Origin of the sequence: Parablautia sp. Marseille-Q6255, assembly GCF_951230155.1 — a bacterium.
GTDB lineage: Bacteria > Bacillota > Clostridia > Lachnospirales > Lachnospiraceae > Choladousia.
The window spans coordinates 1-230686 of record NZ_CATNVD010000002.1 but is presented as its reverse complement, the minus strand read 5'-3'; the positions used below and the strand labels follow the sequence as shown (position 1 = coordinate 230686).

At 45.3% G+C, this 230686-nt stretch carries 235 protein-coding genes, 2 tRNA genes, 1 other RNA gene, 2 pseudogenes and 1 riboswitch (1 of these 241 cut by a window edge); of the genes and pseudogenes, 185 read left to right on the top strand and 55 right to left on the bottom strand.

The annotated features are described in order from the left end of the window. The 6 genes from QOX44_RS03295 to QOX44_RS03270 all read left to right on the top strand — a co-directional run. Positions 1 to 396 carry the 3' portion of a riboflavin kinase gene (locus tag QOX44_RS03295; protein ID WP_283681263.1) on the top strand. 297 nt of this gene lie to the left of the window's left edge, so the window shows 396 of its 693 coding nt (coding positions 298-693); its start codon lies off the left edge, out of view; it ends in the stop codon at positions 394 to 396. A gap of 81 nt (positions 397 to 477) precedes the next feature. Beyond that, positions 478 to 1887, top strand: coding sequence for a relaxase/mobilization nuclease domain-containing protein (locus QOX44_RS03290; RefSeq protein WP_283681309.1), 1410 nt, complete (start codon positions 478 to 480; stop codon positions 1885 to 1887). Positions 1888 to 2147: 260 nt separating this feature from the next. Further along, positions 2148 to 2531: a GntR family transcriptional regulator gene (locus QOX44_RS03285; RefSeq protein WP_002578893.1), complete on the top strand. Its 384-nt coding sequence runs from the start codon at positions 2148 to 2150 to the stop codon at positions 2529 to 2531. Further along, entirely contained in the window at positions 2524 to 3384 is an 861-nt protein-coding gene (locus tag QOX44_RS03280; RefSeq protein ID WP_283681261.1) for an ABC transporter ATP-binding protein, read from the top strand. The genes QOX44_RS03285 and QOX44_RS03280 overlap by 8 nt, the downstream gene beginning before the upstream one ends. Continuing rightward, positions 3377 to 4027: an ABC-2 transporter permease gene (locus QOX44_RS03275; RefSeq protein WP_283681260.1), complete on the top strand. Its 651-nt coding sequence runs from the start codon at positions 3377 to 3379 to the stop codon at positions 4025 to 4027. The genes QOX44_RS03280 and QOX44_RS03275 overlap by 8 nt, the downstream gene beginning before the upstream one ends. 9 nt (positions 4028 to 4036) lie before the next feature. Continuing rightward, entirely contained in the window at positions 4037 to 4159 is a 123-nt protein-coding gene (locus QOX44_RS03270) for a hypothetical protein (protein WP_262348839.1), read from the top strand. Between the two features lie 697 nt (positions 4160 to 4856). On the opposite strand, the gene QOX44_RS03265 is transcribed toward QOX44_RS03270, so the two are convergent. Next, positions 4857 to 5243: a helix-turn-helix domain-containing protein gene (locus QOX44_RS03265; RefSeq protein WP_283681308.1), complete on the bottom strand. Its 387-nt coding sequence runs from the start codon at positions 5241 to 5243 to the stop codon at positions 4857 to 4859. Positions 5244 to 5538: 295 nt separating this feature from the next. Between QOX44_RS03265 and QOX44_RS03260 the strand changes: the two genes are divergently transcribed. Further along, positions 5539 to 5772, top strand: a complete 234-nt coding sequence (locus QOX44_RS03260; protein WP_283681256.1) for a hypothetical protein — start codon at positions 5539 to 5541, stop codon at positions 5770 to 5772. Here the strand turns inward: QOX44_RS03260 and QOX44_RS03255 are convergent. Then, a complete protein-coding gene (locus tag QOX44_RS03255; protein WP_283681255.1) occupies positions 5756 to 6136 on the bottom strand; it encodes a DUF2513 domain-containing protein in 381 nt (126 codons plus the stop codon). The genes QOX44_RS03260 and QOX44_RS03255 overlap by 17 nt on opposite strands. Before the next feature lie 75 nt (positions 6137 to 6211). On the opposite strand from QOX44_RS03255, the gene QOX44_RS03250 reads away from it, so the two are divergent. Further along, on the top strand, positions 6212 to 6391 hold the full coding sequence (locus QOX44_RS03250; protein ID WP_283681253.1) for a DUF6906 family protein: 180 nt from the start codon (positions 6212 to 6214) through the stop codon (positions 6389 to 6391). 34 nt (positions 6392 to 6425) lie between these two features. Here QOX44_RS03250 and QOX44_RS03245 read toward each other — a convergent pair whose 3' ends face one another. After that, complete coding sequence (locus tag QOX44_RS03245) at positions 6426 to 6611, bottom strand: hypothetical protein (RefSeq protein WP_283681252.1); 186 nt, start codon at positions 6609 to 6611, stop codon at positions 6426 to 6428. A 96-nt stretch (positions 6612 to 6707) separates the two neighbouring features. Between QOX44_RS03245 and QOX44_RS03240 the strand changes: the two genes are divergently transcribed. The 47 genes from QOX44_RS03240 to QOX44_RS03010 all read left to right on the top strand — a co-directional run bounded on the left by QOX44_RS03240 (position 6708) and on the right by QOX44_RS03010 (position 38724). Next, positions 6708 to 6914 (top strand): helix-turn-helix domain-containing protein, encoded by a 207-nt coding sequence (locus QOX44_RS03240; RefSeq protein ID WP_283681250.1) that lies wholly within the window; start codon positions 6708 to 6710, stop codon positions 6912 to 6914. 4 nt (positions 6915 to 6918) lie between these two features. Further along, a complete protein-coding gene (locus tag QOX44_RS03235; RefSeq protein WP_283681249.1) occupies positions 6919 to 9048 on the top strand; it encodes a transposase in 2130 nt (709 codons plus the stop codon). Beyond that, a complete protein-coding gene (locus QOX44_RS03230; protein ID WP_283681247.1) occupies positions 9045 to 9170 on the top strand; it encodes a hypothetical protein in 126 nt (41 codons plus the stop codon). Before QOX44_RS03235 ends, QOX44_RS03230 begins: the two co-directional genes overlap by 4 nt. 46 nt (positions 9171 to 9216) lie before the next feature. Beyond that, the gene (locus tag QOX44_RS03225) at positions 9217 to 10209 is read left to right on the top strand and encodes an AAA family ATPase (protein ID WP_283681245.1); all 993 of its coding nucleotides are present in this window, start codon (positions 9217 to 9219) and stop codon (positions 10207 to 10209) included. Between the two features lie 24 nt (positions 10210 to 10233). Then, positions 10234 to 10455 (top strand): hypothetical protein, encoded by a 222-nt coding sequence (locus tag QOX44_RS03220; protein WP_283681244.1) that lies wholly within the window; start codon positions 10234 to 10236, stop codon positions 10453 to 10455. A gap of 1 nt (position 10456) precedes the next feature. Then, the gene (locus tag QOX44_RS03215) at positions 10457 to 10873 is read left to right on the top strand and encodes a regulatory protein GemA (RefSeq protein ID WP_283681243.1); all 417 of its coding nucleotides are present in this window, start codon (positions 10457 to 10459) and stop codon (positions 10871 to 10873) included. A 415-nt stretch (positions 10874 to 11288) separates the two neighbouring features. Then, positions 11289 to 11492 carry a chemotaxis protein gene (locus QOX44_RS03210; RefSeq protein WP_283681242.1) on the top strand — a complete coding sequence of 68 codons (204 nt, stop codon included), beginning with the start codon at positions 11289 to 11291 and terminating at the stop codon, positions 11490 to 11492. Between the two features lie 54 nt (positions 11493 to 11546). After that, entirely contained in the window at positions 11547 to 11774 is a 228-nt protein-coding gene (locus QOX44_RS03205; protein WP_283681241.1) for a hypothetical protein, read from the top strand. Next, positions 11771 to 12136 (top strand): hypothetical protein, encoded by a 366-nt coding sequence (locus QOX44_RS03200; protein ID WP_283681239.1) that lies wholly within the window; start codon positions 11771 to 11773, stop codon positions 12134 to 12136. Before QOX44_RS03205 ends, QOX44_RS03200 begins: the two co-directional genes overlap by 4 nt. A gap of 15 nt (positions 12137 to 12151) precedes the next feature. After that, complete coding sequence (locus QOX44_RS03195; RefSeq protein ID WP_283681238.1) at positions 12152 to 12421, top strand: AbrB/MazE/SpoVT family DNA-binding domain-containing protein; 270 nt, start codon at positions 12152 to 12154, stop codon at positions 12419 to 12421. Continuing rightward, positions 12414 to 13076 (top strand): hypothetical protein, encoded by a 663-nt coding sequence (locus QOX44_RS03190; RefSeq protein ID WP_283681237.1) that lies wholly within the window; start codon positions 12414 to 12416, stop codon positions 13074 to 13076. The genes QOX44_RS03195 and QOX44_RS03190 overlap by 8 nt, the downstream gene beginning before the upstream one ends. A gap of 2 nt (positions 13077 to 13078) precedes the next feature. Continuing rightward, positions 13079 to 13327 carry a hypothetical protein gene (locus QOX44_RS03185; RefSeq protein WP_283681236.1) on the top strand — a complete coding sequence of 83 codons (249 nt, stop codon included), beginning with the start codon at positions 13079 to 13081 and terminating at the stop codon, positions 13325 to 13327. Positions 13328 to 13332: 5 nt separating this feature from the next. Then, positions 13333 to 15060 (top strand): glucosaminidase domain-containing protein, encoded by a 1728-nt coding sequence (locus QOX44_RS03180; RefSeq protein WP_283681235.1) that lies wholly within the window; start codon positions 13333 to 13335, stop codon positions 15058 to 15060. Between the two features lie 5 nt (positions 15061 to 15065). Beyond that, positions 15066 to 15398: a Mor transcription activator family protein gene (locus QOX44_RS03175; protein ID WP_283681234.1), complete on the top strand. Its 333-nt coding sequence runs from the start codon at positions 15066 to 15068 to the stop codon at positions 15396 to 15398. Between the two features lie 105 nt (positions 15399 to 15503). Beyond that, positions 15504 to 15842, top strand: coding sequence for a hypothetical protein (locus QOX44_RS03170; protein ID WP_283681232.1), 339 nt, complete (start codon positions 15504 to 15506; stop codon positions 15840 to 15842). A gap of 1 nt (position 15843) precedes the next feature. Beyond that, positions 15844 to 16203 carry a hypothetical protein gene (locus QOX44_RS03165; protein ID WP_283681231.1) on the top strand — a complete coding sequence of 120 codons (360 nt, stop codon included), beginning with the start codon at positions 15844 to 15846 and terminating at the stop codon, positions 16201 to 16203. Positions 16204 to 16213: 10 nt separating this feature from the next. Beyond that, entirely contained in the window at positions 16214 to 16528 is a 315-nt protein-coding gene (locus QOX44_RS03160; protein ID WP_283681230.1) for a hypothetical protein, read from the top strand. Beyond that, positions 16528 to 17091: a phage protein Gp27 family protein gene (locus QOX44_RS03155; RefSeq protein WP_283681229.1), complete on the top strand. Its 564-nt coding sequence runs from the start codon at positions 16528 to 16530 to the stop codon at positions 17089 to 17091. The genes QOX44_RS03160 and QOX44_RS03155 overlap by 1 nt, the downstream gene beginning before the upstream one ends. Next, positions 17084 to 18844 (top strand): phage terminase large subunit, encoded by a 1761-nt coding sequence (terL, locus tag QOX44_RS03150; protein WP_283681228.1) that lies wholly within the window; start codon positions 17084 to 17086, stop codon positions 18842 to 18844. Before QOX44_RS03155 ends, terL begins: the two co-directional genes overlap by 8 nt. Beyond that, positions 18844 to 20436, top strand: coding sequence for a DUF935 domain-containing protein (locus tag QOX44_RS03145; RefSeq protein WP_283681227.1), 1593 nt, complete (start codon positions 18844 to 18846; stop codon positions 20434 to 20436). The genes terL and QOX44_RS03145 overlap by 1 nt, the downstream gene beginning before the upstream one ends. Continuing rightward, positions 20433 to 21164: a phage head morphogenesis protein gene (locus QOX44_RS03140; protein ID WP_283681225.1), complete on the top strand. Its 732-nt coding sequence runs from the start codon at positions 20433 to 20435 to the stop codon at positions 21162 to 21164. The genes QOX44_RS03145 and QOX44_RS03140 overlap by 4 nt, the downstream gene beginning before the upstream one ends. Positions 21165 to 21287: 123 nt before the next feature. After that, positions 21288 to 22325: a phage protease gene (locus QOX44_RS03135; protein ID WP_283681224.1), complete on the top strand. Its 1038-nt coding sequence runs from the start codon at positions 21288 to 21290 to the stop codon at positions 22323 to 22325. Then, positions 22325 to 22711, top strand: a complete 387-nt coding sequence (locus tag QOX44_RS03130; RefSeq protein WP_283681223.1) for a hypothetical protein — start codon at positions 22325 to 22327, stop codon at positions 22709 to 22711. The genes QOX44_RS03135 and QOX44_RS03130 overlap by 1 nt, the downstream gene beginning before the upstream one ends. 13 nt (positions 22712 to 22724) lie before the next feature. After that, complete coding sequence (locus QOX44_RS03125; RefSeq protein ID WP_283681222.1) at positions 22725 to 23621, top strand: Mu-like prophage major head subunit gpT family protein; 897 nt, start codon at positions 22725 to 22727, stop codon at positions 23619 to 23621. 17 nt (positions 23622 to 23638) lie between these two features. After that, complete coding sequence (locus tag QOX44_RS03120) at positions 23639 to 24112, top strand: gp436 family protein (protein WP_283681221.1); 474 nt, start codon at positions 23639 to 23641, stop codon at positions 24110 to 24112. Between the two features lie 4 nt (positions 24113 to 24116). Then, the gene (locus tag QOX44_RS03115) at positions 24117 to 24602 is read left to right on the top strand and encodes a phage virion morphogenesis protein (RefSeq protein ID WP_283681220.1); all 486 of its coding nucleotides are present in this window, start codon (positions 24117 to 24119) and stop codon (positions 24600 to 24602) included. Further along, positions 24599 to 25084, top strand: a complete 486-nt coding sequence (locus tag QOX44_RS03110) for an SON protein (RefSeq protein WP_283681219.1) — start codon at positions 24599 to 24601, stop codon at positions 25082 to 25084. Before QOX44_RS03115 ends, QOX44_RS03110 begins: the two co-directional genes overlap by 4 nt. Before the next feature lie 5 nt (positions 25085 to 25089). Continuing rightward, complete coding sequence (locus tag QOX44_RS03105; protein WP_283681218.1) at positions 25090 to 25302, top strand: hypothetical protein; 213 nt, start codon at positions 25090 to 25092, stop codon at positions 25300 to 25302. Then, entirely contained in the window at positions 25299 to 26696 is a 1398-nt protein-coding gene (locus tag QOX44_RS03100; RefSeq protein ID WP_283681217.1) for a DUF2586 family protein, read from the top strand. The genes QOX44_RS03105 and QOX44_RS03100 overlap by 4 nt, the downstream gene beginning before the upstream one ends. A 9-nt stretch (positions 26697 to 26705) precedes the next feature. Continuing rightward, the gene (locus QOX44_RS03095) at positions 26706 to 27149 is read left to right on the top strand and encodes a hypothetical protein (RefSeq protein ID WP_283681216.1); all 444 of its coding nucleotides are present in this window, start codon (positions 26706 to 26708) and stop codon (positions 27147 to 27149) included. Between the two features lie 13 nt (positions 27150 to 27162). Beyond that, positions 27163 to 27612 carry a DUF6848 family protein gene (locus QOX44_RS03090; protein WP_283681215.1) on the top strand — a complete coding sequence of 150 codons (450 nt, stop codon included), beginning with the start codon at positions 27163 to 27165 and terminating at the stop codon, positions 27610 to 27612. Between the two features lie 110 nt (positions 27613 to 27722). After that, the gene (locus QOX44_RS03085) at positions 27723 to 27854 is read left to right on the top strand and encodes a hypothetical protein (RefSeq protein ID WP_283681214.1); all 132 of its coding nucleotides are present in this window, start codon (positions 27723 to 27725) and stop codon (positions 27852 to 27854) included. Positions 27855 to 27857: 3 nt separating this feature from the next. Next, positions 27858 to 31052: a phage tail tape measure protein gene (locus QOX44_RS03080; RefSeq protein WP_283681213.1), complete on the top strand. Its 3195-nt coding sequence runs from the start codon at positions 27858 to 27860 to the stop codon at positions 31050 to 31052. Between the two features lie 9 nt (positions 31053 to 31061). After that, a complete protein-coding gene (locus QOX44_RS03075) occupies positions 31062 to 31610 on the top strand; it encodes a hypothetical protein (RefSeq protein ID WP_283681212.1) in 549 nt (182 codons plus the stop codon). Positions 31611 to 31616: 6 nt separating this feature from the next. Continuing rightward, the gene (locus QOX44_RS03070; RefSeq protein WP_283681211.1) at positions 31617 to 32363 is read left to right on the top strand and encodes a hypothetical protein; all 747 of its coding nucleotides are present in this window, start codon (positions 31617 to 31619) and stop codon (positions 32361 to 32363) included. Then, entirely contained in the window at positions 32356 to 32634 is a 279-nt protein-coding gene (locus QOX44_RS03065) for a hypothetical protein (protein ID WP_283681210.1), read from the top strand. Before QOX44_RS03070 ends, QOX44_RS03065 begins: the two co-directional genes overlap by 8 nt. Next, the gene (locus QOX44_RS03060) at positions 32631 to 33056 is read left to right on the top strand and encodes a DUF2634 domain-containing protein (RefSeq protein ID WP_283681209.1); all 426 of its coding nucleotides are present in this window, start codon (positions 32631 to 32633) and stop codon (positions 33054 to 33056) included. Before QOX44_RS03065 ends, QOX44_RS03060 begins: the two co-directional genes overlap by 4 nt. After that, entirely contained in the window at positions 33053 to 34186 is a 1134-nt protein-coding gene (locus QOX44_RS03055) for a baseplate J/gp47 family protein (protein WP_283681208.1), read from the top strand. The genes QOX44_RS03060 and QOX44_RS03055 overlap by 4 nt, the downstream gene beginning before the upstream one ends. A gap of 13 nt (positions 34187 to 34199) precedes the next feature. After that, positions 34200 to 34775, top strand: coding sequence for a hypothetical protein (locus QOX44_RS03050; protein ID WP_283681207.1), 576 nt, complete (start codon positions 34200 to 34202; stop codon positions 34773 to 34775). A 5-nt stretch (positions 34776 to 34780) separates the two neighbouring features. Further along, on the top strand, positions 34781 to 35452 hold the full coding sequence (locus tag QOX44_RS03045) for a hypothetical protein (RefSeq protein ID WP_283681206.1): 672 nt from the start codon (positions 34781 to 34783) through the stop codon (positions 35450 to 35452). 19 nt (positions 35453 to 35471) lie between these two features. After that, entirely contained in the window at positions 35472 to 36290 is an 819-nt protein-coding gene (locus tag QOX44_RS03040; protein WP_283681205.1) for a hypothetical protein, read from the top strand. A 16-nt stretch (positions 36291 to 36306) separates the two neighbouring features. Further along, the gene (locus QOX44_RS03035; RefSeq protein WP_283681204.1) at positions 36307 to 36558 is read left to right on the top strand and encodes a hypothetical protein; all 252 of its coding nucleotides are present in this window, start codon (positions 36307 to 36309) and stop codon (positions 36556 to 36558) included. Between the two features lie 201 nt (positions 36559 to 36759). Then, positions 36760 to 37149, top strand: a complete 390-nt coding sequence (locus tag QOX44_RS03030) for a hypothetical protein (RefSeq protein ID WP_283681203.1) — start codon at positions 36760 to 36762, stop codon at positions 37147 to 37149. Positions 37150 to 37165: 16 nt separating this feature from the next. Further along, complete coding sequence (locus QOX44_RS03025; protein ID WP_283681202.1) at positions 37166 to 37693, top strand: hypothetical protein; 528 nt, start codon at positions 37166 to 37168, stop codon at positions 37691 to 37693. A 328-nt stretch (positions 37694 to 38021) separates the two neighbouring features. After that, positions 38022 to 38426, top strand: a complete 405-nt coding sequence (locus QOX44_RS03020; protein ID WP_283681201.1) for a hypothetical protein — start codon at positions 38022 to 38024, stop codon at positions 38424 to 38426. Positions 38427 to 38440: 14 nt separating this feature from the next. Further along, positions 38441 to 38551: a CD1375 family protein gene (locus tag QOX44_RS03015; RefSeq protein WP_283681200.1), complete on the top strand. Its 111-nt coding sequence runs from the start codon at positions 38441 to 38443 to the stop codon at positions 38549 to 38551. 47 nt (positions 38552 to 38598) lie between these two features. After that, entirely contained in the window at positions 38599 to 38724 is a 126-nt protein-coding gene (locus tag QOX44_RS03010) for a CD1375 family protein (RefSeq protein ID WP_331488301.1), read from the top strand. 56 nt (positions 38725 to 38780) lie between these two features. Here the strand turns inward: QOX44_RS03010 and QOX44_RS03005 are convergent, their stop codons facing one another. Next, positions 38781 to 39779: a tyrosine-type recombinase/integrase gene (locus tag QOX44_RS03005; protein ID WP_283681198.1), complete on the bottom strand. Its 999-nt coding sequence runs from the start codon at positions 39777 to 39779 to the stop codon at positions 38781 to 38783. Between QOX44_RS03005 and QOX44_RS03000 the strand changes: the two genes are divergently transcribed. From QOX44_RS03000 to QOX44_RS02935, 14 genes are all read left to right on the top strand, one after another. Then, positions 39727 to 40209 (top strand): hypothetical protein, encoded by a 483-nt coding sequence (locus QOX44_RS03000; protein ID WP_283681197.1) that lies wholly within the window; start codon positions 39727 to 39729, stop codon positions 40207 to 40209. The genes QOX44_RS03005 and QOX44_RS03000 overlap by 53 nt on opposite strands. Positions 40210 to 40585: 376 nt before the next feature. Continuing rightward, on the top strand, positions 40586 to 41341 hold the full coding sequence (locus tag QOX44_RS02995; RefSeq protein ID WP_283681196.1) for a DNA adenine methylase: 756 nt from the start codon (positions 40586 to 40588) through the stop codon (positions 41339 to 41341). Positions 41342 to 41441: 100 nt separating this feature from the next. Then, positions 41442 to 41714: a helix-turn-helix domain-containing protein gene (locus tag QOX44_RS02990; protein WP_283681195.1), complete on the top strand. Its 273-nt coding sequence runs from the start codon at positions 41442 to 41444 to the stop codon at positions 41712 to 41714. Between the two features lie 274 nt (positions 41715 to 41988). After that, on the top strand, positions 41989 to 42681 hold the full coding sequence (locus QOX44_RS02985; RefSeq protein ID WP_005947319.1) for a response regulator transcription factor: 693 nt from the start codon (positions 41989 to 41991) through the stop codon (positions 42679 to 42681). After that, complete coding sequence (locus QOX44_RS02980; protein WP_283681194.1) at positions 42678 to 43709, top strand: sensor histidine kinase; 1032 nt, start codon at positions 42678 to 42680, stop codon at positions 43707 to 43709. The genes QOX44_RS02985 and QOX44_RS02980 overlap by 4 nt, the downstream gene beginning before the upstream one ends. A gap of 165 nt (positions 43710 to 43874) precedes the next feature. Next, a complete protein-coding gene (locus QOX44_RS02975) occupies positions 43875 to 46250 on the top strand; it encodes an ABC transporter permease (RefSeq protein ID WP_283681193.1) in 2376 nt (791 codons plus the stop codon). Between the two features lie 130 nt (positions 46251 to 46380). Beyond that, positions 46381 to 46641, top strand: a complete 261-nt coding sequence (locus QOX44_RS02970; protein ID WP_005947326.1) for a hypothetical protein — start codon at positions 46381 to 46383, stop codon at positions 46639 to 46641. Between the two features lie 5 nt (positions 46642 to 46646). Continuing rightward, positions 46647 to 47312 carry an ABC transporter ATP-binding protein gene (locus QOX44_RS02965; RefSeq protein WP_283681192.1) on the top strand — a complete coding sequence of 222 codons (666 nt, stop codon included), beginning with the start codon at positions 46647 to 46649 and terminating at the stop codon, positions 47310 to 47312. A 14-nt stretch (positions 47313 to 47326) separates the two neighbouring features. Beyond that, positions 47327 to 49744 carry an ABC transporter permease gene (locus tag QOX44_RS02960; protein ID WP_227755302.1) on the top strand — a complete coding sequence of 806 codons (2418 nt, stop codon included), beginning with the start codon at positions 47327 to 47329 and terminating at the stop codon, positions 49742 to 49744. A 187-nt stretch (positions 49745 to 49931) separates the two neighbouring features. Beyond that, positions 49932 to 50702, top strand: a complete 771-nt coding sequence (locus tag QOX44_RS02955; RefSeq protein ID WP_283681191.1) for a response regulator — start codon at positions 49932 to 49934, stop codon at positions 50700 to 50702. A 124-nt stretch (positions 50703 to 50826) separates the two neighbouring features. Further along, positions 50827 to 51219 (top strand): winged helix-turn-helix domain-containing protein, encoded by a 393-nt coding sequence (locus tag QOX44_RS02950; RefSeq protein ID WP_283681190.1) that lies wholly within the window; start codon positions 50827 to 50829, stop codon positions 51217 to 51219. Positions 51220 to 51729: 510 nt separating this feature from the next. Continuing rightward, entirely contained in the window at positions 51730 to 52149 is a 420-nt protein-coding gene (locus QOX44_RS02945; protein WP_117658903.1) for an RNA polymerase sigma factor, read from the top strand. A 716-nt stretch (positions 52150 to 52865) separates the two neighbouring features. After that, positions 52866 to 53072 (top strand): helix-turn-helix domain-containing protein, encoded by a 207-nt coding sequence (locus QOX44_RS02940; protein ID WP_283681188.1) that lies wholly within the window; start codon positions 52866 to 52868, stop codon positions 53070 to 53072. 20 nt (positions 53073 to 53092) lie between these two features. Beyond that, positions 53093 to 54481 carry a site-specific integrase gene (locus QOX44_RS02935; protein WP_283681187.1) on the top strand — a complete coding sequence of 463 codons (1389 nt, stop codon included), beginning with the start codon at positions 53093 to 53095 and terminating at the stop codon, positions 54479 to 54481. Positions 54482 to 54751: 270 nt separating this feature from the next. Here the strand turns inward: QOX44_RS02935 and QOX44_RS02930 are convergent, their stop codons facing one another. The 9 genes from QOX44_RS02930 to QOX44_RS02890 all read right to left on the bottom strand — a co-directional run bounded on the left by QOX44_RS02930 (position 54752) and on the right by QOX44_RS02890 (position 62622). Next, on the bottom strand, positions 54752 to 56224 hold the full coding sequence (locus tag QOX44_RS02930; protein WP_009263863.1) for an IS1182 family transposase: 1473 nt from the start codon (positions 56222 to 56224) through the stop codon (positions 54752 to 54754). A 116-nt stretch (positions 56225 to 56340) separates the two neighbouring features. Next, positions 56341 to 56417: transfer RNA gene (locus QOX44_RS02925), tRNA-Arg, on the bottom strand. Positions 56418 to 56684: 267 nt separating this feature from the next. Continuing rightward, positions 56685 to 57557 (bottom strand): DUF3881 family protein, encoded by an 873-nt coding sequence (locus QOX44_RS02920; RefSeq protein WP_283681185.1) that lies wholly within the window; start codon positions 57555 to 57557, stop codon positions 56685 to 56687. 14 nt (positions 57558 to 57571) lie between these two features. Next, entirely contained in the window at positions 57572 to 58858 is a 1287-nt protein-coding gene (gene serS, locus QOX44_RS02915) for a serine--tRNA ligase (RefSeq protein ID WP_283681184.1), read from the bottom strand. 63 nt (positions 58859 to 58921) lie between these two features. Next, positions 58922 to 59440, bottom strand: a complete 519-nt coding sequence (locus QOX44_RS02910) for a DUF4446 family protein (RefSeq protein WP_283681183.1) — start codon at positions 59438 to 59440, stop codon at positions 58922 to 58924. A gap of 47 nt (positions 59441 to 59487) precedes the next feature. Continuing rightward, positions 59488 to 60408, bottom strand: a complete 921-nt coding sequence (locus QOX44_RS02905; protein WP_283681182.1) for a ParB/RepB/Spo0J family partition protein — start codon at positions 60406 to 60408, stop codon at positions 59488 to 59490. After that, on the bottom strand, positions 60399 to 61172 hold the full coding sequence (locus tag QOX44_RS02900; protein ID WP_283681181.1) for a ParA family protein: 774 nt from the start codon (positions 61170 to 61172) through the stop codon (positions 60399 to 60401). The genes QOX44_RS02905 and QOX44_RS02900 overlap by 10 nt, the downstream gene beginning before the upstream one ends. A gap of 210 nt (positions 61173 to 61382) precedes the next feature. After that, on the bottom strand, positions 61383 to 62033 hold the full coding sequence (locus QOX44_RS02895) for a hypothetical protein (RefSeq protein ID WP_283681180.1): 651 nt from the start codon (positions 62031 to 62033) through the stop codon (positions 61383 to 61385). A 154-nt stretch (positions 62034 to 62187) separates the two neighbouring features. Further along, the gene (locus QOX44_RS02890) at positions 62188 to 62622 is read right to left on the bottom strand and encodes an NUDIX hydrolase (RefSeq protein WP_283681179.1); all 435 of its coding nucleotides are present in this window, start codon (positions 62620 to 62622) and stop codon (positions 62188 to 62190) included. Positions 62623 to 62991: 369 nt separating this feature from the next. On the opposite strand from QOX44_RS02890, the gene QOX44_RS02885 reads away from it, so the two are divergent. After that, entirely contained in the window at positions 62992 to 63933 is a 942-nt protein-coding gene (locus QOX44_RS02885; protein ID WP_283681178.1) for an alpha/beta fold hydrolase, read from the top strand. A gap of 99 nt (positions 63934 to 64032) precedes the next feature. On the opposite strand, the gene rsmG is transcribed toward QOX44_RS02885, so the two are convergent. The 8 genes and pseudogenes from rsmG to rpmH form a co-directional block, all read right to left on the bottom strand. Further along, on the bottom strand, positions 64033 to 64752 hold the full coding sequence (gene rsmG / locus QOX44_RS02880) for a 16S rRNA (guanine(527)-N(7))-methyltransferase RsmG (RefSeq protein ID WP_283681177.1): 720 nt from the start codon (positions 64750 to 64752) through the stop codon (positions 64033 to 64035). 84 nt (positions 64753 to 64836) lie between these two features. Further along, positions 64837 to 66761 (bottom strand): annotated as a pseudogene (mnmG, locus tag QOX44_RS02875) (tRNA uridine-5-carboxymethylaminomethyl(34) synthesis enzyme MnmG). Continuing rightward, the gene (mnmE, locus tag QOX44_RS02870) at positions 66727 to 68109 is read right to left on the bottom strand and encodes a tRNA uridine-5-carboxymethylaminomethyl(34) synthesis GTPase MnmE (protein ID WP_283681176.1); all 1383 of its coding nucleotides are present in this window, start codon (positions 68107 to 68109) and stop codon (positions 66727 to 66729) included. The pseudogene mnmG and the gene mnmE overlap by 35 nt, the downstream one beginning before the upstream one ends. Before the next feature lie 202 nt (positions 68110 to 68311). Next, positions 68312 to 69274: an RNA-binding cell elongation regulator Jag/EloR gene (jag, locus tag QOX44_RS02865; protein ID WP_283681175.1), complete on the bottom strand. Its 963-nt coding sequence runs from the start codon at positions 69272 to 69274 to the stop codon at positions 68312 to 68314. Between the two features lie 16 nt (positions 69275 to 69290). Next, positions 69291 to 70550: a YidC/Oxa1 family membrane protein insertase gene (locus tag QOX44_RS02860; protein ID WP_283681174.1), complete on the bottom strand. Its 1260-nt coding sequence runs from the start codon at positions 70548 to 70550 to the stop codon at positions 69291 to 69293. A 15-nt stretch (positions 70551 to 70565) separates the two neighbouring features. Then, positions 70566 to 70775: a membrane protein insertion efficiency factor YidD gene (yidD, locus tag QOX44_RS02855; protein WP_283681173.1), complete on the bottom strand. Its 210-nt coding sequence runs from the start codon at positions 70773 to 70775 to the stop codon at positions 70566 to 70568. Continuing rightward, positions 70747 to 71139, bottom strand: a complete 393-nt coding sequence (gene rnpA / locus QOX44_RS02850; protein ID WP_283681172.1) for a ribonuclease P protein component — start codon at positions 71137 to 71139, stop codon at positions 70747 to 70749. The genes yidD and rnpA overlap by 29 nt, the downstream gene beginning before the upstream one ends. A gap of 50 nt (positions 71140 to 71189) precedes the next feature. Further along, positions 71190 to 71324, bottom strand: a complete 135-nt coding sequence (gene rpmH / locus QOX44_RS02845; RefSeq protein ID WP_120393652.1) for a 50S ribosomal protein L34 — start codon at positions 71322 to 71324, stop codon at positions 71190 to 71192. Between the two features lie 480 nt (positions 71325 to 71804). Here rpmH and dnaA point away from each other — a divergent pair, with 480 nt between their 5' ends. From dnaA to atpC, 25 genes are all read left to right on the top strand, one after another. Then, entirely contained in the window at positions 71805 to 73166 is a 1362-nt protein-coding gene (gene dnaA / locus QOX44_RS02840) for a chromosomal replication initiator protein DnaA (protein ID WP_283681170.1), read from the top strand. 305 nt (positions 73167 to 73471) lie between these two features. Beyond that, positions 73472 to 74578, top strand: a complete 1107-nt coding sequence (gene dnaN, locus QOX44_RS02835) for a DNA polymerase III subunit beta (protein ID WP_283681169.1) — start codon at positions 73472 to 73474, stop codon at positions 74576 to 74578. Positions 74579 to 74620: 42 nt separating this feature from the next. Further along, a complete protein-coding gene (locus QOX44_RS02830; protein WP_283681168.1) occupies positions 74621 to 74836 on the top strand; it encodes an RNA-binding S4 domain-containing protein in 216 nt (71 codons plus the stop codon). 21 nt (positions 74837 to 74857) lie between these two features. Further along, positions 74858 to 75940, top strand: a complete 1083-nt coding sequence (gene recF / locus QOX44_RS02825; RefSeq protein ID WP_283681167.1) for a DNA replication/repair protein RecF — start codon at positions 74858 to 74860, stop codon at positions 75938 to 75940. Between the two features lie 15 nt (positions 75941 to 75955). Beyond that, entirely contained in the window at positions 75956 to 77872 is a 1917-nt protein-coding gene (gene gyrB, locus QOX44_RS02820) for a DNA topoisomerase (ATP-hydrolyzing) subunit B (protein WP_283681166.1), read from the top strand. Between the two features lie 22 nt (positions 77873 to 77894). Beyond that, positions 77895 to 80402 (top strand): DNA gyrase subunit A, encoded by a 2508-nt coding sequence (gene gyrA, locus QOX44_RS02815; RefSeq protein ID WP_283681165.1) that lies wholly within the window; start codon positions 77895 to 77897, stop codon positions 80400 to 80402. 4 nt (positions 80403 to 80406) lie between these two features. Then, complete coding sequence (locus QOX44_RS02810; protein WP_283681164.1) at positions 80407 to 81741, top strand: Mur ligase family protein; 1335 nt, start codon at positions 80407 to 80409, stop codon at positions 81739 to 81741. A gap of 41 nt (positions 81742 to 81782) precedes the next feature. After that, positions 81783 to 82508 carry a type 1 glutamine amidotransferase gene (locus QOX44_RS02805; RefSeq protein WP_283681163.1) on the top strand — a complete coding sequence of 242 codons (726 nt, stop codon included), beginning with the start codon at positions 81783 to 81785 and terminating at the stop codon, positions 82506 to 82508. A gap of 65 nt (positions 82509 to 82573) precedes the next feature. Then, positions 82574 to 82673: riboswitch (SAM riboswitch) on the top strand. 71 nt (positions 82674 to 82744) lie between these two features. Next, complete coding sequence (gene metK / locus QOX44_RS02800; RefSeq protein ID WP_283681162.1) at positions 82745 to 83935, top strand: methionine adenosyltransferase; 1191 nt, start codon at positions 82745 to 82747, stop codon at positions 83933 to 83935. 169 nt (positions 83936 to 84104) lie between these two features. Beyond that, entirely contained in the window at positions 84105 to 85595 is a 1491-nt protein-coding gene (locus QOX44_RS02795) for a sensor histidine kinase (RefSeq protein ID WP_283681160.1), read from the top strand. Beyond that, entirely contained in the window at positions 85588 to 86277 is a 690-nt protein-coding gene (locus QOX44_RS02790) for a response regulator transcription factor (protein ID WP_283681159.1), read from the top strand. The genes QOX44_RS02795 and QOX44_RS02790 overlap by 8 nt, the downstream gene beginning before the upstream one ends. A 268-nt stretch (positions 86278 to 86545) precedes the next feature. Beyond that, complete coding sequence (locus QOX44_RS02785; RefSeq protein WP_283681157.1) at positions 86546 to 87823, top strand: MFS transporter; 1278 nt, start codon at positions 86546 to 86548, stop codon at positions 87821 to 87823. An 18-nt stretch (positions 87824 to 87841) separates the two neighbouring features. Continuing rightward, positions 87842 to 88723, top strand: coding sequence for an RluA family pseudouridine synthase (locus QOX44_RS02780; protein ID WP_283681156.1), 882 nt, complete (start codon positions 87842 to 87844; stop codon positions 88721 to 88723). An 81-nt stretch (positions 88724 to 88804) separates the two neighbouring features. Then, complete coding sequence (locus QOX44_RS02775; protein WP_283681155.1) at positions 88805 to 89824, top strand: AI-2E family transporter; 1020 nt, start codon at positions 88805 to 88807, stop codon at positions 89822 to 89824. A 156-nt stretch (positions 89825 to 89980) separates the two neighbouring features. Then, complete coding sequence (locus QOX44_RS02770) at positions 89981 to 90421, top strand: RbsD/FucU family protein (RefSeq protein WP_283681154.1); 441 nt, start codon at positions 89981 to 89983, stop codon at positions 90419 to 90421. Positions 90422 to 90553: 132 nt separating this feature from the next. Further along, on the top strand, positions 90554 to 90811 hold the full coding sequence (locus tag QOX44_RS02765) for an AtpZ/AtpI family protein (protein WP_283681153.1): 258 nt from the start codon (positions 90554 to 90556) through the stop codon (positions 90809 to 90811). Beyond that, positions 90786 to 91202, top strand: a complete 417-nt coding sequence (locus tag QOX44_RS02760) for a hypothetical protein (RefSeq protein ID WP_283681151.1) — start codon at positions 90786 to 90788, stop codon at positions 91200 to 91202. Before QOX44_RS02765 ends, QOX44_RS02760 begins: the two co-directional genes overlap by 26 nt. Before the next feature lie 95 nt (positions 91203 to 91297). Beyond that, positions 91298 to 91975: a F0F1 ATP synthase subunit A gene (atpB, locus tag QOX44_RS02755; RefSeq protein WP_283681307.1), complete on the top strand. Its 678-nt coding sequence runs from the start codon at positions 91298 to 91300 to the stop codon at positions 91973 to 91975. 121 nt (positions 91976 to 92096) lie between these two features. Next, entirely contained in the window at positions 92097 to 92363 is a 267-nt protein-coding gene (gene atpE, locus QOX44_RS02750) for an ATP synthase F0 subunit C (RefSeq protein WP_283681150.1), read from the top strand. 88 nt (positions 92364 to 92451) lie between these two features. Next, on the top strand, positions 92452 to 92967 hold the full coding sequence (gene atpF / locus QOX44_RS02745) for a F0F1 ATP synthase subunit B (protein WP_283681149.1): 516 nt from the start codon (positions 92452 to 92454) through the stop codon (positions 92965 to 92967). After that, positions 92955 to 93530 carry an ATP synthase F1 subunit delta gene (gene atpH, locus QOX44_RS02740; protein WP_283681148.1) on the top strand — a complete coding sequence of 192 codons (576 nt, stop codon included), beginning with the start codon at positions 92955 to 92957 and terminating at the stop codon, positions 93528 to 93530. Before atpF ends, atpH begins: the two co-directional genes overlap by 13 nt. Then, positions 93527 to 95032: a F0F1 ATP synthase subunit alpha gene (gene atpA, locus QOX44_RS02735; RefSeq protein WP_283681147.1), complete on the top strand. Its 1506-nt coding sequence runs from the start codon at positions 93527 to 93529 to the stop codon at positions 95030 to 95032. Before atpH ends, atpA begins: the two co-directional genes overlap by 4 nt. Before the next feature lie 126 nt (positions 95033 to 95158). Next, a complete protein-coding gene (gene atpG, locus QOX44_RS02730) occupies positions 95159 to 96022 on the top strand; it encodes an ATP synthase F1 subunit gamma (protein ID WP_283681145.1) in 864 nt (287 codons plus the stop codon). Between the two features lie 23 nt (positions 96023 to 96045). Further along, positions 96046 to 97431, top strand: coding sequence for a F0F1 ATP synthase subunit beta (atpD, locus tag QOX44_RS02725; RefSeq protein WP_283681144.1), 1386 nt, complete (start codon positions 96046 to 96048; stop codon positions 97429 to 97431). 12 nt (positions 97432 to 97443) lie between these two features. Beyond that, positions 97444 to 97854 carry an ATP synthase F1 subunit epsilon gene (gene atpC / locus QOX44_RS02720; protein ID WP_283681143.1) on the top strand — a complete coding sequence of 137 codons (411 nt, stop codon included), beginning with the start codon at positions 97444 to 97446 and terminating at the stop codon, positions 97852 to 97854. Between the two features lie 95 nt (positions 97855 to 97949). Here atpC and QOX44_RS02715 read toward each other — a convergent pair whose 3' ends face one another. Next, positions 97950 to 98951, bottom strand: coding sequence for a LacI family DNA-binding transcriptional regulator (locus QOX44_RS02715; RefSeq protein WP_283681142.1), 1002 nt, complete (start codon positions 98949 to 98951; stop codon positions 97950 to 97952). Positions 98952 to 99118: 167 nt separating this feature from the next. Between QOX44_RS02715 and QOX44_RS02710 the strand changes: the two genes are divergently transcribed. The 3 genes from QOX44_RS02710 to QOX44_RS02700 all read left to right on the top strand — a co-directional run bounded on the left by QOX44_RS02710 (position 99119) and on the right by QOX44_RS02700 (position 102441). Continuing rightward, the gene (locus QOX44_RS02710; protein WP_283681141.1) at positions 99119 to 100411 is read left to right on the top strand and encodes an SLC13 family permease; all 1293 of its coding nucleotides are present in this window, start codon (positions 99119 to 99121) and stop codon (positions 100409 to 100411) included. A 17-nt stretch (positions 100412 to 100428) separates the two neighbouring features. Next, positions 100429 to 101274 carry an alpha/beta fold hydrolase gene (locus QOX44_RS02705; RefSeq protein ID WP_283681140.1) on the top strand — a complete coding sequence of 282 codons (846 nt, stop codon included), beginning with the start codon at positions 100429 to 100431 and terminating at the stop codon, positions 101272 to 101274. A 255-nt stretch (positions 101275 to 101529) separates the two neighbouring features. Next, positions 101530 to 102441, top strand: coding sequence for an Rpn family recombination-promoting nuclease/putative transposase (locus QOX44_RS02700; RefSeq protein WP_283681138.1), 912 nt, complete (start codon positions 101530 to 101532; stop codon positions 102439 to 102441). Positions 102442 to 102538: 97 nt separating this feature from the next. Here the strand turns inward: QOX44_RS02700 and QOX44_RS02695 are convergent, their stop codons facing one another. From QOX44_RS02695 to QOX44_RS02650, 10 genes are all read right to left on the bottom strand, one after another. Continuing rightward, positions 102539 to 102979 carry an RpiB/LacA/LacB family sugar-phosphate isomerase gene (locus QOX44_RS02695; RefSeq protein WP_283681137.1) on the bottom strand — a complete coding sequence of 147 codons (441 nt, stop codon included), beginning with the start codon at positions 102977 to 102979 and terminating at the stop codon, positions 102539 to 102541. 16 nt (positions 102980 to 102995) lie between these two features. Continuing rightward, on the bottom strand, positions 102996 to 103646 hold the full coding sequence (gene dhaL, locus QOX44_RS02690) for a dihydroxyacetone kinase subunit DhaL (RefSeq protein ID WP_283681136.1): 651 nt from the start codon (positions 103644 to 103646) through the stop codon (positions 102996 to 102998). A gap of 20 nt (positions 103647 to 103666) precedes the next feature. Next, complete coding sequence (locus tag QOX44_RS02685; RefSeq protein WP_283681135.1) at positions 103667 to 104662, bottom strand: dihydroxyacetone kinase subunit DhaK; 996 nt, start codon at positions 104660 to 104662, stop codon at positions 103667 to 103669. Next, positions 104643 to 105467, bottom strand: coding sequence for a triose-phosphate isomerase family protein (locus QOX44_RS02680; protein WP_283681134.1), 825 nt, complete (start codon positions 105465 to 105467; stop codon positions 104643 to 104645). Before QOX44_RS02680 ends, QOX44_RS02685 begins: the two co-directional genes overlap by 20 nt. Further along, entirely contained in the window at positions 105457 to 106488 is a 1032-nt protein-coding gene (locus tag QOX44_RS02675) for an ABC transporter permease (protein ID WP_283681133.1), read from the bottom strand. The genes QOX44_RS02680 and QOX44_RS02675 overlap by 11 nt, the downstream gene beginning before the upstream one ends. A 17-nt stretch (positions 106489 to 106505) precedes the next feature. Beyond that, complete coding sequence (locus QOX44_RS02670; protein WP_283681132.1) at positions 106506 to 107513, bottom strand: ABC transporter permease; 1008 nt, start codon at positions 107511 to 107513, stop codon at positions 106506 to 106508. Position 107514: 1 nt separating this feature from the next. Further along, positions 107515 to 109047: a sugar ABC transporter ATP-binding protein gene (locus QOX44_RS02665; RefSeq protein ID WP_283681131.1), complete on the bottom strand. Its 1533-nt coding sequence runs from the start codon at positions 109045 to 109047 to the stop codon at positions 107515 to 107517. Between the two features lie 84 nt (positions 109048 to 109131). After that, positions 109132 to 110133 (bottom strand): autoinducer 2 ABC transporter substrate-binding protein, encoded by a 1002-nt coding sequence (locus tag QOX44_RS02660; protein ID WP_283681130.1) that lies wholly within the window; start codon positions 110131 to 110133, stop codon positions 109132 to 109134. 61 nt (positions 110134 to 110194) lie between these two features. Next, positions 110195 to 110758, bottom strand: coding sequence for an SIS domain-containing protein (locus tag QOX44_RS02655; protein ID WP_283681129.1), 564 nt, complete (start codon positions 110756 to 110758; stop codon positions 110195 to 110197). 31 nt (positions 110759 to 110789) lie between these two features. Next, entirely contained in the window at positions 110790 to 111806 is a 1017-nt protein-coding gene (locus QOX44_RS02650; protein WP_283681128.1) for a substrate-binding domain-containing protein, read from the bottom strand. Between the two features lie 230 nt (positions 111807 to 112036). On the opposite strand from QOX44_RS02650, the gene QOX44_RS02645 reads away from it, so the two are divergent. From QOX44_RS02645 to QOX44_RS02635, 3 genes are read left to right on the top strand one after another with little or no spacing between them, the layout of a single operon-like run. After that, positions 112037 to 113815, top strand: coding sequence for a sensor histidine kinase (locus QOX44_RS02645; RefSeq protein WP_283681126.1), 1779 nt, complete (start codon positions 112037 to 112039; stop codon positions 113813 to 113815). Next, on the top strand, positions 113793 to 114584 hold the full coding sequence (locus tag QOX44_RS02640) for a response regulator (protein ID WP_283681125.1): 792 nt from the start codon (positions 113793 to 113795) through the stop codon (positions 114582 to 114584). The genes QOX44_RS02645 and QOX44_RS02640 overlap by 23 nt, the downstream gene beginning before the upstream one ends. Further along, positions 114584 to 115321: a helix-turn-helix transcriptional regulator gene (locus QOX44_RS02635; protein WP_283681124.1), complete on the top strand. Its 738-nt coding sequence runs from the start codon at positions 114584 to 114586 to the stop codon at positions 115319 to 115321. The genes QOX44_RS02640 and QOX44_RS02635 overlap by 1 nt, the downstream gene beginning before the upstream one ends. 246 nt (positions 115322 to 115567) lie before the next feature. Here the strand turns inward: QOX44_RS02635 and QOX44_RS02630 are convergent, their stop codons facing one another. From QOX44_RS02630 to QOX44_RS02615, 4 genes are all read right to left on the bottom strand, one after another. After that, positions 115568 to 116254 carry a DUF6709 family protein gene (locus QOX44_RS02630; protein ID WP_283681123.1) on the bottom strand — a complete coding sequence of 229 codons (687 nt, stop codon included), beginning with the start codon at positions 116252 to 116254 and terminating at the stop codon, positions 115568 to 115570. Positions 116255 to 116306: 52 nt separating this feature from the next. Next, entirely contained in the window at positions 116307 to 117020 is a 714-nt protein-coding gene (locus tag QOX44_RS02625; protein WP_283681122.1) for a YesL family protein, read from the bottom strand. Between the two features lie 168 nt (positions 117021 to 117188). Further along, the gene (locus QOX44_RS02620; RefSeq protein ID WP_283681121.1) at positions 117189 to 117950 is read right to left on the bottom strand and encodes an HAD family hydrolase; all 762 of its coding nucleotides are present in this window, start codon (positions 117948 to 117950) and stop codon (positions 117189 to 117191) included. 61 nt (positions 117951 to 118011) lie between these two features. After that, positions 118012 to 119169 (bottom strand): PfkB family carbohydrate kinase, encoded by a 1158-nt coding sequence (locus tag QOX44_RS02615; RefSeq protein ID WP_283681120.1) that lies wholly within the window; start codon positions 119167 to 119169, stop codon positions 118012 to 118014. A 567-nt stretch (positions 119170 to 119736) separates the two neighbouring features. Here QOX44_RS02615 and QOX44_RS02610 point away from each other — a divergent pair. From QOX44_RS02610 to QOX44_RS02470, 29 genes are all read left to right on the top strand, one after another. Beyond that, a complete protein-coding gene (locus tag QOX44_RS02610; protein WP_283681119.1) occupies positions 119737 to 120690 on the top strand; it encodes a carbohydrate kinase family protein in 954 nt (317 codons plus the stop codon). A gap of 70 nt (positions 120691 to 120760) precedes the next feature. After that, positions 120761 to 121918, top strand: a complete 1158-nt coding sequence (locus QOX44_RS02605; protein WP_283681118.1) for a BMP family lipoprotein — start codon at positions 120761 to 120763, stop codon at positions 121916 to 121918. An 80-nt stretch (positions 121919 to 121998) separates the two neighbouring features. After that, on the top strand, positions 121999 to 123549 hold the full coding sequence (locus QOX44_RS02600) for an ABC transporter ATP-binding protein (RefSeq protein WP_283681117.1): 1551 nt from the start codon (positions 121999 to 122001) through the stop codon (positions 123547 to 123549). Further along, positions 123546 to 124661, top strand: a complete 1116-nt coding sequence (locus tag QOX44_RS02595) for an ABC transporter permease (RefSeq protein ID WP_283681116.1) — start codon at positions 123546 to 123548, stop codon at positions 124659 to 124661. Before QOX44_RS02600 ends, QOX44_RS02595 begins: the two co-directional genes overlap by 4 nt. Beyond that, the gene (locus tag QOX44_RS02590) at positions 124661 to 125629 is read left to right on the top strand and encodes an ABC transporter permease (RefSeq protein ID WP_283681115.1); all 969 of its coding nucleotides are present in this window, start codon (positions 124661 to 124663) and stop codon (positions 125627 to 125629) included. Before QOX44_RS02595 ends, QOX44_RS02590 begins: the two co-directional genes overlap by 1 nt. Before the next feature lie 3 nt (positions 125630 to 125632). After that, positions 125633 to 126613: a carbohydrate kinase family protein gene (locus QOX44_RS02585; protein WP_283681114.1), complete on the top strand. Its 981-nt coding sequence runs from the start codon at positions 125633 to 125635 to the stop codon at positions 126611 to 126613. A gap of 4 nt (positions 126614 to 126617) precedes the next feature. After that, positions 126618 to 127586 (top strand): carbohydrate kinase family protein, encoded by a 969-nt coding sequence (locus tag QOX44_RS02580; protein WP_283681113.1) that lies wholly within the window; start codon positions 126618 to 126620, stop codon positions 127584 to 127586. Positions 127587 to 127601: 15 nt separating this feature from the next. Beyond that, positions 127602 to 128423, top strand: coding sequence for a BtpA/SgcQ family protein (locus QOX44_RS02575; protein ID WP_283681112.1), 822 nt, complete (start codon positions 127602 to 127604; stop codon positions 128421 to 128423). 3 nt (positions 128424 to 128426) lie between these two features. After that, the gene (locus QOX44_RS02570) at positions 128427 to 128846 is read left to right on the top strand and encodes a hypothetical protein (protein WP_283681111.1); all 420 of its coding nucleotides are present in this window, start codon (positions 128427 to 128429) and stop codon (positions 128844 to 128846) included. Next, the gene (locus QOX44_RS02565) at positions 128843 to 129856 is read left to right on the top strand and encodes a hypothetical protein (RefSeq protein ID WP_283681110.1); all 1014 of its coding nucleotides are present in this window, start codon (positions 128843 to 128845) and stop codon (positions 129854 to 129856) included. The genes QOX44_RS02570 and QOX44_RS02565 overlap by 4 nt, the downstream gene beginning before the upstream one ends. A gap of 22 nt (positions 129857 to 129878) precedes the next feature. Continuing rightward, positions 129879 to 131069: an SIS domain-containing protein gene (locus QOX44_RS02560; RefSeq protein WP_283681109.1), complete on the top strand. Its 1191-nt coding sequence runs from the start codon at positions 129879 to 129881 to the stop codon at positions 131067 to 131069. Between the two features lie 13 nt (positions 131070 to 131082). After that, positions 131083 to 131889: a secondary thiamine-phosphate synthase enzyme YjbQ gene (locus tag QOX44_RS02555; RefSeq protein WP_283681108.1), complete on the top strand. Its 807-nt coding sequence runs from the start codon at positions 131083 to 131085 to the stop codon at positions 131887 to 131889. A gap of 18 nt (positions 131890 to 131907) precedes the next feature. Further along, on the top strand, positions 131908 to 133059 hold the full coding sequence (locus QOX44_RS02550; protein WP_283681106.1) for an SIS domain-containing protein: 1152 nt from the start codon (positions 131908 to 131910) through the stop codon (positions 133057 to 133059). Positions 133060 to 133072: 13 nt separating this feature from the next. Next, on the top strand, positions 133073 to 133474 hold the full coding sequence (locus tag QOX44_RS02545; RefSeq protein ID WP_283681105.1) for a secondary thiamine-phosphate synthase enzyme YjbQ: 402 nt from the start codon (positions 133073 to 133075) through the stop codon (positions 133472 to 133474). 321 nt (positions 133475 to 133795) lie between these two features. Next, positions 133796 to 133936 (top strand): hypothetical protein, encoded by a 141-nt coding sequence (locus QOX44_RS02540; protein ID WP_283680641.1) that lies wholly within the window; start codon positions 133796 to 133798, stop codon positions 133934 to 133936. Positions 133937 to 133982: 46 nt separating this feature from the next. Then, complete coding sequence (gene ltrA, locus QOX44_RS02535) at positions 133983 to 135374, top strand: group II intron reverse transcriptase/maturase (protein ID WP_283681000.1); 1392 nt, start codon at positions 133983 to 133985, stop codon at positions 135372 to 135374. Positions 135375 to 135479: 105 nt separating this feature from the next. Then, positions 135480 to 136739 (top strand): MFS transporter, encoded by a 1260-nt coding sequence (locus QOX44_RS02530; RefSeq protein WP_283681104.1) that lies wholly within the window; start codon positions 135480 to 135482, stop codon positions 136737 to 136739. Positions 136740 to 136753: 14 nt separating this feature from the next. Beyond that, entirely contained in the window at positions 136754 to 137959 is a 1206-nt protein-coding gene (locus tag QOX44_RS02525; RefSeq protein ID WP_283681103.1) for an SIS domain-containing protein, read from the top strand. A gap of 13 nt (positions 137960 to 137972) precedes the next feature. Further along, on the top strand, positions 137973 to 139166 hold the full coding sequence (locus QOX44_RS02520; RefSeq protein ID WP_283681102.1) for an SIS domain-containing protein: 1194 nt from the start codon (positions 137973 to 137975) through the stop codon (positions 139164 to 139166). A 1-nt stretch (position 139167) separates the two neighbouring features. Beyond that, positions 139168 to 140445: an MFS transporter gene (locus QOX44_RS02515; protein WP_283681100.1), complete on the top strand. Its 1278-nt coding sequence runs from the start codon at positions 139168 to 139170 to the stop codon at positions 140443 to 140445. After that, positions 140442 to 141611 carry an SIS domain-containing protein gene (locus QOX44_RS02510; protein ID WP_283681099.1) on the top strand — a complete coding sequence of 390 codons (1170 nt, stop codon included), beginning with the start codon at positions 140442 to 140444 and terminating at the stop codon, positions 141609 to 141611. Before QOX44_RS02515 ends, QOX44_RS02510 begins: the two co-directional genes overlap by 4 nt. A gap of 63 nt (positions 141612 to 141674) precedes the next feature. Next, positions 141675 to 142622: a nucleoside hydrolase gene (locus QOX44_RS02505; RefSeq protein WP_283681098.1), complete on the top strand. Its 948-nt coding sequence runs from the start codon at positions 141675 to 141677 to the stop codon at positions 142620 to 142622. Between the two features lie 388 nt (positions 142623 to 143010). Further along, on the top strand, positions 143011 to 143151 hold the full coding sequence (locus QOX44_RS02500; protein ID WP_283680641.1) for a hypothetical protein: 141 nt from the start codon (positions 143011 to 143013) through the stop codon (positions 143149 to 143151). Positions 143152 to 143197: 46 nt separating this feature from the next. Continuing rightward, a complete protein-coding gene (ltrA, locus tag QOX44_RS02495) occupies positions 143198 to 144589 on the top strand; it encodes a group II intron reverse transcriptase/maturase (protein WP_283681000.1) in 1392 nt (463 codons plus the stop codon). A 269-nt stretch (positions 144590 to 144858) separates the two neighbouring features. Further along, positions 144859 to 148020, top strand: a complete 3162-nt coding sequence (gene ileS, locus QOX44_RS02490) for an isoleucine--tRNA ligase (RefSeq protein WP_283681306.1) — start codon at positions 144859 to 144861, stop codon at positions 148018 to 148020. A gap of 72 nt (positions 148021 to 148092) precedes the next feature. Then, entirely contained in the window at positions 148093 to 150573 is a 2481-nt protein-coding gene (locus QOX44_RS02485) for a glycogen/starch/alpha-glucan phosphorylase (RefSeq protein ID WP_283681097.1), read from the top strand. 290 nt (positions 150574 to 150863) lie between these two features. After that, a complete protein-coding gene (locus QOX44_RS02480) occupies positions 150864 to 151787 on the top strand; it encodes a M23 family metallopeptidase (RefSeq protein ID WP_283681096.1) in 924 nt (307 codons plus the stop codon). 188 nt (positions 151788 to 151975) lie between these two features. Further along, a complete protein-coding gene (locus QOX44_RS02475; RefSeq protein WP_283681095.1) occupies positions 151976 to 152215 on the top strand; it encodes a GIY-YIG nuclease family protein in 240 nt (79 codons plus the stop codon). A gap of 133 nt (positions 152216 to 152348) precedes the next feature. Beyond that, positions 152349 to 153767 (top strand): alpha/beta hydrolase family protein, encoded by a 1419-nt coding sequence (locus QOX44_RS02470; RefSeq protein ID WP_283681093.1) that lies wholly within the window; start codon positions 152349 to 152351, stop codon positions 153765 to 153767. 52 nt (positions 153768 to 153819) lie between these two features. Here QOX44_RS02470 and QOX44_RS02465 read toward each other — a convergent pair whose 3' ends face one another. The 3 genes from QOX44_RS02465 to QOX44_RS02455 all read right to left on the bottom strand — a co-directional run bounded on the left by QOX44_RS02465 (position 153820) and on the right by QOX44_RS02455 (position 156087). Continuing rightward, positions 153820 to 154509, bottom strand: coding sequence for a Rep family protein (locus QOX44_RS02465; protein WP_283681092.1), 690 nt, complete (start codon positions 154507 to 154509; stop codon positions 153820 to 153822). A 513-nt stretch (positions 154510 to 155022) separates the two neighbouring features. Next, positions 155023 to 155565, bottom strand: a complete 543-nt coding sequence (locus tag QOX44_RS02460) for an NADH peroxidase (RefSeq protein ID WP_283681091.1) — start codon at positions 155563 to 155565, stop codon at positions 155023 to 155025. Positions 155566 to 155682: 117 nt separating this feature from the next. Further along, positions 155683 to 156087, bottom strand: a complete 405-nt coding sequence (locus QOX44_RS02455) for a Fur family transcriptional regulator (RefSeq protein ID WP_283681090.1) — start codon at positions 156085 to 156087, stop codon at positions 155683 to 155685. A 214-nt stretch (positions 156088 to 156301) separates the two neighbouring features. Here QOX44_RS02455 and trxB point away from each other — a divergent pair, with 214 nt between their 5' ends. From trxB to QOX44_RS02405, 10 genes are all read left to right on the top strand, one after another. Beyond that, positions 156302 to 157222: a thioredoxin-disulfide reductase gene (gene trxB, locus QOX44_RS02450; RefSeq protein WP_283681089.1), complete on the top strand. Its 921-nt coding sequence runs from the start codon at positions 156302 to 156304 to the stop codon at positions 157220 to 157222. 171 nt (positions 157223 to 157393) lie between these two features. Beyond that, complete coding sequence (locus QOX44_RS18185; RefSeq protein WP_283681088.1) at positions 157394 to 159154, top strand: C40 family peptidase; 1761 nt, start codon at positions 157394 to 157396, stop codon at positions 159152 to 159154. Positions 159155 to 159301: 147 nt separating this feature from the next. Then, a complete protein-coding gene (locus QOX44_RS02440; protein WP_283681087.1) occupies positions 159302 to 160534 on the top strand; it encodes a 5-bromo-4-chloroindolyl phosphate hydrolysis family protein in 1233 nt (410 codons plus the stop codon). Between the two features lie 29 nt (positions 160535 to 160563). Next, complete coding sequence (locus QOX44_RS02435; RefSeq protein WP_283681086.1) at positions 160564 to 161712, top strand: toxic anion resistance protein; 1149 nt, start codon at positions 160564 to 160566, stop codon at positions 161710 to 161712. Between the two features lie 148 nt (positions 161713 to 161860). Further along, positions 161861 to 162043 carry a ubiquinone biosynthesis protein UbiE gene (locus QOX44_RS02430; RefSeq protein WP_283681085.1) on the top strand — a complete coding sequence of 61 codons (183 nt, stop codon included), beginning with the start codon at positions 161861 to 161863 and terminating at the stop codon, positions 162041 to 162043. Continuing rightward, positions 162040 to 162525, top strand: coding sequence for a metallopeptidase family protein (locus tag QOX44_RS02425; protein WP_283681084.1), 486 nt, complete (start codon positions 162040 to 162042; stop codon positions 162523 to 162525). Before QOX44_RS02430 ends, QOX44_RS02425 begins: the two co-directional genes overlap by 4 nt. Further along, positions 162522 to 163805: an aminotransferase class I/II-fold pyridoxal phosphate-dependent enzyme gene (locus QOX44_RS02420; RefSeq protein ID WP_283681083.1), complete on the top strand. Its 1284-nt coding sequence runs from the start codon at positions 162522 to 162524 to the stop codon at positions 163803 to 163805. The genes QOX44_RS02425 and QOX44_RS02420 overlap by 4 nt, the downstream gene beginning before the upstream one ends. A gap of 253 nt (positions 163806 to 164058) precedes the next feature. Further along, the gene (locus tag QOX44_RS02415; protein WP_283681082.1) at positions 164059 to 165435 is read left to right on the top strand and encodes a hypothetical protein; all 1377 of its coding nucleotides are present in this window, start codon (positions 164059 to 164061) and stop codon (positions 165433 to 165435) included. Between the two features lie 294 nt (positions 165436 to 165729). Next, positions 165730 to 166878 (top strand): CobW family GTP-binding protein, encoded by a 1149-nt coding sequence (locus tag QOX44_RS02410; RefSeq protein WP_283681080.1) that lies wholly within the window; start codon positions 165730 to 165732, stop codon positions 166876 to 166878. A gap of 24 nt (positions 166879 to 166902) precedes the next feature. Beyond that, positions 166903 to 167847, top strand: coding sequence for a TIGR03943 family putative permease subunit (locus QOX44_RS02405; protein WP_283681079.1), 945 nt, complete (start codon positions 166903 to 166905; stop codon positions 167845 to 167847). Between the two features lie 121 nt (positions 167848 to 167968). Here QOX44_RS02405 and QOX44_RS02400 read toward each other — a convergent pair. The 3 genes from QOX44_RS02400 to ffs form a co-directional block, all read right to left on the bottom strand. Then, positions 167969 to 168056: transfer RNA gene (locus QOX44_RS02400), tRNA-Ser, on the bottom strand. A 30-nt stretch (positions 168057 to 168086) separates the two neighbouring features. Beyond that, positions 168087 to 168662, bottom strand: coding sequence for a tRNA adenosine(34) deaminase TadA (gene tadA, locus QOX44_RS02395; protein ID WP_283681305.1), 576 nt, complete (start codon positions 168660 to 168662; stop codon positions 168087 to 168089). Between the two features lie 77 nt (positions 168663 to 168739). Next, positions 168740 to 169001: signal recognition particle sRNA large type (gene ffs, locus QOX44_RS02390), an RNA gene on the bottom strand. 136 nt (positions 169002 to 169137) lie between these two features. Here ffs and QOX44_RS02385 point away from each other — a divergent pair. The 8 genes from QOX44_RS02385 to QOX44_RS02350 all read left to right on the top strand — a co-directional run bounded on the left by QOX44_RS02385 (position 169138) and on the right by QOX44_RS02350 (position 178738). After that, positions 169138 to 169551 (top strand): hypothetical protein, encoded by a 414-nt coding sequence (locus tag QOX44_RS02385; protein WP_283681078.1) that lies wholly within the window; start codon positions 169138 to 169140, stop codon positions 169549 to 169551. A 150-nt stretch (positions 169552 to 169701) separates the two neighbouring features. Then, positions 169702 to 169857, top strand: coding sequence for a hypothetical protein (locus QOX44_RS02380; protein ID WP_283681077.1), 156 nt, complete (start codon positions 169702 to 169704; stop codon positions 169855 to 169857). A gap of 12 nt (positions 169858 to 169869) precedes the next feature. Next, positions 169870 to 171513, top strand: coding sequence for a Na/Pi cotransporter family protein (locus tag QOX44_RS02375; RefSeq protein WP_283681076.1), 1644 nt, complete (start codon positions 169870 to 169872; stop codon positions 171511 to 171513). Positions 171514 to 171668: 155 nt separating this feature from the next. After that, on the top strand, positions 171669 to 172118 hold the full coding sequence (locus tag QOX44_RS02370) for a MarR family winged helix-turn-helix transcriptional regulator (protein ID WP_283681304.1): 450 nt from the start codon (positions 171669 to 171671) through the stop codon (positions 172116 to 172118). A 9-nt stretch (positions 172119 to 172127) separates the two neighbouring features. Further along, positions 172128 to 174323 carry an ABC transporter ATP-binding protein gene (locus QOX44_RS02365; protein WP_283681075.1) on the top strand — a complete coding sequence of 732 codons (2196 nt, stop codon included), beginning with the start codon at positions 172128 to 172130 and terminating at the stop codon, positions 174321 to 174323. Then, the gene (locus QOX44_RS02360; RefSeq protein ID WP_283681074.1) at positions 174320 to 176170 is read left to right on the top strand and encodes an ABC transporter ATP-binding protein; all 1851 of its coding nucleotides are present in this window, start codon (positions 174320 to 174322) and stop codon (positions 176168 to 176170) included. Before QOX44_RS02365 ends, QOX44_RS02360 begins: the two co-directional genes overlap by 4 nt. Position 176171: 1 nt before the next feature. Continuing rightward, positions 176172 to 176777: a cytidylate kinase-like family protein gene (locus tag QOX44_RS02355; RefSeq protein WP_283681072.1), complete on the top strand. Its 606-nt coding sequence runs from the start codon at positions 176172 to 176174 to the stop codon at positions 176775 to 176777. A 101-nt stretch (positions 176778 to 176878) separates the two neighbouring features. Further along, positions 176879 to 178738 (top strand): hypothetical protein, encoded by a 1860-nt coding sequence (locus tag QOX44_RS02350; RefSeq protein ID WP_283681071.1) that lies wholly within the window; start codon positions 176879 to 176881, stop codon positions 178736 to 178738. A 90-nt stretch (positions 178739 to 178828) separates the two neighbouring features. On the opposite strand, the gene QOX44_RS02345 is transcribed toward QOX44_RS02350, so the two are convergent. Beyond that, positions 178829 to 181495 carry a transglycosylase domain-containing protein gene (locus tag QOX44_RS02345; RefSeq protein WP_283681070.1) on the bottom strand — a complete coding sequence of 889 codons (2667 nt, stop codon included), beginning with the start codon at positions 181493 to 181495 and terminating at the stop codon, positions 178829 to 178831. Positions 181496 to 181677: 182 nt separating this feature from the next. Here QOX44_RS02345 and QOX44_RS02340 point away from each other — a divergent pair, with 182 nt between their 5' ends. The 5 genes from QOX44_RS02340 to ltrA (QOX44_RS02320) all read left to right on the top strand — a co-directional run bounded on the left by QOX44_RS02340 (position 181678) and on the right by ltrA (QOX44_RS02320) (position 185629). Next, positions 181678 to 182322 carry a YigZ family protein gene (locus tag QOX44_RS02340; protein WP_283681069.1) on the top strand — a complete coding sequence of 215 codons (645 nt, stop codon included), beginning with the start codon at positions 181678 to 181680 and terminating at the stop codon, positions 182320 to 182322. Positions 182323 to 182426: 104 nt separating this feature from the next. Next, positions 182427 to 183269 (top strand): glutamate racemase, encoded by an 843-nt coding sequence (gene murI / locus QOX44_RS02335; protein WP_283681068.1) that lies wholly within the window; start codon positions 182427 to 182429, stop codon positions 183267 to 183269. Position 183270: 1 nt separating this feature from the next. Then, the gene (locus tag QOX44_RS02330) at positions 183271 to 183723 is read left to right on the top strand and encodes a DUF1934 domain-containing protein (RefSeq protein ID WP_283681067.1); all 453 of its coding nucleotides are present in this window, start codon (positions 183271 to 183273) and stop codon (positions 183721 to 183723) included. A gap of 327 nt (positions 183724 to 184050) precedes the next feature. Further along, positions 184051 to 184191: a hypothetical protein gene (locus QOX44_RS02325; protein WP_283680641.1), complete on the top strand. Its 141-nt coding sequence runs from the start codon at positions 184051 to 184053 to the stop codon at positions 184189 to 184191. Between the two features lie 46 nt (positions 184192 to 184237). Continuing rightward, positions 184238 to 185629 carry a group II intron reverse transcriptase/maturase gene (gene ltrA / locus QOX44_RS02320; RefSeq protein WP_283681000.1) on the top strand — a complete coding sequence of 464 codons (1392 nt, stop codon included), beginning with the start codon at positions 184238 to 184240 and terminating at the stop codon, positions 185627 to 185629. A gap of 77 nt (positions 185630 to 185706) precedes the next feature. On the opposite strand, the gene QOX44_RS02315 is transcribed toward ltrA (QOX44_RS02320), so the two are convergent. Next, complete coding sequence (locus QOX44_RS02315) at positions 185707 to 186168, bottom strand: hypothetical protein (RefSeq protein WP_283681065.1); 462 nt, start codon at positions 186166 to 186168, stop codon at positions 185707 to 185709. Positions 186169 to 186333: 165 nt separating this feature from the next. On the opposite strand from QOX44_RS02315, the gene tig reads away from it, so the two are divergent. Together tig and QOX44_RS02305 are read left to right on the top strand one after the other, a co-directional pair. After that, positions 186334 to 187680 (top strand): trigger factor, encoded by a 1347-nt coding sequence (gene tig / locus QOX44_RS02310; protein ID WP_283681064.1) that lies wholly within the window; start codon positions 186334 to 186336, stop codon positions 187678 to 187680. Between the two features lie 20 nt (positions 187681 to 187700). After that, positions 187701 to 188597, top strand: coding sequence for a patatin-like phospholipase family protein (locus QOX44_RS02305; protein ID WP_283681063.1), 897 nt, complete (start codon positions 187701 to 187703; stop codon positions 188595 to 188597). Positions 188598 to 188744: 147 nt separating this feature from the next. Here the strand turns inward: QOX44_RS02305 and pepT are convergent, their stop codons facing one another. Then, positions 188745 to 189962 (bottom strand): peptidase T, encoded by a 1218-nt coding sequence (gene pepT, locus QOX44_RS02300; protein WP_283681062.1) that lies wholly within the window; start codon positions 189960 to 189962, stop codon positions 188745 to 188747. 188 nt (positions 189963 to 190150) lie between these two features. Between pepT and QOX44_RS02295 the strand changes: the two genes are divergently transcribed. The 7 genes from QOX44_RS02295 (at position 190151) to QOX44_RS02265 (ending at position 195691) form a co-directional block, all read left to right on the top strand. Next, positions 190151 to 190768 (top strand): flavodoxin family protein, encoded by a 618-nt coding sequence (locus QOX44_RS02295; RefSeq protein WP_283681061.1) that lies wholly within the window; start codon positions 190151 to 190153, stop codon positions 190766 to 190768. A gap of 170 nt (positions 190769 to 190938) precedes the next feature. Further along, the gene (locus QOX44_RS02290; protein WP_331488296.1) at positions 190939 to 191595 is read left to right on the top strand and encodes an RNA polymerase sigma factor; all 657 of its coding nucleotides are present in this window, start codon (positions 190939 to 190941) and stop codon (positions 191593 to 191595) included. Between the two features lie 77 nt (positions 191596 to 191672). After that, positions 191673 to 192440: a hypothetical protein gene (locus tag QOX44_RS02285; protein WP_283681060.1), complete on the top strand. Its 768-nt coding sequence runs from the start codon at positions 191673 to 191675 to the stop codon at positions 192438 to 192440. After that, positions 192431 to 193336, top strand: a complete 906-nt coding sequence (locus tag QOX44_RS02280; RefSeq protein WP_283681059.1) for an ABC transporter ATP-binding protein — start codon at positions 192431 to 192433, stop codon at positions 193334 to 193336. The genes QOX44_RS02285 and QOX44_RS02280 overlap by 10 nt, the downstream gene beginning before the upstream one ends. After that, positions 193323 to 194531: an ABC transporter permease gene (locus QOX44_RS02275; RefSeq protein WP_283681058.1), complete on the top strand. Its 1209-nt coding sequence runs from the start codon at positions 193323 to 193325 to the stop codon at positions 194529 to 194531. The genes QOX44_RS02280 and QOX44_RS02275 overlap by 14 nt, the downstream gene beginning before the upstream one ends. Positions 194532 to 194679: 148 nt before the next feature. Then, positions 194680 to 195396 (top strand): AzlC family ABC transporter permease, encoded by a 717-nt coding sequence (locus tag QOX44_RS02270; RefSeq protein WP_283681302.1) that lies wholly within the window; start codon positions 194680 to 194682, stop codon positions 195394 to 195396. After that, positions 195386 to 195691 carry an AzlD domain-containing protein gene (locus tag QOX44_RS02265; protein ID WP_283681057.1) on the top strand — a complete coding sequence of 102 codons (306 nt, stop codon included), beginning with the start codon at positions 195386 to 195388 and terminating at the stop codon, positions 195689 to 195691. Before QOX44_RS02270 ends, QOX44_RS02265 begins: the two co-directional genes overlap by 11 nt. Before the next feature lie 23 nt (positions 195692 to 195714). Here the strand turns inward: QOX44_RS02265 and QOX44_RS02260 are convergent, their stop codons facing one another. The 4 genes from QOX44_RS02260 to QOX44_RS02245 all read right to left on the bottom strand — a co-directional run bounded on the left by QOX44_RS02260 (position 195715) and on the right by QOX44_RS02245 (position 199232). Then, on the bottom strand, positions 195715 to 196608 hold the full coding sequence (locus QOX44_RS02260; RefSeq protein ID WP_283681056.1) for a sensor histidine kinase: 894 nt from the start codon (positions 196606 to 196608) through the stop codon (positions 195715 to 195717). 46 nt (positions 196609 to 196654) lie between these two features. After that, a complete protein-coding gene (locus QOX44_RS02255; protein ID WP_283681055.1) occupies positions 196655 to 197518 on the bottom strand; it encodes an ABC transporter permease in 864 nt (287 codons plus the stop codon). Further along, complete coding sequence (locus QOX44_RS02250; RefSeq protein ID WP_283681054.1) at positions 197511 to 198458, bottom strand: ATP-binding cassette domain-containing protein; 948 nt, start codon at positions 198456 to 198458, stop codon at positions 197511 to 197513. The genes QOX44_RS02255 and QOX44_RS02250 overlap by 8 nt, the downstream gene beginning before the upstream one ends. A gap of 105 nt (positions 198459 to 198563) precedes the next feature. Beyond that, a complete protein-coding gene (locus tag QOX44_RS02245; RefSeq protein ID WP_283681053.1) occupies positions 198564 to 199232 on the bottom strand; it encodes a response regulator transcription factor in 669 nt (222 codons plus the stop codon). Between the two features lie 329 nt (positions 199233 to 199561). On the opposite strand from QOX44_RS02245, the gene QOX44_RS02240 reads away from it, so the two are divergent. The 4 genes from QOX44_RS02240 (at position 199562) to QOX44_RS02225 (ending at position 206143) form a co-directional block, all read left to right on the top strand. Next, positions 199562 to 200896 (top strand): serine hydrolase, encoded by a 1335-nt coding sequence (locus QOX44_RS02240; RefSeq protein ID WP_283681052.1) that lies wholly within the window; start codon positions 199562 to 199564, stop codon positions 200894 to 200896. 11 nt (positions 200897 to 200907) lie between these two features. After that, positions 200908 to 202110 (top strand): exonuclease SbcCD subunit D, encoded by a 1203-nt coding sequence (locus QOX44_RS02235; protein WP_283681050.1) that lies wholly within the window; start codon positions 200908 to 200910, stop codon positions 202108 to 202110. Between the two features lie 29 nt (positions 202111 to 202139). Next, entirely contained in the window at positions 202140 to 204935 is a 2796-nt protein-coding gene (locus tag QOX44_RS02230) for an SMC family ATPase (protein WP_283681049.1), read from the top strand. 92 nt (positions 204936 to 205027) lie between these two features. After that, positions 205028 to 206143 (top strand): hypothetical protein, encoded by a 1116-nt coding sequence (locus QOX44_RS02225; RefSeq protein WP_283681048.1) that lies wholly within the window; start codon positions 205028 to 205030, stop codon positions 206141 to 206143. A gap of 41 nt (positions 206144 to 206184) precedes the next feature. Here QOX44_RS02225 and QOX44_RS02220 read toward each other — a convergent pair whose 3' ends face one another. After that, positions 206185 to 206895: an anaerobic ribonucleoside-triphosphate reductase activating protein gene (locus QOX44_RS02220; RefSeq protein WP_283681046.1), complete on the bottom strand. Its 711-nt coding sequence runs from the start codon at positions 206893 to 206895 to the stop codon at positions 206185 to 206187. Positions 206896 to 207049: 154 nt separating this feature from the next. Between QOX44_RS02220 and QOX44_RS02215 the strand changes: the two genes are divergently transcribed. Further along, complete coding sequence (locus tag QOX44_RS02215; protein ID WP_283681045.1) at positions 207050 to 208447, top strand: uracil-xanthine permease family protein; 1398 nt, start codon at positions 207050 to 207052, stop codon at positions 208445 to 208447. 17 nt (positions 208448 to 208464) lie between these two features. Here the strand turns inward: QOX44_RS02215 and QOX44_RS02210 are convergent, their stop codons facing one another. From QOX44_RS02210 to QOX44_RS02190, 5 genes are read right to left on the bottom strand one after another with little or no spacing between them, the layout of a single operon-like run. Then, positions 208465 to 209667, bottom strand: a complete 1203-nt coding sequence (locus tag QOX44_RS02210) for an NTP transferase domain-containing protein (RefSeq protein ID WP_283681044.1) — start codon at positions 209665 to 209667, stop codon at positions 208465 to 208467. After that, positions 209570 to 209935 carry a winged helix-turn-helix domain-containing protein gene (locus QOX44_RS02205; RefSeq protein ID WP_283681043.1) on the bottom strand — a complete coding sequence of 122 codons (366 nt, stop codon included), beginning with the start codon at positions 209933 to 209935 and terminating at the stop codon, positions 209570 to 209572. The genes QOX44_RS02210 and QOX44_RS02205 overlap by 98 nt, the downstream gene beginning before the upstream one ends. A 34-nt stretch (positions 209936 to 209969) precedes the next feature. Continuing rightward, positions 209970 to 210773, bottom strand: coding sequence for an ABC transporter ATP-binding protein (locus QOX44_RS02200; RefSeq protein WP_283681042.1), 804 nt, complete (start codon positions 210771 to 210773; stop codon positions 209970 to 209972). After that, positions 210764 to 211768: a FecCD family ABC transporter permease gene (locus QOX44_RS02195; RefSeq protein ID WP_283681041.1), complete on the bottom strand. Its 1005-nt coding sequence runs from the start codon at positions 211766 to 211768 to the stop codon at positions 210764 to 210766. The genes QOX44_RS02200 and QOX44_RS02195 overlap by 10 nt, the downstream gene beginning before the upstream one ends. Positions 211769 to 211798: 30 nt before the next feature. Beyond that, entirely contained in the window at positions 211799 to 212812 is a 1014-nt protein-coding gene (locus tag QOX44_RS02190; protein WP_283681039.1) for an ABC transporter substrate-binding protein, read from the bottom strand. A gap of 201 nt (positions 212813 to 213013) precedes the next feature. Here QOX44_RS02190 and QOX44_RS02185 point away from each other — a divergent pair, with 201 nt between their 5' ends. The 18 genes and pseudogenes from QOX44_RS02185 (at position 213014) to QOX44_RS02105 (ending at position 228796) form a co-directional block, all read left to right on the top strand. Further along, the gene (locus QOX44_RS02185; RefSeq protein WP_283681038.1) at positions 213014 to 213838 is read left to right on the top strand and encodes an FAD binding domain-containing protein; all 825 of its coding nucleotides are present in this window, start codon (positions 213014 to 213016) and stop codon (positions 213836 to 213838) included. A 69-nt stretch (positions 213839 to 213907) separates the two neighbouring features. Beyond that, a complete protein-coding gene (locus QOX44_RS02180; protein ID WP_283681037.1) occupies positions 213908 to 214375 on the top strand; it encodes a (2Fe-2S)-binding protein in 468 nt (155 codons plus the stop codon). Then, complete coding sequence (locus QOX44_RS02175) at positions 214372 to 216657, top strand: xanthine dehydrogenase family protein molybdopterin-binding subunit (protein WP_283681036.1); 2286 nt, start codon at positions 214372 to 214374, stop codon at positions 216655 to 216657. The genes QOX44_RS02180 and QOX44_RS02175 overlap by 4 nt, the downstream gene beginning before the upstream one ends. Before the next feature lie 19 nt (positions 216658 to 216676). Beyond that, positions 216677 to 217132: a thioredoxin-dependent thiol peroxidase gene (gene bcp / locus QOX44_RS02170; protein ID WP_283681035.1), complete on the top strand. Its 456-nt coding sequence runs from the start codon at positions 216677 to 216679 to the stop codon at positions 217130 to 217132. Continuing rightward, positions 217129 to 217875, top strand: a complete 747-nt coding sequence (gene yaaA, locus QOX44_RS02165; protein WP_283681034.1) for a peroxide stress protein YaaA — start codon at positions 217129 to 217131, stop codon at positions 217873 to 217875. The genes bcp and yaaA overlap by 4 nt, the downstream gene beginning before the upstream one ends. Before the next feature lie 313 nt (positions 217876 to 218188). Beyond that, positions 218189 to 220345 (top strand): CRISPR-associated helicase Cas3', encoded by a 2157-nt coding sequence (cas3, locus tag QOX44_RS02160; RefSeq protein ID WP_283681033.1) that lies wholly within the window; start codon positions 218189 to 218191, stop codon positions 220343 to 220345. A 342-nt stretch (positions 220346 to 220687) separates the two neighbouring features. Then, positions 220688 to 220843 (top strand): annotated as a pseudogene (locus QOX44_RS18180) (DUF3990 domain-containing protein); the annotation flags it as partial. After that, positions 220825 to 221061 carry a hypothetical protein gene (locus QOX44_RS02150; protein WP_283681032.1) on the top strand — a complete coding sequence of 79 codons (237 nt, stop codon included), beginning with the start codon at positions 220825 to 220827 and terminating at the stop codon, positions 221059 to 221061. The pseudogene QOX44_RS18180 and the gene QOX44_RS02150, both read left to right, overlap by 19 nt. A gap of 18 nt (positions 221062 to 221079) precedes the next feature. After that, positions 221080 to 221742, top strand: a complete 663-nt coding sequence (cas5c, locus tag QOX44_RS02145) for a type I-C CRISPR-associated protein Cas5c (RefSeq protein WP_283681031.1) — start codon at positions 221080 to 221082, stop codon at positions 221740 to 221742. Continuing rightward, positions 221739 to 223493 carry a type I-C CRISPR-associated protein Cas8c/Csd1 gene (gene cas8c / locus QOX44_RS02140; RefSeq protein ID WP_283681301.1) on the top strand — a complete coding sequence of 585 codons (1755 nt, stop codon included), beginning with the start codon at positions 221739 to 221741 and terminating at the stop codon, positions 223491 to 223493. Before cas5c ends, cas8c begins: the two co-directional genes overlap by 4 nt. Next, complete coding sequence (cas7c, locus tag QOX44_RS02135; protein ID WP_283681030.1) at positions 223494 to 224405, top strand: type I-C CRISPR-associated protein Cas7/Csd2; 912 nt, start codon at positions 223494 to 223496, stop codon at positions 224403 to 224405. Then, positions 224405 to 225070 (top strand): CRISPR-associated protein Cas4, encoded by a 666-nt coding sequence (gene cas4 / locus QOX44_RS02130; protein WP_283681029.1) that lies wholly within the window; start codon positions 224405 to 224407, stop codon positions 225068 to 225070. The genes cas7c and cas4 overlap by 1 nt, the downstream gene beginning before the upstream one ends. Continuing rightward, entirely contained in the window at positions 225067 to 225354 is a 288-nt protein-coding gene (locus QOX44_RS18300) for a CRISPR-associated endonuclease Cas1 (RefSeq protein ID WP_442955372.1), read from the top strand. The genes cas4 and QOX44_RS18300 overlap by 4 nt, the downstream gene beginning before the upstream one ends. Beyond that, a complete protein-coding gene (cas1c, locus tag QOX44_RS02125; RefSeq protein ID WP_442955371.1) occupies positions 225236 to 226099 on the top strand; it encodes a type I-C CRISPR-associated endonuclease Cas1c in 864 nt (287 codons plus the stop codon). The genes QOX44_RS18300 and cas1c overlap by 119 nt, the downstream gene beginning before the upstream one ends. A 70-nt stretch (positions 226100 to 226169) precedes the next feature. Next, on the top strand, positions 226170 to 226403 hold the full coding sequence (gene cas2, locus QOX44_RS02120) for a CRISPR-associated endonuclease Cas2 (protein ID WP_283681028.1): 234 nt from the start codon (positions 226170 to 226172) through the stop codon (positions 226401 to 226403). A gap of 522 nt (positions 226404 to 226925) precedes the next feature. Continuing rightward, a complete protein-coding gene (locus QOX44_RS02115; protein ID WP_283681027.1) occupies positions 226926 to 227564 on the top strand; it encodes a CatB-related O-acetyltransferase in 639 nt (212 codons plus the stop codon). Between the two features lie 162 nt (positions 227565 to 227726). Then, positions 227727 to 227990 (top strand): CD3324 family protein, encoded by a 264-nt coding sequence (locus tag QOX44_RS02110; RefSeq protein ID WP_283681025.1) that lies wholly within the window; start codon positions 227727 to 227729, stop codon positions 227988 to 227990. A 113-nt stretch (positions 227991 to 228103) separates the two neighbouring features. Next, a complete protein-coding gene (locus QOX44_RS02105) occupies positions 228104 to 228796 on the top strand; it encodes an alpha/beta hydrolase (protein WP_283681024.1) in 693 nt (230 codons plus the stop codon). The last annotated feature ends 1890 nt before the right edge of the window (positions 228797 to 230686 follow it).

Below are 230686 nucleotides of genomic sequence, written 5' to 3'. Positions count from 1 at the left end.
AAGAAATTGAGGGAAGTAAGAAAATTTAATGAATTATCCCAGCTGCTTGAACAGATTGCAAATGACCGGACAATAGCACAAGAATTTTGGGGATTAAAGCAAACAAATCACACTTTACATATTGATGTTAACCGACATTGTGCAATATTAGATCAACAGGAAATTTATTTATCAATAAACGAATTTGAAGTCCTTTATTTGTTACTGCAATCTCCTCAAACCACATTCACAAAAGAACAGATTTATGAACAGATTTGGCATGAACCCACAAATAACCATTTGCACGCAGTAGAAAACACGATTTTTCAAATACGAAAAAGGTTAAAACCATATTGCAAGGGACATGAATATATAAAAACAGTAATTGGCTATGGTTATAAATTTAATTTGCATTAACAAGTCCAGCCGAGTTAACTAAAGTGCTACCACAATTTCTTTATATAGGGATGCAAATTCTAAGTTAAGGGGGTGACGAAAATAGCGACCACAAGACTGATGCCTCTGCATGTAGGAAAAGGTCGGAATATCTCTACTGCGATCGCAGATATTATTGATTATGTAGAAAATCCGCAGAAAACCGATTTTGGAAAATTCATTTATGGCTATGAGTGTGATACCCGGCTTGCTGATGCAGAGTTCCTTCTGTCCAAACGACAGTATGCAAATCTGACTGGCAGAAATCAGGGTGTGGATGATGTGATCGCCTACCATCTCCGTCAGGCATTTAAGCCCGGCGAAGTTACGCCGGAAGAAGTCAATCAGATCGGCAGGGAGCTGGCGCTGAAGCTCACAAAAGGAAACCATGCCTTTGTCGTCTGCACCCATGTAGATAAGCACCATGTCCATAATCACATCATTATCAACTCTACTACACTGGACTGTCAGAAAAAATTTCGCAACTTCTGGGGCTCTACCTGGGCAATCCGGCGAATGAATGACAAGCTGTGTTTGGAGCATGGACTTTCGATTGTAGAAAATCCGAAACCCAGCCGGGAGCATTATGGCACATGGCTGGGAAATAAAAAACAGCCTTCCTTTCAGGAGCAGATACGCACTGCTATTGATGCTGCATTAGAGGAAAAGCCAAAAGATTTTGAGGAACTTCTAAAGAAGCTGGAGGCTGTTGGGCTTGAAGTCAACCGTGAAAGAAAACATCTTCGGTTCCGAGTTCCGGGACAGGAAAACTATACCCGATGTGACACGCTCAAAGGCGATTATACAGAACAGGCCATCAAAGAACGGATTGCCGGTACACGGGCAGTAAAATCCCGCCATGCTTCTTCAAAAAAACCGGTTTCCAAAGTTGGATTGCTGGTTGATATTGAAGCTGCAATCCGTTCCGGCAAAGGTCCCGGTTATGAGCGTTGGGCAAAAGTGTTCAACTTAAAACAGCTTTCCCAGGCAGTGCTCTACTTAAAAGAACATGGCGATATGGGTTATGAGGATCTTCTGGAAAAAGCCAACGCCGCTACCACTAATTTCAATACCTTATCCGTTCAGATTAAAGATCTGGAGTCAAGAATGAACGCCAATGCCGAGCTGCAAAAGCAGATTGTAAACTATGCGAAAACGAGGGCTGTCTATGTAGAATATCGCAAAGCTGGGTACAGCAAAAAATACCGAACAGCACATGAGTCTGAAATTCTGCTGCACCAGGCGGCAAAAAATCATTTTGACGAGTTGGGAATCAAAAAGCTCCCCTCTGTCAAATCTCTCCGGGAGGAATACACCGATCTTCTGGAACAAAAACGGAAATCCTATTCTGCCTATAAGCAGGCCAAAAATGATATGAAAGAACTTCACAATGTTCGGGCCAATGTGGAATATCTATTAGAGATTTCTTCCCCACCGCTACCGCAGCGCAGCACAGAAAAATCACGTCAATAAGGTTTGTCAGCTTTTCGTTTTCAGCGTTCCAACGGAACACGCAGCCATTGCCACCGGCAATGATCTCAGGGGTTTGGGGATATGTCACCAACAAGCATTTAGCAGGAATTCCGGGAACGGGATTTCTGCTAAATACGCAATCTTACGTAAGATTGCATTGCTTGCCAGTAGTTTATCCTCACATATTGACATCTTACCTTTCACATGTTATAGTGTTATATATAACAGCATAACAGTTAAAACACATGGAGGATGCAGCAATGAAACTGATTATTTCAAATGTATCTGGCGTCCCCATATACGAGCAGATTAAACAGCAGATCAAGGCGGCTATTTTATCTGGCGAGCTTCAAGCCGAAGAAACTTTGCCCTCCCTTAGAACACTTGCCAAAGACTTAAAGATCAGCGTCTTAACAGTGACAAAGGCATACACAGAATTAGAGCAAGAGGGCTTTGTTAAAAATGTGCAGGGGCGTGGATGTTTCGTAATGGGGTCTGGTTCAGAACTGATTAAGGAGCAGCTTATTTGCAAAGTAGAAAACAATCTCACCGAAGCAATAAAAGCTGCAAGAATGGCAAATTTATCCACAGAGGAATTACATCGCCTTTTGGACATTTTAACGGAGGTAAAAACAGATGACTAATTATTTAGAGGTAACGAATCTTTCAAAATCTTTTGATTCTTTTCAACTTCACAATATCAGCTTTACTTTGCCAAAGGGATATATTATGGGCTTGATCGGCCCGAATGGTTCTGGCAAAACAACGACAATCAAACTGATTTTGAATATGCTCAAGCGCACCGGCGGCACAGTCAAAGTGATGTGGCTGGATAATATCGCAGAAGAACAAAAAGTAAAATCAGAGCTGGGCGTTGTTTTCGATACAAATTATTTCAGTGATGATTGGAAAGTGTCGCAGGTTGAAAAATCCATTTCGGTATTTTATCCAAATTGGGACAGCCAGAAATTTGCGGATATGTTACGGAAATTTCACATTACACCAACCCAAAAGGTAAAAGAACTTTCCAAAGGTATGCAGATGAAGTTAATGCTTGCCTGTGCGTTTTCATACGACGCCAAACTGCTGATCCTCGACGAGCCGACCAGTGGACTTGATCCGGTTTCCAGAGATGAACTTTTGAAAATTCTTTCAGAGTATATTGAAGATGGCGAGCATAGTGTTTTGTTCTCCACCCATATCACAGGCGATTTGGAGCGTGCAGCCGATTATATTACCTACATCAGTTATGGCGAGCTGTACTTTACTGGCAGCAAAGATGATTTTGTAGATATGTTCCGCATTGTAAAAGGTGGAATTGAGGAACTGTCCGATGATCTGAAAAATAAGGCGGCTGGTATTCGTACATTCCCTACGGGATTTGAGGCTCTGATGAAAACCGAAGATATTAGCGGTTTCCCTAACCTGACCGTTGAGCCTGCCACCATTGATGAAATTGTAGTGTTTACAAGCAAGAAAGGTGACGATTATGAGTAATATTTTGAAATCCACAAAATTAGATATTGCATTGGTAAAACCATATTTTAAGACGATTTGCTTTACCCTGCTCCTGCCGATTGTGTTTGCCGCAATCAATCGTTCTTTGCTGACAGGGGTATCATTTGCTATGTGCTTTATTGCCATGACGACGGGATATACCTTTTCCATCACAGAAAAAAACAGCATGGATCGGCTGTTTGGTATTTTACCTGTTCGGAAAAGTGAACTTGTGGTCGGACGCTATGTTTTCGTCCTTGCAATGGGGCTTCTTTCCTTGATTATTTCTTTGATTGCACAGCCGCTTGTCTTGAAAGTGCTGGGTGAAACAGTTGGCGTATTTGATATTGTAACTGCCGCTATTGCAGGAGTATTCTTATTTGCACTCTATACCGTGTTCCAGATTCCGGGATATTACAAGTACGGCTCAATCAAAGGACGGGTATTTATGTATATTCCAGTGGCCGGTTTTTTGGTGACTTTACTTCTTCTCTCTAAAATGCCAGCTATCGGGAGCTCAATTATTTCAGTCGTTGAATCTTCTCCGATACTTCTTGTTTTGCTTGCGGTTTTTGCTATTGTCGTGATGTATGCGGTTTCAATCTTCTTGTCCATTCGGGTTATGAAGAATAAGGAAATGTGAGGTGATTGTATGGATTTCACAATTTTGGCAGTTGTGCTTTTGATTGGTGTTGGCGTTCCTATCCGTAATAAACTCATACGGAAATATCGGGATAAAAAGAAACAAGAAGATAATAAGGATAAGCTGAAATAATATATAAACAGCACCGGGAGGAATATTGTGGACTACCAGAATAAATGTCAAAAACAAGATACGAAACGGGAAAGTGTGTAACAATATGGGAAACATCGGGAAACACCGAAAAATCAAGGGATTTGACGGGTTTATGAATTGAAAAGCGTATGTTTTTGACATTTGTTTTGAGAAACAGAAAAATTGTATGCGCAATTAAAAGATGAATGAGAAGATATGGGGAGCGAGGCAGCCGGATTGCGTAAAAAAGTAGCTGAAGCAATGCATATAGGAGCCGATCAGGCAGAAGAAAACATAGAAATGATGAAAAATCATAGACTTTGAATTGTCAGACATATTCAAAATCATATTTTTGATAAAATTATTAGAAGTTAAAAAGGTGAAAGATACAGACAGCGTTATAACAAAATGTTATAGCGTTATTTTTTTGCGTTACGCGCGTTACAAAAATAGAAAAAAGCTAGGAAATATAGGCGTTACAGCGATTTTCCTAGAAAGAAAAGCGCAGAAAATTATAAAAGAAATCCTGTAATTTGTAACGCAGAGCAATTGAACATTTTGGAGCAGTACAAAAAAGTATGTTCAATTGCCCATAATAGGCGAGTTTTCCGCATTTTTCGTAGAGTATAATAAAAAAAGCAATTGAACATATTTTTTGTATAAAAGGGTAATAAGTTACCCAAAAAGCAGAAAAAAATTAAGCTGTTTCGATCGCTTTATTTTGCTCGGAAAAGGTAGATTTTGCCCCCCTAGTTCTTCTATTAAGTTTTAAAGTTATCATCGCAAGGATTTCGTCTTGATCATCTGTATCAAGTTTTCTAAAGAGCTCAATATAACTATATTCAAAATCCGATATTTTCTTGGAGCTTGAATTATTTGATTTTGAATTTTCTCCAAAAAGTATCCAGTCTGTAGTGACATCAAGTGCTTGTGACAATGCCATTAAGGCACCAGCAGAGGGTAATGTATTCCCGTTTTCTATTTCGCTTAAATTACCATTGGATATACCTGTTTGTTTTTTAACATCGACTTGTGTTAAATGAAGTTCTTTCTTTTTGCACGTATTCTTAGTCCGATCATTGATCCATATAAACCTCCATTCTCCTAAAATAAAATATCGGAAATAAAATAAAAATATATTGACAAATATCTAATATCCGATATAATTGAATTAGGGTAAGAAATAACTCAGAATAAATTTATCATATCCATCCGGAAATCACAACCGGAACCGGCGTTCGACGGACTATTATGCTGATCTGAAGGCATTGAATTTTTATTGAGAGTGTACCTTGGCATACATAATAAATGTAGCAGGTGTTAAAAAGTGATTCATTAAAAATTTTTTTTTGCATACTAAGGGTAGGAGGTGGATCAAAGTGCCTAGTAAAGCTCAACGCGAAAAAATTAACGGGGAAGAGTTTAAAAGAATAGTATATGAAAACATTCTTGCAGACATATCCAAGGCGTTTTCCAGCTTGCTATATGATTTCTTTTATTTAGATGATTTTGAGGAAATAGTAGAAGAATACGCCAAGGATATGGAGAGAGCAATACAAACGGCAGTGAAAGAAGATAAAAGCAAAATCATCAAAATCAGAAAAGACCAGTAATTTTTGCCTTTATGATCTCTGCTGCAATGTCATATAGAGCCTTTAAGGAAAAGGAACCAACAGATTTTGCTACATCAAGAGTTTTAGACCAAACAGATTGATCTCGGATGTTTTCAAGAAATTGATGTCCGGTAAAAGTAAGGTCATCAATAGTGCTGATTCGGATAAGATTTTGCTTTGTATATCCTGCGTCAGATATTTTGATGTAGTTGCCTTCTAAAAGTTTGAGACAGGTATAGTATAGTTCTTCCTCGGAATAGCTGGGAAGCTGTTCGCATAAAGCAGGAAATGGATAACGGATACCGAAAGGCTTATCTTCAAGGACAAGCAGTATATCGCGAATACAATTAGAACATAGTTTCATGAGGCAGTCCTCCACGGAATTAGTAATACAGTAATAGTAACATAACCGAGGAGGACAGACAAGAAGGAGGGAGCAATGAAGAACGGAAAGAAGCCGACGCTGCGGCAGAAGCAGATCATGAAAGCAAGCGGACTGGCACCTGCTGACTGGTTGGTCGTGAAAGATCTTGGCAGTGAGCTGCACGTAGTCAGCCGGATGTCACTGAAAAAGATCGGAGGCAAGCCGAAATTGCGGAAACTAGAGGTAATTGCTTAAAAAAGGAGAGCTGCTGCAACAGCTCCCCTCGGTGTCAGAATGTATGGTGACAATGGCAACCACGGTCACCGGTTCTGACAGTTGCGTGATACGTTTTATCAAAGAGTTCTGAGTGAGCCTCATATTCTGAGATTGTATCACCGTCTTCCGGATGTTGGGAAATAAGTCTCCAGTCAAGTTTTTCATTGGCTGGTCCAACATCCATCGGATAATCAAACATGGGTAGTCACCTCCCTCCTGCGGGAGTACCCTGCAAGAGAATTGTAACATATCAAAAACGATAAAGAAAGTAAGTGTTTATAAAGGAAGTGATCGCATGGCAGGGCAGAATACACTGACCCCGCTGGGGAAAAAGATAAAGAAGAGATTGGTAGATTTGGATATGACGCAACGCCAGCTGGCAGCGTCACTCGGGGTAAATCCGGTGTATATCACAAAGATTATGAATGGAAGCCGGACAGGCGCGAAATACAGAGAGCAGATAGCTGAGATATTGAAAATGGACGAGCTGCATAGGAGGTGATCGGATGCAGGCAGCAGCATATATAACGTTGGAGGAAGCGGCGGAGCTGGAAGGCATAGAATACTTTACTTTATATAGAAGAATTGAACGCAATAAGAAAAAGTATAGCATTCAGACAAAAAAGTCTGACACAGGTGGTCGAGACATTATTCTTGTATCGGTAAATTCATTGTCTAAAATGGCGCAGGCATCCTTTGAACGCCGCGAGGCAGTAAAGCGGATCGCCGACGCAGCCGATCGGGGTGTGGAAACCGCAGCCGAGAAGCCCGCGTCGGAGCGACCGTGGTACGTGGATGCAGATTATGAATGGTACCAGCATCAATATAGTAAGAACTACTATAAAGGCATGGAGCTGGGGAACGTGGTGCGAGAGTATCTCAGTAACGTACCGAAGCATCGCAATGACCTGACCGTATGGACCGAAGCGTATGCGAAGGAACGGCTTGGTAAGAGCGGCAGGACGTTCCGTCGGCTGGTGGATGATTACATGACCGCGTCCGCGTGGGCGGATCAAATGCGGAAGGAAGACGGATGCAGCTATGATTACATCAAGGTGCTGGCGCTGTGCAGGAAACCGAAAGAAGTTGGTCTGTTTCCCAGCATCCCACAGCAGATGAAGCAGTGCATTAAAAATATCTGGTTTGATAAATCATTTGCGCAGAACCGCCGGACGAGGGAAGACCTGTATGAGACGCTGCAGGAGATCGTTGAAATCAAAGGATGGCAGAAGTTGCCCTCTTATCAGACGATATCGCGATACATCGCATTTGTGATGGACGCAGAGGGGATGGCAAGCGTACACGCTTACGCAAAAGATGGAGCGGTGTCATGGAAAAATAAACAGATGGTAAAGCGGGCACGCGATACGAAGAGCCTGCAGGTACTTGAAATGATACAGGGCGATGAGCATACGTTTGATGTGTGGGTAATGTATAAGACACCAAGCGGGAAGGAGATCCCGATCCGTCCGAAGTTGGTCTGCTGGATTGATACGCGCAGCCGTATGATCTTCGGTGATGTCATCTGTCGCGATGCGAATGCGCAGATTCTGAAAGAAAGCCTGATCAAGATGTTTTATGAGGATCTGGGGGGATACGTACCGAAGAACTTGTATATTGACAACGGAAAAGATTATACCTCAAAGGATCTGAACGGAATCGATCGGAAGGACCGGCACGACGCGGAGGCGAAAGAAAAGTATTTTGACCTGGAGTGTGATCGGAAGACGCGCGGATTTTACCGGGATATGGGTGTATCTGATGTACATATATCAATGCCGTATGAACCTTGGACAAAAGGGCAGATTGAGCGGTCGTTTGGCACAGTAATCCAACGATTTTCAAAGCAGTTTGCCAGCTATACGGGAACGCTGACCGGATCAAGGACGGATGCAAAGGTGAATAAGGACATCAAGGCAATGGCGGCACGCGGGGAGCTGCTGACGATGGAAGAATTTTACGCAGAGTGGAAGAAGTACAAAGAAAAGTATATCAACCGCCAGCACAGCAGCCTGAAACGTCTAAAAGAGGAGTACAGAACCCCGAAGGAACTGTTTGAAAACGGGGAACGCTATGTAAAGCCTGCGCCGCCGCGCAGTGTGGCAGTCATGGCGTTAATGAAATCCGAAGAAGCACACGTATACAATACAGGCATCCGACGGAATGGTCACGATTACATGGCATATGAGCTGTGTACCTATATTAATCGCAAGGTACAGATTAAGGTGGATCCGTGGGATGTTACTGGCATTTACGTGCTGGATGATACCGGAGCGCTGATCTGCCGGGCGGAAGCGCAGGAGTTGCTTAAGTTTGGTCGGGTGTCCGATTCGGTACTGCAGGACCACAGAAGGATGCAGAATAGACAGATCCGTGATGTACGTGCGCAATTAGAGGAAGCGACAAGACCATTTGATCTCGGTGAAGCGACAGAGAATTATGGTAAGGGCATCGTCGGAGGTGTTGATCTGACGATTGGAAAGAAGCCTGACCGTGTGCAGAAGGTAGTGCAGATGCCAGAAAATGTGAATGCGGTGCGCAATGCAAAGAAAATCAAGCAGACGCAGGAATCGGAGTATATGAACGAGCAGGCAAAGAAAGCGCTGGAACGTCTGCGCGCAATGGGGGAGCAATGAAACGAGCAGCAGAGTGTATCATCAGGGTGCTGATCAACATCCTGATGATGATCGCGGCGCTGATTACGGTAATGATTATTATGCCGTTGTGGATAGTCGCAGAAATATTGGATGATGAATAAATTATCAAAATAAATGTCAAAAAATAAAAGGAAGGATGGTATTAACATGGCAAATACAGAAGTAAGAGAGGGCACACCGAGCAAGCTCGCGCTTGCAGTAGTAAAAAAACTGGCAGAAATGAAGATGCACAAAACGGAGCTTGCAGCCCAGTTGCATGTAAGCAGATCAATGGTAAGTCAGTACCTTGCAGGGAAGTATAAAAGCAATCCGGCAGAGCTGGAAGAAATGCTGAAAGATTTTCTCGCGGCGAATGGAAATAGTGATTTTTTAGAGGCGGATCAGAGGACGGAAACCATTCCGGCAGTGGCAGAGCAGACGAAGAAGCTGCCGAAGAAGGCAGCGTACTATGAAAGTCGCGACTACATGGGCGTGATGTCCGTCTGCCAGTCCTGTCAGGAGGACATGGGACTCGGAATCATCATTGGGCAGTCTGGATACGGTAAATCATATGCGTTACAGCACTATGCAAAGATGCCGAAGGTTGTATACATGGAGTGTGATGACACGATGAGCTGTCGAGACTTAGTTGAAGCGATCGAAGGAAAGCTCGGCATTCCGCGCGCTACATCTGGTACAAACTGGAAGCGCATCTGCCGGATTAGGGAGTTTTTAAACGTAAATACTGGGTATCTGTTGATTATCGACGAGGCGGACAAGCTTATAAATAAGTACACAGCGTCGAAAATGGAGATCCTGCGGGGGATTTACGATCAGGCAGATGTCGGTATCGTGATCGCGGGGGAGCCGAAGCTGGAAGTAGACCTGCGCAACATGCTCGACCGCTTCGCGAACCGGATCGACTTTTTTTACAAGTTGGGCGGACTGGACAAGAAGGAACTGGACGGCTACCTTGCAGGCTGGAGTATATCAGAGGATGCACGCAGAGAGCTGGCAAGCCGCGCATACAGCTCACGCAATGGCTGTTTCAGACTGCTCGACCGTACACTGAATAACGTGTTACGTGTGATGAAAAGCAGGGGCGTCACAGAAGTGACGATTGACATTGTAAATGAAGCATCCGGCATGATGCTGCTTTAAAAATAAGAAGAGAGGGGAACGAACATGGAACAGATCACGATTAACGTTACGGGTAACAATGCGCAGGAGAAGGCGGCACGCCTGATGAAAGCAATCTACAAGACAATGGCGAAGATCAACGATCCGAGCTGCCATATCACGATTAGCAGCCGCAAGGAAGCTGCACCGCAGGAGGAACGGGAGATCCAGATCCCGGCGTTTATGCAGACGGCAAGGACGTCGGCAAAACGCGAAAGGATGGGCTGAAATGGCAGGAAGCACAAATCCGAGCATTCGGACGATATGGGGACTGGCAAAGTGCGATGAACTGCGGATGACAGACGAGGAGCTGCATCTGGTTGTCATGGCACAGACGGGGAAAGAGTCGATCCGGAAACTCACGAAAAAAGAGATTACGCGTGTCGTGTATGTACTGTCGCAGATGAAAGAATCTTCGCGGCGCGGCAGGGAAGTGCGGACGCCTCAGTATGACGGGACGACACAGAACCAGCGCCGGAAGGTCTATAAGCTGATGCAGTCGCTTGGGTGGAATGAGAAACGTATCAATGGGATGTGCCGCCGGATGTTTAAGATTGACCGTCTGGAGTGGCTGAATTACAAGCAGATCAGTGATCTGATCGAAGCATTAAAGGCAATGCTCAACCGGCAGGAAGAAAAGTCATGAAGGAATCTTGCACATTGATAACTGAATACAGTCAGCAGAAAGTTGTTTGAAAAAGTTGCAAAAAGATGTTGACATATGGTGTACCATATGATATACTAACATCATCAAGAGAGGAAAGGAGGAAAACGAGATGAGCAACCGCAACAGGCGCAAGCGTAGAACGGAAAAAAGCCGAGTCGATTGGATTGAAGTGCTGGTTCAATTCCTGACAGGGCTTTTGACCGGGATAATCTTACTGATTATCGACTACATATTTTTTAGCTAGTCAGCGGGGGACGCAAGTCCCCCACCTAAACAGAGTATAGCACAACCGCTCATCCGTTGCAAACAAAAATGAATATTTTTTTAATTGTTGCTATATCAATAGCTGCCGGTTTTATCGGCAGGGGAATCTATAGGAAATGGAGGGATAACAATGCCGGTAGGTAGTCCGACACCGCAGACCATTGCGACAGAAAAATACACGAAAAAGGTAGGCATTATATCGAAATCGTATAAGCTGCGCAAGGAAGTCACGGAGGCATTTGCCGAAGCCTGCGAAAAGAAAGGCGTAAGCGCCGCCGGACAGCTCACAGTAATGATGCAGGCTTTTATTGATGAAGTGAATAAGGAAGAGTGAAGAAAGCTGCTGACTGTATAAACGGTCGGCAGTTTTTTTATTGGAGGTGAACGGATGGAAGACTGTAGGGTGGAGCTGACCGTCAGGGACGGGAAGGTAGATATGCGTGCGGAGCATGTGTCACTGGAAGATATGACAGCGATCTGCGGCGTGCTGCAGGTGATGGTAGGGCGCAATGCAATGAAGCGTGGCGCGGACATTGAGACGGTAAAAGACAAGCTGCTGGATGTTTATCTGGCGGCAATGAACGATTTGGAAGGGCAGGGAGGCGATGGAGCATGACGAAAAAGGAACGGGCAGAACGTGCAAGGATGAAAAAGCAGTTGCAGGAGAAGGGAATCCTTCCACCGGATAAAAAGAAGCTGAACCGGAAAAAGTTTGTAGAGGAGGCAAGGCAGGAATGGAATGCAAGGGATCAGAGCTGTTATGTGTGGGACCTCTATTTGTTGAAAGCGATCAGCATTATGTTAGGAGATGTGGAGCAGAGAACGCTGCGGGTATCTTCTGAAGCAGTAGGTGCAGCGAAGTGTTTGAAGCTGGCTATACGGTTAAAAGAGTTTCAGGAAATGGTCCAGGGGCGGGGAGACACGACATATAAGATCAAGGAACAGTATGACTACATCAGGGACATTATAGAAGCATAAAGGGGGAATACAGGAATGGAAAAGTATAAGAAATTATCAACAAGTGGAAGCATCAATATCCCGGTTGCGATGCGCAGGGATTTAGGACTAGAGCCACACGATCCGATAATTCTCAGCACCAGTGAAGGCGGGATTATCATGAAGCCGTATGTGCCTCGTTGTATGTACTGTGGCAGGCAGGATCAAGTACATATGGTATTTAGACGTTACGTATGTGCCGGATGTGCGCGGAGGGTTTGTGATGCACTGGAGAAGATGGGAAATGGAGGAGAAGACAATGGATGAACTGAAGCAGAAGACCAGCGCGGAGCTGGTAGATGAGCTGGTACAGCTCGACCGCCTGCGCCTTCAGACAGCGCGGAACATCTCGAAGTATCAGGCGGAGCTGCAGGCACGTGGGATCAGTATTATGGAAGATCGCAACAAGCAATATACACGGTTCTATGGCAGCATGGGTGCTGCGGCATCCGTAACGGATCGGAAGAGCCTTGATATCCTGAATCCGGACCGGCTGAAGCTGTGTGTATCGGACGCCGTCTGGAACAAGAACGTTACAGTCACTACGGAGACGAAATATAAGTGCAGCGCTAATTTTGAACGCATGCTGAAAGCTCTTTTTACGGATGATTATACGTTTGAGATGGAGCTGGAGGAGTTTTTGGAAAGCCAGATGCATATCCTTCCGGATGCAAAGCAGAAGAAACTGCTGCTGAAGAAGTTAAGCGGCGACTATGAAAAAGACAGGAAACATCTGACCGCCATATTTGATACGGAGTGTGACTGGGATGTAGAGCTGTATTACATCCATAAGATCAAGAACGCGGAGCTGATCCGCGCGTACCTGCCGGATGATATGATTGATGCGACGATCCGGGAACTGAAGAAATGTGTAATTGTAGACAGTAAGACGGCAATAACGTTGGATTATAAGGAGGAATAGAGATGGCACGGTATGAACTTGTAGTAGAGGAAAAGGTCACGCACCAACACAGCCTGATTATCGAATGCGATAGTATGGCAGAAGCACAGGGTATTGCTGAGGAGATGGAAGACGAAAACATATATCATACAGATGATATTGTTGTGGCAGCGAAATCTGTTGGGGCGAAAGTGGTAGAATTTAATGAGGATTATTTTGTCAATACAGATTATATAGAAATTGACGAGATAAACGAAGTAAAGGAGGACTGATACATATGGCAAAGAAAAAATTATTGATCATTGCAGGGCACGGCGAAGGCGATCCGGGCGCATGCAGCATTTGGGGACAGGAAGCAGATTATACGCGGGAGCTTGCGACGATGGTAAAGAAGTCGATCGGAAATAAGATATCCGTGACGATGTATGACCAGAAGAAAAACTGCTATACGCAGAGCAAGCGCGGTAACGTGCCGGAGTATGCGAAGTATGACATGACGTTAGAGATCCATTTTAATGCGAAAGCAAAGAAGGATCCATATGGGAACGGAAGCTTTACAGGTGTCGGCGGTTACATCCACCCGGACAACGCCGGACGGAAAGTGGCACGGGCGATTATTGACCGCGTGGTTGCGCTTGGATTCCGAGAGTGGCTGCTGGATACCAGCACGGGGCTGCTGAACCTGAACAATGCGCAGCGTCAGGGCGCAAAGTATTTTTTGCTTGAGACAGCGTTTATCGATGACGGCGATGACATGAATTTTTACCGCGACCATGAGGAAGCATTTGCCAAGGCGATCGCGCAGGGCATCATGGACGGACTGGGAATGGATTCTGAAGCGGGCGATGTGGAGAAAAAAGAATACTGGAGGGTACGCAAGTCGTGGGAGGATGCGGCAAGCCAGAAGTATGCGATGGAGACAAAGGAGGCAGCGATCCGAGTGTGTCCGGCAGGGTACAGCGTGTTTGATCCATCCGGAAAGTGCGTCTATACCAAAGAGGTATACGGCACACAGGCGCAGTCATTTGAAGGCTGCGCAGAAGCAGAGTACATCGAAGCAGTCGGAGCGATGTATACCGAAGATGAACGTAAGAACGGCATCCTTGCCTGTGTATCGCTTGCGCAGTCCATCTTAGAGAGCGGATACGGGCAGACGGATCTGGCGCAGATCGGCAATAACATGCACGGCATGAAATGCACCCTGTCCGGGAACACATGGTCAGGCACGGCGTGGGACGGTGAGAGCTTTTACGAGAAGTTATCACCGGAAGTTGAGAACGGTCAGGAAGTGATGCGTCGGTCACAGTTTCGGTGTTACGAATGTATCGAGGAGTCCATTGCCGACCATGCAGCGTATCTGTTAAATGCAGCAAACGGGAACAAGCGCAGGTTTGAAGGAATACAGGGAGAGCAGGATTACCGGAAGGCGATCCAGATCATCAAGGCAGGCGGGTACGCGACAGATCCGGAGTATGTCAACAAGATCTGCAACATCATAGAACGTTGGGATCTGACACGGTTTAATGCAGGAAACAGCGAGCCGGATCAGAAGCCGGAAGTACCGGAGCAGAAGCCGGAGACACCGGATCAGGGAGGTCAGGAAGAGAGTGGGCAGGTACTGTATGGTATCTTTACAGATGTGAACATTTTGTCAATCCTGTCTGAGCCGCAGAAGTCCGGTAAGGTGGTCGGGTATATCCAAGAACCAGAGGGCAGGAAGAAAGAGTACCACATCGTTGCAGAAGAGAACGGATATGGGAAGCTGCTTAGCGGAGCCGGATGGGTGGATCTGGCGCATGTGAAGAAATGGCTGTACGCAGCACAGACGACTTGCGATGTGCTGAATATCCGCAAAAAGGCATCGATCGACTCACCGATCGTCGGAACGATCAGCGAGCCGGAGGGCAGGAAAGTGCCGTACCATATTGACAAGGAAAAGAACGGATTTGGTCATCTGGTAAGCGGAGCCGGATGGGTTAGTCTCGATTATATTAAAAAGGTGTGATAAGAATGGATCAGAACATGCGGGAGCTGCTGGATGATACGACAATAGAGGATTTGCCGGAGAGCTGCCAGCCGATCGTAGAGATCGTCGGGATGGAACGGTTTTTTGAATTATCCGAGTATGCGCAAGGGGATGCACTGTATATCCCGAAGCCGGACAGCATTGTTACCCCGGCGCGCAACCGGAAGATCAAAAAAGAGTGGAACGGTTACAATTTGCGGGAGCTGGCAGACAAATACGGACTGACACCGAACCGGATCCGCAGCATCTTAAAGGATGAGCAGGTATTTGGACAGCTTTCGATGTTTGATCCGGATTTCGAGTTGTATGGAGAGTGAAATTTTTTCCTGAAATATTTTAATTAAAGGTTATCTGAAGAATAAGTAGACTAGGAGCATAGCTTGGCTATGCTCCTAAATTTTTTGTCGGGAAAGGGGAACAAGATGGAAGTTTTGAATGCATTGGAAATTGAATCAATAGTGGATGTCACGAAGCTGGTGGCAGCGATCGGGGTGCTGGCATTTATTGTGTCCTGTATCGCGGAGGTGCTAAAGCACGTGAAATGGCTGGATGCCGTGCTGCCGACAGGGATTGTAGTGATTATCCTGTCGCTGGTAATCTGTCCGGTGGCAATCCTTGGTATGCTGGCGTATGCCGGGCAGCCGATCACATGGTTTATGGTGTTTGCCTCGTTTATCGCAGCTTTTATTGTGGCATTGGTGGCGATGGACGGATGGGAACGCGTGACAGAGCTTGCAGGGAAGCTGATCAAGAGGGAATGATATGGAATATGCGATCACATTTGCGGACGTGATGACAGGGCTGATCGGAATCGGACTGGGTGTGTTTGGGTGGCTTGTGAAGAACTGGATCAGCGGCGTCCTGAAAAGTAACGAAGAGACAAAAGTACAGGTTAAGGGAATCGACAAAAAGATAGATGAGCGTATCAAAGCATTAGATGAAAAGACGGATCGGGAGATCCGTCAGATGGAAAAAGAAATCACAGATTTTAAGTCGGACTTTGCAACAACGTTCGTACTCCGGGAGGATTACTTCCGGGCAATGAACAAGATGGAGGATTCCATCCGAAATATCGATCACAAAATAGACCGCCTGCTGTTAAAGGGTAGCGGAAAGGAATGAGGTGAGAGGAATGAACGACGCAGAACGCGCGGAGGTGAAGCGGAACAAGGCAGTCCGCGGGTATATCATCCGCTGTCTGGTCAAGGGATTTAATAATGCTGCACTGACACGTCAGGTATCAAATGCGATGATCGCGGCGGGGCTGGTGATCTCGCCGGATATATCAAAGTATATTGATTACCTGCATGACGCTGGGTACATCGAGTTTACGGATGAACGGGTAACAGCGTACAACGCATACGCGGAAGATGCCGTGATCCGGCTGACGAAGGAAGGTGTCGACCTTGCGGAAGGCACGGTCAACGATCCGGGGGTGGATATCTGATGGCGAAGCAGCGCAGGAAGACGCGGATATCCTCGAAGGTGGATGAACTGCCGGAGGAGATCAAAACGAATGTAGATGTGATGCTGGCAGATACATCGAATACGTATCAGGGCATCAGCGACTGGCTGAAAACGATGGGATACGATGTGTCAAAGTCATCGGTCGGAAGGTATGCGATGCGCTCCAACACGGCGATGCAGCGGTTACTGGAAGCGCAGCGGCAGACAGAGAAGCTGGTGCAGGTCGTCAAACAGAATCCGGATGCAGATTATACGGAAGCCGGTATGCGGATGCTGATGGACGGTCTGATCAACAAGATGGCGACCGCAGAGGAAGAATTTGATGCGATGCCGCTCGATAAGGCAGGGCGGCTGCTGGCATCACTTAGCCGGACGAAGGTCTATAAGGACAAGGTGCGGCAGGAGATGCAGAAAAAGACGGATCTTGCTTTTGCAGAGATGGAGGGGCGGATCCTTAAGATCATACGGCAGGATGCTGAGGCTGCGGAGCAGCTTAGGACGATCCTGAAAGATGCGAAGGACAGGATGATGCAGGATGATTGATCTGGAACGCTGGCTCTTGGAGCTGGATGACGGGGAAGAGAGGGAAGCGCAGAGGCAGCAGGAAAGCAGCGAAGCGCTGTTTGAACAGTATGTGTTGCGGAAGGACACGCCATACCGACGGGATCTGCTGAAGCAGTACCGAAACGGGGCTGCGCTGACCGGAAAAGACGGGCTGCGCAAGAAGCTGGCGGCAGTCGATCTGGCATACTTTGGACGAGCCTATCTGCCGCATTACTTTGTCCGCGAATCTCCGGAGTTTCATGGGGAACTGGACGATATCTGGGCGGAAGGTGTCCTGAAAAATAAAAATCCGTATACCGATGCGGTGCAGATCAGCCGGATGGACGGCAGTAACTGGGCGATCGCAGCACCGAGAGGACATGCGAAGTCCACGACGTTTACCTTTAAAGATTCGCTGCACGCAACGCTGTATGCCTATAAGCATTATATCCTGATCTTGTCAGACAGTACCGAACAAGCGGAGGCGTTTTTGGAGGACATTAAGACGGAACTGGAGGACAACGCCTACATCATTGAGGATTTTGGGCATCTGAAGGGAGATTCTACGTGGAAGACCGGGACGATCAAAGCTACCAACGGCGTGAAGATCGATGCGATCGGATCCGGCAAGAAGATCCGAGGCAGGAAGAACCGGTCATGGCGTCCGGATCTGATCGTGCTGGACGATATTGAGAATGATGAGAATGTTGCCACGCCGGAGCAGCGCAGGAAGCTGAAGAGCTGGTTTGATAAGGCGGTGTTAAAGGCGGGAGATACCTATACCGATGTGATGTATGTCGGGACAATCCTGCATTATGATTCCTTACTCGCTGGCAAGTTGCAGAATCCGGGATTCAAGAGCCGGAAATATCGGGCAGTCATATCCGATTCCGATCACCCAGAGCTGTGGGAAGCATGGGAGAAGATCTATACAAACCTGTTTAACGACAAGCATGAAGCAGATGCGGAAGCGTTTTTTGAAGCGAATAAGGAAGAAATGCTGGAAGGGACGCAGGTACTGTGGGAGGCGAAGCTGCCGTACTACAAGCTGATGAAGATGAAAGTCGATGAAGGCACCGCATCCTTTAACAGCGAGCTTCAGAATGACCCGATCGATCCGGACAACGCAGACTTTAACGAGGAGTGGTTCGTCTACTACGAGGACGGCGAGGTGGATTTCAAACAGCCAAAGTACCTTTTTATCGGCGGAAACGATCCGTCTCTTGGAAAGAATGCGAAGGCGGATACCAGCTCGATCATCACGCTGGCGCTGGATACGGAGAACGGCTACAAGTATGTCGTGTATGCGGATATCGCAAAGCGCAATCCGGATAAGATCATCGAGGACATTTTCGACACGGACAAACGCCTGCGGCTGGAATATGGCAAAGGTTACTATTCCTTCGGTGTGGAGGACGTCCAGTTTCAGTATTATTTTAAACAGGTCATGGCTCAGAAGTCAGCAGAGCGGGGCATCTACCTGCCGATCGAGGGGATCACGAGTACGTCAAATAAGGTGCTGCGCATCCGGTCGTTACAGCCGGAGGTCAAGAACGGGTATATCCGGTTCCAGCAACGGCAGAAATCATTATTGCAGCAGATGCAGGAGTTCCCGATGGGAAAGAACGACGATGCACCAGACGGGCTGCACATGGCAGTCCTGATGGCGAATCAGGTAAAAGCAGCGGGGCATCAGATCGGGTACAAGAGTGTCGGCAAGCGGCTGCTGCGGTGGAAGAAAGGAGCCTACTGATGGCGAAGAAGAAAAAGAAGCAGGGCAAGATCCGCAATGAGCCATACGATCCGGAGAAGCAGGACGGGAGTGTCCGTCCGGTCTATGCGCGGATCGCGGCGAAGGAAGCGTCCGATAAGTATAGTGAGTATCCGTCTAACGGACTGACACCGGTACGTCTGGCTCGGATCTTTCGGGAGGCGGACGATGGAGACGTGCGCCGACAAATGGAATTGTTTGAAGAGATGGAAGAGAAAGATCCTCATCTGTTTTCTCAGTTGCAGACTAGAAAACAGGCCGTCACGGGACTGGAATGGGAAGTGCAGCCGGTATCGCCAGATCCCAAGGATAAGCAGATTGCACAGTGGGTGCAGGACCAGATGGAGGACATGGAGAACCTGAACGGGATCCTGCTGGATCTGTTGGATGCGATCGGCAAAGGGATCTCTGTCATGGAAATCCTGTGGGCTGTCGATGAGCAGAGTCAGATAGTGATTGCGGACATCCAGCAGGTACACCCCAAAAAACTGATGTGGGACACCGTAACGGATGAGATGCGTATCTGTACGGAGGCGCATCCGGAAGGAATGAGTCTGCCGCATAACAAATTTGTTGTACATCGCTACAAGGCAAAATCCGGTCATGACAGCCGCGCCGGTATCCTGCGCGTAGTGAGCTGGATGTATCTGTTTAAAAACTACTCCTTAAAGGATTGGGTAGCATTTTGTGAGGTGTATGGGATGCCGCTGCGCTTAGGGAAGTATGATGCATCAGCCTCTGATGCGGACAGGCGTGCACTGATGGAAGCAATCGTGTCGCTTGGCTCAGATGCAGCAGGAATTGTACCGTCATCAACATCCATTGAGTTTATTGAGTCGCAGAACAAGAGCGGGGCAACGGATACTTATGAGAAGCTGGCGCGGTACTGTGACGAGCAAATCAGCAAAGCGATTTTGGGGCAGACGTTGACCTCAGACAGTGGCAGCGGAAGCTATGCGCAGTCAAAGACGCATGATGAGGTACGGCACGATCTGACGGTGGCAGACGCCAAGGCGCTGTCCATGACGATCCGGCGTGACATCATCGGACCACTTGTCGAGTATAATTTTGGTCCTGAAGCAGACCTGCCGCTCTTTGAAATCACTTGCGAGGATCCGGAGGATCTGCTACAGACGGCAGATATCTATGTGAAGGTCAGAAACGAGCTTGGCGTGCCGATCGCAATGGATCACGTCTATAAAAAGTTTGGAATTCCGAAACCCGAAGAAGGGGAAGCGGTCATTCCGGGACAATCATCCTATATGCCGCAGCCGGAAGAGGCTGGTCCGGTAGAGATGAAAGAGCCGGATCCAGATCAGGAAGCTGAGGTACAGGCACAGATTGATGGGATTGTAGAGCTGTCTGTCAAGAATGCGGGGGAGCTGTTTAAAAAGATGACCGCGCCGATCCGGAAGCTGGTCGATGAGTGCGACGACATACAAGCACTAAAAACGAAGCTGGAGGATGCGGATACGGTGCGCAGGTTGTATGAAGAAATGGATCTGGAAGAGTTTACGGATTATCTGCATCAGGGCATCTACTTTGCGGAGCTGATCGGAAGGAGCGAAGGATGAGCGGCGCAGAATACCTACAGGGATTTTCCAAGCTGATTTTCGAAAGTGCAGTCGCTTTTCTGAAAAAGAAACGCGTCCTATCAAAAGAAGAATATGCATCACTGAGCGATCGAGCGAAAGCGAAAGCGTTTACAGTAGCCGGATACACAGCCGCAGAGGTACTGCAGGAGTTTCTGGATAAGCTGACAACGGCAGTGGAAGAAGGCAGGACGCTGGCAGACTGGAAGGCGCAGATGGATGATTGGCTTGGTACGCATGGATATGACGATATGAATCCGGGGAAAGCAGAGCTGGTATTTCGGACGAACGTACAGACCGCCTATAATGCCGGACATTACAAAAGCATGATGCAAGCGAAGAAGCTGCGTCCGTACTGGATGTATGTTACGGCTGGGGATGACCGGGTACGAGATACGCATGCCGCGTTACACGGGGCAGTGTACCGGGCAGACGATCCGTTCTGGAAGGTGTGGTATCCGCCAAACGGGTACAAGTGCAGATGTCATGTTAGGTCCTACTCAGAACGCCAGATACGGGAACGGAACCTTACGGTACAGACCAAGCCGCCGGTTACGGTTGACCTGGCAACCGGGGAAATTAACGCGTTACGTCCGGACAAAGGATTTTCGAGTAATCCGGCACTGGATGCATGGCGTCCGGATATATCAAAGTTTGCCCCAAAAGTGCGTTTGGCTTTTAAGGCAAAAAATTCCTTTGTAGATAAGTAAAAAAATGGGTAATGCATTTAGGGTAGGGAATTGTAGGGCTAAAGGTTTGTAACGCAAAATGACGCGGAATAACGCGGTTATAACGCGTATAGAAACGATGTGAAAGACGCAGGAAGTGGAGAAATGGAAAAAAAGAAGAAAAATGACGTGGTAATGGTCGCATTAACGCCCAAAGCGGTGGATGGAGTTCCGGATCTGATTGCCGTGATACCGAAAGGACATGTGGAATCTCGGAAGGGTGATTTTATCGTCGATGACGAATCGTTCCGGATGATCAATAAGCAGTTCTTAGGACGGAGATTAGATCTTGTGATCGATTATGAGCACCAGACGCTGCACGATGTGCAGGCTCCGGCTGCAGGTTGGATCACGGAGCTGATCAACGGGGAAGATGCAATCATGGCAAAGGTAAACTGGACTCCGAAGGGTGCTGAGTATCTGAAAAATAAGGAATACCGTTACCTCTCCCCGGTGATCATTACCAGAAAAAATGACAAAAAAGTGATTGCGCTGCATTCAGCAGCGTTAACAAACACCCCCGCGATCGATGGCATGTTCCCGCTTGTGGGCTGCAGCCTTGACGTGGATGATTATGAGGAGGAACGGACAATGGAATTAGGAAAACTGATCAGATTGCTGGGACTGCCGGAAACAGCAACAGAAGATGAGGTGGAGGCAGCACTCCAGGCGGCAGGCAGGAAGCCGGAAGGAACGGAACCGGTAGCGAATAAGGAGACTATGGTGGCGAACAGCACGATCCTGACACTTTTAGGTTTGAAGGCAGATGCTAAGACCGAGGAGGTAGCGGCTGCAATCGTTAAGCTGCAGAATGGAGACAGCACTCTTGCGGCAGAAGTGCAGGCACTCAAAGCACAGCTTGAGGGGCGTGCAGCTGATGAGGCGGTCACGGCAGCGCTGAAAGCAGGGAAGATTACCGCAGCGCAGAAAGACTGGGCGCACAGCTATGCGCTGAAGGATCCAGAAGGGTTTGCCGCATTTGTGGACAAAGCACCTGCAGTGGTGGTAATGGACAACCTGACGGGTGCAGAGCTGAAAGAAAAAGATGGAAAAAGTGGTCTGTCCGGTTTAGATAGTACAGTGTTGAAAAACTTAGGAATCTCAGAAGAGGAAGTAAAAGAGTATTACAAGGAGGATATGTGATGGGACGATTGATCGGAGAACAGCTTACCGGGCGCAGTATCTTGCGCGTACCGGTTGCAAAGGGAACGAAGTTGATTGACGGTGACATTGTAGTCTTGAATGCAGACGGTTATGCAGTAAAGGCATCAAAGGCAGCTGATTTGGTAGCGGCTGGATCAGCACAGGAATATGTTGACAATACCGCCGGTGATGATGGAGCTTGCCATGTACGTGTGCAGCGTGGAGTGTTTGTACTTGGTAACGCTGGTGACATTAAAGAAACGGACATCTTAAAGACGTGTTATTTTGCTGGACCGGACAGCGTAACGCTGACCGCAGAAGGATCCAGCGTAGCCGGAAAAGTATTTGCAGTAGAAGGCAACGTGGTTGCTGTTGATATGTTTTAAGGAGGAATGAATCATGATTATTAACGCACAGGCGCTGCGCGCGCTGGATGTAAGCTTTTCAACGTTATACAACAAGGGCTTTTCGGCAAAGGAACCAAAGTATCCGCTGATTGCCACAGAAGTACCGTCCAGTACCTCTGAGGAAAATTATGGGTGGATTGGACAGATGCCGGATATGGAAGAATGGCTTGATGAACGTACCATCAAAAATCTGAGTGCTTATACCTATTCTATCAAGAATAAGACATTTGAGTCTACGGTAGCAATTGACCGTGAAGCACTGGAAGATGACAGGTATGGCGTTTACAGACCGAACTTTGAAACAATGGGAGCCAAGGCTGCAACAGCGCCGGATCGAACAGTGTTTGAACTTCTTCAGGCAGGGTTTTCCGAAGTCTGCTATGACGGAAAGCCGTTTTTCTCAGATGAGCATCTCGTTGGGGATAAAGAGTACAGCAATATGTCTACAGACAAGCTGACTCAGGAGAGCTTTATTGTGGCTCGTACGGCAATCATGTCCTTTGTGGGAGACAAAGGAAAAACTCTTGGCTTGGTTCCGAATGTACTTCTTGTTCCTCCGGCATTGGAAATGACAGCACGAAAAATTCTCGAAGCGGATATCGTGAATTCAGAGACGAATATCACAAAGGGATTGGCGAAGGTTGAAGTAGTAAGCGAGTTGGCTGGAAATCCGGATGCATGGTATTTACTGGCAACGAATGAGCCACTTAAGCCGATGATTCTTCAGATGCGCAAAAAGCCGAAGTTTACAGCGTTGACAAAAGATGATGATCCGAACGTCTTCTTGAAGAAACAGTATCTGTATGGAACAGATGGTCGCTGGAATGCGGGATACGGTTTCTGGCAGATGGCATATGGATCAACAGGAAAAGGCGAAGCGAAAGGCTGATGAGATAGGAGGCTGCTATGGCATACAGCAAGGCAGAAGATGTACTGGATATGATCAAGCCGGATATGTTGCGATCCCTGATCGGGGATAACTGCCGTCTGGACGGTGATGAGCTGCGTGATGCTGCTATGCCATATGCGCAGACCGCCGTAGAGGATGCAGATTCCGAGATCGACGGATACCTTGCCAAGCGGTACAGGGTGCCGCTTGAACGGGTACCGAAGATGATCGGGAAGCTATCAAAAGATATCGCGGTCTACAACATGGCTTCCAGACGTGGAATTGACGAGTCAGAACGCGAAAAGAATATCCTGAACCGTTACAATGCGGCAATCCTGTATCTGACAAACGTTGCCAAAGGCATTGTTGAGTTAGACGGTCAGACATCCGGAGGGACAGGAGACACGCTGCCGGATGCACAGGGAAATGCAGGTTTTTCTATCCAGTCTAGTGACCGTGTGTTTTCGCGGCAGTCGATGAGAGGATGGTAATGGCATGAGCGGCATCCGTGTGAGCATGAAGGGTGAGTTTGAAGAGTATAAGAGCCGATTGCAGCGTTTGGGGAGCATTGACCGTGCGGAGCTGATGGCGGCAATAGCGGAAGCGCTGCGTACCAGCACTGACGAGCGGTTTGACACGGAGACTTCGCCGGATGGAGCAGCATGGAAGCGATCCATTCGGGCATCCGGTGGCGGGAAGACGTTGACGGACAGCAGCCGTCTGCGTACTTCCATCCATGCAAGATCGTCAGAGAAAGGCGCAGAAATCGGCACGAATACCATTTATGCCGCGACGCATCAGTTTGGTGAACCGGGAAGAATAATTAGGGCTAAAAACAAACCGATGCTTGCGTTTCGGATCGCCGGAAAGTGGTATCACAAAAAACAGGTCACGATCAAAGTTCCGGCACGTCCGTTCCTTGGACTGTCTGATGCAGATCGTACAGAGATCATTGATCTGATGGAGGAAGCACTGAAATGACAAAGAAACAGTATCTGGAAGATCTTCTGCGAGCATCAGGGATAACCGGGACAATATATGAAAGCTTGAAAAAAATGTCTGAAGATGAGGGGAGCTATTATGCCGGGATCCTGCGCGGCAGTGACAAGCCGGTTCGTGCGAAGTCAAAAAAAATATTCGATAATGGGGCGGTTACGATGAACCGGCTGAAACTGTATGACATGGAGACCGTTTATACAGTTGTCATTGCCGAGTATGATGAAGAACATCTGGAAGAACATCTGGAGGCATTTTTTAAGGAAATAAGCAAGGGATTTGACGATGGAAATGGAAACTGGGTAGGCGTCGAAGCCGGAGAAGTAGACTGGGTTGATGAAAAGGACAGTATCTTAAAGGCAAAGATTGCAGTAGAAATCCCAGTAACGTTCACATACGGAATTTATAAGGATGTCCCAGCCAGCCATATGGTAGGGACGCCGGAAATTGGAATGGAAAAGGAGTGATGGAGATGGCAGCGAAGGCTGTGAAGGAAGCAGCGCCGGATCAGGTTCTGCGCAAAACGGCAGAGGATTGGGCGATCGCGAAGCAGGTGCCGGGTGTGTATCTGGAAGGCGTAAAGCAGAGGCAAGGATGGGCAAAAAATAAGATGCTGGAAGAGAACGAGTTCGATGTAGCGCTGCGTGAGTTTTTGAAAGCGGCAGCAGACGGGAGGACAAGATGATTTCAAGGGTAGAAGTAGAGGTTAAGGATGGAGGCTCCGGAATTGGAGAGCAGCTGCTCAGCGGCGTACACGCTAAGGTTGGCATATCCTCAAAAGTAACGGATCCAGTTGAGATCCGTAATACGATGGACACTGACCAGATCAGAGAGCTGCTGGGGCAGTCGCCGCTTGCAGATGCTTGCATGGATTCCATCGATGGCGGCGCGCAGCAGATGTATTGCTATCCGGTGGCAGCAACGACAGGAGGGAAACCGTCTGAAGTAGTACATACCGGAACCGGAAAGGGAACTGTAACGGTGTCCGGAACCGGAATCAATGCGTATGACGTGGTTGTACAGATTGCGGACGGAGGCGCTACGAATGAAGCAACATTTACCATCAGTACAGACGGCGGGAACAGCGTATCAGAGGAAATGACTGTGCCGCTGGCGGGGAATTATGAAATCCCGGATACTGGGCTGACACTGGCATTTGTGGCAGAAGCGGAGAATAAATTCGTTGCCGGAGATACGTATGCGTTTACAGTTGCTGCGCCGACAACGAGCAATGAGGCGATTTTGGCAGCCGTGGAGCGTGTTTATAAGAGCCATGCAAATATTGAGGCGGTGCATATTGTAGGAACAACCAACAAGGATCTGTGGGCATCACTGGAAGCACTGGCACAGGCGCAGGAGACGGATGCGGGACGACCGCTTCTGATCGTCTGCGAGCAGCGTATTGCCGGAAAAGACGAGGCTGCTGCAGATTATGTGGAAGCGATCAAGGCAGACTGTAAATCAGCAGGACGTCACGTGTCAGTAGTACAGACATGGGCGCGCTTTAAAGGAATGGATGGGCGTGTACGTGTGACGAACATGGCAGCCTATATTATGGGTATGATCGCGCAGGCGAAAGAGTCTACCAGTATTGCGTACGTACGTGATTTTGCAATCAGCGAGAGCAAGGTACAGGAACTTGTGCCGGCTGGTATTGAGGATATGTACGAGGAGCTGGATGCAGCACGGTATATTGCGCTGCGTCGATATCCAGGCAGGGATGCATGGTATCTTGCAAGCTCCAACACCTGCGCACCGGAAAGCAGTGACTTTGCGACCATCGAGCATGCGCGTGTTATGTACAGGCTGGTAAGAGAGGTATACAAGAGAGCAACGGAATGGCTGAAAGCAGATTTTAATGCATCAGAAATTGAAACCGAGGCAGCGCCGGTGCAGGCGGATCTTAACATCCCGGTTGAGGATGCGATCAAAGACCAGATCATCAGCAGCGGACAGGCAGTATTGCTGGATCCGGAGAGTCTGCTGACAGACCAGAAGATCCCAGTACGGGTAAGCTATAAGCCGCGGGCGTATGCAAATGTGGTATCCCTGACCTTTATGGCAGGGGCAGTATCTTAGGAGGGTAACATGGCAAGAAAGCAAATTGTAAACGGAAAGGTATATGACTGGTCATCGATCACGATTGCGCTGTCCGGCTGCCAGAACATCGAGCCGACATCCATCGACTACGAGGATAGTCAGGATAAGGAGCTGGTATACGGGCGCGGCGGTAATCCGCGCGGATTTGGCACTGGGAATAAGAGCAACTCCGTAAAACTGGAGATGCTGCGCGAAGATTACAACACACTTGTTGATGCGTACCGGAGTCAGGGAGGATTTTATAAGATCGTGATCCCGAAGATCACGGTATCGTATGCGGACGTAGGGGCAACGACCTGTACGGACGTACTGACAAACGTAACATTTACCAAACGTGGCGGTTTTGGCGGCAAGCAGGGCGACAAGTCCACAACGATCAGTCTTGAGGGTATCGCGATGGGCGGTATCTGTATTGATGGAGTAAACGCATAAGGAGGATACGGAAATGGGTTATTTTGAAGATCAGGAAATTTTATCAGAAAAAATGTCAAAAACAGAACAACAGGGGACAGGATATGTACAGCAGAGTCCGGTCGCTCCGGTAACGGAACAGGTGGAAACATTTGAAGATCTGTGCAAAAAGTACGCAGATCAGGGGATGCGCGGCAAGATGTATATTGTCACGACAAATCTGTCTCAGGACGATGACATGGATCGGACGATGGAATTTCTTTTCGCAGAACCAAAAGCGGCATCGTATGACCGCTACGTAAAAACGGCATCGGTATCCAGCTCGAAGGCAATGAGGACATTTGTGCTGGACAATATTTGCACGGAGCAGCGCAAAGACCTGGAGAAGCTGCTCAATGAGTTTCCGGCAATGGGCATCAGCCTTGGCGAGAAATTGCTGTATATGCTGGGTTTATCGAAAACGACGACGGTGCGCCGCCTGTAAAATCCGTCGAAGAACGGATCGATGAGGCGGAAGAAGAAATAGAAAGCAGCCTGTACGATACAGGACGGCTCCTGATCTGTAAGTATCTGCCAGATGAGATGATTCCGGATTTGGAGCATGTAACACTTGGGGAATTTTACAGGCTGCTTGCATCGGCACGGAAAGCCCGGAAAATGTATCAGGATGATATAAAGGCTGGGTTTGTCAATGCGATGAACCTTCTGTTCTCAGAGGAGGGATAAGGGATGGGAATGGACAGTGTTTTTAAGGTATCCCTTGTCCTTGATATGGTAGACCGCCTGACAGACAAAGTCGGGAAAGTAAATGGATCCGTCGGTACCATAACACAGTCGTTTGCCGCGATGCAAAAGGCTGGAGCTGCCATGACAGGTGTAGGTACCGGAATCGTATCCGCCTGCGGAGCAGCAGTCACGGCAACGTTTGATACGCAAAATGCGCTGGGAGAGATTGCATCGCTTGGAGTGCAGGACCTGCAGGCGATCGAGACTGCTGCAAAGGATTTTTCGGACACCTGGGCAGGGACGACAAAGGCTGATTTTATAACGGCATCTTACGATATTAAATCAGGTATCGCATCCTTGACCGATGAGGGTGTTGCACAGTTTACAGAGTTGGCAGCGCTTACCGGAAAGGCAACGAAATCAACGACAGAAACGATGGGATCCCTGTTTGCAACGGGTTATGGAATCTATAAAGGATTCTATGATGATATGTCGGATCTGGAGTTTGGCGAGATGTTTTCCGCAGGGATTGCTACAGCAGTAAAGCTGTATAAGACCAGCGGAGACGGTATGGCAGATGCAATCAGCATGTTGGGAGCAACCGCTACAAACGCACAGGTGCCGCTGGAAGAACAGCTTGCAATCCTCGGTCAGCTCCAGACGACCATGTCCGGATCAGAAGCAGCCACGAAGTATAAATCATTCCTGAATACTGCTGCCAGTGCGGGAGAGAAGCTAGGACTCACATTTCTGGATACGAATAATCAGTTGTTATCAATGCCGGATATACTTGAAACGCTGCGTGGAAAGTATGGCGATACGCTTGATGCGGTAGAGAAACAACAGCTGAAGGAAGCGTTTGGAACCGACGAAGCGATTGCGCTGATCGACCTGCTGTATCAGAATACGGATCAACTAAAGACAGGGATTGACGATTTGCACACATCCATGTCTGAGGGCGTTGGCGTTACCGAGGATATGGCGAATGCGATCAACAATACGCCAGAGGGCAAATTTACGGTCTTGAAACAGCAAATCCATAATGCTACAGAAGAACTGGGAAGAGGATTATTGCCTACTGTGAATAGCGCGCTGGAAGTTGTATCCGCAGCTATCCAGAAAGGCAGCGACTGGGTAGCCTCAAATCAGGAAACGGTGGCATCCATCATGCACATCGTGATGTATTTAGGGATCTTTTTGATGGCTGCAGGAGCGCTGGTCGCTGTGATCGGCACGGTCGGGCGTGTATTTAGTGGATTGGGCGGCATCGTTGCAGGCGTAAAAACAGCGTTTAGTGCAGGCGGATTTTTGGCAGCACTAGGACCATTTGCCCTGATTGCAGCAGCCGTCGTTGGGCTGATCGCGTTGTTCGAAGTATGCGGGGGAGATGTATCCAAGTTACAGGGGATATTTAGCAACGTTTTTGGCGCAATCAGCGGATTTATCGGTAATGCCTTGACTGCGATCGGAAACTATCTGCCCGGATTCCTGCAATTTGGTCTGGATCTTCTTACCAGTCTGATCAGCGGCATAATAAGCGGATTGCCGGATGTGTTGCTGTCAGGTGGACACATCATCGTGTCACTGGTATCCGGAATTGCACAACAGATGCCGGGGATTACCGCAGCGGCAGCGGAAACGATCAACGGATTTCTGACAATGATTATATCCGGATTGCCGAGGATCCTGACTGCAGGTGTGCAGATGGTAGTCATGGTACTCAACGGCATCATTCAGTCCTTACCTGCAGTTATTCAATCAGGTATACAGCTTGTATTGAGCTTGCTGTCAGGGATTGTGCAGAATCTGCCGTCGATTGCAGCGGCTGGAGTATCTCTGATCGCATCTCTTCTGACAGGGCTTGCGCAGCTGCTTCCGAATCTGATCTCTGGTGGATTGAGTATCGTCGGAAATATCGCGAGTGGTATCCTTGAGGCTATACCGATGCTGCTTGGTATGATTCCGGATCTGTTTTCGTCAATTGGTGACGCTATCCTTAGTATTGACTGGCTCAAAGTGGGCGGAGATCTTATAAACGGGATTAAGGACGGATTCATGAAAGGGTTCCAGAATTTGGTTGATACGGTCAAAGGTGCATGGGGTAAATTTACCGATTGGCTGTCTGGAGGTGGGAAGGATGAGGAAGTTGTTGAAACAGTAACGTCTTCCACACCGAAAACAGAAACGGTTACGCCGAAAACAGTAACGGATTACAATCTGCCTGAATCACCGATACCAACAACATTGTCTGCAGTCGAAGCTCCGGAAATCACGTTTGATGCAAGCAAGTATCAGATTAGTGGACTGGAAGGCATGGAGGCATTTGCAGACGGAGTACAGCTTGGCGGTGTGAACGTGCAGGCTGCATTGGACAGCACAGCAGGAATGTCGATGGAAAATATCATGAATTCTGTCGGTGCAGGTATGGAAGCATCAGCAGCCGGTGTAGCAGAAGAAGCGCAGGATGCGATTAGTCAGGCATTGTCGACGGCAGCCCCGCAGGGTATCAACACAGATTTGCTTGCGATAAACACGGATGGCATCGTACAAGCAGCAGGAACAGTAGGAACATCTGTGACAGCTGCACAGGAAACGACGCAGGGAAGTGTCAGCGCAATGGAAACTGCGTGGACTTCGGGCGTAGATCGGATCCGATCATCCGTTACATCTGGTATGTCGAGCGTAAAATCTACAGTTACATCAGCAGCGAATCAGTCTGCGGCGGCGGTGCAAAATGCATTTGCAGGCATATCGGTAACAGTGCCGGCACCGAAGTTACCGCATGTGACGGTATCTTATCAAACGGTGGGATCTGGTGACGCAACCGCAAGGGTACCAAACTTTGGCGTCAGCTACTATGCACGTGGCGGCATTATGACGCGCCCCACACTGTTCGGAATTAACGGCAGAAATGGCATGGTCGGCGGAGAGGCTGGAGATGAGGCGATTCTTCCTCTTGATACGCTGTGGGGAAAGATGAAAGATGTCGTATCCGCAGTGGTAGAGAATAAGTTCGATAAGCGGGAATCGCGTAAATCACTAAGCAAGGAAGCAGTATCGAAGCGCTCTAGTGGGACTACATACAACAAATATGAAGTACACATGCACGTTGATATTGAGTCCATCGACAGTTTGAAAAAGCTTAAGAATCTGCTGGATGAGTTGGAATCTCCGGATGGAGAGCCACAGGTAGCGTAGGAGGTCGGGATGATCTACATTCAGGACAAGCATATAAAAGTCGGGAAGGATTACCTTCCCGGCATTATAAGAAGTATCCGGATTTCTGAAGAAGGGAAGCTGGAAGATAAGAAAAAAGGCAAGAAAAAGGTATCGAACCAGCCGACTGGATATGAGGCGGCTCGGGTTGAGATTGATTTATTTATTGAAGAAAATAAGAAGTATGATCTGGAAAATATGATTCGGTTTGTGCAGCGTTTATTTAAACGGTCGGGGCAGAAAAAACAGAAGAAATATAAGCTCACTGCGGCGGAGATCAATGCGCACGGAATTACAGAGGCATATTTTAACGGGATCAGCACCACCAAAGAGGAGTCGCAAAGCTGGGCGGTGTGTACGCTGTCATTTGTGGCTCCGGCAATTGCTGGGCTTAAGGTAGTACGCACAAAGAAACAGCAGGCAGAAGCGAAGAAGAAGAAAAAATCAAAGTCTAAGAAGAATGCCGATAAGAGTCCGGCAAAAAACATGAAAAGTAAGTCGGATGCTAAAAAGAAGGCGAAAAAGTTGGTAAAGAAGTGAGGATAAATGGAAATAAATCTGGAAGGGTTAGAGTTCCGCTTGACCTGCGGGGAGTATCAAGTTACTGGAGGATTTGATGTCAAGTATCAAGCAGATGATACAGACGTGCCAGCGTGGGCGCGGCTATCACTATCAGAAGAATTGATACAGTTTTTGAAAGATAATCCGGCTGACAGTTATGCGATGGAGCTTGGAAACGATGCAGGCTATGAACTACTTGTATCCGGGCGTGGAACATTTACCTCTGAGGGGACATTGATTATCAAAGGCGCTGAAGAAACTTCAGCAGAGCATATATCAGCGTTTTTCCTAAACGCTACGCTGCAGGAAGCGGCGCGTTATCTGCTCACAGTGTTTGGTGTCCGTAAATATCAGATGACAGATGTGGACTATGGACGCAGAAAAAACTTCCGGATTGACGCAGCATCTTATCAGGATGCCCTGCGCCAACTGAATGCCGTCTATCAGGCAGACATTATCTTTTATATGCAAAACAGATGTGCCTATTATGGTGTGCAGTCCGATCAGGATGGCTACTATCAATTAGCTGATGACAACATTTTAGATATTGATAAAAATGGAGACATTTGGACGGCGGAGATTATACCTGTTCCGGGGATCCATCCAAGACAGGTGGTACAGTTGGCGTGTGAGGAATATACGGGAGCGGTACAAATCATCGCCTGTACGATAGAGGGTGATGAAAGTGGCATTGATATGTGGATCAAATTTAGGGAGATAAATGATGGGTGATCTCAATACTTTTGTCAAAAAAATCGTTAGGGAACTGCTGAAAACAGATTATCCGGCGATGGATAAGATGCACAGTATGATCGCAAGGGTTACAAGCGTGCAGCAGCAAGGGGAAGCCGGTCACTACCACTGCTATACAGTAAGAGTATTGGAGGACAATACAGAACTTCCGAACCTGATATCTGAACAGGTTTATCAGAAGGGGGATGTCGTTGTGATACAGTTTGTTTCTGGAATCTATCCTTATATTGTGGGGCGGTGGTATGGATGAGACTGGCAGGGACTGATGATGTTGATATCCGGCTGGATCGATACGGGCAGCCGATACCGGACAATAATGGAGACTGTGTGTTGTGCAGTGGTATGAACTGTTGGATGCAGGATATATGGATCGAGATGCTTACGGATGAAGGCGAATTGCTTTGGGAAGATCAGGAAGGGATGCAGGCGTATGGATACAGCTTGACAGATTACCTTAATGCAGAACAGGATGAAGCTTTCAAAGAAGAAATCAGTGCACAGATCATCGGAAAGATGACGAAACGGGAATACATTGACGATGGATCTATTAGCCTGACAATGGCGGCATCAACAGACAGCATATGGGCTGCACATGTCCAGTTTCAGGAATCTGATGGTCAGAATGTCAATATTGATATTCAATCAGACGGGAAGGAGATTTATATCACATGATACCGGATAACGTTATGGAGAAGATCATACACGTACCGAATGAAGCAGAATACATGGAAGAATTGCAGGAAAAGCTGACAGAAAATGGATTTGTGATAACAAATTTTTCCAAGGGTGGCGTCTTCTATACGCTTCTGCGGATTGTTGTACATGGATTGCTGCAGCTGAAGCAGTTAGGTGTTCAGATTGTTAATTCGGCGTTTATGGTACATTGCCCGGAGGAGTGGGTGGAGATCCGTGCTGCGGATTACGCAAAATACCGCAAGGAGGGTATACCGGCAAAAGGGTATGTGACAGTATACCGGCGTGATTACAGTTATCCTGTAAAAATTAAAAAGGGGCATCCGTTTGTTACGTCCAGAAATACCGATGGGACATATTACACATTTTATGCAGCCGAAGATACCGTGATGCCCGAAGGAGTCAGCGAATACAAAGTAATCGTTGAAGCAGAGCAGCCGGGAGCTGCCTACAATGTGGAGCCAGGGGCAATTTGTGAAACGCTTGTGTATATTGATGGATACGACCGCGTGAGAAACGAGGAAGGATGGATCGTTGAAAGCGGTACGGAAATCGAAGCAATTGAGTCCCTGCGGCAGCGTTGCTTAAACAGCCGGGCGGAAAATGCGCGTCTGAATCCGGATCGGAAACTAAAAAGTATTGTGGAATCCATCAGCGGGGTGGTAACAGCAGACATTGACAGCCAAGCGCCGAGAGGCGAGGGGACGGTGGATATTATTATCACTGGTGCCGAAGGAACCGCAGACGAAACACTGATCCAAAAGGTTGAAGAAGCAATCAAAGAGATGGAAGGCAGCTACGGGGACTATCTTGTTAAATCTGCGGAATCTGTTAAGCAGGATTTTGAATTGACTGTATATATCGAAAGCGGTATCGGCATAACCGGATACGAGGAGCAGATCCGTGCTGCGATCATGGATTTGATGGATGTAAGTAAGCGAAAGGAGTTAAATACACTTTATCGTGACGCGATCATTGGGAAGCTGATATCTACAATCCAAGGATACAAAAAAACGGATATTACAGTTCCAGCAGCAGACGTTATTGCCGACAAAGGCAGCGTAATCGTAGCAGGAGATATTCAGATTACTGTGAAAAATATCAGTTGATGGGGGAATGAGTATGTTTGAAAAATTCAGGGATTACCTGTATTATCTGTTGCCATCTCCATTTAAGCGACTGAAGAAAACAAAAAATCAGTGGTACATATTTTTCAAAGTAATCGGTGACGAATACGACAAGGTGCAAGCTGAGTTGGAGCATGCATTAGATCAAACATCAGTAGTGACCTGTAACGCGGACATGCTACAGTATTACGCGCAGGATCGAGGAATATACCGCTATCCGGAAGAGGACGATGAGGCGTTTCGTAGCCGGATCGCGTTGCAGGATGAAGTGGAAGCTCTTGGCGGCACTAAAGCAGGGATTATCCTAGCCGCGAAAACACTAGGCTATGAAGATGTGGAGCATCTATGGTATCCAGATCTCGGCTATCCGGATAAATGGTCACAGTTTCTTTTGCGAGTAGGGGTTCGAAATGAATCGGAACATCCAGTAAATATTGGTGTGCTCGTCAAAGAAGTACGAAAAGTAAAGGACAGCACATCACTGGACAATTATGCGTTGTGCAATGCTCTGGAAGGGAAAGTATACATCGGCGCTGCAATGTCCGTCAAAAATTATATTGAGATAGGGTGACAGTAATGATGAATTATACAGAAAAAGGCAACGCGTTGATCATGGACGCGATCGCAAACGGTAAACAAATCCGGTTTACAAGAATTGAACTGGTTGCGGATACGGAACGTTCTGGTGGAGAGCTGACGCATACGATTGATATTGTATCCGTGTCAGAATATGATGCGACTACGATACAGATCCGGGCAGTAACAGACAATTACGATTTTAAGCAGGAGTATTATTTCAACCTGATCAATGTGTATGCTTCAAGTTCGGACGGAGAAGAAGTACTGTTTTGTTATCAGAAAAGCGCAACGTGTCCGGTTTATATCCCTGTGTTTGATGGGCGCCCCATACAAAATGAGATCAGCATTTATGTAGTGGTAGTATCTGTAGATGCGGTAAATCTTCAGATCGATGGCGTTTACGTTCTGAAATCGGAATTTGATGCGCAGATGCGGAACAAGAGTAATATCGTTGTGGTACAAAAAGGGGAGATTGTTCCTGAATCGCCACCGGAAAACACATGGTTTTTTGTTGTATCAGATAAGCAGGATATTACAGAGTCGGAGACAATCCGGGCAAGTTCAAACATGGGACTCTATCCAGAAGAACCGATAGAAGCACATGATCCGGAGGATATAGTTGTACATCCCACAATGGGACTAAAAATAATAAATGAATCGGATAATTAAATCCGAGAAGGAGGATGCTATGGCACAGAAAAAAGTACAAATTCAGTTGATGGATGAGAACACAGGGGAAGTTATTGAGGACGTAACTCCGCTTACCGATGCGGAATCTGTACTCTATACGAACCCGAATCCTACTGTCAGCGCACACGGGGGTATACCGGCAGGATCCACATTTGACAACGTATCTGTCAAAAAAATGTTGGATGATATTTTATATCCATACACGAAACCAACCGTATCATTAGCAGCTAATCCGGGAGCCTCAATCCGAGAAAAGGGAACGGTATTGGACTCCATTGCTCTGACTGCGACAATTACAAAAAAATCAGAAGATATTAAAAAGGTAGAGTTTTTGAAAGACGGAGCTGTGGTCGGATCCGTATCGGCACCGAAAGCAGAAGGCGGAAAGGAAACCTATACGCATACCGGTGGTGTTAATGCAAATTGTACATTTAAAGCAAAAGTTACCGATGCGAAGAACGGTGTAGTTGAGTCGAATGCATTACAGTATACATTTGTGTATCCATTATACATCGGATCACTTGATGCGGCAGCATCATCACCTTCTGCAACGCAGATCACGGCGATGGAAAAACGTATCGTAAATAAATCCGTACAGAAATTTACGTATACAGTCGATAATAAGCGCATGGCAATTGCCTGCCCTCCGGGCTGGACAATCTCAAAGATCGTAGATCCGAACGGGTTTGATGTTACCGCGTCGTTTGCCAAAAAGTCTGTAAGCATCACAGGACTGGATAAGACTGCACAGACGTATGCCGTTTATGTAAGCGAACCGACAACGCAGTCTGCATTCACTGTAACATTCAATGCATAAGGAGGGGGAGAATATTATGGCACAGAAATATTTTGGTAAAAACATACCGGTAGCATCCGGATTTGATTTGGCAGCACAGAGTCCACTTGATGCGCGTACTGTTGTAACAGCATATGCAGATTTAGCTACAATTCCAGATATCCAAAAGTACGCCGGACTGAACGTCTATGTGGAAGAACAGAAAAAATATTATTTTTGGGATGGAACTACGTGGAAAGAAGACGTATCACAAGGACCCAAGGGAGATCCGGGAGAACAGGGACCGTAGGGACCTGCCGGTAAAGATGGGGCAGCCGGTCCACAAGGTCCAGCAGGAGCCAAGGGAGAACCGGGTGAACGTGGACCGCAGGGTATTCAGGGACCGAAAGGCGATCCGGGTGAGGCATTTTCTATTGCGAAGACATTTGCGTCTATTGATGAGATGAATAAAGGATTTGCATCTGACGGTGTTAAAGCAGGTCAGTTTGTTATGATCGACACAGGAAATGTAGAGGATGCAGACAACGCAAAGCTGTATGTAAAAGGTGCGGAAGCCTATACATATATCACTGATCTTTCGGGTGCTACAGGTATGACAGGTCCAAAAGGAGAACAAGGTGCTCAGGGACCAGCGGGTAAAGATGGAGCTGTTGGACCGCAAGGACCAGCGGGACCGAAAGGAGAACAGGGAGTACAAGGACCTGCTGGCAAGGACGGGGCAGTGGGACCACAGGGTCCGGCTGGCGCAAAAGGAGAAACCGGAGAACGCGGACCGCAGGGACCAGCTGGAGCAGATGGTAAAGACGGGGACAATGTACGAGTCGGGGCAGACTATGCGACTGCTCGGCAGGTTAAATTATTTTTCAAAGTGATCGAATGATTAGGAGTACAAGACTATGTCAGAAATTTTAAAAGTAAAAGTACAGGATGAAAACGGAAATGTTTTTTATATCCATACATCAGCAGATGTAGTCTTTTGCGCTGATGGGACATCTGTACAAGACCGATTAGGACAAAAATTAGACAAATCGGCGATTATTCAAAATGCGACTACGGCGGCGACGGACAGAGTCCCGTCCGCCGCTGTAGCAAAAAACATTCAGGATCAAGTTACTCAACTAAACACGAACATGAATACGATAGTATCTGGTACCTCGTGGGTAAAATCAATAGAAATCCGCAGCAAAACGGGTAGTGGCGCTCTCGGACTATTATTTGCACAAGGGTATATGTACATTTTGTGCACTGCTGGAAGTAAAATATCAGTGACAAAAATGATTGTGGATAAAGGATACGTTGAACCATCAGTAGTGATTTCGGGATTAGCGGCAACCTTTACAACGAATCCCACGAATCAGGCATATGGACTAATAAATTTAAATACTTTTGGCGGTAATGGATTCTATATTTCCAAATCTATGTAAGACTTGTCCACTTGATTCCGCTACCAGATCGCCAAAGCCCGAATGATGCAGCACCATTTCCGAGATAAATAATATATTTCCATGTGTTATCAAGGCCGGGGATCATAATTCCACTACCATATATGCCCGGGAAATTTAAGCCATCTGTCCAGTTTGTAAAAAATGTAACCGTTTCTTTGGACAGCAACTCGTCAAATGTCAGCGTACGCCCTATTTCATGATTTTTTAGTAGTCGATCATTTATACCGCTGGCATTCATGTTCGTGTTTTGTATGTAACTCGTTAATTATTTTGGGGTCAGTATCGTACCGACCGGAAAGGAAAAGATATGGAAAAAATCAAATTAGGATCTGGCAAAGCGCTAGATCTGATTGTCTGCGGCATTATTGCCGATCAGCAGACTGTAACAATTAAATTTTTACCCGGAGAGGATAGTCTGGATGCGTTAAATAGCATTTTGATGAACACGTCAGAGACAGAAAAAATGATTTTGCTGTCTGAGAGCGGTGATCAACTGGCTATCTACAATGGTTACACACAGCTGCAGTCCCTTGGACAGGAACTGAACGCTGTGATTGGATACGTGCAGGACGAAATACAGACACCGATTATGGGTAAGTTGGTTACAGCAACATTACAGAAACCAGATCGTACAGAGATGCGGTTGGAGGCAGCAGAGACACAGTTGACCGACATGCAGTTAGCACTCTGCGAAGTATACGAAATGTTGTGAGGAGGTGCGATAACATGGCAAAAGTATATGCAGAGTTAATTCGAAAAGAGTTGAAAACACTGGAAGATGTCCCTGATAAGCTTCGAGCAGATGTGAGAGATATACTGGCAGGTGATAACCGATGATGCATCGGTTGATCATAAAAATATTGTTTGGATTGGAGGTGAAAGAAATGGCAGTAGTATACGCTACATTGATTCTGAAAGGTAAAAAGAACATCGAGGATGTTCCGGCACGTATTCGCGACGAAGTAAAGCAGGTGCTTATCGACCTGGACCTTGAGTCCCTGGCAATCTGAGCATGCTAAATGCTCCGGAGTGTGCCCCGGAGTAAAAAGAGTAGGTACATAATGGTTCAGGCGGCGTATCGGCGGTATGCCGCCTGCACATTTTGTTGACTGATGTAGCAGTAGACCTGTGTGGTCTTGAGGTCGGCGTGACCGAGTATCGCTGCGACATCTTGGATGTTTGCACCGCGGTCAAGTAAATTGGTCGCAAGTGTCCGGCGGTATCGGTGCGGATGGACATTATCGACACCGGCGCGTTTGCCAATCGTTTTCAGAGCCGTTTCGATGCCAGCTTTGGATAGACGGTTATGCGGCGCTTTTACGCTGGCAAATAAAGCAGGATTACTGTCTGTGCGGGTATTGAGGTAGTCAGTCAGGTGCATTAAAGCGACCGGAGTCAGGTAGATTGTGCGCTCTTTGTTGCCCTTACCTAAAACAACAGCATCGCGAGCCAGAAAATTGATGTCTGATCGGTTCAGCCGGACAACCTCTGACACGCGGCATCCAGAAGCATATAGAAACTCCAACAACGCAAGATCGCGGATTGATGTGCATGCTTGCTTAAGCCGCTCCATCTCGGGAGCGCTGTAAGGCTTTTTGATTGTTTTGGTGTATTTGATTTGTGCCAGTGCTGCGCATGGATTGCGCCCAATCAGCCCTTCGGCGGACAGCCATCCAAAGAAACTGCTGAAGCATCGACGAATCCCATCGAGTGTCCTGTTGCTGACACCGCGCTGCGATTTATAGGCAGCGAGATAATAGCGCAGATCGTAGGTGGTAATTTCATGCATTGGGCGACAGACTGTGTGGATCATCAGATAGCAAGCATCGTGATAGCGCCGCAAGGTGGCTTCAGATTTCCCCTCAATTCGTTTGGTGGCAATAAATTTTCGCAGCAGGTCGTCCGGCGTATTGTCAATGACAGCGACCTCAGTGGTTCGCGATTGCACCTCATATGCATTGAGTTGTAGCGCAAGGGCGTCTTGTACAGCTTGGAGTTGCTCTGAGGTCAGTATGGAACAGACAGCAGAGGATACGGCGTTGATTATTGTGCTTCGTAAATCCATAAAAATCCCTCCTTTTTTGCCTATTCTAAGGGATTTTTATATAAAAGCAACAAATCGTGGCGTACAAAACACGAATATGATCTACAGACCGTTTGTTTTAAGCAAATGGTGCAATGGCGGCGAACAGATCAATCTGCTGGTAGACGTCTCGAAGGCTGAAAAACGCCGCTTACCCATTTTTATTGGTGGAAACATTGGTGGGGGCAGTTTTTTGCAAATGGGACTACTGGACAATTTAACTGCCTCATCCACTGAAATCAAATTTACAGCAATATTAATATCAGACAGCGGGTTAATGCGCGCATATGCAAATTTGAATAACGGCAGCGCAAATATGTACCGCATCATGATCCAGAGTGCGTCTGGCATGGGGCAGCATATTTTTGTGATGATCCCCGCGGCAAACGTGCGACTCGAAAATACGTGGTAATATGCAAGTTAAATCCTATAAAAAACTTGTCGCACATCCATCGGCATAAATCGCAAATCTATCGTGCCGATCGATGCTGCCACAAATATGCTTGCTGCGCCTTTTGTCGTCTGGAATTTAAAGTACGAATCCGGAAGATGTCCAAATGGGCTGCATATTTCCACATATTCAAACGCGTCTCCATCTTGGAGCACGAAGATCAAATCGCGGAAAACTACACCCTGCTTAACAAAGCGCTGCTCTCCGGCGTTGTAATTTCCGGCGGGAATATGAGTCCATCCTGTCAGATCATAAATCTGGCTTTTCGTGTTTTGTAAATGTATTTCTTTCTATTAAATAGTGCCCCATATTATTTATAGAAAGAAGGAATGTAATTATGGATAGTTTTATGAGTTGGATTGGCGGGAAAAAAGCACTTAGGAAGAAGATTATTGAACAATTCCCCGAATTAGGGACATATAATCGGTACATAGAAGTTTTTGGAGGCGCTGGGTGGATTCTTTTTTCTTCTGACAGTCATGCCAAGATGGAAGTCTACAATGACGTCAATGGGAACCTTGTTAATCTGTTTCGCTGTATTAAGTACCACCCAGATGCCGTTCAGGAAGAATTGCGGTACATTCTGATATCAAGGGAACAGTTTTTTGATACAAGAGAACAGCTTGAAACTAGAGGAATGACTGATATTCAGAGGGCAGCAAGGTTCTTTATTCTGATTAAAGAGAGCTTCGGTACAGACCTCCGCTCATTCGGATTGCGTTCACGGGATATGGAAAAGGCAAAAGAGTATCTAAGTGAAGTGTCTAAGAGGCTGAATAGAGTAGTTATTGAAAATCTCGATTTTCAAAAAATTCTCAAAAATTATGACAAAAAAGATGCACTATTCTACCTTGATCCGCCCTATTACAAAACAGAGAAGTATTATCCGGACAAATTTATGCCTGAAGATCATGTAAGGTTAAAAGAGGCATTGGATGTGATTAAAGGGAAATTTGTATTGTCTTATAACGATTGCGAGTATATAAGAAAGTTGTATAAAGGCTACCACATTATTGAAGTTGAGAGGTTACATAATTTAGTGATGAAAGAAAGGAAGCCTAAGTACAAGGAACTGATAATCAAAAATTACTGATACCAAAATATGATACAAAAATACCGTAAAACGATATAAATGATTAAAAGACACTCTGAAAAATCGAATTGTGATATTATTTTCCCAAGGGGCATTATTTATGATAAGAATACATTTATCAAAACTTCTTGGGGAACGGCGTATGACACAAAAGAGGTTGTCAGAGTTGACTGGAATAAGACGTAACGCTATCAATGAGTGGTACCATGAAATTGCTGTCAGTTTGAAAGTGGAACACATAGATCGGATATGTGAGGTGCTAGATTGCTCTGTGGAAGAACTGATAGAATATATTCCAGACAAGGTGCCAAAAACAGGAAAGCATCTGATAATTGAAGAGCATGGGAACCGGAAGACAGGGCAGGGGAAGTGAGAAATCACCTCCCCTTTTCTGATAGAAAAATGAGATTTATAACCAGAATAAATGTCAAAAACACCTTGAATTTTCATGTGATATTTTTGACATTTATTCTGGTTATTTTTGACAAAAATTTTGGGCGGCTACAAATATGAAAATATCTTCTTTGGTGCTGCTTTTTAATAGAACTATAATTTGCTGATAGATTTTTTGAAAAAATCCGTCCGCTGTAACATTTCGCGGACATTTGCCTGTTATACTATCTGCAAAAAGCAAAGGAAGTGAGAATATGAAGCAGATTTTAATTGTCGAGGACGACAGTTTTTTGAATAAGATGTTAGACTATAACCTGACCGCAGACGGCTACGGCGTGACTTCTGCCCTAAATGCCAGAACCGCAGCCGAAGCCATCCGCCAGCGGGAATTTGATTTAGTGCTGCTGGACATCAACCTGCCAGACGGGAACGGTTTTGAGCTGTGCAAGCTGATAAAGCCCCAGCACCCGGACACCATCGTGATTTTCCTGACCGCCAACGATCAGGAGAGCGACCAGATACGGGGCTATGAGGTGGGCGCGGTGGACTACATCACAAAGCCCTTTGTGATCGGGGCCTTGCAGCGGAAAATCAAAGCCATGTTCGCCATGCTGGAACACCACAAACCGGCCAAGGACATTTACGACGACGGGCGGCTGTTTCTGGACTTCTCGGAGCAGACGGCTTCCTTAAACGGCAAGCCCCTGACCCTATCCCCGATGGAGTATAAAATGCTGAACCTGTTCCGTAAAAATCCCCGGCAAGTGCTGACCCGTGGGCAGCTTTTGGAAAAGCTGTGGGATATAGACGAGAGGTTTGTGGACGAACACACCCTGACAACTTCTATCAGCCGGATTCGCAGCAAGATCGAATCCGACGGCGGCGCACCCTACATCAAGACTGTTTACGGCATGGGCTATCAATGGACGGGAGGCGAGGCAAAATGAAGTTTCAAAACCTATCAGTAAAGCGGCTGTTTGGTCGGGTGGCAATAGGGCTTGTCCTCTCCATGTCCGGGATCACCATAGCCCTGTTTCTTGTGACAAAACAGACGGCGGTGCTGCTGACGGGCGGGGCGCTGCTGCTGTGCGCCCTTGTGGGAATTTTTGTACTGACGCAGGCGTTTGGAAAGCGGCTGTCGCAGTTTACCGCCGACCTGTGCCAGACCTTAGACCACATGATCGCCGGAAATGAAGCGCCAAAACGCCCAGAGGACAGCGAAACCCAGCTTGCCAGAATCGGACACCGGCTGGCAAGGCTTTACCAGATCATGCAGGAGAACCGCCGCCGGGTGGACGAGGAACGGCAGGAGTTACAGACCCTTGTATCGGATATTTCCCATCAAGTGAAAACGCCGGTAAGCAATCTGAAAATGGCGACGGACACACTGCTGGAAAAGCCTATGACCGAGGCGGAGCGCACCGACTTTATCCGGGGAATCCGCAGCCAGACGGATAAGCTGGACTTTCTCTTTCAGGCCCTTGTGAAAACCTCCCGGTTGGAAACGGGCGTGATCCAGTTGGACAAGAAACTGGGCCGTCTCTTTGATACCGTGGCGCAGGCCATGAGTGGGATTGTGTATGCAGCGGAGAAAAAGGAAATCGCCGTGTCTGTGGATTGCCCGGAGGATTTGACCGTTTCCCATGACAGCAAGTGGACATCCGAAGCCCTCTTTAACCTGCTGGACAATGCGGTGAAGTACACCCCGGCAGGCGGGAAAATCGCTGTGTCGGTGGTGCTGTGGGAAATGTATGTGGAGATCAAAGTAACCGACACCGGCAAGGGCATTTCCGAAAGCAATCAGGCCGCTATCTTCCGGCGCTTCTATCGTGAGGAAGAAGTACACGAACAGCAGGGCGTGGGCATTGGCCTGTATCTGGCCCGCGAGATCGTAACGCGGCAGGGCGGCTATATCAAAGTGGTTTCGGAGCCGGGCAAGGGTTCGGAATTTTCTATTATGCTCCCTACAAAATAGAACGCGGCGGACGGCCATTTCCGGCTGCCCGCCGTAAATTTTTTTGAAATGTCCGAGCGTTGTAACATTTCCCCCCGATTTTCAATGAAATTTTTTGGCCGCTGTAACATTTCGCGGACATTTGGGTTTTACAATACCCTTATCAAATATGGAGGTGATACAACTATGACATGGCCTTTTGAGAATGATACAAGTGCCATTACAAAAAAGTTGGCAAAACGAAACTTAAAAGCAGATAAAAGTAGAAACATCCTCATTATCATTACGATTGCCTTAGCTACCTGCTTGATAATGACAACGACCTTGTATTTTTTTGCTTCGCAGCGAAAATCATTAAATGATGCGGCTGGGCGTTATCAAGCAATTATCAATGAAGTCGATAGTGATACCATTACGAAATTAGTAAATGACGATAGGGTTCAAGTGGGTGTAAGTCATTTATTGGGTTTAGTATCTTATGGGGACTACAAATTAACCGTTCGTTCAATGGATGAAACACTAATGAAATTAGCAAAATATCCTGATTTAGAGGGAGAATTGCCCAAATCTATAAATGAAATTGCTATCACAAAGGCGTTTCTTGATAGAGCTGGATTGTCTAAATCCATAGGCGATACTATATCGTTAAATCTGGGAGATGGAGAAAAAGATTATACCTTATGTGGTATTTTTCCTGTCGAAAATTCAAATTATTCCGTATTCGTGTCGCAGTCCTATATTGAAAACAAGATCAGCGAACCGGCATACTCCGCTTATATCCGTTTGAATGAATCTGATGGTTGGTCTAAGGCTGCTATACAAGCTGAATTATCAACATTGTGCAGAGAATTGGAAATACAGCCGGAGCAAATGCAGTTTTCAACATATTATTTTTCTCTCATTGAACAGAGAAGCAGTCAATATATCACTGTAATAGCATTTATCAGTCTTATTATCGCTTTGGCGTGTACCCTTGTTATTTACAGTCTGTTCTATGTGTCCATAGCCAGAAAAACAAAAGAATATGGAAAACTGCGGACAATAGGGGCAACTGGAAAACAGATGAAAAGAATCGTTTTTAGAGAGGGATTTCATCTTTCCAGAATTGGTATTCCGATTGGAATATTAGCCGGTGCAATAGCGGGATATGTCCTTGTCCCGCAAGGCTGGAACACTTTAATGGTATTTGTAATTGCCGCTGTCACAGCTCTGTTTGTGTATCTATGCGTTATGATTGCTGTAATTAAGCCAGCCAAAATTGCTGCTCATGTTACGCCTATTGAAGCAGTCCGTTATATGGCGGGCAATAATGATGTAATGTCCAACAGTACAAAAGTGTTACATCGTTCTCTATCCGCGAAAAATTTAGCTTTCCTTAATTTTGCAAGGAACAGAAAGAAAACCGCTTTAACGATCCTGTCGTTAGGGGTATGTGGAATTTTGCTGATGGCAAGCTCTGCATATTTTAATTCCATTGATCCTTTAGCGATGGCGCGTAGGAGTTTTCCTTACGGAGAAATTCGCCTTGAATTAGGCGATTACGGACCGCAGGCACATAACAGCGAACAATATTCAGAACTCCAAAAATCGAATCTGCTTACAGAAGATTTTAGAGAATCCATTTTGGACATAGATGGTGTGGAAGAAATAGAAGAATACCAAGGCACCGTTTTGAATGTTCGTATGCCAACGGGAGATATTGAACCGATTGTTTCAGACGCATATACGCCAAGCTCTCAAAAATTGCTTGAAGAATATCTGATTGATGGTACAGCAGATTTGCAGGAACTACTTAATAATAATGGCATTATTATTGAAAATGGCCCACAGTGGAAAGAAACTTTTGGGTGGGATGCAGCGATTGGGGACGAACTTCTGATTGAAGTTGACGGACAAACATTGGAAGTAAAAGTAATGGGAATTGTGGATGCGAATATCCCGTATGGCGGATATGATACGCTATTTATTCCTTTAGAAATGCTGTCAAAGATCGTTCCTATTGAAAACCTCAATTATCAATTTATTGTAGATACAGACGACAGTAAATGGACAGCCGCAAAAGATGAAATCCAAAAGATAATTCCACCGACTTCCAGCCTCTATGTTAGTACCTTGAATGATTGGGTAGAGGCATACAACGAAAAACTATTGAACTATCGTATGCCAGTCTACATTTTTGTTATGTTTATTGGGGTTTTTGGCATTATCAATCTGCTAAACACACTGATAACAAATATCTTGACCCGGAAGCGAGAACTGGGTGTTTTGCAAGCGGTTGGTTTGAGCAGTAAACAGCTTTCAAAAATGTTATTGATAGAGGGCTTGTTCTATACATTAGGGGTGCTGCTTCTTTCCATATCATGCGGAACTCTTATCGGGTATCTTCTCTGCACCGTCTTTAGTGCAATGAGTATTTTTGGAAAAGTAAGCTATCATTTTCCGACAGTTGAAATGTTCAGTTATTTTATACTGATGCTTGCCGTCCAAATGCTTTTCTCGTATTTGGCAATTCGGCAGATAAAAAAACAATCTCTGGTAGATCAAATACGGGAATTGTCATAATAATTTTTGAAATGTCCGAGCCTTGTAACATTTCACCCCGATTTTCAATGAATTTTTTTAGCCGCTGTAACATTTCGCGGACATTTGGGTTTTACAATGACCTTATCAGCAAAAGTGAGGAGGCGACGCAATGGAACTGACCCCGACCTTGATTTTGAATCTGGCGCTGCTGATCGTCCCGCCCGTTGCCCTTGTGCTGGTATTCCGGCAATGGCTGGCCCGGCACATCCGCTGGGTGGTTGCCTTGACTGCTCTCTGTGATGTTCTCCTGTTTTGGGATGAACTGTTCTACTATGAGAGCTTCGGCCTGTTCGCTGTGCTGATTCTGGTACAGTTGGCGGCCACCGGCGCAGCAGCGTTCCGCATTTACAACAAACAAAGAAAGGATTGAATTTTATGAGCATTTTACAGACTATCGACCTGAAAAAGTATTACGGCACAGAGCCGAATATCACCCGCGCCCTTGACGGCGTGAACTTCTCCGTAAATGACGGCGAGTTTGTGGCTGTTGTGGGAACCTCCGGCAGCGGCAAGTCCACCCTGCTTCACATGATGGGCGGGCTGGACACTCCCACCAGCGGAACCGTGATTGTCCGAGGCGAAGAACTGGCAAAGAAGAACGACGAGCAGCTTACCATCTTTCGCCGCCGCAACATCGGCTTTATCTTCCAGAACTATAACCTTGTTCCCATCTTGAATGTGTATGAGAACATCGTCCTGCCGGTGGAGCTGGACGGGGACACGGTGGATCAGAAGTTTTTGGACGAGATTGTTCACTTGCTGGGGCTGGAAGATAAACTGAAAAATATGCCGAACAATCTTTCCGGCGGACAGCAGCAGCGTGTGGCTATCGCCCGCGCCCTGATTACCAAACCGGCTATTGTGCTGGCCGACGAGCCGACCGGCAACCTTGACAGCAAGACCAGCGCCGAGGTGCTGGGGCTTATCAAGCGTACCAGCGCGGAGTTCCGGCAAACTGTCGTGATGATTACCCACAATGACGACATAGCCCGCCTTGCAGATCGGATTATCCGTATTGAGGACGGAAAAATTGTGGAATAAGGAGGTGGCAAGCTATGACATGGCCTTTTGAAAATGATACCAGTGCCATTACAAAGAAGCTGGCCTTAAAAAGTATTAAGGCTGATCGCCAGAAATTATTATATACTTCTTTAACAATAGCCATAGCGGTTACATTGATTATGACGCTCTCTATGACTTTATTGAGTATACAGAAAAAGATACAACTTCAAGCTGATTCTCTACCACAGGCAGTTATGTATCATGTTTTGCCAGATACCTATGAACAAATTCAAAATGATCCCGCTATTGAAAGTACGATTATTCAGTATAGCTTTCCCGAAATAGACTATAAAAACCGGATTTCAATTCATACAATATATTGTGATAATCCTGTCGTACTTTCTAATGCGTCTTTGCAGGGAGAATTACCACAGGAACTAGATGAAATTGCTCTTTCGTCTGAAAGCCTCTCCTATCTTCCAGAAGATACTGGCTTAGGAAGTGTTGTCCTTTTGGATTTAGGAAATGGGGAACAAGAATATAAGATTACTGGCATTATTACGCTGAATGCTGAATTTCCAAATGAAATATCGGTATATTGTTCTCAAAAGTATCTGTTTCAAGCTGTAAAGGAAAACTCTATTGAATATACACTTTTTTTATTTTTGAACCAAGCGAAAACAATAAGCCAGAATGATGCACAAACAATCGTAAATGCTCTGACAGAAAAATATAGTGTGGATCATAATGATGTCATTGTAAACTCTCGATATTTCACACTTTCAGAACGAAATATCACTATAAATGAGCTTTTAGACTACCTCCTTATTGCACTGGTTGTTTTAGTGGCTGCCGCCGTCGTTATATACAATATATTCCATATTTCTATCACACGAAAAATTCAAGAGTATGGACAATTACGAACCATCGGTATGACTTCAAAACAAATGAAACAGTTAATTATGCGAGAGGGTCGCAGAATTGCATTACCAAGCATTGTTGTAGGGATAATAGTAGGTGCAGTTTTGGGCTATATTATTCTGCCAGAGGGGTGGAATACTCTAAACTTTGTGGAAGCAGCTCTATTTTCCTTTGTATTTGGGATTTTGACTGTATCACTTAGCATACATTCACCTGCAAAAATGGCGAGTAAAACCTCGCCCATGGAGGCTTTGAGATTTTCAAGTTACTCAATAGACAAATCAAATAAAAGAAACCGTAGATACAGAATTACTCCTTTGAGATTAGCTATTTTGAATTTAGGCAGAAGTAAAAAGAGAAGTTTTTTGACGGTTTTATCGCTGGGCTTGTGCGGAGTAATGCTAATAGCCTGTGCAAGTGTTCAAAATTCACTTTCCGAAATCCACATGGCACGAGCAAATGAATTTCAGTATGGTGACTTTAAGTTGGAATTTGAAGGAAATGATTCCCTATTTGAACAAATGAGCAATGAAGCGCAAATGTATGGTAACGGAGCATTGCAGGCTCATAGTAATGTCTTTTCTTCTGAACTTGAACAAGAGATTTTGTCTATTGACGGGGTAAACGGTATAAAAAAATGGTATGCAACAACTGCCCTTTTTGAAGTAGATGGAAATGAAAACGGGCAAACAACCGTCTATGGGTATACAGCAGATGAACTAGAAAAAATGAATCGCACATTAGTTTCTGGCGTTACTGATCCGGCCATATTGGAGCAGGAAAACGGCATAGTCGTAAATGTTGCTGAAAATGTACCGCAAGAAGTATATGGATGGACACCAAAGTTAGGGGATCAAATCACTCTTTCGTTTTGGAGTAACCTGCACAAGAATCCAGTCCAAAAAACTTATACCATTATGGCTATCACGGACGGATTAGACGGGTATCAACAGATTTTCCGTTTGCCCTTAGCCGAAATACGAAGATTGACTGGATATGATATAACAAGCGATTGGGAAATCGTTATAGATGAAAAACAAACCGAAATGATTGAGGCACAGTTGGAAAATATTCTTGCTGAAACACCAGAACTATCTCTATCTACCTTACACGAATATGTGGATGCACTATCAGGACAATATAAAAGCGGTATATTTATGGTTTATATTCTTGTCTTGTTTCTTGCGTGTTTCGGTATTATAAATTTAGTCAATCTGACGGTAACAAATCAACTTATCCGCAGAAAAGAAAACGGTATTTTGCTGGCAGTTGGTCTTACCAGACGACAACTTTGTAAAACACGCATTTTTGAGGGTGAAGCATTGGTTATTGGCTCTATCTTAATTGCCTCTCTAATTGGTATCCCTGTCGGTTATCTTGCAGCGAACACTTTTAGAATAACAGGTGCGGTTGAACAATACATTTTCCCGTTCAAAGAATATAGTATATTCTTAGTCGTACTGATTGTAATAGATATACTGTTAGAATTTATCTTGAATCGTTCCATGAAAAAACAATCCCTGATTGAACAAATGCGGACGATGGAATAACCGTATGGGATTGGCGGGGCGGCGTGTGCTGCCCCGCTTTTTTCGCCATTTCTCAAAAAAATTTTTGAAATGTCCGAGCGTTGTAACAATTCAGCCTGTTTTTCTGTCGAAATCAAAGGCACCTCGGACATTTGTGTAACATTTGTAGTTTATGCTTGTGGTAAATCAATATTGGGGGTGAGGACACATGAAAAAGATACTGCTGATCGACGACAGCGACACCTATACATGGTGTCTGCAAAAATACTTACAGCACCGGGGCTACCCGGTAAAAACGGCTTGTACGCTGAAAGAAGCGCGGGCCGCCATCCAAGAGGAAATGCCGCTGGTGGTCTGCTGTGATCTCGACCTGCCGGATGGTTCCGGCATGGACTTTCTGGACGAGGTGCGGGCCGCAGACAAGGAGCTGCCTTTTATTCTGGCGTCCTGCCATGACAAGGACGACTACGAACAGGAGGCTATGCGCCGGGGCGCGACGCTGTGCATGGACAAAATGAAAGGGCTGCTGCTGCAAGATAAGCTGGTGGAATACGCTTACCGGCAGTTATCCGGCGAAAAGGCCCCGACTTTTCACAAACTGCTCTTTGTCCATGCGGAAGATACCAGTGCCGAAGTGCTGCGGGCTGCTATGCTGCAAAAGGGCTTTGACCTGATTCTGGTTCCCTCGATTGGGGAGGCCAAGCGCCGGATTTTTGAGGATAGGGAAATAGACCTGATCTTGTGCGATCTGGAACTGCCGGACGGCACAGCAATGGAGATGTTTCATACGCTGCGGCGGGTGGCGGGGATGTTCCAAATGAAGAATCCCCCTGTCCGGCTTCTGCCGTTCTTTATCCTCACCGAGAACAACGACCTTGCCACGGAATATGAATACCGGCATGAGGGCGTGAACGACTATATCACCGCCCCGGTCAATATCCCGGAGCTGATCCGGCGGGTTCTGTTCTTTGTGGAGTAATTGAAAAATTTTACGGAGGTGATGATGTGATGGGACATTAGCTGTTTTTGATATAGAAGAATCCGGCAAACAGATTGGCGAAAAGTTATTTCTACTTCTTAACGAGGAACAAAAGAATGCTCTAATGCAATATATTTTGGAACAAGGAGTCTGTCATGGAACGGTATTCAATTCCTGTCACACTTCCTTTGCTGCAGAGAAAAATCCTCTTACAGAAATACAAGAAGGCGAGCTTTATCTATGCCTGGAACACCGCACTGTCAGGGTTCGTGAACGGATTATCAACCTGACAAGTAAGGAGTTTGATATACTGGCATTGCTCATTGCCAATCCTAAACGTGTTTTTACTTATGAACTGATTACCGATTTGGTTTGGAAAGAGGATTGTGATTTCTATTCGAGAAAAGCAATCCATAATCATATAAGTAAGCTGCGTAAGAAATTGCGCTTTGAACCGGATCTTCCAAACTATATTGAGAGTGTCGCCGGAATCGGCTATAAATTTGAACAACTATAATATGAGCCCACAAGGTGTCGGTTCCCCTTGTGGGCTTGCTTTTTGCAGCATATATTCTAAGGAGACAAGCAGAATATGTAGAAAATTGCGAATATAAAGAGTAAAAAGCGAATGTCTGCGGACTGATACAGGAAACATAACCGATATAATTTTCTCCCAAGGAGGTATCAAGCAGCCGATTCAGGTTCCTCCTTGATGGGAGGAAATGCCTATGCGTCTATGCAACACAGATTCGCAGATAAACTGCTTTACATTCAGTCACCTATACGTCGTAGTCCAGTTCGTATGGATTGCGGCGTTTTTGGTTTCGACAAAGTTTGAGCATTTTCGCTGTCAGCCTCCCGGAGAAATTTCATATTGCTGCTTTGGCGCGCCTGTTCTTTGTACGGGCGCGCTTTTTTGTACCCTTTTTTTAATCAGAAAGAGACTAAGACTCTATCGCTGCCGCAGCCCACCCTCTGATTTCGATTTTTGCCATCAACTCAAACATCGAAATTGGAGGAATTTACTATGAAAAAAATCAATCTTCGGGATTATTACCCGTATTATACACAAGACATGATCGTTGAGGTGCCGGATGAAGTTGCTTTGTTGCTTCGGGAATATATGTTGTTGGAAGAAGCCTATCGGATTCGTACATACCGCTATAAAGCATTTTACTCTCTGGATCGAGACGAAGGTATTGAGCGTGAGATATTGCAAAAGCCTCTTAACCCGGCAGAAATTTGGGAACAGCGTCAAATGACGGAGTTGATTTATAAAGGTCTTTCCAAACTTCCGGTAAAGCAGCGCCAACGGATCTATGCACACTTTTTTCTTGGCATGAGTAAAGCGGACATTGCAAGAGCTGAAGGAACAGATGCTTCTTCTGTTCGCAAGAGCATTAACCGTGGTTTGCACCAGTTAAAAAAATATTTTGAAAAAATTTAGCTTGCCCCGCCCTTTTTTGACTGAAAAATGTACTGAATAATAGAGGGACATATTCGGCGGGACAAGCCGGACGGGTGTGGTAAGGAAGCATATACGTCCTCCCACCCCAACTACAATATCAATTTGTCTGCCATGCCCCTTGCTTGTTCCTTGACAACCGAATATACGCTGTTACAGGTACTTCATTCTGTGTTCCGAGCGGCAGATGGGGCGGCGCGGTGACAGGCGGCCTAAGGAGGTGATGAATCCAGGCTGTCCGAGCGATAAACGCAACCTACGAAACCGGCTGTGGCAGGCCGGACGCGATAACGACGCAGATTATAATGGTACTTCTTCACAGCTTCCTAAAGACTTGGGGAGAGTTCCTGCGGCGTTTGCTTGCTCTGGCAAAGCGGCGGCGTATGTGGGACTATGATGCGGTGACGCTATCCGCAGCCTGTAACAGCCCCGTCCTTATAACAGAAGGACTTGCCGGGGTGCGTGGCAAATACGGCAGCAAAATCGAAATCAGATATAATGGGCCGGATTTATGTGTGTAATAACCATAGATCCGACCTATTCATGTGGTTTTGATAAATCCACATAGAAATTTGAACTATGGATAAATCGTAAATTTTTTTGATTAGCAGCAGACAAATGACTCATGACACGGTAGAATAATGATAGGAAGTCATATCCCGGTACATTGTCTTTGTCGGCTGCAGAAAGGAGGCAAAATGAGTCAGACAATGAACAGTGCACCTAAAAATGTTCCTGAACAACGAACTTACAAAGTAGAGGATATTGCCGTTATGTTAAACATTGGTCGTACATCTGCTTACAGTCTTGTAAAAGAGGGACATTTCAAAATTGTACGGGTTGGTAATGCCATACGAATTTCCAAAAAATCATTTGACGAATGGTTAGACGCACAGACGTTCTAACTTAGAAAGGAAGATCGAATATGGCATCTATTATCAAACGTAAAAAATCTTATTCCGTTGTTTATAACTATATTGATGAAAATGGAGAAACAAAACAGAAATGGGAAACCTGGCATACCCATAAAGAAGCGCTGAAACGGAAAGCAGAGGTTGAAAATCAACAGAACAACGGTACATTCCTCCCTCCGAATAATCAGAAAGTTTCAGATTTTCTGTACGATTTTGTTTCCACGTATGGGGAGAAAAAATGGGGTGTGTCTATGTATGACAGTCAAACAGCCCTGATTGCCAACTATATCAATCCGATTATCGGCGATATGGAGGTTCAGGCAATTACTCCCCGTGTGGTAGACAAATACATTCAGACTCTTCAAAAGACCCCTCCTGTTTGTAAGAGGAACCGAAAACCGAAAACAGAGTTTGTTTCCAATCAGAACATTGAGAAGATCATCAAACTTCTCCGGTGTGCTTTTAAGCAAGCTGTTCGTTGGGAATTGATTGGAAAAAATCCTTTCGACAATGTGGTCCTTCCAAAAACCGAATATAAAAAGCGCGACATTTGGGATGCTGAAACGATTCGTCTTGCTCTGGATCAGTGTACTGACAATAAACTGTATATTGCCATGAACCTTGCTTTTGCGTGTTCTTTGCGCATGGGAGAGATTCTTGGACTAACCTGGAAAAATGTTCATATTGAGGATGAAAATATAGCAACTGACAATGCTTACATCTACATAGAAGCAGAGCTGGCACGAGCGTCCAAACAGGCGATTGAGACATTAGGAGAAAAAGACATTTACCATATCTTTACTCCGTTAATGCCGAATACTAGCACTCGGATAATCCTGAAAAAACCAAAGACAGATTCCAGCATCCGTAAGGTCTGGCTGCCTAAGACAGTTGCCTATATTCTTCGAGAATGGAAAAAATCACAGGAAGAATTAAAAAGTTTTCTTGGTGATGAATATCAGGACTTCGATTTAGTGGTAGCATTGCCAAATGGCAGACCTTGTGAGAATCGAATTATTGAGAAAGAGTTTTCACTGTTGAAACAGAAAGCAGGGCTCCCAAACGTTGTATTTCACTCTTTGAGGCATTCAAGCACAACTTACAAGCTGAAACTCAACCACGGCGATTTGAAGGCCACACAGGGCGATACAGGACATGCGGAAATTGATATGATTACAAAGGTATATGCACATATCCTTGATGAAGATCGAAAGGTAAACGCTCAAAAATTCGAGAACGCCTTTTATGCGGTCAACAGAGATTTAAGAAATGTGCAACCTCCGCAGGAACAGCCTCAGGCAGCAACATTAGACCTGGCAGCCCTGATTGACCAGCTTCAAAAATCTCCTGAACTAGCACAAACTCTGGCGGCGCTGATTGCAGGACAAAAAGCGGTCTGAAATCTCAAATTAGCAAGGACGCTATTTTTATTAGCAAGGACATCGTTTCTGTTCGTTTCCAATTAGCAAAATATAAGTTCCAACTCATAAACATACATTAACCTCCAATAAAAGGAAGATGGTTTTGTCTAAAGAGTACAGCTAAACAAAAAAAGCTGTAAACCCTTGAAAACAAAGGGCACTGAAAAACTTCCATTTCTTCTTAAGTGGAAGTTTTTCTTTTCTATTATTTTCAAATCTTTACTTAGGAAAATCATAAAAAGCTATGGTTTACTCCATAGCCAGCTCTTCTAATCTTACTATTCGTTTTACATTTGCTGTAAATGCCGTAAAATACATTTGCAGATGCATAGCAAATAAACCTCTCGAATCTGCTTTACGCAAACCGTGAGCTTCCTTTAGTTCTCCATTCTTTTCTTCTATCCTGTGCCGAATCTTCATTCGCTCCTGAAAATATTCGCTTTCTTCAAATTTAAGCCTTTCAAGATTTTTCTCACTTGCTTGCGTGATACTGTAGCTTCTTGTTTTAGCGTTTGATCTTCCTACACGGCATTTTTCTCTTTGGGGGCATTTCCGACACGTTACTTTGCTAAATATATATCTTAAATAAGTATTCCCATTTTTTGCCGTTCTTTTTTCTACACGCGTGGAAAGCTCTCCGGCAGGACACTGCAGCATCCCAGCATCTTTATTAAAGCAGAAACCTTCCTCAAGGTTCCCGTTTGCTGCAGCAGCTACTGCTGTATTGGTCCTGGCAATCAATGTAATCTCTTTTCCGCAGACTTCCAGATTGTCATCACTGACATATGCCATATCGCCTATAACTTCTGTAACTTTTATTCCATTTTCCTTCGCGTTTTCTATCAGTTTTGGTAATTCCTGCCCATCTGGTGCTCCTCCATCTGTTACAGTGATCCCCGCAATGAGACGTTCTTCAGTCATCGCAAGATGATTCTTATATCCATAGAACGTACTGGTTGCCGTTTTATGTCCAAACCGTGCATCTTTATCATCTTTGGATCGGATCTCTTTGAGCCGCTCATCTTCTAGTAGTTCTTTCATTTCATGAGAAAGTTTCTGTATCTTTTTATTTCCACAGGATTTTATTCCTTCCTCCAGAACCTGGAGTAGTTCCTTAGTATAGGCAATTTCTTCATCCAGCCCTGCTTCCAAAGAGGGTTTTTCAGGAAATCGCTCTGATAATTCAAAAGCTGTTTTATAAACCTCTTTCCGAAGTTGTTTGCTCATATCCCGCAGAATCTGCGTTGGAGATTTTGCCCGGACAGAAGCAATTGTATGGGTGGAATCAACGATAATGGTTCCCGATTTGATCAGGTTTTTATCCAAAGCCTGTTGAATGGTTTCTTTTAACATTTCTTCCAGAATATCTTCTGTAATACGAGTTTTTCTGAATTTTGTGAGAAGACTGGGATCTATCATTTTTGCTTCTGGTTCCAGATCAAGGAAAAATTTATATGCCATGTCCGTCTGGGCGCTGCTAATCAGGGCTTCGTCAGAAAGATCGTACAGCTTTTTCAGGAAAAGTAGTTTAAACATCATTTCTGGTTCCTTTGCTGGGCGACCGAAATTTTCACAATATTGCTTACGAAGCATTGGATTTACAAAGCTGAAGTCTATATTTTCTTTAATTCTACGCAAAAGATGATCTGCGGGAATGATCGCATCATAAAGCCCCTGATAAGGTGACAATGATAATTGTAACTGCGAATGATCTTTTAACATGATAGGTCCTCCTTCCTTATATTTCTATTATAATGGAAATAATAAAAAAGCCCAATTCTTTTTTAGAATCAGACTTTTTCAGTGCCCTTGAAAACAAAGGCTTACAGCGTTATTTCTGGCGTCCCAGAGAGGATTTGAACCTCCGACCCCACGCTTAGGAGGCGTGTGCTCTATCCAACTGAGCTACTGAGACATCTATCAAAAATATTAAGTTGTATGCAAAATTTAGACTCGAACCATCTACCGCTTAGGAGGCGAACCCTCTATCCTGCTGAGGTACATGGACGTATATAAAATTTTCAGTGTTGGGCGATTGTTCCAACAAGCCCTTAGGAGGCTATTGTTATATCCATTTAACTAAGGGAACAAAACTATTTATATGAGCTTCAGATGATATAAAAACATCTGAAAGCTCAATATGTGTAGTATACTATACTTGACTCAAAAATACAAGCAGACTTTATTCAAAATTTACTTTTCCCTGCAGCCATACGGTTCCCTTAAACCGTCTTCCCGCCTCAGGTTCTCCTGTCAGATCCGTTTCATTGATACACACATCAAAAATCATATCGTTACATTCAATCGTAAGCCGATAGATATTTTCTCCGGTAACAATATTCTGGACTTTTGTACAGGAATTGATATTTCCCATTACCTGATACTGATCACATTCAATTCCATATGGCATAAAAAAGGTATCAACTATTGTATAAATATCCTCCCGGCAGACTCTTCTGGAGATCATAGAGTAAAGATCCATATCTTCGATCGTAAGGCTTTCTATCGCCTCCTGATCTCCATCCTTCGCTGCATTCAGGAGCTGACTTCTTTTAGAAGCCTTACTTTTCTGCAGATCCAGCTGTTCTGTATTTTTTCTGACCGGAAGCAGGATCATTCCATTCGTGGAAAGACAGGAGAAGGTCGCTGTGAGCTTTCTGCCAAACATCTGGCTGACAAACTGTTCTCTCTGATACTGTGTGGGGTTTTGAAGGTAAAAGATCAGCGAGACGCCGACTCTTCCATCATCACAGACGCCAGAATAAGATTCTCCGTTTACACGCTTTTCAATGATCACATCCTCGGAGACAGTCCCTGTATTTCCCCTGAAATATGGGAAATAATACTTTTTGTGAAAACCTTTTTCATCAATATCTCCACACAGTATAATCCCCATATCAGGTGCAAATTCTTTTTCAAGCTCAATATGTGCATATTTTTCTGCTTTCGCTACGATCTTATGGTCATAATTCTTATAGACCTCATCAAGAAGCTTTTCTGCATCGTATTCTTTATTCAGTTTACTAAAACCAATTGCTCTCAGGTAAGAATGCATACTGTTCTCCAGACTTATTTCTTCACAGTCATCAGCTCCATACCGCCCATATACGGTCTGAGTGCTTCCGGAATGCGGACAGAACCATCTTCATTCAGATTATTCTCAAGGAATGCAATCAGCATTCTCGGCGGAGCTACTACTGTATTATTTAATGTGTGCGCCAGATATTTTCCATTTTTGCCGTTCACACGGATCTTGAGTCTTCTTGCCTGTGCGTCTCCAAGATTTGAGCAGCTTCCTACTTCAAAATACTTTTTCTGTCTTGGGGACCATGCTTCTACATCGACAGATTTCACCTTGAGATCAGCCAGATCTCCGGAACAGCATTCCAGCGTACGCACAGGGATATCAAGCGTGCGGAAGAAATCTACGGTATTCTGCCACAGCTTATCAAACCACATCTTGCTTTCTTCCGGCTTGCATACGACGATCATTTCCTGTTTTTCAAACTGATGAATGCGGTATACTCCTCTCTCTTCAATTCCATGCGCGCCTTTCTCCTTTCTGAAGCATGGAGAATAGCTTGTCAGGGTATACGGCAGTTCTTCCTCCGGCAGGATCTGATCAATAAATTTTCCGATCATGGAATGTTCACTTGTACCGATCAGATAAAGATCCTCTCCTTCAATCTTGTACATCATGGCATCCATTTCCGCGAAGCTCATAACGCCTGTCACTACATTGCTGCGGATCATATACGGAGGGATACAGTACGTAAAGCCACGTCCGATCATAAAATCTCTTGCATAGGAAAGAATTGCAGAATGCAGTCTTGCAATGTCGCCCATCAGATAATAAAATCCATTTCCTGCCACTCTTCCTGCTGCTTCCATATCAATTCCGCAAAATCTCTCCATGATTTCTGTGTGATACGGGATCTCAAAATCCGGTACTACCGGCTCTCCAAATTTTTCCACCTCTACGTTTTCACTGTCATCTTTACCGATCGGTACAGAAGGATCGATAATATTCGGAATCACCATCATGATCTTTGTCAGCTTTTCCTCTACTTCTTTTTCCTTCTTATCAAGCTCGGCAGTCCTCTGTGCATTCGCCGTTACCTGCTTTTTGATTTCTTCTGCCTCTTCCTTCCTGCCCTGGGCCATTAATGCGCCAATCTGCTTGGAAATCTTATTTCTGTTTGCACGCAGAGCTTCTACTTCTTTTTTTATGTCTCTGTTTTCCTGATCAAGAGCCAGAACCTCATCTACCAGCTCAAGTTTTTCGTCCTGAAATTTATTTCTGATATTCTGCTTTACAATTTCCGGGTTTTCTCTGACAAATTTTATATCTAACATATCTAGGCCTCCGTTTTTTCATTCTTATTTATCATATACTATTTCATTTATCAAGTAAAGGTATCATAGAGCCATATCATTAAAATAATTTACAGCCTGTCTGAGCGCTTCCTTTTCTTCCTGCCCAAGAGCGATATAGGATTCTCCTTTTACAATCTCCTTTACATATGTATAGCATCCTTCTCTTCCATGGATCGCATTTAAAACAAATCCAGAATCACTCTCATCCAGCATCGCGAGAGCAAAGCTCAGTCTTCCTCCCACATCAGGAAACGCATCATATTTTACTATTCCTATTTTATTTGCTGTTCTGCTCTGAATCTCCTTAATTCTGCGTATCTCATTTGCATGGACCTTGCTCATCTCGATCAGCTTATCTACCTCAAGAAATCGCTGTGCAAATGCTTTCTCCAGTGAAACAGCATCTTTTCCCCTCATAAATATTTTATACCGTTTCATAAATCTGGTCAGCTTCATAGAGACACGTACCATATAAAGCAGCACGAATATCATGATCCCCATCATCACGATCACTATGATCCCCGGATCAATACCCAGAGAATTTAAAATATTACTTTCCATTTACATTCCCCTTTTTATTATGTGATTTTATTTTATAATATGTAATATTACTGTATGACATTTTCAAATGTAGACGGAATAGACTTAAATAAGTACATCAGGCGCTCCAGTTCATCATTTGAATAGTAGTCAATCACAATCTTCCCCTGATTATTTGCTTTGTGACTTATAGAAACCTTGGTTCCAAGCAGAATCTTCATCTGTTCTTCCAGATTTTGATATATAAACTGATTTTCCGGCTCCTTTTTTGTCTTTTTTTCCTCATTAGAAAGCGATTTCATCAGTTTTTCTACTTCACGTACACTAAGCTTTTCATCAAAAACCTTTTGAGCCAGACGATATTGCAGCTCTTTATCTTCCACTGCAAGCAGAGCTCTTGCATGTCCAGTAGAAATCATATCATCAATGACCATATTCTGAACTCGCTTGTCCAGTTTTAACAGCCGCATAGAATTCGTGACAGCAGTTCTGCTCTTAGATACACGCTCTGCTATCTCATCCTGTTTCAGATGGAACTCCGTCAACAGACGTTTAAAAGCGATCGCTTCCTCGATCGGATTCAGATTTTCCCTCTGTATATTTTCTATCAGAGAAATTTCCACAATCTGCTGTTCTGAATAATCGCGGATAATTACAGGCACTTCCTTTATCCCGGCCAGTTTCGCCGCTCTCCACCGTCTCTCTCCTGCAATGATCTCATAATAACCATCCTTTTTCTGAACGATCAGCGGCTGAAGCACACCAAACTGCCGAATAGATTCTGAAAGCTCTAACAGCGCATCTTCATCAAACTTTTTCCGCGGCTGTTCTCTGTTTGGTTCAATCTCCGTTACTTTCAGTTTTATTTCTTCCTTTTTTACGACTGTCTGCACAACTGTCTTCTCTTCTTTTTTTTCTTCATTCTTTGCATTTTGTTTTGGTATTAAGGAGTCAAGTCCCTTACCTAAACCAGATTTCTTTACTGCCATTCTTCCTCTCCTCTATGTATGACTTCTTCTGCCAGCAAACGATACGCTTCAGCTCCAGCAGACTTCGTATCATATATTGTAATAGGAAGTCCGTGACTTGGCGCTTCTGCCAATCTGACATTTCTCGGTATAATACTTTTATATATTTTTTGATCCAAATTATTCTTTACATTTTCCACTACCTGAAGTGAAAGATTTGTTCTGGCATCATACATGGTAAATACCACGCCTTCCATCTCCAGGTCAGAATTCAATCTGTCTTTCACCAGATCGATCGTATGCATAAGCTGGCTAAGTCCTTCCAGTGCATAGTATTCGCACTGTATCGGTACTAAAACCGTGTCACCTGCACACATAGAATTAATTGTCAAAACATTTAGAGACGGCGGGCAATCAATTAGTATAAAGTCATACGCTTCCTTTATCTGATCCAGGGCATTTTTTAAAAGATTTTCTTTGTTTTCTACATTTACTAATTCTATCTCTGCACCTGCAAGATTAACATTTGATGGAATCAGCGACAAATTTGGAAAAACTTCTTTTTTTACACTTTCTTCAATCGTAGTTTCTCCCAGCAGCAATTCATATACTGTTTTATCATCTTCTTTATCTACTCCAAGTCCACTTGTCGTATTTCCCTGCGGGTCCATATCGACAACAAGAACCTTTTTTCCTGACTCAGCAAGGGAAGCAGATAAATTGATCGTAGTCGTAGTCTTTCCTACTCCGCCCTTCTGGTTTGCAATCACTATCGTTCTTCCCATATAATTATTTTCTCCCTTCAAAAATAATTTTCTACTTACAGTATAGCACCAATCATTTTAATATTCTACAGAAAATGTTTCACGTGAAACATTCCTCTCTTTTTCACAAAATTCTTTTACTTTTTTTAATCTTTTTCTATTCTGTACTCTCCGTCTGGCAAACAGACACCACATAGTACCGATTCACAAATTTCTTTCTGTCTCCACCTTTCATATTCCCCGCATCATTTCTGTCGAAAATGTTTTAATATCTTTTTGGATTTTGAGCATCTCACTTTTGCATTTATTTTTATCACTGTTTAAAAGTGCCAAACACACCTCATTCCGTTTATATACGCTGTGCAGCAAAGCTTCCACCTGGTTTACAAACAACCTTGCTTCGTCCACAGGTTCTTCATTGTTTCTGTCAGTTTCCAAATTCTTTTTTTCTTTTTGTACAGTACCTTCTGTATTCTTATCTGTACTTCCTGCTATATTATTACTGCCTTTTATCGAGGTGCTTTCACATTCTTCCACGTTGCTTTCTGGCGCTTCTGTCCTTTGAACAGACTGCATCTCTTTTTGTAAAAGCTCATACTCTGTTTTCTTTTCTATACATGACGCCAATTGCTTTTTTGCATTTTCAATGTTTTCCCTGATATCGGCAATTCTATTTCTCTTTTCCAATACTTTATCTTCTATGCTATCATCTATATTTCTTGGTGAAAAAATATTAATCTGTATACTTTTTTCTTTTTGCAGATTTTCTAACTCTTCCTCCTCTTTTTTCAGTTCCTCTGACAATTGATTCATCTGTTCTTCATACTTTTTCCGTTCTTCTTCATTTGCATCAAATATTTTTTCTATATATTCCTTTATCATCCTGCACTCCCCTGTTTTCTTTTCATTTTTACTGTATATAAAGGCGAACAGCCTGCAAGAAGACATGGAGATACTCGGGATCCTCCAACACATCTGTTTTTTGTCTGCTTACAAGTTCTTGCTTCTATTCATCTATACGAACCTTTTTTAGTATCTACAAATAACCTCTTTGCTTTACTTCTTCTATCAGCTTTGGCTGAATGAGCGGATAGGTCCAATTATCAACCAGATTCTCTACAAGGATTACTTTTTCTATTTCATTATTTAATTCACCAAAAGAAGTAATATCTGCTAAAAAAAGCATTCCAAAACTTTCATCCTCCATACTTTTATTCACCTTTGTCTTGCCCTTTACTGAATAGATGCAGATAGGCTTTATTTCAAAATCAATCGCTCCAGTTTCCTCTCTCAGCTCTCTCTTTGCAGTTTCTAAAATAGTTTCCTTTTCTTCTCTGTGTCCTCCCGGAATCTCATAAGTATCCCGTTCCCGATGTTTACAAAACACCCACTTTCCTTTTGATTTTGAAATAATGACTGCAAATCTTAATAACTCATCATCAACATTATCATAAAATTTCACTTCAACCATATATTCCTCACAAATACGACCATATGAGAACCAGTTGTATGGGTCAACATACCCTTTGTACACTGACTCCGTTTTTTTATTTAAATTATATCACCAAAAAAATGTCAAGTCATTCTTAATTTTATTATGTAATAATTTTTTATGTTTTCATTCAAAGAAAGAAATTTTTTGATTGTAACATTTAAAATATTCGTTTATACTTATGGTAGCAGCATTCTATCTTTGCAAACATTTTTATGTTTCACGTGAAACATTGTGTCCGTGTATAATAAAGAACATAGAACTTCCCACAAAGGTCATACTATAAGGAAAGCATGTTTTTCCTTCTGCACTGACGCTGACAATTATTTATTAGAAAGGACTGATATTATGAAAAAATCCAGATCATTGTTAAAAGTTTCTGTTGTATCTATTGCTGCCCTGCATGGAATCAATAAGGTTATCGACTCTTTATCAACGGCAGAAAATAACTCAAAATCGAATGGCAAATATTATCACTGGAAGCATGGTTCTATTTATTATAGATCTTTCGGGGAAGGATGTCCTCTTTTACTGATTCATGATCTGACTGTATTTTCTTCCAGTTATGAATGGTCTCAGGTAATTTCTTCTCTTGCAGAACATCACACGGTATACGTTCTTGATCTGGTTGGCTGCGGAAAGTCTGATAAGCCTGAAATCACTTATACAAACTATTTTTATGTGCAAATGCTCAATGATTTTATTGCAGATGTTATCAAGCAGCCGGTGAATATAGCTGCAACCGGGCTTTCATCCAGCTTTGTCCTTATGGCAAATGCTATAAATAAAAACTTGTTCCAAAAACTTATTCTTATCAACCCGAAAAGTACGTCTTATTTAAAACAGAATCCGGATAAGCGTTCAAAAATTTTGATTAAGCTTTTTAATCTTCCGGTAGTAGGAAAAACAGCTTATTATATCGCCACCAACAAAGAGAATACTGAATACTATTTAACAGAAACCTGTTTTTACAATCCGTTTCACGTGAAACCAGATATAACAAAAGCCTTCTACAATGCAGCTCATACCGCAAGTGGAAGTGGAAAAATGCTTCTGGCAAGCATTGATGGAAACTATTTAAATACTGATATTACAAACGCTTTAAAAAATTCTGATAATGAAATTACCATCGTGTCAGGAGAACATCAGGATCATAACGAAGACATGGTAATGTCCTACTCAAATATAAATCCTTCTGTTCATTCAGAAATAATTTCCGGAGCTAAACTGCTTCCGCAATTAGAAGCACCAGAAGAATTTTCCCGTTTGCTCCTTCAAATATTAAACTAATCTTACCTGCATTTATCTCTGTGCGCAACAAAAAAGTGCGGTTTATAATCTTACATGCTGATTATAAACCACACTTTTTTTGTTGATCGCATATGATTCTTATTTCAGAGGTTCCTTCGAAGGTAATCCTGCTTTTCTGGGATACTTTAGCGGTGTTGTTTTTACTTTTTCTATAATAATAAATGAGCGCCCTATATCGCTGGATGGAAGCACAAACTCTATTTTTTCTTTCATCTTTCCTCCCAATAAATAGAGTGCATGTTTTGCTTCTTTTACTTCCTCCTCAACATCCGATGCTTTATAAGAAACAAACAATCCTCCTTTCGCTACAAATGGAATACAATATTCAGAAAGAGAAGAAAGATTTGCTACCGCCCGCGATACACACAGGTCGAAGCTTTCCCTGTATGTCTCTTTTCTTGCTGCATCTTCTGCACGTGCATGCACTGCTGTTATACCAGTCAGCCCAAGTTTGTCTATCGTTTCCTTCAAAAACAAAACTCTTTTATTTAAAGAATCTAATAATACCAGCTCCAGCTCCGGAAACGCTATTTTAAGAGGAATACCCGGAAAACCTGCTCCGGTTCCTATATCTATAACTTTTTTGCATTTCTTCATATCTATGGCCTTTACAATCGAAAGACTGTCAATGAAATGTTTCAAAACTACTTCCTCGTATTCTGTAATCGCAGTCAGATTCATCACTTTATTTTTCTCGACCAGACATTCATAATAATCCAGAAATTGATGTATCTGTACTTCACTAAACGAGATCCCGATCTCCTGACCCGCTTTTTTTAATAAAGAAGATTTATCCATATTTTTCCTCACCAGTTTATTTTTCGTTCACATCTTAGATGTTCGCTTATATTCTCTTATTGTATTTATTTGTTGCATATGGTTTTAATTTTTATCATTTTTTATTTTTTCAAGATAAATCAGGAGCACTGATACATCCGCCGGAGATACGCCAGCCAGTCGCGATGCCTGACCGATGGAGGCCGGCTGGTACTGTTTTAGCTTCTGTCTTGCCTCAATCCGAAGGCTTGGCACACTATCATAGTCAAGGTCTTCTGGTATTTTTTTCTGTTCCAGTTTTTTAAACTGCTCCACCTGCTTCATCTGACGCTGCAGATATCCCTCATATTTAATATAAATATTTACCTGCTCACAAACGGAATCCGGCAACCTGGGGCGTTTTGGATCAAGCTCTTTTAAGGCCTCATAAGACAACTCCGGACGACGGATTAATTCTGCCAGGGTTGCAGAAGACTTTAATTCCGTACTTCCAAGCTTCTCCAGACATTTCTGAACGACTTCATTTGCCCCTATATGTGTCTCCTCCACTCTCTCTATTTCAGCTTTCACATCCTCCTTCTTTTTCAGCAGCTTTTTGTATCGATTTTCATCAATTATTCCTATTTTATATCCAATTTCCGTCAATCTCATATCTGCATTATCCTGACGGAGTAAAAGTCGGTATTCTGCTCTGGAGGTCATCATCCGATAAGGCTCATGATTCTCTTTTGTGACCAGATCATCGATCAGCACACCTATATACGCCTGGGAACGGTCAAGTACCAGAGGCTCTTTTCCCTGTATTTTTCTTGCCGCATTAATACCTGCGATCAGTCCCTGCGCTGCTGCTTCTTCATATCCTGAGCTTCCATTAAACTGTCCCGCACTGAATAATCCCGATATCTTTTTAAACTCGAGAGACAGCTTTAACTGCCTTGCATCAATACAGTCATATTCAATGGCATACGCGTTTCTCACGATCTGCGCATGTTCCAGTCCCGGGACGGAGTGGTACATAGCTATCTGTACATCCTCCGGAAGAGAGCTCGACATCCCTCCTATATACATTTCATCTGTATCCATTCCCTCCGGCTCGATAAATACCTGATGTCTGTTTTTATCTGCGAATTTTACCACCTTATCCTCTATTGACGGGCAGTATCTTGGTCCTGTTCCTTCGATCATTCCTGAATAAAGCGGAGATCTGTCCAGATTTTCCCGGATAATCGTATGTGTCTTTTCATTTGTATAGGTAAGCCAGCAGGATACCTGATCCTTTTGTATTGTTTCCGGATCGGTTGTAAATGAAAATGGTACGATCCTGTCATCTCCTTTTTGTTCCTCCATCTTTGAAAAATCAATGGATCTTCTGGATATCCGGGCCGGGGTTCCCGTTTTAAAACGGTACATCTCAACTCCGTTCTCTTTCAGAGAGTCAGTCAGATGGTTTGCTGCCTGCAGACCATTGGGTCCTGTACAGGAGCTCACATCGCCATAAATACATCTTGCCTTCAGATACGTACCTGTACACAGAATCGCAGCCTTACAGTGATATAACGCTCCAGAATACGTATATACGCCTTTTAGAACACCGTCTTCTATCAGCAGGCGTGTCACCTCCTGCTGTTTTATAAACAGATTTTCCGTATTCTCCAGGACTGTCCGCATACATCTTGAGTACGCTTCCTTATCCGCCTGTGCGCGCAGCGAATGGACCGCCGGACCTTTGGATTTATTGAGCATCTTGGACTGGATAAAGGTCTTATCAATATTCCTTCCCATCTCTCCGCCAAGCGCGTCTATTTCCCGTACCAGATGGCCTTTTGAGCTGCCGCCAATATTGGGATTACATGGCATTAACGCAATACTGTCCACACTGACAGTAAACATTATCGTCTTCATCCCCAGTCTCGCACATGCAAGGGCCGCCTCGCAGCCTGCATGGCCTGCTCCTATTACTACCACATCAACAAATTCTTCTACTCTGTTCATCTCTTATTTTCCCATACAAAATCTTCCGAAAATCTCATTTACAAGGTCTTCCCCTACTGCTTCTCCTGTAATCTCACCAAGAGCTCCATATGCGCTCATCAGATCAATAGAATAAAAATCCTCCGGCATACCGCTCTCAATACTTTCCTGTACCTTTTTCAGGCTATCCTGCGCATGGATCAAAGAAGCCTTTTGTCTTGCATTTGTAATATAAATCTCATCATTAAAGGAAATCTCTCCCTGATAAAACAGTTCCTTTATCTTCTGCTCTAAGAGCTCGATCCCTTCTCCGCTCCTGGCAGATACACGGATCACAGGATAATCCTTTCCTGTCATGCTTTGTATCGTACTTTCTGTGATACAGCTGTCAAGATCAGACTTATTCAGTAAGATGATGACCTTTTTATCCTCCAGTACACGGATGATCTCCTGATCATTTTCATCCGCCTGTACAGCAGAATCAACAACATAAATGATAAGATCTGCATTCTTTGCTTTTTCCTTCGCCTTTTCCACACCAATCTGCTCTACCAGATCATCGGATCTTCTGATACCTGCTGTGTCTGACAGATTCAGAGTAATCCCGTTTAATGTGATCGTCTCCTCCAAAACATCTCTTGTCGTTCCTGCTATCTCCGTAACGATCGCTGTATTTTCTCCTGTCAGCATATTTAAAAGCGAAGATTTACCGGCATTGGGCTTCCCCAGAATAACCGTATCTATCCCCTCTTTTATCAGCCTTCCATTATCAGCAGAGGCGATCAGTGCACTGACCTGCTTAAGAAGCTCCTGCACCTCCTGATACAGGCGGTCCGGATAGCCTTCCAGGCTGATATGCTCCGGATCGTCCAGGGCAGATTCTATAAATGCAATCTGGTATAAAATACGTTCTCTGAGTTCTTTTATCTTTTTCTGGACGTTCCCCTTTAGCTGACTGATCGAGCTTTTGAGCGCATATTCATTTTTTGACTGTATGACGTCGATCACAGCCTCCGCCTGTGACAGATCGATCCTTCCATTCAAAAAAGCGCGTTTTGTAAATTCTCCCGGCTGCGCAGGGCGGGCTCCATACTTCAGTACAGTGTCCAGCACACGCTTTACTGCATATACGCCTCCATGACAATTGATCTCAACCGTATCCTCCGCAGTAAAGCTGCGCGGCGCACGCATGACGGTCACAAGTACCTCGTCAATAACCTCTTCCCCGTCCCTGATAAATCCATAATGTACCGTATGCGAGGGCTGGTCCGACAATCTCTTCTTCTCCTGCTTTGAATGATAAATCCTGTCCGCTATCGCAACCGCGTCTTCCCCGCTGATACGTATAATGCCTATCCCTGAATTTCCGACTGCTGTAGAGACAGCTGCTATTGTATCATGTTCCATCTCATTTTCCTTCTCTGTATCTGTGAAAGCCTATCGCTCCTGCCTTTTCAGATTGATAGCGTTTGGCTGTCTTATCTTTTACCATCTTATTTCTGTCTTACTATACTACAAAAAAAGACCATTGTAAAACAGGAATCACTCACTACATTTTACAATAGCCTTTTTCATTACTGACTGACCATCTTTTCAGTTACAGAATTTTTTATTTTCTACGAAGTGTGACTACTACCTTTCTGCACGGCTCATCGCCCTCACTGTGTGTTGTCACATAAGGATCGTTTTGAAGCGCTGAATGGATGATTCTTCTCTCATACGGATTCATCGGCTCAAGGAAAACAGGACGTCTCGTTTTCTTTACCTTAAATGCTATGTTTCTTGCCAGGTTTTCAAGCGTTGCCTTTCTTCTTTCCCGATAATTTTCTGTATCAAGCTTTACCCGTACATAGGAAGCCTTTCCTTTATTTACTACAAGAGAGGTAAGATACTGTAAAGAATCCAGCGTCTGTCCGCGCTTGCCGATCAGGATCCCCATATCTCCACCGGAAAGATCCACAGACAAGGTGTCCTCTTCAAAAACGCAGCTAACCTCGACATTCATCTCCATCGTCTTAAATACGTCTTTTAAGAAGGTTTCCGCTCTTCTGATCGCCTCTTCCGGATCTGCCGGGATTCTTGGCGTTCTGGCAGCCGCCTCTTTTACAGGCTTTTCTGCCGCCGGTTTCTTTTCTTCTCTGACCGGCTGCGCAGCCTGTTCCTTTATTTCCTGTTTTACTTCAGGTCTGATTTCCTTTTCCGGCTGTGTCGGCTCCGGTCTCTTTTCCTGCTTTTTCTCTTCTCTGTGAGCCTCTTTGCGATATTCTCTTTTCGACTCCCTGTGGAAGTCCCGCTCTTCTTTGCGCTCTTTTTTCGGCTCTTTTTTGGCCTCTTTTTTTACTTCCTTTTTCGGCTCCTTCTTTTCTTTGCCGAATACTTCCTGCATAAGGTCTTCATCTGTGAATTTCTTCTTTGCCTCGATGACAGCTTTCTTACCGCCAATCCCGAAAAATCCTGAAGAACCTTTTTCGATCACTGTATACTCGATATTATCACTGCTTGTCCCAAGCTGGATCGACGCCTCTGTGATGGCATCTTCTACTGTTTTGGCAGTTACTCTGATAAAATCCATAACTGATCCCCCCCTACTACTTCCTGGCATTTCTCTCATTATACTGCTTTACCATCTGTGCCTTTGATGCAAGGCTGCCCGGTTTTGCTGTTGATGTATTCTTATAATAATCCGTAGACTTCTTTATCTTTTCCTGCTTTTCCTCCGCCGAAATCTCCGGACGCTCAATATGCTTTGTATTGATCTTTGCTGTATTTGTGATCTTCTGAGGCGGAAGACCCTGTTTTGCACGCTTTTTGTTGATCTTTTCAAGATTCTGCTTTACCAGCTCATCCAGATCCATACTGTCCATCTTTTTATTGATGATCAGCTGCTGGATACAGCGGATAACGGCACCGGCGATCCAGTAAATACCCATACCAACCGGGAGAGTCAGACAGAATACTGCAGACATGATCGGCATAACGTTATTCATCATCTTCATCGTGCTGTCCATCGAATTCTGCTCTTTTTTCTGAGGAGCCTGCGTATTCGTAGACACTGTCATCAGCTTTGTGTTCATCCACTGGGATACTGCAGAAAGGATCGGAATAAGAGCAGCTCCTATAGCCAGCAGGATCGCCCCGGCAGAAATCGCCCGCATAAATATCTGAAGCGGAGCATCTGCAATATTCAGACCAAGGAAGTAATTCATATGGTCCACTGTTTTCTGTGTATCCATGACAATATCCGATATATCCGGAAATTTGTCAGCAAGTGCTGCCCAGTTGTCTGGCTTAAATTTATAGAGAACATCGATCAGTGTATTCTCTGTCATTTCTTTAAACGCCACGCCAGTTGACTTTGCAATCTCTGTCATGAACTTCTCAGCACCGGATAAATCCATCAGTTTCTGAGCCAGAGGCATAAATGCATCCTTTACTGATGTTACGTATGCCGGAATATTCCAGATCACACGATACAATGCAAACAGAATCGGCATCTGGATCAAAAGCTGTACACAGCTTCCCATTGGATTTACGCCATACTTTGCATAGACAGCCTGTGTCTCTTCATTCATCTTCATCATGGCTGCCTGATCCTGGTTCTTACCCTTATACTTTTTCTGAATTGCCTGAAGTTCCGGATTCATACGGGATGAAAGCCTGGAAAATTTCTGCTGCTGAATGGTAAGCGGCGTCAGGATCACATAAATCACAATTGTAAAAAGGATAATACAAAGACCGATATTTGCAATACCGATCTGTTCCTGAAGCCAGAATATTGCATTCATTATATATCCCAATATACTCGCTATCGGTCCGATAATGAATGTCGTGCTCTTTGTTAATAACATTTCTTATTTTCCTCCTCATGGAACGGGGTCGTATCCGCCTTTTGAAAAAGGATTACAGCGAAGTATTCTCCACAAGGCAAGAATACCTCCTTTTATGGCTCCGTATTTTTCGATTGCTTCCAGACCATACTGAGAACATGTCGGAATGTACGGACATCTTGTTCTTTTCATCGGCGAAAGGTATTTCTGATAGAATTTAATCAGATAGATCATTACTTTTTTCATTTTGGTTTTCCACTTCTTTCTGTTCTGCCGGTTTCATAATTCCATGAAGCCTGGCAAGATGAAGCAGTGCGCTCTCGATATCAAAGAAACTTTTTTCTTTAGCGCCGGGTCTTGCGATCACTACTATATCAAGACCATCAACAAATTTACCTTCATTCAATCGATAACTTTCCCGGATCAGTCGTGTAATCCTGTGCCTTACAACGCTGTTTCCTACTTTTTTACTGACTGAAATACCAATACGGTTCTTCTGCATGTCCTGCTCTAAAATATACATGATCAGATATTTGTTTGCGTATGATTTTCCTTTTCTGTAAACACGCTGAAAATCGCCGTACTTCTTTAAGGATTCTGAGAATATCATATTTTCTTCCCTGCTTTTTATGATAGAAGAAAAGGCCACATAACTGCGGCCTATGCTGACAATACTTTTCTTCCTTTTGCTCTTCTGGCAGCTAAAACTTTTCTTCCGCCTGCCGTGCTCATTCTTGCTCTGAAACCATGAACCTTTGATCTGGATCTCTTCTTCGGCTGAAATGTCATCTTCATAATCCGGCACCTCCTTTTATAATTCCAACTCACGTATATTTTTTAGAAAACATCGTTTCTATTATATGCAATAACGCTGTGTAAGTCAAGTAATTCCTGCATTTTTTTAGAAGTTCCCTGTGAATTCCCCGGGTATTTCCATTGGAATCAACCTCCTATTCACACGTTTTCACAAGATATCCACATTTTGTGGATAAGATGTGGATATCTTTTCTATATTTTGTTTAAAACTGATTTTACGTTTTCCACAATCCCCTATTTTTCGCTATTTTTTTTATGTTTATAATGTTTGTCCACTTATTCACATCTGCACTCAAAAACGTCCTTTTATTGAATTTATCCACATCAGGTGCTATACTTTTGTGTGGATACCTGACGACATTGTGGATATCATTTTTTCCAAAAAAAGTTATGATTGCTAAATCACTTACTTTGCGTTAATATTAGTATAGGAAAAAATGGTTTTTTGGAGAAAAATATATGGACATACTAAAAGAAAAGTGGGAAGAAATTTTATATCTCGTAAAAGTGGAGCACGAGCTTTCCGATATTTCATTTAAAACATGGCTTCAGCCGCTGCAGCTCCACGACGTATCAGAACATACTGTTACGATCCTTGTTCCCTCTGAACAGATGGGGATTGATTATATTACAAAAAAATATATGTTCCCTATCAAAGTAGCGATCGCGGAGCTCACGGGAAGAGAGTATGATATATCCTTTATCCTTCCGGAACAGGCAAAAAAATATGAAAAAAAGAAGAAATTTTCCGCAGTAAACCTGCTGGATAACAGTTCTAATGCAGAAAAAGCAAATTTAAATCCAAAATATACGTTTGACACCTTTGTCGTCGGAAATAACAATAAATTTGCGCATGCAGCGGCTCTTGCCGTAGCGGAATCTCCCGGAAAAATGTACAACCCTCTGTTTATTCACGGAGGAGCCGGACTGGGAAAAACGCATTTGATGCATTCTATCGCGCATTTTGTACTCCAGCAAAATCCGCAAAAAAAGGTATTATACGTCACGAGTGAAACCTTTACGAACGAACTGATCGATTCTATCCGTAATGGAAACACGACTGCAATGACCAAGTTCCGTGAAAAGTACCGCAATGTAGATGTGCTTCTCATCGACGATATTCAGTTTATTATAGGAAAGGAAGCTACTCAGGAAGAATTTTTCCATACCTTTAATGACCTGCATGGAAATAAAAAGCAGATCATTATTTCGTCCGATAAACCTCCGAAAGACATAGAAACACTGGAAGCCCGGCTCCGTTCTCGATTTGAATGGGGTCTGATCGCCGATATCTCTTCTCCGGATTTTGAGACACGTATGGCCATTCTCCATAAAAAGGAAGAAAATGACGGATATGATATTGATAATGAAGTCATCAAGTATATCGCAATGAATATCAAATCCAATATCCGTGAGCTGGAAGGAGCTTTGAATAAGCTCGTTGCTCTTAGTAACCTCGAAAACAGAGAAATCACAGTCCGTCTGGCAGAGGAAGCGCTGAAAGACATTATCTCACCGGATGAAAAAAAGGAGATCACACCGGCGCTTATTGTCTCCATTGTAGCGGAACACTTCCATATTACAGAAAATGATATAAAAAGTAATAAACGAAATACCGAAGTGGTGTATCCCAGACAGATCGCAATGTATCTTTGCAGCAATATGACCAGCGTAGGACTGAAAAAGATCGGAGCCGAATTAGGAGGCCGCGATCATTCCACCATCCTTCACGGTTCCAAAAAAATTGCGTCTGAGATAAAAACCTCTGATACCGTCAGGAATACGATTGAGATTCTCAAAAAGAAAATCAACCCAACATAAAGTTATCCACAAAGTTATCCACTTATCCACATGATATCCATTGTACAACTTGTGAACCCCGTGTGGAGAACTGTTGATATTTTTTCGGACAAACCGTACATTTTCTTTTGAAAATCCGGTTGCTGTGCATAACCTCACGTTTATCCAAACGGTTTGTCCGCATATTTCACATAGTTATGATTTCCGGTTTTGCCTTATTTTACGCGGATTTTTTTATTTTTACACTTATCCACACCCTTTAATAAGGCTACTGCGGATTTTTTTATTTAATATTTATTCTAAAGGCTGAAGGGAGCTTACACATCATGAAAATTACATGTACTAAAAATGACCTGCTAAAAGGTGTGAATACCGTTATGAAAGCCGTTCCTTCAAAAACAACAATGCCGATCCTGGAATGTATTTTGATTGATGCCTCTTCCGGTATGATCAAATTTACGGCTAATGATATGGAACTTGGTATCGAAACTATTGTGGAAGGAACTATCTGGGAAAAAGGAATAGTTGCTCTTGAAGCAAAGCTTTTTTCAGAGATCATCCGAAAACTGCCTGAAAACGATGTTATTATTTCTTCAGATGAAAAAAATAATACACAGATCATATGTGAGAAAGCAAAATTCTCCATTATGGGGAAAGAGGGAGAAGATTTCTCTTACCTTCCTTTTGTGGAAAAAGATTATAAAATCACAGTCTCTCAATTTACATTAAAAGAAGTGATCAGACAGACGATCTTCTCTATCGCACCAAATGACAGCAACAAGATGATGACAGGTGAGTTATTTGAAATTCACGAAAATGAACTGAGAGTTGTCTCACTGGATGGTCACAGAATTTCTATCCGGAAAATAGAACTGAAGTCAGAATACGGTGACAAAAAAGTGATCGTTCCAGGAAAAACACTGACTGAAGTATCAAAAATACTTTCCGGCGGAACAGAGGATATGGTGGATATCTATTTTACAGATAACCATATCGTTTTTGAGTTTGATCAGACAGTGGTAGTATCCAGGCTGATTGAAGGAAATTATTTCCGTGTCAACCAGATGCTTTCGAATGACTATGAGACAAAGGTCACAATCAACAAAAAAGAATTTCTGGACTGTATTGACAGAGCTACGCTTCTGGTAAAAGAGGGGGACAAACGGCCAATTATCCTCAATATCGCAGAAGGTGTTATGGAGCTTAAAATCTCATCTCAGATCGGTTCTATGGATGAGGTGATCGACATCAGTCTGGAAGGCAAGGACATTAAGATTGGCTTTAATCCTAAATTCCTGATCGACGCTCTTCGCGTGATCGACGATGAAATGATAGATATTTATTACATGAATCCGAAAGCGCCATGTTTTATCAGAGACGAGGAACAATCCTATATCTATCTGATCCTACCGGTCAACTTTGTAGATGCATGATCCTTTTTTGAAAAAAAGATGTCACATAACGCAGGAGGAAAAATGGAAGTATCTGAAATCAGGTTAAGAGAGGAATATATTAAGCTCGGACAGGCCTTAAAGGCTGCCGGGCTTGCCCAGTCCGGGGTGGATGCCAAATACATGATACAGGATGGAAATGTCCTGGTAAATGGTCAGCCGGAATTCCAAAGAGGAAAGAAACTCTATGAAGGAGATGAAATCTCATGCGGAGATGTTCGGATCCGGATCACAAAATAATCGCGTAAAGATGGGGTAAAAATGATCGTCGAATCAATAAAACTGAATCATTTTCGTAATTATGACAGGCTGGAGCTGGATTTTCATAAGGGGACGAATCTTTTTTACGGAGATAATGCGCAGGGAAAGACAAATATACTGGAATCTGTATATTTATGCGGAACTACGCGTTCTCATAAAGGGAGCAAGGACAGGGAGATCATCCATTTTGGGGAGGAAGAGTCGCATATCTGTATGCGGATCCGGAAAGGAGACATTCCCTACCGCATTGATATGCACTTGAAAAAGAATAAGGCGAAAGGGATTGCGATCAATGGTGTGCCGGTAAAAAAGGCAAGTGAGCTCATTGGTCTTGGCAATTTTGTATTTTTTTCTCCAGAGGATCTTAATATCATCAAAAACGGGCCTTCGGAACGGCGGCGCTTTCTTGATATGGAGATGTGCCAGCTTGATAAAATATATCTGTATCATCTGTCAAATTACAATAAGGTGCTGAATCAGAGAAACAGGCTTCTAAAGGATTTTTCTGTTTATAATGAATCACAGGCTATGCTTGATGTTTTAGATGAGCAGCTTGTTTTGTACGGAAGTGACCTTATCAGGCTGAGGAGCGTTTTTGTTTCTGAGCTAAATGAGATATTAAGACAGATACACAGCAGTCTTTCCGGGAGGAAGGAGACACTCGTGCTGGAATACGAGGCAAATGCGTGTGTGGATATGTTTGAAAATGCTCTGAAAAAAAACAGAGAAAAGGATGTCAGGACGCGACTTACAAATGCGGGTCCGCACAGAGATGATCTGTGTTTTCTGATCAATGGAATAGATATACGGAAATATGGTTCACAGGGGCAGCAAAGGACTGCCGCCCTGTCTTTGAAGCTTGCAGAAATAGAGCTTGTAAAGCAAAATGTGAAGGATACGCCAGTACTTCTTCTGGATGATGTACTTTCTGAGCTGGATTCCAGCCGGCAGAAATATCTGCTTGAGAGTATTCATGATATACAGACGATGATCACATGTACTGGGATTGATGATTTTGTCAGTTACAATTTTCAAATAAATAAACTGTTCCAGGTGATTTGTGGAACGGTTCATGAAAAGTAGATTAGGAGGGTTTCAATGAGTGCAGAATACGGTGCAGATCAGATCCAGATCCTGGAAGGTCTGGAGGCAGTAAGAAAAAGACCCGGAATGTACATCGGAAGTACTTCGGCAAGAGGACTTCATCATCTGGTTTATGAGATAGTAGATAATGCAGTTGACGAGGCTCTGGCCGGATTTTGTAATTATATCACCGTGACGATCCATAAAGACAACTCCGTTACCGTGACAGATAACGGGCGCGGTATCCCGGTAGGCATCAACCATAAATCGGGACTTCCGGCAGTTGAGGTTGTATTTACGGTGCTTCATGCAGGAGGAAAGTTCGGCGGTGGAGGATATAAGGTATCCGGAGGACTGCACGGCGTGGGCGCATCTGTAGTAAATGCGCTGTCTGTATGGCTGGAAGTAACGATCTGCCGGGAGGGCAAGGTATACCGTCAGCGCTATGAAAGAGGCCATGTGGTAGAAAAGCTTCAGGTGATCGGCTCGTGTGATCCTTCCACATCAGGAACGACAGTGACGTTCCTGCCGGATGATGAGATCTTTGAGGAGACTGTTTTTGATTTTAATACATTAAAACAGCGTCTGAGAGAGATGGCTTTTCTGACGAAAGGCATCAAGATCGCTCTGACAGATGAGAGAGAAGAGGAAAAGATTGAAAAGGTGTTCCACTATGAGGGTGGGATCAAGGAATTTGTCGCATACCTGAACAAGGGAAAGAATGCGCTGTATGACGATATTATGTTCTTTGAAGGAGAGAAGGATGGTGTGTACGTCGAGGTGGCGATGCAGCACAATGATTCCTACTCGGAAGGAAGCTACAGTTTTGTAAATAATATCACAACTCCGGAGGGTGGTACGCATCTGACGGGATTTAAAAATGCGCTGACAAAGACCTTTAATGATTATGCGAGAGCAAATAAGCTCATTAAGGACAGTGATCAGAACCTCTCAGGAGATGATATCCGGGAGGGTCTGACGGCGATCATCAGTGTGAAGATCGGGGAACCGCAGTTTGAGGGACAGACGAAGCAGAAGCTGGGCAACAGTGAGGCGAGGGGAGCTGTCGAAGGTATTGTGTCGGATCAGTTAATGATCTTCCTGGAGCAGCATCCGCAGGTAGCGAAGATCATTGTAGAAAAATCGATCATGTCGCAGCGCGCAAGGGAAGCTGCGAGAAAAGCGCGCGACCTTACCAGAAGGAAATCAGCTCTTGACGGTATGTCTTTGCCGGGAAAGCTTGCCGACTGCTCGGATAAGGATCCGTCTAAATGTGAAATCTATATCGTGGAGGGAGACTCTGCCGGAGGCTCTGCCAAGACAGCAAGGAGCCGTGCGACACAGGCGATCCTTCCGCTTCGCGGAAAAATCCTGAACGTGGAAAAGGCAAGGCTGGACCGCATTTATGGAAATGCAGAGATAAAAGCAATGATCACAGCGTTCGGAACGGGAATCCATGATGATTTCGATATTACGAAGCTGCGCTATCATAAGATCATCATTATGACAGATGCCGACGTGGATGGCGCGCATATTGCGACGCTGCTGCTGACATTTTTGTACCGGTTTATGCCGGAGCTGATAAAGCAGGGGTATGTGTATCTGGCACAGCCGCCGCTTTACAAGCTGGAGAAAAACAAAAAAGTATGGTATGCCTACAGTGATGAACAGCTTCAGAATATTCTCAATGAGGTAGGGCGCGACCAGAATAATAAGATCCAGCGTTATAAGGGACTGGGAGAGATGGATGCAGAACAGCTCTGGGAGACAACGATGGATCCGGAGCGCAGGATACTGAAAAAAGTGGTGATGGATGAGGATCAGTCAACAGAGATTGATGTGACGTTTACAACTCTGATGGGAGATCAGGTAGAGCCAAGACGTGAGTTTATTGAGGAGAATGCGAAGAAGGTAAGAAACTTGGACATTTAACCACAGTCAGGAGGAAAAATCATTGGAAGATAATATTTTCGACCAGATAAAAGAAATAGACCTGAAAAAAACAATGGAGGAGTCGTATATCGACTACGCCATGAGTGTAATCGCAGCGCGTGCGCTGCCGGATGTAAGGGACGGACTGAAGCCGGTACAAAGGCGTGTCCTCTATTCCATGATCGAGCTGAATAACGGTCCTGACAAGCCTCACAGAAAATGTGCCCGTATTGTCGGTGATACAATGGGTAAGTACCATCCGCACGGCGACAGCTCTATCTATGGAGCACTTGTCAATATGGCACAGGAGTGGTCCACGCGGTATCCTCTCGTGGATGGTCATGGAAACTTTGGTTCTGTTGACGGGGACGGCGCTGCAGCGATGCGTTATACAGAGGCAAGACTGAGCAAAATTTCCATGGAGATGCTCGCTGATATTAACAAAGATACGGTGGATTTTTCTCCGAACTTTGACGAGACAGAGAAGGAGCCGACCGTGCTTCCGGCGCGCTTTCCAAACCTTCTTGTCAATGGTACTTCAGGTATCGCGGTAGGTATGGCAACGAATATTCCGCCGCACAATTTAAGAGAAGTAATCTCGGCGGTAGTAAAGATAATCGACAATCGCGTAGAAGAAAAAAGAGATACCTCGATCGAAGAGATCATGGAGATCATAAAAGGACCGGATTTCCCGACCGGGGCACAGATCCTGGGTACGCGTGGGATCGAGGAGGCATACCGGACAGGAAGAGGCAAGGTCCGCGTGCGCGCGATCACGAATATCGAGACAATGCAAAATGGGAAGAGCAGGATTATTGTGACAGAGCTTCCCTACATGGTAAACAAGGCGCGTCTGATCGAGAAGATAGCGGAGCTGGTGCGTGATAAGCGGGTTGACGGGATCACTGCGATCACAGATGAGTCAAACCGCGAGGGAATGCGCATCAATATTGAGCTTCGAAGAGATGCAAATGCAAATGTGATCCTGAACCAGCTTTATAAGCATACGCAGCTTCAGGATACGTTTGGTGTAAATATGCTTGCACTGGTAAACAATCAGCCAAAGGTAATGAATATCCATGAAATGCTGCTGCATTATATCCGCCATCAGGAGGATGTCGTTACCAGAAGAACAAGATATGAGCTGAATAAAGCAGAAGAGCGGGCACATATTTTACAGGGTCTGCTGATCGCGCTTGATAATATTGACGAGGTGATCCAGATCATCCGCGGATCACAGAATACGCAGATCGCAAAGACGGGGCTGATGGAGCGCTTCGGGCTGACAGAGGCACAGGCGCAGGCGATCGTGGACATGAGGCTGCGTGCGCTGACCGGTCTGGAACGGGAAAAGCTCGAGACGGAATATAAAGAGCTGATGAAAAAGATCGAGGAGTACAAGGCGATCCTTGCAGATGAAGCCCTTCTTCTTGGTGTGATCAAAAAAGAGATCACAGTGATCATGGATAAGTACGGCGACGAAAGAAGAACCTCGATAGGATTTGATGCGTTTGATATTTCGATGGAGGATATGATCCCGGACGAAAATGCGGTCATCACAATGACGAAGCTTGGGTATATTAAGCGTATGACACCCGATAATTTTAAGAGTCAGAATCGTGGCGGCAAGGGAATTAAAGGAATGCAGACGATTGATGACGACTACATAGAAGAGCTTCTGATGACAACGACACATCACTTCCTGATGTTCTTCACAAATAAGGGAAGAGTGTACCGGCTCAAAGCGTATGAGATACCGGAAGCAGGAAGAATGGCGCGCGGTACTGCGATTATCAATCTACTCCAGCTGATGCCGGATGAGAAGATCACAGCGCTTATCCCGATCAAAGAATATAAAGAGGGCCGTTTTATGTTCATGGCAACGAAAAACGGTATTGTGAAAAAGACGCCGATCACTGATTTTGCAAATGTGAGAAAAACTGGTCTGGCTGCCATCAATCTCCGGGAAGAGGATGAGTTAATCGAGGTCAAATTCACAAATAATAAGAAAGACATTTTCCTCGTGACGAAGTACGGTCAGTGCATCCGGTTCAGTGAACGGGATGTAAGAAGTACAGGAAGAGTATCCATGGGTGTCATCGGTATGAATCTGTCTGACGGCGATGAGGTGGTAGGCATGCAGCTCGATACGCAGGGAGAATACCTGCTGATCGTATCAGAAAATGGTATGGGCAAGCTCACCTCTATTGAGGAGTTTACTGCGCAGAACCGCGGCGGAAAAGGTGTGAAATGCTACAAGATCATGGAGAAGACAGGAAATGTTGTCGGTGTGAAGGCTGTCAGCCGGGATAATGAGGTCATGATGATCAATACTGAGGGGATCATCATTCAGATGTCCTGCGAGGATATCTCTGTTCTCGGAAGAGTGACAAGCGGCGTGAAGCTTATGAACATCAACACAGATACTGAGGTAAAGGTAGCAAGCATTGCCAAGGTCCGTGAACCTGCGGCAAAGACAGAAGAAGATACGTTAAAGGAACTGGAAGAAGAGCTGAAGAAAGAAGAATAACTGGATGAGAGTACGAAGGTTAATCGCCATATGGGCGGCAAAGCTTGTCAGTACCGGGTGTAAGCTTTCCGGCAGGCAGGGAGTTACGTTTGCCGGAAAGATCGCACTGAAGATAGATCCGAAGATCCTTGGGGATCTGGCTTCTCAGGTACGCGAAAAGATTTTTGTTGTCTGTGGCACGAATGGAAAGACAACTACAAATAATCTGCTCTGTGCGGCTGTCGAGTCAGAAGGGAAGAAGCTGGTGTGCAATCATACAGGCTCTAATATGCTCGCAGGCGTGGCGGCTGCCTTCGTGCTGGCGGCAAAAAATAACGGGAAGCTGGATGCAGATTATGCGTGCATTGAGATAGACGAGGCTTCTACGCTTCGCACATTTCCGCATTTTAAGCCGGATTTTATGGTGCTGACCAATCTTTTCCGCGATCAGCTCGACCGATACGGTGAGATTGATACAACAATGGATATGCTAAAACGTGCGATGCAGATGGCTCCGGATATGACAGTCATAGTAAACGGAGATGACGCACTGTCTTCATATCTGGCGATGGAGAGCCATAATCCATATAAGACTTACGGGATCACGGAGCAGGTGTTTGAGTCACACAGTGAGCATGAGATCAGAGAGGGACGGTTCTGCAAGAAATGCGGCGCCCGTCTGGAGTATGAGTTTTACCACTATAGCCAGATCGGAAAGTATGACTGCCCGAACTGTGATTTTACAAGACCGCCGATCGACTTTGAGGCGTCTGCCATAGATATGACAGATGGACTGCAGTTTGATGTGGAAGGACGTCATATCGCGGCAAACTATCGCGGATTTTATAATATTTATAATATCCTTGCCGCTTACAGTGCGGCCCGTACTGCAGGAATGAAGCTGGAAAATTTTGACCAGGTGCTGCAAAGCTTTCATCCGCAGAACGGACGCATGGAGCACTTTGAAATAAACGGCACGGAGGTACTTTTGAATCTGGCAAAGAATCCGGCCGGATTCAACCAGAATATCTCGGCAGTGATGGAGGACGAAAAAGAAAAGGATATTATTATCGTGATCAACGATAATGCGCAGGACGGAACGGATATTTCCTGGCTGTGGGATGTGGATTTTGACCGTTTTTCAGATCCATCGATCCGCTCTGTCACCGTCAGCGGTATCCGGTGCGAGGATATGAGACTTCGCATGAAGTATGTGGATATCGAATCAGAGCTTATTGCGGATGTAAAAAGCGCGATAGAGGCAAGAATTGGAGACGGCTGCAAAAATCTGTATGTGCTGGTTAATTATACGGCGCTGTTTTCTACGCGGAACCTCCTGGCAGAGATGCAGAAGAAATAGGCGCGCGGGGAAGTCGGACGGGACATGGACGGGAGGCTGTCATGAAGATTAAGATAGGACATTTATATCCGGATCTGCTTAATCTGTATGGAGATAGAGGGAATATCCAGTGCATGAAGAAACGCTGTGAGTGGCGTGGGATCGAAGCGCAGGTTCAGGAGTTCCATATTTCAGATCAGGTAGATTTTTCGGATCTTGATATTGTACTGCTTGGCGGAGGTTCTGACAGAGAGCAGATGCTGGTATGCGAAAAATTAAAAACAATCCGTGAGGATTTTAATGAGTATGTTGTGGATAACGGCGTCGTTATCGCGGTCTGCGGTGGATTTCAGCTGCTTGGACACTACTATGATACAGAAAACGGGAGGATTGAAGGGCTTTCTCTGGTAGATCTCTATACAGAACAGGAGAGTCCGCGTCTGATCTCAAATATTGTCATAGAAAACGATGCGTTTGAATATCCCATCGTCGGCTTTGAAAATCATGGAGGACGTACCTATATCGGCGAAAATCAACCGCTTGGCAAGGTGCTCTTCGGTCATGGAAATAATGGAAAAGACGGTGTAGAAGGGGTCCTCTATAAAAATGTGGTGGGCACGTATCTGCATGGGCCTCTGCTTCCTAAAAATCCGCACGTCTGTGATTATCTGATCAGACACGCACTGGAGCGCAGATATGGGAGATCAGAGCTGGAGCCGCTGGATGACGCACAGGAACTGGAAGCAAACAGATACATCGTTGAACGGTTTGTCAAACAGAGGGGCTGAAAAAGTGCTTGACAAAAAACCAAAAACACGGTAGGTTATATGCGTATAAGTAAATAAATATTTTTCTCTTATTCAGAGTGGTGGAGATACAAAGGATCTGTGAAGCCACGGCAACCCCGGAATCGGAAGGTGCCAACCTGAGCGAGTAAACTCGAACAATAAGGGGATTTGATTCAACTGATTAAGTCCGCCTTTTCGGCGGATTTTTTGTGTTAAAAGAAAGGAAGGAACAGAAGATGGATAAATTATTATTTACGTCTGAATCAGTAACAGAAGGACATCCGGATAAGATGTGCGATCAGATCTCAGATGCGATCCTGGATGCGCTTATGGAACAGGATCCGATGAGCCGTGTTGCCTGTGAGACAGCTACTACGACGGGGCTGGTACTGGTGATGGGAGAGATCACAACAAAGGCTTATGTAGATATTCAGAAGATCGTGCGTGATACCGTCCGGGAGATCGGATATACGAGAGGAAAATATGGCTTTGATGCGGATACCTGCGGAGTGATCACGGCAATTGATGAGCAGTCTACGGATATTGCCATGGGCGTAGACAAAGCACTTGAAGCAAAAGAAAATAAAATGACAGATGACGAGATCGAGGCGATCGGAGCCGGAGATCAGGGTATGATGTTTGGATATGCGACAAATGAGACAGACGAGTATATGCCATACCCGATCAGCCTTGCTCACAAGCTTGCTCTTCAGCTTACGAAGGTAAGAAAGGACGGGACACTTTCCTATCTGCGCCCGGATGGAAAGACACAGGTGACGGTAGAGTATGATGAAAATGGCAGACCGTCAAGACTGGATGCAGTCGTTTTATCTACTCAGCATGATCCGGATGTGACGCAGGAGCAGATTCATGAGGATATCAAAAAGCATGTATTTGATGTGATACTTCCAAAGGAGATGATTGATGATGAGACAAAGTTCTTTATCAATCCGACGGGACGTTTTGTGATCGGGGGACCGCATGGAGACAGTGGTCTGACCGGACGGAAGATCATCGTAGACACATATGGCGGATATGCAAGACACGGCGGCGGTGCTTTTTCAGGAAAGGACTGCACAAAGGTTGACCGTTCTGCAGCATATGCGGCACGCTATGTGGCAAAGAATATCGTAGCTGCAGGTCTGGCAGATAAATGTGAGATCCAGTTGTCCTATGCGATCGGTGTGGCAAGACCGACGTCTGTTATGGTGGATACAGCAGGTACTGGAAAGCTTTCAGATGAAAAGCTGACAGAGATCGTGCGTGAAAACTTTGATCTGCGTCCGGCGGGCATTATCAAGATGCTTGATCTGCGCCGTCCTATCTACAAACAGACAGCGGCTTATGGACATTTCGGAAGAAATGATCTGGATCTGCCGTGGGAGAAACTCGATAAGGTAGATATACTCAGAAAATATCTGGCATAATCATAACGCATAAAAGTAAGAAAATCCGGGCAAGCCTTCGGAAGCTGCAAAGAGGAATGCAGTTTCCGGAGGTTTTTCCTGTCTTTTATAAAAAGTTTAGAATTATAGCATATTGTTTAGATGCGTTGTGATTTTGGTTATGCTATACTTACACATATGAGGTGATATTGTGAAGCTGAAGACCAGACTTATTATAGCGTTTCTGATCATTATTCTGGCTCCGAGTATTCTTTTCGGAGTAGCACTTCTCGGATTTACAAAATATCAGATGAATACGCTTGAAGAAAGCTATGGGATACCCATTTCGTACGAAAATATATCAGATTCCATGCAGGTGATCGGAAAGACGACGCAGGATGTCTTTGAAGAGCTGAAGAAGCAGGCAGATGCAGATCCCCGGAAATTTCTGGACAAAGAATATTTGGGACAGATCAATACCAGCCTGATGGACAAGCATTCATTTTTACTGGTGCGCCTTGGAGATACTCTGTATTATAACGGTTCAGAGGAGGACGTGAGCGAGCTGTTCGATCAGCTTCCCGCTTATCGGGGGTTTGTCAGCGCATCAGACGGGGGCTCCTATATAGGACGCACGGTACAGGCCTTTGTCAAGCAGCTGGATCTTTTGCTTGAAAATGATCAGGAGGCAAGTATCTTTGTAGTATCGTCAGCCAGTAAAATCGTCTCTCAGACGAAAAAGCTTATGGTAGATCTTCTGATCTCGATCGGCATTATCCTTGTATTTACAGCGTTTCTCATGATCATATGGATCTATACGGGGATTCATACACCGCTTGGAAAGCTCAGTGAGGCGACACATCGGATCAAGGAGGGAGATTTTGATTTTGAGCTGGAGGCAAAGGGACACGATGAGATCAGTGAGCTGTGCCGTGATTTTGATGAGATGAGACAGAGGCTTAAAGACCTTGATGAAGAAAAGAAGACGTTTGACCGTCAGAGCAAGGAGCTGATCAGCAATATTTCCCATGATCTGAAGACGCCGATCACGGCAGTTAAGGGATATGTCGAAGGGATCATGGACGGCGTCGCAGATACACCGGAGAAAATGGACCGCTACATCCGCACGATCTATATCAAGGCCAATGATATGGATCGTCTGATCAACGAGCTGACGTTTTATTCAAAGATAGATACAAACAGGATCCCTTATAATTTTAACAAAATTGACGTGACAGAGTATTTTGATGACTGTGCGGAGGAGGTCGGACTTGAAATGCGGGAAAGGAACATTGTTTTCTCGTATATCAATACGACAGATCCGGGCGCGCTGATCATTGCGGATGCAGAGCAGCTAAAAAGAGTCATCAATAATATTATCGGAAATTCTGTAAAATATATGGATAAGCCTAAGAAGTACGTGCAGCTGCGCGTTATGGATATTGGAGACTTTATACAGATCGAGCTTGAGGATAATGGAAAAGGCATTCCCAATAAAGATCTGGTATCTATCTTTGACCGGTTTTACCGGACGGATCTGTCTCGCAATTCTTCTCAGGGAGGGAGCGGCATCGGCTTGTCTATTGTGAAAAAGATCATTGAAGACCATGGCGGACGGATATGGGCTACGAGCAGAGTAGGAGAAGGAACTACGATGCATTTAGAAATAAGAAAATATCAGGAGGTACCTGGAAATGAGTAGAATACTGATCGTGGAAGACGAGATAGCGATTGCAGATCTGGAGAAGGATTATCTGGAGCTGTCAGGATTTGAGGTGCAGACAGAAAATTCAGGAGATACAGGATTAAAGCGTTCGCTGGAGGAGGATTTTGATCTGATCATCCTGGATCTGATGCTCCCGGAGGTAGACGGATTTGAAATCTGCCGGCAGATCAGGACAAAGAAGAATGTTCCGGTGATCATGGTATCTGCAAAGAAGGATGATATTGATAAGATCCGGGGGCTGGGACTGGGAGCGGATGATTATATGACGAAACCATTTAGCCCCAGCGAGCTTGTGGCGCGTGTAAAAGCACATCTGGCGCGGTATGAGCGTCTCGTAAACAGCAATGTACAGGAAAATGATATTATCGAGATCCGCGGGATCAAGATCGACAAGACTGCGCGCCGTGTATGGATCGAAGGAGAGGAAAAGAATTTCACGACAAAGGAATTTGATCTTCTGACCTTTCTTGCACAGAATCCAAACCATGTCTATACGAAGGAAGAGCTTTTCAAGGAAATCTGGGATATGGAATCGGTCGGCGATATCGCCACGGTTACGGTACATATCAAGAAGATACGTGAAAAAATAGAAAAACAGTCATCAAAGCCGCAGTATATCGAGACGATATGGGGCGTCGGCTACCGTTTTAAGGTATAAATCAGAAAAAAATTGACAAACAAGTTTCTTTTTTGTATTATTTTTATTGCATAGGAAATTCCATCCTATGCAATAAAGATGCTCCGCAGGGAAGCATACACAATTATACACAATTCTAAGAGGTACTGTTATGAGCCGGAAAGTTTTCATCTGTAAATTCAGATCAGCGATTTGATAAATTCCGGCTGTCCGTCTGCCCTTTTCCGGGCAGTTTTTCCAAACATATAGAAAACTGAATAAGAAAGACAGATTCTGGAGGTTTAAGGATATGAAGTGGAATATAAGGAGACAAACGGGACTTCTGTATCTGTGTGAGCTACCGTATTCGTTTCGGATGGTAGATGCTGTGTGGGTGATTTTTCTGCTGGAAAGGGGATATTCCCTGGCAGAAGCAGGACTTGCAGAGGGGGTCATGCACAGCACAAGTATGATCTGTGAAATTCCCACAGGAATGCTGGCGGATCTTTTTGGGAGAAAGCGGACAATGATATTGTCCGGAATAGCCGGAATGTGTTCCGGGATTTTTATGAGTCTGGACGGATGGAGAGGCTGGATTTATGTTGGTATGATGTTTTCCGCATTCAGCTGCAATCTGTTGTCCGGTACGCAGGAAGCGCTTGTGTACGATAGCCTGCTGGAGGCCGGACAGGAGCGCATGTATCGGAAGGTATGGTCAGGAATCAGTGTGACGGGGAGAGTTTCAAGAGCAGCTGCGTGTGCGATGAGTCCTGTGGCAATCGCAATCGGATACCGACATACCTACGGTGTGATGGTAGTTCTGTGCTTTAGCGCAGTACTTTTGATGATGTGGGTACAGGAACCTGCTGTGACAGAAATGCAGAAAAGAAGGATAAAAAATCATCCGGCAGAAGAAATGGTCAGCCTGACAGGAAGTTATCCGGGGAAAATGGTACAGCGTATCCGCACACATGTCGCGCAGACGGTACGTTTTGTCTGTGCGCATCCGCTCGTAATGTGCAGGATTTTTGCGGATGCGGCGATCGCCTGTCCGTGTTACCTGATTTTGATGTATTTACAGGAGCATCTTGTAAACTGTGGCTGGCCAAAAGCGTTTATAGGAATACCGGTATTGATTATTTCGATGGCGGGAGCTGTCGGGGCGTCTGTGGCGGCAAAAAGCAGTATGGGGATAAAAAAAGCAGTTCTTGTGTGCGGCCTGTTTGGAGGGATCGGCACGTGTCTGACGGGTGCACAGCAGATCGCAGTCATTCTTTTTGGAGCATGCGCCGCTCAGTTTAGTGAAGGGTTTTCCGGTATCCTGGTCAGTGAAAGTGTAAATCAGGATTTTACGAGTGATCAGAGAGCAACGCTTGTCAGTATTGACAGTATGATGTACTCTGTACTTATGGTCGCAGCCAGTCCTGTTACCGGATTTTTAGGGAGCAGGTTTGGGGTAGAGGCTTCCTTTTATCTGCTGGGGAGCATACTTAGTGCAGGGACGGTGCTGTATGGGATCACTCTGATATGGAAAAAGCGCAGTATCTGTAAAAGACCAGACAAAGACCAGAGAAGCAGAACACAATAAGGATCAATGGAGAGAGACATGAAAATCTTATATGAGGATAAAGAGATCATTGTCTGCTGCAAGGAAGCAGGCATTGCAGTACAAAGCGCCCGTATCGGGCAGCAGGATATGGTGAGTATGTTAAATAATTATCTGGCAGGGGAAGCGTGCGGATATGTAGAAAATGGTGTGCATACTGTGGAAAACTCTCCTGAAAAATCAGAGAGCCGTGGAAAAGGGCCGAACTCAACCGGAGGATATGCAAAAGCACGCAAGGGACAGGAAGCTGTGCAGATTCATGTTGTGCATCGCCTGGATCAGCCGGTTGAAGGGATCCTTGTATTTGCCAAGACGAAACGTGCAGCTTCGGAGCTTGGCAGACAGGTATCGGACGGCAGGATGAAAAAGATATATCATGCGGTATGCTGTATGGAAAAGTGTCCGGAAAGAAAAGAGGACAGCATTACGCTGGTGGATTATCTGGTAAGAGATGGAAGAAACAATACTTCTTTTGTATCAGATCAGAATCATAAGGATGCAAAGAGGTCTGTGCTTGCCTGTCGTATTTTAAAAACAGTGGATGCTTCGGTTGGAAGGGATGCTTCGGGGGACGGAAAGGTGTACGCTCTGGCTGAGATCAATCTCGGCACGGGGCGTCATCATCAGATCAGAGTCCAGATGTCTCACGCCGGAATGCCTCTTTACGGAGACAGAAAGTATAATACACGGTGGGAGGAATATGTGTTGCCTCCAGGTGAGGACAGAACACCGGATCGCAGGATGGAACATGGCGTACAGCTTGCGCTGTGTGCGTCAGAGCTTTCTTTTGTTCATCCCGTTTCAGGAAAGCAGATGACATTTGCAATAAAACCGCAGGGCAGGATTTTTGACATTTTTGGAGATGATAATTTCCGGGTATAGAAAAATCTGAATAAAACATACTAAAGGCATCGGAACAGTTTTGAGAACAGCTACAGAGGAATGACTGGAAGGTGCAAAAGTATGTCAGAGGGAAAAAAATTACTCAGAGGAGCAGGGGTCACGCTGGCAGTATATTTTGTGATAAAATATCTGCTGCCATACGTGACTCCTTTTTTAATTGCATATGTGCTGGTGCATATGCTCAATCCGGTGGTCGAGGCGATCAGAAAAAAACTGAACTGGAAAAAAGAAGTGATCGTTTCTGTTTTGCTGGCGGTGATACTGGTGCTGTTTTCCGGTCTGTTTTATATTATTTACTGTCAGCTTATGGTTCAGATCCGCAAGATCGCCATGAATTTTGATTATTATTATTCCTGTTTCTGCAACATTGTGGATGACTGCTGCTTAATGGCAGAAAAAAGTTTTGGGATCAGAGTGGATGAGGTCCGGGAATTTGTCTATACCAGCCTGGAGCATGCGTCACAGCAGATCAGAGTCTATATTATTCCCGGTATTGTCAATTATTCTGTCAGGTATCTCAAAAAGATCGCTGACGCAGGCCTGTTTTTGATGATGTTGTTTGTAGCGGTTATCCTGCTTATGAAGGATTATGATGAGATGAAGGAAAAGCTGCAGAAGTATGAATGGTACAGGCATTACCATAATATTTCAAAACGGATGTGGAAACAGGGGGGAATGTATATGAAAGCGCAGATGATGATCATCCTGGTGATCATGGTCATTTGCACGGTCGGGTTATGGGCGCTTGGAAATCCGTATTTTCTGGTTCTTGGAATACTGATCGGTCTGATGGATGCGCTTCCGTTTATCGGGACAGGCACAGTACTGATCCCCCTTTCTGTAGTGCTGCTGTTTCAGCAGAATTTCAGGCTGGCGGCAGGATATGTGGGACTGTTTCTGCTTACGTATGTCGCAAGAGAGCTTCTGGAGCCCCGGCTGATCGGAGCAAAGCTCGGTGTATATCCGTTTGTGATGATCGTGGTCGTTTATGTGGGGCTGTATCTCTTTGGAGCCGCCGGAGTGATCCTGGGTCCGGTCATGCTTTTAACAGTAATGGAGATCCTGCGGGAATTTCAGTAAACAGAATACAAAATATAAAATTTTTATAACATCAACGCAGAGAAATCAAATTTGATTGTATTTTAGATAATGAGGTGATATGATGTGGTATATGAAAACAGACGCGTCAGAAGGGGGAATTTTCTGACGTCTCAAAGTAAAAGGAGGATTATGACTATGTTAAAAGGAATACCGCAGATTTTGTCGCCTCAGATGCTCAAGGTTCTCTGTGAGATGGGACACGGGGATCGTATCGTGATCGCGGATGGTAATTTTCCATCTGAATCTGTAGGAAAGGATGCCATTGTACTGCGCTGTGACGGGCATGGCGTGCCGGAAATCCTTGATGCCATATTGAAGCTTTTCCCTCTCGATAAAAATGTAGAAAAGCCGGTAAACCTGATGGAAGTAACGCCGGGGGATCAGGTAGAGACACCGATATGGGATACGTACAAGGAGATTGTCGCAAAGCATGATGAAAGAGGCGGGCAGACCTTTGGCACGATCGAGCGTTTTGCTTTTTATGAGGAAGCACGTAAGGCATATGCAATCGTAGCTACAGGAGAAAAGGCATTATACGCAAATATCATGCTGCAAAAAGGCTGTGTGACAGAGTAAGGCGGAAGACGGCTTAATAAAATCTGGACATAAGCAACAGGCTTCATGTATAATATTACTATTCGGCAGTCCTTTGTATTTCATTATCGTAACGGGGCGGTTACAATATGTCATGAAAATGGAGCTGTATTTATGAAAAAGAATGCAAACGAGATTGCGCGCTCGCTGGCTATGATCACACAGCTGGGAGTCAGTATGCTGGCTCCTGTAGTGCTTTGCGCGGTTGTGGGAAACTGGCTTGATGAGCGTTTTGGCTGGTCTGTCACAGCCGTGTTATTAATACTTGGGATTATGGCAGGCGCCAGAAACACCTGGATTCTGGTCAAAGGTGTCATTCGTCCGGAAGCCGGGAGGAGATTAGAAAATGGAAAAGATAAAGAAAGTGAATGAGACGCTTGCAGAGCTTCTTTCGGGGATTCTGGTCTGCGGTCTGGTGATTCAGGCGGTCGAGCTTTGTGTTGCAGCCGTCTGGCCGGCGCTTGCCGGTTCGGTTTCATCTTTTGTCATCGGATTTTGGATCGGGATCGCTACTGCTATGGGACTGGCGATCCATATGTACCGTTCCATTGACCGGGCGCTGGATATGTCTTCCGGCGATGCAGAAGGATATATGAGAAAAGCATATCTGCTCCGTACGCTTATGATACTTCTGGCAGCGGGCGTTGTTTATTTTTTACATCTTGGTTATGTCATGGCGACTTTTCTGGGAGTGCTCTGTCTGAAATTCGGAGCTTTTCTGCAGCCGCTTATGCATAAAATCTGGAAAAGATTTCGGAAGTAGGGTATTTTTCCGTATTTCCAAGAATATGGGGGAAAGGAGGAAAAAGCGTGGAAACTGCGAATTTGCTGGCATCCTCGGGATCAGATGTGGATTTTATGATCCACGGGCTGTTCAGCTATGAACTATTCGGGCAGACTTTTTGGATCACAACGACTCATGTGGCGATTTTTATTGTGATGCTGATTATTCTGGCCTTTGCCGTGGCAGCGCGTATTGCGATCAAGCACGCGAGCGAGTATCCGACAGGCTTTCAGAACGTTGTAGAGCTGATCGTTGAGATGCTCGATGGCATGGTAGAAAAGAGCATGGGAGTAAATGCAAAGAAATTCCGAAATTATATAGGCACAATTTTTATTTTTATTTTTATCAGCAATATTTCGGGACTGTTCGGGCTGCGACCGCCCACAGCGGACTATGGCGTCACACTTCCGCTGGGTCTGATCACTTTTGGGCTGATCCAGTACAATAATATTAAATACAACAAATTCGGGGCGTTTACAGGCTTGTTCAAGCCTCTGCCGTTTTTATTCCCGATCAATCTGATCGGAGAGATCGCAGTGCCGTTTTCATTATCCTTACGTCTGTTTGGAAATGTTTTGTCCGGTACTGTTATGATGTCGCTGATCTATTCGCTTCTGTCAAAGGTTGCGATCGGATGGCCCGGATTTCTGCACATCTATTTTGATGTCTTTTCGGGAGCGATACAGACATACGTATTCTGTATGCTGACAATGGTATTCGTCTCCGACAAAATGCCCAGCAGTTCCGAATAGCAGCAAGACAGAAAAATCAGGATTTGCAAGCTTGCTTGCAAAAGACTGAGATTTTCTGCCCTGGGATAGGCGGAACGTAAAATTAATTTAAAATTTTAAGAAAAATCAGGAGGATCACATTATGGAAGGCATTACAAACGAAGGTTTAATTTTAGCATGTTCAGCAATTGGTGCAGGTCTTGCGATGATCGCAGGTATTGGACCTGGTGTCGGACAGGGTATTGCAGCAGGACACGGTGCAGCTGCAGTCGGAAGAAATCCGGGTGCGAAGGGCGATATTACATCTACGATGCTTCTTGGACAGGCGGTAGCCGAGACAACAGGTCTTTACGGTCTGGCTATTGCATTTATTCTCTTATTTGCAAACCCGCTGATCGGCAAACTCTGATAGAGAAGGTGCAGCTGCTGTGAGAGATGCACAGGCAGATGCACGCGAAAAAGATTGATAAAAATATAGAGTGAAAGGAGGCGAAATCTTGGAACGACTGTTTAATCTTGACCCACAGCTTTTACACGATGCCATTTTGCTGGCAATTGCAGTATTCGTGATGTTTCTGCTTTTGTCCTATCTTTTATTTAATCCGGCGCGTGATTTTTTAAAGAAGCGTGAGGAGAGAGTAAAGAATAATATTGATTCTGCGAATCAGGCAAATGCGGATGCACAGGCACTTCGTGCACAGTACGAAGAAAAGCTGCAAAATATTAACAAAGAGGCAGACGAGCTGATGAGTGCAGCGCGGAAAAAGGCTCTGGAGAATGAAGCAAAGATCATAGAGGATGCGAAGGCAGAAGCTGCACGCATTATAGAGCGGGCAAATCATCAGACAGAGCTTGCTGTAAAGAAAGCAGAGGATGATATTAAAAAAGAGATTATTTCAGTGGCATCTATGATCGCTGAGAAGGTGATCAAGGAGAACATTGATTTAAGTATCCAGGATTCGTTAGTGGATGATACATTAAAGGAGATAGGTGAACAGACATGGCAAAGCTAGTAGCAGGTACCTATGGGGACGCGCTGTTTGAGCTTGCTGTGGAAGAAAACCTTACAGACAGTCTGATGGAGGAAATCCAGATGGTTCAGACTGTGCTGAAAGAAAACGGTGACCTTGAAAAAATCCTGATGCACCCGGAGATTCCAAAGCAGAAGAAGCTTCAGGTGATCGAGGAGGTATTTAAGGGACGGATATCCGACGCCCTCACAGGTTTTTTGAGAATTGTGGTAACAAAGGGAAGATATAAAAATTTACCGGATATTTTTGCATATTTTATTGCAAGGGTGAAGGAATATAAAAAAATAGGGGTTGCGGAAGTGACTTCTGCAGTTCCTCTTACCGGAGAACAGAAGCGCAGGATTGAACAGAAGCTTCTGGATACGACCCGGTATAAGACAATGGAAATCGACTATAAGGTAGACGAAAGTAAGATTGGCGGACTGATGATCCGCATGGGCGACCGCATCGTTGACAGTACGCTGCGCAGCAGACTCGACCGTCTGACAGGCGGCCTTATGAAGATTTCACTAGAAAGCGAGAAAGAAGGTGTGCAGGCCTCATGAATTTAAGACCAGAGGAAATTAGTTCCGTGATCAAAGAACAGATTCAGAGATACTCCTCCGAGATCGCGGTGTCTGACACAGGTACTGTTATTCAGGTAGCAGACGGTATTGCGCGTATTTATGGCCTTGAAAAAGCGATGCAGGGTGAGCTTCTGGAATTTCCGGGAGACGTATACGGCATGGTACTTAACCTTGAGGAGGATAATGTAGGTGCGGTATTGCTTGGAAGCAGTGCTGATATTGGAGAAGGCGATATCGTAAAGACAACCGGACGAGTAGTTGAGGTGCCGGTTGGTGACGGGATGCTTGGACGAGTGGTGAATGCACTTGGACAGCCGATTGACGGAAAGGGACCGATCCATTCTGACAAGTACCGTCAGATCGAGAGAGTCGCTTCCGGCGTTATTGCCAGAAAATCAGTAGATACGCCACTGCAGACAGGTATTAAGGCGATCGATTCGATGGTGCCGATCGGCCGGGGACAGCGTGAGCTGATCATCGGAGACCGTCAGACAGGTAAGACGGCGATCGCGATCGACACGATCATCAACCAGAAGGGTCAGGGCGTAAAGTGCATTTATGTTGCGATCGGTCAGAAGGCTTCTACGGTAGCTTCCATTGTAAATACACTGGAAGAGTACGGAGCCATGGATTATACGACTGTCGTGGCGGCTACCGCAAGTGAGCTTGCTCCGCTGCAGTATATTGCACCGTATTCCGGCTGTGCGATCGGTGAGGAATGGATGGAAAATGGTGAGGATGTACTGATCATTTACGATGATCTGTCAAAGCATGCAGCAGCTTACCGTACACTCTCCCTGCTTTTGAAGCGTCCGCCAGGACGTGAGGCGTATCCGGGTGATGTATTCTATCTGCATTCCAGACTTCTGGAGCGTGCCGCAAGGCTTTCGGATGAGCTGGGTGGAGGTTCCCTTACCGCGCTTCCGATCATTGAGACTCAGGCGGGCGATGTATCGGCGTACATTCCAACAAACGTGATCTCTATTACAGACGGACAGATCTATCTCGAGACGGAGATGTTTAATGCAGGATTCCGTCCGGCGGTAAATGCAGGTCTTTCTGTATCCCGTGTAGGAGGTTCGGCCCAGATCAAGGCAATGAAGAAGATCGCGGCTCCGATCCGTGTTGAGCTGGCACAGTACCGTGAGCTGGCAGCATTCTCCCAGTTTGGTTCAGAGCTTGACGATGATACGAAAGAGAAGCTGGCTCAGGGAGAACGGATCAGAGAGATCCTCAAGCAGCCGCAGTACAAGCCAATGGCAGTGCAGTATCAGGTTATCATTATCTATGCTGCAACGAAGAAATATCTGCTTGATATTCCGGTAGAGAATATTCTGCGTTTTGAACAGGAATTCTTTGCATTTCTTGATACAAAGTATCCTGAGATCCCGGAAAGCATTGCAAGGGAAAAGCAGATCACGCAGGAGACAGAAGCATCGTTACAGGCGGCGATCAACGAGTTTAAGGCAAGCTTCAAATAGGTGAAATGATTCGAAACAGCAGTACAATAAAAGCAGACAAAGCTGCAGATCAGATGGTGATTTTGGAAGCAGACGTCTCAATGACTGACTGTTTGGGATAACATGAAAAAGAGAGGATGTGACAGTATGGCCTCAATGAGAGATATAAAAAGGCGGCGCAACAGTATTGCCAGCACGCAGCAGATCACGAAGGCAATGAAGCTGGTATCTACAGTAAAGCTGCAAAAGACGAAGGCGCGTGCCGAGAGATCCAAGCCGTACTTCGACAAGATGTATGAAGTAGTGACTTCCATGCTGGCAAAATCCGGAACGATCGAGCATCCATATTTGAAGCCTCAGGCATCTGCAAAAAAGGCAGTTGTCCTGATCACATCGAATCGTGGTCTGGCCGGCGGATACAATTCAAATGTAATCAAGCTGATCACCGGTTCTGATATGAAACGGGAAGACCTTCTATTATTTACAGTTGGAAATAAGGGAAAGGAATATTTTTCGCGCAGAGATTATACGATCGCCAAAGAGTACCCTGAAGTGATCGAAAATCCTATGCTCGCGGATGCGAGGGAGATCTGTGCGGAGGTACTGGAGCTTTATGCGAAGGGAGAAGTCGGAGAAATCTATGTAGCATATACGTATTTCAAAAATACAGTGGTGCACGAACCGACACTTCTGAAGCTGCTTCCAGTAGAGGTGGATCCATCAGACATTGAAGCTGCAAGATCCAATTCCCTGATGAATTATGAGCCAAAGGAAGAGGAGGCTCTGGATCTGATCATTCCGAAATATATAACAAGCATTCTGTATGGTGCTCTGGTAGAATCTGTAGCCAGCGAGAATGGAGCAAGGATGCAGGCAATGGATTCTGCGACGAGCAACGCAGACGAGATGATAGATAAGCTGACCCTGCAGTATAACCGTGCACGTCAGGGTTCTATTACGCAGGAGCTGACAGAGATCATCGCAGGCGCAAATGCCACTAATGAAAGATAATGATAAGGAGAGTGATTGTAAAAATGCAGAACAAAGGTAAAATCACTCAGATTGTCGGTGCAGTATTAGATATTAAATTCACGGAAGGAAAGCTTCCGGCTATATATGAAGCAATCAACATCAGACGTACAAATGGAGAACTGCTCGTAGTAGAGGTTGCGCAGCATCTTGGCGATGAGACGGTAAGATGTATCGCAATGGGACCGACAGACGGCCTTGTACGGGGAATGGAGGCGGAGGCAACAGGAGCTCCGATCTGTGTTCCGGTCGGTGAGGCGACTCTGGGACGTATTTTTAACGTAACAGGTGACCCGATTGATAATAAGCCGGCTCCGAAAGATGTAAAGTATATGCCGATCCACCGTGATGCCCCGGCGTTTGAGGAACAGTCGACTTCCACAGAAGTCCTTGAAACAGGTATCAAGGTCGTAGATCTTCTCTGCCCCTATCAGAAGGGTGGAAAGATTGGTCTGTTTGGAGGTGCAGGAGTAGGAAAAACAGTTCTTATTCAGGAGCTGATCCGTAATATTGCGACAGAGCATGGTGGATATTCTGTATTTACCGGTGTAGGAGAGCGTACCCGTGAGGGAAATGACCTCTACCATGAAATGACAGAATCCGGCGTTATCAATAAGACAACGATGGTGTTTGGACAGATGAATGAGCCGCCTGGAGCAAGAATGCGGGTAGGTCTTACCGGTCTTACTATGGCAGAGAATTTCCGTGATGAGGGCGGAAAGGATGTGCTTTTGTTTATTGATAATATTTTCCGTTTTACACAGGCTGGTTCCGAGGTATCTGCTCTGCTTGGACGTATGCCTTCCGCTGTAGGATATCAGCCGACGCTGCAGACAGAGATGGGTGCTTTGCAGGAGCGTATCACATCTACAAAGAATGGTTCTATCACGTCCGTTCAGGCAGTATATGTGCCGGCCGATGACCTGACAGACCCGGCTCCGGCTACGACCTTTGCTCATTTGGATGCAACGACCGTACTTTCCCGTTCTATTGTAGAGCTTGGAATTTATCCGGCAGTAGATCCGCTCGAGTCGAGTTCCCGTATCCTTGATCCAAGGGTAGTAGGAGAAGAGCATTACCGTGTTGCGCGTGGCGTACAGGAGATTCTTCAGAAGTATAAAGAGCTTCAGGACATTATTGCAATCCTTGGTATGGACGAGCTTTCTGAGGATGATAAGCTTGTCGTAAGTCGTGCGAGAAAGGTACAGAGATTCCTTTCTCAGCCATTCTTTGTGGCGACACAGTTTACAGGATTGGATGGAAAATATGTGCCGCTTTCTGAGACGATTCGGGGATTCTCTGAGATTCTGGAAGGAAAGCATGACAGTATTCCAGAGAGCTATTTCCTGAATGCCGGAACCATAGACGAAGTAGTTGCCCGCGTAAAGTAGGGGGTGACAGATATGGCAGACGACAAGTATTTTGATCTGGAAGTCATCACTCCTGACCGGATTTTCTGGAAAGGCAAGGCTTTTATGCTGGAGCTTAATACGTCAGAGGGAGAGGTGGGGATTTATAAGCACCATATCCCAATGACAATGATCGTGGTTCCGGGTATCATGACGATCCATCTGGATGGTGAAAATAAAGAGGCTGCAGTCCATTCCGGTTTTATTGAGATCACAGATGACAGGATCACAGTAATGGCGGAGATTGCGGAGTGGCCGGAAGAGATCGATGCAAACCGTGCCCGCGAGGCACAGGAGCGCGCAGAGCGCAGACTCCGTACTCATGATCCAAAGATCGACACATCAAGAGCCGAGGTCGCGCTTCGGAAAGCTATGGTGCGGTTGGAGCTTTCGAAGATGAAGTAGCATTTTATGAGAAAATTTGCTGTTAAGTGTATTAAATGAAAAATCAGGTGTATTCCCCGACCGATAAAAGAAATTATCGGTTCGGGGGATTTTATTTAAGCAGATCCTCTTTCAATTAAAGAAGTACTAATTTCGATTTTTATTGGAATATCATTTCGTTCAGAAATTATACTTAAAAGTCTATTGAGTGCAGTTGCAGCCATACATGACGGATAAGCCTCTATTGTAGTCAAATTCGGATGAGCATTTTCTGAATAAAATGAATTGTCAAATCCAATGAAGGCTATATCGTCGGGGATTTTGTAACCTTTTGTTTGAAATGCCATCATTGCGCCTACTGCCTGAGCATCAGTATCAGCAATATAGCTTCTTGCAAACTGTTTTTTATGCTGCATAATTTCATTCATGTCAGCCTGTGCGCCATACATATTGGGCAGGATAACATTAATATCGCTGTTTCGCATAGACATTCTGTATTTTTCTAATGCCTGACAATAACCTGTAAAACGTTCTTCATAGTTTTGCAGCCTAAGAGAAGATTGTAAGTAACCAGGTTGGCATTTATATTTTTTAATAAGATATTCTGTTGCAAGATACGCACCTTGAATATTATTTACTTTTACGCAATTAACAGGAGGTGAAGTAAACCATGTATCCATAAGAACTAATGGAAAATCAAGGGACAAAAATCTTTTAAGTTTGTCTTTTGTAATATCAGTACCTAATAGAAGTATACCGGCACAATCGGAAAATTTGATTTTTTCTAAATTTTTATCAAAATCTTCATCGCCATATATTTTTAAACCTATGTATTTATATCCCTTTGAGGTTATTATTTTATCTAAACTTGAAGCTAGGTAACTAAAAAAAGGAGCTTCTTGAGGAGAGTGGTAATTAATATAGCGGATATAATATATCGTTCCAGTTAACTTCCCTTCCTTTGTTATAGTTGAAAAGTCATACCCATATTTATGTGCGGCTTCTAATATTCGTTTTTTTGTTATGGCACTTACACCAGGTTTGTTATTCAATGCTACAGAAACAGATGCTGCTGACAGATTTAATATTTTTGCAAGTTCTTTTGCTGTAATTGACAAAAGTATCCCCCTTTACAAAAAATTGATAAGATAATTAAATTAGGTGAATTAGGTAATAGTTAGGTAAAAAAGACCAAAAATACAGTTGATATTCATTGATAATTACTGTAATTTTACTATATCCGCGGAAGAAAGTAAATAAAAAAGAATTTTTGGGGGTAAAACATATGACTTATATTAAGTTGATATTATTTATTACAGCAATTTTATTATCTGTAATAGGAGGAAAAAGATTAAAAATCAATGCAGGAATAATAGCAATCGGTTTTGCATTTATATTTGGAATTACGATTACTGGTTTAGGTGTGAATGGTGTTGTAAATCTATTTTCGGCAAGATTGTTTGTTAATATGTTTTTAGTTACATTCTTCTTTGGTTATGCAACATCAAATGGTACAATGCTTAGTATTACGAAGTATCTATTCAAAAATTTTAAGGGAGCACCATGGCTTCTTCCATTGTTATTCTTTGCAATACCATTTTTAATGGCATTTGCAGGAGCGTCTACGGATTCAATTCTCTTATTTTTGAGTCCTATTGCATTTGCATTTATTATTGAGGCTGGGCTGCCGCCTATATTGACCTCTATTTTACTTTGGTCAACCTGTGCAGGAACATGGGCGCCATGGCTTACCAATTATGCTACATTCTCTTCATGGTTTGGCGAGTCTATTGGTATGGAAGCTGCAGAAGAAGGATTTACCAGATTGTTTATAATTGTTTGTATAATTAATATTTCATTTATGCTTATTTCGTATATTGTGCTTGGTGGCTGGAGAGTAAAATCTTCTGTCAAAATTCTTGAAGAAGAAAAAATAGAAATTACAAAAGAACAAAAAACAACATTGTATATTATTTTATGTGTAATTACTATTCTTATTTTGCCGACATTGATTCAGCTGATTATTCCAAATCCAGTAACAGAATGGATGAAAAATAATTTAACGATTCAAGTTTTGTCTGCATTAGGAATTATAGCAATGCATATCACTAAAACTGCGAATACGAATGATGTAATGAAAAATCAGATTCCATGGGGCTTGATTATTATGGTATGTGGTATGGCAATGTTAATGGGTGAAGCTGAAAGTCTTGGAGTGACAGATGCTATTAAATCACTGCTTGAATCTGAAGTGTTACCTACAGTAATAGTTGTTCCGTTTATTGCTGCTATATGTGGATTTTTAAGTATTTTTGTTTCTGGAAGTGTGATTACTCCATTGATTATAGCCCTTGCACCAGCTCTTGTTTCATATGGAATTTCTGGAGCAGCTATCGTAGTAGCATCTCAAATGGGAATGATTGCTACCAGTATTTCTCCATATTCTATGGGTGGAGCAATTTGTATTACAGGGTGCCCGGAAAAGTATTCCAGTAAAGTGGCTAATCAGCAGTTACTGCTCGCGATTATTATGGGAATAATTGTAACTTTGTTAGCAGTATTTGGAGTGTTTGGTTAATAATAAAGGAGAAAATAATGTCAAAGATAGAATTAAACGATGGGAAACATATTTATTATGAAGAGTATGGGGAGGGTAATAAATATGTTATTTGTACAATGATAGATTATCCAAGATATTCATCAATTAAAGAATTGTGTAAGCTTGGGTTTCATGTATTTCTACTTACAAATCGTGGATTTGGTAAATCAGACCATTCGGAGATTGATTATGGGTCAGAGTGGTGGGATATATGGGCAAAAGATGTTATCAGTTTTGCTGATAAAAAGAAAATTAATAAGTTTGTTTATGCAGGGGATTCTCACGGAGCAGGAACAGGATGGCATATCTGCAAAGATTATCAGGATAGGTTGATTGCTTTTGTTGCGATTGTGCCAGGTCCATATAATTTAGATGAAGGGTTTGTTTCTTACCGGACAAGAATATTGAGAGGTGAGTACGTAAAGCCAATGGACACTCCTCCTGAGTATTTTGATGATGCTGCTGTTATTGAGAGAGTACGGCAGGATAAAGAATATATGGCAATTGAACAGCAAGATCATCAGTCACCGGAGGAGAAGAAATTGGATTATAAACGTCCTCTTATGGGACTGAAAAATGAAAAGAATACAAAAGATTTTCTTAGATCTATTTATGTTCCAACACTTGTAATAGGGGGGACAGAAGATCCTATTTCACGCCCGGATTTAATGCTTCGTACTGTAGAATGTATTCCTCATAGTAAATTAATTTTATATCATGGTTTTTCACATAATGAGCCGTGGAAGATCTTTGTAGAAGAGGTTTCTTCAGAAATCGCATTTTTCTTAGATAATGTATATAATAATGAGGGACATTATTACAAAAAGATAGAAAATCTTTAAAAGAGAAGTTTAAGAAGAAAATCAAGATCATTGGGATGCTGGTGGTCTTGATTTATTTTTTACATGAAATATGCGGAGTCAGATTTCCAGCTTAAAGTGCCAGAAATGATAAATAGTAAATCACATATTGACAATGTTAAAAATATCACATATAATATGAAGATATAAGGCAAAAAACAGGAGAGAGCGTACAAAGAAACCGGAAAATATCTGCAAAAACAGGTTTATTTATGGTACAATGGAGGCAAGAAACTTATGAAAAGAAGACAAAATATACCACGATTAAGTGAATTGAATCTGACAGACCGCTTTCTCTTTGATGAAGTAATGGAGGATGCACAGACACATCAGGATGTACTTCGGATTATTTTTGGAAGGGACATCCGGCTTCACCAAAATGAGACTGAAAAAGAACTGCGGAAGTTTCCTTCCTCCCGTTCGGTACGCATGGACGTGTTTGCGATTGACGAGGAACAGAATGTTTATAATACGGAGATGCAATTAAAAAAGAGGGCAGATCTTTCAAAGCGTAGCCGATATTATCAGTCTATGATAGACACAACGCTGCTTGATACAGGTATACCGGATTATAATGCACTGAATACGTCATATATTATTATGATTATGCCGTTTGATCTGTTTGGATATGACCGCTATTGCTATACGTTTGCAGCAACCTGTCTGGAGGAACCGGATTGTCATCTGGGAGACGGCGCATATCGCATTTTTCTGAATACGCGTGGAAAAAATGATAATGATATGTCTGCAGAGTTGATCGAATTTCTGCGCTATGTTGAACATTCAACCGATGAAATCGCGCAAAGATCTTCCAGTGAAGCACTCAAACGGATTCACAATCGTGTATGCAAAGTCAAAGCCAGTGAAGAAGCGGGGGTGAGATATATGCAGGCATGGGAAGAAAAATATTACGATAAACAGGAAGCGAGAGAAGAAGGCTTGGAAGAAGGACGTAAAGAGGGACGCAAAGAGGGGCGTAAGGAGGGAATAAGGCAGGCCCGCTTTGATATGCTGCGTCATGCTGTGGAAAATGGTATGGGCAGGGAGCAGCTGAGTGAGCTGCTTGGAGCAACGCAAGAAGAAATAAAGGAAATCTTTTTCGAGCAGGATAAAACAGCTATTGATGAGTATAATCAGGAATTGTCCTGAAAATAAAAGGACTGTTCGGTACAAAAGATCGTACCGAACAGTCTGAATTTTAAACAAAAGTTTTTTCTCAGGTGCAGTGCAGAAAAAAGCTGCTGATTCAGCGAGAATGATCATATGTAACGTATGCGTCTACTTTGGGCTGGGAGGAACATCCTGCGACAAATTCATTTGTCAAAAATGCCGTAATCATGACCTCTCTCTCTTTTTTTCCTGTAGTAAATGCTCCAAGACATGCAATATTGGCATCGTTACTTAACCGGGCACGCTGGGCAGAATAATAATCAGCAAGTAAAGCGGCATAAGCTCCTTCTACCTTATTGGCAGCAATAGACATCCCCAGCCCTGTTCCGCAGATCAGAATGCCTCTGTCGTATTCTTTGGCAGCAACGGCCTTACCTACTTTAATAGCTACATTGGCATAAACGGGATCCTCACTGCCAAAGTCTGTTACATCACCCAATCCCTTTTCTTTGATAAAATCAATTAATTCTTCTTTTTCTTTTTGTGCGTTTGGATCACATCCGATAGCAATTTTCATTTTGTTCCTCCTAATGTTAAGATAATAACTCCAGAATCCCATCGGCCATTGCTTCCAGTATGATATAGCAGGAGCAGGAACCGGCATCGAGAACGCCTCTGGAACGCTCACCAAGCCTGCTGGAACGTCCGTATTTTGCGATGAGGTCTTTGGTAGAATTTCTTCCAGCCAAAGCTGCCTCTTTCATATGTTTTAAGGCATCTGCAAAAGAAACTTGTTCAGCTGCATCTTTTTGCAGAGAAGAGACTGCGGGAGCGAGTGTGTCAACCAGTGTTTTATCTCCAACACGGGCATCGACAATGTCATAGAGTCCTTCCAATCCGGCTTCAAGATAAGCGGAAAAATCTCCTAATTCTATTTCTTCTTTTTCGCTGTCATCAATAGCATCTCCCATGCTCATTAGGATTGTCCCGTAAATCGGCCCCATTGATCCTCCAATTTCATTCATTAAGATCATACTGAGGTTTCCAAGTCCTTCTGAAAAGGAAAAGGCGTCTTCTCCAAAGCGCTGTTCAAAGACGGAAAAGCCTTTGTTCATGTTCATTCCGTGATCTCCGTCACCGATCAGACCATCTACCTCTCCAAGGAAATCTTTATTTTGCTGAATTCCTCTGACCATTTTTAATATAATATTTTTACCATCTGCATTATAAAAAGAATTTTTCATGATGGCTGTTCTCCTTTCTGCTACTTTTGACAAAATCCCATTGTGTATGCTGGCATATCAAGCATTTTCTTTAACTCTTCATCTAGTTTTGTTATGGTGAGGGATGCGCCCATCATATCCATAGAAGTCAGGAAGTTTCCAACGTAGGACTTGTAAATATGGATTTCCTTCTTGTCTAAGATCTTTGCTACTTCATTATACAGAACATAAAGTTCATTAAGCGGCGTTGCTCCCATGCCGTTAATTAGAACGCATACTTCATCACCGGATTGTACAGGATAATCTGGAAGTACAATATCTGTTAAGCGTTTTGCAATCCCTGCTGCATCTTCAAGCGGACATACCTCCATTCCAGGCTCTCCGTGAGGACCGACGCCAACCTCCATAGTACCTTCTTTAATCTGAAAATTCGGATGACCGACTGCGGGAAGTGTGCAGGGGGTAAGACCTACGCCGGCACTTCGCGAACAGTCTACAGCCTTTTGTGCGACCCGTATTACCTCGTCAAGATCAGCGCCGGTAGAAGCCATTGCTCCGCCACATTTATACATAATAAATTCGCCAGCGATTCCGCGACGTTTTTCACGTTCTGATAAAGGGGCGCTTGCAACGTCATCATTACAGCAGACAGTTTTTACGGTTAAACCTGCTTTTTTTGCCATTTTTACGGCCATTTTTACATTCATGTTATCGCCGGAATAGTTGCCATACAGACAGGCCACACCCTTTCCGCCGTCAACAGCCGTAAAGGTATCTAAAAATGCTTTTGCTGTAGGAGAGGAGCAGATTTCACCGACAGCTACGCCGTCGCACATACCTTCGCCGCAAAATCCGATAAAGGCAGGCTTATGGCCGGATCCTCCGCCAGTGACAACAGCAACTCTTCCCTGGGTAGAGACCTTTGATTTAATAGCTCTGGGATTTTCAGTTGTCTCTACGATATCAGAATGTGCGCGCATAAAGCCTTCCAGCATTTCGTCTACAATATTATCCGGGTTATTTAAAATTCTCTGCATATGGTTTATCTCCTTTGCTTGTTGATTGATTTACATGTTCTTGTACGTTTCTGATGAGGCAGTTAAACGTAAAAGCGTCCCATGCGCTGCGTCCGATACCAAGACCATCGACATTTGGCTGATCGATCAGCCGACACGCATTGGACGGGCTGACACTGCCGCCATAAATAACAGGAATGCTGCTGCCAGTATCGGAACCAAATAATTCGCACAGACAGGATCGTATGGTATTGTGTTTTTTTCCTACGTAATCAGGCGGGATGCAGGAGCTGTCTTTGCCGATCGCCCATGCAGGTTCGTATAAAATACGAAGCAGCGGTACCTGCTCTGCTCTGATTCCGTACAGACTGCGTTTTAGCTGAATGCGCAGAACCTCGTCAGAGATCATATATTGTTTTTCAGAAGCAGTTTCGCTGATGCCAAGGAATACAGTCAGGTTTTCGGAAAGGGCAAAGAGGACTTTCTGGTTGATCATGGAATCTGTTTCACCTGCTTTTCTTCTCCGCTCGGAATGTCCGATCATGACACAGTCCAGATTCAGTTCTTTTAGCATGGGAGCTGATATTTCTCCCGTAAAAGAAAAATCTGTTTCCTGACATACGTTTTGTGCACCAAGAAGGATATTGCTCTTTAAACAGATCTGCCTTGCCGGATAAAGTGCTGTAAATGGAAGCATGACAGCCAGCTCAATATCTTTTTGGGGCAGATCAGACAGGAGTGTTTGCAGATCCTTCAGGTAACTCAGGCTTTCTGTCAGCCCCTTAGACATTTTTGTATTTGTACAAAAATATAATTTATTCTGCATGGTTCAATCTTTTTGCATTCATCTCCTTTATTTTCGCGTTTCTGCTGATTCTCTCCTGTATCATGTTGATAAGCATAATAACCAGAAGCATCATGCCCCAGATCAGCTTTTTTGAATAAGGAGAAAATTGCCACAGTGTAAAAGCTGTCTGCATTAATTGCATACAGAAGGTTGCGATAAAGACGCCGTATAATCTTCCTTTTCCGCCGGAGGGGCTGATACCTCCAAGAACAGCAATCATAATAACCTGAAGCTGATAGCTGTCTCCATAGCCGCACCGGGCAGAATTAGAGCGTGCCATGATCATCAGAGAAGCAATGCCTGCCATAAGACCGGAAATGGTATAGATTTTCATAATAACCCGCTCATTATCAATTCCTGCAAATCGTGATGCAGTATGGTTTTCACCGATATAGTGTATTTCGTATCCGAGTTTGGTGCGGTCGAGCGCAAGGATCAAAACAACAAAGATGATCACTGCTGTGATAAAAACAATTGGGACGCCTCCGATTGAGCTGGTTCCGAATTTGAGAAACAACGAAGGATAGTTTCCAATACTGTTGCCGCCTGTGATACCCATCGCAAGCCCTGAGAACAGCGTCATAGTAGAGAGCGTTGTAACGATAGGGGAGACTGAAAATTTTGAAATAATGAAGCCGTTGATGAAACCGCAGAGATATCCTACAATAATAGCTACTAAAACAGCGATTACAATAGTTGCGACAGTACCTGCTTTTTCAATATCGAAAAACCTGCCGGTCAAAACCATTGCTGCCAGGAGGCTGGACAGATTGGCTGTTGCTACGATGGAGAGATCAATACCGCCCTGCAACATGCAAAGAGCCATGCCAAAGGCCAGAACAGCTACTTCAGACAGCTGGAATGCCATACTTGAAAGCGTTTGTCCATTAAACATACTTGTACCAAAACAGCAAACCATAATTACACAAATCGCTAAAAAGAATGTAAATAAGATTGCCATGGAAATGTCTCGACTGAGATATTCTTTTAATTTTTTCACTTTTTTCCCTCCCCACATTATTCCGTATAGATAAAGTTTTTACGGTTTCTGATCCGGTTCTGGTAGGAGGTGGATATAATACTAAATAAAAGTACAATGCCCATAAAAAAATCCTGCCATGATGCGGACAGACCGAGATAAATCAGGGTTTGTTTAAACAAATAATATAAAATAACACCCAGAAGCGTACCAAAAATCCGTCCGTATCCGCCGCTTGGCTTTGCACCCCCGATAACAACGCAGGCAATGACAGACATTTCGGTGCCGACCAGAGAGACCGGATTTACGGAGTTGGTACTGGCAATATAAATAATCCCCATGATGCCGCCGAGAAATCCGGCATATCCGTAAATAAAGAAGCGAAGAAGCGGTACATTAAATCCGGCTCTCTTTGCGGCTTCATTGTTACATCCCATTGCAAAAATACCTTTTCCGATCAGCGTCTTATGTAAGATAAAATAGGTCAGCAATACGCAAAGGACGACTGGAATAATAAATACAGACAGTCCGATAGGCGCTCCGTGCTCGTTAAGTGTTGTAAATATTTTGGCAGAACTGAGCGCGCGGAACTGCTCGGGAAGATCACTTGCACCGACATTTTTTGTTCCGATGAGGATGGTCATAATTCCGAAAAATACGCTTGCAGTTGCCAGTGTAATAATAAATGGCTCTAATTTTAGGACATTGATTAAAGCTGCATTGATAAGGCCGAGCAGGATGCCGATCGCTATGGAGATTAAGAATGTGACAAAAAGGCTTTCAATCTGCAGGCTCATGCATAACCTTAATGAAGTGTAGCCGCCAAAAATTGCAATCGCAGGAAAAGAGACGTCAATTCCTCCGGAAATCATGACAACCAGAACGCCCATTGCCAGAATGGTTGTTCCGGCAGAGGAACGTACCATATTAAAAAGTGTAGTTAAGCTTAAAAACGCAGGGTTTCTTACTGCAACAATGGTACAGTAAACGAGAATAATTATGATCAGAAAGCGCTGCGTTTTATCAATCTTTTTTAGTGCCTTCATTTTACCTGTCCTCCTGAACTTTCTTTTTTCCGGATTCCACCAAGGTATTGATCTGTTCCCGGATATCAGGAGCAGCCATTTCCTCTTCTGAGTACTCTTTTACAATCTCACCATTAAACATAACGATGACACGGTTACAGTTGCTTACGATTTCTTCTACTTCGTCTGAAATAATAATGACGCCGATCCCCTGCTTGGCAAAGGACTGGATGTATTCATAAATTTCAGATTTGGACCCAATATCAATTCCTACAGTAGGCGTATCCAGGATAAATATTTTTGGATGTGATGCGGCCCAGCGTGCAATCAGAGCTTTTTGCTGGTTTCCACCGGATAATGTATTGATCAGTGTGTCTTCATTGTATACTTTGATCCGGAACTGCCCGATCGCTTCTTTGGCAAGTGTCCGGGACTTATTTTGGTTGATTGTTCCAATAAAACCGGTCAGACGCTTTAAAATAGCTGCGCCGACATTTTCATTTACACTTTTTGAAAGAAATAATCCCTGAATAGCTCTTTCTTCAGGAACAAGACCAATACCATGATCAATGGCATCCTGCGGGCAGGTAATAGATACCTTTTTTCCTTCTATATAAATTTCTCCGCTGTCAGGTTTGTTTAATCCAAAAAGAGAAAGTGCAAGCTCTGTACGGCCGGCGCCGAGCAGGCCGGTTAAGCCGAGGATATCGCCTTTTCGTACATCCAGACTGATATTTTGGAAGTTTCCTTCCTTGCATAAATGCTTTATTTCCAGTAAATTTTCATTTTCTTTGCAATTGCGTTCATATTGCTGATAGGTGACTTCCCTTCCGGTCATATAGTAGGCAAGTTTATGAGGATCCATCTCACTGGCTGCGTAATCTCCTATTTTATGACCATCACGAATGACTGTGATGCTGTCTGCGATACGCATGACTTCGTCCAGTTTGTGACTGATAAATACGACAGCAATATTTCTTGCCTTCAGGCTCAGTACGATGTCCAGTAAGCGGTCTACTTCATTTTTGGTTAATGCAGTTGTTGGTTCATCCATAAATAATAGCTTTGCATCAAGTGCCAGCGCTCTGCAGATGGCGATCAGCTGCCGGTTAGCAATGGACAATTCCTGGATTTTTGCATCGAGAGGAATATCAACACCGATCAGATTTAAGGTGTCTGTTGCTATTTTCTGAATGTCTTTTTTATTTGTAAGAGGTTTTCCATCTTTTATCAGCTTGTTCATAGCAATATTATCTGCTACAGACATTTCGTCAAAGAGAGACAGATCCTGGAAAATGACCTGTATTCCCTCGTCAATTGCATCTTTTGTAGAATGCTTTGTACAATCCTTTCCATTGATCAAAATGGTACCAGAGGTGCAGCTTTCAACGCCGGCAATAATTTTTACAAAGGTAGATTTGCCGCATCCATTTTCACCGGCCAGACATTTGATCTCCCCTTCTTTAATGGTAATGCTCACATCATCAAGCGCCTGAACACCCACATAGCTTTTACAGATATGCTCTGCTACAACAATATTTTTTGTTTCTGCCATAGAACTATTGTCTCCTAACAATTTTTTAAAAGAAATGCGGGCGTTTTACCGCCCGCACGTATACATAAACGTACGATTTCTTTTTTAGAACGGATAATCATCCACGTTTTCCGGTGTAAATACAAGCGGAGCGTTACCACAGATGAGATTGCCGTCTAAAGTGATCTTGTCATATCCTTCCTTTGTAAAAGAGGAATCTTCTGTGATTTCTTCACCTTTTAAGATGTTGTATGCAATTTCACAGGCAGTATAGCCCGCATCTGCCGGTCTCCAGCAAAGACCTCTGTACTGTGTGCCATTTTTGATATAAGCGCCGCCCTGAGATGGGGTAGCAAGGCCTACAAGTGCAATATCTGTACGTCCCTGTTCTTCTAGTGCCAATGCCATACCATTTGAAGATGCAGCACAGTCAACCAGTCCCTTCAGATCCGGATAAGCAGCGATTGCCTGTACAGCAAGGTCGTAAGCAGTCTGTTCATTATTGTCATCTTCGCCAGGAATACCATCCGGGTTTACAAGCTCCATTTCCGGATAATTTTCTTCCAGATATGCGACCATGGAGTTAAACCACTGCATATGAGTTGTCATACCAAGTCCGCCGACTGCTGCGTAGTACTGTCCTTTTCCTCCCATTGCCTCAGCAAGGTACTGTCCATACAGCGTTCCAAAATAGTCATTGTCAAAGGCTTCCAGATCATAGTCTACGTAATCAAGAATATCGGATGCCTCGTGTGTAACAACAACAATTCCTTTGTCTCTTGCTTTTTGCAGCGTCTCAGCAACTGCCTGAGCGTCTACCGGTACACAGCAGATCGCATCAACGCCCTGAGCGATCAGGTCTTCAAGCATGGCGTTCTGCTTTGCGGCATCAGAACCTTCCGGATTGATTTCATACGCATATACATCATCATGATCTGCGTTGAACTCATCTACACCGGTACGCATGTCATCAAACCATGCGATACCTTCTGTTTTGGCGCAAAGAGCGATCGTAAATTCTGCATCTTTCTTCTCTGCTGCTGCCGCAGGAACTGCGAGTGAGGCTGTCATTAAAGCTGCCATTAGTAATGCGATACGTTTTTTCATTAAAAAACCCTCCTGTAATAAATAGTTTTTATATAAACACCTGCTGCTACAGGCAGGCTGTTTATTCAATATTGCGGTGGCGTGCCGCCATCTTTTCAAAGGTCAGTCCGGGTGTTTCTTCTACAAGCGTCATGACGATAATATCAAATATCATCAGCAGACATTGTTCAAAAAGATTTCCCATTGGCTGGAAGGAAGGAACTACTTTGTCTGTTCCGCGATAAACGCAGGCAGGGATAAAAAGTACCTGATCCGCCACTTCTTTGGCTGTATAGCCGCTTGGAGAACCGGTTACTACATAAATAAAGGCACCGGCCTCTTTTGCTTTTTGGCAAACATAATTGATATGTCCGATCTGTCCGTCTCCCAGTGTTGCGATCAAGAGATCCCCCGGACCAATATGGGGGGTAGTATCATCCCAGATCCAATGAACCTCCTTTCCCATGTGCATCAGACGCATGGCAAATGCCCTGGTCATCATACCTTCCCGTCCGACTCCGATACAGAAGATCCGGTTATATTTTTTGATGATTTTTACAAGATCATCTATCTGGGAAGGATCAAATGTTTCAAATACCTGACGGTATTCCTGAAGCATAGCTGCATACTTATCGTGATAATTCATAAGACACCTCATTTCATATCTTATAAATGGATTAAAATACATAATCTTCGATATTTTTTACGGTATATTCCAATGGCGCATTTCCATATGCGATACCGTTTTTTAACTGAATGGATTCGTATCCTGTTGTTTTCAGGTCTGTGCCATTTTCTACTGACTGGCCAGAGACCAGTAAATATGCTGCATAGCAGGTCGCATATCCGGCGTCCGCCGGGCGCCATGCAAGGATGCTTGTCATAGTGCCGTTTTTTAAATACTCTTTTGACTCAGATGGGATGGCCAAAGAGACGACCTTTACTTTTTTTTCGAGGTTCTGTTCTGCTAATGCGCGGCAGACACCGCTTCCATAAGCAGAGCATTCGATGATACCGTCAATATCCGGATACTTTTGGATCAGATTCTGAGTAACGGTATAAGCACCTGCTTCAGAGTTTCCATCTTCAAGCGGAAGATCCGTCAGACAGTGCATATCAGGATAATTTTCTTCAATATAGGAAACCGCAGAAGAATACCATTCCATATGAGTATCCATTGTCCGGGCTCCGACGATCCCGACGTAGCTGCCTGCTTCGCCTATGGATTTGGCAATGTTTTTTCCAAACAATTCCCCAAAATCCTCATTGACAAAGGCTTCAATGTCGAGATCTACGTAATTGGAAATACTGGGAGCTTCGTGTGTAACGACAACAATACCGGCTTTTCTTGCATGCTCGATCGTATTTAAAAGAGCTTCGGGATCATTTGGGACGATACAGATTGCATCGATCCCCTGTTCAATTAAGTTTTCCATAATGGAAATTTGTCCGGCAGCGTCATTCGTTTCCGGATATTGTATAGAAACATTCAGCCCGATATCTTTTTTCAACTGTTCAATTCCTGTCTCCATGTCTTCAAACCAGGGGTCATTCTGCTTTGCGATCATCACGACCTGATAATCAGCCGGGTCAGCGGTTGCCTTAGCATTACCGGAAATACAGATCCATCCGCTACAAAGAAGGAGACTTTTTTTGAAAAATGATTTTGCAAAATAAAAAAAATTATGCGTCATATTAAGGAACTCCTTCCTGTATTGATCTCTAAATGGTTCTGTTTTTTGTCATAGTCAGTATAATTCATGAAAAAATAGTTGAACATAAAAAAAACCGACTAAAAGTTTTAAAAAACCGAGTTCTTAAATAAAAGTGGATTTTTTTGAAAAAATCTATGCTATACTTCAATTTCAAAATGAGCATGACAGCAATGAGCATGATAGCAATAAGAAGTGGAGTTGCCAGATATATGAAAAAAAAACTACGGTCCATTGTACAAAACAGTTCTCTGCGTTCTAAGATTATTTGCATTGTTCTGATTGCGATGATATTAATGACAGGAGTTTCTGCTGTTTGCCTGAAAATGACAGTGAATGCCGGAAATGCGATGTTTTCTAAAGCGCTTGCCGGTTCTCTTAGCTATACGGCAGGAGATATAGCGACCAAACTTTCCAATATAGAATCTATGACAAATATGATCGTTACAAACAGTGAGATACGCAAAAACCTGATCATTCTTCTGGATGAAGAGTATGAAATCAAAAAAAAGAACGCGAAAAGTAATCTGGAGCGTTTACTGACCGACTATCATCAGACGTATAAGAGCAATAATATTGCTTATATCAGCTTATACTCAAACGATGTCAGTATAACAAGCTATGCTCCGGGAGCAGCGTCTACACCGGAGCACATCCATACAGGCGTTATTACAGAAACAAAAATGAATGCAGGGTATCCGATCTGGAATACGGATCATTGCAATACACACGGGCTATTTCTTGGAAGAGAAGCAAGACAGGTGAATCATTTGTCGTTTCGAACGCTGGGAACGCTTGTAGTATGTCTTGATCTTGAAAAAATGATCGCGACCAGTACGGAGTCTGCATTTTTGTCCGATAATATACAGTATGTGCTGATTGATGAGGAGGATCATGTATTTTACCGGTCAGACGATTTTACACAAAAACAGGCAGCAGAAATATCCAGAAAGGTAACATCGGGATATCAGGTGCTGAATGTCAATGAATCTTCGTATTTCGCTGTCAGAGGAAATATTTCGCCGAATGCATGGCAGTATATTTGTTTAGTCCCTTATGAGGAGATGGAAAAAACGATTTACGCTACACAAATTTTGGTAGCTGTATTACTTATCGTCACACTCTGTCTGGTGCTTTTTCTCAGTCATAAGATGACCAGGCTCGTTGTTTCAGATATTACGATACTGGTAAATGAAATGGGGGATTTTTTTAAGGGTGATGCAATGTCATTCCAGGCGGATGCATTATACCAGAACAGAAAGGACGAAATAGGTATTTTGCACAGGCAGTTCAAAAACATGGTACTTCAGATCCAGCATATGATCCGGCAAAACTATATTAGCGAAATCCTGGCAAAGGAGGCACAGCTAAAAGCGCTGGAGAATCAGATCAATCCGCACTTTTTATATAATACACTGGAATCGGTGAACTGGAGAGCAAAGGCGATAGGCGAATCAGAAATCTCGGCTATGGTGGAGTCGTTGGGGAGCCTTTTGCGTGAAACGATCCGTGTAAAAGAAAAGGTGGTCTCTCTGAAACATGAGCTGGAGATTGTCTCAGCTTACATTACAATACAAAAAATCCGATATGGGGACAGACTGGAGTACACGGAGAATGTATCAGAAAATTTAATGGATCTGCAGCTTCCGCACCTGACGATTCAGCCGCTTGTGGAAAACGCTATTTATTATGCATTAGAAGAGGTCATAGGACCTTGCTGTATTGAGGTATCAGCAAAAAGAAGCGGAGCGCTGTTCATTGTGACGGTTCGAAATAATGGCTCTCAGTTTGAAGAGCATGCTTTGGAAAAGATCGCATCTGGACAGACCAGTACACATGGTTTTGGGGTGGGGATTTTAAATATTGAAAAACGGATCCAGATGATCTATGGGACAGAATATGGACTGGAGCTTTGCAATGAGGATGAAGATACAGCAGTTGTAAATATTTATCTTCCAGGAGGGACAGATGATGAAATTATTGATTGTTGATGATGAACGAATTATAAGAGAAACGATAGCGTCTCTGGTAGACTGGGAGTCACTTGGTATTACATTGATCGGAACTGCGGAAAATGGGATTGAGGCATACAATATCATTTTGGATGAATATCCGGAAATTGTGCTTACAGACATAAAAATGCCGGGATTGGGAGGACTGGATCTCATACAGCGGATCCATGAGATCAATCCCGATACGCAGTTCGTTATTTTATCCGGGTATGGAGAATTTGAGTTTGCACGCTGTGCTATGAAATATGGGGTAAAACATTATCTGTTGAAACCATGTAATGAGGAGCAGATCATAGAAAGTCTCCGTCATGCGAAGGAAGACTATTTAAACACAGTCTCTAAAAAAAGAGCCTTAATAGAAAGTAATGGGAATATTTCTCAGATGGTAATGAAAAATATCCTGGCCTTTTATTTGCAGACACAGGATTCTGATATGGAGGAGATGGTTCATCCGTACAGCTCTCAGTTTGAAATTAATCAGGTCCCCTATCATCAGTATTATATTTATTATGTGGAAAAAGAAAATTATAAAACAATCTGTTCAGAACTGCAAAGGTTTGGAAAGCAGTATTTTCCGGAAGTGGTTTTGTACATTTTTTATGTGAAGGGTACTGTCAGCTTTTTCTTTCATGCAAATGGCCATACGGAAGAAGACAGTATAAAAAAATTTTTTGCCGCTCTTTTGAAGAAAAAGTTTTCAGTTGTACCAGAGTTTAAAGAGGAAAATTTGAAAACCTGCATACGTTAATGCTTCATTTTGTAAAGCATATCCGCAATTATGAAGTAATCTATCAGGTCAGTGGAGAGTCTGTTTTTCCTATTTACAACTACTATAATGTTGTAGCAGAAATGTATCGCCTCGTAGATATTGCTTTTTCGCAGGACATGGATCATGCGAATGATTCATTAAAAAATCTGTTTTCTCTTTTACAGGATATTTCAGATATCAACCTGCTGCGGCAGCAGGTATTTGCACTGATTATTTATACCGTTTCCAAGCAGGCGTCTCCCAATATGTCAGATGCGATGGAGTATCTTCTGTATATGAATCAGCTGACCGATGAAAAGGCCATTCTCGATTCTATGCAGACAAAGCTTACGGAGTTTTTTGAAGAATATCATATTTCTTTTACGCATATGAGTCTGAGTCAGAAAGTGATTGCCTGTGTAGAAGAGAATCTCGAAAAGTCAGAACTTTCCCTGAAGTGGATTGCAGAAAATTATTTATTTATGAATGTGGATTATCTAAGTAAAAGATTTGCCAAAGAAACTGGTATGAAATTTTCTAAATATCTGACTAACTTGCGTATTCAGAAAGCAAAGCACTACATGGAAACAGGAATCTACAGTGTGCTGGAGATAGCAGAACGGGTAGGATGTGGACAAAATCCACAGTATTTCAGCCAGATATTTAAGAAAAATACGGGACAGTCTCCCAGCCAATATCTCCATTGTGTCCAGGAGGCGGCATCCTCAGTAAAGTAAACGTGGTTGTGTTATGGTGCTGATCTATACTGCAAAATACTGTGAAGAATGTGGATATGTACAGGAGAAACTGCTTGAGGGTGTGGATATGTATGAGCCGTGTCCGCACAGACCATAGATGAAAAAGATCCTAAAGCTACAAAAGAAAAAGGGCGCTGCAGACTATATCCGGTTGGAAAATATATCGGAATAAGCATCTTGCAGCGCTTTTTTTAAGAGATATTTTGTATGTGCGAAAGACTCTCTTTATTTTTTAGGCGGTGTCTTGCGCAGCCGGTTTGGGTCTTTTTTGTAGACATGCTCAAGCTTTGCAGAATAACCGTTTGTCATCAGCGGGCAGCAGTCATTCACCTGTGTCAGGAGCTGCTGGGCATTTTCATTACTTTTTGCACTGACAATGATAGTTGCAGAATTCTGAAAACGCAGCACGACACTTTTTGACTCCTTGAGCCGTTCTTCCGGCGGCTTTTTGGAAGAGGAGCCGGCAGGAGCCTGCAGATATCCCCAGACGAGACTTCGCATTGGCTGAATAAGCACAGTATTTCCGAGGCAATAGGCAATATATTTTTTATCAAAGCGAAGATCTCCGTTGGAACACAGTGGTGATTTTTCGAGATTTCCAATGTAGGAAAATACTTCGTCCGGTTTCCCGAATTCGCTGATCGTTTTTTTTAGATCAGAAAACTCTTTATTTTGTATGAATGCGCGGATCGTGCGGATCGCCATACTTCCTGTCAGGAAAAAGAGGATCAGGAATACGACACAGCCTGCGATCGGAGGTACCGGGATCATATCCAAAAGCTGGATAGAATCTTTGGAAGTATAAAAAGAATAAGCTCCGGCAGCCGAGATCAGCGCGAATAAAAGATACAAAACAATAAATTTGATGTTGGCTTTTCTAATGGTGTCTTTGATTGTCTTCTGGTAATCCATATAAACCTCCGGTATAGATCATAGGGAATCATTGCTTGGCAGGGGAATCAGCTCATGATTCCTCAGAACTATCGGGTTCAGATGAGGATTTTTCCGGCAGGGTATCATCTACGCTCCACCTGTCTGGATCGTCCTCCTCGTCTTTGGGCATGTATTTTTTAAAGATTTTACTGAAAAAGAACGAATTAGCATAAGCGACTGCTGCAAATCCGCACAAGATCCAGATCATGATCCCATACATTAAAGTATAGCCATTCCAGAAGGTCAGGACAACGGCTCCGATCGTGATCACCATCATGACAATGGTTCTCGGAAAATCAACGACCGACATAATAAAAGCATTTTTTACGGTCGTTTTGATTTTGTTCTCAAATCTTGAGAGAACCGGGAAGGTATAAAGCACGATCATAAAAAGTACCAGCGCTGTGGCAGATATAATGATCAGCATGATCTGTGAGAAGGTGGAATCTGACTGGAGCAGGATATTGATATCCAGACCGATCAGACAGCCTGCAGCGAGGACGACCAGCCAGATAAGCGCAGCCTGCTTGAAATTCTGTTTAAAAGAATGCCAGAAGCTGCGGACAATGTAGCTGTCTTCATTGACCGACATTTTCAGTGTCACATAGTAAAGGGCGGTCACAGCAGGTCCGATCGTAATGATGGGGATGCAGCACGCAATAAAGACAAGATTCAGGATCATCAGATCAGCCAGGCGCGACAGCCCCCGGAAAATCGGATTGTCCATGTTAAAAAGGTTACGCATTCAGTTCACTCTCTTTCTAAATATAATAGGTGTTTTAAAATAGCATTTGTACGACACCTTTCTAAAAGTATAGTATTTTTTTGTATAAAAAGCAATGAATTTTCTGATCTTTTAGCGACTACTTTTCTTACAAAAGCAACAATATAAAAAACTAAATGACAGGTAATCTTAAGTGAAGGAGAGCGCACAAAATAAAGCTTCGGATAAGTTGGTTACTAAGGTTTCAGCTTTTTCTTTAACTTTCGCAGGAGAGTGATAAAAGGTGAAAGCATGTTCCACACTTTCTAACAAGGGGATATCATTATAGGAATCACCAATACCGCAACATGTCATTAATCCAAAGTGGTTTTTTAAAAAAGAGATGGCATTTCCTTTACTACATCCTTTTGGGGAAATATCAATATGGTTTACATTTTGGAAAGCTGTTACGGTGGAGCTATATATTGTATTGATAATGGCTGTAATCTTTTCTGCCTCCAATTCGTTGGAGGCAGTAAGTGACATACTACACAGAGGGATTTTTGAAAGTTCTGTTATATCTTGGATCCCGATGACTGGAAAGACTTCTTTTGAAAGAACATAGGCTTGCTTATCTGCCATGAATAAAAAGGCTGCTTCTTCACGAAACTGTTTCCATATTTTTACTACTGTATCAAATGTCAGATTTTTTTCGTAAAGTTTCTTTCTGTTTTTATCTAAAATAAGTGCCCCGCTGGATAAAATCCAAAAGTCAAAGTCTGGTAGTTTGCTAGAAGTGACTTGTACTCCATCTAATGAACGGCCAGTACAAACACCAAATAAGTGACCTTTCTTTTGAAACTGTCGGATAGCGCTTAAATCTCGGTTAAAAAAAGGATGAGTCGATCTTTCAAAGTAGAAAGTTCCATCAAAATCGCTGGCAAACAAAATGGGGTTTTTTAAATTAGACATATTTAAAACTTCCTTTCTACCAGTTTAGCAAAAGTATAGAATTTAAAGGTACAAATATACTTTATAGTGTAAGTGGTTTACTGATAATTTTTGGATGCAGCTCTTTTGTCGAGTCTTTTAATTTGTCAATAGATATATTTTGCTCGAAATAAAAATCTTTGGAATTAGCCAGGTTTCGAGCAGCGGCCAGATAATCTAATACTTCAATTTTATCCAGACCGTTTAATAGGTAATAACAAATAGTGGCAACCAGAATATCTCTACAATCAGAATAGTAATGCATGAAATTGTGAGGGTTAGTGTAGGATGGATTATGAGAAGTATGTAGGGTAAGGCTTTTTCCATCACAATATACCATGGTATAGGGATTTGCCATAATATAAAAATCTGAAAGTCCCATGTGAACTAACTGTCTACAAATGTCAGGCAAACTATCCAAGGACACATCCGGCATTGGCTTTTTCCAGGCCATCATTGCTGCTATATTCATGGGAAGAATAGTAGAGCAATAGTAGGATAAGGTGTTTTGTAATTTTATTGTAAACTGTTCGCCAGAGCCAATGAGAAACATAGGCTGATTAGGATAGGTAACATGCAGATATTCTGCAACAGACACAGGAATAGAATCATGGACAATAATGATGCTGGCTGTATCTAAAAGGTCAGAATGAGCCTGTATATCTATAGGTGTAATGAGTTCCATCTGTTTGGACTGGCTCAGATAAGAAAGGATGTTGTTCCGATCTTCATCAATAAACTCATTGTAGACCAGCGTGGAGGTGTTGGGAACTACAATAAAATCTGAAGGCAGAATCCCCAGTTTCGTACAGTCATTAATATAAGAGGAACCAAAATCATCATCCCCAACAACTAAAATAGCTCGCGTCTGCTGAGCAAAATGAAAAAGGTAATTTACTACATTTTTGGCTGATCCCCCATAGTTCAGTTGTACTTTAGAGGCAAGGTAAACATCGCCCTGGGCAGGTTTCGTACTGTCTTTTATGCTTCGAATATCTACATGGGCAGGTCCGATAACTACTGGATATTTTTTTTCATTTAGAATATATCCCCGTCCTAATAATATTTTCTTTTTATATAGTTCATTTAGATATACGGAAACCGCACTCCTGGAAATGTTCATTTTTTGAGCAATCTCGTTCTGAGAAATGGAGGGATTTTCGCGGATGATATCATATAATTCCTGTTCTCTTTGTGTCATAGTAGTTTCTCCTTTTTAGTATAGATGTTGATTATACAAATAAAAAAGTATTTGTTGACTAAAACCGTCTGCGAAGAAATCAGAAAATTATCAGATAAAAGAATAATGTCGTTTATTTCCTGATCATATTATGAGAAACATTAAAGTAAAAAATATGGAGCATAGACATTATTCATTATCAAAGCGTTAACTCGGAAAAGGTTAACAAAATATATAGATGATGTCAATACAAGAGGAAATACTTAATTAACCGAGCTATTTATTGTACAATGATATCTTTCATAAAATTATTCTAAAAATATATCTTGAATTATAACAATATGTGAGAAAAATGTCAATATATACCAAAAATGAATGAAATCCATTTAAATTTTCAAATGTGAAAAAAAGGAAAAGAGGAGACGTATTTTCTGGAGAATAAAATAAAACTAGTAAAAATATACAAAAAATAAATGTGAATAATGTGAAAAGAGTCAATTTACATAAATGATATTATGATATAAAATACAAATACTAAAATAAATAAGCAAATGCTATAAAAGAGTGTGGGAGGTGAGAAAAGATAATATGGCGGAATATTTAGCTTGTGGAAATATTATGTCAGATTATGTGATCAATCCAGGTACAGAAGTGCGAAGTGAGCGTCATACAGGAGGGCCGGCCTTTTATGCACTGTCCGGGATTAAGCTGTGGGAAGATAATGTAAAATTAGTTACCCGCACCGGTGCTGACTGGACAGAGGATTATGAGAAATGGATGGATTTAAATCATATTTCTAAAGAGTCTGTAAAAGTAGATGCGTCTAATGTGAGCACTTATCAGTTAGCTTATGATGACAATGGAAAATACATTGCAGAAAAAAGTTTTTCCGTTTACGGAGATCAGGCTATGGGGTATTTAAAAACTCATCCTGAGGATATTGATGAAGCTGTTGGTCCAGATACGATTGGTATTTATAAAGCAGAAGGAGCAGATCGGGTAGTTTGGTCAAAGATAAAAGCTCTTAAGGAAAAATATGGATTCCGTATAATGTGGGAATTAGAATGCTTTAATTCTGGTCGAGATTTAAAAAGGATCATGGAAGTATTGCCATTAGTGGAAGCTTGGAGCCTGAACAATACTGAGGCAGAAATACTTTTTGGGATTGATAAAGATGATGATATTTCCATGATACGGAAACTGATGGAACTGCCGGTTCCCTTTACATTTTATCGTACAGGGAAGAACGGGGCATATGCAGTGACAAAAGAGGCCGCATATTTTTGCAAGTCTATTTTGCCGGTATCTTATGTAGATCAGACTGGTTGTGGCAATTCATCTACTGGAGCTGCTGCATATGCTCTCTTCTCCGGTCATACTCCAGAGGAAGTGGTAGTGATGGCTAATATTACTGCTGGTTTTAACTGTGGACAGTTTGGGCCTATACCACACATCACTAAAGAAATAAGAGAAAAAGCTAAGAAACTTTTACAGGTGTATTTACCTAAAGTCGTTCGCATTAGTTCGGATTATCTAATTTAATGAAATTTTTCCTGCTGTATAGCAGGCGGAATTTATAAAAAAATTTTCTAATGAAAAGGAGGAAAAGAAAATGAAGAAAGTGAAAAAAGTACTTGCTTTAGTACTGGCATTGGCTATGAGTTTTAGCTTAGTAGTCAGTGCAAACGATGGAGGATCTGAAAAGGCCTCGAAAGCAGAAAGCGGTGATCCTAAGAGTATGCTCTATTACAGCGCGTACATTGGTGATTTCGGCTTGGGTGACATGGGATGGCGTGCATCTCAGGCGGCTGCTGAAAAGTATGGCTATGATCTTACTCTGGTTGAGTATGGTCAGGACAGTTCTCAGGCTGTTAACTCTCTGGTTGATGCGTTGGATACCAAACATTACGATTACGTGCTGGCTATGGGGTGGTACATATCAGACATTATTGTAGAAAAATCTAAGAGCGGAGAATGGTCTGATATTACTTTTATTCTGTTTGATACTGCCCCATCTCTTGATTTAAGTGGAACAGATAATATTTATGGTGTTTCCTTTGGTCAGCATGAAGGATCTTTTCTCGTAGCTGTTTATTCTGCATTGATGAGTAAGACTGGTAAAATTGGTGCGGTTATCAATATGGACAGTCCTATCACCAACGATTTTGGTACTGGTTGGCTTTGCGGTTATAAGTATGCAGTGAAAGAACTGGGGCTGGATATTGATATGATGTATACCTATATGGGCGAACTTACAGTGCAAGGTGACTATGAATCTGTAAATGTAGTAATGGATAATGGCTGTGACTACGTATACAATGTCGGAGGTTCTGTGGCATTGGGTGCTATGCAGGCAGCTGAGGAAAAGGGCGGAACTAAAGAAGGCAGATTCATTATCGGTACAGACTATGATCAGTATACTTATTTTGCAAATGCAGGAGACACACCGGGCTATGAGACAATGATAACTTCTATGTTGAAAAATATTGAGCCTTGTGTAGCCATGATCTTTGAAAATATTAACGGTGAAGCTACAGGTATTGAGCCGGGCAATAAAGTTTATGGTGTAGCAGAAGGTGGTACTGGTCTGTGTGATAATGAAAATTATCAGAAGTATACTCCGAAGGAAGTACAGGATCAGATGAAGGAGATTTCTGACAAAATTGCAAGTGGTGAAATCGACGTTGTTTCCTACTTCGACTTCCCGGAATATGATGATTTTGCGAATTATCGAGATAATCCAGAGGCAGAGTTTACTGTAGAAAAATAAAAAATAAATCGTATAGGTAAGATAAAAAAGCAGGGCGGGCGGCATCTTCTGCCGCCCGTTTTGTTTAAGAGGAGGCACACATGGCAAAAGAGCTTCTCAGAATGGAAGGCATAACGAAAGTATATCCCAACGGGTTTATGGCAAACAAAGACGTTACGCTTTCTGTAAGCGAAGGAGAAATACATGCTCTCATGGGGGAAAACGGCGCAGGAAAGACTACGCTGATGAAGATTTTGTTCGGACATGAAGCCTGCCAGGAGGGCAAAATTTATATTAACGGAGAAGAGGTAAAAATTGAAAATCCGTTGGATGCCATTGATAAGGGGATCGGAATGGTACATCAGCATTTTATGCAGGTGCCAAACTTAAGCGTGGCGGAAAATGTAATGTTAGGAATTGAGCCTGGAAAGGGACAGTTATTTGATAAGAAAAAAGCAATTGAACTTACGAGAGCGGCTGCGGAAAAATATCAGTTGGATCTGGATCCAAATGCGCTTATTCGTGATCTGAGTGTAGGCAGTAAGCAGAAAGTAGAACTTTTAAAATCTTTAATTCGTGGTGTTAAAGTATTGATTTTGGACGAACCTACAGCAGTGCTTACGCCCCAAGAGACTAGAGAACTGTTTGCCCAGCTAAAGAATCTGAAGAAACAAGGGTATGGTATGATTTTTATTTCTCATAAGCTGGAAGAGGTTATGGAGCTGTGTGATCGTTGTACTGTACTTCGACATGGACGGGTCACCGGTCACGGGAATATTCAGGAGCTAAATCCGGCTATGTTATCCCGCATGATGGTGGAGAGAGAAGTAAATTTGGAGATTGATAAGGCTCCTGCTGTACCTAAAGAGACTATCCTCCACATTGAAAAATTAAACTATGTCAATGACTTTGGAAAACATATTATTCAGGATTTAAGCTTTGGCATTCGGGCAGGAGAAGTTGTAGGGATTGCAGGTGTGGAAGGTAATGGTCAGACTGAACTCTCAGAGATCATTACTGGTTTGCTCCACAGAACTAGCGGTGAAATTATTTTAAACGGGACAGAAACAAGCGGAAAGAAAATTAAAGAGATTAGAAATCTGGGATTAGCGCATATTTCTGAGGATCGTATGAAATATGGCATTGCACAGAATTTATCTATTCGTGATAATATTGCTTCTATTTATTTAGAAAATCCTAAATTTAAAAAGGGTCCTTTCTTAAATGTAAAGGAACTTAATGAATTTGTGGACAATTGTATTGAAGAATTTGAAATTGCCTGTACCGGTGGAACTGAAGCAGTCCGCTTTTTATCTGGTGGTAATATTCAAAAGGTGATTGTTGCCAGAGAGTTTAGCTGCGGTGCTAATTTTATTATTGCGAATCAGCCTACGCGTGGCATTGATGTAGGTACAGCGGATCTTATTCGTCGTTTGCTGGTGAAATATACCAGAGAAAAAGGTGTGGGTGTATTGCTCATCTCTTCAGATTTAAATGAAGTGACAGAGGTGTCTGACCGTTTATTGGTTATGAGAGAAGGTCGCATTAGCGCTCAATTTCACGATGTGAAAGCGGTCTCCACGGATGAACTTGGTGAATATATGCTGGGGGTTAAGCATATGACGCCTGAAGAAATGGGGGATTTATCATGAAAAAAGTAGAAAAAATTGATGCATTTTTTGAATTTCTTCGAGTGTTTTTGGGAATTGTTATTGCGTTTTTGGTTTGTATTATTATTATCCTACTCATTAGTGAGGAGGACCCGGGTAGTGCTATATACAATTTTGTAGTAGGGCCATTCATGACACCAAGGCGATTTGGTCAGGTATTGGCAAAATATGCATCCTATCTGTTGGCAAGTTTGGGAATGTGCTTTATTTATGCAGCTGGCCGTTTCAATATGGCTGGGGAGGGTACTATCAATTTGGCACCTATGCCAATACTGATTGTAATGTTTGGAACTACTTTCGGAACAAGTATAATGACTGGACTTCCGCAGATTGTAAACCTTATTCTCATTATCGCTTCTTGTGCAGTTACTGGTGCGCTTATTCTATTGGTTCCTGCATTTGGTCGAGAGAGATTAGGAGCAAATGAAATGGTAACATCCACCATTATGAACTATTTCTGTATGTATGCAGCTTTATGGATTTTAAAAGGAACTGTTGCAGATCGTTCCCTTGCTGCTTTGAGTACTGCTAACTATCCGGAAAATATGAGATTTACCCGTTATTGGAACGGCAGCAATTTTACCAGTGGCATTTATGTGGCTATTATCGGTCTTATTATTGCCCTTGTGATTTTCTATCGGACACCTTTAGGGGCTAAGATTCGGATGTGCGGTGATAATTTGCAGTTTGCTATTTACTCTGGCATTAATGCTAAAAAAATGATGTATATTGCTCAGATTATAGGTGGTCTCTTTGCCGGTGCAGCTGCGGCTGTGGAAATTTTCGGGTTATATGATGCGTATTATCTGCAATTGCTGACTAACGTGGGTATGGACGGTTTGCTGGCGGCAGTTATGGCAAAGAAAAAGCCTATATTTGTACCACTTACAGCTTTTATCATGGCATATATTCGTTGTGCGGCAGCGGTACTTAATGCGAACACGAATATCCCGGTAGAATTAGTTACTATGTTGCAGGCAGTTATTGTTTTGTTTGTAGCGGCAGAGGAGTTCCTGGGAAGAACCCGTCGAAAGGTAATTTACAAAATTGCCAGCACTCAGCAGATGGAGGAGAGTAAGGAGGTGTCTGCGTAATGGATATGATTACTTATATTACAAATTTTATTTACTCATTGATTCGCATTTCGACGCCTATTATTTTTATTGCTTTGGGAAGTGCTATCTCGCAACAGGGCGGTATTTTAAATATGGCAGCTGAAGCTATGATGCTTACAGCATCATTAGCAGGTGTTATGTTCAGTGCTATGTTCCAGAACGTATGGCTTGGTATTCTCTGTGGTATGGGCAGCGCTGTATTGTTAGCTCTTTTCCTGTGCTTTGCGTCATTTGTAATGAAGGTGGATATGTATCTCATGTCTATTTCACTGAATATGGCGCTTTTAGGAGGGACAGTTTTTGTAGTTTATTTAGCTACCGGGACAAAGAATACTACTGCTGGAGTGGTTCAGAGCCTGTCTTTAGGAAATATAAATATTCCTATTATTCAGGATATTCCTATTATCGGAGCCATTTTTTCTGGCCATAACTTATTTACTTATATCGCATTGGCAATGGTATTTGTAGTATGGTTTTTGCTGTTTAGGACGAAGCTCGGTCTTAGGATTCGGGCTTGTGGACAGAACCCGGCGGCAGCAGAATCCATTGGCATTAACCCTAGAAAAATATATACGTTAGCTTTTGTATTTGTAGCAGCTATAGGTAGTTTGGGAGGTATGTATCTGTCTATGGGATATCAGAACTTCTTTGTTAGAAATATTACTGCTAATCGAGGCTTTATTGGGTTGGCTGCGGCTACAATTGCAAATGGTATGCCTATCGGTTCTTTTGTTATGAGTTTAGTGTTTGGCCTTGCTTATGCAATTACCAATTATTTAAAGCCTTATATTGTAGATTCTTATTTCTTATCTGCTTTGCCATTTCTTCTCATTATTATTTTGTACTTTATTATGAGTGCTTATCGGGCTGGAGAAGAAGGTCGTCGTCTGAAAGCTGCCAAGAAGAAACTGGCGGAAGCGAGTACAGTGAGGCAGCAGGAGGTTTAGACTATGGAGTATGTCATTGGAGGAAATGTGATGCTGGATACTGTTCGCTTTGCGGATGGTACCAGCCACACCAGAGAAAGTATTGGTGGTCCGGCTACATTTGCTTATAGTGGTGTGAAGTTATGGACAGACAACGTTATTCAGTGCAGCAATGTAGGGGCAGATTATCATCAACTGTTCGATCCCTGGGTAGAGAAGAATGGCGTTGATGTAAGAGGATTTAAGCAGGTATGCGAATGGTGTAATCATAGCCATCTTGTGTATTATGAGGACGGTACTTATGGTTCTGATCAAAAATATGATCTGACTACCAGTGCAGGACAAGAGTACGCTATAGCTCTCCGCAATGAGAGAGTACAAGATATGGGGTATATGAAAACATCTCCGGCAGAACTGGCAGCATTTACAGGAGAAGGTGATGTGAAAGGCGTTTACATGGCTCAAAACGCAGATAAGGTATGGTGGGATCAACTTGGTGCACTGAAAAAAAGAGACGGATTTAAAATGATGTGGGAAATTGAAGCCACCAGTGCTTATAAAAATTGTCTTGATAAGGTGATTTATGCATGCCAGTATGTCGATATTTTCTCTATTAATATTCAAGAGGCCCAGAAGCTTTTTGATATGGAAGGTGTAGAAGAGTGTATCCGAGAACTGCAAAAGCTGCCAGTAGATATGACGCTGTTCCGTGTGGGAGAAAAAGGGCTCTACAGTGTGACGCCAACGAAGGCATATTACTTGCCGCCGGCACAAAGTGATAAGATTGTAGATCCTACTGGTTGTGGAAACACATCTACTGGATCAGCATTATATGCTTATGCAGAAGGGTATGATGCGTTAATGGTAGGTATTATGGCTAATTGTGCTTCTGCTCAAAACATCAGACAATTTGGCGTTATTCCAGATTTTGGAGCAGTGCGTGAAGAAGCTTTTGCTCAGGCGCGGACTCTCTATAAATATTATAGGAAAGAGTATGGAGAGTGATTGTATGGCAATAGAATATTTGGCTTGTGGAAATATCATGTCCGACCAGATTATGGATGTAGACGGTAATTTATCAGAATCTAACATGGGGGGACCTGCGTTTTATGCATTAGCTGGTATGCGTCTGTGGACACCTAATTGTAAATTAGTATGCAAGGCTGGAGCAGATTATGCAGATAGCTATGGGAAATGGATGGATAATAATGGGGTCTCCAGAGATTCTGTACAGGTAGCTATGGAAAACTGTTCTGCGTTTATCTTGAAATATAACAAGGATGGTTCATTTGAGTATACTTCTAAATATTCTGCGGAACATCTGGGATATTTAAAGACTCATCCTGAGGATATTGATAAGGCTGCTGAAGGAGAGACGATAAAGGGAATGTATATGGCCCATAATATGGATCCGGTTATTTGGCAGAAACTAGGAGAAGTAAAGCGAAAGCATGGTTTTAAAATCATGTGGGAGATTGAGTATGCTAAGAAACTCAGAGATATGATGGGATGGAGCAGAGAAACTGTGCGCAAAAAAGTAAGTAAAGTATTAGAAGTGGCAGATATGTGGTCTTTAAATTATAACGAAGCTTCAGATATTTTTGACATTCCAAGAGATAATGATGATGCAATAATCAAGGAATTGCAAAAATTACCTACAGAATTTTGTTTTTATCGGGTAGGAGAGCGAGGCGCTTATGCGGTGACACCTACGGATGCTTACTTTTGTGAAGTGCTAATGCCTTTTGGTCCTTCCGTAGATCCGACTGGTTGTGGGAATAATTCCACTGGAACAGCTATGTATTCTTATGTGGCAGGAGATCATCCTGCTATGGTAGCAGTAAAAGCATGCATTTCTGCTGGATTTAATGCATCGCAAAGAGGTCCCTATCCTGTTTACACGGAAGAAAGCAGAGCGTTTGCTCAGAAACTGGCCAAAGAACAGTTTGAAAAGGTTATGAATGCTCACCGAGCGTAAAGGAGGTTAATAAGAATGGCGAATACAGTATTTGATAATTTAAATGGTAAAAAGTTAATATTTGGTCTGGTACACTTATTGCCTATGCCAGGTACACCTCTTTATCAGGAGGGAAATATTGAAAAAATGACAGCAAAAGCTATTGCAGACTGTAAAGCTTTAAAAAACGCAGGAGCAGATGGCGGTCTTATCCAGTCAGTAGATGTATACTATCCGCTGACTGATGATACAGATTATGCGAGAGTAGCAACAATTTCTATGATTGCAGGACGAGTCCGTGAAGAAGTGGGAGATGATTTTAAGATCGGTATACAGCTTATGATTAATTGTATTACACCAAGTCTTGCAGCATGTAAGGCAACGAATGCAGATTTTACCCGTTGTACAGCGTTGGCAGTATCTGCAGACAATCCCATGGGCCATGTGGAAGCCGATCCTTTAAAAGTAGCAGAGTATCGAAATAAAATTCACGCTCAAAATGTGGGAATGATCAGTGAAATTTCAGGCTATCATGTAACCGGTGAGTACAATAAGAAAAAGATTCAATCTGCAGCATCTACATCTATGCGTCTTGGTGCAAATGCTATCGAAATTATGCATAAGGATTTCGAAATGAATGAGCGTCTTATTAAGGATGTAAAAGAAATGGGAGATATCCCTGTTATTTTGGGCGGAGGTACTACAGTAGAGAATTGTAAAGAACGCCTTCGGTATGCTGACGGAGCTTTAGTTGGAACTGCTTTTGAAGGTGGAAAGTGGGGCGGTCCGATTATTGAATCTATTGTAGCAGATTATGTGAAGAACGTACGGGAATTGGAGAGAGAGATGGGAGTATAGCCTATGAAACGAAAGAGATGGTTGTTTGGCTTTCGGTCAGGGACACCGTGGAAAAAAATAGTGGCTGTCATCTACTACTTTTTGGGTGTGGTGGTATTATTCTTTGGTTTATTTACACCGCCTTTTATTGAGGCTGGAGTCCATGATACTAATATATACCGTATTACAGTAGTAATCTTATTCTTTTGGATTGAAAGCCCGGCAATTTTTTTATCTGATACACCTATTAGAGAAAAACTTCCCTTCTTTCGTAAGCGTAAGGCTAGTCAATCTCTTGTTGGTTTTATGTGTATGAGCATATTGTTTGTATATATGTTTGCCACTATTGACAGCTACCATACCGATGAGTACAGAAATCGTTTAAACAAGTACATGGGTACTTCTACTTTGGAAGTAGTGGAGGTAGAAGGAGGAGAAGAATGACGCTGTACTTTTCAATGCCAGCAGCGACTGTTCTGACTCTACTGGCAGCAGCTATGTGGGGCAGCTGGATGCAGGTTATCAAGCTAAGAAAAGGGTATCCTGTAGAAGGGATTGCTTTTTGGCTTTATGTATTTTCATTTATCTTAGTTTGGGTAGTGACGCTTTTTTTATCACCGTTTCTGTTACCGGAGGGTATTTTTGCAGCTTCTAAAGGAAAAGGTAGGTTGATTGCTGAGATTCTTCTGGGGGGAGGAATGATGAGCTGTGGACTCATGTTTGGGCTCACAGTAATGAATCAGATGGGACTTCTTCTGGCTACTACTTTAAGTGGAACGATTACTAGTATTTTAGGAATAGTTACTTCTGTTTATAAAGAAGGGCTTCCTGATAGTCCGCGGGCTATTCCGTTGATTATTGTGACAACTCTGATGTTTTTGCTGGCTAGTTTTATTTGTGCCCTGTCATCTAAGATGTGTGCAGTGGACCAGGCGGAGGCAGCCGGACAGAACCTTACAGAGGTGAAGAAGCCAAAGTCTCCGGTAACTGCGAAACTTCTGTTATACATATTACTAAATGCAGTATTGGCAAACGGTTGGTCTGTAGGAACAGCCACTGGAACAGCAGCTGGATTTCCACCTATTTTGACCTGTGCGTATTTGGCAACGGGTTCGCTTTTAGGTATTTTACTGTTGTGTACGGTATTATTTACCTATAAAAAGATGTGGAAAACTGTACTTTGTATAGGAAACAGCAAACGCCCGCTTTTTTTAAGTGCTATTTCTGCGCTGTGTCATTATGGAGGAAATATCATTTCCATTTATGCCATGCCCACCTTGAGCGCAACATTGTCGTTTCTTTTTGGACGGACGTCTAGTGTATGGACTTATTTCTGGGGCTTTTATTACAAGGAATATGAAGGTGCAAAGAAGAAGACTATGAGAGTATTGGCAGTTGGGCTTATTCTATACTTTTGTGCTCTAGGGTTATTGTTTCTATATAACTATGGTTAATTTGAGAAGGAGGTTGTAAAGCATGAACAAAATAGAATTTGATAACCCCATACGCCGACAGGTTATGAGCCTGCCTGACCTGGTGGAGGAGCAGCTCGTAGGTTGCTTTGACTCCGGTCTGAAAGAGCTTATTTCTATGGCGGAATTTTTTGATGTGAGAAAAATTATACTTACCGGTGTAGGAGATTCTTATGCCGCGGCTCTTACTATGGCTCCAGTAATTGAAAAATACTGTGATTGCTTTGGTGTTGAGGTAATGCGAACGATTGAATTTACTCGTTTTTTATCCAAAGCAGATATTGGTATTGGAGAACCAAACAGTCCGCTGGTAGTTGGAATCAGTGTTGGAGGCGGTACGTCTCGTATTGTTGAGGCTTTGCAAAAAGCAAATGACGTAGGAGCTTTTTCTGTACTTATTACAAATAAGGAGGATAGTCCGGCAGCTAAGGTAGCCAGGAGAGTTTATATCATGCATACTCCGGCGCTGCCTGGTAATGATGCACCCGGTCTTCGTAGTTATTTTGCTTCTCAGCTGGGACTTATTGCTTTAGCATCCAGAATGGGTCATGTAAGAGGGACATTGCCACCGACAGGTCCAGATCAGTTTAAAGCGGCCATTAAAGAGTATGTGAAATGTTATCAGGGAGCAACGTTAGAAAACATTGATAACCAGATGTTTGCTTTGGCTAAAAAATGGAAAGATTTTGAAAGATTTGATTTTATTGGCGATGGTGTACAATATGGTTCCGCATTTTTTGGCGCAGCAAAATTTTTGGAATGTAATGGATGTGCTGTATCAGTGGATGATTCAGAAGATTGGTGTCATATCAATTTCTTTATTAAGAATCCCGAGACAATTGGTACAGTGGTGATGGCAGATAAGTATTCTCCGTCATTTAGTCGTGTTGTAGAAACAGTAAATTCTGCCCACCGTATTGGCAGACCGGTATTAGTAGTGACTAACAGTACGGAAACATCTTTTGATGAAGGTGTAGAAGTATGTGTACTTCCGGATCCAAAGGAGAACTTTGAGTGGCTTCTTCCTTTGATGGATCATATACCGGTAGCTCTTCTTGCAGGCTATATTACAACCTTAAGTGGGGAATGTTTCTTTCGTATAACTCATGCCTCAGGAGAACAGGTAATAGACTCACCTTTTGCAAACCGAGAAAACATGACTTTAAATAACAGCAAAATCGAGATATATGAATAAGGAGGAGAGATGTATGTTTTATAAGAAACAATTAGAAACAACTTTTCGTTCCTGCACCTCCATCACTGCAGAAGTAAATGAAATTGTAGCAGAAAGCGGTGTGCAGGAAGGCATCTGTTTAGTTTCCGTGCCGCATACTACAGCTTCTCTGGTCATTACTTCTTTTTGGGATCCCAGAGGATTGGATGATATGATGGATGAGATTGACCGAAACATTCCCACCCGGGTTAGCTATAAGCATCAGGACTCCCCTTATGATGCTTCTGGCCATGTAAAATCGGCTATGATCGGTACTTCTGCCAGTCTTATTATTCATGCCGGAAAGCTGATTTTAGGTTCTTCCCAAGGTCTGGTATTTGTGGAACATGACGGACCTAGACCCAGAGAGTTTTATATCCAGATTATCAAGAAACCAGTAATGGCTATTGAAAAATTAAATGTACCCACTGTTTATATGGGTATGCATAATATCACGGAAAGTGTGGCAGATGTGGTGGCAAAGAGTGGTGTGATAAATGGAGTGTGTCATATTTCGGTATTGCATTCTACGGCCGGTCTGGTTATCGCTCCGAAGGATGAGCCTTCCCGTATTGATGTAATGGAAGATATTGAAAGAATGGTACCTACTCGAGTGGACTTTAAGCATCGTGAGACAGCTTCTGATGCAGGTGGTCATGTAAAGACTGCTCTTACTGGAACTCAGATTACCGTGCCAGTAATAGATGGTAAGTTGGCTTTGGGCGATGAACAGGCTATTGTTTTTGCAGAATATGATGGACCTCGGCCTCGTAACTGTTTTGTGGCTGTATATGCAGATTAAATAAAGGAGGGAGTTATCATGAACAGAATAGAAATAAACAGTGCATTGGTTAATCAATGTCTCAGTATTCCCGCCCTCTGTAGCGCTCAAATTGCCGGAGTAAAAAAGGGGTTGGATGCAATTCCGGATAAAGTATTAAAAAAATGCCGTAAAATTATTATTACTGGTTGTGGGGATTCTTATGTGGCAGCAAAAGCAGCTATTCCGGCTTTTAAAAAATTTGGAGGTCAGTTTGGCAATGATTTTGTTTATGATCGTGCAATTAATGTGGCTCGCTACATGAATTTTGACCTTCGTTATAGTGATTCAACATTGGTAGTAGCAGTAAGTTGCTCTGGCGGTCCAGCTCGTATCAAGGAGGTACTGGAACGGGCGAAACATTACGGATGCCATACTTTGGCAGTGACTAATAATCCAAAAAGTCCGGCAGTTAAGACAGCAGAGTACAGTTTGATTGTAGGAACGCCGCATTTTCCAGATGCGAATCCAGGATTACGGAATTATTATGCATCTTTAGTAGGGCTTTATCTGCTGGCTGCTAAATTTGGTGAAGTGAATGGTATCAGTTCAGAGAATTCTTTCAGTGATTTAGTGAAGGCTATTTCAGATTACTCAGAAGCTTACGCGCCAGTGCTCGAAGGGATTGCAAATCAGATGTTTGAGCTGGCAAAAGACTGGAAAGAGTATAAGTCTTATGATTTCATTGGTGATGATATTGAATACTGTTCTGCATTTTTCAGTGCAGCAAAAATGGTAGAAGTGGTCGGAAGTATTACTAATGTAGATGACGCTGAGAACTGGTGTCATGTATCCTATTTCCAAAAAAAACCTGACTGTATTGGGACAATGGTAGTGGCAGATAAATTGTCCAATGACAGAAGTCGTATTGGTGAAACTGTGAAACAGGCAGCGGGAATAGGCAGGCCAATTGTCCTGATAGCAAATGGAACAAAGGAGGATTTTGGCATTACGGCAGATATTGAGGTCTGTACTGTTCCAGAAGCGCCGGAAGGATTTGAATTTTTGCTGCCGATGATGAATTATTTACCAGGAGCTATGTTGGCAGGGTATATTTCTGCTTTGAAGAAAGAGCCTTATTTCAGAGGCGGTGGCATTTGGGCTAATCCAGAAGCCCAGACGATTAGAAGCAGTAAGTTAGAGATTGTATAAGGAGGACAAAGCAATGTTAAGAAAAGTAACAGTGGAGACTCCGAAAAAGGGCTGCCTTGTGGAAATTACAGAGACAGTAAAGAATATCGTGGCGGAAAGTGGTGTACAAGATGGCATGGTAGTAGTGATGACAACGGACGTAAATGCCAGTATTTTAATTACCTCGTTCTATGATTCAAAAGGTCATGAGGATATTATTGATGATTTTGTACGGATTTTTCCAGCCAGGGATAATTTCCACTTTGGGGGTAGCGTAACAGATGGTGCGGCTCATAGTATGTCTTCTGTGACCGGGCAGACCGCAGAGTTTATTTTATCTGAAGGAGAAATGAAGTTGGGAGGTTCTCAGGGTATTTTCTTTGCAGAATATTCAGGAGCTAAGACAAGAGAATATCTGGTAAAAATTATAAGTTAAAAAGAGTGCGGCAGTGAAAATGGCTGCTGTGGTATGCTTTGCATGCCACGGCAGCCCTCTTGTGCGCCTGGCGGCGCACGTTTCTAACGGGTGCAAGTCCCGAATTCGCCCGGTAGTGGGAAGGATATAGCCGAAGGCAAGGGTGTCCATCGTGAGATGGAATCTGAAGGAAGCCAGATGTGGGAAACTTACTAACCCACGGGCAAACCTCTGGTCTGACGGACAGAAATCGCATATAAGGCTGTACATGAGGGTAAGTCTGCAAGACAAGATGAAGCCCGATAACTACACGGAATCATGTGCAGTAAATGCGGCAGATGGATGGAGGGAAAGAAACGTGTGGTACCCAGGGAGGTCTGTACGGAACGCTCTGAAAAGAGTAACCGTTATCGGAAGGTAACGCTGAACGTACAGAAGTCAGCAGAGGCCATAGTAGTTGATTTTTTTTCAGCGAAGGGCTGAATCAATAGGAGTCTTTCGTACGACTGGGAAAGGAGGAATGGGCAGAATGGGTACAGAAAACAGAGAAAGCTGCTCACAAAGAGATAGCGCGGAACGCAAAGGGTATGTGAGAGCGCACCGCTCATTCAACCGGATATGGAAGGAAAGGGACAGTGCAGAGCCAGATATCCTAAGTAAGATACTGAATAAGGATAACCTGAACAGAGCTTACAAAAGAGTGAAGGCGAACAAGGGAGCGCCAGGAGTTGATGGGATGACTATTGAAGCGGCGTTACCATGGTTGAGGGAGAATAATCACGAACTGGTAGAAAGAATCAGGAAGGGGAAATATAGCCCTTCCCCAGTCAGGAGAGTGGAGATCCCGAAGCCGGATGGAGGGACAAGAAAGCTAGGAATCCCTACTGTCATAGACCGCATCATCCAACAGGCCATGGCACAGCAGCTGATGCCAATCTATGAACCTCTGTTCTCGAAGGACAGTTATGGCTATCGTCCGGGTCGAGGGGCAAAAGACGCTGTCAGGAGGATAAAAGAGTACATCGAGCAGGGATATACGAGGGCAGTCGTCCTCGACCTGTCGAGATACTTTGATACGCTGAACCATACGATACTGCTGAACCAGTTGAGGAAACAGGTAAAAGATGAAAGAGTGGTACAGATGGTAAAGCGATATCTGAAGAGCGGAGTGATGGAAAACGGTGTTGTAACAGAGACGGAGGAAGGCTCCCCGCAAGGAGGAAATCTATCTCCACTCTTAGCAAACGTGTATCTGAATGAATTCGACTGGGAGTTTCACAGGCGGGGTGTGCCATGCATCCGCTACGCAGACGATATCGTACTGCTGGCGAAAAGCGAACGGGCCGCAGAGCGACTGCTGGAATCCAGCACGAAATATCTGGAGGAAACGTTGAAACTGAGAGTGAACCGGGAAAAGAGCCGGACAGTCAGTGTATTCGCAATCCGAAATTTTAAGTTCCTTGGCTTCTGTTTTGGGAAGAACGGAAAAGGAATCTATATCCGAGTCCATGGAAAGTCATGGGAGAAAGCCAAGGATGAACTGCGCAGGCTCACTTCCCGGAGCAAGTGCGGAAGTGTCGTCCGAACTATGGAAAAGGTAAAAGTCTACATGAGAGGATGGCTAAACTATTATGGGATAGCGGATATGAAGAACAATATCGAAAGCGTGAACGGATGGCTGTACCGCCGGATACGGATGTGTATCTGGAAACAGTGGAAACTGCCAAAGACCAGGAGGAGAAAGCTGATAGGACTGGGGTTATCAGAGTGGGCAGCATGCGAAGGAGCATACAGCAGAAAATCCTACTGGAGGATGTCTAACACGGGTGTGGTCAAAAGAGCATTAACAAAAGAAAGACTGATAAACTGGGGCTTCTATGATTTAGCCACAGCCTATCAGTCTCTGCACATCAACTATTGAAACCGCCGTGTACCGAACGGTACGCACGGTGGTGTGAGAGGACGGCGGCTAATCACCGCCTCCTACTCGATTGGACAGTAATTAAATAAGAAGGTTAAGGGACGAATGAAAAAAGAAAAAAAACAAAAACATTATGCATGGACTATTGTGACAGCATGTATCATGGTTTATTTCACCACTAGCGTAACTCAGGTAAGCTTAGGTAATTTTGTGACACCAGTAGTAACGGATTTTGGTATTACAGTTCAGAAAATGATGCTTGTTAGTAGTATTCAGTGTGCTGTAATGGCAGTACTTTATCCGGTGGCAGGAAAAATATTAAGCACTAAAAAGCTGCAGGTAGTAGTGTCAGTAGCTCTTATTGCTATGCTTGCCGGTATGTTTTTAATGGGATTTTATCCATCTATTACTGGGTTTTATATTTCTGCGGTCATGATGGGAGCGGGGTCAGCTTTTACTCAATTTTTGGCTATGCCTCTTATTATTAATATGTGGTTTAAAAAGAAGACAGGTACGGCTCTTGGTATATGTGTATCCTGTGGTACAGCATTTGGGATTTTCTTTAATCTTTTAAGTGCTCAGTTAATTGAACAGCTGGGATGGAGGATGGCTTACCGAATTTTACCGATTATTCCATTGATAGTAGCTATTCCCTATATTGCGGCTCATTTAAAAAGTCCTGAGGATGTGGGATGTGAACCTTATGGTATGGGAGAAAACGAGAAGGGCGAGGAAGCGGATCCGGATAAAAGCAATTGGGGCGTGACTCGAGCTGAGGCTTTCCGTATGCCTATGCTGTATCTGGCTTGGGCATGTTGTCTTTGCTACAGTGTAGGAAGTAGTGTGCCTAGCTTTACAGCTACGTTTGCGACCATGGAATTAGGGCGGAGTGTAGCCTTCGGATCTGTAGCGGTAACTTGTTATAGTGTGGGGTCTGTGATCTGTGGCTACTTGTTAGGTAAGGTTAACGATCGGTTTGGCGTTCGAGCCGGAATGCTCTGGGGATTATGTTTTATGGCTCTTTCCATGTTTGGAATGATTTTTTCTATAAAGAACAGCACATTTTTATTACCATCCTGCTTTTTTATGGGATTTGGGGGATTGAATATGTATAGTGTGCAGGCACCTTTGGTGGCTCGGACGGTAATGGGAGATAGACACTATTCGGAAATCTGGTCAATTTTAATGATTGGAAATAGTATGATAGCGGCACTTCTGATTTCACCGTTGGGCGGTATTTTTGATAAGACCGGTTCTTTTACTATCGTATTTCTTATTGGCATTGTAACTTTTGCGGCGGCATTAGTTGTAGGAAGTATTGCATTAAAAATGAGTGAAAATTATCGAAAAAAGCAAAATTTATAAAGGAGGCAGAAAAAATGGAGAAAAAAAAGTATTTTAATTCCGTTGTACATCAAGTAAAAGATCTGGAAGTATTGGCGGATATTCAGCAGGAATTGTGTTTTGATCTGGAAAAGCTAAAGTCTATGTTTCCGGAGAAAATTGCAAAAAAAATTAAAAGAATTATTCTTACCGGTTGTGGGGATTCTTTTTCGGCTGCAGGTGCTATGGTTCCTGGTGTTCGGAAATTAAGTGGAGTGCAGAAAGTGAATTCGCCAGATATTATGGATTTTTGCCGGTATTATGATCTGTCTAAGATCACAAAAGGATATGCGTTAGATGAGGTATTGGTAATTGCTATCAGTTTTAGCGGTTCAGCAGATAGGGTAGTAGAGGCACTTACAAAAGCAAAGGAATTGGGTACTCAGGCTTTGCTTATTACTCGGAATCCGGAATCTAAAGGAGCAAAGGTGGCAGATATGATTTTTGATGTAGCTACTCCTGATGGCTGTAATTCCCCAGGACTTCGTTCTTATTATGCCAGCATGGTCGGTATTGTTGCAGTGGCAGCTTACATTGGTTTGTGCAGAGGTATTATTACGAAAGAGAGATTCCTCGAGGTGAAGCATAATATTACTTCTTATACAAAAACCTTTATGTCAGAGTTTGACCGGATTGACGATATGATGTTTGCCGAGGCTGTGAGAATGAAGGATCTGACCAAGTTTGAGATTATTGGTGATGGAAATGAAGGATATTCTGCACAGTTTATAGAGGAGAAGTTTATTGAATGTGGAGGCGTATACTGTGATCATACAAATTCTGAAGAATTTGCTCATATTAGCTTTTTCTTTCGCGGGCCGGGAGAATTTGGTACAGTCATATTGGTAAACGAAGCTGATCCCAGTCTTGGACGAATGAAAGATACGATATATGGATGTCTATGCCAGCATCGCCCTACTGTGGTTGTTACTGATTTGCCTAAAGAGGCTTTTCTTGTTGTCGGTGGCAGAGTGAAGGATACTCCCGATATGTATAACATTCCTGATGCAGCTACAGACTCCGGTCTGCTGGCAGGAGAAGCAACTGTATGTTGCATCCCTAAGGCTCCGGAACAGTGGATGTCTCCACTGGTAGATTTTATTCCCGGCTCTTTGTTAGCCGGATATCAGGCAGCAGTAAACGAACGGAAGTACTTTGCCGGTCAGTATGATTTTAGAACGGAAACATGGATTACGGGCTAAGGAGGAAAACGAAATGTATCAGAGATTGAATGACGAACATTATTATAGAAAATTTTATTTTCAGGATAGTTTCTATGCTCAGTGTATGGATGTAGATCCGCTGACTATGGAACAGTTTGATAGATCTGTGGCAGGGGTAAAAGCTATTATTGACCAGCCTATTTTTAAAACGGCAAAACATGTTATAGGAACTGGCTGTGGAGACTCTAATATTGCGGCTTTTGCTATTAAAGAGGCGTTTGCCTACTATTTGCCAGATGTAGAATATGAAGGTGTAGAGGCGATCGAGCTGGGCCGTCATTACCCTTATGAAGCAGATATGCCGGACAGCCTTGCCCTTTTTATTAGTGTATCAGGGCGGATTTACCGTACTATCGAGGCGCTTCTTCAATGTAAACGTCATGGAATCACTACCGTTGCGGTTACTGACAGCCCTCAGTCAGAGACGGCTCGAAACGCAGATATCTTATATTATGAGAATTCTCCAAAGGGAGATAATAATGCGGGACTTCGGACTTATTATGTGAATGTAATAACGACTATAATTCTGGCAGCAGCTATGGCTGAGGTGCGGACAGGAAAGTCTTATCTTGCAGAGCTGCGAGAGGAAGTCCGGAAATATCATGAGGTCTTTTTCGCAGAAATTTCTAATATTGATAAAATATGTTTTGAGACAGCAATCCATTGGATTGATAAAAAATATTTAGGTATTACAGCGGACGGACCATTGTTCTGGACAACAAAATTTATTCAAGCCAAAATTGTTGAGCTTTCCGGGGATGCCTGTGCGGTCATTGACAGCGAGAATTTTATGCATGTCAATATTCTTATGGGACCGGGTGAAGAATATGGCGAGATAGTACTTATTAATAGTAATGATGCTAATGTTTCCCGTATTGCGGATACTGTAAATAACATGGTGAGAAGAGGACATCGAGAGGTGTTGGTGTTTGCAGATAAGAAACCAGAGGAGCTTGGGATTACGGAAACAGTACGATACTGTTATGTTCCAATGCCCCGAAAGGAATTTACTTTTTTGGAACAGATTTACGCGTATCTTCCAGGTGCGATTTTTGCAGGTTTTCGGCATACTACTATTGGAGAACCTATGTTCCGGGGTGGCATGGATCCAACAATCTTTGTTCCAACCTATTTTTCGCCTATAGATGTGGTGGATTTGGACAAAAAGGTTGAGGCGGATGATTGATATGGTAAAAGAAAATAGAAAAAAAATACATTATGCATGGAAAATTGTGATTGCCTGTATTTTGCTAAAATTAGGTACAGGTGGAGCAGTGGCAGCTACAGTCGGAAATTTTGTGACACCTATTGTGCAAGATTTGGGCTGTGAGGTCAGTAAATTTACCATGTTGGTTAGCATTGAAGCGGTAAGTATGGCATTGCTCTATACCTTTGCGGCAAAAATGTTAATTACAAAACCCATAGGATTAGTAATGGGGATTGCTACTTTAGCAGAAACAATAGGAGTGCTTCTTATGGCAACCTATCAATCTGTATATATGTTTTATTTGAGTGGTGTGATTATCGGTGTAGCACAGGCTTTTACTGGTCTGGTAGCAATTCCTATTGTGATTAATATGTGGTTTCGGAAAAAAGCAGGTACAGTACTGGGTATTGTTATTGCAGTAAGCAGCGCTTCTACTATGGCCTATGGACTTTTGTCTGCGCAGCTTATTACGATGCTTGGTTGGAGAAATGCTTATTTAGTATTAGGGTTTATGTGCCTCATTATTTCTGTACCAGCAGCCTTTTTCCTTATCCGGACTCCGCAGCAGGTAGGAGTAAAGCCCTATGGTGCAGATGAACAGGAAGAAGGGCTGGAGAATACAGAGGAGGACGTAGTATCCACAGGGGAATGGGGCTTTACAAAAAAGGAAGCTTTTCATATGCCCATGCTATATCTGGCCTGGATGGCTTGCCTGTGTTTTAGTATTGGAAGTGGTGTATCGGGTTATATTCAGACATTTTCTACTATGGAAATGGGACAGAGTATTAATTTTGGTGCGCAGGCAGGAATGCTTATGAGTCTTGGGGGCATTGCATGTAGTCTCATCCTTGGGCGGATTAATGATCGGTTTGGTGTAAAAGCAGGTCTTATTTGGGGAGCGGTGTTTACAGGCTTAGGATATGGACTTATGCTTTTAAGCTATCAGAACCCTATTTTTATTATGATTGGTGCAATGCTGGTTGGGCTGGGAAGCAGCATGTATCAAGTACAGTGTCCACTTTTGGCAAGAAGTGTAATAGGAAACAAGCATTATTCGGAGATATGGGCCGTGATGATGGTAGCGAATAGCCTTATCGGTGGCGGATTATATTCTTCTATTGGCCTGTTTTACGATAAGCTTGGATCCTATCAAGGTGCATTTATTATGGCTGCTGTACTTTATATAGTGGCACTGATTCTTGGCTTTATTGCTATTGATATGAGCAGAAGAAAGCAGAAAGGAAAGATGGTAAAATGAATACGATTGGAAGAGATAATAATGTAAAATCGGGATTTTTGGATTATCCGAACTACACAAAAAATTTATTAGAGCGGCTTACAGAGGACGTAATTACAGCAGCAATACCGGATGAAAAGTTAAAAAAGATCAGGCGGGTTATTGTTACGGGAAATGGGGATTCCTATGCGGCAGCATTGGCTACTAGAGAATTCAACAGCCGGATGTTTAAAGGAATGGACTATCATGCGCTGCGATGTATTGATGTAAGTCGCCACTATGTATTTCCTGAAGAAAATCCAGAGGAAACCCTGGTAATGGTCATTAGTATTTCGGGTGGAGGTTCTCGTGTTACTGAAGCTATGAAACGGGCAGCTTTGAAAGGGTGCACAACACTTGCTATCACGGGTAATCCTGAATCGAGAATGGCGAAAGAAGCAGCTCATATTTTAGAGGTGAAAATTGAAAAATCTCCCGTATTTTCTCCTGCAAGTCAAACCAAGACCTATTTTACAGCAGTGGTGACTACTCTCTTACTGGGACTTCATGCCGGATTGCTTTTTGGGGCTGTTACAGCAGAAGAAGTAGAAAAGCAAAAAGCGGAGATTCAGGCTTATGTAAATGCAGTATGTACGGAAACAGTACTCGGGAATGTGGATGACCAGATGGAAGCTCTGGCAAATACATGGAAAGATTATTTGGGTTATGATTTTGTAGGAGGTGGTGTAGACTTTGCTACGGCTTATTTTGGTACAGCTAAGTTTTTTGAACTCTGTGGTTCTTTAAATTGTTTAAATGACTCTGAGGATTGGTGTCATATTGATTTTTTCCAGACCAATCGAGAAAAAATCGGTACTATTGCAGTGGCAACAAAAACGTGTGCATCTTTTTCAAGAACACTGGAAACTATAGAGTCGATGCAGAAATCCAGCCGAAATGTGTTAGTGGTATCGGATGCTGAAGCTGATCTCTTTATTGATAGGGTGACAGTTTGTACTCTTCCCTCTGCGCGATATGACCATATTGCGCCTCTTATGAATTTCATTCCGCTTTTTATGCTGGGTAATTATATAGCGCTGAAAAGAGGTTATGAGTATTTTGGCGGTATGGGAGATCATAATCCATTGTTTAGTCAGGAAGGCGGTGTAAATACTATTAAGACGAGTAAAATTGTAATGGTAGATTAAGCGTAAGGTGATTTTTTTACTGTGAAGATGCTTATATAGAAGAAAAAGTACAAGGAGGACTATATGAGGAAAATACCGATTATTATTGATGGGGATCCAGGCGTAGATGATAGTTTTGCTATTGCGCTCGCGAATTCTTGTCCGGATTTTGAATTAGTGGCATTGACAGCAGTGGAGGGAAATGTTCCTGCTGAGAAAACCCGATTGAATGCTATGGGTTTAAGGGAAGCGCTGGATATTAACTGTGCTGTGGCTTATGGAGCAGAATTACCTTTAGAAAAAGCATATTTGTCTTATGCGGAAAAGACGCATGGAGAAAGCGGTGTGGGGACTATTCAATGGCCGGAGCTAAAAAAGGCGCCGGATGACCGCTCTGCGTGGGATCTTATTTACGAGGAAGCAGTAAAACGAAAGGGGGAATTGGTCCTTATTGCGATTGGCCCACTGACCAATATTGCCCTTACTTTACGAAAGTACCCGGATTTTCCGCAGTATTTGAAGCGGTTTTATATTATGGGAGGCGGAACTTTTGGCAATGTGACAAAACAGGCAGAGTTTAATATCTGGGTTGATCCGTTGGCAGCCAGGGAGGTTTTTGAAAAACTGGAGGTTCATATGGTGGGACTGAATGTAACACATGCTTCTGCACTTACAGAAAAAGACTTTGATCAAATGATCAGTCTTTGTAAAGGGGAGAACTCTGCGATACGGCTTCTAAGGGATCTATCGGTATTTTCTAAGAGGAACAGCTTAAAATCAGGTATGGATAACCATATTATTCACGATGCTTTAACAGTGGCCTCAGTTATGGATTCGGAAGTAGTGAGATATGAACCATATTACGTTTATGTAGAAGATAAAGAAGGAATGGAAAATGTAGGTGAAACAGTGATAGATCTGGCTGGTCAGTCAGGAAATCAACCAAACTGTTTGGTGGCCATGGAAGTAAATCAGCCCAAATTTGTGGAAATGTTAATGGAAATGTGCCGATATTATGCGACAAAGGGATAAATGCTGAGAAGGCCTTGGGGCATTATCAAATTTCGATAAAAGTATAATAAATATGGTACTGAGTGATCAGCCGGCTATATGTGATTAAACGACTATACTGTACAAAATGTAGTGTAGTCGTTTTTCTTGTGCGCCTGGCGGCGCACGTTTCTAACGGGTGCAAGTCCCGAATTCGCCCGGTAGTGGGAAGGATATAGCCGAAGGCAAGGGTGTCCATCGTGAGATGGAATCTGAAGGAAGCCAGATGTGGGAAACTTACTAACCCACGGGCAAACCTCTGGTCTGACGGACAGAAATCGCATATAAGGCTGTACATGAGGGTAAGTCTGCAAGACAAGATGAAGCCCGATAACTACACGGAATCATGTGCAGTAAATGCGGCAGATGGATGGAGGGAAAGAAACGTGTGGTACCCAGGGAGGTCTGTACGGAACGCTCTGAAAAGAGTAACCGTTATCGGAAGGTAACGCTGAACGTACAGAAGTCAGCAGAGGCCATAGTAGTTGATTTTTTTTCAGCGAAGGGCTGAATCAATAGGAGTCTTTCGTACGACTGGGAAAGGAGGAATGGGCAGAATGGGTACAGAAAACAGAGAAAGCTGCTCACAAAGAGATAGCGCGGAACGCAAAGGGTATGTGAGAGCGCACCGCTCATTCAACCGGATATGGAAGGAAAGGGACAGTGCAGAGCCAGATATCCTAAGTAAGATACTGAATAAGGATAACCTGAACAGAGCTTACAAAAGAGTGAAGGCGAACAAGGGAGCGCCAGGAGTTGATGGGATGACTATTGAAGCGGCGTTACCATGGTTGAGGGAGAATAATCACGAACTGGTAGAAAGAATCAGGAAGGGGAAATATAGCCCTTCCCCAGTCAGGAGAGTGGAGATCCCGAAGCCGGATGGAGGGACAAGAAAGCTAGGAATCCCTACTGTCATAGACCGCATCATCCAACAGGCCATGGCACAGCAGCTGATGCCAATCTATGAACCTCTGTTCTCGAAGGACAGTTATGGCTATCGTCCGGGTCGAGGGGCAAAAGACGCTGTCAGGAGGATAAAAGAGTACATCGAGCAGGGATATACGAGGGCAGTCGTCCTCGACCTGTCGAGATACTTTGATACGCTGAACCATACGATACTGCTGAACCAGTTGAGGAAACAGGTAAAAGATGAAAGAGTGGTACAGATGGTAAAGCGATATCTGAAGAGCGGAGTGATGGAAAACGGTGTTGTAACAGAGACGGAGGAAGGCTCCCCGCAAGGAGGAAATCTATCTCCACTCTTAGCAAACGTGTATCTGAATGAATTCGACTGGGAGTTTCACAGGCGGGGTGTGCCATGCATCCGCTACGCAGACGATATCGTACTGCTGGCGAAAAGCGAACGGGCCGCAGAGCGACTGCTGGAATCCAGCACGAAATATCTGGAGGAAACGTTGAAACTGAGAGTGAACCGGGAAAAGAGCCGGACAGTCAGTGTATTCGCAATCCGAAATTTTAAGTTCCTTGGCTTCTGTTTTGGGAAGAACGGAAAAGGAATCTATATCCGAGTCCATGGAAAGTCATGGGAGAAAGCCAAGGATGAACTGCGCAGGCTCACTTCCCGGAGCAAGTGCGGAAGTGTCGTCCGAACTATGGAAAAGGTAAAAGTCTACATGAGAGGATGGCTAAACTATTATGGGATAGCGGATATGAAGAACAATATCGAAAGCGTGAACGGATGGCTGTACCGCCGGATACGGATGTGTATCTGGAAACAGTGGAAACTGCCAAAGACCAGGAGGAGAAAGCTGATAGGACTGGGGTTATCAGAGTGGGCAGCATGCGAAGGAGCATACAGCAGAAAATCCTACTGGAGGATGTCTAACACGGGTGTGGTCAAAAGAGCATTAACAAAAGAAAGACTGATAAACTGGGGCTTCTATGATTTAGCCACAGCCTATCAGTCTCTGCACATCAACTATTGAAACCGCCGTGTACCGAACGGTACGCACGGTGGTGTGAGAGGACGGCGGCTAATCACCGCCTCCTACTCGATTCATAACAGGTAAAAGATATAGTGGTTTTATACGAAAAAATCAATGAACTTTGCATTTTTTTCACGTTTCACAAATTGACAAGCTTAAGATCCGTAGGATATAATAAAACAATGCGTATATTGGGGATAGTATACCCTTTAAAGCAGAGTATCGGTATATTTTGTGACATATATTACTGTTGAAGGAGGCAGGCTATGCTGTACGATAAGGTACCCACCAGTCTGAATTTTGTTGAACGCGAGAAACAGACAGAAAAATTCTGGAAAGAAAATAAGATTTTTGAGAAAAGTATGGAGCGCCGCAAAGAGGGCGAGACATATACGTTTTATGACGGTCCGCCAACTGCGAATGGAAAACCACATATTGGTCATGTGCTGACGCGCGTGATCAAGGATATGATTCCGCGTTACCAGACGATGAAGGGCAAGATGGTTCCGCGTAAGGCAGGCTGGGATACACATGGCCTTCCGGTAGAGCTTGAGGTCGAGAAGCTGCTTGGTCTGGATGGAAAGGAACAGATCGAGGAGTATGGACTGATCCCGTTTATTGACAAATGTAAAGAGAGTGTCTGGAAGTATAAGGGAATGTGGGAGGATTTCTCCGGTATTGTCGGCTTCTGGGCAGATATGGATGATCCGTATGTGACGTACCATGATGATTATATTGAGTCTGAGTGGTGGGCGCTGAAGCAGATCTGGGATAAGGGACTTTTATATAAGGGATTTAAAGTTGTCCCGTACTGTCCGCGCTGCGGGACACCGCTGTCTGCACAGGAGGTAGCGCAGGGGTATAAGACGGTCAAGGAGCGTTCTGCGATCGTGCGCTTTAAGGTAAAGCATGAGGATGCGTATTTTCTCGCATGGACGACGACTCCGTGGACACTTCCGTCCAATGTCGGTCTGTGTGTGAATCCGGATGAGACGTACTGCAAAGTAAAGGCGGCTGACGGCTACACTTATTATATGGCAGAGGCGCTGCTGGATACGGTACTCGGAAGACTGGCAGATGAGGCGCAGAATATAAAAGCGTATGAGGTGCTTGAGTCATACAAGGGTACAGACCTTGAGTATAAAGAATATGAGCCGCTGTTCGCATGTGCGGGAGAGGTGGCACAGAAGCAGCATAAGAAAGGATTTTTTGTAACGTGCGATAATTACGTTACGATGTCAGATGGTACGGGTATTGTCCACATCGCGCCGGCATTTGGTGAGGACGATGGAAGAGTTGGCCGCAACTATGATCTGCCGTTTGTACAGTTTGTAGACGGGAAGGGAGAGCTGACTGCAGAGACGCCGTATGCAGGGATGTTCGTAAAGGATGCGGATAAGCCGATCCTTGTAGATCTTGAGAAGGAAGGCAAGCTTTATGAGGCTCCGAAATTTGAGCATGAGTACCCGCATTGCTGGAGATGTGACACGCCGCTGATCTATTATGCGCGCGAGTCATGGTTTATCAAGATGACTGCGGTCAAGGAAGATCTGATCCGCAATAATAATACGATCAACTGGATCCCGGAGAGTATCGGTAAAGGACGTTTTGGAGACTGGCTTGAGAACGTACAGGACTGGGGTATTTCCAGAAACCGTTACTGGGGTACACCGCTTAATATCTGGTATTGTGAGGACTGCGGTCATATGCATTCCATCGGAAGCCGCGAGGAGCTCTTCCAGATGAGCGGCAATGAAGCGGCGAAGACAGTCGAGCTGCATCGCCCGTATATCGATGAGATCACGATCCCGTGTCCGAAGTGCGGTAAGACAATGCACCGTGTACCGGAGGTGATCGACTGCTGGTTTGACTCAGGAGCGATGCCGTTTGCGCAGCACCATTATCCGTTTGAGAATAAAGAAGTGTTCGAGAAGCAGTTCCCGGCACAGTTTATCTCTGAGGCGGTAGACCAGACGCGAGGCTGGTTCTATTCTCTGCTTGCAGAATCAACACTTCTGTTTAATAAGGCGCCATACGAAAATGTTATCGTACTGGGTCATGTGCAGGATGAAAATGGACAGAAAATGAGCAAATCCAAAGGAAATGCTGTCGATCCGTTTGCTGCGCTTGAGCAGTACGGAGCGGATGCGATCCGCTGGTATTTCTATATCAACAGCGCTCCGTGGCTGCCGAACCGTTTCCACGGAAAGGTAGTACAGGAAGGACAGCGCAAGTTTATGGGTACGCTGTGGAACACGTACGCTTTCTTTGTGCTGTATGCGAACATTGACAATTTCAATCCGATGGACTATACACTGGATTATGAGAAGCTTTCCGTCATGGACAAGTGGCTGCTCTCAAAGATGAACTCCATGATCAAAGCGGTCGATGAGGATCTTGGAGGCTACAAGATCCCGGAAGCAGCACGTGCGCTGCAGGAGTTTGTCGATGACATGAGCAACTGGTATGTCAGAAGAAGCCGCGAGCGTTTCTGGGCAAAGGGTATGGAGCAGGATAAGATCAATGCATATATGACTCTGTATACGGCTCTTGTAAATACGTGCAAGGCTGCAGCTCCGATGGTTCCGTTTATGACAGAGGATATTTACCGCAACATTGTCTGCAAGGTAGACCCGTCTGCGCCGGAGAGCATCCATCTGTGTGACTTCCCGACAGTGGATGAGGCGCATATTGACAAAGAGATGGAGACGGCGATGGATGAGGTACTGAAGATCGTTGTTATGGGGCGTGCGTGCAGAAATACAGCGAATATCAAGAACCGCCAGCCGATCGCAGCAATGTACTTCAAGGCTCCGAAGGAGCTGCCGGAATATTATACAGATATTATCCGTGATGAGCTCAATGTAAAGAATGTGACGTTTACGCAGGATGTCAGCAGCTTTACTTCCTATACCTTCAAGCCGCAGCTTAAAACTGTAGGACCGAAATATGGCAAGCTGCTCGGAAAGATCCGGCAGGCGCTTCCGGAGCTTGACGGTAATGCTGCAATGAGTGAACTCAGGGCAAATGGTGCGATCAGGCTTACATTTGGAACGGATGAGGTCGTGCTTGCAGAGGAAGATCTGCTGATCGAGGCAGCACAGACGGAAGGATATATTTCTGAAAATAATGGCGATATTACGGTTGTGCTTGAGACGACACTGACTCCGGAGCTCATTGAGGAAGGCTTTGAACGCGAGCTGATCAGCAAGATCCAGACGATGCGTAAAGAAGCAGGCTTTGAGGTAATGGATAAAATCCGTGTATCGGTAAAGGATAACGATAAGATAAAATCAATTCTGCAAAAATATGAGCATGAGATACTGACAGACGTTATGGCAGATGAGATTTCCTATGATGGAGTCACAGGATACACGAAAGAGTGGAATATCAATGGAGAAAATGTGACACTTGGCGTTGAGAAGCTGTGATGGACCATAGTCAGGAGGATGCATTTTGCGATCTCTCCGCAAAGATCAGTAAATCAGAAAGGGATTGAAAAAATGGGCAAGTTGATTGATAAGGAAGTATTTAAGGACAGAGTAAAGGATAATGTAAGGACGCTCTATCGTAAGACTATAAAAGAGGCTGACCAGCAGCAGCTGTTTCAGGCAGTAGCGTATGCAGTAAAGGACGAGATCATTAATAACTGGCTGGCTACACAGAAGCAGTATGAGATGGATGATCCGAAAACTGTTTATTATATGTCTATGGAGTTCCTGATGGGACGTGCGCTTGGAAATAACCTGATCAACCTTACGGCATATAAGGAAGTAAAGGAAGCGCTGGAGGAGCTTGGATTTGATCTGAATGTGATCGAGGATCAGGAGCCGGATGCAGCGCTTGGAAACGGAGGACTTGGACGTCTGGCAGCATGCTTCCTTGATTCTCTTGCCACCCTGGGATATTCTGCCTACGGCTGTGGCATCCGTTACCGCTATGGTATGTTCAAGCAGAAGATTGAAAACGGCTATCAGGTAGAGGTGCCGGATAACTGGCTTAAGAATGGCAATCCGTTTGAGCTTCGCCGCCCGGAATATGCAAAGACAGTGAAATTCGGCGGTTATGTACGGGTAGAGTATGATGAGCAGAAGAAGCGCAATAACTTTATCCAGGAAGGATATCAGTCTGTACTGGCAATCCCGTTTGATATGCCGGTGCTTGGATATAATAATAATATCGTAAATACGCTGCGCGTATGGGATGCAGAGGCGATCAATGATTTCCATCTCGATTCTTTTGATAAAGGTGATTACCAGAAGGCAGTAGAGCAGGAAAATCTGGCGAAGAATATCGTAGATGTACTTTATCCGAACGACAATCATTATGCAGGCAAGGAGCTTCGTCTGAAGCAGCAGTATTTCTTTATTTCTGCAAGCGTGCAGGAAGCGATCGCAAAATATAAGCGTACGCATAATGATATCCGTAAATTCTATGAGAAGGTAACGTTCCAGCTCAATGATACGCACCCGACGGTGGCGATCGCGGAGCTGATGCGTATTCTTGTAGATGAGGAAGGCCTTGAGTGGGAAGAGGCATGGGAGGTTACGACAAAAACCTGCGCGTATACAAACCATACGATCATGGCAGAGGCTCTGGAAAAGTGGCCGATCGAGCTGTTCTCCAGACTGCTTCCGCGTGTATATCAGATCATCGAAGAGATCAACCGCAGATTTGTAAATGAGATCCAGGCAAAATATCCGGGCAATCAGGAAAAGATCCGCAAGATGGCGATCATTTATGATGGTCAGGTGAAGATGGCGCATCTTGCGATCGCAGCAGGCTATTCTGTAAACGGTGTTGCAAGACTGCATACGGAGATCCTTAAAAATCAGGAGCTCAAAGACTTCTATGAGATGATGCCGGAGAAGTTCAATAATAAGACAAATGGTATCACACAGAGAAGATTCCTGCTTCATGCCAATCCTCTGCTTGCGGACTGGGTGACAGCACATATCGGAGATGAGTGGATCACAGACCTTCCGCAGATCGCAAAAATGAAGGTTTATGTGGACGATAAGAAGGCACAGCAGGAGTTTATGAATATCAAATATCAGAATAAGCTGCGTCTTGCGAAGTATATCAAGGAGCACAACGGTATTGATGTAGATCCGCGTTCTATTTTTGACGTACAGGTAAAGCGCCTGCATGAGTATAAGCGTCAGCTTCTTAATATCCTGCATGTGATGTATCTGTATAATCAGATCAAGGATCATCCGGAGATGGACTTCTATCCGAGAACCTTTATCTTTGGCGCGAAGGCAGCGGCAGGCTACCGCCGTGCGAAGCTGACGATTAAGCTGATCAACAGTGTAGCGGATGTGATCAACAACGACAAGTCCATAAACGGAAAGCTCAAGGTCGTATTTATTGAGGATTATCGCGTATCAAATGCAGAGATTATCTTTGCTGCTGCAGATGTGTCGGAGCAGATCTCCACAGCAAGTAAAGAGGCGTCTGGTACAGGTAATATGAAGTTTATGTTAAATGGAGCTCCGACGCTGGGCACTATGGATGGCGCGAATGTAGAGATCGTAGAAGAGGTCGGAGAGGAGAATGCCTTTATCTTCGGTCTGTCTGCAGATGAAGTGATCCGCTATGAAAATGAGGGAGGATACCGTCCGACGGATTATTTCAATAACGATCAGGATATCCGCCGTGTGCTGATGCAGCTGATCAACGGTGAATACTGCCACAACAATCCTGAAATGTTCCGTGATATTTATGATTCTCTGCTCAATACAAACAGCAGTGACCGTGCAGATACGTATTTCATCCTTGCAGACTTCAAGTCCTATGCGCAGGCACAGAAGCGTGTGGAGGAGGCGTACCGTGATGAGACACGCTGGGCAAGAATGGCAATGCTCAATATGGCATGCAGCGGAAAGTTTACTTCTGACCGCACGATCCAGCAGTATGTAGATGAGATCTGGCACCTGGATAAGGTGACAGTAAAGGTAGATCCGGCATCATTTGAAGTGTGATGTCAGAGTGTGGCTTTCATAGCTGCTGTATAAAAATATAGTTGAAATCAAAAGGAGAGGGTACTGTAAAGAACTGATCATTTCAGTGGATTTTGCAGCACCCCTTCTTTCTTTTATTGCATTGGAAATGTCCTGTGCGAACAGAAAAAGACAGGCGCTGTACAGGATCCGCAGAATCCTGTGAGATTTTCTGTATAAACAGCGTTTTTCTGGCAATCCTATCATTAATCCGGTGAGGACAAAGAACCCTGCGGTACGGTTTCGCGGGAATAATGGATGAGGTGAATGATATGGATAAAAGAGATTTCAAGAATTTTATTACGAAACGCAGCAGTATCTGGACTCTGAGCCTTTGCATGACAGGAATCATCGTTCTGGGCGGCATTGCGGCAGTGGACAGCAGCAGAAGAAGCAAGGAAGAACAAAAAGAGACAGAGATCGGACAGGTGGCATATCTGGAGGAGGAGATCGGGGATTCCGATGATATTGAGGAGTCGCTCTTTCCGACTCTGGATGAGACAGAGGATCTGGCGCAGGCCTCTGGAAACGCCGTATCCGGGGATAAGACTGACGCAGGAAGGAAAGAGGCAGACACGGCGCAGCTAGACGCACAGAGCCTGACGGATGCAGGGACTGTACAGGAAGGCGGCAATGATGCGACAGAGCAGGATGAGCTGGCAGCTGCAGGAACGGACGCAGCGGCGGTTTCCGGACAGGCAGATGCAGAAGCGGAGGCTTCAGAAGAGGCTTCTTCCGGGCAGATTATTTCGGAACAGGCGCTTTTGGATCAGGGGATCGATTTTAGCAGTGAGGAGGCTTTGATGTGGCCGGCAGCAGGGACGATCCTCATTGACTACAGTATGGATGGAAGCGTTTACTTCCCGACCCTGAACCAGTACAAGTATAATCCGGCTCTGATCATTGGAAGTGAAACAGGAAATCAGGTAGTCGCATCAGCAAAAGGGATCGTGGAATCAATCGCGATTGATGAAGAGACAGGAAATACAGTTGTATTAAATATCGGAAATGGGTATAAGCTTACTTACGGGCAGTTAAAGGAGATCGCTGTTTCGCAGGGAAGCGTGGTAGAAGAGGGAGCGCTGCTTGGATATGTCAGCGAGCCGACAAAGTATTACAGTGAGGAAGGCAGCAACCTGTACTTTGCAATGACACAGGATGGCACGGCGGTAGATCCGATCCTTTATCTGGAATAAGATATGCACATCTGCAGGGATGCAGCGTATTGTATACTAACAGAAAAAACAGACAGGGGAACAGTACGATACGCAGCCGGGTTTTCACAGGCAGTATCAGGTTTGGCGAAGTACGATTTTGACCGGCTGCTTTAAATACAGGGGATGGTGATCCATCCCTCTACATAGAAAAGAGAGCGTGTTGGTACATGAATTACACATATATTGTAAGATGCAGTGATGGTACGTATTACACAGGATGGACGAATCATCTGGAGAAACGTATCGAGGCGCACAATAGCGGCAGGGGGGCAAAGTATACAAAGCCGCGCCTTCCTGTGGAGCTTGTCTATTATGAGTGCTTTGAGACGAAGCAGGAGGCGATGCGGCGCGAAGCGCAGATCAAAAAGCTGTCAAGAGCGCAGAAGGAAGCACTTTTTGTTTATTGAAATTACTATTGTTTAGTGATAAAATGGCAACGATAACAGTAGATAAAGCAAAGTTGTATAAGAAATTCATGCAAGTGATAAGAATTGCTTACAGAGCTTGCTGAAAATTGTTGGAAGGATAAGGAGAGCTATAATGAAAAGACGAATGTTACTGCTGATGATGGCAGGTTTTTTTGTATTTGGCGGTGTTGCTTTTGCAGGCAGTGCGTTAAATAATGGGACAGGCAGTCTGAAGGTATGCGCACAGGAAAGTGTCCAGATCGATGCAAAGGCGTATGTGGAGACACTTTGTACAGGTGATGTATCAGAGCTTGAGAGCAGCTATACGTATACAGATGAGATGAGCGCTGCGCTTGAGAGCGGAGGAGGGCTTGAGGGGCTGCAGTCTTCAATAAAGCAGCTTGGCGAGCTGAAAGCAGTAGAAGAACCGGTGGAGGAAGAGGCGTCCGGCTATAGGTCCTATTCTGTTCCGTGTCAGTTTGAAGTGCAAAATGTGGATATTGTGATCCATGTAGATACGCAGGGAAGGATAGCCGGACTTGTGACTATGCCTTATACGGGGGCACAGGAAGGAGAGACGGACACGAAGGCTTCGGAAAAAACACTGCCGGATGGGGTTGCGGAGACAGAGCTGACGCTTCCGGTAAGCGGTGAGGAAGGCTGGGAGCTTCCGGGAACACTGACAATGCCGGAGGGGGACGGACCATTCCCGGCTGTTATACTGGTACATGGCTCGGGTCCGAATGACAGGGATGAGACAGTGGGACCGAATAAGCCGTTTCGTGATATCGCGTGGGATCTTGCGCAGCAGGGGATCGCTGTGTACCGCTATGATAAGCGTACCAATGTGTATGGGGAGGAAATGGCTGCTGATACAAAGCTGACATTGGAGGAGGAGACGATCCAGGATGCGGTGCAGGCAGTTTCTCTTTTGAAGGAGCAGGATAAGGTTGATCCAGAAAGGATCTATGTGCTCGGTCATTCGCTCGGCGGGGAAGCTTTGCCGAGGATCCGGCAGGCGCTTGCACAGGAGGGCCAGGAGCTTTCCGGGTATATTTTCCTTGCAGCGCCGGCGCGTCCACTGGCAGGGCTCATGCGCGAACAGTATGATTTTCTGTATTCGCTGATGCCTCAGCTCAACGAGACACAGCAGAAGCAAAAGGAAGAGATATACGCACAGCTTGACAGGCTGGATGATCTGGATTCTCTTTCTGAGGATGAGGCTGTCATGGGGGCATATAAGCAGTACTGGCAGTATCTGGAGGATTATGATCCGGTCGAAGCAGCAGCGGATATGACGGAAAAATGCCTCGTGCTTCAGGGTGAGGAGGATTATCAGGTCACGATGGAGGATTTTGCGCTGTGGCAGGAGGCGTACGGGGAGTCGGAAAACTGGGAATTTATCACCTATCCGGGTCTGACTCATATGTTTATGCCGGGAGAAAAGGCGAATGGAAATGCAGACTATATGACTGCTCAGAACGTAGATCCGCAGGTGACAGCGGATATTGCACTGTTTGTAAATGGAGGAAATCCGCTGATGCGGGAGTAGAAGCGGCAGGTAGCATCTGACAGCAGATAAAATAAAAGAGTTCTGTGAAACATCAACGATTTGTTTCGCAGAACTCTTTTTTTACAATAATTTTAACGTTTCGGTATAACCATTTAGCAAAGCTTGTTTTTCCTGTACCAGAAGAGCCATGAACATAGACAACATCTAATTCCCTATCGCTTTCATTCGCAAGGGTATCTCTACGATACTTGAAAGCATTATCAATAGTTCGTTTATACTTGTCATAATCCTTGCCACTTATATAATCCATATAATTGTATTCTCGAATAGTACCATTTAGAATTTGCTCTCTAATTTCGTCTTGTCGGGCTGATTTACCACCTGTTTCAATGAATGCTACATAATCAAAGTTGGCAACTACTAAATTGGCGTCATATCTGAATTTTCCACTAGCATTTTCGTGTATCAGATATTTTAACATTGAATTATAGTTACCGCTTACACTCTTTTGAACATATTGTTCTTCCACTCCGAACCATTTTGCAATATATTTAGTGTCTTGTGAATCGTTAAATTGTAACATTAAATGCCAATGCGGTGATTTTAATGTTCCTGCTTTGTGATTAGAATTTTTTTCTTCATCTTCCTTTGTATATGTATCTTTATCGTGTCGGATATAAGCATATTTTTTTATACATGCTCGGTCTTTAAGCCCCTGTTTAATTTGTTCTTCATTTATATAAGGTTCATATTGCATAATTTCCACTTTTTTTATTTTCATTATTTCTTAACTCCTTTTCTTTATTTTTTTGCAATAAAGAAAGACAGTAGGCAAACCAACTGTCTTGAAGTCTGGAAACAATATTTTCATATTAACCATTATTTATGGAATATATCTTCGGTAATCACATAATATATAACACAATTAAATATTTTTACTCCAGACTTCAAGAATCGCCTTCCACAGCCTTTGAAGTCTTTTTTTATTGTGTTATATCGTAGATTTTAGGAATTAGTTCTATAACGAATTTAGGAATTAAGTTTATAATTTTTTTAATTGTGCGGTCACGATTCTACGAATCGTGCGAGATACATGCAATCGAACAAGTTCGATTGTGGAGAGTAGACAGAGAATGTTGGTGTGTATTTGTTGGTGTGTAGAGTGTTTAGACTTCAGAAGCAAAAGAGAATAGCACACCATTTTACACAACCGCTTTAATATAAATGAGGTGTCGGCTAAGTTGCCAACACCTCGTTTAATGTTCTAATATACTTGATTTTAAAGGGTTTTTGATTAACCGAAATATCTTCTGAGTAATCCCTCGAAAGCCTTACCATGTCGAGCTTCGTCTCTTGCCATCTCATGAACTGTGTCATGGATTGCGTCAAGGTTAGCTGCCTTTGCACGCTTAGCCAGATCAAACTTACCAGCTGTAGCGCCGTTCTCTGCCTCTACACGCATTTCAAGGTTCTTCTTTGTGCTGTCTGTTACTACTTCGCCGAGCAGCTCTGCGAATTTAGCAGCGTGCTCTGCTTCTTCGTAAGCAGCCTTCTCCCAGTAAAGTCCGATCTCCGGATATCCTTCTCTGTGAGCAACACGTGCCATAGCAAGGTACATACCAACCTCAGAGCACTCGCCCTCGAAGTTTGCACGAAGGTCAGCCAGAATATCTTCAGATACGCCCTGAGCTACGCCAACAACGTGCTCTGCTGCCCATGTCATCTCACCCTTCATCTCTGTGAACTTGCTTGCCGGAGCTTTGCAAACCGGACATACTTCCGGAGCTGCATCTCCCTCATGAACATAACCACATACATTACATACAAACTTTGCCATAATTTTATTCTCCTTTTATATTTATTTGATTTTTTATAATAGTAATTGTTACTGATATTAATATAGCATCTTCTTTTTGCCTTGTCAATAGATTATTTCACATTCTTCAAAATATTATTATGAATTTTCTGTGAAGCTGTTTTTTCGGCAGTCGTCGCAGATGCCGAAAAAGTTTGCGCGGTAGGATTCGATCTCTCCCGGACATGTATGAGAAGCTGTCTCAAGGAAGGAATCAATATTTTCTACATGGACATCATATACTCTGTGGCAATGAGTACAGATAAAATGCTGATGCGGCGTCATGTCTGCATCGTAATGCTCTGCGCTGCTGCCGGCAGATATTTTTGCGACTTCGCCAAGCTGCTCTAACAGGGAAAGATTCCGGTAAACAGTGCCAAGGCTGATATTTGGATAGGTTTCCCTCAGGCAGGTATAGACGGTGTCTGCGGTAGGGTGATCGGTGCGGCTTGCCAAAAAGGTTTTGATGGCTTCCCGCTGTCTGCTGTATTTTAGTGTCGCCATACTTGTCTCCTATTAAAAATAGTAATCATTATTATATCTGATTATAACAAATAGAATCTGCAATGTCAATTCTTTTCAAAATATTGTTTATGGGGTATTATGGAAATACAGAATGCTCTTTTTTGTGCACGCAAAAAAAGAATAATAGAAGCTGCGGGCAGAGGAGACATTTAAAAACAGCGGTTATTATTATATAGAAGAAAGGGGTTTTATCATGATCTATGATGTAATTATTATTGGTTCTGGACCGGCCGGACTGGCTGCGGCTATTTATGCACAAAGAGCGAAGCTTACGACAGTGGTCCTTGAAAAAGAGTATATGAGCGGAGGACAGGTAGTCAACACGTACGAGGTGGATAATTATCCAGGGCTGCCGGGGATCGGCGGATTTGAGCTGGGGATGAAATTCAGAGAGCATGCAGAAAAGCTGGGCGCCCAGTTTATTAATATAGAAGTAAAGCATATTGGACTGGAGGATGAAGGACGGGTCAAGGTAGTCTACACAGACAGCGAGGAGTTTCGTGCACGTACGCTGATCCTGGCGATGGGGGCACGTCATCGGGAGCTTGGGATCCCGGGCGAGAAGGAGCTGGCCGGTATGGGGGTTTCCTATTGTGCAACGTGCGACGGGGCATTTTTTAAGGGACGGACAGTAGCCGTGGTAGGCGGCGGAGATGTGGCGGTCGAGGATGCGCTGTTTCTTGCGAGGGGCTGTGAAAAGGTATATCTGATCCACAGAAGAGATGAGCTGCGCGCGGCGGCCGTTTTGCAGGAACAGTTAAAGAAATGTGAAAATGTTTCCTTCGTATGGGATTCGGAGGTCGTGGAAATATCGGGAGAGGACCATGTGGAATGCATTAAAATCCGTAATAAAAAAAGCGGAGAAGAAAAAGTGCAGGACGTAGATGGAGTATTTATTGCAGTGGGTACAATACCAAATACGGGAAACATTACGGAATTATTACATTTGGATAAAAATGGTTACATTCCTGCTTCAGAGGATGGAAAGACGGAAATCCCGGGGATTTTTGCTGCAGGCGACATTCGGACCAAGCAATTGCGTCAGATTGTCACTGCTGTATCGGATGGAGCGAATGCGATTACCTCTGTTCAGGCATATATAAATGCACTGTAATAATAAAATGTTTCCATAAACTTCTAATTCTTACTTATTCCTTGCGGAAAAATTAAAAAAATATTTAAAATACTTGACATCTAAGACCATATTTGTTATGATGACAACGTAATAAATGTAACAAATTTGTAATAACTACCCCGGTAGTTATTCTGGAGGAAGGGATAAGTAATGAAAAAAGGAGTAATGCAGTTTACAGCTTGCTGTCTGGCTGTAGGGATCACATTTTCGGGAATGAGTACAGTAGCGTTCGCACAGAAGGATACGACGCTTGCTGGTTTTGATGGTATAGCGACAGCATCAGAGCAGACAGATGAGACAGAAGCTGCACAGAATACAGAAACAGAACAGACGGAGACTGCGCAGGAGACAGAAGCAGCGCAGACAGAGGCTGTATCAGATACACAGGCGCAGGAGACAGAGGCTGTACAGGAGACAGAAGCAGCACAGACAGAGGCTGCCGGGGAGACGGAGACTGTACAGGAGACAGAAGCGGCAGTGGACACGAGTATGAGCGGACAGATGGCTTTTGCACAGTGTGAGGAATACATCAACGTGCGCAGCAGCGCGAGTGCAGACAGTGAGGTTGTAGGTAAGGTATATAACAATGGTTCAGTGACGATCCTCAGTCAGGTAGGCGACTGGTATGAGGTACAGTCAGGAAATGCGACCGGATATGTAAAGGCAGAGTATTTTGCTACGGGAGAGCAGGCAGAGGCGATCGCCAATGAGGTTGCTTATAATGTAGCTACGGTATATCCGGAAGCGCTTGTTGTCCGCGCAGAGGCGAGCGAGGATTCAGAACAGATCGGTATGGTATACAGCTCAGACGAGCTGGAGGTAGTCGAGTACGAGGGCGACTGGATGAAGGTGGCACTTGGCGGCGATTCCTATGGATATATTAATGCATACTATGTTGATTATGATACGTATTATGCGACAGCCGAGACTCTGGAGGAGGAGCAGGCACGACTGGATCAGGAGTGGCTTGATTATCTTGCACAGCAGGAGGCAGAACAGGCGGCAGCAGAGCAGGCATACCTTGACGCGATCGCAGCGGAACAGGCAGCGGCAGAGCAGGCAGCTTATGATGCAGCATATCAGGCACAGGTAGAAGCACAGGCGCAGGCCGATGCGCTGGCTCAGGAGCAGGCACAGGCTCAGGCAGAAGCGGATGCACAGGCACAGGCCCAGGCGGACGCGCAGGCTCAGGCGGATCAGGCATATCAGGAGTATCTGGACGCACAGGCGCAGGCCGATGCGGCGACACAGCAGGCAGATGAGCAGGCAGTCATTGATGCGGCAGCTCAGGCTCAGTCAGAGTATCAGGAGTTCTTAGATGCGCAGGCCCAGGCGGATGCACAGGCACAGGCTCAGGCAGACGCGCAGGCTCAGGCGGATGCACAGGCACAGGCTCAGGCAGACGCGCTGGCTCAGGAGCAGGCACAGGCAGACGCACAGGCGCAGGCCGATGCACAGGCGCAGGCTCAGGCAGACGCGCAGGCTCAGGCAGATGCGCAGGCTCAGGCGGAGCAGCAGTCACAGGAGGATACATCAGATAATTCTTCGTCCTCTTCTCTGGGACAGGAGATCGTAAACTTTGCAACACAGTTTGTAGGAAATCCGTATGTATGGGGCGGCACAAGCCTGACAAACGGAGCGGACTGTTCCGGATTTACACAGTCGGTATTTGCAAACTTTGGTATCAGCATTCCGCGTACAGCAGCAGCACAGTCCGGCAGCGGTACACCGGTAGATCTTGGAAGTATTCAGGCAGGTGACCTGCTGTTCTATAGCGGCGGCGGCGGAATCGGTCATGTAACGATCTATATGGGTAACGGACAGGTAGTACATGCAAGTAACTCTACAACTGGTATTATTATTTCTGACTATGGATACCGTACACCGGTTTCCGCAAGAAGATACTGGTAATCAATTTCATACGATAAAGATACGGGAGTCCACTGGCAACAGTGGGCTCCCTTCCAATATTGTGCGTGTTTTTTGCAGACAGTAAATCTTGCAGGATAAGAAGGAAGATGGTATACTCTTTTCAAATGAATTGGGGAGACGATAGGGATGACGAGGAATGACTGGTATAATGCCGGTGATCAGATAAAAAAGCTGGTGCAGGATGCAGTGGACAGCGGAGACTTTTCACAGCTTGGCAGCACGATCACAAATGTTGTGAATGATATCTACCAGTATACGAACCGGGAGGCTGCGGACCGGATACGCAAGAATATGCAGCAGAAGGAACAGGAGCAGCACAAAGACAGAGAGCCGGACCGGGCGCAGCGCAGACGGGAGAATACGGTGCATGTGCATATTGACCGGATGAAGTATCCGGGAATGCGTGTGCCGGGAGAGATCACAGGAAATGTGATGAAGTGGGTTGGCTACGGCCTGTGTGGGATGTTTGGCCTGGCATTTTCCATTTATCTGATTGTCGCTCTTTCCCTGGGGCTTTCCAGGATGTGGGTGGCGGTACTGTTTGCGCTGTTCTTTGGATGCAGCTTTTTACTTGCAGACGAGGGAAGTGACAGGGTAAAGCTGGCAAAGCGGTTTCGCAGGTACTGTGATATTATGGGAGAGCGTACGTACTGCCTGATCGAGGAGCTTGCGTCTGCAACGGGAAAAAGCCATAAATACGTGCGCAAAGATCTGAAAAAGATGATCCGGCGCGGTTTTTTTAAGGAAGGGTACCTCGACCGGAAGGAGACGCTTCTGATTACGGACGGAGAGACATACCGCCAGTATCTGACTGCACAGGAAGCGTATGAGATAAGAGCGGCAGAACAGAAAAATCAGAAGTCAGATGGTAAAAAAGAAAGTGCGCAGGCAGCCAGCGGCAGCGCTGATACAAAGCTGGATCCCGGATGCCGTGAGATCATAGAAGAGGGACGCAGATATATCGCACATATACGCGCCTGCAATGACAGAATTGAAGGAATGGAGTTTTCCAGGAAGCTGGACCGTCTTGAGCTGGTCATTTCCAGGATATTCTATGAGGTGGAGAAGCATCCTGATTCAGCGGATGACCTGAAAAAGATGATGAGCTATTACCTTCCGACCACAAAAAAGCTGTTGGACGCATACTGTGAGCTGGACGAGCAGCCGATCGCAGGAGACAATATTGAGCATACAAAAAGAGAGATAGAGGAAGCGCTGGATACGATTAATGCCGCTTTTGAAAAGCTGCTGGACAGTTTTTTTGAAGAGACAGCGTGGGATATTTCCTCCGATATTACGGTGCTGCATAATATGCTGGCACAGGAGGGGCTGACAGAAAGTGGATTTGCACAGAAATAGATGAGTTCAGGAAACAGGAGGAAAAAGGGATGGGCGATGAATTAAAAGCTTTTACAGATGCACCGGAGCCGGTGCTGACCTTTGGTGCCCAGCCGGAGGAGCCGGTTTTGCAGGAGAGCCAGCCGGAGCCAAAAGCAGAACCGCAGCTTACGGAGGAGATACTATCAGAGAAAGAGCGAAGGATGGTAGATGAGTTCAGCCAGCAGATCAATCTGCATGATTCCAATGGGATTTTGCAGTACGGTGTAGGGACTCAGAAAAAGATGGCGGATTTTTCCGAGAATGCGCTTAAAAATGTAAAGACGAAGGATCTTGGGGAAGTCGGCGATATGATCTCCAGCCTTGTCACAGAGCTGAAGAGCTTTGATGCGGAGGAAGAGGAAAACAAGTTTTTTGGCTTTTTCAAAAAATCAGGGAATAAGCTGACTGCGATGAAGGCAAAGTATGAAAAAGCAGAAGTGAATGTAGAAAAGATATGTGAGGCGCTGGAGGGGCATCAGATGCAGCTTATGAAGGATGTGGCAGTCCTGGATAAGATGTATGGTCTGAACCTTTCCTATTTTAAGGAGCTGTCCATGTATATTCTTGCCGGAAAGAAAAAGCTCGCACAGACACGCAGTACAGAGCTGACCGGACTGGTGGAGAAAGCAAACCGGACAGGCCTTCCTGAGGATGCGCAGGAGGCGAAGGATCTGGAGGGTCTGTGTGAGCGTTTTGAGAAAAAACTGCACGATCTGGAGCTGACCAGGATGATCGCGATCCAGACTGCGCCGCAGATCCGCCTGGTGCAGTCGAGCGATTCTCTGATGATTGAGAAGATACAGTCTACGGTGGTCAATACGGTTCCTCTGTGGAAAAGTCAGATGGTCATCGCGCTCGGTGTGGAGCATGCGAATCAGGCAGCGAAGGTGCAGCGTGAGGTGACAGACATGACGAATGAGCTGCTCCGCAGAAATGCACAGTCTCTCAAGATGGCGACTGTTGAGAGTGCGAAGGCGGCGGAGCGCGGCATTGTAGATCTGGAGACCTTAAAAGCAACGAACGCGGCACTGATCTCTACCTTTGATGAGGTGATGAAGATTCAGGAAGACGGCAGACAGAAGCGTCTTGCGGCGCAGGAGGAGCTGGATCGAATGGAAGCAGAGCTCAAAAACAAGCTTCTGGAGATACATCGATAGGGAAAGGAGTTTATTATGGAGGTTTTTCTTGCTGTTTTAATTTTATTTGTTGTGATTGTAGCAGTTGTGGTAGCAGTCAGCACGATCAGTTCTGTTTCAGGCGTGATCGCAGAGGAAGAGGACGAAGAGTAAGGACGGAGCTTATTGTATGGAAGAAAATATTTCTGAAGAATTTGTCAGTGGATTTTGTAAGGCGCAGAATCAGACGAGAATGGTCGTGTGCGAGTTTGAAGAGGATGAGACGGGAAGGCGGCATCTGACTGGAGCAGACTGTGCATACGGCAAATGTGAGCACAGCCGCGACTGCCTTTTGATGGGGAAGATACAATGATCACATTTGAACAGTTTGAGGAGATAACGCTAGAAACAGCCGATACGTTCCCGGAGGAATTTTTCCGGGAGCTAAGCGGCGGAGTCATGGTTCAGGAACACAGCCGTTTGCATCCGGCTGCGGTGGACCATGACCTTTTTGTTATGGGCGAATATCACAGAGACCGTTATCTGGGGCGCTTTGTGGTCCTGTATTATGGATCTTTTGCAGCGTGCTTTCGTACCTGCCCGGATGTGGTCTGGAGACAGGAGATACGAAGGGTGCTGCTGCATGAGTTCCGACATCATCTGGAATCTCTTGCGGGAGAGCGGGACCTTGAAATCGAAGATGCGGTGGCTGTTTCTCAGTACAAATACAGGAAACAGGAGGAAAAATACTTGACGGAAAAGGCTTCGGGATATAGAATAGATGAAGCGAGTCTTAATAAGCGGACAAATGTCTGTGATACAGGGACAACTGCAATTGAGGAGGAGATATTATGAAGGCATATACGGAGATGACCCGGGAAGAACTTTTACAGGAGCAGGCTGCTCTGCAAGCAAAATTTGAAGAGATCAAAGGAAAAGGCCTGAAGCTTGATATGTCGAGAGGAAAGCCTTCCAACGCCCAGCTTGAGCTGTCCAACGGAATGATGGATGTGCTGACCAGCGAGTCTGACATGGTCTGTGAAGCAGGCGTGGACTGCCGCAATTACGGCATTATGGACGGTATCCCTGAGGCCAGAAGACTGTTGGCAGATATGTCGGAGGTGCCGGAGAAAAATATCCTGATCTATGGCAATTCCAGTCTGAATGTGATGTACGATACGGTGGCGCGCGCAATGACAATGGGTGTTTGCGGTCATACGCCGTGGGGAAAGCTGGATAAAGTGAAGTTTCTCTGTCCGGTTCCAGGATATGACAGACATTTCGGGATCACAGAGTTTTTTGGCATTGAGATGATCAATGTGCCGCTGCTTGAGACTGGTCCTGATATGGACATGGTAGAGAAGCTTGTGTCAGAGGATGATTCGATCAAGGGTATCTGGTGTGTGCCGAAATATTCCAATCCGACCGGTATTTCTTATTCAGATGAGACGGTCCTGCGGTTTGCGCATTTGAAGCCGGCAGCTCCTGATTTCCGTATTTTCTGGGATAACGCATATTCGATCCATCATCTGTATGACGATGATCAGGATGTGATACTTGAGCTTTTGACAGAGTGCGAAAAGGCGGGCAATGAGGATCTTGTATACAAGTTCATCTCTACTTCAAAGGTGAGCTTTCCAGGGTCCGGTATCGCTGCGATGGCAGCGTCTGAGGCCAATCTGGCAGATGCGAGAAAAGCAATGTTCTATCAGACGATCGGGCATGATAAGCTGAATCAGCTGAGGCATGTGCGCTTTTTCAGAGATATGGACGGGATGCGGGAGCATATGAGAAAGCATGCGGATATCCTGCGGCCGAAGTTTGAGGCGGTGCTTGATGTCCTTGACCAAGAGCTGGGCGGACTTGGAATCGGAAGCTGGGTAAAGCCAAAGGGCGGATACTTTATTTCTTTTGATTCTCTTGAGGGATGCGCAAAGAAGATCGTGGCAAAGGCGAAGGAGGCCGGTGTGACGATGACAGGAGCCGGAGCAACATTCCCATATGGAAAGGATCCAAAGGACAGCAATATCAGAATTGCCCCGTCATTCCCGACGCCGGAGGAGCTTGCGCTGGCAGCAGAGGTTTTTGTGCTCAGTGTAAAGCTGGTGAGTCTGGAAAAGCTGCTTGCACAGTAGGAGAGACAGGCAAAAAAAGAACATGAAAAAAGAAGGATTGCTGCAAAGAAGACAACCCCTTCGCGGCAGTCCTTTATTATTGGCTTTTTTTGCTTGCCCTGTATGTGGAATTGGGATATAATATTAAAGAATTTGTTTTGGAGCTGTATGGCCCGTAGCGGACAGCAGTATCGGCAGGAAGAGAACGGACACATAAGCTTTGTGTATCCGCAGTGAGGGCAGAGAAATAGAAACGCAGGAGGAAATATCGAAAATGAAGCGATGTATAGTATGCGGGAATGTGGGAGATGACAGCAGCACAAAGTGTGAGGTGTGCGGGAATCCATTTATAGATACGAGCGGGCAGGAGAGTGTGCAGGCGGCCTCTGATACAGACCGTAAAGAGGAGAACAGACCGGAAAAGACACAGCAGCCTGCGCAAGAGCGCGCCGTCAGCCAGTCAGCAGGAGCGACCAGACCGCAGCGCAGAATGAGAAGCGGCCCTCAGATCTATGGTCAGCAGGAGCCTGCGAGGGGACCGCAGGGAGCCGGCTCTCAGGGAAGACCGCGCCAGTCGGCACAGAGAAGGCCAAATGAGGCCAGAACAGGTCAGGGCGCTTATCAGCCGGGGATGCAGGCGGCTCAGCCGAACCGCACGGTGCGTACAGAACATTCCGGTCAGCCGTCAAATGGTCGTTCCGGTCAGATGGATCGTGCTCCGCAGCCGAATCGTCCGCAGAGACCGGCTAATGGATATTCCGGTCAGCCAGGCCGTCCGGCTTTTCAGGGACAGCCGCCTTATCAGGCGCCGATGCGCCAGGGCACTCCCGCGCCGGGGATGGGGGCAGGAGCCGCAGCTGCAGGAAGCTATAAAGCGCGCCAGATCAGAGAAGCCTCCAGAAGGATGCTGCAGTCACCGATATTCCTGGCGATCGCGATTTTGAATACGCTGTACTTTGCAGGAACGATCGCAGCAGTATTCCTCAGAGAGATGAATTATTCGCAGGTAATTCGGCTGATCGAAGGATTTGAGCTTCCGGCTCAGATTTCAGGCTATGTAGGAAGCGTTACATCGCTTCTTTCCATGCTGGATTCCGGGGCATTGTTTGCAAATCTTGCAATGCACATTCCAGATCTTCTGTTTCTGATCGGTCTGTGGATGATTTTTGTTACCGCTAAAAAGAACGGCGAGGAGATGTCCGGTATCGGATTTGGCTTTGTAAAAGCGACGGTTCTGATCAATATGGTTGTTGCATGTGCTGTTACAGCGGTATTGCTGGTGATCACTGTTGCAGTCGTGATCTCCTCCTGGGTATCAGGGACACTTCCGGTCATAATTGGAGCAGGTGCGGCGATGATCCTTATGATCGCGGTTGCGATGATGGTGATCATGTACTATTTCTGTCATCTGGCAACGATCAAGACATGCCGTTTAAACAGCAGTGAGGGAGAGAGCTATGGAAAGGTCTCCGTTTATGTGGCAGCGATCCATATCCTTTTGGCGCTCGTATCCATTGTCGATCTGCTTTCAGGAATTGTAAATTCTGAAATATCGAATATCGTTGGCTCGATCGGAAAAATCGGCTGGCTGCTGCTTCTGGCAGTATGGTTCTTTATGTACCGGGAGAAACTGGAAGAAGTAGAGGAGTAAGAGGAGTAGCTTTCGCAGGAAAGCCGGGACAGAAAAATAAAAATTAAAAATCACAACAGAGCGCTGTGAGGCTGCAGTACAGATACTGATGGGAGGTTCTTCTGTATTGCAGCGTTTCCGGCAGCTCTGTTTTTTATTTGAAAAAATTTGCAAATTATAGATTTTTGGTGTACTATACAGTCTGATGGAAATACTGGAAATAAATCCACAATGCTTTTAGCATTGGTGTACAGGGAAGGCTACTTTTTGTATGCCGGCGCTAATGAGTTCAAATATCAGAAAGAAGGATGAGCGATGACAAAGGTAGATATTATTTCAGGTTTTTTGGGAGCAGGAAAGACGACACTGATTAAAAAGCTGATCAAAGAGGTATTTGCCGGACAGCAGATCGTGCTGATCGAGAATGAGTTCGGGGAGATCGGTATTGACGGCGGATTTTTAAAGGATGCAGGGATTAATATCACAGAGATGAATTCTGGCTGTATCTGCTGCTCTCTGGTCGGTGATTTCGGAAAAGCGCTGAAGGAAGTAACACAGAAATTTTCACCGGACCGGATTATCATTGAGCCGTCCGGCGTTGGCAAGCTTTCTGATGTCAGGGCAGCAGTAGAAGACGCAGCGGAGGAAGCGGGGCTTGTCCTCAATGCACTTACGACTGTAGCTGATGCAGCCAAGATAAAGATGTACATGAAAAACTTTGGGGAATTTTATAATAATCAGATTGAAAGTGCAGCGACTGTCATCCTGAGCCGCACGCAGAAGCTTTCAGAAGAAAAGCAGATGAAGGCGGCAGAGCTGATCCGTGAGAAAAATCCGAAGGCTGTCATTGTAACGACGCCATGGGAGGAGCTCACTGGTGAACAGATCCTTCATGCGATGGAGGGAACAGATGCGCTGGCAGAGCTGCTCCTTGAAGAAGCACATCATCACGAGCACGATGAGCACTGTGGCTGCGGCCACGACCACGAGCATGATCACCACCATGAGCATGACGAACACTGCGGCTGCGGTCACGACCATGAGCACGACCACGAGCATGAGCACCATCATGAGCACGATGAGCACTGCGGCTACGGTCATGACCATGAGCATGAGCATCATCATGAGCATGACGAGCACTGCGGCTGCGGTCACGACCATGAGCATGGGCATCATCACCATCATGCAGATGAGGTGTTTACTTCCTGGGGGAGAGAGACGCCGAGAAAGTATACAAGAGATGAGATGGAACAGATCCTTCATACGCTTTGTGGATCAGAGGAGTTTGGTATTGTGTTGCGCGCAAAGGGAATGGTTCCATGCACAGACGGCACATGGCTTCATTTTGATCTGGTGCCAGGAGAGTATGAGGTAAGGACAGGAGCAGCGGACTATACGGGAAGGCTTTGCGTGATCGGCTCCGGACTTTGTGAGGCAGAGCTTGAAAAGCTGTTCCAGCTTTAAAAGAAAGCGGAAAGGGTGAGTGTCATGCAGCAAATACCTGTTTATTTGATCAATGGTTTTCTGGAAAGTGGAAAGACTCTGTTTTTACAGGATGTGCTCATGGGCGGTGATTTTGATGACGGACAGCCGGGCCTGCTGATCCTCTGTGAAGAGGGTGAGGAGGAATACGATGAAAAAGCGCTGTCTGATATGAATATTTCTATGATCACGGTTGATGAGGAAAGCGAGTTTAGCGGCGGATTTTTAAAAATGTGCGAGAAGCATTACCGTCCAAAACGGATTTTTATTGAGCTTAACGGGATGTGGAACAGTGAGTGGCTGTTTACCAATGAGCTTCCGTTCAGTATGGAGATCGTGCAGGTGATCACGATCGTGGACGGGAGCACGTTCCCGGTTTATCTGAATAATATGCGCAGTATTCTGAGTAATCTGTTTCTGAATACGGAGATGGTGATTTTTAACCGCTGTACGCCGGAGATGGATCTTCAGTCGTTTCGCCGGACTGTACGCGGCCTGAATCCGCGGGCAATGGTTTATTTTGAGGATGCGAAGGGCGACCCGATCGATCCTGGAATGGATGTTCCTCCGTATGACCTGAACGCAGATGTGATCCAGATCGAGGATATTGATTATGGTCTGTGGTATCTCGATGCGTTTGAGGCGAAGGATCGGTATAATGGGAAAAAGGTCCGCTTCCGTGCAAAGGTCATGAAGTCCAGGCGTTTTCCGGACGGTGTGTTTGTGCCGGGGCGCAATGCGATGACCTGCTGTGAGGATGACATCCGGTTTGTCGGCTACCTGTGCAAGAGTGAATTTGCAGATCTGCTGAAATCACGCCAGTGGATCTGGCTGACTGCGACGATAAAGTACGAATATTCCAGCGAGTACGGAGAGGAAGGACCTGTACTGTACGCAGAATCATATGAGCTGACCGGAGCGCCGCAGGAGGATCTGGTATACTTTAATTGATCCGGACTATAAAAAAGAGTGTGCAACAGCACAATCGCCGCGCGCGGTTCATAAAGTGATAGTTTCATTTTCTGAAATAAAAGACAGGGGATATTGCATCTGTGCAATATCCCCTGTCTGACGGAGATGGAGAGATTTGAACTCTCGCGCCGGTTGCCCGACCTACCGCATTTCGAGTGCGGACCCTTCAGCCACTTGGGTACATCTCCACGCGTCTTTATATTATAAAACAGAGCGGGTCAGCAGTCAACAATTTCTTTTGCAGTTTCTTCCGCAGTTTCCGCAATTTCTTCCGGGGTTTCGCCGGATGGCTGCGCTGCGGCTGCCTGTTCGCGCAGCAGCTTCTTCTGCTGACGCAGCTCACGGAAAAAAGCAGAGAGCATGGTACTGCACTGCTCCTGCAGCACACCGCGGGTGACGGACACTTTATGGTTAAAGCCATCCATTTCAAGCAGATTCAGAACGGAGCCTGCACAGCCTGCCTTTGGATTCATGCTGGCAATGACAGCGCGTGTGATACGCGACTGGACGATTGCGCCGGCACACATCTGACATGGCTCGAGGGTGATATAGATCGTACAGCCCTCCAGTCTCCAGTCGCCGAGCTTTTTGCTGGCGCGGCGGATCGCATTGATCTCTGCATGAGAGGTTGTGTTTTTATCTGTGTTGCGGCGATTGTAGCCGCGGGCAATGATCCTGCCTTCATAGACGATCACGCAGCCGATCGGTACCTCGCAAAGTGCGTACGCTTTTTTTGCCTGCCGCATCGCTTCACGCATAAATTTTTCATCTGTCTCTAAAGAAACGTCTGGTATCGTGATCACCGAATCTCTTCTCCCTGTAAAAGCTAAAACAAAATACGGCTGCGAAGTATCCGCAGCACAATAAAAATCCGTGCACCTCCCTTCGAACACCCGCCATAAACGTTACCCTGACAGTTAACTCGATCCAGGCTGCCTTGCGGCACACAGAAGGTTCCGCTTAGTGCTGCTCCGTTCCCGACCTGACACGGTTCACGGATTTCTGTTGCGCAAGACCCAAATGTCAACATCACTTATCAGGGGCAGCTTTACAACAAAGTGCCCTCCGTTCGGCATCACTCCTGCTGTAGCGGATTGCAGGTACAGGGCACCGCTAACTCCCCAGTTGCACGGACCCCCTAACTATACAGTTTTTTTTGGGTGTTGTCAACACTTTCCCGCCATCATGAGAAAAAAGACTTGACGGAGCGGACAGAAAATATTATGTTTAATTGGATTGCATTCCCGGAGCGTGAAAGGAGGGGTCAGTATGCGCACAAAATTTCATAAACTGGCAGGTCTGATCCTGGCACTTGTCATGATGCTTTCCGGGATTTTTGGGGAAGATCTGAAAGTGGACGCGGCATTTATGTGCACATCGGAACACAGTCAGGAATCTGAATCCTGTCTGCGGACCTCCTGCGCAGTGCTTACCGGAGCAAGGAGCTGTACCTCAGAGATGATGGGGATCCGCAGAAATGCGGATTTTGGGGCTGTAATTTTACGCCATGCAAATCAAAGAAGAGGATCCGGAGTGTCATTTGGATTTTTATGCCAGGATTCCTTTTTTCTGAAATGCCGGAACTCTCATGTGGGGCTGGAGGATGCCTGTGTCGTATCGGGATGCCCGTATGAGCTTGTCACAGAATATATACACAAATCTGATGGAAAAAAACGAATCTGATCTAAATTCCCAATTAGCTGGTCTGATGAAAAGCAGGCTTATTTTGCGTAAACACAATACCATTGTGTGAGTATGGAATAATTGCATATTTTTTTAGAGCATACAGATACGGGTATGCTTATTTCTGTATGCTCCTGACAGGAGGAACTTATGGGACAGAATATTTTGATGGGCGTATTATGCGCTGTTGTACTGGGAGTAGGAATCTGGGGCTGGTGGTTTGACAACGGAGGCTCTTTCAAAAAGGATGACAGAGCGGATGCCGGCTTAAAAGAGACAGAAAACGAGAAGAAAAAAGAGAAGTGAGGAATATAGATTATGAATGTTACATATATGATGGGATTACTCGGAGGACTGGCGCTGTTTTTATATGGAATGCAGATGATGAGCGCCGGACTGGAATCGGCAGCCGGCAACAGGATGAAGAGTATACTGGAAAAACTGACCGCAAACAGATTTACCGGCGTACTGGCAGGCGCGCTGATCACGGCGATCATCCAGTCTTCTTCTGCTACTACAGTTATGGTTGTGGGATTTGTAAACTCAGGAATGATGACGCTGAACCAGGCGATCTGGATCATTATGGGTGCAAATATCGGTACGACGATCACAGGACAGCTGATCGCACTCGATGTCGGAGCGATCGCTCCGCTTCTGGCTTTTCTCGGAGTGGCGGCAATTGTATTTTTAAAGAATGAGCGGATCAAGCATACGGGGGAGATCCTGGCAGGACTCGGGATCCTGTTTATCGGCATGGATATGATGGGGGAGGCAATGAAGCCGCTGGCTGCATCGGAAGATTTTGTAAGTATCCTGACGAATTTTGAAAATCCTCTTCTGGGTATCGCGGCAGGAACGATATTTACCGCACTGATCCAGTCCTCCTCTGCGTCTGTCGGTATCCTGCAGACACTGGCAGACAGCGGGGCGATCGGACTGGGAAGCGCTGCGTTTGTATTATTCGGTCAGAATATTGGTACGTGTATTACGGCGCTGCTGGCATCTATCGGAACAAATGTAAACGCGAGAAGAACAACACTGATCCACATTATGTTTAATGTTTTTGGTACGGCAGTATTTACGGTCCTGTGTCTTGCCAGCCCGATCATACCGGTGGTAGAGAGCTGGACGCCCGGAAATGCACCGGCTCAGATCGCCAATCTGCATACAATGTTCAATGTTGTCACAACTCTGCTTTTACTTCCGGTGGGCACATGGCTTGGCAAAATAGCAATGATGATCCTGAAGGATCAAAAAGGCGGACAGACCGGGGACGGTATGCGGGTGCAGTATCTGCTGGATCTGAAGCACATCCGTACAGAGAAGCTCGGCGCGTCAATGGTCTGTGTGGAAGGGATCAAAAAAGAGCTTTTCCGGATGATGGATATGGCCGGCGAGAATGTACAGGATGCATTTGACACGGTCGAGAAGAGAAGCAGGGAGATGCTGGACCAGGTGCTTTGCAGGGAAGAGTATGTAGATTTTCTGAATAAAGAAATTTCTAAATATATTACCTCAGCTGTGTCCTTTGAGACGACAACATCAGGAAGCCGGATATTTAATGCTTTATTTTCTATTGCAGGCAATGTCGAGCGGATCAGCGACCATGCTGTGAATATTGCGGGGTATGCAAAGATGCTCTCAGAAAAGCATATTACGTTTTCCAGGCAGGCACAGAATGAGCTGACAGAAATGAAAGAAATCTGTCAGAGACTTTTTGTACTGCTGCAGGAAACGCCTGCAAATTACAGAGAGTGGCACAGCACCGTTGCCTGCATGGAACAGCAGATGGATGATATGACAGTCCAGTTCCGCAATCATATGTACGCAAGGATCCAGGACGGAGCATGCTCAGATGAAGGCAGCGTGTTATTCTCAGAGATGCTCACAGACTTTGAACGGATCGGAGATCATTCGCTGAATATCGCGGATGAGGTGCTGAACATGGTAGAACGGATATAAGATCAGTAACCGCTTATTCGGCCTGAGGGCCGGGCGGTTGCTAAAAATTTTATAAAGTGCACAAAAACAGCTTGTAATTTTTGTGAAAAAGTTTATAATACACGTAGTCAACTAATTATTAGTCAACTAATTAAAAGGAAGGCGAGGTGGAGACGATGCAATGTATGATGGACGACCAGAATGACAGTATGACTGCCTGCGTCGTGCGGCTGATACACAATTATTCGTCAATGAACTTTAACAAATTTAAAGAGCTGGAAATTCATCCGGGGCAGCTTCCTGTTTTGATCAATATTTCCAGACAGGAGGGAATCAGCCTGCGGGAGCTTGCGGACACGATCCATATCAAACCTCCGACTGTCACCGTCACCGTACAGCGGCTTGAGAAAGCAGGGCTTGTATACAAGAAGGCAGATGCCTCTGACCAGAGGATCAGCAGGATATATCTGACAGAAAAAGGGAAAAATATCCAGATAGAGCTTGATCTTCTTTTTAATGAGAATGAGAGGATACTGACGAAGGGATTTTCTGCGCAGGAGCAGGAGCTTTTGCGCGGATTTTTGAAGCGGATGACAGAAAATATGAGACAGGAGAAACGGGAATAGGAGGTTATTATGGTAAAACTGGCAAAATATCTGAAGAGCTCGGCAGGATTTGTAGCGTTAATCGTTGGTCTGCTGTTCCTTCAGGCGTACTGTGATCTGGAGCTGCCGGATTATACGTCGCGGATCGTAAATGAAGGGATTCAGCAAAGCGGCATCGAGGATGGAGTGCCCGAGAAGATGCGGGAGCAGACCGCGCAGAGTCTGGAGCTGTTTCTGGATGAGGATGCACGGCAGCTTCTGGAGAAAAGCTATGCACAGGAGGATGGCAGATATGTCCTCAAAGATCTGTCTGATAAAGAACGGAAAGAGCTGGGAACCGTGCTTGAGAAAGCAGAGCTGGTGACAGGCGTTCTGATGCAGATGGATGGACAGGAAGCAGCTGCCATGATGCAGGGTGCAAATGCGCCGGACATGGGAAATATGCCGGCGGCGGATATGCAGGACATGTCTGCGCTTGATATGGTAAAGGCGATGCCGAAGGAGCAGCGTGCTCAGGTCGCAGAGGCGATCAGCGGGCAGTTTGAGGATATGCCGGATACGATGACAGCGCAGTATGCTGTCCAGTTTGTAAAGCAGGAGTATGAGGCGCTCGGTGAGGATCTCGGAGATCTGCAGATCCGCTATATCATGAAGACCGGAGGAGCAATGCTCCTGCTTGCGATGATCGCAATGCTTGCGTCTGTAGCAGTTACCTTCTGCTCTGCGCGTGTAGCGGCAGCGGTCGCGCATGATCTGAGAAATGATGTATACCGCAAGGTGATCGGCTTTACAAGCGAGGAGTTCAATCATTTCTCGACAGCCTCACTGATCACGAGGAGCACCAATGATATCCAGCAGATCCAGATGTTTCTGGCTATGGGCTTTCGTCTGATCCTCTACTCCCCGATCCTTGGTCTGGGCGGCGTGCTGAGGGTGCTGCACTCGGATGTATCTATGAGCTGGATCATCGGACTGGCGGTTGTTTTGATCATGCTTGTGATCGCGGTGCTGTTTAAGGTAGCGATGCCGCGCTTTACAAAGCTGCAGACACTTATTGACCGCGTCAACCTTGTGACAAGAGAGATCCTCAGCGGTATTATGGTCACACGGGCGTTCAGCGCAGAGAAGCACGAGGAGGAGCGTTTTGAAGAGGCAAACCGTAATCTGATGAAAACGAACCTCTTTGTCAACCGCTGCATGACGTTTATGATGCCGATCATGATGCTTATTATGAACGGCGTATCCGTACTGATCATTTACAGCGGCGCACATGCGATTGACGCAGGCACGCTGCAGGTCGGTGATATGATGGCATTTATCCAGTATGCGATGCAGATCATCATGTCATTTTTAATGATCACGATGATGTCTATTCTGATCCCGCGTGCGAATGTTGCCGGAAAGCGTATTTATGAGGTGCTGAATACACAGTCAACCATCTGCGACCCGCAGACGCCGCAGACGCCGGATGCAGATGTCAGGGGCGTCGTAGAATTTGATCATGTATCGTTTTCGTATCCGGATGCAGATGAAAAGGTGCTTGAGGATATCTCCTTTAAGGCGGAGCGGGGCCAGACGGTCGCGTTTATCGGAAGTACAGGAAGCGGAAAGAGTACGCTGATCAATCTGATCCCGCGTTTCTTCGATGTAACGCAGGGTGCGGTACGCGTTGACGGGGTCGATGTACGCGATATGACAAAGGAAGACCTGTGCGCGCGTCTTGGCTATGTGCCGCAAAAGAGCATTCTGTTTTCTGGTACGATTGACTCAAATATCCGGTATGGACGGACGCAGGCGAGTGAAGAAGAGGTAAGGGCAGCCGCAGAGATCGCACAGGCCTCTGACTTTATTGAGGAAAAGGAAGAACAGTATGATTCGCCGATCGCACAGGGAGGTACGAATGTATCAGGCGGACAGAAGCAGCGGCTTTCGATTGCGCGTGCGATCGCCAAAAAACCGGAGATCCTGATTTTTGACGACAGCTTTTCTGCGCTTGATTATAAGACAGATGTCGCGCTGCGGCGGGCGCTGAAGGAGAGTACAAAGGATATCACGACGCTGATCGTTGCGCAGAGGATCAGTACGATCCTTCATGCAGATCAGATCATTGTTCTGGATGAAGGCAAAATGGCTGGAAAGGGCACTCACGAGGAGCTGATGAAGAATTGTGAGGTTTACCGCCAGATCGCCACATCACAGTTGTCAGAGGAGGAGTTGGCAGGATGAGTGAGACAAAGAGAACAGCCCTTCCGAGAGGACCGCATGGACACGGGGCAATGAGAATGGGCGGCGAAAAAGCAAAAGATTTTTCCGGCAGTATGAAGAAAATACTCCGGTATATGAGTAAATATAAGCTCCGGCTGATCCTTGTGGCGATCGCCGCAATGGCAGGTACGATCTTCAATATCGTGGGGCCGAAGATTTTAGGAAAAGCGACAACAGAGCTGTTTAATGGGATCGTTGCAAAAATCGGGGGTACAGGTGGCATTGATTTCGGAAAGATCGGACAGATCCTCCTGTTTGTAATGGCGCTGTATGTGTGCAGCTCGGCGTTTACATTTATACAGGGATTTATTATGAGCGGGATTTCCAATGACGTCACGTACAGTCTCAGAAAAGATATTTCTCAGAAGATCAACAGACTTCCGCTGAAATATTTTGAGAGCAGGACGACAGGAGAGGTGCTTTCCCGTGTGACAAATGATGTGGACACTATACAGACGAGTCTCAACCAGAGTATTACACAGCTTATCACATCCGCGACTACGCTGGTCGGTGTATTTATCATGATGATCAGTATTAATGTATGGATGACTCTGGCAGCGCTTGTGATCCTCCCTATTTCCATGGGCGTGATCGGATTTGTGATGTCACATTCACAGAAATTCTTCCGCGGGCAGCAGCAGTATCTTGGTGAGGTGAACGGTCAGATTGAGGAGATCTACGGCGGTCATCAGGTCGTGCGTGCATTTAATAAAGAAAAAGATGTGGTGGAGGAGTTTGAAAAAATCAACCGGAAGTTGTATAATACTGCTTGGAAATCACAGTTTTTCTCAGGCATTATGATGCCGATCATGCAGTTTATCGGAAATCTGGGCTACGTGATGGTAGCGATCCTCGGAGGCTTTATGGTGATCCGGGACGCGATCGAGGTCGGAGATATCCAGTCCTTTTTCCAGTACATCCGCAATTTTACACAGCCGATCCAGCAGATCGCACAGGTTACGAATCTGCTGCAGTCTACCGCAGCAGCGTCTGAGCGTATTTTCGAGTTCCTTGATGAGGACGAGGAGGATCAGACGGTGCCGGATCCGGCGGATATCGCAGATCTGAAAGGAAATGTGACTTTTGACCATGTGAAATTCGGATACGATCCCGAGCAGACGATCATCAAGGATTTTTCTGCCAGGATCACAGATGGACAGAAAATTGCGATCGTGGGACCGACAGGAGCAGGAAAGACTACGATGGTCAAGCTGCTGATGCGTTTCTACGATGTAAACGCAGGAAGTATCCAGATAGACGGACATGATGTGCGTGACTTTGACCGCAGCGATCTGCGGGAGATGTTCGGAATGGTGCTGCAGGATACGTGGCTGTTCTCCGGTACCATCATGGAAAATATCCGGTATGGACGTCTGGATGCGACGGATGAGGAAGTGATCGCGGCAGCGAAGGCGGCGCATGTGCATAAATTTATCATGCAGCAGCCGGGCGGATATCAGATGGAGCTCAATGAGGAGACGAGCAATGTATCGCAGGGACAGAAGCAGCTTTTAACAATCGCGCGTGCGATCCTTGCAGATAACCGGATCCTGATCCTGGATGAGGCAACGTCTTCCGTGGATACGAGGACAGAGACTCAGATCCAAAAGGCGATGGACGCGCTGATGGAGGGCAGAACGAGCTTTGTTATCGCACACAGACTTTCCACGATCCGTGACGCAGATCTGATCCTTGTCATGAAGGACGGCGACATTATAGAGCAGGGGAACCATGAAGAGCTGATGGCTAAGGGCGGTTTCTATGCGGGACTGTACAATAGCCAGTTTGAAAGGGCAGAGGCGATTTAGGATGAAGTACAATATTATTGCGATTGAGAGAGAGTATGCATCAGGAGGAAATGAGATCGGAGAGCGGGTGGCAGGAAAGCTTGACATCCCGTGTTACGGGCAGGAGGTGTTAAACCGCGCCGCGGCCCTGATGCACACTGCTCCGGAGCAGCTTTTGCATCTTGAGGAGACAACGTCAAACAGCCTTCTCTATTCGATCGGAATGGCAGCTAAGGTCATGAAGGGCGAGCGGGACGGACTTTCTGAGGAAGGAGCGCTGTACGTCACAGAGGAGCGTGTCATAAAAGAGATGGCAGTGAGCGGACCGTGCGTGATCGTTGGCAGATGCGCCGGGTGGATCCTGCGCGATCGCAGGGATGTGCTGCGCGTGTTCATACATGCGGACCGCGAGTTCCGAAAAAAGCGTGCAGTGGAGGCTTATGGAGTTCCTGCGAATAATGTAGAAAACGTGTTAAAGCGTTTTGACAGAAGGCGTGCGAACTTTTACCACGCAAATACAAGCATGAGCTGGGATGACAAGAACGGGTATCACCTCGTGCTTGACAGCTCTACACTCGGTCTTGGACAGTGCTCGGAGATCATCAGGAGAACTGCGCAGGGCATATGATAAAAGAGCAGAAGCCCCTTTTTCTTAAGATAATCTTAGATTGATTGAAATGCTAGGAGCGGTATGCTATGATGAGCGTATCTTTTAGGAGGAGGGGTAATATGCACAGATTCAGAACATTTATGGCAAAGACAGGAGCTGCGGCTCTTGCAGCATCTATGATTTTTCAGACAACAGCATTTGCAGCGCCTGCAGAGGAGCTTGGAGAGATTTTCCGGGCGCAGAGCGAGGCACAGACACAGCCGGAGTCGCTGCTCAGTGAGTTTCTGGGGGCTTCCAAACTGGGGGAGGCGATGAAGGAAAATGGCTTTTCCGTGCAGGTAAAGGCAGGGCTTTTGCCGGAGACGATCGGCATGGCCGGTGTGGAAGGAATCCTGAGCGAGGACAGTCATATTTCTTTCGGTTTCCGCAATGATCCGAACCAGCACAGGTGGCAGTTTGACGCAGGAGCAGGACTGACAGAGGAATCCTTGCTTGATATGAGTCTGTATGGAGATGAAAACTGTCTGGCACTTTCGCTGCCGCAGTTTTTTGCAGGGGCGCTGTCACTGCACGCAGGAAGCCTGAAGGAGCAGTATGGACAGGCGGCGCTTGCTCAGATCCTGGGAGAAATACCGGAAGATTTCCCGGATATACAGATGAGTTTTTATCCCTCCGGCAGTCTGACTACCCCTGTGGCAGGAGCGTTTGATCAGCTGAAGGATGAGGTTTTCTCCCGCGCGATCGAGACGGTAGAGCAGGCGTCCGTAGAAAAAGAGGAAAAGGGCGATACTTCTGTTTATACCGTAACTGTATCGACAGAGGATATCCTGAAGTTTTATGAATCCTACATGGCAGCGTATGTGTCTGCACTTTCCGAGCTTGGCATAGCAGGCACGGAGACGCTCGAATCAGAGATGGAAGAGGAGCTGAGTGCCTCCTGGCAGGAGTCGCTTGCTTCCCTGGAGCAGGCAATGGGCGAGGAGCTGTCTGTAGATATTACTGTGAAGGATGGCCTGATCCAGGGCTACCACTTTGAAAGCATGATAGCGCTTGACAATACCGGGAATACAGAGCCGGAGTATGAGGAAATGCTTACCGGGGAGACCGCAGGCACGACCGATACAGCTGTGACAGAAGAGTCAGAGGCTGCGACCGATGCGGCTGTAGCAGAAGAACCGGAGACTGTGACCGATGCGGCTGTGGCAGAAGAGTCAGAGGCTGTGACCGATGCGGCTGTGGCAGAAGAGTCAGAGGCTGTGACCGATACAGCTGTGGCAGAAGAGCCGGAGGCTGTGACCGATGCGGTTGTGATGGAAGAGACCGAGATGGGCTATATGACCTGCGATTTTACGTATGCTGATCCGTCAGACCCGGGAAAAGGTCTCAGATATAAGTTTACTATGAGTACAGGCTATGATACGGCAACGATCCTCTGCAATATTGATTCTGTGATCAATGGAACGGTGCAGACCTATTCCGGCACATATGATGTGTACATGTGGAGCGAGGATATGAACAGCCTGATGATCATTCCGTTCACAGCGACCTTTGATGCGCAGACGGGTGATCTGAATGCAGACGTAGAATTTACGGATGGGGCAGACTCCATACAGATGAAGCTTGACAGTACATTCCGGCAGCCGGAGGAAGGCAGCGGATTTATCTGGACGGTGGATGAGCTTTCAATGTCTTCTATGGGAGAGACGCTTGGTGTGAGCGGAGAGGTATCCGTCACAGCAGATCCGGGTGAGCTGGCAGCACCGGAGGAGGAACGGGTTGTTCTGGAAATGACGGAAGGTGAGCTCGTGGATCTCGTGAATGAGGTGCTGACAAATGTCAATGTCTGGGCGGGACAGTTTGTCCCACAGGATAGCGCAACGGATGCGGTGGAAGCTGCACTGGAAGATCAGATGATAACAGATGCAGGAGAATTCGAAACGGAGACGGAAAGCGCTTTGGACAGTGCGGCTGAAGAATAAGCAGAGACAGACACAAAAACATAAAATACAGGGGTGCAAAATACATTTGGCAGTATTTTGCACCCCTTCTTTTTTGAAGGACCCGGCGTCTCAGCCGGCGATTGTATTGAGCTGTTCCAGAAGCTCATCAAGAGGACTGGTATCGGGAGTGGACGGCTGGTTTGACTCTGTTTCCATCTCTGATTCTGTATTTATTTCCATATCCGTTTCTATATCTGTTTCTATCATTGTCTCTGATTCTGTTTCCGTAATTGTTTCGGTCTGTGTTTCTGTCTGGGTTTCCGTCTCCGGGATGAGCTCTTCAAAGATATCCGGATAGATAATCACAGAGTCTGTCTGTATCTCTGTCTGTGGAGCGGGCTCGTGGAGGGCACATTCTCTTCGGGGCTGTGTCCCTGCGGCAAAAACTTCCTCGTACGTTCTGGGACAGGCTCCCGGGACGGCAGGCTTATGTGAGTCACTGCAAAGGGTTACAGAGACGATGGAGTCCGGTCGGGAGAAGTCTTTTTGAGGGAGACCGGCATGGAGCCGTTCCATGACGGCGGACCACAGCGCCTTATTGTAGGAGTGAAAGGAGGAGCCGGAGGGCAGCGCCTGATTGTTGTCATAGCCGCCCCAGACACTGCAGGTATAGTAAGGGGTATAGCCGACAAACCAGATATCCTTGTAGTCTGAGGTAGTGCCGGTTTTTCCGGCAACACGGTGTCCTCCCGCAAAGACCGAGCCGTAGGCAGTGCCGGATGGAGAGGAGACAACGTCTTCCATAGCGTCTGTCAGCAAAAAAGCCGTCTCTTCGGACAGAACAGAATGTGTCTCCTGCTGTGTGTGATCCAGAAGGACATTGCCGTGCCGGTCCATGACCTTTGTGAAAAATTTTGGCTCTATATAGGTCCCGCTGTTTGCAATGGCGGCATATGCGCCGCACAGTTCCAGATTGGTTACACCTTGTGTAATGCCGCCGAGTGCAAGCGGCTGGATGATATCGGAGGAGGTTCCCTGTGCGGTTTCATAGGATTCGTGGAGCGTGGATATGCCGAAACGTCTGGCGTATTCGAAGCCGGTCTGCGGAGAGATCTCGGTGATGCATTTTACTGCGATCACATTGATCGAGCGTGCGATCGCCTCCCGGATCGTGGCGCTACCGGAGTAATCGGTAATGTCCCAGTTGCTGATGGGGGTACCGTCACTGTATTTACTGGGCTCGTTTTTGTAGGATGTGGCGAGCGTCTGATGGAATGCGTCAAGCGCCGGGGCATATGCGGTAAGGATTTTGAAGGTCGATCCGGGCTGTCTGGTTGTCTCAGTCGCACGGTTCAGTGTAAGACTGGCAGTTTTTTCGCCGCGGCCTCCGATAATAGCGCGCACGTACCCGGTTTTCTGATCCATAATAACAAGAGACGCCTGAGGCTGCGGAGACAGAGTGAGGCGTTCGCCGACCACCTGCAAAGGAGAAGGAGCATCTCCTAAAATATGTGACCGGAACAGATCTGCACAGGTCTGCGCTTCTTCTTTTGTCTCGCACATCAGATCAAAAGCAGGATCCTTCGTCTGACGAATATAGCTGCGCAGTGCTTCTGAGCCATAGTGTGTCACCAGCCCCGTTTCGTCAGAGACACTTAGGGCATAATCAATGCCATACTGTGTTCCATCCGGAAAATTTTCAGGATTTTGGAATTCTTCGTCACAGATTTTCTGAATGGACGGATCCTGAGCAGAGAAAATGCGCAGACCACCGCTGTATACGGCGCGGTACGCCTGGTCAGAAGAATAACCGGCTTCCTTTTGGAGCGCCTCTGTGACCTGATCGATCAGCGCATCCTCGTAATACGTATACACAGATTCTTCGTTGTAAGTTTCATTAAAGGCATGGATGCGCGCGTAGACGTCGTCCAGACATGCGCTTTCTTTTTCAGATTGTGAAATATAGCCCTGTTCCTGCATATAGTTCAGCACAGTCTGCTGGCGTTTTTTGTTTGCATCCGGGTTTGTGACCGGATTGTAGCGGCTGGGATTCTGGGGGATCGCAGCGAGCACGGCACATTCTGAAAGCGTCAGCTCCGAGGCGTTTTTACCGTAATAGCGTCTGGCCGCCGCCTGCACGCCGTAGCATCCCGAGCCGAGATTGATCGTGTTGAGATAATCCTCCAGGATCTGTTCCTTAGAAATGCGGTCTTCAAGCTTAATTGCGAGATACTGTTCCTGCACCTTCCGGGAAAAACGGTCCTGAAAGGAGGTTTCCAGAGTCCATTCCGTAAATACGTTATTTTTAATCAGCTGCTGCGTGATCGTACTTGCCCCTTCTGAAAAAGAACCGTTTGTGATACCGGACCAGAAGGCGCGGGCAATCCCCCGGATATCAATACCTCCGTGGGAGTAAAATCGCTCATCTTCAATGGCAATGATCGCATGCTGCATCGCTTCTGGTATTTCGTTAAGTGGAATGATGTCGCGGTTGGAGGAGGACAGTGTCAGACGGCGCAGCGGATTTCCCTCCTGATCGCAGATATAGGTGGCGGATTGCGTCGGAGAGACGGTGATATCATCAATATCAGGCGCGGCAGCGATCAGACGCCATATCGCAGCAGAAAAAATAAAAAAAATGGCGAAAAGGGCTGCGGCAGTCAGCACAAGGATCCGTTTCCAGGGAAGGCTGCGAAGCTGAATTTTCCGGGAGCGGTGTGTTTTGGGGATTTTTGGGATATCTGGCACGCTGCCCGTATGGGCGCTCTCCTTTTTTGGCTGCGTCTTTTTGTTCATAAACAGGTCCTCCTTTGCTTACATCCGTTTGTTAACAGTATCTCTGTTTTCTGGAACCTTATTCCACACTTGTAAAGCAGGGGCTTTTTTGGTACTATAGGAAAAGGAAAAAGCTGCTGTCTGATCATGCAAAATGGAGATACCGTATCCGGATGGCAGCGTCATATAAAGGAAGATATCGTATGATGAAGATTGTTTATAAAGGCGGAGAGGGAGAACTGATCGAGAAAAAATCACGTTTTATCGCGACTGTGATCCCGGCAGAGAGTGAGCAGGAGGCGTTGGATTTTATTGCCGCTATGAAAAAGAAGTACTGGAATGCAACACATAACTGTTTTGCCTATGTGATCGGCGAGAATTATGAGATCCAGCGCTGCAGCGACGACGGTGAGCCGCAGGGGACGGCGGGGCGGCCGATGCTGGATGTTCTTCTCGGGGAGGAGATCCACAATGCAGCAGTCGTGGTGACACGGTATTTTGGAGGCACACTGCTTGGGACAGGCGGACTCGTGCGCGCTTATTCCCGCAGTGTGCAGGAAGGGCTGCGCGGCAGTGTTGTGATAGAAAAAAAGGACGGAGTACTGCTTCAGATCAGGACGGACTACAATGGAATAGGAAAGATCCAGTACCTGTTGGGACAGCGAGGTCTGACAGTCACCAATTCTGAGTATACGGATATTGTGACAGTAGAGACACTCGTGCCGGGGGAACAGATCGAAGAGCTGCGTGAGGCAGTGACAGAGGGGACAAACGGCCGCGCCGGATTTCCAGAGCAGAAACCGGTGAGCTTTGCCTTTCTTGACGGAGAGCCGCTGATCTTTGCGTAAAAATAATGAGATATTTCCAGGCGGAGTATGGAAAATATGCATCAGAAAGGAAACAGGCAGACAGGTGCGCACTTATCGGGCGCAGCATCTGACGGTATCAGATCATGAAGGATTGTAAAATAGAAAATACAGACTGCCGTGCAGCAGTCGGTGTGTTTGATTCAGGTGTAGGAGGACTGACAGTAGCGCGGGAGATCATGAGAAATCTGCCGAATGAGCGCATTGTGTATTTCGGAGATACTGCGCGGCTGCCGTACGGAAGCAAATCAAAAGAGACGATTATCCGGTTTTCCCGCCAGATCATCCGTTTTTTGCGCACACAAAACGTAAAGGCGATCGTGATCGCCTGCAATACAGCGAGTGCGCTGGCGCTTGAGGAGGTAGAGAAGGAACTGGATATTCCGATCATCGGAGTAGTAAAACCGGGTGCAAGAGTAGCCTCCGGTGTGACAGAAAACGGGCGCATCGGTGTGATCGGTACAGAGAGCACGATCAACAGCCACATGTATCGCCAGATGATCCGGCAGATTGATCCGACGATCACGGTGTATGGAAAGGCATGTCCTCTGTTTGTGCCGCTTGTGGAGGAGGGATGGCTAAAGGATCCTGTCACAGAAGAGGTGGCAAAGAGATATCTGGATGAGCTGCTGCGCAAGGATATTGATACGCTGATCCTGGGCTGTACGCACTATCCGCTGCTGCGGTCTCTTGTAGGAAGGATAGCCGGTGATGCAGTAACACTTGTAAACCCGGCATATGAGACAGCCAAGGAGCTGGAGCGTCTGCTTTTGCAGCGGGGGATCGCAAACCCGGGCGAAAAGGAGCCGGGACAGGAGCCGTACCGCTTTTTTGTGAGTGACGCGGCTGATAAGTTTAAAAATTTCGCAAATTCGATCTTACCGTATGACGTGGAAACGATCCGGAAGATCAATATAGAGGAATACTAAGATGATAAAGGAAGATATTTTGGTCAGTGTAAAGGGTCTTCATACGCTGGATAAGGATGGAGAACAGGAAGAGATCGAGGTGATCTCTCCCGGGAAATATTATTTTAAAGACGGGAAGCATTATATTTTTTATGAAGAACAGCCGCAGGATGGAACACAGCGCATCCGAAACCGGATATCGTTAAAGGACGGCTTTCTGGAGGTGCAGAAAAACGGAGCGATGAGTACCAAAATGGTTTTTGAGCGGGACAAAAAGAGTGAAAGCTGGTACAATACACCGTTTGGAAATCTGCTGGCAGGTGTCACGGTCACAGATATGCAGGTAAAGGAGCAGGAGCAGGAGCTTGATATCTGCGTGGAGTATGATCTGGAAGTCAATTATCAGCGCATTGCCGACTGCCGTATTGAGATAAAGGTGATGGAGAAGGACAGCGGCCTCTTTCATTTAAGGTAAAAAAATCCCTCTTTGGACTGGAAGCCATCAGGCGTCCGTCCCGAAGAGGGATAATTTTTTTACTCTTGTGCGCCTGGCGGCGCACGTTTCTAACGGGTGCAAGTCCCGAATTCGCCCGGTAGTGGGAAGGATATAGCCGAAGGCAAGGGTGTCCATCGTGAGATGGAATCTGAAGGAAGCCAGATGTGGGAAACTTACTAACCCACGGGCAAACCTCTGGTCTGACGGACAGAAATCGCATATAAGGCTGTACATGAGGGTAAGTCTGCAAGACAAGATGAAGCCCGATAACTACACGGAATCATGTGCAGTAAATGCGGCAGATGGATGGAGGGAAAGAAACGTGTGGTACCCAGGGAGGTCTGTACGGAACGCTCTGAAAAGAGTAACCGTTATCGGAAGGTAACGCTGAACGTACAGAAGTCAGCAGAGGCCATAGTAGTTGATTTTTTTTCAGCGAAGGGCTGAATCAATAGGAGTCTTTCGTACGACTGGGAAAGGAGGAATGGGCAGAATGGGTACAGAAAACAGAGAAAGCTGCTCACAAAGAGATAGCGCGGAACGCAAAGGGTATGTGAGAGCGCACCGCTCATTCAACCGGATATGGAAGGAAAGGGACAGTGCAGAGCCAGATATCCTAAGTAAGATACTGAATAAGGATAACCTGAACAGAGCTTACAAAAGAGTGAAGGCGAACAAGGGAGCGCCAGGAGTTGATGGGATGACTATTGAAGCGGCGTTACCATGGTTGAGGGAGAATAATCACGAACTGGTAGAAAGAATCAGGAAGGGGAAATATAGCCCTTCCCCAGTCAGGAGAGTGGAGATCCCGAAGCCGGATGGAGGGACAAGAAAGCTAGGAATCCCTACTGTCATAGACCGCATCATCCAACAGGCCATGGCACAGCAGCTGATGCCAATCTATGAACCTCTGTTCTCGAAGGACAGTTATGGCTATCGTCCGGGTCGAGGGGCAAAAGACGCTGTCAGGAGGATAAAAGAGTACATCGAGCAGGGATATACGAGGGCAGTCGTCCTCGACCTGTCGAGATACTTTGATACGCTGAACCATACGATACTGCTGAACCAGTTGAGGAAACAGGTAAAAGATGAAAGAGTGGTACAGATGGTAAAGCGATATCTGAAGAGCGGAGTGATGGAAAACGGTGTTGTAACAGAGACGGAGGAAGGCTCCCCGCAAGGAGGAAATCTATCTCCACTCTTAGCAAACGTGTATCTGAATGAATTCGACTGGGAGTTTCACAGGCGGGGTGTGCCATGCATCCGCTACGCAGACGATATCGTACTGCTGGCGAAAAGCGAACGGGCCGCAGAGCGACTGCTGGAATCCAGCACGAAATATCTGGAGGAAACGTTGAAACTGAGAGTGAACCGGGAAAAGAGCCGGACAGTCAGTGTATTCGCAATCCGAAATTTTAAGTTCCTTGGCTTCTGTTTTGGGAAGAACGGAAAAGGAATCTATATCCGAGTCCATGGAAAGTCATGGGAGAAAGCCAAGGATGAACTGCGCAGGCTCACTTCCCGGAGCAAGTGCGGAAGTGTCGTCCGAACTATGGAAAAGGTAAAAGTCTACATGAGAGGATGGCTAAACTATTATGGGATAGCGGATATGAAGAACAATATCGAAAGCGTGAACGGATGGCTGTACCGCCGGATACGGATGTGTATCTGGAAACAGTGGAAACTGCCAAAGACCAGGAGGAGAAAGCTGATAGGACTGGGGTTATCAGAGTGGGCAGCATGCGAAGGAGCATACAGCAGAAAATCCTACTGGAGGATGTCTAACACGGGTGTGGTCAAAAGAGCATTAACAAAAGAAAGACTGATAAACTGGGGCTTCTATGATTTAGCCACAGCCTATCAGTCTCTGCACATCAACTATTGAAACCGCCGTGTACCGAACGGTACGCACGGTGGTGTGAGAGGACGGCGGCTAATCACCGCCTCCTACTCGATTATTTTTTATTCTTTGTTTTTCTTTCTGCGGAATTTATCTTTTGTCCTTGCCCAGAAGCCTTTCTTCTTCTGTACCGTCTCAAGCGGACCGCGGACACCCTTCACTTCCATAATATAGATACCGCTGACAACGGCCTTTACCTCTTTCTTTACAGGAATGGTATCAAAGATCGCGGCATCGCTGACGAGTGTCATGATCCTCGGACCGATCTTGGCTTTTACGATCGGCAGCTTGGAGCGGCGCATAAGCTTTGGCGTCTGGTCGATCACCATCTGCGGCAGCCCCGACTGTTTGAGCGGCAGTCTTTTTTTGTCAATGACCAGCATCGAGACGGTCTGCTTCGCAGCCTCCATCTGCTCCTGCTGCACCGCCTGTTTTTTCTGCATTTTCCGTCCGACAAAATAAAGGACAACAAGACCTATGACAAGGATCAGTAGTATGATAAGTAAAACATTTAAAGCAGACATATGTACCTCCGTGTGTTTATAATCCGAAATATATTCTATCATTCTTTGGAAAAAAGTGCAATCATTCTTTATTTTTTCTTAAAAACACACTTTGTTCACCAAATACAGAATGGACTGTGCTATAATCGTGCAAGGACAAATTTTATTTCAGAAAGGATCGACGATATGAGAAGAAAGAATTTAATGGCAGCTTTGCTTTGTACTTTTGCGATGACAGCAGCTTCGATCGCGCCAATGGCGGTTATGGCTGAGGAGACAGAAACTGTGACGGAGGCCGCAGAGACTTCGGCAGAAGAGGAGACACAGAGCGAGGAAGCACAGACAGAGGATACGCAGGAAGATGCAGACGGCGAGGCGCAGACAGATACAGAGGCAGACGGGGAGACAGAGGCACTGCCGGAGCGTCCGGATTATCAGGCGCTCGACTATGTGACACTCGGTGAGTATAAGGGGCTGACGGTTGCAGATCAGCCGATCGAGGTGACCGAGGATCAGATCGATGAGGTCGTACGTCAGAATATTCAGCTTTCAGACGCGATGGAGACAGTGACAGAAGGTGCGGTCGAGGACGGAGACACCGCGAATATCGACTACGAAGGAAAGCTCAATGGCGAGGCCTTTGACGGAGGCACAGCAAAAGGATACGATCTGGTGATCGGCTCAGATTCTTTTATCGACGGATTTGAGGATGGACTGATCGGAGTGGCAGTCGGAGAGACGATCGACCTTCCGCTGACATTCCCGGAGAACTATGGCAATGCAGACCTTGCAGGAAAAGAGGTTGTATTTACAGTTACTGTAAATGAGATCAAGCGTATGCCGGAGCTGACAGATGAGCTGGCTTCTACGATTTCTGACGGAGAATATACGGATGTGGCAGGATATCGGGACAGTGTCCGCACAGATCTTGAAGCACAGGCGCAGGAGCAAAGAGATACGATGCTCAAATCAGATCTGCTCACACAGGTAGCAGGCAATTCCAAGATCAACGAGTACCCGCAGGAGATGGTGGACTACGGTGTGGCAAATATGGATTCCTACTATCGCAGCATGGCAGAGCAGTATTCCATGGATTTTGAAGAATTTCTGAGCTCTTTTATGGGGCTGACGGAAGAGGATTTCTCTGAGCAGCTCGTGATGGCTGCACAGCAGAATCTCCAGCAGGAACTGTACCTCAAAGCGATCGCTGAGACCGAGGGCATCGAGGTGACAGATGAAGACCTCGCGGCGGCAGCGCAGGATTTTGGATTTGAGACAGCAGAGGAATTTATCGCAGCGTACGGCGAGGACGTAGTGCGCATCAGCGTTCTGCAGGATAAGACATTAGACTTCCTCCTTGATAACGCAGTGATCGAAGAGGCACAGGCCGATACAGAAGGCGAAGAGGGTGAAACAGAGGCTGCAGAAGCACAGACAGAGGCTCCTGCAGATGAGCCGGAAGAAGCAGACAGCGAGGTGCAGACGGAAGCAGTGACAGAGGCAGCGACAGAGGAGCAGACTGCGGCAGAGTAATATGCAGCGGGGGAGAGTTCATGAAAAAAACAGGGATGATTTTAGAGGGCGGAGGACAGCGCGGTATCTTTACGAGCGGAGTGCTTGACAGCCTGATGAAGAAAAAAGTGATGGTCCCATATGTGATCGGCGTTTCGGCAGGAGCCTGTAATGCAGTGGATTATGTGTCGGGGCAGATACTGCGTACAAAAGAATGCATGCTTGACGCACAGCTCGACTATGAGCTGTACGGTATGCGCACCATGATGAAGACCAGATACTTTATGAACATGGATCTGATTTTTGACCAGTTTCCAAATCACGATTATCCGTTTGATTTTAAATCCTACGTGAAGTCTCCGACCAGATGCCTGCTGACAACGACAAACTGTCTGACCGGCCGGGCGGAATTTATTGAGGAATATCATGATCAGAAGCGTATGATGGCTGCCTGCCGGGCATCCTCGAGTCTGCCGTTTGTCTCTCCCATAGTGGAAGTAGACGGGATACCGATGCTCGACGGAGGGATTGCAGATTCTGTGCCGGTCCAGAAAGCGATCGCAGATGGCTTCGACTATAATATCGTGATCCTGACCAGAGGGCGCGGCTATTATAAAAAAGAGGGCGCTTCCACGGTGGCAAAGCTGGCAAGGATCCATTATCGGAAATATCCGATGCTGGCACGCGCACTGATGCGGCGCAGTCATATCTATAACAGAGAGATGGATCTGATCGACCGACTGGAAAAAGCAGGCAGAGTTTTTGTGATCCGTCCGGAGCTGCCGTGTGTGAGCAGGACAGAGCGTGACCTGGAGAAGCTGGAGGATTTTTACTGGCATGGCTATGAGATGGCAGAGAAGCTGTATCCGGCGCTGAAGGACTGGCTGGCGCAGCGGGAGGAATGTGTGAGCAGGAAGCGGATACTTCTGCATCGGTAATCAAAATAGATATTTAACAGGCAAAACAAAAAGCATATCCTACAAAGCCCCACAATCTATCATAGGTGGAAGGGCGGGAAGGATATGCTTTGTTTTTGTATATTCGTTATAAAAGAGTGCAGAACGTAGCGGCTGCCTGCGAGTGTATTACTGTGCGTAACGTCTTACAATCCCGCGCATTACCTTTACTGCGAAGTCCATACCCTCTGCTGTGATGTGCTCGTAGGGGCCGTGATATGCATAGCCTCCTGTACCGAGGTTCGGGCAGGGCAGACCGCAAAAGCTCAGACGGGCACCGTCTGTGCCGCCGCGGATCGGAGCTACATCAGGCTCCATGCCAAGCTCGCGGATCGCATCTTTGGCATTGTCGATCAGGTGCATGCAGGGAGCGATGACCTCCGCCATGTTGCGATACTGCTGATGGATCGTCAGTCTGGCAGTGCCTTCTCCATATTTTTCATTGATGATCTTTTCGATGTGCCGGAGTGTTTCCTGACGGCTTTCAAAATGCGCGCTGCTGTGGTCGCGCACGATGTACTGGAGCTTTGCATGCTCTACGGTTCCTTCCATATCGGTCAGGTGGAAAAAGCCTTCATACAGTTCCGTGTGAGCCGGAGTCTCGGCAGAGGGAAGCATGCTGTTGATCTCCATCGCGACAAGTGAGGCATTGATCATAGTATTTTTGGATTCTCCCGGATGGATATTGAAGCCATTGATCTCGAACTCTGCGCCGCAGGCGTTGAAGTTTTCGTAAACAATCTCATTTTCGCAGCCGCCGTCTGCCGTGTAAGCAAACTGAGCGCCAAAGCCGGGAATATCAAAATCAGCTGCCCCGCTTCCGACCTCTTCATCAGGAGTAAAGCCGATACATACTTTTCCGTGTGGTTCGTTGCTGTCTATCAGCTCTTGCGCAAGAGTCATGATCTCCGCGATCCCGGCCTTGTCATCTGCTCCGAGCAGAGTCGTGCCGTCTGTTGTGATCAGTGTGCGGCCTTTTAAGCCGGACAGATGTGGAAATTTTTCCGGAGAGAGTGTTTTGCCGCTTGTGCCAAGCGCTACTTCACCGCCGTCATAATTTTCGTGGATCTGCGGATTGACATGCGCTCCGCAGAAATCCGGCGCGGTGTCAAGGTGCGAAATAAACCCGATGGCTGTCTTATCCTCGTATCCCGGTGTGGCAGGAATAGTTCCGTAGACGTAGCAGTTCTCTCCTACGCGTGCGTCTGCGATCCCAAGTGCTTTCATTTCTTCTACAAGTACCCGCGCGAGGTCAAACTGACGCGCAGTTGTAGGTACTGTCGTACTGTTTTCATCGCTTGTTGTGTGGATTTTTACATAGTTTAAAAGTCTTTCATATGCCCGCAATTTACAATTCTCCTATCTGATATATTTTAAATCTATGATATTACTATAGCAGTGACGGAAAGGTTTGTAAAGAATGAGACATTGGACTTTTCTTTTCCTGATTTTGTTTTATAATAGGAGTGGCTGTATATTAAAAAGATGCGGTCAGAAAAGAGTGAAGGTGAAAGAAATAAGAGGAGGAGACGGCGATGAAGGTTATTTTAATAAATGGAAGTGCAAAGAAGAACGGCTGTACAGCGGCGGCATTGGAAGAGGTAGCGCGGACTCTGCGCGAAGAAGGGATTGAGACAGAGACATTGTTTGTCGGAAATGAAGCTTTGCCGGACTGTATGGGATGCGGTAAGTGCCGCGAGACGGGAAAATGTGTTTTTGACGATCTGGTCAATGAATTTGTTGAAAAGGCGGCTTGTGCGGACGGCTTTGTGTTTGGATCACCGGTCTATTATGCACATCCGAGCGCAAGGCTTCTGGCATTTATGGACAGAGCGTTTTATTCAGGAGGAAAACATATGAAGCATAAGCCGGCGGCAGCAGTGCTGAATGCACGCCGTGCAGGTACAACGGCTTCTATGGATGTGGTAAATAAGTACTTTACGATCAATTCTATGCCGGTTGTTTCTTCGACCTACTGGAATGATACGCACGGCTCTCTTCCGGAAGAGGTGCTGTCAGATAAGGAAGGCCTGTCCACCATGCACAATATCGGAAAGAATATGGCATGGCTGCTCAAATGTATCGCGCTTGGAAAAGAACAGGGAATCCATGCGCCGGAAAACAAAAAAGAATTTACGAATTTTATTCGATAGAAAAATGTTGTAAAACAAGACAGAAAGAAAAATTGTCCCCGGTAAGAAACGCTGCGCCTGCTTACCGGGGATATTTGTATGCAAAATTGAAAATAAAAAGCAGCGGACGCTATCTTTTTGTTTTTTTGCGGTGTTAATATGTAGGAAGACCTGCACAGCACAGCTGTTTGATGCAGGACTTTGGAAGCTTTTTCAGGTTTGAGATGGAAAGGACGCAGATTTTATGTGCGAAGGGAGGGAAGCGGATGCCCGGTGATTTCTGGTCTGTGCGTAAAATGAAAAATGGAGATGAGCGGGCATTGGAAGCATTTGTGCGGGCGTATTATCCTTCCATTTTGAAGTATTGCTACCGTCATGTATTTGATGTGGACGCGGCGGAGGATCTGACGCAGGAGACCTTTGAACATTTTTTTGGCTCGCTCGATCGTTACCGGCACTACGGAAAAGCTCTGAACTATCTGTATGTGGTGGCAGGAAATCTGTGTAAAAATTATTGCCGCAAAAAGAAGGAAATCGTATTTTCACAGATTGCAGGCAGTACGGCGTCGGGCAGGTCAGAGGAGGCTGTCTTCGTGCAGGAAGGCAGGGAGATGTGGCACAAACAGGGGGATACTTCCGGCGCACAGGGGGTGCTGCGCATGGATCTGGAGCGGGCGGTTGCCCAATTGCCGGAGGAGCTTCGGGAGGTAGTGCTCCTGCATTATTTTCAGGAGCTTAAACAAAGGGAGATTGCAGAAATCCTCGGGATCGGACTGCCGCTTGTGAAATACAGAATAAAAAAAGCAAGGGAGCAGCTAAAGGATATATTAGGACAGGAATATGTATGACCGTCTGGCGCCTGCCGTGAGAAGAAAGGGTATACGGGCATGGCCGCAGATGGAAAAGCAGGGAAGGGGGCACCAAAATGATAGACACCCATCAGAGGAAGAAGGACGAAAAGCGGGTATCTTGGGAGACAGGGATACAACCAAGAGAAGAAAAAATACTTCTGGCGATCCAGGGATCAAAGGAAGCGCTGTACAGAAGTGAAAAAGAGAAAACTCTTACGCAGCTGGAGTTTCTGTACGGGCAGATGAGATATATGAAAAAGTACTGGTGGCTGCTGCAGGCAGCGGTGCTCGCAGCATTATGGTGGATCATGTATACCGCGGGGAACAGCTTTTATGTGCAGAAAAGTATGGGGGTAATGGCGCCTCTGTTTGCTGTTTTACTGCTGCCCGAGCTGTGGAAAAACAGGACGAGCGGTGCAGTGGAGATAGAGGGTGCGGCGTATTACTCTCTGCGCCAGATATATGCGGCGCGTATGATGCTTTTTGCGCTGGCAGATATCCTGCTGATCAGCACGTTTTTCCTGGCATCGTCCTTTACTCTGCGCATCACGGCATGGGAAATGTCGGTACATTTTCTGCTCCCATTTAGCATCACCTGCTGTATCTGTTTTGGAACGCTTTGCAGCAGGAGATGGGGATCGGAATATCTTGCTGTGGGGCTTTGCCTGCTCTGGACGGTGATCTGGGTGAGGATCATTCTGGACGAGGGGCTGTATAAGAAGCTGTCGGCTCCCGTACTGCTGTGCACTATTTTGCTGTCCGCTCTGTATGTGTGCTACAGCGTATACAGAACACTGAAAAATTGTGAAAACTGCTGGGAGGTAAATGCGGGATGGAATTAGAGATAAAACATTTGAAAAAAAGGTTTGGTGCGGCTGCGGCGGTAGATGACGTCTCTTGTACGATGCATCAAGGCGTGTACGGGCTGCTAGGAGTAAATGGGGCAGGCAAGACAACGCTGATGCGGATGCTTTGTACGCTGGTCCATCCGACTGCCGGTGAGATTACTTATAATGGAAGAGATATTTTTGAAATGGATGCGCAATACCGCAATCTCCTGGGATATTTACCGCAGGAATTTGGGTTTTATCCTGATTTTACTGTGGAGGAGTATCTTTCGTATATTTCTGCGATCAAGGGGCTGCGGCCGGCAGTGGCAGGCAAACGGACCCGTGAACTGCTGCGTCAGATGGGTCTGTCTGAGGTACGAAAGAAAAAGATGAAAAAGCTCTCAGGAGGAATGAAACGCCGGGTGGGTATCGCGCAGGCAATACTGAATGATCCGGAGATACTGATCCTGGATGAACCGACTGTCGGCCTGGATCCAAATGAGCGGATCCGGTTCCGCAACCTGATCAGTGAGCTGGCGCACGAACGGCTTGTGCTGCTTTCTACGCATATTGTCTCGGATGTGGAATATATAGCAGATCAGATTTTACTGATGAAGGATGGAAGGCTGATGCACAGTGGGACTTCGGAGGAGATCGTAGCAGCGATGGAGGAACGGGTGTGGAACTGTGTGGTGTCTCATAAGGAGGCTTCAGAGTGTATGCGCCGTTATAAGGTGGCGAACGTAAAGCCCGCACAGGAGCAGCTTATGCTGCGGGTCCTCTCTGCCGAAAAGCCGATGGCAGACGCGGTAGAGCTTGAGCCGACGCTGGAGGATGCGTTTCTGTATTATTTTGGAAGTCCGGCACAGGAATTTGCAAAAGGAGGAGAGCATCATGGTCTATTATGAAATAAAAAAAGTTTTTTCCAGGATGAGCAGCAGGATCGCGCTGACGCTTCTTTTGGTGACACTGGCAGTGACCTGCTGGTTTGCAGTTATGGGAGTATATTATGTAAATGAAAATGGAGATGAGGAGAAGGGGATCACGGCGATTCATAAGCTGCGCGAGCAGAAAAAGGAATGGGCAGGACTGCTGACAGAAGAACGCATCGCAGAGGTGATCTCTGAAAATGCCAGGATCAATGCTACTGCACAGGCAAAGTCAGAAGATTTTCAGGAAAATGATATCGCGTACAGCAAAAAACAGGGATTTGATGATATACGCCGCCTGCTCGTGTATTCGTATGGGGATTTCAATAATTATGATTATTATCTTCCAGACAGGCTTTCTCCGGATGACGCAGGGATGTTCTATCCAAACCGGATCCTGCATCTGGAGGAGTGGCTGCGGGGGGATGCGAAGGACCTCTTTACAGAACGGGAAAAGCAGTTTCTGATCGAAAAATATAAGGGGCTGGAGACTCCGCTTGTGTATGACTACATGGAAGGGTGGCTTCAGGCATCGCAGTATGCTCCGACTGTCATTATGATCACGGTACTTTTGCTGGGATTTCTGACGGCAAATATTTTTTCGGGAGAATTCCAGACGAAAGCGGATGCCGTCTTTTTCAGCTCCTATCATGGAAGAAAAAAGGCAATAACAGCAAAAATAAAGGCAGGCTTCTGGATTACGACCGGGATTTACTGGATCGTTATGCTGCTGTATAGCGCGGTTGTGCTGGGGATACTCGGAACGGACGGAGCCAGCTGTCCGATACAGGCCGTGCCAGGAGGCTGGAAGAGCTTTTATTCTGTGACGAATTTACAGCAGTATCTGCTGGTACTGGCAGGAGGCTATATAGGAAGTCTGTTTTTGATGTTCCTTACCATGCTTATCTCTGCAAAGGTACGCCTGGCAGTGGTGGCAGTGACGGTTCCTTTTATCATGATCTTTCTTCCATCGTTTTTAAGCACGGACAGGATCGCTGGTCTCTTACCGGACCAGCTGCTCCAGATGAATATGGTTATCAGGCAGTTTAATCTGTATGAGCTCGGAGAAAAAGTGCTGGGAGCAGCACCGATTCTTCCAATTTTGTATACAGTACTTACTCTTGTGATGATACCAGTACTGTACCAGATCTATCGCAGGGCACAGCTGAGGTAAGACACAGAACGCAGGGCACCGTAATATGCACCCGGAGAAGCATTTTACGGCAGCCCTCTTGTTTTTTGCAGATTATGTGGTATGGTATAATTATACATAAAAAGGTATAAAAGCAGAGCGAACTATCTGCGGGGAAAGAGGAGAGATGATGAAAAATAACTGGAAGCAGTTTCAGATGGGAGTAAAGCACGGGATCCCGATCGCGCTTGGTTATCTGGCGGTTTCATTTTCATTCGGGATCATGGCAAGAGGCTCCGGGCTGGGGATCTTGCAGGCGGCGGTGATGTCGCTTACCAATGTGACGAGCGCGGGACAGTTTGCTGCGCTGGCGATTATACAAAACGGAGCGCCGCTTATGGAGATGGCAATTACACAGCTGATCGTTAATCTGCGGTACTGCCTGATGTCGTGCGCACTCTCACAAAAGATTGGGCCGGATATCCCCGTCCTTCATCGGTTTTTGATGGCTTATGGCGTCACAGATGAGATCTTTGGCGTGTCGGTCTGCCGTCCGGGAGAGCTTCATCCGTGTTACAGCTATGGGCTGATCGCAGCGGCAGTGCCGGGCTGGACGCTTGGCACGGTGCTGGGAGCCGTTTCCGGGAATCTGATGCCGGGAAATCTGCTCAGTGCGCTCAGTGTGGCACTGTACGGTATGTTCCTTGCCTCGGTGATACCGCCGGCAAAGGGAAACCGGATCCTTATGGGTGTGATCCTTGTCTCGATGGCGGCAAGCTTTGGATTTACACTTATCCCTGTGCTTAACGGGATCTCATCTGGATTTAAGATCATCATTTTGACGGTCGTGATCGCAGGAATAGCTGCATTTTTATTCCCGATCAAGGAGGAAACGTATGAATCATAATGTTTATCTGTATATTCTTGTTATGGCAGGAGTGACGTATCTGATTCGTCTCCTGCCGCTGACGCTGATCCGCAAAGAGATTAAAAATACGTATATCCGGTCGTTTTTATACTATGTGCCGTACGTGACGCTCTCTGTCATGACATTTCCGGCCATCCTGTACGCAACAGATTCTGTGTGGTCGGGTGCGGTTGCGCTGGCGGCGGCAGTATTCTTTGCCTACCGGGGAAAGAGCCTGTTCCAGGTGTCTCTTGCCGCATGTACGGTAGTCTTTTTGCTGGAGCTTGTGATCTGAGTCTGCAAAAGCGCAGCTGTAGATCAACTGTGGGCCTCTGCCCTGGAAAATTCTATGGTGATCTCCAGCATATCTCCGGTAAGCTGCGCGCGGATATTTCCGCCCATCTGTTCGATCAGCTCTCTTGCGATAGAAAGCCCCAGACCCGCATGAGGTCCGCGGCGGGAGGTGTCGTCACGGTAAAACCGTTCAAACATCTGCCCCGGACGGATCGACTGCGGATCTTTTACTTTATTTGAAACGCTTAAACGGTTTTTTTCCTGTCGGATGACAGGCGCTCCATCGCCATAAGAAAGTGCGTTGGAGATCAGGTTTCCGAGAACCCGGCGAAGCTGTCCGGCATCGGCAAAGACGCGGACTGCTTCATCGGAAAAGGAGACACAGGGCTCAAAACCCTGTTTTACAAAGGCTTCATAAAAGCCTGCGAGTGTATCACATACGACAGGAAAGAGCTGCACCTGGGAGCAGCTTAACTGCAGTGTGCCTCCAGTCAGCTGCGTATACAAAAACAATTCGTCCAGCAAATGTTCCAGATCTTTCAGCTTCTGACGTATGATCCGGCAGTAGTTTAGCTGCTTTGCAGGATCTGACGTTTTTTCAAGAAGCTGCATATATCCGTCAGCCCCGGCGAGCGGTGTGCGGATGTCATGAGAGACACAGGAAATGGTGTATTTGAGCTGTCTTTGTGCCTCTTCTGACTGGAGTACAGCGTTTTGTCCGGCATCAATGCAGCGGTTGATCTCGTTGCACAGCTCGACGACAGAGCGGTCGCGCAGGAAAACCGTCAGTCTCTGGTTGCTTTTGGGCGGACGCTCTTTGAGCTGCTGTGCGAGATCCGTCATCTGCTGCTGGCTCAGCCAGAGGCGGATCGTCAGGTATATGGTGAGAAGCATCATAAAAATGGCAAATGCAGTCATGTTTCCTTCCTCCAGATGGTAACAAATGTGATCAGGCGGGCTGATATCAGCAAATATCTTTTCTCTTTAGTATGGCTGCTGCAAGAAATGTATAAATGGCAGTCCATGCCAGCGACACGAGGACAGAAAGGGCGGGCGCAGATACGGTCATACTGCCGCCGAGCATAAGGGCAAGCAGAGAATTATTTGCGGTATCCGAGCCTCCGCTGATATACGGTGCCATCAGTACATTGTAGGACGGGAAAAATTCTGCAATGTGAATACCCGCCTGCCCGGTCAGGAGGTCAAGCATGCCGTCGAATGCGCCAAGTCCGCAGGCAATGGAAAGCAGGATGCTTAAGATGGTATTTCGCGTCAGCATGCAGAAAAAGATACTTTGTGCCGACAGACTGATCAGGCCGAGCCAGCCGATTACGAACATCAGCAGGAGGCGGGGCAGGTCCCCGATCGGGTTAGGAAAGCCAAAGATCCGAAACAGTACAAAGGTACAAAGCGAAAGCAGCACAAGGAAAGCGGCGCTCACGACTGCAAGCAGAATGAGCTTGGAGAACACATAGGCTTTTTTGTCTGTGCAGCAGGAAAAAATATTTTTAACAAATCCATTGTCAAAGTCCTCACAGACAGCGATGCATCCGATAATAGCCATCAGTACGGTCATCAGTCCGCCATTAAAAAGCAGATTGCTGACAAAATCAGTCTGTGTGTCTGCAAGAAACTCCTGGGCATCGGATTCGTCATCTGCATCAAATTCCATTCCATGTTTTGCAGCTTCCTGCTTCATAGAAGGGGTAGTGACCAGCTTCATTGTCCCCAGCGCAATGAGAAGGACGCCAAGCAGTGCAGTAAATGTAATATAAATTCCTTTGCTTCGAAACATAGTGCGAAGCTCCATACGCAGCAGATTAAGCATTGTGTCGGCCTCCTTTCTTTGTGGCAGGATCAGACGGTGTTTTTTCTTCCATGAGTTCCAGAAAATATTCTTCAAGGTTCTGACGGTGCGGGTAGATCGCCACAACGCCTATGTGATGTTCCAAGAGCGCCTGTGTGACGGCAGCAGAATCTGCGGGTTCAAAAATCCGGACTTCTCCTTCCGGCTGTATTTCATAATCATGGATATCAAGAAATTCTTCTAAAGCAGCAGCGGCTTTTTGTGCATCCGTTACCTTTACATATAGATAGTCGCGGCATGCGCTGTACAGCTGCTCGGAGGTGATCTCCCTGATCAGTACGCCATCTTTTAAAATACCGTATCGCGTGGCTATTTTGGAGAGCTCTCCCAGAATATGAGAGCTGATGAGGATAGTAATGCCTCTTTCTTCATTCAGCGTCACAAAGAGACGGCGTATTTCTGCCATACCTTCGGGATCCAGTCCATTGATCGGTTCATCAAGGATCAGCAGATCGGGTCCGCCAAGAAGCGCCATTGCGATGCCAAGACGCTGCTTCATCCCCATCGAAAACTGTTTTGTCTTTTTTCGGTCAGCCGCATTGAGTCCGCACAGCACAAGAAGCTTTTCAATCTCAGGCTTCGGATCAGAGATCCCCATGAGAATTGCTTTGCGCATCATATTTTCGTATGCCGAAGCAGTCGGATCAAATCCGGTTGTCTCGATCAGCGCTCCTACACGCCTTCGGACGGAGATATCTTCTGCCGGCTGGCCAAACAGCCGGATGCTCCCGGCGGTCGGGTGAGCGAGCCCGCACAGCATTTTCAGTGTTGTTGATTTTCCTGAGCCGTTGCGTCCGATAAATCCGTAAATATCGCCCTGCTGTACGTGCATATTCATTCCGGTAACAGCTGTCTTTTTTCCGTATTGCTTACATAGGTTGCGAGTTTCTATTACGTTCATCCTTATCCTCCCTGCTGTAGTAGTTATCTGTTACATCAAGTATCTCATGCAGAGTTTCAAAAAGCGCAAAGAAAAGGTAAAGAAAGAGTAAAGATGATGGGGCTGCTATTTCTGAAAGAGCTGAAAACCGATCCCCCATACGGTACGGATATACTGTTGGGTACCGGTTTCTTTTAACTTTGCGCGGATATTGCTGATATGCACATTGATTGTTTTGTCTTCTACGAAATAATCCTGCTGCCAGACAGCTTCAAAAATTTCCTGCTTGGTAAAGACCTTCCTTGGCTGTCTCATAAAAAGTTCAATGATCCCAAATTCGTGCGCAGTCAGCTCAACAGGCACTCCGGCCGCCGTAAAGGTGCGGCATACCGGATCAAGCGCCCATTCATAATAGGTAAGCGGACGGGAAAGGGCTGCCTGCCGCCGAAGCTGTACCTGGATGCGCGCCAGCAGCTCCTCCAGCTCAAAAGGTTTTGTCATATAATCATCAGCACCGCTGCCAAGCAAATCGACCTTATCCTGCAGTGCAGTCTTTGCAGAAAGAATTATGACAGGAACCGAAGAGGATTCGCGGATATGGGAAGTCACTTCCAGACCAGTCATGCCGGGCAGCATCAGATCCAGGATGATCAGATCAAAGGCCTCCATAGAAAAAAGCAGGAGCGCCTCCGTACCGGAAAATGACTGACGGCAGATGTAGCCGTTATCTGTCAAAAATTCAAAAATTAAGTTGTTTATGGTGGAGTCGTCCTCCACGATCAAAATACGAGCCATAAAAATCTCCCTGATACAAAAAATTCAATTTCCATTCACACTGATAATGAAGTTATTCGCAGTGGCACTCGAAAAAGCGCAGCTTTTTCTCGTTCACGGGCATTCGCCCTATGAATCCTCTATCTGTCACACCCGTCTGCAAGCATCCGGTGTGCCATTAGAGGATTACTCGTCTGCAAGCATCCGGTGTGCCATTAGAGGATTCACACTGCTCATTGCTTTCGTGGACAGTATAGCATATTTGGGGGGCGAACAGAGATGCTTTCTTGCAAGAACTGAAAAAAGCAGGTAATATGTTATTTACAGGTGAAGCAAGAGGAGGGGTGTTTATGAACAGGATAAGAGGAAAACGTGTAAAGCAGTGTGGAAAAGGGCAGTGTTTTTGGAGGAAGCTGTGGATAATCGGTGTGTTTGCGGTACTTATTGTTTCGCTGCATGTATCGGTGGCTGAAGCGCGCAGCCAAAGGCCGGAGCAAAAGGAACGGTATATAAAAATGGCAGACGGTTCTGGCAGATACCTCAAAAAAGAAGGGAAGGGCTGGTACTTAAGGGACAGAGACGGGACAGTGTCCGGCGGAGTGCACAGGGTCGTACCCGAAAGGAAGGGACGCAGTGTTTTTGAAAAGGGCTATTACTTTTTTGAAGAGGACGGGCGGCTGTGTACCAGGAGGGATTTCCATGTGCTGGCGCAGACTGCCGGGAAAAAGAAATTTCAGGGGATGTATTACTTTGGAGGAAAAGATGGAAAACTCTACACGAAAAAGGGATGGATTGCAGTCGGCAGGAAACGGTATTATCTGACCAGTGCGGGAAAGTGCGTGACGGATCGGTGGAAATCTGGTTATTATCTGCAGTCGAACGGGGTGATGGCAAAGAATAAACAGACGCCGGATGGAACATGGGTCGGCTATGACGGGAAAAAATGTCCTGAAAATGAGGTGGCTCTTGGAAAGCTGAAGAAAAAACTGGTTGATACAGTAAGACGGTACAGGGGCTCCTGGTCTGTTTACGTGAAAAACCTGGAGACAGGAGATGTAGTAAACATAAATGACCGCTCCATGTATTCAGCCAGTACGATCAAGGCTTTTGTTATGGCGTCTGTATATAATGAGATTGCTCATGGCAGGATGGAGGAGAGCAGTACGGTGCGCAGCCTGCTGCACTCGATGATCACAGTGAGCAGCAATGATGCCTATAATACGCTTGTGTGTGCGCAGGGGAATTCGTTTGTATCGGGAGCCGCAGTGGTAAACCGTTATCTGAAGAAGCAGGGATACGATCAGACGGGCTGCCATCATACGCTGCATCCTGCCTCCTGTGCGAGTACGGGAGACGGAGGCCGCAATATGACGTCGGCAAAGGACTGCGGAGTTTTGCTGGAACGCATTTATCGGGGAAAATGTGTTTCCAGAAAATATTCGCAGAAAATGCAAAGTCTCCTGCTGCAGCAAAAACGCAGGGGGAAAATCCCGGCAGGACTGCCGGCTGGTGTGAAGGCGGCAAATAAGACGGGAGAGACGTCGACTACGCAGCATGATATGGCGATCGTTTATGGAGAAAAAACAGATTATGTGATCTGTGTTTTTTCAACCGGAGGAGGCGCCTCTGCTGTATCCGGTATACGGAACATATCAAAAATAGTATATGATTATCTTAATGAATGAGGTACAGGAGGATGAAATTTTTTCATATTTCAGATCTTCATATAGGAAAACGTGTAAATGGATTTTCTATGCTGGAGGATCAGCGGTATATTTTGCAGCAGATGCTGGAGCTCGCAGAGCAGGAGCAGCCAGACGGTGTATGGATCGCAGGAGATCTGTATGACAGATCTATGCCGTCCGCGGAGGCAGTCGAGCTGGCGGACTGGTTTTTATCCCAGTTGGCGCTCAGGAAAGTCCCGGTATGGGTGATCAGTGGAAATCACGACTCGGCCGAGCGTGTAGCGTATGCGGCAAGGATGCTGGAGCGTTCCGGCGTGTATGTGTCGCGGCTGTTTGACGGCACACTCCAGGGATATTGTGCACAGAAGCAGCCAGATGGGAGCCTGCACATCACATCGGTGACAGAAGCAGAGCAGAGATCAGGGAACCGCGTGTATATCTGGCTTTTGCCGTATCTGCGCCCGGTACAGGTGCGTCGCTTCTTTCCGGAGCAGGAGATAGATACGACTCAGCAGGCAGTAGAAGCAGTTCTTCATTCTGCGACACTTCCACATGACGGTCCTAATATTTTGCTGATGCATCAGTTCCTTACCGGAGCAGCGGTATGCGACTCGGAGGAGCTGTCTGTCGGAGGCCTGGATCAGGTCGATGCTTCTGCAGTGAGGGCGTTCGACTATGTGGCGCTGGGCCATCTTCATCGTCCGCAGAATGTGGGATCGGAGACGGTGCGTTATTGCGGCTCGCCGCTTAAATATTCTTTCTCAGAGGCAGGACACCAGAAATCTGTGACTGTGGTGGAGATTGACACAGAACCTGCACAGGGATCCTGTCAGATATCTGTATCTGCACTGCCGCTGATCCCGAGGCTTGACCTCCGGGAGATCCGGGGACCTTTTGAGACGCTTTTAACAAAGGAAGTATATAGTCTGGCGAACAGAGAGGACTATCTGCATATTACCCTGACTGATCAGGATGGGATCCTGGATGCGCTCGGGAAGCTTCGCGAAGTGTATCCGAACATTATGAAGCTTGATTTTGAGAGAACTCTGACAGGCGGACACAATAAAATAGAAGAAACGGAAATACTGGTGGAAGAAAAAACGCCGCAGGAGCTGTTTGAGGAATTCTTTAAGCAGCAAAATGGGAGGAAAATGAGCAGTGAGCAAAGGGAGCGGGTGGATTCTATCCTGCGGGCGCTTGCACGGGAGCACTGAAAACAGACTGTGAAAGGGGAAGAAGGATTATGAGACCGGAAAAACTGACAATGTGTGCGTTTGGGCCGTATGCCGGATGTGTGACAGTGCCGTTTTCTGAATTTGGCGATCATGGGATCTACCTGATCACGGGAGACACCGGAGCCGGAAAAACTACCATATTTGATGGCATTGTTTTTGCTCTTTACGGCGAGGCGAGCGGAGATGTGCGAAAGGCAGATATGCTCCGCTCAGATTTTGCGGCTCCGACACAGAAAACGTATGTAGAGCTTACATTTTTATGCCGGGGACAGTCTTATACGGTTACGCGCAATCCAGAGTATCTGCGGCCGAAAGCGCGTGGAGAGGGTATGACAACGGAAGCGGCAGGCGCGTCACTTTTGTATCCTGACGGCAGGGTAGTTACAGGAAGCAGGCAGACGACAAAGGCGATCGAAGAGCTGCTGGGACTGGACCGGAATCAGTTTGTCCAGATCGCGATGATCGCGCAGGGAGATTTTTTAAAGCTGCTGCTTGTGGGGACAGAGGAACGCGGTAAGATATTCCGAAAGATTTTTAATACGGGACTTTACGTGGATTTTCAGAGAGAATTAAAAAAGCAATTACTTGCGACACAGCGGGAGTATGAGGAGGAACGGCGCAGTATCAGCCAGTATGTGCAGGGGATTCTTCTTCCGCCGCAGCCGGATGATCCCGATGAGGATATGGATGAGGCTTTGAGACGGCTTGGAGAGCTTGATGCAGGACAGGCATCGTACCATATTTCGGAGCTGACAGAGGATCTGGAAAAGCTGCTGCGCAAAGAGGAGGATCAGGATCGTCTGGACGCGCAGGCACAGGAAAAGCTTACGCAGAGGATCTCAGGACTTCAGGAGCTGCTTGGAAGGCAGCGCATGGTAGACCAGGCAAAAGCAGAGATAGAGAAGAAAGAGCAAAGGCTTTTGCAGCTGGCAAAGTGGTGTGAGAAATGGCAGTGTCAGTATGAAGAGGCGCGCAGACGGCAGCCGGAGGCTGAAGCTGCCGGGGGGCAGATCGCAGTGCTGGAAGGCCAGATGAAGCGATACGAAGCTTTGGACCTTTTAGAGCAGAAAATCAGAAAGCTGAACGCTGCAGCTGCCGGGGCAGATCGGGAAGCGAAGGAAGCCGGGAGCGGCGGCGCACAGGTGAAGAGTCAGCTTGAGGCAGGCAGAAAACGATACAATGAAATCGGTGTGCCGGAGCAGGAACTGCAGTTTCTGGAGCATACACAGGCGACCTTAAAGCAGAGACGGGAAGAGCTGGATCAGTTTGAAGCACTGTATGGAAGCGTCAGACGTCAGAAAAGACAGCTGGAACAGGAAGAAAAGAGATATCTGGAGCTTCAGCAGCGCAGCGTGCAGCTGGGCAGACAGTATATAGATATGGAAGCGGAGTTTTTGAAAAATCAGGCGGGTATACTTGCGAAGCGGCTGGAGGAAGGCAGAGCATGTCCGGTGTGCGGTTCGAAGGAGCATCCGTCGCCTGCTGTGCCAGGTATCCACAGTCCGTCAGAGCAGGAGCTGCGCAGTCTGGAGCAGATAAAGGATACTGCGCGGATGGAGGCGGCAGATGCGGCACAGTGTACGGCACAGCTGCGCGGCACCTATGAGCAGAGCAGGAAACAATTTGATGCGTGGTATGACAGAGAGCAGCCTGGGGCGCGCCGGGAGTATCCGGCGGAAGAGTATTTTGCAGTCTGCAAAAAAGAGCTTGCGCAGCAGGAGAGGATGAATCAGGAACGGCGCCGACAGCTTATGGGGCTGTGGCGGGAGAAGGGCGAACTGGAGAAAAAGCTTCCGGCCATGGAGCAGCGTCTTGCTGCATTTACGGAGAACAAAACGCTGCTGGAACAGCGCAGGATCACGTATCTGACGCAGGCAGAGGCATTTGAACAGCAAAAAGAGGAGCTGCGCAAAGAACTGCCGTATGCAGATCGTACGCAGGCAGCTGACCGGATGGAACAGCTGCGCAGGAACAAAGAGGAGCTGGAGCGCGCGCTGCGACAGGCGGGCGAGCAGCTGGAGAGAGGAAAAACAGAGAGAGCCTCGGAACAAAAGGCTCTGGAAGCGCTGCAGCAGCAGATTGCGCAGGCAAGACCGGCAGATGCAGCACAGCTGACGGAAACCCGAAAAAGGCTGGAAGAGCGCCGCAGTGAGCTGGAGCAGGTCAGAAAGGAACGGCATGTCCGGCTGCAGACGAACCGGAACATCTATGCTTTTTTGCAGGATGGAGGAAAGCGACTTGCACAGAGCGAAAAAGCGTACGAGCTTCTTGCTGCGCTTTCTGAGACCGCGAACGGAGAGCTGAAAGGGCGGCAGAAGCTTGCTTTTGAACAGTATATTCAGACAGTATTTTTTAAAGAGATCATCCAGGAGGCAAATAAAAGATTTTCCTCTATGACAGACGGCAGGTATTTGCTGCAGCGCAGAGAGCGGTCAGGAAACCTGCGCAGTCAGACAGGACTGGAACTGGATGTATTTGATTATTACACGGGGCGTCTGCGCAGCGTGCAGAGCTTATCAGGAGGAGAATCCTTTAAGGCGTCCTTGTCCATGGCGCTCGGACTGGCTGATGTAGTGCAGCAGCATGCAGGCGGGATCCAGCTTGATGCGGTATTCATTGATGAAGGATTTGGTTCTCTTGACCGGGATTCGCTCAATCAGGCGATACGGATCTTAAACGAACTGGCAGGAAGTCATCGCCTTGCCGGTATCATTTCACATGTAGAGGAACTCAAAGAACGTATTGACAGGAAGATCATTGTCAAAAAAGAAATAACAGGGAGCAGCCTGATGGTTGTGAAATAGGAGGACTGTCCGTTATAAAAGATGGAGCAGGAGTGATAATCGGATAACCTCCGGCATATAATGTTCTGAACAGAAAAGGATGTGGGGAAATTATGCCGGAGTATAAACGGTTTATTGCTTATTTCTATGAGTACATAAATGGGAAAAAACAGAAAAATGCAGGATTTGCAAAGGTAGAGCTGCGCAGCGGGATGTGGCGGATCCTGTTTCGGCTGATGACTGAGGTACCGCCTGAGCCGCCGGTCCAGGTCTATGGATTTGTGCGGGAGAGAGGTTATCTGCTGGGGCTGCCGATGGGAACAATGCGTCCCGGACAGGAGAAGGCAGAGGAATGGGCCTATCGTGTAGATACGCCGGTCGCCAGAAACTACAGGCTGAAGGATCTGGCAGGGATCTGGATACGAAGTGGAGAGGAACGGTGTTTTCTGACGGTCTGGGATGATGAGCCGGTAGAAATCGAGCGTTTGGTGCTGGAGCTTCCGGAAGAAAAACAGCCGGAAGAAAGACAACCAGAAGAAAGACAACCGGAAGTAAGACAGCCAGAAGAAAGACAGCCGAATGATGAGCAGCCCAGGCCGGAGCATCCAAAAAAACGGCAGCCAGAGCAAGAGCCATTAGAAGCTGATCCTATGGAAAACGAGCAGCCGGAGCAACCGCGGGAAATAGATGTCACAGACAATCCAGAAGAGCAGGATGCGATCCGGGCAGCCGAGCAGCCTCAGATAACAGAAGGGGCGCAGTTGCCGGAAATGGCGCAAGAAACAGGAGAAGCTGATATGCGCGAAGCTTTGGAAGCCGGAAGCAACGCAGTGCAGGAGATCCGGACCGCATTTCCAAAGAGTGCGGATCGCGTCATCAAGGAGCTTTTTCAGAAACGTCAGCCATTAGAACAGAGAGGAAATACGGAATTTACCTGCTGTGTAATGATCAGGCCATGCGATATTGTACGGCTGCAGCAGGAGGGATGGAAGGTCGGGCGCAGCAGCTTTTTGCAGCATGCGTTCCATCAGTACCGGCATTTGCTGCTGGCAATGACAGACTCAGGCGGGTATGTGCTTGGTGTCCCCGGAATGCAGAATCCGCAGGAACAGTATATGGCACAGCTGTTTGGTTTTCAGGACTTTAAGCTGCCCGGCGTCTGCGGCTGTGGCAGGATCTTTGGCTACTGGTGCAAGCCGCTTTGCAGAGATACGGAGGATAATGAGTAAAAACAGCAGCGTTTGAGAAAAACAGCCGGCCGTCTGGCAGGTCAGATTCCGCGCAGAGCCGCCTCCGGTATGCGAAGCTGCACAAGCTCGAGAAAATGTTCCATTTCCTTTTGCGAAAATGCAGAAAAGGAATGATCTGGCAGGAGCACCTCCGGACAGTCGCGGAAATTTTGCAGATAATAATATTTGCAGCCGCTGATCCATTCGCGGATTTCCAAAAAATCGGAGTCATCGTGCAGTCCCCTGACTGCAGTTGTGCGAAATTCGTAAGGGATCGCACTGTTTTTTAAAAGTTTAATGGACTGATCTACTTTTTCAAGAAGGTCTGCAGTTTTTTCTTCGGAAAGGCCGCAGACCTTTGCATAATGCGCGGGACCTGCTTTTATATCCATTGCGGCGTAGTCGATCATACCTTCTTTGAGCAGAAACTGAAGCATTTCAGGGTTTGAGCCATTCGTATCGAGCTTTACCAGATATCCGGCATTGCGAATGTCCCGGATCAGATCAGGAAGCTGAGCATGCAGTGTTGGCTCGCCACCTGTAATGCAGACTCCTTCCAGGATGCCGGAACGTTTTTTCAGAAAACTCATAAATTCGTCATGGCTGATCTCGGGGAGGCTGTCGGGAGTAAGGACAAGAGAGCTGTTCTGACAGAATGGACAGCGAAGATTACATCCGCCAAGAAATATAATGGCAGCAACATAGCCGGGATAATCCAGCAGCGTCAATTTTTGCAGACCGAGGATTTTCAAGAGATATTCCTTCTTTCTAATTTAATAACATTAATTAAAGTATACTTCAAAAACAGAAAAAAAGCACGGAGAAAACGTTGCAAAAAAAAGAGAGATTATGGTATACTTTGACGCGCGAAGCTTAATGTACAATTTTGAAGAGAGGGAGAAACGTATGAAAAACACAAATGAATTGTCAAAAGAAGCTTATGTGTTTGAAGGTAAGCTTCCGCTGAGACAGGCGATCCCACTTGGGCTGCAGCATGTGCTTGCGATGTTTGTGGGGAATCTGACGCCGCTGCTGATCATCACAGGAGCATGTGGAATGGGAAGCGGCGGTGAGTTTGCTGATCTTCAGGTCGCTCTTTTACAGAATGCGATGTTTGTTGCAGGTGTGGTAACACTCGTCCAGCTGTATGCGATCGGTCCGGTCGGTGGAAAGGTGCCGATCATTATGGGAACAAGCTCCGGATTTATCGGTGTCTTTAACAGTGTTGTTGCGACAATGGGAGGCGGTGTGCTGACCTATGGAGCGATCATGGGAGCATCTGTGATCGGCGGTCTGTTTGAGACGGTGCTTGGATTTTTGTTGAAGCCGCTGCGCAGGTTTTTCCCGCCTGTTGTGACAGGTACGATCGTACTTTCAATCGGTCTGTCCCTGATCTCGGTCGGGATCAGCTCCTTTGGAGGCGGAAATACGGCAAATGACTATGGCTCTATAGAAAACCTGCTGCTCGGCCTGCTGGTGCTTGTAGTGATCATCGCACTGAAGCATGGAACAACGGGAATGACGAGTTCATCGTCTATCCTGATTGGTATTCTGGTCGGATATGCGGCAGCTTTTATCATGGGACTTGTCCTGCCGCACACTGGCGTGACTGCGGACGGCGTGGAGTATACGAAGGCGTGGGTGCTCAACTGGGACAAGGTCGCAGAGGCGTCCTGGTTTGCGGTACCGAAGCTGATGCCGGTAAAAATTGTGTTTGACTGGAGAGCGATTGTCCCGGTTATGATCATGTTTATCGTGACTGCGGTAGAGACGGTAGGTGATATTTCCGGTGTGATCGAAGGCGGTATGGATCGGGAGGCGACAGACGAGGAGCTTTCCGGAGGCGTGATCTGTGATGGTCTGGGATCTACGTTTGCAGCATTTTTCGGTGTACTCGCGAATACGTCCTTCAGCCAGAATGTAGGTCTTGTGTCCATGACAAAGGTAGTAAACCGGATAGCGCTCGCGTCGGGAGCGATTTTCCTCGTTCTGTGCGGTCTGGTTCCAAAGCTTGGAGCACTGGTGTCTATTATGCCGCAGTCTGTACTTGGAGGAGCTGCAGTTATGATGTTTTCCTCTATTGTACTGAGCGGTATCCAGCTGATCACCCGTGAAAAGCTTACGCCGAGAAGCCTGACGATCGTATCTGTAGCGCTTGGTATTGGATATGGAATGGGTGCGAACAGCACGATCCTCAATGCAACGCCGCAGTGGATCCAGTTGATCTTTGGCGGTTCAGGTATCGTGCCGGCAGCTTTCGTGTCGATCCTGCTTAATATCGTCCTTCCAAAAGAAAAGGCGTGACAGCAGGAGGCTGTATCCTAGAAGAAAGAGGCGAGAGTCTTTAGCTGATCAAGAGCTTCCGGGGTATCGGCATCAAGGAGCTCCCCAGGATGTGCACATTCCACATGGCGCACGCGGTCTGGATGACGCTGCATGACAGCGCTTCCACCGGTTCCGGGGGGAAGCTGAGAAAGCTCCTGAAAAAAGGCGGCGGGAAACAGCACAGGGCTCCCTGGTTTTCCCCGGTAAGACAGGCGGTAAATAAAGCGTTGATCTTTGCAGAATGCGAAGATCAGCGCTTTTATACTTTGTACAGTAAGAAGCGGCTGATCGCCAGTCAAAAACAGACAGGCAGATAAGGCGGGCAAGGCGTCCAGACCGATCCGTACCGTATCGCTTAAAAGCGGTTCTGTGTGGAGGACGCAAGGGACATGCTGCGTGCTGCAAAGGGCTGCCGTGTCGGGTGAACGCGTGACAGTAACTGAAGCGCAAAGAAGCCCGTTTTTTTTGAGATCAGCAATGGCATCAAGTGCATACTGTATCAGCGGTCTGCAATGAAAATCAGAGAGAAGCTTATTTGTCCCAAAGCGGCGGCTTTCGCCGGATGCCATCAGGACGGCGCCGATCCCGGCGGAGGAAGGTATTGGATAATTGCATGAAACAACAAATACATCCGGGCGGTTTTTCAGCTTTTCTAAAAACGGGAGCGGCTGAGCGCGCAGCACTGCCAGAACCCGCTTTTTTTCAAAGAGTTCTTCGATGGCGGCGCAAAATCGCGGACAGCTCTCTTCCAGGAAACCGATCTCATCCAGACAGACAAAATCATCCGGGGCATGCAGGGCATGCGAGAGGGCTTCCATGCCGATCGTCAGAAATCCTTCCGGAACCGGACCCATTCTGTGATTGCGTGGTATTCCGATCACTGTCTCCTGACCGGTTGTGTTGTCTCTGAGACGGATGCAGGACGGGACAGGCCGGAAAGGACGGTCCAAAGCGGCTGCCTCCGGCCGCACAGCATACGTGGTAAAGCCCGGAAGAACCCTGGCAGGAGATGCTGTAACGGATGAGGCGGTATTTGTAAAAAAGGAAGGATCGCTCAGAGAAAGCAGTTCCTTTAATGCTGTGGTTTTGCCGCTTCCGCGCTCACCGGTCAGGATCAGATGGCGTTTGCCGCTGCTGCGGAAAATATTCATCAAAGAGTTTGCGTCCAGCCGCATGGCAGGCTGCTTTGTACTGTTCATATTGGTGTATCAGCTCCTTTGCCTGGGCGGTCAGACGGCTTCCACCGCCGCCCCGGCCGCCTGTTTTTCGTTCGATCAGCGTATAGCCGAGGACGTCCTCGGCATGTTGAATGATTTTTAATGCTTTAGTATATGCCATTCCCATATGGACGGCAGCCTGACGGAGGGAGCCGTGCTCCTCGATTCCTGTCAGGAGACGGTATGGTCCCTCGCCAAAAAAACGACTGCCGTTGTCATCACAGAGGAAGGTATGGATCATTGGCTGCATACGTTCTCCAATCTTTGCTTTTTCTGTAAAAGAATCAAATATCAGTGACCGGGCAGGGCAGAAGAAAGCAGTGCCCGTCACGCCGGAATACTCTGACCGGACCGTATACGCCGGAAAGCTTCCGGGAAAGCTCTTCTGGCGGCTCTGTCTGCGGGTACAGGAGCGCTGCAAGTCCCCCGTCCTTCATCAGGATCAGCTGGTCGCAGTAATCAAGCGCTATACTGAGATCATGAAGGACCAGTAATCCGGTCTTTTGTTTATGACAGAGAGTTTGGCGGATGGTGTGAAGGATTTTGTGACGGTTGGGAAAGTCCAGCGCACTGTCCGGCTCATCAAATAAAAGAAGCTGTGTATTTTGTACCAGCGCGCGCGCCAGAACGCACAGCTGCTTTTGTCCCTCACTCAGGGTCTGAAAATCAGCGAAGGTACAGTCCTCCATCCCCACACAGGCCAGGGCGGTCAGGGCCTTGCGGATATGTGTTTTGCCGGGGGAGGAAAGCAGCGGAAGAAACGGCTGGAACCCCATCAGTACAACGTCCAGAGCGCGCAGCGGGATATGGATGCCGCTTCTTTGCGGGATATAGCTGATATAACGCGCGAGCTTTCGGGACGGATACCGGGAAAGATCAACTTCAGGCAGCTGTTTTTGACCGGGATGCAGGATCGCTGTCCCGGTGTGAGGGATCAGATGACAGAGCCCCTTCAGGAGTGTTGTTTTTCCGCAGCCGTTTGGACCGACCAGAGCCGTGAGTGTGCCGGATGGAAGAAAAAAAGAAATATTATTTACTACCATATTATAGTTGTATCCGGCAGAAAAATCAGTTACTTTTAAGTCCACGTTTTTTCTCCTTTCCATACGAGCCACAGTAAAAACGGAGCTCCCAGAAGAGAGGTTAAAATACTGACAGGGATCTCTCCTGCGGCGGCGCTGCGCGCAACGATATCTGCGGTGAGCAGAAGCGCACCGCCAAGGATCCCGGAGAGCAAAAAGGTCGAAAGCCGGTAATTTTTTGTAAGAAGCCTGGCTGTGTGTGGCGCAAGCAGTCCGACAAAGCTGATGATCCCTGTGATGCTGACGATGGCAGCAACGATCAGTGTGGCTACGGCTAAAGCGAGAAGCCGCAGCAAAGTGACCGGTGTTCCGAGCATCCGGGCTTCCTCCTCATCAAGGGTAAGGAACAGAAACTGCCGATAAAAAACGGCAAGTACGGCAATACCGGAAAAAACAAGGACAAGAGGAAGCGGGAGGCGGGAGGCCGTGACGCTTCCGAGACTGCCCATGATCCAGTATTCGATCGACGCCAGCTCCTTTTCCGGGTCGGCAGTAAATTTCAGTGCCATCAAAGCCGCCTGAGCCAGCGCATTGACAGCGATCCCCGAAAGGATAAGAGAAGAAAGGTTTCTCTCGGCGGACAGACGGGACAGCAGCAGCGATAAGCACACCGCAGTCAGCCCGCCGACAAATGCAAAAGTGGTAATACCGGCAGAGGAGGCATGCAAAAACAAAATAGCTGCAGCTGCTCCGGTACTTGCCCCGGAGGAGACACCGATAATATCAGGGGCCGCCAGAGGATTTTTAAAGACCATCTGATAGATCATTCCTGCTGCACCGAGTCCGCATCCGGTGATGAGCGCCATGACGGTCCTGGGAAGGCGCAGGGTCAGGAATACATGGACTGCGGACGCTTCCCTGTCAAGCAGAGCCTGGAGCGTCAGCGGGTAGTGTCCGGTACATAAAGAGAGGAAAAAGGCAGCTCCTGTAAAGAGGAGAGCTGCCAGGAGCAGGAGCCTGCCGTTTGACTTTCTCGTTGGTAATATAGGTTGTACGTGCAAAATTATCCCTCTTTATACGAAGCAGATCTTTTATTTGCCAAGTGCAGACAGATCTGGTGTAAAATCATAAAAGGTTTCATAAAAGTCAGTCACATCTTTCTGGAATGTCTCCGGCGCATACTGCTGCGGGTGGAGCGTAGAAGCTGCCCACAGAGAACCGAGAATACAGCCGGGTACAGGAGAATCCCATGGCTCAAATGTATCCAGGAACTGGTAGACGGCGCCGTTTGCCACAGCAGTGACAGAAGCGAGCGTTTCATCCTTTTTCACATCTTCTGCCGTATAATCGGCTTCTGCCGCGATCAGGATCACTTCAGGGTCCCAGGCGAGAAGCTGCTCGTAGGAAATATCCGTCCATGAGGCGTCTTCGATCTTTGCAGCGGCATTTACTCCGCCTGCCTGCTCGATCACACTGTTCTGGTACATGCCGCTCCCGGCAGCGGTGAGGACAGATCCCGTACCCGCCAGATAGACAGACGGTGTATCTGTACCGGCAAGTGCTTTTGTCAGTTCTTCTTTTTTCTGATCATAATATGCTTCCAGAGAAGCAGCCCGCTCCTGTGTATTTGTCACTTCACCAAGCAGCTGCAAAGACTGTGTAAGCAGCGCATCATCCTCGGGATTTACAGCCAGTACTGTGAGACCGAGTTCCTCCATTGCGGGGATCTGTTCTTTTAATTTTGCGGGAATGATCACGAGGTCAGGCGCAAGCGCAGCGCAGCCCTCCAGATCAAATTCCTTTGCAGTGCCGACATTTGGGAGCTCCAGAAGCTGCGGTGCGGCGAGTGAATAAATCGGGCGTGTGTCAGCCTTTGCTTCAATGCCGACAAGCTGATCCTCCAGGCCAAGCGCGACGAGCAGGCTGGTAGAAATATAATATCCGCTGACAAGTGTCTCCGGCTCCTGTTCAATCGTCACCTCTCTGCCGAGCTGATCAGTGACCGTGAGCGGATAGGCGACTTCTTTGGCACAGGCGCTCAGCGGAGAAAGCCCGAGTGATGTGCAAAGAAGCGCTGCAGAAACAACTGAAAATAAATGATTCATAAACTTGTACTCCTTTTCAGGCAGGAGATCTTCCTGCGCACTTGTATAATTCCGTTATATTTTTAAAACTACAACGCATATTTTATCAGATGATTGGACTTTTTGCAATCTTTTGATATACTGAAAACGACAGTAGAAAATAAAAGAAAAATGGTATCTGCCCGTGGCGGATGTCAGTCGAGGGAACCAGGGAGGGAAAGTATGTTCACCTGTAAAGAATACAAAAAAGCAGCGACGCTCGAGGAAGCGTGGCAGCTCAATCAGAAGCGCAGCAATCTGCTGATCGGCGGGATGCTGTGGGTTAAGATGGGACACCGCAGTGTCGGAACAGTCATTGATCTGTCGGACCTCGGTCTTGATACAATAGAAGAAACAGAGGAAGAATTTCGTATCGGATGTATGGTAACTTTACGGCAGCTCGAAAAACACGAAGGTCTGAACGCATACACCAACGGGGCGATCTGTGAATCTGTGCGTCATATTGTCGGAGTTCAGTTTAGAAATACGGCTACCGTGGGAGGAAGCATATTCGGGCGGTTCGGATTTTCTGATGTGCTTACCATGATGCTTGCGCTGGACAGTTATGTGGAGCTTTATAAAGGCGGCGTGATACCGATGTCTGAGTTTGTCAGCCGGAAACGGGACCGTGATATCCTGGTCCGTATCATCATCCGAAAAAGGCCGGGCAGCTTTGCTTACCAGTCGATGAGAAATACAAAGACTGATTTTCCGGTGCTTGCCGTGGCAGCAGGCCGTATAGATGGGCGGCTTTTTATCAGCATAGGCGCAAGACCGATGCGCGCGGTACAGCTGGTGACAGATGCGAAGAATGCGGCGGATGCAGGACTTCCGGACGGAGTCCTGGAGACGATCAGCGAGGGAGGGAAAATTACCCCGGAGCAGGCAAAGGCGCTTGGCGAGTATGCGGCAGGCGCGGTGGCGGTTGGAACCAATCTGCGCGCAAGTGCGGAATACCGGCAGGAGCTTATCCGGGTGCTGGTAAAGCGTGCATGTCTTGCGCTGTAATGACTGGATTGCCAGATCAAAATGCGCACGGATGCAATATAGATAAATAGAAAAATACAGGAGGATATTATGCTTCTTTCACTTACATTAAATGAAAAAAAAGTACAGGCGGAGATCGCGCCGGATATGCTGTTGATCGATTTTGTCCGGTCGCAGGGCTGCCTCAGCGTAAAGCGGGGGTGCGAGACATCCAATTGCGGGCTCTGTACGGTATTTCTGGACGGAAAGCCGGTGCTTTCCTGCTCAGTACCTGCCGCCCGCGCAGACGGACATTGTGTGACAACGCTGGAGGGACTGCAGGAGGAGGCAAAGGAGTTTGGAGCATTTATTGCAGATCAGGGAGCAGAGCAGTGTGGATTCTGTAATCCTGGCTTTGTCATGAATGCACTTGCACTTTTCCGTGAAAATCCAGATCCGGACGAGGAAGAGATCCGGGAATATCTGGCAGGAAATCTCTGCCGCTGCTCCGGATATGAGGGGCAGCTTCGCGGGATACAGAAATTTCTGGAGTGGAAAAAGAAGGGGGGAGCATCATGAGGACAGTGAATCAGCCAATTCGAAAAAAAGATGCCATGCAGCTTTTGACCGGACAGCCGGTGTATGTGAATGATGTGGCACCTGATAATTGTCTGATCGTAAAGCTGCTGCGTTCTCCGCACCCGAATGCCTGGGTCGAGGAGATCCGGACGGATGCAGCAAAAAAGGTACCGGGCATTGAGGCTGTTTTTACCTGGCAGGATGTGCCGCAGGATGGACCGCGCTTTACTCTGGCGGGACAGACCTATCCGGAGCCAAGTCCGCAGGATCGCCTTGTGCTGGACCGCCATGTGCGTTTTGTCGGTGATCCGGTTGCGATCGTGGCAGGCAGGGATGAGAAATGTGTAGACCGTGCACTGCGGATGATCAAAGTAAAATATCAGGTACTGGACGCAGTGCTGGACTTCCGTACAGCGAAGGATAATCCGATCCTGGTGCACCCGGAGGATAACTGGGAAGCACTCTGCCCGGTGGGAGCAGACAATAAAAGAAATCTGTGCGCGCATGACGAATGCGGCGAGGGGGATGTGGAAGCTGTTCTGGCAGATTGTGACGTTGTGCTGGACCGTACCTTCCATACAAAGGCAAACCAGCAGGCGATGATGGAGACCTTTCGTACCTTTTGCTCTATAGACACATACGGCAGACTGCATATCGTAAGCTCGACGCAGATCGTATTCCACTGCCGCCGTATCGTGGCGAAGGCACTGGGCATCCCGAAGTCAAAGGTACGCGTGGAAAAGACACGGATCGGCGGCGGCTTTGGCGCAAAGCAGACAGCCGTGATCGAGATCTACCCTGCCTTTGTGACTTGGAAGACAAAGAAGCCGTGCAAGCTGATCTACAGCCGGAAGGAGACGCAGACCGCCTCTTCTCCGCGCCATGAGATGGAGCTGCATGTACGTCTGGGTGCAATGAAGGATGGCCGCATCCGGGCAATTGATCTGTATACCCTCTCCAATACGGGCGCTTATGGAGAGCATGGCCCGACAACAGTCGGTCTTACCGGACATAAATCGATCCCTCTGTATGGTAAGACAGAGGCATTCCGCTTTATCAGCGATGTAGTCTATACGAATGAAATGTCTGCAGGAGCATACCGCGGCTACGGTGCGACACAGGGTCTGTTTGCAGTAGAGACAACAGTCAATGAGCTTGCCCAGCTGCTTGATATGGATCCGATCGTGCTGCGGGAACAAAATATTATACATGAGGGCGATGTCATGCCGGCGTATTACGGGGAAGTAAATACGAGCTGCGCCCTTGACCGCTGTATTGCGCGTGTAAAAGAGATGATCGGCTGGGATGACAAATATCCATGCCGCGATATGGGCAATGGAAAGGTGCGGGGCGTCGGCATCGGGCTGGCTATGCAGGGTTCCGGTATTTCAGGAGTGGATGTTGGTTCCGCTGCGCTGAAAGTAAATGACGAAGGGTTTTATACGCTGAGGATCGGCGCTGCGGATATGGGGACCGGGTGTGATACGATACTTGCCCAGATCGCCGCAGAAGTACTGGAATGCGAGATGGATGACGTGACGGTATTCGGGGCAGATACGGATGCTTCACCGTATGATTCCGGCTCTTATGCGTCCAGTACCACATACGTGACCGGAAAGGCGGTGGAACAGGCGGCGCTTGAGCTGCGCGACAAGATCTGCACGCTTGGCGCCCGGCTTCTTGGCTGTGATGCAGACAGCGTCATATTTGACGGAACCTCCGTGATCTGTGAGAAAACGGGTCAGAGTATCAGCCGAAAAGAGATCGCGACGGCTTCCCAGTGCGGAAACACGATCGCTCTTGAGGCGACCCGGACCCACTCCTCAAAAACCTCCCCGCCTCCGTTTATGGCAGGAGCAGCAGAGGTGGAGGTTGATCTGGAGACAGGAGCAGTTGAGGTGATCCAGTATGCGGCGGCAGTGGACTGCGGCACACCGGTCAATCCGAATCTGGCGCGGGTGCAGGCAGAGGGAGGGATCCTTCAGGGGATCGGCATGACGCTTACAGAGGATATTACTTACAAAAACGGGCGTGTTCTGGAGAATTCACTGATGCAGTACAAGATCCCGACACGTCAGGACATCGGCCACATCCAGGTGGAATTTGAGAGCAGCTACGAAGACCTTGGTCCATTTGGAGCAAAGTCGATCGGAGAAGTCGTGATCAATACGCCGCTTCCGGCAGTCACAGCAGCCGTACACAACGCGACAGGACTGTGGTTCCGGGAGCTGCCGATCACACCGGAGAAAATCGTACTCGGGCGGCTGCATCAGCAGGAATAAGCACAAAGGAGGAAACAGTATGTTAGAGGTTGGAACAAAGGCGCCGGAATTTACATTGCCGGATCAAAACGGAGAGATGCACACCCTGGCAGAATACAGAGGAAAGAAGGTCCTTTTATACTTCTATCCGAAGGATAATACACCGGGCTGCACAAAGCAGGCATGCGGATATTCCGAACGGCTGCCGCAGTTTCAGGAAAAAGGAGTGGTGATCCTTGGCATCAGCAAAGATTCCGTTGCTTCGCATAAGCGTTTTGAAGAGAAGCAGGATCTGACGATCACGCTTCTGGCAGATCCGGAGCGTACAGCGATCGAAGCGTATGACGTCTGGAAGGAAAAGAAAAACTATGGAAAGGTCTCCATGGGCGTTGTCCGCACGACGTACCTCATTGATGAGGAAGGAATCATTATTAAGGCGAATGATAAAGTAAAGGCAGCGGAGGATCCGGAGAAAATGCTGGGTGAGCTGTCATGAGAATTATTCTCTCTCCGGCAAAAAAGATGAAGACAGACACAGACAGCCTGCCGGTGGCCGGGCTTCCGTGTTTTTTGCCAAAAACAGAAGTGATCCTGCGCTGGCTGAGGGAGCGTACGCATCAAGAGCTGCAGACGCTCTGGAAATGCAACGATAAAATCGCTCAGGAAAATATCAGACGGCTGGCATATATGGAATTGCAAAAAAATCTGACTCCGGCAATCCTCTCTTATGAGGGGATTGCCTATCAGTATATGGCGCCATCCGTATTTGAGGCGGAGCAGCTGGGATATATCCAGCAGCACCTGCGCATTCTGTCTGCTTTTTACGGCGTACTCTCTCCTATGGACGGTGTGACTCCTTACCGGCTCGAAATGCAGGCAAAAGCGCAGATCGCAGGGACGAAAAATCTGTATGATCTCTGGGGAAGGGATCTGTACGATGCAGTCAGGGATGAGAGTGGTATTATCGTAAACCTTGCATCAAAGGAGTATGCAAAATGTATCGAAAAGTACCTGACCGCTGAAGACAGATTTGTGACTGTCATATTTTGTGAGAACGTCGGGGGAAAGCTTGCCACAAAGGGGACGTATGCGAAAATGGCACGCGGCGAGATGGTGCGCTATATGGCGGAGCATGCAGTGGAGAAGATAGAGGAGATACAGAAATTTGATCGTCTGGGCTACGTATTTCGGGGAGAATTGTCCTCAGAAAAAGAGTATATATTTGAGCGGGTGGAGTAGACGGTAAAAGAAGATATGTGGAAGCATCTGAAGGATAACAGAACAGAAATTCAAGTTGCGAGGTATGTTTAAGGGAGATCCTGGCCGTTATAATAAGAATCAGATAAGAGAAAAACTCTTTCTGGTTCTTTTTTTGTAAGGCTCCACAAAGAAGTTACAGATTTATATAAGTGCAGCGGAGGAGATAATCGGATTGGCACAGAAAAGAAACTGTTATAAAATACAAGTATACAAAAATGTCCGGTGCAGGAAAATGCTATATCTGTGAAAAACAGTTTTTGAGTCAGAAAGAAAAACGAAGGGAGAAGTGAAAATGGAATATATTGCACATAAGAACAGTCAGGGGATACAGACGATAAAAGAACATTTGAACGGGACGGCAAAGCTGGCTGGAGAATTTGCAGAAAAGTTCGGAAAACAGGATTGGGGATATTGCTGCGGGATGCTCCACGACATAGGAAAGTATTCTGTGGATTTTCAGGAAAAAATAAAATGGGATAGTAAGCGTCAGGTAGATCATGCTACGGCGGGAGCCAGAGCCTGCAGGGAGAAAGGCGGGAAGTATCGTTTTTTGGAGTATTGCATTGCCGGGCATCATGCGGGACTGGCAGACCACGGAGACAATTTTGATAATGGTGGAAATGCAACTTTGATGGGCAGAATGCAGAAGAGAATCAGCGATTATACGGCATACCGTACAGAGATCGAAATTCCGGAAATCAGTTCAGACCCGTTTGATTGGAAAAAAACAACGAATCCGGATTTTTCGCTTAGTGTTTTCATCCGGATGATTTATTCCTGTCTGGTAGATGCAGATTTTCTGGATACAGAAGCTTTTATGAATGACGGGAAAGAAGAGAGAAATCCTGGAGAAAGCATAGAAATCCTTTTTGAAAAGCTGGAAAAACATATTTCCGGATGGTTAAATAACCAGGATACGGATACCGTCAACGGGCGGCGGTCAGAAATATTAAGATATTGCCTCGAAAAAGGAAAATCCGAAAAAGGCCTCTTTCATCTGACTGTTCCGACAGGCGGAGGAAAGACGATCGCTTCTTTGGCATTTGCATTGCGTCATGCAGTGGAACATCAAATGGACAGAGTGATTTATGTCATTCCATATACCAGTATTATTGAGCAGAATGCCAGGGTATTTCGAGATATTTTGGGAGACAGGAATGTGCTGGAAAATCATTGCAATGTCGACTATGAAAGCACAGAGAAAAGTACAGAAGAACTTCGGGCAATGCAGCTCGCATCGGAAAATTGGGACAAGCCGGTTGTTGTCACAACGAATGTGCAGTTTTTTGAATCATTGTTTGCGAACAAGTCTTCTAAATGCAGAAAATTGCATAATATTGCGAACAGTGTGATTATTTTTGATGAAGCCCAGATGCTGCCAAATGATTATTTAAAGCCATGCATTGCGATGATAGAGGAGCTTATGAACAACTATGGAACAAGTGTCGTTTTATGTACAGCGACGCAGCCGGCTCTCACATCGTTTTTTCAAAGCAAGGCTCCGGCTACGCAGTTGTGCCCGAGACTGCAGGAGCAATTTGAATTTTTCAAAAGAACACAATTTGAAAACGCAGGAGTTGTGACAGAGGATTCGCTCATAAAGAAGCTGGAAGAGGAACAGCAGGCACTTTGCATAGTTAATACGAAAAAAAGGGCACAGAGTATTTATAAACAATTAAAAGGGACTGGAGTGTACCATTTGTCTACCAGTATGTATCCTGTACACAGAAAGCGCGTGCTGGATGAGGTCAGGGAAAAGCTTCGAAGCAATGAGAAATGTATTCTCATTTCCACCAGTCTTGTAGAAGCTGGCGTGGATCTTGACTTTCATTCTGTTTATCGTGAACTTGCCGGTGTGGATTCTATGATACAGGCAGCGGGTCGCTGCAACAGAGAAGGACGGCGAAAGGCGGAAAGCAGTAAAGTATTTATTTTCTGTTTTGAAGGAAAAGAAACAGTGATGGGGCAAAGGCAGCAGATCGATGTTGCAAAAAGCCTGCTTGCCGATGGCAGAGAGCTTTCTGATATGGAGACAATCACAAAATATTTTGAAATGCTGTACCATATCAAGGGGGACAGCCTGGATAAGAAAAAAATTCTGGATGAGTTTACGGATAAAAAAATGAAATATAATTTTGCAAAGGTGGGAAAAGAGTTTAAGCTGATTGAAGAGAATACAAAGACAATTTTTATAAATTGTGAAGAAGGAGCAGATGAAATTCTTCAGGAGCTACAGCATAAAGGATTTACCAGATCCGGTATGCGAAAAGCAAGTCAGTATTGTGTTTCCATATATGATCAGACATTTAATAAAATGCAGGGAGCAGGGATGATACAACCGGTATCCGAAGATATGAAGGATTTCTATGTGCTGACAGATACCAGCAGATATACGCAGGAGATGGGACTGGAATTAGAGATCGACAATGGGATGGCGCTGTTTTTCTAAAGAGTGCTGGGAAACGATAAAAAGGGCAGAAGCGGTGATATGCAGAGGTTCACAGAACCATGATACTGCATAAACACCGCTTCTGACAAATTTCTTTAAGATAAATACTATGATTTCAATCCACAGAGTACTTCTGACGAACGTAGTATAACATAAGTTTTTTTTAACGACAACAAGAGAAGATATTTTGTGTTAATTTTAAATTTTATATATTTCCATAGAATTTACTTAACAAAAATAAATTTAGTATTGCTTTTTGAGAGAGAGTATGTTATAGTGAAAATATAAGTAAATCAAAAAAATAGTCGGAAAAATATCAAGAAATATAAATGGAGTGCACCAATGATCTTATATCACGGCAGTAAGGAAATAGTAGAATATCCGGAACCGGCAGAACGTTGGGCTGCACGATATGGAAAAAATGGTTATATCAATAAATATGAGTATGAACCCAATGATAATAGGAAGCGAGGCTGCATATGGCGAGAAAAAATGACAACGATTTGTTTTTTACGTGCAGCCTGATTGAATATATCGGAAGAAGAGCAAAAAGAACGAGAAGAAAAGTAGTAGATATTTTTGGGAAAGAACGACTTAAACGTATTTATGAATACGCGGAGGTATTTTATTGTGAGTCGATTGAAAAGGTGGCAGATGAGTTTATAAAAGAAAGTAAGATGACGGAGGGGACTTTTGTCTCCAACATCATTTTATAAAATGAAAGAGGTGATGATATGGGAATGGGAGTCAAAGTAAAGGTCTGGGGCGATTATGCGTTATTTTCGCGCCCCGAGCTAAAGGTAGAACGATATTCTTATGATGTGATGACGCCATCGGCAGCAAGAGGGATTTTAGAAGCCATCTACTGGCATCCAGGGCTGAAGTGGGTCATTGACAAAATATATGTGAAGAATCCGATCCGTTTTACCAGTGTGCGGAGAAATGAAGTGAAAAGCAAGATTTCTGCAAATAATGTTTTGCCTGTATACAATGGAGCCCAAAAGCCGCTCTACATAAGCAGCAAAGAGGAAATCGTGCAAAGAGCTTCTATGATCCTGACGGATGTGGCGTATGTGATCGAAGCACATTTTGAGATGACAGAGCGGGCAAATGAAACAGATAATCCGGGGAAATTCAAGGATATTATGATGAGACGTCTGCAAAAAGGAAAGTGCTATCATATGCCATATTTTGGCTGCCGGGAGTTTCCGGTAAATTTTGCACTGTGTGAAGAGGAAGAGATTGAAACGGCGTTTGATGATGTTGCAGAAAAAGATCTGGGATTGATGCTATTTGACATGGATTATACGGACAAAAATAATATAACTCCCATGTTTTTTCGGGCAGTGTTGAGACATGGTGTACTGGATTTGCGCGACTGTGAGGTGATACGATAATGTTACAGGCTCTTACAAAATATTATGAAGTCCTGGCAGATGACGGAAAGGTATCAAGACCGGGCTGGTGCAGTGCAAAAGTCTCGTACCAGATTGATCTGAACAAAGAAGGGAAAGTGAAGGGGATCATCAGTCTGAAAAGTGAGGAAGAGCGGGGAAAGAAGAAGGTATGGGCTGCACAGCCGCTTTCAGTGCCGGAGATGGTGACGAGATCCTCCGGCGTATCTGCCAATTTTTTGTGTGACAATGCGAAATATCTGCTGGGTATCTGTCTGGAAGAGGATGAAAAGAATAAAAAGAGAGCGAGAGAGTGTTTTCTTGCTGCAAAAGAAAAGCATCTTTCTTTCTTGGAGCAGGCGGAGGGGGATATGGCAAAAGCCGTTCGCTTGTTTTTTGAAAAATGGGATCCGGAAAAAGCAATGGATCATGAGGAGATCAGAGCGAACTGGGAAGAAATCACAGATGGGGGAAATCTGATTTTCGGAATAGGCATGGACTATGCTCAAAATGATGCGGAAATAAAAGAAATCTGGGACAGCAAAAAAAACACAGAAACACAAGGGGATCAGGGTATATGTCTTGTGACAGGGGAAAAGGCAGAGATCGCGAGAATCCATCGAGGAATAAGAGGTGTTCCGGGTGCACAATCAAGCGGTGCGGCGCTGGTTTCCTTTAATGCGCCTGCGTTTGAATCCTATGGAAAGGAACAAAGTTATAATGCTCCGGTGGGCAAACGTGCAGAGTTTTCTTATACAACGGCGCTGAATTATTTGCTGTCTACCCGGGAATATTCTTTTCCGGTCGGGGATGCCATGGTCGTTTTCTGGGCGGAAAGCGGCAATGCGGGGTATCAGGATTTCTTCAGGGAATGTACGGAGCCGTCTGTGGATAACCAGCGGGAGCTGAGGGGGCTGTTCGAAAAAATACACTTAGGACATCCTGTTATTTTTAATGGCGATGAACTGGATATGGAGCAGAAATTTTATGTTCTGGGGTTGGCGCCAAATGCAGCAAGACTGTCTGTGCGGTTTTTCTATGAGAACTCCTTCGGAAACATCTTAAAGAACATTTCTGCACACTATAAAAGAATGGAAGTGGTACAACCGAAATGGGAGACGAGGCAGTATCTGGGCATTCGGGATATGCTGTATGAAACTGTGAATAAGAACTCGAAGGATAAAAAACCAGTATCGAATATGGCTGCAATGACGTTTCGCGCAATTTTATCGGGGAGCAGATACCCGGAAAGACTGTATTCCGATACGCTGATCCGTATCCGGGCAGAACAGGATGAGAGTAAGATCACCTGGAGAAGAATCGCAATTATAAAAACATATTTAATGAAAAACTGTAACTGGGAGGAAGGAGAGGATTATATGGGCTTAAATGAAGAAAGCAATGAGATTTCATACGTATTGGGGAGGCTGTTTTCAGTACTGGAATCGATACAGTCAGAGGCAAATCCGACAATACAGGCAACAATCCGGGATCGTTATTTTAACTCGGCGTGCGGAACTCCGGGGATAGTATTTCCCACTTTAATTAAATTAAAAAACAGCCATATGAAGAAAATCGGACGGGAAAAAGAAGGTACAAAAAAATATTATGAAAAGCTTTTCACGGAGATCATGTGGAAAGTGGATGCGAACGAAGGCTTCCCTAAGCGCTTATCATTAGAAGAACAGGGAAAATTTGCAATAGGATATTATCATCAGACACAGAAAAAGTACGAAAAAAAGGAGGAAAAATAAATGAGCGAAGTAATTAAAAACCGATATGAATTTGTAGTTTTATTTGACGTAGAAAACGGAAATCCAAACGGAGATCCGGATGCTGGAAACATGCCGAGAATTGACCCGGAAAGCGGACTTGGGCTGGTTACGGACGTGTGTCTGAAAAGAAAAATCCGGAATTATATTGAAACGGTAAAGGAAGATGCACAGGGATATAAGATATACATAAAAGAGGATGTTCCGCTGAACCGAAGTGACAGAGAAGCCTGTGCAAGCCTTGGAATAGAGGAAACCGATGAAAAAAAGGTTACAGAATCTTTGAAAAAACTGAAGAAAAGTGATGCAGATGCAGACGTAAAAATCCGCGATTATATGTGCCGGAACTTTTTTGATATCAGAACGTTTGGCGCTGTCATGACTACATTTGTAAAGGCCGCTTTGAACTGCGGTCAGGTAAGAGGACCGGTGCAGCTTGGATTTGCAAGAAGTATTGATCCAATCGTTTCTCAGGAGATTACAGTTACGAGAGTAGCGATCACAACAGAAAAGGATGCCGAAAATAAAAGTACTGAGATGGGAAGAAAGAGCATTGTGCCGTATGGCTTATATCGTGTGGAAGGGTATGTGTCTGCGAATCTGGCCCGGAAAGTAACCGGATTTTCGGAGGAAGATCTCGAACTGCTGTGGGAGGCGATCATCAACATGTTTGAGCATGATCATTCTGCTGCAAGAGGGAACATGGCAGTGCGGGAGCTGATCGTGTTTAAACACAGCAAAGAGCTCGGAGACTGCCCGGCTTACAAATTGTTTGATGCTATCGAGGTGAGAAAAAAAGAAGGGGTAGAATTCCCGAGAAGCTATCAGGATTATATTGTCGAGATACATGAAGAAAGTATACCGGATTCTGTAGAAATGAAAAGGATGATTTAATGGAATATGCAGAAGATAATTATTTAATGTTATCTGGTATTCAACATTTTAAATTTTGCAGAAGACAATGGGCGTTGATCCATATTGAGCAGCAATGGGCGGAAAATGTGCATACAGCTCTAGGCGAGCTGATGCACAAAAAAGCTCACGATCCTTATCTGGTGGAAAAAAGAAAGGATCTGCTTGTTGCGCGGTCTCTTCCGGTCACTTCCAGAGAACTGGGCGTCAGCGGCGAGTGTGATGTGGTTGAATTTCACAGGTGTGAAGACGGAATAAGGCTGCATGGTCACAGAGGGACTTTTTCTGTTTACCCGATCGAGTATAAAAAAGGCCAACCAAAGGTTACTGTGGAGGATCAGCTGCAGCTCGCAGCCCAGGCGCTGTGTCTGGAGGAGATGTTTTCGGCGGATATTCCAGAAGGGGCATTGTTTTACGGAGAGACGAGAAGAAGGGAAATCATAGAGATTTCGGAAGATTTGCGTCGAGAAGTAAAAGCAATATTTCAGGAAATGCATCAGTATTTTGACAGAAAATATACTCCGAAAGTGAAATACAGCAAGGCCTGTAATGCGTGTTCTCTTAAGGATATCTGTTTGCCTAAACTGGGAAAAGCAGGATCAGTAAAAACCTACATTCATCAGGCGCTGAAGGAGGACAACGAATGAAAAAATTATTAAATACGTTATACGTGACCTCTGAAAGCAGTTATCTGGCGTTAGATGGCGAAAATATAGTAGTTCTTGAAGGAACAGCAGAAGCAGGGCGTCTCCCTTTGCATAATTTAGAGGGGATAGTTTCCTTTGGCTACCGGGGGGACAAGCCCTGCACTGATGGGGGCGTGTGCAGAGCGCAACATCTCTTTGTGCTATATAACGCCGCAGGGAAAATTTTTAGCGAGAGTAAGCGGAAAGATAAAGGGAAATGTCGTATTAAGACAGCAGCAGTATGACAGTGCAAAAAATGAGGTGCAAAGTCTTGAAATTGCAAGAAACTGCATTTTAGGAAAAGTACATAATGCAAGATGGGTGCTGGAGCGTGCTATCCGTGATCACAGTCTTCAGATTGATGCAGAGCAGGTAAAGGCTGCATCTGAATATTTGAAAAATTCTCTCCATTACATTCAGAACTGTCAGTCAAAAGAGCAGATAAGAGGATATGAGGGCGAAGCAGCCAGCGTTTACTTCGGAGTATTTGATCAGCTGATCTTACAACAGAAAAAAGATTTCAAATTTCAGGGCAGAAATAAAAGACCACCAATAGATAAGGTCAATGCGATGTTATCCTTTGTGTATACATTATTGACAAATCAAATTACTTCTGCTCTGGAGAGCGCAGGACTGGATCCGTATGTCGGCTATCTTCACACATTGCGGCCGGGGAGAGCTTCGCTATCCCTGGATTTAATTGAGGAATTAAGAGCCGTGCTGGCAGCCAGGTTTGTTGTATCCCTGATCAATAAGAAAATAGTCACTGGTAAAAGCTTCATAACAAAAGAAAACGGCGCTGTCCTGATGAATGACGATCTGAGAAAGAAGCTGTTGACAGAATGGCAGAATAAAAAGAAAGAAACGTTAACCCATCCTTACCTGAATGAGAAAATAGAGTGGGGAATGGTTCCTTATGTGCAGGCAATGTTGCTGGCGAGATATTTAAGAGGTGATTTAGACAGTTATCCGGTATTTCTTTGGAAATGAGGTGGACAGAGGTATGTTAGTATTGATTACCTACGATGTGAATACAGAAACTGACGCGGGAAAAAGATGATTGCGAAAAGTAGCCAGGCAGTGTGTAAACTATGGGCGAAGAGTACAAAATTCTGTTTTTGAATGTATATTGGACAATGCGCAATGTGTGGTGCTCAAGGCGAAGCTGTCCGATATAATCGATGAAGAGGTGGATAGCTTAAGGTTTTACTATCTGGGAAATCAGTATAAAACAAAAGTAGAACATGTGGGAGTTGACAGAGGAACTCCCGCAGATGGAATTCTTATTATGTAATGGTAATTTATGTGCGAATGTGGACGGAACATAAAAAATCCGGAGGATTCGCACCTGAAAAATTGTATAAAAAAATAAAAAGGATGCAATAAAAAGGAAGCGTAGCGTCAGTGAACAGGCGTGTTGCCCCTTGTCCACTGACACTAGTATAGTGATATGGCGAAATATATAATGTAGATAGTATATTTTGGCTATGGCTGGGCAAAATTGTGGTCGTTCCCCGCAAGGGGGACGTGGATTGGAGATCTGCCTCCAACCGTCTGCTACGATATCATTTTTCCTAACTGTATCACCTGGCATTGTCTTTTGTGGAAATCCTAAAACGCTTGATAAATTATTGTTAAAATACCAGAGTAGTAACACATCCCCTATTTTGAAGAAATGTCACATGGTATTGTTCTCCAATCAAACAGCGTATATAATTGTCATTAAATCAAAAGAGAGGTGGTTTAGGTGAAACTCTGCATTGCTTTATCTGGAATAGTTAAATAAACATTATTCAAATTGACAGGAGGTTTTTAAATGACTATTCCAGTAAAACAGATTTATCCCCGTACAGGTGATAAAGAAACAATTTATTTGAAACATGTAATCACGAATCCCAATATAGCGGTTGGAGATTTCACAATGTATAATGATTTTGTAAATGACCCGACGTTATTTGAGCAGAACAACGTATTATATCACTATCCGATAAATCATGACAAATTGCAGATTGGGAAATTCTGCTCCATTGCTTGCGGTGCAAAATTCCTTTTTAACAGTGCCAATCATACATTATCTTCATGGTCTACTTATCCGTTTCCATTATTTTTTGAGGAATGGGGATTGGAAAAGAAAGACGTAACAAACGCATGGGATAATAAAGGCGATATTATCATTGAAAATGATGTTTGGATTGGTTATGAAGCTGTTATTTTAGCTGGTGTCACGATTGGAGATGGAGCGATTATTGGAACTCGTGCAGTTGTCACAAAAGATGTTCCGCCATATACGATTGTTGGCGGTGTTCCGGCGAAACCAATAAAGAGACGATTTTCAGAAGAAAGTATTTCTGCACTATTGGAGATTCAATGGTGGAACTGGTCTGAGGAAAGAATCGCAAGAAATATTGGTGCTATACAAAGCGGGAACATTGAACAATTAAGACAAGCGATATAAATGTAATTAGGACGGTGACACGATGTGTATAAATAAAAAAAGAAAGAACGATGTTTCACTCCATGCAAAGTCAGTAAATGTTAACGCTATTTGCATGGAGTAGTAAGGCGTAATATGCTGGCTTTGCTATTTGACGATGAAAAGTTAAAGGAGTGAGCCTGCATGAAATATATCAAAGCAGATTCTGTACTCCCCATTGCTTTAATTGAAGAATTGCAAAGTTATATACAAGGCGGATATATTTATGTTCCTTCAAGAAAAGACAGCAAAAAGAAATGGGGCGAATTGAGTGGCAGTAAATATGAGATTGAACAGAGAAACAGGAAAATAAGAAAAGATTATCAGCAAGGAAAAAGTGTTGATGAATTAGCTGATATTTATTATCTTTCTGTTCATTCAATCAGAAAAATCATATATGAGAAATAATTTCCGAGAGGTCGTAGTTTTGCGGCCTCTCTTTTAGGTAAAAAACACTTCTGTAAGTGACAGTATATTGAGAATGCTATTTTTTGATGATACAATGTAATCGGTGATGAAAGATGAAAACAACAAAATTTTATATCGGGAAGATTCCGGTCATTATCTGGGGAGTGAAATCTGACAAGGTATACATTTATGTTCACGGAAAAATGTCTGATAAGGAGTCTGCTGAAACTTTTGCTCAGATAGCAGAAAATAGAGGCTATCAGACAATCAGTTTTGACTTACCGGAACATGGAGAAAGAAAAAGCGAAAATTACAGGTGCGATATTTGGAATGGTATTTCTGACCTTCATAGGATAAGTTCCTATATATTTGCTAATTGGAAATCGGTATCTTTGTTTGCTTGTAGTTTGGGCGCATATTTCAGTTTGCAGGCATATAAAAATGTTACCTTTGAAAAGTGTTTTTTTCTGTCTCCAATCGTGAATATGGAATATCTCATTAAAAATATGTTCCAGTGGTTTCATGTTACGGAAGAAATGCTTTATACTAAAAGAGAAATTCCGACACCGATTGATACTTTGTCTTGGGATTACTTCCAGTATGTAAAGAAAAATCCCGTAGCAAGATGGAATAGTCCAACCTATATACTTTATGGAGGCAAGGACAATTTGCAATCTTTACAGGTTATAGAAAATTTTGCAAAGTCCAATTCTGTGTTATTGACTATATCAAAGCAGAGTGAACATTCTTTTATGGGAAATGGGGATGACAAGATTATAAAAAGTTGGATATGTGATAATCTGTAGAATCAATACAACTCCACTTTATTGCTGTTGGCATTTTCCTAACTGTATCACCTGGCATTGTCTTTTATGGAAATCCTAAAACGCTCTTTCAGACGTTTCTTGTACCTTTTTCTATGGTTGAATTTATTACTTTTATCACTCTCCCTGCATATCCATTTTGTAATTATCATCCAAGGCACTGCAAAAAACAGCGATATCCCTGCAACGATCAGTGCGCCGAACGGATGCATAAAAAACATCCCGATCAGCGCTAATATATATATTGCCAGTGGTATCCGGTATAATAGCCATCTATGCATCCTGCTTCTCCTTTCGGCTTTTAATACCTCTATTATACTACGCCGGTCGTTCCTCCACAAGGAGGACATGAATTAACATTTCTTATGCGGTGTCTGTCTTCGCCGTCTTCAAGCTGGCGACAAAGAGAATCCGCATTACTAGGGTACATTTCTTGGAATTCAGGGACAAAAAAGTAGTTACTGGATTCTCTTGAAAGTCGTATAGATAGTTCTTGAAATGATGTAGGCTATGACAAATTTTTTGATACAGATATAGATGGATAATATTGGGATAAGAAGAAAAATAGCAATGATTTTGATGTACTTGTAAATTTAGAAGATTGCAGAGATTAAAAAATTAACGTAACATGCAGGAATAATGATTGCAGTTAAAAAAAGAAAGTTGTGGTTTCGAAAGATAGAGAACAAATAAAGATTAGTCCTGCCTTTTTGGATGAAGAAGCATATAAAGGCTTAGTTTTACAGACTATATTCTTTTCTAATTTTAAAAAGAGAGATTAATATCTTTATATTTACTGAGCGAAGATGAACCATTACGACAATTCAATCAGGAATATCGAGTATTAGAAGCTGGTAAGATAGAGGAAATATTGAAGGTATAAAAGAAAATTAAATTTTGAATCGAAGTGGTGCAAAATTTGTAGAATTCATTTTGTGGGAGAAGAGATGTGCAGGCAGCATGAATATTGTCCATATTTTTGCAATTCTACGTAGATATGTTTTAATTTGATACGCAGATTGAGATCATTGTTTTGACTTTCAGGAGAGAAATTAATTTGCAGAAAATGTAGAGTCACGACAGAAAGGTATGTCAGAGTTCCAGGATGGTGAAAGCATGTGTATAGATCTTGTACGGGGAAAATAGATTGGGAGCAGGCTTTCTTTATATTACTCAGACTTTGTAGAAACAGGGGATTGTTGAACATAAGAACCGCAATACGGCAAGCTATGAAAATGTCAGATGCCGTAACTATTTCTAGTGATATTTTGAAGCAATTGAGAAGACAGTTCACTTTGAAAACATGTTTGTATTTAGTTTTGGAAAGAAGAGCAAAAGATAACATTGCTAGAAAGTTGCATCAACAATGAATCAAACAAGTCTATGAAATAAGCAAATCTCAACGATGTACAAAAAATATGTATCAGAACTAAAGTATGCGTTTTTATCAGCAAAAGTATTTATAGGATTGTTTCATGTTATGAAACTCTAAGCAGAAAGCGTGCATTGCTGATTATTTATTCATAACGAGGAACACTTAGCACACGGAGTTATCCAATTGACTTATAGGAGATAATATAATGGTGTCCCCGGAATGGATAGGTATAATGAAAATATCAGGTGCGAATGGGGAGTAAACAGAAATTTCCCGGGAGATTCGCACCAAAAATAAGTCACATTTTATTTAATTGAGAAACCTTAGAGTATAATTATCATTGGCAAAAATAAAGGGAAGAGATCGAAACCTCTTCCCAATCATACAGATTTATCTTATTGTTTAATTGCTGAGAAAAAACATAAGGAGTCTGTATGATGAGTTCAATGATAAAGGAAAACGGCGTAACATTCAAGCAGTTAGAGAAAAATATTTTT

Bases quoted from the DNA above. Each gene is read 5' to 3' on its own strand.
- QOX44_RS03285 (WP_002578893.1), top strand. From the start codon at position 2,148: ATGAAACTGATTATTTCAAATGTATCTGGCGTCCCCATATACGAGCAG.
- QOX44_RS03280 (WP_283681261.1), top strand. From the start codon at position 2,524: ATGACTAATTATTTAGAGGTAACGAATCTTTCAAAATCTTTTGATTCT.
- QOX44_RS03275 (WP_283681260.1), top strand. From the start codon at position 3,377: ATGAGTAATATTTTGAAATCCACAAAATTAGATATTGCATTGGTAAAA.
- QOX44_RS03270 (WP_262348839.1), top strand. From the start codon at position 4,037: ATGGATTTCACAATTTTGGCAGTTGTGCTTTTGATTGGTGTTGGCGTT.
- QOX44_RS03255 (WP_283681255.1), bottom strand. From the start codon at position 6,136: ATGAAACTATGTTCTAATTGTATTCGCGATATACTGCTTGTCCTTGAA.
- QOX44_RS03250 (WP_283681253.1), top strand. From the start codon at position 6,212: ATGAAGAACGGAAAGAAGCCGACGCTGCGGCAGAAGCAGATCATGAAA.
- QOX44_RS03245 (WP_283681252.1), bottom strand. From the start codon at position 6,611: ATGTTTGATTATCCGATGGATGTTGGACCAGCCAATGAAAAACTTGAC.
- QOX44_RS03240 (WP_283681250.1), top strand. From the start codon at position 6,708: ATGGCAGGGCAGAATACACTGACCCCGCTGGGGAAAAAGATAAAGAAG.
- QOX44_RS03235 (WP_283681249.1), top strand. From the start codon at position 6,919: ATGCAGGCAGCAGCATATATAACGTTGGAGGAAGCGGCGGAGCTGGAA.
- QOX44_RS03230 (WP_283681247.1), top strand. From the start codon at position 9,045: ATGAAACGAGCAGCAGAGTGTATCATCAGGGTGCTGATCAACATCCTG.
- QOX44_RS03225 (WP_283681245.1), top strand. From the start codon at position 9,217: ATGGCAAATACAGAAGTAAGAGAGGGCACACCGAGCAAGCTCGCGCTT.
- QOX44_RS03220 (WP_283681244.1), top strand. From the start codon at position 10,234: ATGGAACAGATCACGATTAACGTTACGGGTAACAATGCGCAGGAGAAG.
- QOX44_RS03215 (WP_283681243.1), top strand. From the start codon at position 10,457: ATGGCAGGAAGCACAAATCCGAGCATTCGGACGATATGGGGACTGGCA.
- QOX44_RS03210 (WP_283681242.1), top strand. From the start codon at position 11,289: ATGCCGGTAGGTAGTCCGACACCGCAGACCATTGCGACAGAAAAATAC.
- QOX44_RS03205 (WP_283681241.1), top strand. From the start codon at position 11,547: ATGGAAGACTGTAGGGTGGAGCTGACCGTCAGGGACGGGAAGGTAGAT.
- QOX44_RS03200 (WP_283681239.1), top strand. From the start codon at position 11,771: ATGACGAAAAAGGAACGGGCAGAACGTGCAAGGATGAAAAAGCAGTTG.
- QOX44_RS03195 (WP_283681238.1), top strand. From the start codon at position 12,152: ATGGAAAAGTATAAGAAATTATCAACAAGTGGAAGCATCAATATCCCG.
- QOX44_RS03190 (WP_283681237.1), top strand. From the start codon at position 12,414: ATGGATGAACTGAAGCAGAAGACCAGCGCGGAGCTGGTAGATGAGCTG.
- QOX44_RS03185 (WP_283681236.1), top strand. From the start codon at position 13,079: ATGGCACGGTATGAACTTGTAGTAGAGGAAAAGGTCACGCACCAACAC.
- QOX44_RS03180 (WP_283681235.1), top strand. From the start codon at position 13,333: ATGGCAAAGAAAAAATTATTGATCATTGCAGGGCACGGCGAAGGCGAT.
- QOX44_RS03175 (WP_283681234.1), top strand. From the start codon at position 15,066: ATGGATCAGAACATGCGGGAGCTGCTGGATGATACGACAATAGAGGAT.
- QOX44_RS03170 (WP_283681232.1), top strand. From the start codon at position 15,504: ATGGAAGTTTTGAATGCATTGGAAATTGAATCAATAGTGGATGTCACG.
- QOX44_RS03165 (WP_283681231.1), top strand. From the start codon at position 15,844: ATGGAATATGCGATCACATTTGCGGACGTGATGACAGGGCTGATCGGA.
- QOX44_RS03160 (WP_283681230.1), top strand. From the start codon at position 16,214: ATGAACGACGCAGAACGCGCGGAGGTGAAGCGGAACAAGGCAGTCCGC.
- QOX44_RS03155 (WP_283681229.1), top strand. From the start codon at position 16,528: ATGGCGAAGCAGCGCAGGAAGACGCGGATATCCTCGAAGGTGGATGAA.
- terL (WP_283681228.1), top strand. From the start codon at position 17,084: ATGATTGATCTGGAACGCTGGCTCTTGGAGCTGGATGACGGGGAAGAG.
- QOX44_RS03145 (WP_283681227.1), top strand. From the start codon at position 18,844: ATGGCGAAGAAGAAAAAGAAGCAGGGCAAGATCCGCAATGAGCCATAC.
- QOX44_RS03140 (WP_283681225.1), top strand. From the start codon at position 20,433: ATGAGCGGCGCAGAATACCTACAGGGATTTTCCAAGCTGATTTTCGAA.
- QOX44_RS03135 (WP_283681224.1), top strand. From the start codon at position 21,288: ATGGAAAAAAAGAAGAAAAATGACGTGGTAATGGTCGCATTAACGCCC.
- QOX44_RS03130 (WP_283681223.1), top strand. From the start codon at position 22,325: ATGGGACGATTGATCGGAGAACAGCTTACCGGGCGCAGTATCTTGCGC.
- QOX44_RS03125 (WP_283681222.1), top strand. From the start codon at position 22,725: ATGATTATTAACGCACAGGCGCTGCGCGCGCTGGATGTAAGCTTTTCA.
- QOX44_RS03120 (WP_283681221.1), top strand. From the start codon at position 23,639: ATGGCATACAGCAAGGCAGAAGATGTACTGGATATGATCAAGCCGGAT.
- QOX44_RS03115 (WP_283681220.1), top strand. From the start codon at position 24,117: ATGAGCGGCATCCGTGTGAGCATGAAGGGTGAGTTTGAAGAGTATAAG.
- QOX44_RS03110 (WP_283681219.1), top strand. From the start codon at position 24,599: ATGACAAAGAAACAGTATCTGGAAGATCTTCTGCGAGCATCAGGGATA.
- QOX44_RS03105 (WP_283681218.1), top strand. From the start codon at position 25,090: ATGGCAGCGAAGGCTGTGAAGGAAGCAGCGCCGGATCAGGTTCTGCGC.
- QOX44_RS03100 (WP_283681217.1), top strand. From the start codon at position 25,299: ATGATTTCAAGGGTAGAAGTAGAGGTTAAGGATGGAGGCTCCGGAATT.
- QOX44_RS03095 (WP_283681216.1), top strand. From the start codon at position 26,706: ATGGCAAGAAAGCAAATTGTAAACGGAAAGGTATATGACTGGTCATCG.
- QOX44_RS03090 (WP_283681215.1), top strand. From the start codon at position 27,163: ATGGGTTATTTTGAAGATCAGGAAATTTTATCAGAAAAAATGTCAAAA.
- QOX44_RS03080 (WP_283681213.1), top strand. From the start codon at position 27,858: ATGGGAATGGACAGTGTTTTTAAGGTATCCCTTGTCCTTGATATGGTA.
- QOX44_RS03075 (WP_283681212.1), top strand. From the start codon at position 31,062: ATGATCTACATTCAGGACAAGCATATAAAAGTCGGGAAGGATTACCTT.
- QOX44_RS03070 (WP_283681211.1), top strand. From the start codon at position 31,617: ATGGAAATAAATCTGGAAGGGTTAGAGTTCCGCTTGACCTGCGGGGAG.
- QOX44_RS03065 (WP_283681210.1), top strand. From the start codon at position 32,356: ATGGGTGATCTCAATACTTTTGTCAAAAAAATCGTTAGGGAACTGCTG.
- QOX44_RS03060 (WP_283681209.1), top strand. From the start codon at position 32,631: ATGAGACTGGCAGGGACTGATGATGTTGATATCCGGCTGGATCGATAC.
- QOX44_RS03055 (WP_283681208.1), top strand. From the start codon at position 33,053: ATGATACCGGATAACGTTATGGAGAAGATCATACACGTACCGAATGAA.
- QOX44_RS03050 (WP_283681207.1), top strand. From the start codon at position 34,200: ATGTTTGAAAAATTCAGGGATTACCTGTATTATCTGTTGCCATCTCCA.
- QOX44_RS03045 (WP_283681206.1), top strand. From the start codon at position 34,781: ATGATGAATTATACAGAAAAAGGCAACGCGTTGATCATGGACGCGATC.
- QOX44_RS03040 (WP_283681205.1), top strand. From the start codon at position 35,472: ATGGCACAGAAAAAAGTACAAATTCAGTTGATGGATGAGAACACAGGG.
- QOX44_RS03035 (WP_283681204.1), top strand. From the start codon at position 36,307: ATGGCACAGAAATATTTTGGTAAAAACATACCGGTAGCATCCGGATTT.
- QOX44_RS03030 (WP_283681203.1), top strand. From the start codon at position 36,760: ATGATCGACACAGGAAATGTAGAGGATGCAGACAACGCAAAGCTGTAT.
- QOX44_RS03025 (WP_283681202.1), top strand. From the start codon at position 37,166: ATGTCAGAAATTTTAAAAGTAAAAGTACAGGATGAAAACGGAAATGTT.
- QOX44_RS03020 (WP_283681201.1), top strand. From the start codon at position 38,022: ATGGAAAAAATCAAATTAGGATCTGGCAAAGCGCTAGATCTGATTGTC.
- QOX44_RS03015 (WP_283681200.1), top strand. From the start codon at position 38,441: ATGGCAAAAGTATATGCAGAGTTAATTCGAAAAGAGTTGAAAACACTG.
- QOX44_RS03010 (WP_331488301.1), top strand. From the start codon at position 38,599: ATGGCAGTAGTATACGCTACATTGATTCTGAAAGGTAAAAAGAACATC.
- QOX44_RS03000 (WP_283681197.1), top strand. From the start codon at position 39,727: ATGGAACAGACAGCAGAGGATACGGCGTTGATTATTGTGCTTCGTAAA.
- QOX44_RS03005 (WP_283681198.1), bottom strand. From the start codon at position 39,779: ATGGATTTACGAAGCACAATAATCAACGCCGTATCCTCTGCTGTCTGT.
- QOX44_RS02995 (WP_283681196.1), top strand. From the start codon at position 40,586: ATGGATAGTTTTATGAGTTGGATTGGCGGGAAAAAAGCACTTAGGAAG.
- QOX44_RS02990 (WP_283681195.1), top strand. From the start codon at position 41,442: ATGATAAGAATACATTTATCAAAACTTCTTGGGGAACGGCGTATGACA.
- QOX44_RS02985 (WP_005947319.1), top strand. From the start codon at position 41,989: ATGAAGCAGATTTTAATTGTCGAGGACGACAGTTTTTTGAATAAGATG.
- QOX44_RS02980 (WP_283681194.1), top strand. From the start codon at position 42,678: ATGAAGTTTCAAAACCTATCAGTAAAGCGGCTGTTTGGTCGGGTGGCA.
- QOX44_RS02975 (WP_283681193.1), top strand. From the start codon at position 43,875: ATGACATGGCCTTTTGAGAATGATACAAGTGCCATTACAAAAAAGTTG.
- QOX44_RS02970 (WP_005947326.1), top strand. From the start codon at position 46,381: ATGGAACTGACCCCGACCTTGATTTTGAATCTGGCGCTGCTGATCGTC.
- QOX44_RS02965 (WP_283681192.1), top strand. From the start codon at position 46,647: ATGAGCATTTTACAGACTATCGACCTGAAAAAGTATTACGGCACAGAG.
- QOX44_RS02960 (WP_227755302.1), top strand. From the start codon at position 47,327: ATGACATGGCCTTTTGAAAATGATACCAGTGCCATTACAAAGAAGCTG.
- QOX44_RS02955 (WP_283681191.1), top strand. From the start codon at position 49,932: ATGAAAAAGATACTGCTGATCGACGACAGCGACACCTATACATGGTGT.
- QOX44_RS02950 (WP_283681190.1), top strand. From the start codon at position 50,827: ATGCAATATATTTTGGAACAAGGAGTCTGTCATGGAACGGTATTCAAT.
- QOX44_RS02945 (WP_117658903.1), top strand. From the start codon at position 51,730: ATGAAAAAAATCAATCTTCGGGATTATTACCCGTATTATACACAAGAC.
- QOX44_RS02940 (WP_283681188.1), top strand. From the start codon at position 52,866: ATGAGTCAGACAATGAACAGTGCACCTAAAAATGTTCCTGAACAACGA.
- QOX44_RS02935 (WP_283681187.1), top strand. From the start codon at position 53,093: ATGGCATCTATTATCAAACGTAAAAAATCTTATTCCGTTGTTTATAAC.
- QOX44_RS02930 (WP_009263863.1), bottom strand. From the start codon at position 56,224: ATGTTAAAAGATCATTCGCAGTTACAATTATCATTGTCACCTTATCAG.
- QOX44_RS02920 (WP_283681185.1), bottom strand. From the start codon at position 57,557: ATGCATTCTTACCTGAGAGCAATTGGTTTTAGTAAACTGAATAAAGAA.
- serS (WP_283681184.1), bottom strand. From the start codon at position 58,858: ATGTTAGATATAAAATTTGTCAGAGAAAACCCGGAAATTGTAAAGCAG.
- QOX44_RS02910 (WP_283681183.1), bottom strand. From the start codon at position 59,440: ATGGAAAGTAATATTTTAAATTCTCTGGGTATTGATCCGGGGATCATA.
- QOX44_RS02905 (WP_283681182.1), bottom strand. From the start codon at position 60,408: ATGGCAGTAAAGAAATCTGGTTTAGGTAAGGGACTTGACTCCTTAATA.
- QOX44_RS02900 (WP_283681181.1), bottom strand. From the start codon at position 61,172: ATGGGAAGAACGATAGTGATTGCAAACCAGAAGGGCGGAGTAGGAAAG.
- QOX44_RS02895 (WP_283681180.1), bottom strand. From the start codon at position 62,033: ATGATAAAGGAATATATAGAAAAAATATTTGATGCAAATGAAGAAGAA.
- QOX44_RS02890 (WP_283681179.1), bottom strand. From the start codon at position 62,622: ATGGTTGAAGTGAAATTTTATGATAATGTTGATGATGAGTTATTAAGA.
- QOX44_RS02885 (WP_283681178.1), top strand. From the start codon at position 62,992: ATGAAAAAATCCAGATCATTGTTAAAAGTTTCTGTTGTATCTATTGCT.
- rsmG (WP_283681177.1), bottom strand. From the start codon at position 64,752: ATGGATAAATCTTCTTTATTAAAAAAAGCGGGTCAGGAGATCGGGATC.
- mnmE (WP_283681176.1), bottom strand. From the start codon at position 68,109: ATGGAACATGATACAATAGCAGCTGTCTCTACAGCAGTCGGAAATTCA.
- jag (WP_283681175.1), bottom strand. From the start codon at position 69,274: ATGGATTTTATCAGAGTAACTGCCAAAACAGTAGAAGATGCCATCACA.
- QOX44_RS02860 (WP_283681174.1), bottom strand. From the start codon at position 70,550: ATGTTATTAACAAAGAGCACGACATTCATTATCGGACCGATAGCGAGT.
- yidD (WP_283681173.1), bottom strand. From the start codon at position 70,775: ATGAAAAAAGTAATGATCTATCTGATTAAATTCTATCAGAAATACCTT.
- rnpA (WP_283681172.1), bottom strand. From the start codon at position 71,139: ATGATATTCTCAGAATCCTTAAAGAAGTACGGCGATTTTCAGCGTGTT.
- rpmH (WP_120393652.1), bottom strand. From the start codon at position 71,324: ATGAAGATGACATTTCAGCCGAAGAAGAGATCCAGATCAAAGGTTCAT.
- dnaA (WP_283681170.1), top strand. From the start codon at position 71,805: ATGGACATACTAAAAGAAAAGTGGGAAGAAATTTTATATCTCGTAAAA.
- dnaN (WP_283681169.1), top strand. From the start codon at position 73,472: ATGAAAATTACATGTACTAAAAATGACCTGCTAAAAGGTGTGAATACC.
- QOX44_RS02830 (WP_283681168.1), top strand. From the start codon at position 74,621: ATGGAAGTATCTGAAATCAGGTTAAGAGAGGAATATATTAAGCTCGGA.
- recF (WP_283681167.1), top strand. From the start codon at position 74,858: ATGATCGTCGAATCAATAAAACTGAATCATTTTCGTAATTATGACAGG.
- gyrB (WP_283681166.1), top strand. From the start codon at position 75,956: ATGAGTGCAGAATACGGTGCAGATCAGATCCAGATCCTGGAAGGTCTG.
- QOX44_RS02810 (WP_283681164.1), top strand. From the start codon at position 80,407: ATGAGAGTACGAAGGTTAATCGCCATATGGGCGGCAAAGCTTGTCAGT.
- QOX44_RS02805 (WP_283681163.1), top strand. From the start codon at position 81,783: ATGAAGATTAAGATAGGACATTTATATCCGGATCTGCTTAATCTGTAT.
- metK (WP_283681162.1), top strand. From the start codon at position 82,745: ATGGATAAATTATTATTTACGTCTGAATCAGTAACAGAAGGACATCCG.
- QOX44_RS02790 (WP_283681159.1), top strand. From the start codon at position 85,588: ATGAGTAGAATACTGATCGTGGAAGACGAGATAGCGATTGCAGATCTG.
- QOX44_RS02785 (WP_283681157.1), top strand. From the start codon at position 86,546: ATGAAGTGGAATATAAGGAGACAAACGGGACTTCTGTATCTGTGTGAG.
- QOX44_RS02780 (WP_283681156.1), top strand. From the start codon at position 87,842: ATGAAAATCTTATATGAGGATAAAGAGATCATTGTCTGCTGCAAGGAA.
- QOX44_RS02775 (WP_283681155.1), top strand. From the start codon at position 88,805: ATGTCAGAGGGAAAAAAATTACTCAGAGGAGCAGGGGTCACGCTGGCA.
- QOX44_RS02770 (WP_283681154.1), top strand. From the start codon at position 89,981: ATGTTAAAAGGAATACCGCAGATTTTGTCGCCTCAGATGCTCAAGGTT.
- QOX44_RS02765 (WP_283681153.1), top strand. From the start codon at position 90,554: ATGAAAAAGAATGCAAACGAGATTGCGCGCTCGCTGGCTATGATCACA.
- QOX44_RS02760 (WP_283681151.1), top strand. From the start codon at position 90,786: ATGGAAAAGATAAAGAAAGTGAATGAGACGCTTGCAGAGCTTCTTTCG.
- atpB (WP_283681307.1), top strand. From the start codon at position 91,298: ATGATCCACGGGCTGTTCAGCTATGAACTATTCGGGCAGACTTTTTGG.
- atpE (WP_283681150.1), top strand. From the start codon at position 92,097: ATGGAAGGCATTACAAACGAAGGTTTAATTTTAGCATGTTCAGCAATT.
- atpH (WP_283681148.1), top strand. From the start codon at position 92,955: ATGGCAAAGCTAGTAGCAGGTACCTATGGGGACGCGCTGTTTGAGCTT.
- atpA (WP_283681147.1), top strand. From the start codon at position 93,527: ATGAATTTAAGACCAGAGGAAATTAGTTCCGTGATCAAAGAACAGATT.
- atpG (WP_283681145.1), top strand. From the start codon at position 95,159: ATGGCCTCAATGAGAGATATAAAAAGGCGGCGCAACAGTATTGCCAGC.
- atpD (WP_283681144.1), top strand. From the start codon at position 96,046: ATGCAGAACAAAGGTAAAATCACTCAGATTGTCGGTGCAGTATTAGAT.
- atpC (WP_283681143.1), top strand. From the start codon at position 97,444: ATGGCAGACGACAAGTATTTTGATCTGGAAGTCATCACTCCTGACCGG.
- QOX44_RS02710 (WP_283681141.1), top strand. From the start codon at position 99,119: ATGACTTATATTAAGTTGATATTATTTATTACAGCAATTTTATTATCT.
- QOX44_RS02705 (WP_283681140.1), top strand. From the start codon at position 100,429: ATGTCAAAGATAGAATTAAACGATGGGAAACATATTTATTATGAAGAG.
- QOX44_RS02700 (WP_283681138.1), top strand. From the start codon at position 101,530: ATGAAAAGAAGACAAAATATACCACGATTAAGTGAATTGAATCTGACA.
- QOX44_RS02695 (WP_283681137.1), bottom strand. From the start codon at position 102,979: ATGAAAATTGCTATCGGATGTGATCCAAACGCACAAAAAGAAAAAGAA.
- dhaL (WP_283681136.1), bottom strand. From the start codon at position 103,646: ATGAAAAATTCTTTTTATAATGCAGATGGTAAAAATATTATATTAAAA.
- QOX44_RS02685 (WP_283681135.1), bottom strand. From the start codon at position 104,662: ATGCAGAGAATTTTAAATAACCCGGATAATATTGTAGACGAAATGCTG.
- QOX44_RS02680 (WP_283681134.1), bottom strand. From the start codon at position 105,467: ATGCAGAATAAATTATATTTTTGTACAAATACAAAAATGTCTAAGGGG.
- QOX44_RS02670 (WP_283681132.1), bottom strand. From the start codon at position 107,513: ATGAAGGCACTAAAAAAGATTGATAAAACGCAGCGCTTTCTGATCATA.
- QOX44_RS02665 (WP_283681131.1), bottom strand. From the start codon at position 109,047: ATGGCAGAAACAAAAAATATTGTTGTAGCAGAGCATATCTGTAAAAGC.
- QOX44_RS02660 (WP_283681130.1), bottom strand. From the start codon at position 110,133: ATGAAAAAACGTATCGCATTACTAATGGCAGCTTTAATGACAGCCTCA.
- QOX44_RS02655 (WP_283681129.1), bottom strand. From the start codon at position 110,758: ATGAATTATCACGATAAGTATGCAGCTATGCTTCAGGAATACCGTCAG.
- QOX44_RS02650 (WP_283681128.1), bottom strand. From the start codon at position 111,806: ATGACGCATAATTTTTTTTATTTTGCAAAATCATTTTTCAAAAAAAGT.
- QOX44_RS02645 (WP_283681126.1), top strand. From the start codon at position 112,037: ATGAAAAAAAAACTACGGTCCATTGTACAAAACAGTTCTCTGCGTTCT.
- QOX44_RS02640 (WP_283681125.1), top strand. From the start codon at position 113,793: ATGATGAAATTATTGATTGTTGATGATGAACGAATTATAAGAGAAACG.
- QOX44_RS02635 (WP_283681124.1), top strand. From the start codon at position 114,584: ATGCTTCATTTTGTAAAGCATATCCGCAATTATGAAGTAATCTATCAG.
- QOX44_RS02630 (WP_283681123.1), bottom strand. From the start codon at position 116,254: ATGGATTACCAGAAGACAATCAAAGACACCATTAGAAAAGCCAACATC.
- QOX44_RS02625 (WP_283681122.1), bottom strand. From the start codon at position 117,020: ATGCGTAACCTTTTTAACATGGACAATCCGATTTTCCGGGGGCTGTCG.
- QOX44_RS02620 (WP_283681121.1), bottom strand. From the start codon at position 117,950: ATGTCTAATTTAAAAAACCCCATTTTGTTTGCCAGCGATTTTGATGGA.
- QOX44_RS02615 (WP_283681120.1), bottom strand. From the start codon at position 119,169: ATGACACAAAGAGAACAGGAATTATATGATATCATCCGCGAAAATCCC.
- QOX44_RS02610 (WP_283681119.1), top strand. From the start codon at position 119,737: ATGGCGGAATATTTAGCTTGTGGAAATATTATGTCAGATTATGTGATC.
- QOX44_RS02605 (WP_283681118.1), top strand. From the start codon at position 120,761: ATGAAGAAAGTGAAAAAAGTACTTGCTTTAGTACTGGCATTGGCTATG.
- QOX44_RS02600 (WP_283681117.1), top strand. From the start codon at position 121,999: ATGGCAAAAGAGCTTCTCAGAATGGAAGGCATAACGAAAGTATATCCC.
- QOX44_RS02595 (WP_283681116.1), top strand. From the start codon at position 123,546: ATGAAAAAAGTAGAAAAAATTGATGCATTTTTTGAATTTCTTCGAGTG.
- QOX44_RS02590 (WP_283681115.1), top strand. From the start codon at position 124,661: ATGGATATGATTACTTATATTACAAATTTTATTTACTCATTGATTCGC.
- QOX44_RS02585 (WP_283681114.1), top strand. From the start codon at position 125,633: ATGGAGTATGTCATTGGAGGAAATGTGATGCTGGATACTGTTCGCTTT.
- QOX44_RS02580 (WP_283681113.1), top strand. From the start codon at position 126,618: ATGGCAATAGAATATTTGGCTTGTGGAAATATCATGTCCGACCAGATT.
- QOX44_RS02575 (WP_283681112.1), top strand. From the start codon at position 127,602: ATGGCGAATACAGTATTTGATAATTTAAATGGTAAAAAGTTAATATTT.
- QOX44_RS02570 (WP_283681111.1), top strand. From the start codon at position 128,427: ATGAAACGAAAGAGATGGTTGTTTGGCTTTCGGTCAGGGACACCGTGG.
- QOX44_RS02565 (WP_283681110.1), top strand. From the start codon at position 128,843: ATGACGCTGTACTTTTCAATGCCAGCAGCGACTGTTCTGACTCTACTG.
- QOX44_RS02560 (WP_283681109.1), top strand. From the start codon at position 129,879: ATGAACAAAATAGAATTTGATAACCCCATACGCCGACAGGTTATGAGC.
- QOX44_RS02555 (WP_283681108.1), top strand. From the start codon at position 131,083: ATGTTTTATAAGAAACAATTAGAAACAACTTTTCGTTCCTGCACCTCC.
- QOX44_RS02550 (WP_283681106.1), top strand. From the start codon at position 131,908: ATGAACAGAATAGAAATAAACAGTGCATTGGTTAATCAATGTCTCAGT.
- QOX44_RS02545 (WP_283681105.1), top strand. From the start codon at position 133,073: ATGTTAAGAAAAGTAACAGTGGAGACTCCGAAAAAGGGCTGCCTTGTG.
- QOX44_RS02540 (WP_283680641.1), top strand. From the start codon at position 133,796: ATGGAGGGAAAGAAACGTGTGGTACCCAGGGAGGTCTGTACGGAACGC.
- ltrA (WP_283681000.1), top strand. From the start codon at position 133,983: ATGGGTACAGAAAACAGAGAAAGCTGCTCACAAAGAGATAGCGCGGAA.
- QOX44_RS02530 (WP_283681104.1), top strand. From the start codon at position 135,480: ATGAAAAAAGAAAAAAAACAAAAACATTATGCATGGACTATTGTGACA.
- QOX44_RS02525 (WP_283681103.1), top strand. From the start codon at position 136,754: ATGGAGAAAAAAAAGTATTTTAATTCCGTTGTACATCAAGTAAAAGAT.
- QOX44_RS02520 (WP_283681102.1), top strand. From the start codon at position 137,973: ATGTATCAGAGATTGAATGACGAACATTATTATAGAAAATTTTATTTT.
- QOX44_RS02515 (WP_283681100.1), top strand. From the start codon at position 139,168: ATGGTAAAAGAAAATAGAAAAAAAATACATTATGCATGGAAAATTGTG.
- QOX44_RS02510 (WP_283681099.1), top strand. From the start codon at position 140,442: ATGAATACGATTGGAAGAGATAATAATGTAAAATCGGGATTTTTGGAT.
- QOX44_RS02505 (WP_283681098.1), top strand. From the start codon at position 141,675: ATGAGGAAAATACCGATTATTATTGATGGGGATCCAGGCGTAGATGAT.
- QOX44_RS02500 (WP_283680641.1), top strand. From the start codon at position 143,011: ATGGAGGGAAAGAAACGTGTGGTACCCAGGGAGGTCTGTACGGAACGC.
- ltrA (WP_283681000.1), top strand. From the start codon at position 143,198: ATGGGTACAGAAAACAGAGAAAGCTGCTCACAAAGAGATAGCGCGGAA.
- QOX44_RS02485 (WP_283681097.1), top strand. From the start codon at position 148,093: ATGGGCAAGTTGATTGATAAGGAAGTATTTAAGGACAGAGTAAAGGAT.
- QOX44_RS02480 (WP_283681096.1), top strand. From the start codon at position 150,864: ATGGATAAAAGAGATTTCAAGAATTTTATTACGAAACGCAGCAGTATC.
- QOX44_RS02475 (WP_283681095.1), top strand. From the start codon at position 151,976: ATGAATTACACATATATTGTAAGATGCAGTGATGGTACGTATTACACA.
- QOX44_RS02470 (WP_283681093.1), top strand. From the start codon at position 152,349: ATGAAAAGACGAATGTTACTGCTGATGATGGCAGGTTTTTTTGTATTT.
- QOX44_RS02465 (WP_283681092.1), bottom strand. From the start codon at position 154,509: ATGAAAATAAAAAAAGTGGAAATTATGCAATATGAACCTTATATAAAT.
- QOX44_RS02460 (WP_283681091.1), bottom strand. From the start codon at position 155,565: ATGGCAAAGTTTGTATGTAATGTATGTGGTTATGTTCATGAGGGAGAT.
- QOX44_RS02455 (WP_283681090.1), bottom strand. From the start codon at position 156,087: ATGGCGACACTAAAATACAGCAGACAGCGGGAAGCCATCAAAACCTTT.
- trxB (WP_283681089.1), top strand. From the start codon at position 156,302: ATGATCTATGATGTAATTATTATTGGTTCTGGACCGGCCGGACTGGCT.
- QOX44_RS18185 (WP_283681088.1), top strand. From the start codon at position 157,394: ATGAAAAAAGGAGTAATGCAGTTTACAGCTTGCTGTCTGGCTGTAGGG.
- QOX44_RS02440 (WP_283681087.1), top strand. From the start codon at position 159,302: ATGACGAGGAATGACTGGTATAATGCCGGTGATCAGATAAAAAAGCTG.
- QOX44_RS02435 (WP_283681086.1), top strand. From the start codon at position 160,564: ATGGGCGATGAATTAAAAGCTTTTACAGATGCACCGGAGCCGGTGCTG.
- QOX44_RS02430 (WP_283681085.1), top strand. From the start codon at position 161,861: ATGGAAGAAAATATTTCTGAAGAATTTGTCAGTGGATTTTGTAAGGCG.
- QOX44_RS02425 (WP_283681084.1), top strand. From the start codon at position 162,040: ATGATCACATTTGAACAGTTTGAGGAGATAACGCTAGAAACAGCCGAT.
- QOX44_RS02420 (WP_283681083.1), top strand. From the start codon at position 162,522: ATGAAGGCATATACGGAGATGACCCGGGAAGAACTTTTACAGGAGCAG.
- QOX44_RS02415 (WP_283681082.1), top strand. From the start codon at position 164,059: ATGAAGCGATGTATAGTATGCGGGAATGTGGGAGATGACAGCAGCACA.
- QOX44_RS02410 (WP_283681080.1), top strand. From the start codon at position 165,730: ATGACAAAGGTAGATATTATTTCAGGTTTTTTGGGAGCAGGAAAGACG.
- QOX44_RS02405 (WP_283681079.1), top strand. From the start codon at position 166,903: ATGCAGCAAATACCTGTTTATTTGATCAATGGTTTTCTGGAAAGTGGA.
- QOX44_RS02385 (WP_283681078.1), top strand. From the start codon at position 169,138: ATGCGCACAAAATTTCATAAACTGGCAGGTCTGATCCTGGCACTTGTC.
- QOX44_RS02380 (WP_283681077.1), top strand. From the start codon at position 169,702: ATGGGACAGAATATTTTGATGGGCGTATTATGCGCTGTTGTACTGGGA.
- QOX44_RS02375 (WP_283681076.1), top strand. From the start codon at position 169,870: ATGAATGTTACATATATGATGGGATTACTCGGAGGACTGGCGCTGTTT.
- QOX44_RS02370 (WP_283681304.1), top strand. From the start codon at position 171,669: ATGCAATGTATGATGGACGACCAGAATGACAGTATGACTGCCTGCGTC.
- QOX44_RS02365 (WP_283681075.1), top strand. From the start codon at position 172,128: ATGGTAAAACTGGCAAAATATCTGAAGAGCTCGGCAGGATTTGTAGCG.
- QOX44_RS02360 (WP_283681074.1), top strand. From the start codon at position 174,320: ATGAGTGAGACAAAGAGAACAGCCCTTCCGAGAGGACCGCATGGACAC.
- QOX44_RS02355 (WP_283681072.1), top strand. From the start codon at position 176,172: ATGAAGTACAATATTATTGCGATTGAGAGAGAGTATGCATCAGGAGGA.
- QOX44_RS02350 (WP_283681071.1), top strand. From the start codon at position 176,879: ATGCACAGATTCAGAACATTTATGGCAAAGACAGGAGCTGCGGCTCTT.
- QOX44_RS02345 (WP_283681070.1), bottom strand. From the start codon at position 181,495: ATGAACAAAAAGACGCAGCCAAAAAAGGAGAGCGCCCATACGGGCAGC.
- QOX44_RS02340 (WP_283681069.1), top strand. From the start codon at position 181,678: ATGATGAAGATTGTTTATAAAGGCGGAGAGGGAGAACTGATCGAGAAA.
- murI (WP_283681068.1), top strand. From the start codon at position 182,427: ATGAAGGATTGTAAAATAGAAAATACAGACTGCCGTGCAGCAGTCGGT.
- QOX44_RS02330 (WP_283681067.1), top strand. From the start codon at position 183,271: ATGATAAAGGAAGATATTTTGGTCAGTGTAAAGGGTCTTCATACGCTG.
- QOX44_RS02325 (WP_283680641.1), top strand. From the start codon at position 184,051: ATGGAGGGAAAGAAACGTGTGGTACCCAGGGAGGTCTGTACGGAACGC.
- ltrA (WP_283681000.1), top strand. From the start codon at position 184,238: ATGGGTACAGAAAACAGAGAAAGCTGCTCACAAAGAGATAGCGCGGAA.
- QOX44_RS02315 (WP_283681065.1), bottom strand. From the start codon at position 186,168: ATGTCTGCTTTAAATGTTTTACTTATCATACTACTGATCCTTGTCATA.
- tig (WP_283681064.1), top strand. From the start codon at position 186,334: ATGAGAAGAAAGAATTTAATGGCAGCTTTGCTTTGTACTTTTGCGATG.
- QOX44_RS02305 (WP_283681063.1), top strand. From the start codon at position 187,701: ATGAAAAAAACAGGGATGATTTTAGAGGGCGGAGGACAGCGCGGTATC.
- QOX44_RS02295 (WP_283681061.1), top strand. From the start codon at position 190,151: ATGAAGGTTATTTTAATAAATGGAAGTGCAAAGAAGAACGGCTGTACA.
- QOX44_RS02290 (WP_331488296.1), top strand. From the start codon at position 190,939: ATGCAGGACTTTGGAAGCTTTTTCAGGTTTGAGATGGAAAGGACGCAG.
- QOX44_RS02285 (WP_283681060.1), top strand. From the start codon at position 191,673: ATGATAGACACCCATCAGAGGAAGAAGGACGAAAAGCGGGTATCTTGG.
- QOX44_RS02280 (WP_283681059.1), top strand. From the start codon at position 192,431: ATGGAATTAGAGATAAAACATTTGAAAAAAAGGTTTGGTGCGGCTGCG.
- QOX44_RS02275 (WP_283681058.1), top strand. From the start codon at position 193,323: ATGGTCTATTATGAAATAAAAAAAGTTTTTTCCAGGATGAGCAGCAGG.
- QOX44_RS02270 (WP_283681302.1), top strand. From the start codon at position 194,680: ATGAAAAATAACTGGAAGCAGTTTCAGATGGGAGTAAAGCACGGGATC.
- QOX44_RS02265 (WP_283681057.1), top strand. From the start codon at position 195,386: ATGAATCATAATGTTTATCTGTATATTCTTGTTATGGCAGGAGTGACG.
- QOX44_RS02260 (WP_283681056.1), bottom strand. From the start codon at position 196,608: ATGACTGCATTTGCCATTTTTATGATGCTTCTCACCATATACCTGACG.
- QOX44_RS02255 (WP_283681055.1), bottom strand. From the start codon at position 197,518: ATGCTTAATCTGCTGCGTATGGAGCTTCGCACTATGTTTCGAAGCAAA.
- QOX44_RS02250 (WP_283681054.1), bottom strand. From the start codon at position 198,458: ATGAACGTAATAGAAACTCGCAACCTATGTAAGCAATACGGAAAAAAG.
- QOX44_RS02245 (WP_283681053.1), bottom strand. From the start codon at position 199,232: ATGGCTCGTATTTTGATCGTGGAGGACGACTCCACCATAAACAACTTA.
- QOX44_RS02240 (WP_283681052.1), top strand. From the start codon at position 199,562: ATGAACAGGATAAGAGGAAAACGTGTAAAGCAGTGTGGAAAAGGGCAG.
- QOX44_RS02235 (WP_283681050.1), top strand. From the start codon at position 200,908: ATGAAATTTTTTCATATTTCAGATCTTCATATAGGAAAACGTGTAAAT.
- QOX44_RS02230 (WP_283681049.1), top strand. From the start codon at position 202,140: ATGAGACCGGAAAAACTGACAATGTGTGCGTTTGGGCCGTATGCCGGA.
- QOX44_RS02225 (WP_283681048.1), top strand. From the start codon at position 205,028: ATGCCGGAGTATAAACGGTTTATTGCTTATTTCTATGAGTACATAAAT.
- QOX44_RS02215 (WP_283681045.1), top strand. From the start codon at position 207,050: ATGAAAAACACAAATGAATTGTCAAAAGAAGCTTATGTGTTTGAAGGT.
- QOX44_RS02210 (WP_283681044.1), bottom strand. From the start codon at position 209,667: ATGAACAGTACAAAGCAGCCTGCCATGCGGCTGGACGCAAACTCTTTG.
- QOX44_RS02205 (WP_283681043.1), bottom strand. From the start codon at position 209,935: ATGCAGCCAATGATCCATACCTTCCTCTGTGATGACAACGGCAGTCGT.
- QOX44_RS02190 (WP_283681039.1), bottom strand. From the start codon at position 212,812: ATGAATCATTTATTTTCAGTTGTTTCTGCAGCGCTTCTTTGCACATCA.
- QOX44_RS02185 (WP_283681038.1), top strand. From the start codon at position 213,014: ATGTTCACCTGTAAAGAATACAAAAAAGCAGCGACGCTCGAGGAAGCG.
- QOX44_RS02180 (WP_283681037.1), top strand. From the start codon at position 213,908: ATGCTTCTTTCACTTACATTAAATGAAAAAAAAGTACAGGCGGAGATC.
- QOX44_RS02175 (WP_283681036.1), top strand. From the start codon at position 214,372: ATGAGGACAGTGAATCAGCCAATTCGAAAAAAAGATGCCATGCAGCTT.
- bcp (WP_283681035.1), top strand. From the start codon at position 216,677: ATGTTAGAGGTTGGAACAAAGGCGCCGGAATTTACATTGCCGGATCAA.
- yaaA (WP_283681034.1), top strand. From the start codon at position 217,129: ATGAGAATTATTCTCTCTCCGGCAAAAAAGATGAAGACAGACACAGAC.
- cas3 (WP_283681033.1), top strand. From the start codon at position 218,189: ATGGAATATATTGCACATAAGAACAGTCAGGGGATACAGACGATAAAA.
- QOX44_RS02150 (WP_283681032.1), top strand. From the start codon at position 220,825: ATGGCGAGAAAAAATGACAACGATTTGTTTTTTACGTGCAGCCTGATT.
- cas5c (WP_283681031.1), top strand. From the start codon at position 221,080: ATGGGAATGGGAGTCAAAGTAAAGGTCTGGGGCGATTATGCGTTATTT.
- cas7c (WP_283681030.1), top strand. From the start codon at position 223,494: ATGAGCGAAGTAATTAAAAACCGATATGAATTTGTAGTTTTATTTGAC.
- cas4 (WP_283681029.1), top strand. From the start codon at position 224,405: ATGGAATATGCAGAAGATAATTATTTAATGTTATCTGGTATTCAACAT.
- QOX44_RS18300 (WP_442955372.1), top strand. From the start codon at position 225,067: ATGAAAAAATTATTAAATACGTTATACGTGACCTCTGAAAGCAGTTAT.
- cas1c (WP_442955371.1), top strand. From the start codon at position 225,236: ATGGGGGCGTGTGCAGAGCGCAACATCTCTTTGTGCTATATAACGCCG.
- QOX44_RS02115 (WP_283681027.1), top strand. From the start codon at position 226,926: ATGACTATTCCAGTAAAACAGATTTATCCCCGTACAGGTGATAAAGAA.
- QOX44_RS02110 (WP_283681025.1), top strand. From the start codon at position 227,727: ATGAAATATATCAAAGCAGATTCTGTACTCCCCATTGCTTTAATTGAA.
- QOX44_RS02105 (WP_283681024.1), top strand. From the start codon at position 228,104: ATGAAAACAACAAAATTTTATATCGGGAAGATTCCGGTCATTATCTGG.